We start from the raw sequence: 230,130 nt of genomic DNA, 5'->3' as shown, positions 1-230,130 counted from the left end.
CACCATGTGCTCTGTGCCAATGTCCGCCCCTGGGAAGATAGTCCCGGCATCGTGATCCACTCTGGCTCGAATGCGACCGCAATACTCTGAGAGCAACTCATTTGGTGATGCACTACCCGCTCCTAAAAGGGAAAGTTTTGCGTGAAAGGTGACGCTGGTTGCTGGTGAGGCTCCATGATTAGTTGCTTTACACATGACGTTAAAATAGATGCCTTCATCGCCAGATTGAGTCCTTCCTAACTCCGGCGGTGACAGCATGCAATCAACAGACACCCATGCGCGTGTTTCCGCAGAAAGCGCATCTTTTGCCACCTTCGCTGCGCTTTCAGCAGCCGCTGTCGCAATTCTTGTATGCCGAAGGCTTATAAGAAGCGCAACCAACCCAGCAGCACTTAAGATGAGGCCCGCGACTGTTGTAAAAAACGAGTACTTTGCCCATTGGGCCATCGCCTGTTGGGCAGCCAAATCAAGTAGCGCCAATTGATCTGAAGCAGCCGATACTACGTTCGAGAATATTATTAGTGCGAGCGCTACTACGGGCGCGATTGGCCGCATGCACCAGTCTCCTTATGCGATTTAACGACTGAGTTAGGCGCGATCGCCGCATAAGAAAGCTTGCTTATGCGTCATATCTTCCGCCTAAGCAAAAACGATATGCCGCCTAATCCGGCCTGTCAACCAAGAAACACGGTTGGATAAAGACGTCCTGATTGCTTATGCGGCGCGGCCACGGTTGATGTCTATCTAATCACTCCACCACGAAATGCAGCACCGAAGCCAACCGGGGAGCCGAGTAGCGGGAGCGGTTATCAATCCTCCCACAACCTCCCCAACTTAACCCGCTCGCCCGCCGGTAGCGCCTTGATGACGGCCATCGCCAGTTGCGCCGTCACCTCTATCGGCGGGTTCAGCATGTGCTTCAAGGCCAGCGTGTACACGAACGAAGCCCCGCACCCCATCGTATTCCGGCACTGACAGTAAAGGTCGGCGGCGGTGGGCGTGTGGGTTTGGCGGCTGGTGATGACGGCCTTACCGCCACAATGGGGGCAAACAATACGCATGTATCGCCTCAAGTGCTTGGATTTGAAGCGATTATAGCGGACCCGGCGCACGGGGATTAACCCGCCACCGCGTTGGCCCAAACCGGCGGATCGAACCCGATCCGACCGGCGGGCGGCAAAATATCGTTCAGTATCAGGAACGGCTGCTGCATCGGCGGAACCTCAAGTTCGCAGTAGACCCGCATTACCTTTTCCAAGTCCCCGAACCCTGTCATGTTCTCGGGCATGACGCCCGCGATCCCCGGCTGCATCCGGTGCATGGCGAGCGCATCCGACCGGGTAATGCTGCTGATCGACATGAGATCGTCCTTGGTGGCGATATCCCCGATGGGAATGACTTTCACCGGCTCTTTCGAGGCGCTGGACCGCCCGATGTTGATGTAGAGGTTCCTGAAGTTCCCCGGCCCCTTCGCGTCCTTGATCTTCTCTTCGATCATCGCCGCCGTTTCATCGTTGATCCCGGCATCGTGGGTAACGAACACATAGCCCATGTGCGCCCCGTTGCGGTAATACTTGCGGCGGAACAAGATCATATCCTCCCGCAGAAACACCGACTGCAACCCGCCATACCATTCCGGCTTGCCGTAAATATCCTGCACCGGATCGTCTTCCTTGATCTGGATAATCTCCCCCGGCTGGTATTCGACCGGCTGTCGCCAGTAAAGCGGATCGGTCCGCAACTCGAAAAACCGCCCCGGCTCCACCCCCACCCGCATATACAGCGCCGGGCGGCGTTCCAGGCGCAACACCTGGCCGAACACGTTGCGCACCACCCGGAAGTAGGCCATCCCGGACGTGTGCCAATCCAGCGCCGCCTTGCGGAAATCGGCATAGCCGAGCATGGGCGAGGGCCGGAACCACCGCGCCAGCATGTTCCGCTTGAAATAAACGATGGGGCCGTGGTGGGCGTTCGCGTCCAGGCTGCGGGCCAGCCCTTCCAGGAAGATCGGCGGAATCCAATAGCCGAACGTGCTATCGGCGAACACGCCCAGGTAATCGGGAACGCGCGATTTCAACACGGGTTCGGGGTCGCCGAACGAAAATACGACCGGCACCCCGCCGCCTTCATCGCGGGCCACGAGTTCGCCGGTTTGGGATTCCAGGGTTTCGGACATGGTGGGCCTCAACTGAAGGCCACGCGGGTACTGTTCCCGGCGGCGTTGATGGGTTCATAGATAAGCGCGTGCATGATCGCCCAGGCCACATCGGCGTGGCCCAGGGCGTTGGTCCGCGCCGAGTGATAGGTGATCTGGTTCGTGCCGGGCGTGGTGGTGGTGTGGATCATGAGAAATGCCGCGGTGATGTCCTTGTCCTTGGCGTCGAATTGCAGGCGCGGCGGCGGCTGCACCACGTCCAGCGCCTTGGTCACAAGGTCGGCCTTGAAATTCAGGTTGTACGTCATGGGCATGGCCTGCGGTAAATCCTGCAAATACGGCCACACGCCCCGGCCTTCGCCGCTTACGTCCACCCCGATGTGAACCACGTTGTAGCACTTCAGGAATTCCTTGATCCGCCGCGCCTGGGACTCATACGACACCTTGCGCATGTCGATCCGTTCCAGCACCCGCCAGGGGTCGGCGGGCTTCAAGGGCACGGCCAGCACCACCACGCTGGCGTTGTCGCCGGTCCGGCTCGGATCGTAGCCAATCGCCACGGGCCGGTTGCCGAAAGGCCGCGCCGCTTGCGGCTTGAAATCCTTCCACTCGCCCGGATCGACCCCGCACGCCAACAACAGCGTGAGGTTGAACGCACTCTTGCTATCGTCGATGAAGTGGCACAGATATTTGTTGCGGAAGGCATCGCCCGCCTTGCCGCCGTTCTCGTCCTGCAACTGTTCCAGGTCGAACAAATCACAGCCCGCCGCCGCCGCGTCCTCAATGGTGACGATCTGCCGCCAGAACCGATCCGCGCCTTTCTTCCCGGCCTTCAGCCCGGCATGGGAAATATCGAACTCGGCTTGATCCTTTTTCGCCTTGGCCTTGTTGAAGTGTTCGCCGGACCAAAGCTCATAGGCCGGGTGGCTAATAGCCGAGGGCACCGAAAACAGCGTGCGCGTCCATTTCTTGTGCGAGGCCATGCCGGACGCCTGATCCCACACCTTGCGGAAATTGGGAATCCAGAAAATCTCATCGACATAGAGGTGCCCGTGATAGCTGGCCGCCGTGCTGGCGTTGGTCGAGACGAAGCGGAGTTCCGCGCCGTTGGATAGGGTAATGGCCGGGCTTCCCTTGAGTTCCACCCCGAAGTGGGTTTGCGCGAAGGCGATGATGTACGCCTTGAACACTTCGGCCTGATCGCGGGAACTCGACAGGAAAATCTGATTGTCGCCGGTCAAGACGGCGTTCTCGAAAGCCTCCCAGGCGAAGTAGTAGGTTGCGCCGATCTGGCGGCTCTTCAGGATGAACCGGGTCCGGCGCGTCTCGGGATCGTAGCGGCGGGCGTGCCACTCAAGCTGATAGCTGAAGAACAGCTTTTCCCGCACCGCCGCGAGCTGCTCGGCGGTGATCCCGGACACATCGTTCTTGACCTTCTTTTCCCGCTTGCCCTGGCCGTTCTTGCGGCGCTTGGGCTGGGCCTCGGTTTCGTCCGTTTCGCCTTCGTCCGGCAAGGGCGCGTCCAGCGGGGCGCGGTCGATCCGGCGGGCCTTCGCGAGCGGCACGGCCAGCGCTTCCAACCGCTTCAACAGCATTTCGAGTTCGGCCTGTTCGGCCTTGCTCTTGTCCTCCCGGTCCGCCAGCACGCAAATCCGGCGCGATACCACCTCTTCCACGCCGGAGGTGGGCGCGAGCGCGTCCCATCCCTCTTGTTCCCGCCAGTCGTAAATCCGCCGCGCATTGGGTAGGCGCAATTCCGCCCGGATTTCTTCCATGGTAAAGCCCCGGAGGAATAGCCGTTTCGCGGAAGCGCGGATTTCTGGGGAATAAGGTTTAGCCATGCCGGTATTGTGGCGGGCGCATAAGTCCGAGCGAACCGGCAGCGTTCCTATAGAGTTCCTAAATTGAAAATCTAGGAATAATCAGGAATGAAAGGGTTTGATGGGCAGGGGAATACTGCCTAGCCTATAGCCTCGAATGATTTCAAGGCGGGCCGGAGCGGCGATGCAGAATCTCAAGACCGATTGGAAAACCATAGGCTCAAGCGGCCCCACGGTGGACGGGCGGGCCATATCCGCCGATGTGCTGGTGTCCGCCGCCAAAACCTATGATCCGGCGTTCTATACCGCGCTGATGTTCCCGGATCACGAGCGCATGTGGGCACCCAGTTTCGGCAAGATTGATTCCCTTCGCACGGTGAAGAACGCGGACGGCAGTATCAGTTTGCAAGCCATCATCGTTCCCAACGAAAACTATATCTATGCCAACCGCAGTGGGCAGTATCTCTATAGTTCGATGGAATTGCGGCCCGATTTTCCCAAGCAAGGCGAGTATTACCTTGTGGGCTGTGCGCCTACCGATACCCCGGCCAGCACGCGCACCGAGGAAATCCGATTTTCGTCTGATTCCGAGCCGTTGATGTTCGGTGCCCATGTGGAATTGCGGCTTGAGGATGAAGCCCCGAAACCCGCCGACAAAACCAGTTTATTCAAGCGGCTGTTTGGCCGCCCCGAAACCCAAGAGGAATCCACGGTGGATAAAGAGTTAGCCGACAAGATTTTTAAGCGCCTGGACGCCCTGGACGCCAAGTTCACCGCTGGCGGCAAGCCCGCCGAGACCGGCGCGGACGATGGCAAGAACAAGGGCAAGGACGATAAGCCGGACGCCATCGACCCGGCCCAATATGCGGCCTTGGAAAAGGAACGCGACGAACTCAAGGCCAAGGTGGCGGAACTCGAAAAGAAGGACACCGACACCCAAGGCCAGTTCAAGGCCGTGCAGGATGAAGTCAAGGCGCTGCGCGAAGAGTTCAAGGCCGCGCTGAATACCGAGGCCCCCGGCGGTACCAAATCCCCGGCCAATCCCGGCGGCGGCGGCAGCACCAAGGCGTTCCTGTAACCCCATCCCAGAATTAGGAAACCGACATGGGCATCCTTTCCGATACCGGGCGCAGACGCGCCGAAGAGTTCCGTTCCCAGTTGCGGCAGTTCCATGGCGCGACCGATGGCGTCCAGGCGTTCACGGTCGATCCTTCCCGCGCCCAGGAAATCCACCTGCTGATGGCGCAAGACGCCTCCCCCTATCTGGGCCTGATCGACAACCAGCCCCGCACCGATATGCGCGGCGACGTGCTGTACATGGGCGACTCCGGCCTTGTGTCCAGCCGCACCAATACCGCCACGCCGGGCACCGAACGCACCCCGAAGAGCGTCCACAGCTTGGGCAAAAACGAGTACGACATGTACCCGGTGGAACGGGATATCAAGATCGGTTATTCCGTGATCGACTCGTGGGCGCACCTGCCCAACTTCATGGATGTGTGGGCGGCGATGGTCCGCCGCGCTATCGGCAACGATATTTTGCGGGTGGGCTGGAACGGTACGTCCTATGCCAGCGGTACCAACATGGGCACCTATCCGCAAGGCGAGGATGTGGCTAAAGGCTGGCTGGAATTGGCCCGAGCTTCCGATTATGCCGATGACTACTACGTGGACGGTTCGGGCGGTGAGGTGGTGCTGGGTTCGGAGGAATTCCCGAACCTGGATTACATCGTGTCCACGACCAAAGGCCGGGTCCATGTGGTTTACCGCAATGATCCCAGCTTGGTGGCGATTGTTTCGCAAAACCTGATCGACCACGAGGAACAACAGTTCTACAAGGCGAACGGGCGCAAACCGACCGAAAAATCCAAGATGCTGGAAAACGGCATCATCGTGAAAACCTATGGCGGACTGCCCGCCTATTCCCCGCCGTTCTTGCCCGATGGCGTGGTGGGTGCCACCACCTGGAAGAACCTACAGCGGCTGTTTCAGCCGTCCAGTATGCGCCGCAAGGTCGAGGACAAGCCGGAACTCAACGCCTACGCCGACTGGAACAGCAATAACGAGTGCTACGCCATCGGCGACTACCGGGCCTTCGCCTTGGTCGATGGCATCACCATCGACGAAACCCAACCGCTCGAATAAGCGCGCCAACCCAGCGCAGAGGCAAACATGAGCATCATCAAAGCCATCCGCCACCGAGCGCGGAGCATGGTCCAGCACATCCGCAATGCTATCGGGGCATCGGTCACTAACGCGGCGAAGACCACGGACATCCTTGATCTGGGCGCTGTTCACAGCTTCACCAAGGTCATCGCGGTCAAGCGCGGCCTGGCCAGCACTGGGGAAACCCTGCTGATCGAGCAAGCGCACGATGGCGACCAAGAATCGCCCACCTGGGTATCGTGCCCGGCGGCGGCATTGACCGGCCTCATGTCCAGCCCGGCCAGCGCCGCCAACATGGTGGTGGCGGCGGTGCCCACGGCGCGGTGGGTGCGCGTCAAGCACACCAATGGCAACGACAACGCCCAAACGGCGCTGATCCTGGAACTCACCGCGCAATAGGCCAGCCATGAACCCGCTATCCCGCATCGCCGCCAAGCGGCGCGAACAGAAGGCCCAAGGCGAGGCCAAGCCAAAGGCGCAAGCCCCGGCCCCGGCCCACCTGAACCCCTTGGCCCGCATCGCCGCCAAGCGGCGCGAACAGAAAGTCCAGGATGAAGCCAAGCCGAAGGCGCAAGCCCCGCGCCGGAACCGCCTGCCGCCCGCGAATGCCCAGCGCAACGCACCGCCCGAAGCCGCGCCGGAATCCATCGCCGCCGAGGCATCGCCCCGCGTGCTGGGCGAACTCGCGCAGTATCAGGCAGCGGTGGACGCCCATATCGCGGCCATGGCCCCGATGAAAGACCTGGCCGAGCGGCAAGCCTACAAGGCGGCGACGGCCCTGCCCGAGATCATGCCCTTCGTGGCCGCGTATCTGGACTCGGGCCAGCGCTACCCGAACAGTGTGGCCGTGCAAGTCATGATCTGGCTGTTCGATGTGGGCAATATCGGGCAAGCCCTGGGGCTGGCGTTCCGCCTGATCGTCCAGGGTATCCACCCCATGCCCAGCCGGTTTGACCGGGACATGAAAACCTTCGTGTGCGATGCGCTCTATGACTGGGCCAATGAGCGGCTGAAGGCGAACGATCAAGCGGCCCCTTATCTGCCCGATTTTTTGGCGGCTATCGAGGATGCCCGCTGGCAACTACATCCGGCGGTGCTTTCCAAGCTCTACGTGATGCAAGCCAAACACCTGGAACGGCTGCAAGAGTACGGCGCGGCGGCCAGCGCGTGCATGAAGGCCATGGAAGTGAACCCGGAAAAGCACGGCTGCAAGGGCTTGCTGGACCGCTGTTTACAGGCGCAGAGGCTGGCCGAACAAGCCGGCGCATAACGATTCCATCATTTGGGATATAGCCATGCTTAACTGGATTAAATGGCTTTTTAAAAAGCCTGCAACTTCCCCCAATAAGCAGCCGACGAGATTACCGAAAGCTCCACCCAGACCAGCACAAACCAGTGCCACAAAGATTCATCCAACCGAATCACGGCGAGCCGATGACGATTATTTGGCAAGCCCGCTTCACCCATTAAATCAGGCGCTGCTTAACAGTTCCGCGAGTACCGACGCCGGGCATTGCTCATCAAGTCATTACAGCGGCTATAGCGACACGGGATCATCGGCGGGTGATAGCGGATCGAGTACCTGTGGCTGTGATTCCGGTTCATCTTCTGTCTGTTCATCCGATTAACAACGATTCCTCCCCGCCGGGGCGGGCAACGGTGAAGGCACGGGACTTCCCCCCACGTTGCCGGAACCCTGTCCGCACCGGCCCTAATTCGGAGCCACCATGGCCGCACTTACCGGCAAGCCACCGTCCACCCTGAGCCGCACCATCAACAACGATGGGTTTTGGCCGGACGTGGACGTGCGGACCTGGATCGAGGCGCACCGCCTCCCGGCGGAGTATCAGGACGCCCTGATTCTGGAATGCCTGCGCACGGCCATGGTGGAGGTGAACCGCGATTTACGCGAATGCAAAACCGCGGCGATAGCCCTGGGCCATGACCGCCTCGTGGCGGACCCGGCCATCAACGACAGCGACCTTGTGACCTGGGCCGAGGCCCACCCGGAACTGATCGACGGGGAACCCGTGGTGGCCGTGCTGTACCGCAACGCCGTGTACAACCTCGCCAAGGCCAAGGCGTTGCGCCGGTTCGCCACCATCGACCGCCGCCCCGTCGCCGAGAACGAAGCCAAGTCGGCACCGGACACCGAGGCGTATTTCCTGGACGAAGCCCAACAGAACCTGGGCGGAATCCAAATGCGGATGTTGCTGGGCAACCCCGGCAAGACCAACCACGGCGTTTACGTCGCGCTGCTATGAACAAGCTGGCCGCGCTCGCTCAATTCCTCTACGCCCTGGACCTCGTGGCATCGGAGCAAATCGACGCCTGGGCCGAGGATATGAACCTAGTTCCGCGCTACCAGAGCCGGGGCGATGGCGGTGTGATCTTGTTCGAGCGCTGGTATACCGCGTGGTTCGCGTTCGAGCGCTGGCCGCACCAGGACATCGACCCGGATTTGCTGTTCGCCCAGGTATTGGCGTGGCTGTTCACCAACGATCCCGAGCGCGACCGGGACCGGGGCGAAACCGATCCCGAGATCGACGTGGACATCCTCGACAACAACCTCGCGGACCTGACCATCACGATCCGCTTCCGCGAAGAGGTGGGCATCGTCCCGGATGAAGCCGGGACTATCGAATACCAGGGCCAGCGCTGGCGGGTGGAAGCGCCCGCCGTGTGGCCCGCCGAAGCCGGGGAGATCGCCTGATGCCCGCCATCATCCGCGTTGAGGTGAACGGCAAACTGGCGGCGCGGGAACAGTTGAAGCTGTTGGCCCTGCCCGAAGCCAAGCGCCGCCGCATCCTGGCCCGCGTGGCCCGCAAGGTGGCGATGGATGCCAAGAAGCGCATCAGCCGACAAACCGACCTGGGCGGCGCGAAATACCCGAAGCGCCACAAGCGCCGCAAGGATGGCCGCAAGATGCTGGCCGGGCTGCGCGGGCGGCTGGCGGTGGTGGCGGTGTCCGGGGTGGAAGCCAAGATCGGTTTCACGGATGGCCGGACCGGCGCTATCGCCAGTCAACAGCAAAGCGGCGCGTCCCAAACCGTGACGGCGGCCAGCCTGAAGCGGGCCGATCCGAGGCGGCAGAGGAACGGACGCCACGATCTACAGGCGGGGCTGATGGCAACGCCTCGACAGGCCAAGGTGCTGGCCGACGAGTTGAACGCGAAGTTCCGGCGCAAGGGAAGCGGCTGGAAAAAGCAAAGCAAGCGCTGGATTACCCAGAACATTTCCATGCTTCAGGCGGGCGCGATCATCCGATCAATGCGCGGCGGGCCTAAAGCAAGCTGGCAAACCGTTCTGCCCCCCAGGAGCTTTCTGGGACTGCCGGAAGAACCGGAACTCGATCCTTACGTCCAGAAACTCCGGCAACAGATTTTTGAAATGTGCCGGGCGAAGGGCATGTAGCCCGCTTCCCTTGAATAGCAACCCAGAGGTGAACCCATGGCCCTAGGCTCCGTTTCCGTCATCGCCGCCAACCAGCAACAGGGCGAGGTGGCGGCCATCGAAAAATACTTCCTCTTCGTCGGCGTGGGACCGTCGCACCAGGGCGAACTCGTTTTCCTGAACGCGCAAAGCGACCTGGACGCCGAACTCGGTAGCGCGTCCAGTGCCTTGAAAACCCAAGTGGCGGCGGCGCAGTTGAACGGCGGGCAGGGTTGGGCGTGCATCGCCGCGCCCATCGCCAGCACGGCGGATTGGGAGGATGCGGTGGACCTCGGCACCGGCTACGCCAAGGGCGTGGAAGCGGTGGCGATGTGCTTCCCCATCGCGGCCCAGGCCGATATCACCGCCTACCAATCCAAGGCCGAGGCCATCCTGGCCGCTAGTGGCCGGCGCGTGTTCTTCATCGCGCCCACCGCCGCCATCGACCCGGACGCGGAAGAAGGCCAAAGCTGGGGCGATTACATCGCCGACCTGGGCGATTTGACCGATGGCGTGCTGGCTTCGCGGGTGATGCTGTGCCCGCTCATCTTCCCGGACGCCGTGGGCATCCTGGCCGGGCGGCTATGCCGGGCCGATGTGTCCATCGCCGACAGCCCGATGCGGGTGGCGACCGGCGCGATCCTCGGGCGCACGCTGGACGATCTGCCGGCGGACAAGGACGGCGTGGTCTACGGCAACGCCCACGCCCTGGCCCTCAACAATGCCCGGCTCACGGTGCCCCAGACCTACGCCGACTACGAAGGCGTGTATTGGAGCGACGGGCAGATGCTGGACGCCGAGGGCGGGGATTTCCAGGTGGTGGAAAACCTGCGGGTGGTGGACAAGGCGGCGCGGCGCGTGCGGCTGATCCTCATTTCCATGGTGGCGGACCGCCGCCTCAATTCATCGCCCGAGTCCATCGCTTGGGCCACCACCCGGCTATCCGCGCCGCTGCGCGAGATGGCCAAGTCCTACGTGTTCCAGGGCATCCCGTTCGTGGCGGACATAGAACCGCCGCAAGAGGGCGATATCGCCATTCAATGGGTGTCCCGGACCGAGGTGCGGATTTACATGGTGGTGCGGCCTTTCGAGTCGCCCAAGACGATCACCGCCTACATCGTGCTGGACCTGAGCGCCCCGGCCTAATCGGAGAACCCAACCATGAGCCACCTATCCGGCAAGAACTTCCACATCATCATCGGCAACACCGCCGTGAACGTGGAAAACATGACGGCCACCATCACCGACAACAGCACCTTCGCCAGCACCAACGGCGTGCCCGATGGCGATATCGACGGGGACGTGTCGTGCGAGGGCGAACTGGAATTCAGCTTGAAGGAATTCAAGAAGCTGAACGACCAGGCGCAGACCGCCGGTTCCTGGAAAGACCTGGCCGCGTTCGACATCGTGTGTTCGGGCAGCTTCGGGGAGCAATCGGAGAAGTTGGAGCTGTTCGGCTGCAAGCTGAAGATTTCCGACCTCGTGAGCATCGACCCCAAGGCGGCGGAAAAGGTGAAGCGCAAGGTGCCGTTCTATGTGACCTCGCCCGACTTCGTGCGGATCAACGGCGTGCCGTACCTCCGCAAAACCGACACCCAGGGGCTGTAGCCATGGACCCGTGGAAGGCCGCTTTGACTTTGTACGCCCTGGCCGGATTGGGGGCGCTCGCGCATTGGGCCAAGCGCCGCTTGCGCGGCGAAACCCCGGACGGCTTGTTCGACCACCTGGGCGAGAACTTCGGGCACACCCTGCTGTCGCTGTTCGCCTCGCTGGGGGCGATCTCCAGCGAGATCGCCGCCCTCGTGGCGAACGGTACGCCCGTGGACGGTTCGCCGCAGTCGCTGGCCCTGGCCTTCCTCACCGGCTACGGCGCGGATTCGGCGCTGAACAAGGGGAGCGGCTGACATGGCGGTGAACGGGCAGAACATCACGTTGCGCGATGCCTTGACCGCCGCGCTTACAGTGCTGGCGGCGCTGGCCGGGCTGTACATCCATGGCCTTGAGGGCATGGTGGGCAAACTGAGCGAGCGCATGGAACAGGACACCGCCAAGCTGCACGCCATCGAAACCCAGGTGGCGGCGGGCTATCCGACCAAGGACGATCTGGCCCGATCCATCGGCGGGGTTCATGCCCGCTTGGACCGGATCGAGGACAAGCTGGACGCCCGGATCGGGCCGATTTCCAAACCACACAATTAGGGGATACCCATGCCAGAGACAACGCTATCCATCGGCGCTGTGGACTTCGCGTTCACCGTGGACCATACCGCCATCAACACTTTCCTGAACGACACCACGCCCGCCGACAAGATCGGCCCGGCCTTCAATTTCTGTATGGGCTGCGTGGTCCCGGACCAACGGGACGCCCTGAAAGGCGCGTTGACCGCCGGGGGTGAAATCAAGGGCATCCTGGCCTTGCAAGTGGCCGGGGCACTGGTGGAGGAAGGGGCCGAAACCGTCAAGGTGGCCGTAAAAAAGCCCAAGCTCGGGCCGAGCGCCTAGAGGCGGACGGCTACGGGCAGTTGCTTTGGTTGGCCCGGCACTATTTTCCAGGCTGCGAGCCGGACCCCGAGACGCTGGGGGCCGCGCTGTGGCTGGAGCAACGGTACTGGGAACACATGCGGGCGGCGGTGGCGGCGGGTATCGACAAGGCGTTTTCGGGGAAATGACATGGCGGCGAAGTTCAAGAAAAGCCGGTTGACCGGCGGCGTGCTGGCGGCGGCGGTGGCATTGACCGGGGGCTACGAAGGGCTGCGCACCGTGGCCTATCGCGACCCCATTGGTATCCCCACGATCTGTTTTGGCGAGACTCGCGGTGTCCGAATGGGCGACCGTGCGACCGCCGACCAATGCCGGACCCTGCTCGGCGCGCGGCTGCGCGAATTCGAGGCGGGCATGGTGGCGTGCCTGGACCGGCCCGAGTCCATCCCGGACGGTGCCTATATCGCGGCGCTAGACCTCACATACAACATCGGGACCGGGGCGTTCTGCAAGTCCACTTTGCGGCGCAAGCTCAATGCCGGTGACATCGCCGGGGCGTGCGAAGAGTTCCCCCGGTGGAACAAGGCCGGGGGCGTGGAATGGCCGGGCTTGACCCGCCGCCGGGCCGAAGAGCGCGAACTGTGCCGCGCTGGGTTCAAGGGGGCGGGGGCATGAACGCGGAAATGCGGCTATCGGCGAACGGCCTGGACGCCATCATGCGGATGGAAACCTTCCTGTCGACCTGGGGGCTGGGCAAGTGGGGGCACGCGGAAATCGGCTACGGCCACATCAAGCGACAGGGGGACATGGTGCCCGACCGCTTGACCAAGAACGAGGCTAAAGCGCTGCTGAAGGACGATTGCGAGATCGCGGCCAAGAACATCCGGCTGTATGTCAAGGTGGCGCTGAATCAGCACCAGTTCGATGCGTTGGTGTCGCTGGCCTTCAGCCTGGGCCAGCAAAAGCAATCCTTCGCCGGGTGCGAAGTCGCCAAGCGCTTGAACGATGGCGATTATGCAGGCGCGGCACGGGCCTTCGGGATTTATATCAATGATGGATTGGTGGCTTGCGAATACCTGATCGCCCGGCGACGGGCCGAGCGGGCGCTGTTCGAGGGGCGTTGATCCATGGCCGCCGCAACCTCCCGCCTCGAATTCGTCCTATCCCTGATCGACCGCATGACCGGCCCGGCGGGAAAGGCCATGAAGGCGCTGGACAAGCTCACCGGCCATGCTGAAAAGGGCTACCAACGCATCGGCTACGGCGTGGCCGGACTGGTGGGTACCGGCGCGGCGTTGGTCGAGATCGTGAACCCGGCCCGCGAGATGAATAAAGCCCTGGGCGAGGTGAAATCGCTGGGCGTGGCCCAGGACGTACTCGACAACCTTAACAGTACCGCCCTCCGGTTCAGCACGCAGTACGGCGGAAGCGCTGCGGAGTTTGTCTCCGCTTCCTACGATATCCAGGGCGCTATCGCGGGCCTCGTGGGCAACGAACTTCCCGCCTTCACCACGGCCTCGGCCTTGCTCGCCAAGGGCACCAAGGCGGACGTGGGCGATATCACCAGCTACGTGGGCACCATGTACGGCATTTTCCAGAAGACCGCCGACCAAATGGGCCGGTCCAACTGGGTCGAAATGCTGGCCGCGCAAACCGCCATGGCCGTGAACGTATTCAAGACGGACGGCAAGGGCATGTCCGAGGCATTCACCAACCTGGGCGCGAACGCCACCACCGCCGGGATCGCCATGGCCGAACAGTTCGCCGTGCTGGGCACCCTGCAAGCCACCATGCCGGGGGCCGAGGCGGGCACCAAGTACCGGGCGTTCCTGGACGGCGTGGGCGGGGCACAGAAAGAACTCGGGCTGAAATTCACCGATGCCCGTGGGCGGCTGCTGCCCATGGTGGACGTGCTGAACAAGATCAAGGGCAAGTATGGCGAGATCGACACCGTGGCCGAATCGGACGCGCTCAAGAAGGCGTTCGGCTCGGGCGAGGCGGTGTCGCTGATTAAGCTGTTGATGACCGATGTGGACGGCCTCGGCAAGAACATCAAGGACATCGGCCAGCAAAAGGGACTGGCCGAACTACAGCGCATGGCTGATGCGATGGTGGACCCGTTCGACCGGGTGATTTCGGGCGCGAACGCGCTACGCATCGCCGTGGGCCAGAAGATGGTTTCGGCGCTCACGCCCACCCTGGACAAGATCACCGCCCTGGAACAGCGCCTCTTGCGCTGGACCGACCTGTTTCCCCACCTCACCGCCGCGCTCGGGAAGGGTGTGCTGGGCATCCTGGCTTTGATCGCCGCCGTATCCGCGCTGTCCATCGCCGTGGGCGTGGGCCGGTTCCTATTGGTCGGACTGCAAGGCGGGATGATGCTGCTACAGGGTGCGGTATGGCTGCTGATCGCGCCGTTCAAGCTGCTGCGCCTGGCGTGGCTCGCGGCCCTGGCCATGGGTGGGCTGTGGCGCGGGATGCTCGCGGGGCTGCGGGCGATCATGCTGGCCTTCGCCCTGCAAGTGCAACTGTCCGGCGCGGCGATGTGGCTGTGGAACGCGGCCAGCCGTGGGGCCGCACTGGCCTTCGGGATTCTGCGGATGGGCATCCTCGGGGCGCTGCCCGCCGTGTGGGGTTTCGCCGCCGCCTTGCTGGCGAACCCAATCACCTGGGTTGTCGCGGGCGTGATCGCCCTGGGCGCGGCGGTGGTGGCGGCGGTCGTGTACTGGGATGAATGGACCGGCGCGGTGGGCCGTTGGACCGGATCGATTCTGGGCGCGGTCCAAACTTGGCTGGCGTCCATCGGTTCGTTCGGGGTCGGCGATATCGTCGCCGGATGGGATAGCCTCACGCTGTGGTGGGACGGCTTCGCGGGCGGAATGGGCGGCTATGTCGCCAGCATCCTGGGCGCATGGTCCGGCCTCACCGGCTGGTGGGATGGCTTCATCGGCGGCATTTCCGCCCAATGGCAAGCGCTGGTCGGAGCCATCGCCAGCTTGAATCCGTTCGCCGGGTGGTCGATGCCTTCGTTTTCGATGCCCAGCTTCGGGGCCGCGCCCGCCGCCGCCCTGCCCGGCCCCCCGGCGGGATTGGCCGCGCCCAAAGGGGGCGGTGCGCCCGGCGGCGTTGCCAAGCAAATTAGCACCGCCATCAACACCAACAGCAGCCGCTCCATCGGCGCGGTGCATGTCCACAACTACGGCCAGCCCATGAGCGGGCAACGCCTCGCCCACGAACTCAACATGGCCGCGCCCTAGGTAGGAGGTTTATCCCGCATGTCCCAGGCTATTTTCGTCAACAACTGCACAACCGCCTTGGCGTCGGATGTGGCCCAAAGCGCGACCACGCTCCTGGTACGGGCCGGGGAAGGGGCCAAGTTCGGCACTCTCGGCGATAACCAACATATCTGGACCCGGATCGGCCTCCCCGGTGGGGACCAACGGGTAAAGGTGATCGGGCGGACCGGCGACGTGTTGACGCTGGACCCGACCACGCCGACCACGCGGGCATGGAACGCGGGCACCATGATCAAGGTGACGGTCTGCGCGGAACTGTTGGCCGAACTGCAACAGGTGGCGGCGGGTACAGCGGCGATTGCCGAGGCCATCGCGGCCCATGAAGCCGAGGACGATCCGCACCCGGTGTATCTGACCCAAGCCGAGGCGGACGGGCGCTATGTCCAGCCGGACGATATCAGCGGGTTCGGCACCGGGGACATGCTCGGGTCACGTAACCTGAACGAAGTCACCGACCCGGCGGCGGCGCGGGACAACCTGGGGTTGGGCGAAGTGGATAACACCGCCGACCTGGACAAGCCGGTTTCGACGGCCACGCAAGCGGCGCTGGATTTGAAACTGGACGCATCGGCCTATAACGACCGCTTCAAGGGACTGTTCGCCACGCTGGCGGCCCTGGAATCCGCATATCCCACGGCGGCGGCGGGCGACTACGCCCAGGTGGACAGCGGGACCGGCGGGGCGCTGCATGTCTATTCCTGGGACGTGAGCGATGGCGCTTGGGTGTTGACCAGTTCGGACGGCACCGGGGCGGCGAATACCGACCAGCTCCCCGAGGGTTCAACGAACCTTTATTTCACGGTGGGGCGGGTACTGGCGGCGGTCGCGGGGCTATTCGCGACCGCCGCCCAGGGCACCAAGGCCGATAACGCGCTACAAAAGGATGGATCGGTAGCGGCAACCGGCGATTGGGATGTGGCGGGGCATCAAATCAAAAATGCCCAATTAACCAGCGTGCGGGAAACGGCGGTAACGCTATCCATTTCCGGGGGCGCGATTACCCCAGATTTGTCGCTGGGGAATGTATTCTTGGTTTCCCTCACGACCAATATCACCGCCGTCAACGCCCCTACCAATGTTCCGGCATCCGGTTCGATACCTATTTCAATCCGGTTTACCCAGGACGCGACAGGTGGACGAACCGTGGCGGGCTGGAATAGCGTCTACAAATTCCCCGGAGGCACCGCGCCCACCATCACAGCCACAGCAAACGCCGTGGACTGGGTATCCGGTACGGGCATCGGCGGGGAGTCCCGGTTCGATATGGCGCAATCGCGCAAGGACAGCAAATGATGGGGAAAATCTGGCTCCCAAATGACGATGGATTGATAGTCCCTTATCGCGACATTCAGGTGCCGCGCCGGGGGCGATATTGTAGTTTGACCCAACATGCCCTAGAAGGCGGTTCTGGCTCCGCAGAATCGGACCCATACTTTTCAAATGTTGTCTTGCTCATGCACATGGATGTTTCCACTACAAAGGATTCATCCTCGCACGATTGGGCATTCACACAAACCGGATCGCCTTCTATCACTACAGACTCCGCTTGGTTCGGCGAAAAGGCAATGGCGTTCGCGGCAGGCGCGACCGCTAATTATGTGTCGTATAGCGGCTCTAGTTTCCTGTCGTCATCTACAGGTACATTTACCCTTGAATGCTGGGTTAGAATAACATCAATTACAAACCCGAATACTGGTGGTTATGCGGATGGTCGATACGAATTTATCCGTTGTACGTCTGGCGGAACGAAAACATTTGCGATAATGGCGATGACGTCCAGCAATCTGGCGTTCTCGCTTGGAGGGGCAACATTATTTTCTGCCATATCTGCGGACCGCAATCATATAGCGTTTATACGAACGGATGGCAGTCCCGGAGCATTCGATGTCTATGTCAATGGGACGAGGCTTATTCATAATACCAGTGCCCCGTCGTTTAATTTCGATACTATATATATAGGAAATAGGGCTGTGGCGTCCGGGGTATTCAGTGTTGGCGGGCTGATTGAGGAAATACGCATTACGGACGGCATAGCCCGATATACCGGCAGCAGTTTTACGCCGCCATCCAGCTCATTCCCCAACGTGTGAATATGGTAATCAACGATCCTGCCATCAACGAACACGAGAGCGACGGCCAGCCCGGCCCCTCGGCACAGCCCTATCTTGGAAATCCTGGGTTGTATATTGATTGGCGAATTGTCAATAACGACCTGGATATAGACCTGAGTTTCGAGCCGCTATTGCTTGCCAATAAAGATAGCGTGGTGCAGGACTTGAAGCACGTGATCCGGGAGAGTGGTTTGCTGTGGCGCTGCATCGCCGAACGGGATGGCGTTAAGGTCCGGGCACTGCTGGATCGGCTGGTTTTGTTGATCGAAGAGGATATTCGCTTGGTGCCAGGAACGGTCAAGATTGAAAGGGCCGATAACGATACCTTTTTCATCCTGGGGGATACCGTGGATTATGGGAAATTCGGGTTTACGGCCAGCATACTGCCGGGGCTGCTATGAGTACCCAGGTTGATTTTTGGCAGGTATTGAAGGACGCGGGAATTCCCACCACGCAAGCGGACCTTGAAACCCAATGGCGGACCGAATTGGCGGCGGTGGATTCGCCGATCTCCAACCTCCCGGCCTATTCGCCGTTCTGGCGGACCGTGACGGCGCTCATCACCCGGCCCGTGCTGTGGCTGGTGGGCCTCGTGGCCGATACCGTGCTGCCGAATGCGTTCCTGGCCTATGCTTCGGGCGTGTTCCTGGAACTGTTGGCCGACGCGGTGAACCTGAGCCGTAAACCCGGCGTCCAGGCCGAGGGCGTGGTGGTGTTCTCGCGCACCACGGCGGGCGGGCCGCTCACCATCGCCGCCGGGACCACGATCCGCACAGCGGAAATCAATGGCGTGGCCTATGTGGTCACCACCACCGCCGACGCCACCCTCCCCGCCGGGGAGTTGAGCGTGTCCGCGCCAGTGATCGCCGCCGGGGTGGGCGCGGCCTACAACCTGGGCGCGGGCTACTATTCGATCCTGCCGACCCCGATCAACGGAATATCCGTAACCAACGAAGCCGATTGGCTGACACTGCCCGGCGCGGATGCCGAGACGGATGACGCGCTCAGGGCGCGATGCCGCAACCAGTTCGCCACGGCGTCCAGCTATCACACCGACGCGGCCTACAAGTCCATCATCGCCAGTTTCCCCGGCGTGGATATCGATTCGATTTGGTTCGTCCATGATGCGCCGCGCGGACCAGGCAGCGCGAACGCCTATGTGCTGTTCGACTTCGGGGCCGATGCCGCCGAGTACCTGAGCGCCATCAACACCCACATCATGGACGATGGCAACCACGGCCATGGGGACGATCTACTCGTGGCGCAGATGCCCGAGACTGGCTATTCCCTGGCCGTCACGGCCTGGGCCGAGCCGGGCACGTCCACCGAAGCCAAGGCGGCGCTACAGGCCGGGCTAGAAAATTTCATCGGCACCGCGTTCCGGGCGAACCTCGCCTATCAGGGCAAGGCCACGCTGGCCTATCCCTATTCCCGGTTCAGCTTCAGCCGGTTGGCGAAGGAGCTGCACGAGCAATTCCCGGCCTTGCATAGCATCGACTTCGGGGAACCGGACATCGTGGCCGGGCTGTGGATTCCGGTGCTGGATGATCTGGACGTGACGGTGGAGGACGCCGAATGATCGACCTCAAGTTGCCGTTTTGGCTGTCCGGCCCCGAACTCGACAAGCTGCGACGAGCGGCACTGTCGTGGTGGACACGGGCGGAAGGGTGGATGCGCTGGCCGCTCGGACAGTTGGACCCGTTGACCTGTGCCGAGCCGATGCTGGATTTGCTGGCCTATCAGCGGCGGGTGGTGCGGTTCCGGGGCGAGCCGTTGCCCCTGTACCGGCGGCGGGTAAAGCACGCCTACGCCAACGCCAAGGACTCGGGCCAGAAGGCGGGGTTTTTCCGCATCTTCGACCGCCTGGAAATCCCCTTGCTGGACCAACGCGAGCGCACCGACCCGGTGGACTGGGATGTGATCCTGCTGGACCTGCCGGACAGCGCCACCTCCGAATATGGCCCCATGCTGGACTTCATCGTGCAGGAATATGGCCGCACCTGCCGCCGCTACCGGCTGGGGGGCACCGACACCGCCGGGATTTTCATCGCGGCGGGCGAGACCGGGCATACCTGGTATTACGACCACGCCGAATTACCGTAGGGAATCACCATGGCATTTATCACCGTAGCCGGGGAAAACTGGTTTGCCGCGCACCAAGTCGCCGGTACCCACCCGAATATCGAACGCTTCGTGCTGGCCTATATCGACGGGCTGGGCGAGGAACCCACCGACCGGATTGAATCCATGCCCGCGCCGGGCGAGATCGTGCTGGAACGGGCCTGGGACCGGCGCGGGGCGGCGGGGCCGAACCAGGTCGTTTACTCGCTGTTGTTGGATGCCACCATCGGCGACTTCGTTTTCAACTGGGTGGGGCTGGCCGGGGCCGATGATACCCTGGTGGCGGTGTCCTACATCGCCCCGATCACCAAGACCGCCACGGACGGGGACGCGCGGGGGAACAACCTCACCCGTAATTTCGCGCTGGCCTATTCCGGGATCGCGGCGTTGCTGGACTTGGACGTGCCCGCCGATGCGTGGCAGATGGATTTCACCTGGGAAGCGCTCGCGGGCAAACCGGACACATTCCCCCCCGATCCGCACAACCACGACGACCGCTACTACACCAAGTCGGCGATGGATGCCGCGCTCGGGGGCAAGTCGGACACCGGGCACGATCACGACGACCGCTACTACACCGAGGCGGAAATGAACGCGGCGCTCGGGGGCAAGTCGGACGCCGGGCACAGCCACGATGATCGCTACTACACCAAGACACAACTACAAACCTCGGGCCAAGCCACAGCCCATTGGGATAATGTGGGCACGGGGCGGCGCGATGCTATCACCCATTTAGGCAGCGACTTGCGGGATACCATGCCATTCTCCGGCGATATGGATACCCTGATTTCGCCCGGCGATTACTACTACAACTCGGATTGCACACATGCGCCGTCCGATTATGGATTAGTCAAGGTTTGGCGCGAGGTGGCGGACGTCGTGTATCAGCAGGCACAGGAATCGCACGGCGGGCGGCTCCATAGCCGTTTCCTGAGTAGCGGCGTCTGGACGGCGTGGCGGACCTATGCGGATAGCGCCGATGTGGTGCCGAGGGCGGCGGATTTGCGGGTGGGTAGCATGGTGCTGGGCGCGATCTACGGCCTGAGTGCGGGCTATGCGCCGGGCACCGTGTTGGATTCGAGCGGACCACATCGCTTCATCGTCTGGAACATCAACGGCGACAATAACTGGGCCACACCGCCGGGTACCTGGGTATCCCTGGGGTGCATAGATGGCGCGGGGTCCGGCCAGCTCGCCACCAGGACCGCCTGATGGCCTGGGCACCGCTCGCCATCCGCGCCCCCATAGGCGATGCCTCGGCCCTCCTGGCCGGGATTCCGGTCTCGCTCGGGTTGATCCAGGTCGATCCTTGGCAGCACGGGATCGGCGAGGGCGAAGACGCTTACCGCTACCTGTCGTTTCCCAACGCGGTGCGGGCGGCTATCCAACGCCTGCCCGCCAACTATGGCGGCGCGGTCCTGGCCATCGGCGTGGCGGCGGCGAGCCTGCCGGACCTGTCGCGGGGACTGCAAGATTTAGCCGCGGCCTTTCCCTTGCCGATGTTCGGCAAGGCGGCGCGGCGGGCGGCGAGCCTCATCAACCTGGAAACCGACAAGTGGACCCTGCCCGCGTCCCTACCGCCGGGTGTGGGCACGGTGTTGACCGGGGGCTTGCCGTCGCTGGCGGCGATCAAGCGGGCGGCGATCCTGCAAGCCAGCGCGGCGGCGGCGGACACCCTGGCCGACGCCTTGGCCGCGCTGGACGATTTGGCCGGCCTCAAGGCCACGCACGCGGCCAGCATCGCCGACGCCCTGGCCGGGGCTACCGCCGGGCTGTCTGGCGAGCCTGCGGGTTGCTGGCGTTGCTATGCCGAGGCCGACCACGCGGCGGCGCTCGGGGCGGGAGCGCCGGGCCACGAGCATACGCTGTCCACCGTGTCGGTGTTCCTGGGCCAGCCGGGCGAACTGGCGGTTTTGGCGGGGATTCTCGATGCTGTGGCTTGATGGCAAGAAAATCCAGGGGCATGGGCTGAGGGTGTCGGCGGCGTTGCCGCTCGCCAGCGAGGATATGAGCGGCAACAGTTCCGCCACTCCGAAGGCCGAGACCGGCGACAAGGGCAAGAGCCTGTCCGTCAGCCTGCAAATCCGCTACCAGGATGCCGCGTGGCTATCGGACTTGATCGCCCTGGCCGAGGGCAAGGACGGCAATCAGGAGCGGCGCATGTTCGCGATCCAGAACCGGACGGCCCAGGCCATGGGTATCAAGCAAGTGAAGTTCGATGGCAACCTGGACGTGAAGGAAGCGGACCGGCTCAGGGCGTGGGAGGTGTCGTTCACCCTGGCCGAATACCGAAGCACGCCCGAGAAGGTGGAGGAACGCAATCCGAAGGCGGCGGCACGATCCACGGCGGCACAGACGGCGACCGGCACGGCGGCCGGCGGTTCGTCCGGGAGCGCGGCCAGTTCGGGCGCGTCCAGTGCGGCGACCGGCGGGACCGAGCCTTTGAGCGGATTCGAGAAAGTTTTGAAGCGGTTGGATGACGCGCTGAAATGAAGCTGGAACGGCGCTTGAACATCGGCGGCACGCTGTACCCGGTGATAGAGGAACGGGTGATCCTGGATTTGAATTCGCCGGGCCGGGCGGAATTCATGGTGAACGTGGGCGGGGGCGGGCCGGTGGCGGAACTCGCGCCGGTGGCCTTCGACCTGGCCTGGGCCAATTCGGACGATTGGCAGCGGCTGTTCCTGGGGTATGTCGAGAGTATCACGCCGGTGGACTATACCCGGCAACGCCTGTTTTGCCGCGAACTGGCCGGGGCGCTGCGCTTGCCGTTGCCCTTGGCCTTGCGCCATTGCGCGATCCCGGATGTGTGCAACGCCATCGCCGACGCCGCCGGCCTTTCGTTCAGCATCCCCGACGCCGACTATTCCCGCCGCCGCATCCCCAACTTCTACAACCTGGGCAGCGGTTACAACGCCCTGGACCACATCGGCGCGGCGTTCCAGGTGGACGATTACCTTTGGCAGCAACAGGGCGGGGGCGTGGTCTACGTGGGGACGTGGACGGATAGCCGCTACGCCGGGCGCGAGGTGGACGCGCCGGACGATCTGTTCCACGAACACCTCGCCAGCGATAGCGCCCGGATCGCGGCGGTTCCGGCCTTGCGGCCCGGCGTCAGCCTCAACGGCTCCCGGATCAAGCGCCTCGAATTCCAAGGCAACCACATGGTGGTCACATGGACGACGCGATAAGGCGGATGATGGAGCGGCAGTTCCCCGAACTCTCGGGCGGGCTGCACCTGCCCAAGCACGCCGAGGTGGTGGGCATCCGGGAGGGTTCGGCCTCGGGCGATATCGCCGACCCGTACCGGCCCCGCTATGCGGTGGATTTGCAGGTGCTGGACGCCCACGGCAACCCGGACACGGCTATTCCCATCCTGCGCGACGTGCCTTTGCCGATCCCGACCGGCGGACAGGAGCGCGGGCAATTCGCCCTGCCGGAACCGGGGACCAAGGTGGAAATGGGGTTCGCCTACGGTTCGCCCAATAAGCCGATGGTCCGCGCCATCCTGGCCGAGGGCCTGGGCCTGCCGGACCTCGAACCCGGCGAACAGCGCCGCCAGCACAGCGCCGAGAGCTTTGATCGGATCGACGCCCAGGGCAACCACGAGCGCCGGACCGATGGGCGGATTACCGACCACAGTGTGGAGCGGGTGATCGAAGCTTTGGAGGTGCTGGAACAATTCACCCAGGCCAGCCGCACCGTGGACGCGGACGAGCTGCACGAGGTGGGCGGACTCTACCGGCTACGGGCCATGGGGGCGCTACAGGCGTTGAGCGGCGGGCGGCTGGACCTCGGGGCGGTGGGCGATGCCAACCTATCGAGCAAGGGCACCCTGAAGGTGCGCGCCCCGGCGGTGTGGGTGGGCAGCGAGGGGGAGAACCTGCTGGAACTGGTAAGCCTGTTGATGGGCGCGGTGAAGCAGCTTTGCACGATCCTGGCCACGCACACGCATCCCAGCACCGGGGCGTGTACCCAGGGCGCGGACATCGTGGACGTGGGCGGGGATGTGGACGGCTACAAGGGCCGGGTGGACGGGATCAAGGCCTAGCGCGAAGGCAAGGCGGCACGGGCGAGGCTCGCTGGCGGAAGCTGGCGGGCCTTTTTTGTGCCCATCGGAAAGACATGGGGCAGGCACTGGCGGGCATCGGGAAAGCCCGGTGGGGGCCAGCCGCGCACTCCTCCCCACCTGCCCGGTTTTTGAACTTTTTTTGTGCATTGCGGATGGGGTTGCGGGTTGGAATCTGCCGCATCCCTTACCCGGCAAGAGCGGAACGCCCAGCCGCTCCGGGCCAGTATTGATGGATTTGGATGGGGTTTGCTGATGATCGCCGCCACTCTGCCGCCACTTCATGGTGGCGGCAGGTACAAACGGCTTTTAGATCAATGACTTAATTGGTGGAGGTGGCGGGAATTGAACCCGCGTCCGCAAATCCTCCGCCCTCGGCTCTACATGCTTATCCGGCTCTATTGATTTTTAACCGCGCTTCACCCGAACGGCAGGGCGAGAGAACGGCGATTCCGTGATTTTTAGCGATTCGGCCCCGGACGTGCCTCCTCGCGAGCTTATGATTGTGTTACCCCTGAGTCAGCGTCCGTAAGCAAACCCTGGTCAGAGGCTGGCTGACTTAAGCAGCCAGAGCGTAGTTGTCGTCGTTGGCAACTATAAGATTGCGAATTGTTTTACGAGGTAATCCGCACCTCGGCATGCACCTAAGGTTTTGTAATCCACGTCGAAGCCAAGTCACCCCCGGTTCAGAAGATCGGACAGTATAACGGGTGAAAAGTTTATGGCAAGCATCCGTCGCGCTATCGTCCCGCTCGCTGGGGACGGGGTTAATGTCCTCCCGCCGATCCCCGGTTCGTGCCGGAACCACTGGACGCCGTGTCCGGCGCGATAGGTACGGTCACTTGCTCCGGGCCGGGGTCCGTGCCTGTGCCGGATTGCCATCGGCTGCCCTTCGATGAGCGGCGGGGACTTGTTTTCACCGCGTCCAACTCCGCCTTGCGCCTTTGTTGCGTAGCTTTGGCCTCGCGGGCGAGGCTGTCCTGGACCATTTCCCTGCGCTGCTCGTTCCAAAGCTCGGTTTCCCGGCGGAGGCGGGCGGCTTCCTTGGGGTCGGCTTCGATCACCTTGAGTCCCATGGGCTGGCACGACGGCCCGGTCGGTGTGGCGGTGAACACCGCCTTGCCGTTGTCCTCGCATTTATAGATGGTGTCGGCCCCGGCCAGCGCGGGGACCATGACGAACAGGAAGCGCAGCGCCGCTTTCATGCCATCCTCCGGGAAAAGCTACTTGCCTGCCGGGCGTTCCCGGAGCATGAAATAGAACGGGGCGTTTTGCCCGGTTTCGAGGCCGATCTTGTCCGAATAGGAGCGGATTTCGCCGGGGTCGAGGACGATGGGGGCGGGACCGAGTTCGTTGCCGCCGACATCGGCCCGGCCACTTTGCACGCCGGCTTGGTTGAACAGCATGATTTCCATATGGGCGCGGGTGGTGGCGCTACCGGGGTTGTACAGCACGACCCGGTATTCGGTGGATTGTTCGTCGCCGATGCCGGATTGGGTGAACATGATGTTCTTGACCTGGCCCGCGTCGATGGGGATGACCCGGTCGAACGCCAAGGGGCGTAGCCCCGGCAGGCGGGCGTAGACCTGTTTGGCGATGAGTTCGGTCATTTCGACCACCTGGGCGTTGAGTTCCTTGATTTCCTTGTCGCCGTTTTTGAGGGTGGCGTTCAAGGTTTGCTGCTCGGTTTTTTCCATGTTGATATTGGCGTGGATGGCGAGCAGCACCGCGGTTTCGATGCCGATGAAAAACAGGAGTATGCCGATCCATAGCGAGCGCGGGCGGCTGTAGCGGATGCGCTCCCGCGTCCTGACGCGGCGGCGGCTTCCGCTGTGGACCGGGGGGCGGGGAATATCGGGCGGGGCGGAGGCCGGGGCCGGTTGGGCGATGAGGGGGTCCATCTCGGGGGTGTCGGGTGCGTTCTGGTCGGTCATGGCGGTGCCGGTGGTGGACGGGGGCGGGGATTCCGGTCGTGTGGGGGCGCCGGGTTTCCCTGGCGGCCTCGGTTCAATTCTGCCGGTCCGGGCATGGGGTCCGGTGCGGACGCCCATCCATTCCATCGTCGATCGCGGGGTTCCCCTGGGCGCGGCGCGGAGTATATCCAAGGGAGGATACAGGCATTCAATAACCTTATTCTAGCGGTATCCCCTGGGAACCGGGAGGTATTCGCGGCGGCTTCCCCGGCGGTTGGGGGAGCGGTGAATCCGCGCCGGGCGGTGGACTCGGGGGCCGCGACGTGGAAAGCTTTGCCGCCCCAGCCGGGAGGCCCAAGGCCCCGGACCCGGCATTTCCAATCGTAATAGTAGCAATAGCAACAGGAGTATCGCGATGAGCGCCACCATCGAACTGACCCCGCCGGAAACCTTGACCCCGCCCGCCGCCGTCGCCCCGGTCGAGAAGGAGCAGGCGGCCGGCATGGTCAAGCTGGCCCCGGCCAAGTTCCAGGAACTGGACAAAAAGGTCGAGGATTTCGTCAACATCATCTTGAACGAGCAACTCCACAGCGAGGCGTTCAAGGCCAAGGTTTCCGGGGTCCACACCCTCGCCAACGACGAGATCCGCGCCGCCGCCGGGATTTCCAACCGGCTGTTGGACAAGCCGATGCAGGCCATGAATACCGGCCTGTTCGACGAAGGCTCGGCCATCTCCAAGTCCTTGCTGGATTTGCGGGTGCGGATCGAGGCGCTGGACCCGGTGAAGCAGGGCAACCTGTTGGAGCCGAGGAAGTTGCTGGGTTTCATCCCGATGGGCACCAAGGTCCAGGATTATTTCCGCCAATACCAATCGGCCCAGACCCATCTCAACGCCATCCTGGAATCGCTCTACCACGGTCAGGACGAATTACGCAAGGACAACGCCGCCGTCGAGGAGGAGAAGGCCAATGCCTGGCGGATCATGGAGCGGCTGGAACAGTATGTCTATGTCGGCAAGAAGATCGACGCGGCCATCAGCGCTAGGCTTACCGAGATCGAGGGCCAAGACCCGGAAAAGGCCCGCGTGGTCAAGGAGGAACTGCTGTTCTACGTGCGCCAGAAGGTGCAGGATTTGCTGACCCAGTTGGCCGTCACCATCCAGGGCTATTTGGCGATGGACATGATCCGCAAGAACAACCTGGAACTCATCAAGGGCGTGGACCGCGCCACCACCACCACCATTTCCGCCCTGAGGACGGCGGTGATCGTGGCCCAGGCGCTGGCCAACCAGAAGTTGGTGCTGGACCAGATCGGCGCCTTGAACGCCACCACCAGCGGCATGATCGAGTCCACCTCGGCCCTGCTCAAGCAGCAGGCGGGCCGGGTCCACGAACAGGCCAGCAGCGCCGCCGTCAGCCTCGACAAGCTCAAGCTGGCGTTCCAGAACATCTACGACACCATGGACATGGTTTCCAGCTACAAGGTCAAGGCGCTGGAGAACATGCAGAAGACCGTGGACGTGCTGGGCGCGGAGGTCGAGAAATCCAAGTCCTACCTGGACCGCACCCGCCAGGAAACCGTGCGCCAGGTCAGCGCCACCCTGACCACGGCCTCGGGCGATGAAATCCGGCTGTGAAGCCACGGATTCCGGGGCGTGCGGGTCTGTGACCGCGCCTGGCAAACCGGATGGGCCCCGCCCTGCCCCGCACATCTTCCGCAGGCCATCGCCCGCCGGGCTTGCGATGGCTTTGGAGAACGCGCTTGCATACACAAATATTTCTATTAAAATTGAAATATGGAAATAAAAACCGCTGTCACCGCCTTGGCGGCGCTCGCCCAGGACTCCCGCATCGCCATCTTCCGCCTCCTGGTCCAGGTCGGCCCGGAGGGTTTGCCCGCCGGCAAGATCGGGGAGGCCTTGGGCATCCCGCCGTCCTCGCTGACCTTCCATATGAAGGAGCTGAGCCACGCGGGCCTCGTGCAATCCCGCCAGGAAAGCCGCTTCGTCATCTATTCGGCCAACTACATGGCGATGAACGAATTGCTCGCCTTCCTGATGGAGAACTGTTGCGGCGGCCAACCGTGCCCGGCCACACCGCCATCGGGGTGTCCGGGCACGGGCGGACCTCCCGCCGCCTAACCGGCGGACCCGCTCCGCCGCCCCGCGCTTTTTCAACCCACCACCGTCCGGGAGCTTCCCCATGAAACGATTCCATGTCCATCTCGCCGTCGAGAACCTGGAAGACAGCGTCCGCTTTTACAGCGCGCTGTTCCAGGCCGCGCCCACGGTCCGCGAAGCCGACTACGCCAAGTGGATGCTGGACGATCCCCGCGTCAATTTCGCCCTCTCGGCGCGGGGCCGCGAACCCGGCCTGGACCATCTGGGGATACAGGTCGATTCCGGCGAGGCGCTCGAATCCGTCCGCCAGGGTTTGAGCGCCGCTGCCCTGCCGGTCGAGGCGCAGGGCCGGGCCGCCTGCTGTTATGCCGAGTCCGACAAATACTGGTCGCTCGATCCCCAAGGCATCGCCTGGGAAGCCTTCCACACGCTCAAGTCGATCCCGATGTTCGGCGCGGACACGGCGGTCCGGTTGGAACCGAAGTCCGCCTGTTGTCCGGGTTCCAAAGCCGGGGACCGCCCATGACCGCGGAACAACCGCGCCACGTCCTGGTCCTGTGCACCGGCAACTCCTGCCGCAGCGTCCTGGGCGAGGCCCTGATCAACCATCTCGGCGCGGGCCGTCTCCGGGCTTCCAGCGCCGGGAGCCACCCCATAGGCCGCATCAACCCAGGCGCCCTCGCCACCCTGGCCCGCCATGGCCTCCCGACCGAAGGCTATAAGAGCCAGTCCTGGGATGAATTCGAGGAGGCCGGGATCGATATCCTGATCTCGGTCTGCGATTCGGCGGGCGGCGAAACCTGCCCTGTCTATTTGGGCAAGGCGGTCCGGGGCCATTGGGGCTTGCCCGACCCGGCCCATGTGACCGGAACCCCGGAGGAGGTGGAAGCTGCCTTCGAGGCCACCTATGCCGCCCTGGAACAACGCGTCCAGAAGCTCCTGGCCCTGCCGTTCGAGACGATGGCGGGACCGGAACTCTCCGCCGCGCTGAACCGGATCGGCGTGGAAACCCCCGGCAGTTCCAAGGAGGCCCAGTGGTCATGAACACCATCGCAACCACCGCGGCCGAACCCAAGCACATGAGCCTGTTCGACCGTTACCTGACGGTCTGGGTGGCGCTCTGCATGGGCGTGGGCGTCGTCCTGGGCAAGCTGCTGCCGGAACCGGTGGCGGCCCTCCGCGGCATGGAGGTTTCCCACATCAACCTACCGATAGCCGCGCTGATCTGGCTGATGATCTACCCCATGATGTTGAAGGTGGATTTCGGCGCGGTTGTCGATGTGGGCCGGAACCCCAAGGGCCTCTTGGTCACGCTGTTCGTGAACTGGCTGGTGAAGCCGTTCGGGATGGCCCTTTTGGGCTGGCTGTTCTTCAAGCACCTGTTCCTGCCCTGGATCGGCCCGGAGATGGCGGACCAATACACCGCCGGGGTCATCATCCTGGCCGCCGCGCCCTGCACGGCCATGGTGTTCGTGTGGAGCTACCTGACCGACGGCGACCCGGCCTATACCCTGGTCCAGGTGGCGGTGAACGACCTCATCATGCTGGGGCTGTTCGCGCCCATCGTGAAGTTCCTGGTGTCGGGCACCTCCGGCCTCGACGTGCCATTCGATGTGCTGCTTTGGTCGGTGGTCGTGTTCATCGTGATCCCGCTGACGGCGGGCGTATTGACACGCAATGGATTGTTACGGGCCAAGGGCAAGGCGTGGTTCGAGCAAGCCTTCCTGCCCCGCCTGCACCCCATCGCGATTTCCGCGCTGCTGCTGACCCTGGTCCTGATCTTCGCCTTCCAGGCCGACAACATCACTGGTCGCTGGTTGCATGTGGGCTTGATCGCCATCCCCATCCTGATCCAGGTCTACTTCAACTCGTCGCTGGTCTATGGCCTGATGCGGCTGTTCAAGGTGAACTATGCCGTGGCCGCGCCGGGTGCCTTGATCGGGGCCAGCAATTTCTTCGAGCTGGCGGTCGCGACCGCCATCGCCCTGTTCGGCCCGGAATCCGGCGCGGCGCTCGCCACCGTGGTCGGCGTGCTGGTGGAGGTGCCGGTCATGTTGTCGGTGTGCGCCGTGTGCAACCGGACCCGCCACTGGTTCCCGCAGCCCGCCAAAACCGCCTGAATATTCCCGCCGGAGCAAAACCCGCCCCGCGATCCCCGGCGGGTTCCCTTCGCGATCCCTCCTGGTCAGGCCGCCTTGCCAAGGCGGGCACGGGCGAAAACCCAGGCCACGGCGAAAACGGCGCAGAGGACGCCGATCACCCCCAACCCCATGGACAGCTCGGACCCCTCCATCCAGGCCCCGACCTGGGAAGAAACGTATTTGGCCACCCCCAACGCCGCCACCGCCAGGCTGAGGACGGCCACGGCTAGCCCCATGACGCGGGAGGCAATCCGCCCCGTCCGGTCCGCCCGCCGCAGCAACCGCCAAATCCATAGGCCATTGATGCCATCGGTGGTCAACATCCCCAGCATGAAGACCAGCCCCAACCCGGCGGCACGAGGCCAGTCGCCGGGGGAGCCGGTCCCCAGGGCGAACACGGTCGCCTGGCCCAGGGTATCGAAGGACAAGGCGAACAACGCCCCCACCAGCGCGACCAGGGAAGGCCGTCCGGCCCTCCGCAGGCTTCCCAGCCAGCGCCCCTTGACGCCCACGACCCGGACCCTCTGGCCGGGAGGCGTCAGGAGGACCGCGGACAGGTTGGCCAAGCCGAGCAAGGCCAGGAAGAAAACCGAAATCAAGGTGCCGAAACCTTCCATCCAGCCCGGCACCGCCCAAGACCGCGCCATCAGGCTGGCCACCGCGGCCACCGCGATGACCACCCCGCCATGCCCGAGGGAGAACAGGACGCCGCAGTACCGCGCCCACCGGGGATTGGCCCGGCTGTTGTACCGGATCAGCCCGTCGATGGTGGATAGATGGTCGGCGTCGAAGCCGTGCTTCAAGCCCAGCGCGAACACCAGGGCCGTCAACAAGAATGTGTCCTGTGGCAAGGCTTCCACGCGGCCTCCTCAAGTTTGGATGCGGGAACCCCCCGGTTCCTACGCTAAAATCGCCGGGATATCCCCCGGACCTTTAATTTATGGAACGTATCACCATTTCCCTCGACGAGGCGCTGGCCAAGAACTTCGACGCGCTGATCCAAGCCCGTGGCTATGCCAACCGCTCCGAGGCGGTGCGCGATATGCTGCGCCGGGAACTGGAAGCGGAGCGGCTCGCCACGGACGCCGCCCCCTATTGCGTGGCCAGCCTGTCCTATGTCTACAACCACCACGAACGGCGCTTGGCGGAGCGCTTGACCGAACTCCAGCATCGAGCCCATGGCCTGGTCGTGTCCGCCATGCATGTCCACCTCGATCACGAGCACTGCATGGAAACGCTGTTCCTGCGCGGCCCGACCCAGGAAATCCGCAGGTTCGCGGATGCCATGGCGGCGGAGCGCGGCGTGCGGCATAGCGCGCTGAACCTGGTGACGGTGGACGCCGATTCGACCGATCCCCACCACCACGGGCATTGCCGCCCGCTAGGTTGACGGCCCTCATTCGGCCCGATCCGATGGGTTTCCGCCCGTCTGGTATGAAAATTTAATAAAAGATCATACACGCCTCGGCGGGTTCTTGACCACGGCCATCCGCTTCCATCGGTATGCGCCCGCCCCTCAAGGAGGATCGGCTAGGCTAGGGTACCTGCCCAGGAGGAAACATGACCGACCAGAAGCATGAAGCGAAAACCTGCCCGCGTTGTGCGCGGGAGTTCGTCTGCAAGGCCAACCGCATCCACCAATGCGGCTGTATGGAAGTGCGCTTGTCGCGGGAAACGGTGGACCATATCCGGCAAACCTACGACGGCTGCCTTTGTGTCGCCTGCTTGGCGCTCTTGGAAAGCGGCGCCGAGGCTCGATTGGATGCGCTCCGCTAGGCGGATGGGCATGGGACACGCGCCCACCCCAATAACCTGAAGACGCTCCAGGAAATACGCGGAGGCGTGGATCGGGATCGGGATAAAGCCCCGGCGGCGGGCCGGGACTTTCGACGGGAATCAGCCCACCGTGGCGCGTAGGGCCTTGGCTGCGGCGACCATATGGGTCAGGGCCGGGATGACCTCGCTCCACTGCCGGGTTTTGAGTCCGCAGTCGGGATTGACCCACAGGCGCTCCGCCGGGATGCGCTCGGCGGCTTTCTTCATCAGCGCCACGATATGTTCCTGGGTCGGGATGTTGGGCGAGTGGATATCGTAGACGCCGGGCCCGATCTCGTTCGGGTAGTTGAAGCTATCGAAGGCGTCGAGCAATTCCATGTCGGAGCGCGAGGTTTCGATGGTGATGGCGTCGGCGTCCATGGCGGCGATGGAGGCGATGATGTCGTTGAATTCCGAATAGCACATATGGGTGTGGATTTGGGTCTCGTCCCGCACGCCGTTGGCGGCGATGCGGAAGGATGCCACCGCCCAGTCCAAATACGCCTGCCATTGCGACCGCCGCAAGGGCAGGCCCTCGCGCAGCGCCGCCTCGTCGATCTGGATCACCCGCAGGCCGGCCCGTTCCAGGTCCAGCACCTCCTCGCGGATGGCCAAGGCCAGTTGTTGGCAGGACACCGAGCGCGGCTGGTCGTCGCGCACGAAGGACCAGTTGAGGAGCGTCACCGGGCCGGTCAGCATCCCCTTCATCGGCTGGTGGGTCAGGGATTGCGCGTAGGCGATCCATTCCACGGTCATGGCCTCGGGGCGGCTGATATCGCCGAACAGGATGGGCGGCTTCACGCAGCGCGACCCATAGGATTGCACCCAACCGGACTGGCTGAAGGCATAGCCGTCCAGTTGCTCGCCGAAATACTCCACCATGTCGTTGCGCTCGGCCTCGCCATGCACGAACACATCCAGGCCCAGGGCTTCCTGTTCCCGGACGCAGCGGGCGATCTCGGCCCGCATCTCCGCCCGGTAGGTGGCCGCATCGATTGCCCCGGCCTTGAACTGGCGGCGCGCCCAGCGGATTTCGGCGGTCTGCGGGAAGGAACCGATGGTGGTGGTGGGGAACTTGGGTAGTTTCAGCCGCGCGGCCTGCTTGGGGGCGCGTTGGGCGTAGGGGCTTTGGCGCTGGCCGAGCCCGGCGTCGATCCCGGCCAGGGCGGCTTTGACCTTGGGATTGTGGACACGCGGGGAATGGCGGCGGGATTCGATGGCGGCGCGGTTGGCGTCCAACTCGGCCCGCACGGCGGCGCGGCCCCGGTCCAGCGCGGTGGCGAGCAAGGCGAGTTCGCCCAGTTTCTGCTTGGCGAAGGCCAACCACGATTTGATTTCCCGGTCGAGGTTCTCCTCGCCGTCCAAATCCACCGGCACATGCAGCAGCGAGCAGGATGGCGCGATCCACAAGCGTCCGCCCAACCGTTCCGCCAACGGCTCCAGCCAATCCAGCGCCGCGTCCAGGTCGGTCTTCCAGATATTGCGGCCATTGACGACCCCCAGCGACAGCACCTTGTGCGGGGGCAAGGTATCGACCAGCGGCAAGACATCCTCGCGGCCCTGGCTGGTATCGATGTGCAATCCCGCCACCGGCAGGTTCAGCGCCAAATGCCTGTTCTCAAGCAACTGGCCGAAGTAGGTCGCCAGCAGCAGCTTGACGCGGCAACTTTTCAGCGCGTGGTAGGCGTGGTCGTAGGCGTGCCGCCAGTCCGCGTCCAGTTCCGTCACCAGCAGCGGCTCGTCGATCTGCACCCACTCGACGCCGCGCGCCGCCAGGGTTTCCAACAGCTCGGCGTAGACGGGCAGCAGGCGTTCCAACAGGGCGAGCTTGCCGGAGCCGTCCTTGGCTTTGCCCAGCGCCAGGTAGGTCACGGGTCCGATGATGACCGGCTTGGCCGCGACGCCCTGGGCCTGGGCTTCGGCCCATTGTTCCAGCAAGCGGGACGCGTCCAGCTTGAAGGTGGTGGTGGCGGTGAATTCGGGGACGATGTAGTGGTAGTTGGTATCGAACCACTTGGTCATCTCACCGGCCGCCACTCCGCCGCAACACCCCGCCTGCTCGTCGGCGGCAGGGGCCGAACGGCCACGCGCCACGCGGAAATAGTTGTCCAGCGCGTCGCCGTGGAAGTCCCGCACGCGCCCGGGCAGGTTACCCAGGGTGAAGCTCATGTCCAGCACCTGGTCGTAGAAGGCGAAATCGCCGACCGGCGCGAAATCGAGCGCCGCTTGCTCCGCCCAATGGCGGCGGCGCAGTTCGACGCCCAGGGCTTCGAGTTCGGCGCGGGAGGAGCGCCCTTTCCAGTAGGATTCCAGGGCGGATTTGAGTTCGCGTCGGGCGCCGATGCGCGGGAAACCGAGATTGTGGGTGGTGACCATGTTGCAAACCTTGTGGAGATGAAAGGTCGGCCATGCTAAACACCCCGGATCATGAATTAAAATGGTATTAATTCACCCATCGATTAGCTTTATTCATGGATCAGCCTCCCCAATGCCCCTCCTGGAACGCGCCCACCTCGAAATCGTCCGCGCCGTCGAACAACACGGCTCGCTGACCGCCGCCGCCGAAAAACTGCACCTGACCCAGTCCGCGCTCAGCCACAGCATCCGCAAGCTGGAACACCAACTCGGGCTTCCGGTCTGGCACCGCGAGGGCCGCCGCCTGCGCTTAACCCAGGCCGGCGAATATCTCTTGGCGGTGGCCCACCGGCTGTTGCCGCAACTCGAACACGCCGAGGAGCGCCTCGGGCAGTTCGCCTCGGGCGAACGCGGCAACTTGCGCATCGGCATGGAATGCCACCCCTGCTACCAATGGCTGCTGAAGATCGTGGCACCCTACCTCGCCGCGTGGCCGGGGGTGGATGTGGACGTGAAGCAAAAATTCCGGTTCGGCGGCATCGGCGCCTTGTTCGGCTACGAGATCGACCTGCTGGCGACGCCCGACCCGCTGCACAAGCCGGGCCTGGTCTTCGAGCCGGTGTTCGACTACGAGCAGGTGCTGGTCGTGGGGCCGGGCCATCCCCTGCGCGGGCTGGCGTATGTGGAGCCGCGGCACCTGGCCGGCGAGACCCTGATCACCTACCCGGTCGCCATCGACCGGCTCGATATCTACACCCAATTCCTCACCCCGGCCGGCATCGGCCCGAAGCGCCACAAGCCCATCGAAAGCACCGACATCCTGTTGCAGATGGTCGCCAGCGGGCGCGGCGTGGCGGCGCTGCCGCGCTGGCTGGTCGAAGAACAGGCGGCGCGGTTCGCCGTCCAAGCGGTCAGGCTGGGGCGGGAGGGCGTGGCCAAGCGGATTTTCCTGGGCTTGCGCGAGGAGGACGCCGGAATCGACTACCTGCGGGCCTTCGTCGATCTGGCGCGCGGCTATCGCGCGGGTCCGCGCTGAAACCGCCTGCCGTCCGGCTTGCACATGGGCCACGGTCGGCTTAATATCCGGCGCTCTTTCAGGTGCCGCGGGCCTTCCCTGGCCCGCGCTTAAACAGGAAGCCGGTGATGCCGTCCAACGGCCAAAGCCGGCGCTGCCCCCGCAACGGTAGATAAGTTAAACCTCCTCGAATACGCCACTGTGCAACGCATGGGAAGGCCGGGGATGGGGCGATACGCCGCTTATGAGCCCGGAGACTGGCCTGTAAGATTGTTCGAGACAGCGGTGGGCTGTTGGCGAAATTCCCAGAGTCCATCCTCTGCCTTTTCGTCCGTCCGCGCTTTGCTCCCGGCCATCCACCCCATCTGCGAAGCGGCGCGGCGGTATTCCATGTCCAGCACTCAATCCATCCGGGCGGTTCATCCGTCGCAAGCGGGTATCGCGCGAACAGCGCCAGTTTCCATCCGAGCCGTCGCGCACGGCGTTCACAGCATCGCCACCCCACCACGCGCCAGACGCGGCACCCCCCCGCTGGGCATGCTGCTGGCCGCTTGTTTGCTGGTATCCGCCGCCGACCTGCACGCCGGACCTTTCGCCCCGGCGGCCGGCCAAGCCGGTTCAACCGCCCTCGCGAAGGACAGTCCGCTGTTCACCGCCTGGGCCACCGGGTGGCGGGATTATCGGCCCGGCACCGATGTCGATGCCGGCTGGCAAACCCCGCAAAAAGCCCTGGGCCCCGCGGTGGGCGACGCTTACGATATCGTCTCGCTCGGCAACGGCGGCAGTATCACCCTGACTTTCGCCCAGCCCATCGCGGACGGCGATGGCAGCGATTTTGCCGTTTTCGAAAACAGCCTCAGCGATACCTTCCTGGAGCTGGCCTGGGTGGAGGTATCGTCCAACGGCACGGATTTTTACCGATTCCCCAACTATTCCTATACGCCGTCGAAAGTAGGGGCCTTCGGTGCCGTCGATCCCACCAATATCGATGGCCTCGCGGGGAAATACCGCCAAGGTTATGGTACTCCGTTCGACTTGAGCGTCCTGTCAGGTATCCCCGGCCTGGACCTGGATAATATCGGCTATGTCCGCATCAAGGATATCCTGGGTAACGGCACCGAACAGGATTCCGCGGGCAATCCCATATACGATCCCTATAAAACCACCGGCAGCGCCGGATTCGATCTGGACGCCCTCGGCGTTATCCACCAGAAAACGCAAGCGGCGAACCACGCCCCGGTGGCCGATGCCGGTCCGGATCAAACGGTGAACGGGGGGAGCGTGGTGAAATTGCACGGGTCCGCGACCGACAGCGACGGCGTCATCGCCGCCTACCAATGGTCGCAAACCGCCGGGCCCGGTGTGGACTTGACGGACGCCGGCACCGCCACCCCGTCCTTCGCCGCGCCCCTGGACGGCGACGAGGTCCTCGAATTCCGGCTGGTCGCCCTCGACAACGCGGGTATTTCGAGCGACGCCGACAGCGTGCGCATCGCGGTCCGCAACAAACCCCTGGCGGTCGCGGGCGACGACCGGGCCGCCTCCCCCCAGGAAACGCTCGCCTTGGACGGCAGCGCCAGCCAAGACCCCCAGGGCCAAGCCCTCGGCTACCAATGGACCCAGGTGGCCGGGCCGCAGGCCGCCCTGAGCGACGCCCACGCGGCGCGGCCGAGCCTCACCGTGCCGGCGGCGGCGGTGAACACCCAGATGAGCTTCCAACTGGTGGTCACGGACCCCGACGGCAACGCCAGCGATCCGGCGGTCGTGAACCTCATGATCAAGGTGGTCAATCATCCGCCCGTGGCGGAACTCCCGGAATCCCCCGGCATCCGGGCCGGTGCCACCCTGGTCCTGGACGGGACCGCCAGCTACGACCCCGACTTCGACGCCCTGGGCTATGCCTGGGAACAAACTGCCGGCCCCGCCGTGACCCTGTCCAGCCCGACGGCGGCAAAGCCCACCACGGTCGTCCCCCTGGCGGCCCTGGGCCAGACCCTGGGATTCCGGCTCACCGTGTCCGACGGCAGCCTGCGCGACAGCCACGAGACCCAGGTCGCCGTCACCGCCAACAACCCGCCCACGATCACCCCGGAACCCCGGCGCCTGGCCGCGCAAAACCAGGCGGTGGTCCTCCACGCCACGGCCCTGGACCCGGACGGCGACACGCTCCATTACCAATGGGAACAAACCGGCGGTCCCGCCGTGCCGCTCCAAGGCGCCGATAGCCCGGAACTGCGCCTGACCACCCCCGCCCTGGCGGACGGCACCGCGCAATCCCTGACCCTGCGCCTCACCGCCACCGACGATTTCAGCCCCGATCCCAGGTCGGCCAGCGCCGAATTCAACCTCCTGGTCACGGCGGACGGCACCGCCCTGGACTGCGGCACGGCCCGGCCCAGCCGCGCCTCCCTCTGGCCCCCCAACCAGGGCTTCAAGCCCGTCCACATCCTCGGCGTCACCGGCCCCAACGCCTACACCCTCACCATCGACGCCGTTTCACAGGACGAACCCGTCAGGAATCCCAAGCTCAAGGACAAAACCGGACCGGACGCCAAGATCGTCAGGCCCAAGGCCACGGCCCAGGAACCCAAGCCCCACCAAAGCGTCCTCCTCCGCGCCGAACGCCAGGGCCTGGCCCGCAAAGGCCGTCCGTTCAACGGCAATGGCCGGGTCTACACCGTCCGCTTCAGCGCCAACGACGGCAGCCAATCCTGCCAGGGAGCGATCACCGTGCCAGTGCCGCCCGGCAAGCAGGGAACCGCCGTCTTGGATACCGCCAACTCATATACCTCGACCCAGAAACGTTGAGCATTACCCCCTGTCGGTTTAGATCAATCGTTGCGCCGGTATTACCGGCGATGGTCCTCCGGGCCGGATGGCTGGCGATTATCCGAACGATGACAGCGCGTTTCCGCACGGCAGGGTTATTGAACCTGCTGGTTTTCGCAGGTCTGGCCGTGGGCATACAGCCCATCGAATCGGCCTGGGGCGATACCCTTAACGATGAAGCCCATCCATTACCCGAGGTCACTGTTTATGACACGGCACCGGATCAATCGAAGAACATCACGGTCATCGACCGGAAAGCCATAGAAAATGCCCCTGGCAATTCTTTAATCGACTTATTAAGCCGGGAAGCCAATGTCAACTTAAGAAGCTCTACGGGGAACGATAAATTTGGCGGCGTAGATATTCGCGGCATGGGCGATAGCTATTCCAGTAATGTGCTGGTATTGGTGGATGGCGTCAAATTGAATGCGCCCGATCTTTCCGGGGTCGATTTCACGACCTTATCCCTGGAGCAGATAGAGCGGGTTGAAATCATCCGCGGCGGCAATGGGGTCATGTACGGGGACGGCGCGGTCGGTGGCGTCATCAATATCGTCACCCGGCGCGGCCAGCAGACCAAGGCGGACCTTTATGGCAATTATGGAAGCTTCGATACCCTGGACTCAAGCTTGAACGCCTCGCTCAAAAGCGGTTCCACCCGTGCCTCCTTGAACGCCTTCCATAACCAGACCCATGGTTATCGGGATAACTCCTTTCTCGACAAAACCCAAGTAGCCGCCAACCTCGCCCACCCGTTGACCCAGGCTTTGGAATTCCAGGCCGGATTCCGGTTCCATGAGGATCGATATGGTTTGCCCGGTCCGGTCGATTATAGCGCGATCAATAACGCGCAATTACGCCGCGCAGCCTCCACGCCCGACGGCGGCGGCAAAACCCGCGATTACCTGGGACAGGCCGGTGGCTCCATGGACTGGGGCCCCGTGGGTTCGACCGTGCTGAAATGGTCCTACCGGTATCGGGATAACCCTTATGAGGCGGCCAATTATTGGTCCGAAGGAGAAAATGCGGTCGCCCCTTGGAAAAATACCTTCAAATTCCAGGAGGTGGATATTAGGCATCAACTGTCCTTCAATTCCGGCCCCATTACCCAGGATTGGACTTTGGGATATTTCGGGCGCTTCGGTTCGGCGGGCCGCCAAGAAAATGGCCAAGACATTCCCGATCAAAGCGTACAAAAGGACGCGCAATACGCCAATCAGAGCGGTTTTATCAATACCCGCTGGAATTTGCCCATACCCTGGGTGTTGGATGCCGGCTACCGGTATGACCGTTTCGCGGTGCAGCGGCAATCGGTGGCGCTCAAGCGGGTGTGTACTTACGCGCCGGTTTTCCCCTATCAACCCTTGGGCTGTGAAAATCGCTGGCTCGCACTAGGCGACAGCGATAATACCTGGCACAACTTCGCCGCCGATATCGGATTGACCTGGAATATGGCCGAATACCTGTCATGGTATTTCAATTACAACCACAGTTATCGCAATCCGAATGCGGAAGAATTAGTGCTGAGCGCCCAGGACTTGCACCCCCAGTCCGGCAATAATTTCGAAACGGGATGGCGGCTGCGCTCCCAAAATGGGGGGCGGTTATCGCTGGCGCTGTTCAGGATGAGGAATGAGCAGGAGATTTACTACGACAACCACGTCAACCGGAATTATGCGGACGCCACCTTACGGCAAGGGCTGGAACTCAGTGGGCGTTTGATGCCGATGGATACGCTCAGTTTGTCGGGCAATTTCGGTTTTATCGACGCCCGTTTTGAAACCACCGGACTCAAGGTGCCGCTGGTGCCGGAACTAAGCGGCCAAGTCAGCCTACTGTGGCAGGCCACGACCCAGCTAAGCCTTAGCGTTTCCGCCGAGTTTATCGGTCCGCGCAGCAATGGGGCGAATATCGCCTCCGGCGTCGACGCGCCAAAGCTCGCAGCCTACCAAAGGGTGGATTTGAAAGCCTTTTACAAACTGGGGGATGCCGAATTCTTCGCCGGCATCAATAACCTATTCGACGATTTTTATGAAACCACGGCGTATGGCCTGTCTTTTTATCCCATGCCGACCCGCCAGTTCTATGCCGGTTTGACCTATACCTTTCCAGCCCCAGGCGAGCAACCATGAAGCCTTTCGAGCGCGAAATGGGTGGCCAATGGGGGGTTGGCAGGCATCCGGCGCAATACGCCGCGCTATCGCGCCCTATAGGCAGCAAAACCTTTCCATTTGAATCGATTCTTTGCGGATAATCATCATGAAACTTGAATGGCCTTCAATCACCCTGCTCAGCCTATCCCTGGCCCCGCCAACCCAGGCGGCAACGGTCGTCAGCGATTTCGAGAATTTGGCCTTGGACCCCGACAGCTATTGGGCCGGACAAACCGATCCCTCCATCCCCCAGGGCCAACCCAATCCAGGCACCTTCGCTTCCGGCTTGGCGAGCTTCCCGAATGAAATGACCGATTGGGGCGGGTTCACGACCGCATCGGGTTGGGCCTATTCCAACATGACCGACGACACCACGCCGGGATATGGCAACCAGTACAGCGCCTATGCCGGGCAGGCCCACAGCGGCGGTAATTTTGGCGTGGACTACGTGTCCGGCGACGGGTCGCCCATCAGCTTCGACCAAACGGTGCATGTCGATGGGTTTTATGTGACCAATACCACCTACGCGGCCTTGTCGATGTTGAACGGCGATAGTTTCGCGAAGAAATTCGGCGGTGCCAGCGGCGACGATGCCGATTGGCTGAAATTGACCGTCACCGGCTTGAAGGGCGGGCACGAGTCCGGGACCGTCGATTTTTATCTGGCCGATTATAGGCCGGGGGACAACAGCCAGGATTACATCGTCAAGCGCTGGACGTGGTTGGACTTGTCGTCCTTGGGCGCGATTGACGGCTTGAAGTTCGCCCTGTCTTCTTCCGACGTCGGCCAGTTCGGCATGAATACGCCGGCCTATTTCGCGATGGACGACTTGAGCGCCACGACGCTGTCCGCGCCGGTGGCCGATGCCGGTCCGGACCAAACGGTGAACGGGGGAAGCGTGGTGAAATTGCACGGGTCCGCGACCGACAGCGACGGCGTCATCGCCGCCTACCAATGGTCGCAAACCGCCGGGCCCGGCGTGGACTTGACGGACGCCGGCACCGCCACCCCGTCCTTCGCCGCGCCCCTGGACGGCGACGAGGTCCTCGAATTCCGGCTGGTCGCCCTCGACAACGCGGGTATTTCGAGCGACGCCGACAGCGTGCACATCGCGGTCCGCAACAAACCCCTGGCGGTCGCGGGCGACGACCGGGCCGCCGCCCCCCAGGAAACGCTCGCCTTGGACGGCAGCGCCAGCCAAGACCCCCAGGGCCAAGCCCTCGGCTACCAATGGACCCAGGTGGCCGGGCCGCAGGCCGCCCTGAGCGACGCCCACGCGGCGCGGCCGAGCCTCACCGTGCCGGCGGCGGCGGTGAACACCCAGATGAGCTTCCAACTGGTGGTCACGGACCCCGACGGCAACGCCAGCGATCCGGCGGTCGTGAACCTCATGATTAAACAGGTCAACCATGCCCCGGTGGCCGAACTTCCGCAATCCATCCCGATCCGGGCCGGTGCCACCCTGGTCCTGGACGGGACCGCCAGCTACGACCCCGACTTCGACGCCCTGGGCTACGCCTGGGAACAAACCGCCGGCCCCGCCGTGACCCTGTCCAGCCCGACGGCGGCAAAGCCCACCACGGTCGTCCCCCTGGCGGCCCTGGGCCAGACCCTGGGGTTCCGGCTCACCGTGTCCGACGGCAGCCTGCGCGACAGCCGCGAGACCCAGGTCGCCGTCACCGCCAACAACCCGCCCACGATCACCCCGGAACCCCGGCGCCTGGCCGCGCAAAACCAGGCGGTGGTCCTCCACGCCACGGCCCTGGACCCGGACGGCGACACGCTCCATTACCAATGGGAACAAACCGGCGGTCCCGCCGTGCCGCTCCAGGGCGCCGATAGCCCGGAACTGCGCCTGACCACCCCCGCCCTGGCGGGCGGCACCGCGCAATCCCTGACCCTGCGCCTCACCGCCACCGACGATTTCAGCCCCGATCCCAGGTCGGCCAGCGCCGAGTTCAACCTCCTGGTCACGGCGGACGGCACCGCCCTGGACTGCGGCACGGCCCGGCCCAGCCGCGCCTCCCTCTGGCCCCCCAACCAGGGCTTCAGGCCCGTCCACATCCTCGGCGTCACCGGCCCCAACGCCTACACCCTCACCATCGACGCCGTTTCACAGGACGAACCCGTCAGGAATCCCAAGCTCAAGGACAAAACCGGACCGGACGCCAAGGTCGTCAGGCCCAGGGCCACGGCCCAGGAACCCAAGCCCCACCAAAGCGTCCTCCTCCGCGCCGAACGCCAGGGCCTGGCCCGCAAAGGCCGTCCGTTCACCGGCAATGGCCGGGTCTACACCGTCCGCTTCAGCGCCAACGACGGCAGCCAATCCTGCCAGGGAGCGATCACCGTGCCAGTGCCGCCCGGCAAGCAGGGAACCGCCGTCTTGGATACCGCCAACTCATATACCTCGACCCAAAAGCGTTGAGGATATCCCCGCCTTCAAAAACCGGTTCCGATGTAGCTGGATACCCCACTCCCCGGCCTGAAGGCCGGGGAGGCCGCCAAGGCTCCCGCCCTGGCCACGGCTTTCAAGGCCGATAGCCATCGGTCAGGGTCTGCAAGAACGCCACCAGATCGTCCACTTCCTGCTCGGTCAGGTTCAAGGCCCCCAGTTCGTCGTGGTTCACATTGCGCGGCATTTCGGGCGCAGGCCAACAGCCCTGGGCCAGGGCTTGCGCCTCCGGGGTCAACGGGTCTGGGCAGGTCGGCTTGATATCGCGGGTGTTGTAGAAGTCCACCACCCCGCGCAAGGTCTTGAAATAGCCGTTGTGCATATAGGGCGCCGTCTTGGCGATGTTCCGCAGGGTCTGCACCTTGAACTTGCCGTCCTCGGCGGGCTGCTTGACGAAGCCGCCCAGCCCCTTGTCCACGAAGGCGGAACCCTCGGGGTTCAACTCCTTGGGCAGGGCATAGAACGGGTTGTCCGGGTTCTTGGGTATTCCGATGTTGTCGTAGGTATGGTCGGTGAACAGCGGCGGCGTGCCGTCCGCGCCGGGCCGGTCGGGATGGCAGGCGGCGCAATTGCCCTTGTCCCCCGCCTCGAACACCTGCCGTCCGCGCCGCTCCTGCTCGGTGAATGGGGTTTTGCCCGCGAGGTAATAATCGTATTTGGAGGTGAACGGCGCGAACTCCCGCGTCCGTTCGAAGGCGGCGATGGCATCGGCGATGCGGTCGTATGCCTTGCCGGTATTATCGAAAGCCCGCGGGCCATAGACCTTGAGGAATAAGGGCGCATATTCCGCCTGTTTCACCTTCCCCACCACGGTGGCCTTGTCGGGATTGTCCATTTCCAAAGGATTCAGGAACGGCCCCTTGGCCTGTTCCTTCAAAGTCGCCGCGCGGCCATCCAAGAATTGCCCCCCCACATACAAACCCTCCGCCTTGTCGAAATGGAACTTGGGAATGAAGGCGGTATACAGCGCGGTGGGCGTGTTGCGCGAACCCTTGAGTTCCGGGGACGCGCCTTCGGAAGTCGGGATATCCTGGTCGGGATCCCTGAAGAACAGGCCGGCATCGTGGCAAGTGGCGCAGGCCTGGCCCGGCGGGGTGGATAGGTTGGTATCGAAAAACAACTGGCGGCCCAACTGCGCCTTGCGGCTGATATTCGCGGCTTGGGCGTTCCCGCCCAAGGCCAGGGCCAAGGCGAGGAATGCGGCGGCATTGGATTTGTTCATGGAACCCCTGTGCTTAGGAGAGGGGGATTCATCGGCGCGGCGACCCGATAGCCCGGTGTCGGCGATGTTTCCCTGGGAATCGATTTTTTAAAGAGTGTAATGCCTAACCCATTATTTGAGAAGCGTTTCCATTTGGAAAAGGCTTGCATATAATTCTGACTATCATCCCTATGCACAACGAGTTCCCGATGAAAGCCAACAAAACCTCCCTCTCCCTAGGCGCGGCCATCGGTGCGGCGCTCTGTTCCGCCGCCACCCATGCCGCCCAGCCCGTGCCCGCCACCATGGAAGAGATGTGGAAGATCATCCAGCAGCAGCAAAAGGAGATCGAAGCCCTCAAAGCCAAGGCGGGCGAGAACGAAAACCTCAAGCAGGAAGTGAAGCAACTGAAGGCGAGCCAGCAGGACGCCGCCAAGGCCGCCGGCACCGCGCAAGCCACAGCCACGGACCCCGGCACCAAAGGCAAAGCGGCCAAGACCGACACCGAGCGCAAGACCGATATCCTCGCCTCCGAGGTCGAGAAGCTCAAAACCCAGCTCCTCATCCCCGACAAGCGCGAATACAAAAGCCAATACGGCTTCGGCCCGGCGGCGTCCGAGGTGTACCGGGTCAACCGCGGGCTGTCCATCGGCGGCTACGGCGAATTCCTCTACACCAACTACGTGGCCGACAAGGGCGATGCCAAGGACACGGCGGATATGGAACGCGCCGTGCTGTACGTTGGTTATAAATTCAACGACTGGATCATCCTCAACAACGAGTTCGAATTCGAACACGCCAGCACCGGCGAGGGCAGCGAAGAAAAGGGCGAGGTGTCGGTCGAATTCTCCCAGCTCGATTTCCTGTTGCACCGCGCCGCCAACATCCGGGCCGGCCTGATGCTGGTGCCGATGGGCTTCATCAACGAAATCCACGAACCCACCACCTTCCACGGCAACCACCGCCCCAATGTCGAGCAATACATCATCCCCAGCACCTGGCGCGAAATGGGCGCTGGGCTGTTCGGCGAAATCGTCCCCGGCCTGCAATACCGCATGTACGCCATGAACAGCCTGAACGCCGAGGGCTTCGAAAGCTCGGGGATACGCGAGGGACGCCAAGGCGGCAGCATGTCCATCGCCGAGAACTGGGCCTATACCGGACGCCTGGATTACACGCCCGCCGCCGTGCCCGGCCTGTTGGTGGGCGCTTCGACCTTCATCGGCGACGCGGGCCAGGACGAACTCTATGCGGGACGCAAAATATCCGCCCTTACCCAGCTCTACGAAGGCCATGTCGAATGGCGCTACAGGGGGATGGAATTCCGGGCCCTGGGCGCTTACGGGCATATCGGCGACGCCGCCGTGCTGAGCCAGGCCAAGGGCGAGACCATCGGCTCGGCGAACTACGGCTGGTACACCGAAGTCGCCTACGACATCATGCCCTGGCTATGGAAGGACAGCAGCCAATACCTGGCCCCCTTCTTCCGCTACGAGCGCTACAACACCTTGGCTTCGGTGCCCACCGGCTTCGACAACTACGGCGGCTTCTACGACCGCTGGATCTACCAAGGGGGCTTGACTTACAAGCCGATCCAGAATATTGCAATCAAGGCCGATTACCGCAATATCAGCTCGAATGGCGGCCCGGTTCCCGACGAATTCAACCTGGGGGTCGGTTTCATCTATTGACGCGCCGACGCGGAATCGCCGCCGCTCGCAATCCGCCGTCCGGCCCGGACGGCTGGACGACTCCAAGGTCCGCCCCGCCCGCCCCATCCCGGAGTGCGCGGGGCGGACTTTTATGTGTTCAGCAACCCAATACCGCGAGGAATCCCCATGGCCACGACTTCGACCATCCGCACCCTCAGCCGCGCCGAACTGGAAATCCCCCTGCGATGGGCGGCCCAAGAAGGCTGGAATCCCGGCCTGTACGACGCCGAAGCCTTCCACGCCGCCGACCCGGAGGGATTTTTCGGAGCGTTCCTGGATGATGAACCGATCGGTTCGCTGTCGGCGGTGAGCTATGGCGGGCGTTTCGGTTTCCTGGGGCTGTATATCGTCAAGCCGGAACACCGGGGCCAAGGGCATGGGATGAGGCTATGGCGGACCGCCATGGAATATCTGCGCGGGCAGGCCGTCGGGCTGGACGGCGTGGTGGAGCGGCAGGCCGATTATGGGCGCTCGGGTTTCGCGCTGGCCTACCGCAATGTGCGCTACCAAGGCATCGCGCCGGGCCGGATGCCGCGCCCTACGGAAGCCGTGCCGCTGGCGGCGCTGCCGTTCGAGGCCGTGGCGCGTTACGACGCGGAATTGTTCCCCGTGCCGCGCCCAACCTTCCTGCGGCCCTGGATCGGACAACCGGGAAGCGCCGCCTTCGGGCTACCCAGGGGCGACGGGCTGGAGGGTTACGGCGTGATTCGGAAATGCCACAGCGGTTGGAAGATCGGGCCATTATTCGCGGACAGCCCGGACGGCGCGGAAACCTTGTTCCTCGCCCTACGCAACCACGCGGGACCGGGCGAGCCGGTGCTGTTGGATGTGCCCGAGCCGAACGCGGACGCCGTGGCCCTGGCGGCGCGGCATGGCATGGCGGTGGTGTTCGAGACCGCCCGAATGTACCAGGGCGCGATCCCGGCAACGCCCTTGGCGCGGGTGTTCGGTATCACCACGTTCGAGCTGGGTTAGGGGATGATCGAAGGGGCTGGAAGCCGGGCGGGTTTCCGGCCCCCTCTTCAAGAAGGATCGGAAGGCGGCGGCAAGGGGGGGCGGGTCTTGGCCTCGCGCAGCACGCCCAAGCCCCAAATACCCCAGGAAGCGGTCTTGAGCATCAGCAAGGGGATGGCGACCGCCTTGATGCCCCAGATGACCACGGCCACCGCGCCGGCCCCGGAAAGGCCCCACGCCACCACACCCCAGGTTCCACCGACGATGACACGGCCGGCGTGTTTCAATTTGGACATGAGGTCTGGCATGGGAGCTTCCGGTGAAGGGGGCGGTTCTTCTTTTTCTTGATATATCGCGGGATGGGGGGAAATCCCCATCCGCCTATTCCGCGCCCTAACGGCGGAACCGAACGCTGCTCGCGAATCCAAGGCCCCAGGGGCTCACCTGGGGCCGTCGAATGCTAGCAAGTTAAATTTGCCGGGGCAATGCGGGTGGGGCCTTGGCCGTGGTTTCGCGCCCGCCGCCCGATGCCGCCCAGGGCACCGATCGGCGGGCATTAAAAACCGCCGTCCGAATTGCCTCTCGGACGGCGGTTCCGTTCATCCTGGCCGGGACCGGCTGGGGAACCCAGCCGTCCTAGCCGCGCGTACCGATTACAGGTCCGGGCACAGGTCCTTCTTCAGCACTTCGGCGAAGCTCGCGAAGATCTGGAGCAGCACGCCGGCGATGGCCAGGGCCAGCCAGCCGAAGATCACGAAGCCGTAGTGCAAGGGAGCCACGAACAGCTCTTCCATGAACCAGAAGGTGTGGCCCCATTCGTTCAGGCCCACGTTCGGCAGGATCATGAAAGGACCGACCACGGTCACCAGGTACGGCAGGGACAGGCCCTTGGCGAAGTACGGCAGGCGGGTCTTGGCATACAGGAACGCCGCGAAGCCGGTGATGATGTAGATCGGGTAGCTGAGGTAGAACTCGATGATGTGCGACGGGGTGAAGTCGGTGTCGCGCACGATGGTCTGGTGCCAGGTGCCGTCCTGCTCGGTGAAGTAGGAAGCGCCCCAGTAGATCGCCCAGGCATAGGCGAACACCCAGATCAGGTGGGTGAAGTTGCGGCGCAGGTTCTCGCGGGGTTCGAGGGCGTCCAGGTTACGGTCGCGGCTCTTCCAGATATAGCCCCACAGGATCGACGCGGTGGTCACTTCCAACACGATCTCGGTATACAGGAAGTTCATCCAGTAGGTCTCGAATTCCGGCGCGAAGGAGTCGAGGCCGGCCGCCCAGCCATAGACGCCTTCATACCAGCGTACCCACATATAGAACACGGTATAGATCGTGAACGCGAACGCCAGCCACTTGGTATCCAAGAGCGGCTTGTCTTGTGCGCTTACGCCGCCAACAGTCGTTGCAGCCATATTAACCTCCAAAAACACTTGTTGTTGATTGAACAGCGGTTGTGTGTGTCAGCTTCATCGGTTGTTAACCACTGACGGATGGTCTGACCGGAGCCTTAAAAAAAAATTCCGGTACCCCAGGGTTTTCCTCGGAAATTTTTTCGGACGTCCAAAACCCGGCGGAGTTTACGCGAAACCGGCGCGGGCCGGACATCGCAATATCCATCCCGCCGAACAGTGGCGCAAACCGACGAATAGGCGTCCAAGCCAGGACAGGCCGGCATATGACCCAGTGTCCGAGTGATATGCCACAGGCGATGGCGGCCCGGCGGAACTTGATTTATCGGAAAAATAGGCTAGTGGTCGCGATGCGACAAATTTCCCGTTTAACCAACTAGAATGGTAAGATTAGCACCGGACCCCTGGGATTCGCCGATAAGCTCTTGATTTTGAAGTCGTTAGGACTCGATAAATTCATCATCATCCGCGGTCGGGGAATGCTTTTCCGCCGAAGGAACGCCTGGTCTACGCCGATATTCATCCAGCTAGCGACACGTTCATCGCCATGAAATCCGCCGAGCGCCCCTTGGACATCGTTTCCACCAAACGCCCCCCGTTCTCCTACGGTGCCGGTTCGCCGTTGCCGCACGGCGTGCACCTGCACAAGGGCGGGGTCAATTTCGCCTTGTTCAGCCGCCATGCCGTGAAGGTGTGGCTGTTGCTGTTCGAGGATATCAACGCCGTCGAGCCGTTCCAGGTCATCGAACTCGACCCGCGCCAGCATAAAACCGGCGATATGTGGCATATCGTGGTGGAAGGGGCGGGCCGGGGCTTGGTCTACGCCTACCGGGTCGATGGTCCGGTCGCGCCCGAGCGCGGCCACCGCTTCGATTCGCGCCGCATCCTCATCGACCCCTACGCCACCGCGCTGACCAGCCCGCCGCACTGGGATTTCATGGGCTTCTCGGCCAACCAGGACCATAGCCCCGATTGGCGGCAACCGGCCCTGGTCAAGGGCTTGGTCACCGCCAACGGCTTCGATTGGGAAGACGACCGCCCGCTCTATCATCCCTGGTCCGATCTGGTCATCTATGAAACCCATGTGCGCGGACTCACCATCCATCCGAGTTCCGGCACCCGGCTGGCGGGCAGTTATCTCGGGGTGATCGACAAGATTCCCTATCTCAAGCAACTCGGCGTCACCGCCGTCGAATTCATGCCCTTGCAGGAATTCAATCCGCACGAAACCACCTTGGTGAATCCCGAGACCGGGCAGCGGCTCTCCAATTACTGGGGTTACAACACCATCGGCTTCTTCGCGCCCTACGAAGGCTACGGCACCCGGCTCTATCCCGGCTGCCAGGTGGACGAATTCAAGACCATGGTCAAGGCACTGCACAAAGCCGGGATCGAGGTTTTGCTGGACGTGGTGTTCAACCACACGGCGGAAGGCGACGAGACCGGCCCCACCCTGAGCTTCCGCGGCCTCGACAACAGCATTTACTACATCCTGGAAGAGGACAAGCGCCGCTATAAGAACTATTCCGGCTGCGGCAACACCATCAATTGCAACCACCCGGTGGTGCGGAACTTCATCCTCGATTGCCTGCGCTATTGGGTGGTGGAAATGCATGTGGACGGTTTCCGCTTCGACCTGGCCTCGATCCTGGGCCGCGACCGCAACGGCAACCTGATCCCCAACCCGCCGCTGTTGGAGCAGATCGCCGAAGACCCCATCCTGCGCGACGTGAAGCTGATCGCCGAAGCCTGGGACGCGGGCGGAGCCTATCTGGTCGGACGGTTTCCGGGAGAGCGCTGGTCGGAATGGAACGGCCTCTACCGCGACGATGTGCGGCGTTATTGGCGCGGCGACTCGGGTCTGGCTGGAGCGTTCGCCAGCCGTTTGTGCGGCAGCGCCGATATCTACGAACACAGCGGCAAAGCCCCGGTCAACAGCATCAACTTCGTCACCTGCCACGACGGTTTCACGCTGAACGACCTGGTCAGCTACTCGCATAAGCACAACCTCGCCAACGGCGAAGGCAACCGCGACGGCTCGGACGGCAATTTCAGCGCCAACTACGGCGTGGAAGGCCCGACCGACGACGCCCATATCAACCGGCTGCGCCTCCGCCAGATGAAGAACTTCATGGCGACGTTGCTGGTGTCGCGCGGCGTGCCCATGATCCTCGGCGGCGACGAGTTCTGCCGCACCCAGCACGGCAACAACAACGCCTATTGCCAGGACAACGCGATCTCCTGGTTCGATTGGAGCCTCGCCGACCAGAACCAGGAATTCCTGGAATTCGTCAAAAACATGATCGCCTTCCGGCGGCGGCATCCGGTATTGACCAGCGAGCGTTTCTATAAACCCGAGGACGTGAGTTGGTTCAACCCCTCGGGCTGGATGCCGGATTGGCATACCGAGTCCGCCATCGGCTGCCATATCCACGCCGCCGAAACCGGCGAGCGCCAGTTGTGCCTGTTGTCGAATCCCCTGCCCCACGCGGTCAGCTTCCTGTTGCCGCGCGCGCCGGGCGGTTGCCGCTGGACCAAGAAGGTGGATACCAGCGCCGGTCCGCCCTTCGATGTCTGCCAGCCCGGCCACGGCATCCCGCTCCACCATGAAAGCTCGCTCCTGGTGCGCGACCGCAGTTTGGTGGTCCTGGTGGCGGAACGGGGCTGAGCGTTCCGCCTATGAAAAAGGCCGGTCGCACCGGCCTTTTTCATGCCCCGAGAAATCCCGGCCTACGGCGTCACCGCCTGGGTTTGGGTGAAATGGTTGCCCAGGTTGTCCTTGATCTCCGCCTTGAGTTCGCCCGCCTTGTCCGGCACGAAATAGAAGCGGAAATTGGGGTCGGCGCTGACCGCGATATCGGTCTTGGCGGTCAATACCGGCTTGCCATCGAAGCTCACCTTCACCTCGTCCACGAAATGCGCGGGCTTCACCAAACGGCTGATCTGGTCCATCTGCATCCCGCTGATATTGGGATGGCTGATGAGCAATTGCACCGGATTGGCCTGTCCCAGCGCCGCCTTGTCGCCGTCGAACTTGAACTTCATCTTGCCCAGCCGCGCCATGGCGGCTTCGAGGTCGGTGCCGATGGGCGCGGAACAGCCGCCGCTGGCCTTCACGAACGCCTTGTTCATATAGAGCTTGCCGTCGTTGGTCTCGGCGATGGCGCGGACATTGGTGTAGGCGTTCACCCGCGCCCGCAGCGCCACATCGGCCTTGCCGCTCTCGGGCGTGAAATCGAACGAGGCCGAGAACGGCACCGGGTTGTTGTCGATGACCAGGGTGATGTTCTTGATGTAATGGTCCTGGGCCTGGGGAATCTTGCTGGTGATTTGCAGGGGCACCAAGGCCGGGTCTTCGGCGCGGTAGGGCGCGGTCAACTCGACGACCTGGGTGCCTTCCTCGATGGGGCGGTCGCCATAGAACTGCTGCTTGAGGCGGGTGTTCCAGGCCAAGTCTTCTTCGCCCGCGGCTTGGACGGTGCCCGCCAGGATAAGGCCGAGGCCGAACAAGACGGGGAAAACGGGTCGCGGGACGCGGAATGGGTTCATGGTTCCTCCGAAAGGCGGTGTTGTTTTAGGGTCGGGGCGATTTTAGGCTGGGCCGGGATGGCTGGGAATTCCCGGCGCGCTACTCATCCTCCCATTCCAGTTCCGCGAACGCCGTCGCGATGTTGCGCTGGTGGAACTCGTCGAACAACTGCCATTCCGGGCGGGCCGATTGGCCGACGTTGGCCATGGCCCATTCCATGGTCTTGTTGGCCTTGAGCGCGGCGCGGATTTCGGTTTGCAGCATCCTTAAATAGCGTTCCTCCGATATCAGCGCCAAGGGCCAGGCGGCGGACACCGGACCATGTCCCGGAATCGCCAGCCGGGCATCGATCGCTTTGAGCTGATCGATCACCTTGAGCCAGCCGTTCAGGCTGCCATCGACCACCGGCGTATGCCCCATAAATAGAAGGTCGGCCAGCCACAAAGTCCGGGTCTTCTGGTCGTAGACGCTGAGGTCGCTGTCGGTGTGGGCGGTGGGATGGGCGGTCAATAGCAGGGTGCGCCCGCCCAACTCCAATTCCAGGGTATCGCGCACGGGCCGGTCGGGCGGAATGAAATGCTCGGGGCCGGGCTTGAACCCCAATTCGCGCCCGGCCAAATCCCGGTAATAAGGTGCCCGCAGCGCCATGGCCTGTTCCAGCTTGCCATGGCCGACGAAGCTCACGCCCGGCTTCTTGAAAGCGAGGTTGCCGTAGATATGGTCGGGATGGACATGGGTATTGATGACATAGCACACCGGCACCGTCGTCGCGGCGGCCACGGCTTGTCTCAGCGCCTCGCCCTGTTCCGGGCTGCCGCCGGTATCGACCACCGCGACGCAGCGCTCGCCGACGATGAAGCCGATATTGGCGATCTCGCCGCGGTTATGGCGGTCCGGCAGTTGATGCACTCCTTGGTGGACATAGACGCCGGGCGCGACTTCCCGGAGCGAGATTTCGGGCAACGGCCCGCCGTTACCCGGCAACGGTAACGCGAGCAAGGCACAGGCGGCGAACAGGGATTTCATGGCGATTCTCCTTGGAAGTGGCAGGGCATTTTCCCCGCGCCGCGATGGGGATTCAACCGTCGGCCCCGGCTTGGCCGCCCCACCCGTTCCGTGACAATCGCCACCCCGCCCCGGCCTTGATGAACGCCTCCGACCACCGGCCCGAAAGGCGCGATCGGGGGGCGAAACCCGGCTTGCAAGCCCCGGAAACCACCGTCGCAGCCCCGTTTCCGCATCATTGACTTTTAGGTGGAAATCCTTCAATTTACGCACGCTGACGGGCCTAGCCGGGAAAATATCAGGATAATTTCAGGAAATTTTTCCTTGCTCAATGAAAAAACCGTCCCTATCGCTTTAAGGGTAACTTGTCGTTAACAACAGTACTCTGTTAGCCACAACAGATTACGAGGAGGAAAAGAGATGAAAAAACCCGTGAAAAGTTGGTTGCTCGCGACCGCTATCGCGTCCGTGCTGGCAGCCCCCGGGGTTACGTTCGCCAACGCCGAAGTGGAAAAGCTCTCCAAGGATCCCCAGAACTGGGCGACCTGGGGTGGCGATTACTACGGCACCCGCTTCAGCAGCCTGACGCAGATCAACAAGGACAACGCTAAGAGCCTGCAACCGATCTGGACCTTCTCCACTGGTATGCTGCGCGGCCACGAAGGCGGTCCCTTGGTCGTCGGCGACCTGATCTACATCCACACCGGCTATCCGCACAAGGTTTACGCGCTGAACCAGGATACCCACTCCGTGGTTTGGGAATACAACTACGCCCCCGACGCGGGCACCGACCAGACCCAGGTGATCGGCGTGATGTGCTGCGACGTGGTCAACCGCGGTCTGGCCTATGGCGACGGCAAGGTGTTCCTGGCCCAAGGCGACGCCACCCTGGTGGCCCTCGATGCCAAGACCGGCAAGATCGTATGGAAGGTCAAGAACGGCGATCCCAAAGCCGGCATGACCAACACCAACGCGCCCTTGGTCGTGAAGGACAAGGTCTTCACCGGTATCTCCGGCGGCGAGTTCGGTGTGCGCGGCTTCATCGCCGCCTACAACATCAAGGACGGCAGCCTGGCCTGGAAAGCCTATTCCATGGGCCCGGACGCCGACATGAAGATCGACCCCGACAAGACCATGACCTGGACCGATGGCAAGATGGCCCCGGTCGGCAAGGATTCCTCCTTGAAGACTTGGCAGGGCGACCAGTGGAAGATCGGCGGTGGCTCCACTTGGGGTTGGTACAGCTACGATCCGGCCCTGAACCTGATGTATTACGGTTCCGGCAACCCGTCCACCTGGAACCCGGTGCAGCGTCCGGGCGACAATAAATGGTCCATGACCATCTGGGCGCGCGACGTCGATACCGGCGAAGCCAAGTGGGTCTACCAGATGACCCCGCACGACGAATGGGACTTCGACGGCATCAACGAAATGACCTTGATCGACCTGCCCATGAAGGACAAGGACGGCAAGGAACACAGCAAACTGCTGACCCACTTCGACCGTAACGGCTTCGGCTACACCCTGGACCGCGTGACCGGCGAACTCCTGGTCGCCGAGAAGTTCGACAAGGCCGTCAACTGGGCTACCCATGTGGACGCCAAGACCGGCCGTCCGCAGGTCGTGAGCCAGTATTCCACCCAACAGGGTGGCGAAGACCACAACCAGAAGGGCATCTGCCCCTCGGCCATGGGTTCCAAGAACGAGCCTCCGGTCACTTTCTCCCCCAAGACCAAGCTGATCTACATCCCCGGCAACCACACCTGTATGGACTACGAGCCGTTCCAGGTTGAGTACACCGCCGGCCAGCCGTATGTGGGCGCGACCTTGAGCATCTATCCGGCCAAGGCCAATGTGAAGACCGGCGCGCATGAAGAATCCCCGCACATGGGTTCCTTCACCGCGTGGGATCCGACCACCGGTTCCATCAAGTGGCAGATCGACGAACCGTTCTCCCTGTGGAGCGGCATGATCTCCACCGCCAGCGACCTCGTGATCTACGGCACCCTGGAAGGCTACTTGAAGGTCCGCGACGCCAACACCGGCGCCGAACTCTACAAGTTCAAGACCCCGTCCGGCATCATCGGCAACGTCAGCACCTGGACCCATAACGGCAAGCAGTATATCGGCATCCTGTCCGGTATCGGCGGCTGGGCCGGCGTGGGCATGGCGGCGGGCCTCGAAGGCGAAAGCGAAGGTTTGGGCGCGGTCGGCGCGTACAAGAGCCTCTCCAGCCACACCAAGCTGGGCGGCGTCTTCACCGTGTTCGCCCTGCCCAACTAAGCGGCGGCGCCTAGTTTTCCCGAACCAGGCCACCGAAGCCCCGGTCGATCCCTCGACCGGGGCTTTTTTCGTGGCGATGGAAATTCCACGGGCACCGCCACGCCGGGGTAAAATCCCCACCCCAACTTTCGCAGTACAAGGAGTTTTCCATGTGGCCTAGCACTCACCGCCGCCTGCTCGCCCGCGGCCTCGCGTCCCTGCTGGCGATCTCCGGCCCGGTCCATGCCGGCGGGGCCTTCAAGGTCTGCGCCGATCCCAACAATCCGCCGTTCTCCGACGACAAGGGCCAGGGTTTCGAGAACAAGATCGCCGAGTTGTTCGCCAAGGAACTGGGCCAGAAGCTCGAATACACCTGGTTCCCGCAGCGCTTGGGCTTCATCCGCAACACGCTCAAGGCCAAGATCGAGGATTCCGAGGGGTACAAGTGCGACGTGGTGATGGGCGTGCCCGAGGGCTACGAACTGACGGCGACCACCCCGGCCTATTACCGCTCGACCTACGCCCTGGTCTACGCCAAGGGCAAGGGCTTCGACGCGATCAAAACCGCCGCCGACCTCGACCAACTGCCCGCCGACCAGAAAACCAAGCTCCGCATCGCCATGTTCGACGGCGCGCCCGGCACCACCTGGCTGCTCAACCACCAGTTGATCGGACAGGGCATCCCCTACCAGACCATGACCGGCGATGTCAGCACCAACACGGCGCAGGTGCTGGACCGGGATTTCAAGGCCGGCAAGATCGATATGGTGATCGTGTGGGGACCGATTGCCGGCTACTTGGCCTCGCGCAATCCCTTGGCAATGATCCCGATGAAGTCGGAGCCGGGACTGAAATTCGATTTCCCCATCGCCATGGGCGTGCGCTTCCCGGACAAGGAGCGCAAGGCGCAACTGGAAGGTCTGCTTAAAAGCAAGGCCGGGGAAATCCAGGCGATCCTCAAGGAATATAAAGTGCCCTTGGTGGACGCGCAGGGGAATCCGGTGCCCTAGCCCATCCCCTGGGGTGCGCCGTGCCCGACCCGGCGCATCCCGCTATAAACCCACCACCCGCCGCGACTCCCCCTCCCGCCGCAACAGCGCCTCGACCCGCTCCCAGGCCATGGGCGGCCCGTACAAATACCCCTGGGCCTGGTCGCAACCATCCCGCAGCAAGCATTCGCGCTGGGCCTCGTTCTCCACCCCTTCCGCGATCACGGTGAATTGCAGGCTGTGGCCGAGCGCGATCACGGCGCGGGCGATGGCAGCGTCGTTCTCGTCCCACGGCAGGTCGCGCACGAAACCCTTGTCGATCTTGAGCTTGTCGAAGGGCAGCAGTTTGAGATAGGCCAGGGACGAATAACCGGTGCCGAAATCGTCTATCGCCAGGGCGACGCCCAGCGCCCGGATGGCCCGCAGCAGATCGATGGCGCGTTCGGCCTCCTTCATCACGAAGCTTTCGGTGATTTCCAATTCCAGCCGTTCCGGCGGCAGGCCGGAATCCGCCAAGGCCAGCCGTACCACCGCCAGCAAATCGCCGCGCTGGACTTGCTTGCCGGCCACGTTGACCGAAACCCGCCCGAACTCCAGCCCCGCGTCCAGCCAAGCCCTGGCCTGGAAACAGGCTTGCCGCAACACCCACTCGCCCAGGGGCAGGATCAAGCCGGTATCCTCCGCCACCGGCACGAAGCGCGAAGGCTCGACCAAGCCCTGTTCCGGATGCTCCCAGCGTACCAGCGCCTCCAACCCGACCATGCGCCCTCCCGCCAGTTCCACCTGCGGTTGGTAGTGCAGCACCAATTGCCCGGCCTCGATGGCATGGCGCAAACGGCTTTGCAATTCCAGATGTTCCAAGGCCTGGGCGGTCATTTCCTCGGTATAGAAGCGGTAGGTGTTGCGGCCCTCTTCCTTGGCCCGGTACATGGCGGCATCGGCGTTGCTCAGCAATTGATCCACCGTGCGGCCATCCTTGGGATAGACACTGATGCCGACGCTGGCCCCGATGAACAAACGCCGCCCGTCCACCACGAAGGCGTCGGTCAGCCCATGGATCAGCTTGGCGGCCAGGCGGGCGGCGTCGTCGCTGTCCTTGAGGTTCTCGATCAAGACGGTGAACTCGTCCCCGCCCAGGCGGGCCACGGTATCCTCGCGCCGCACGGCCTGCCCCAGGCGCGCCGACACCTGCCGCAGCAACTCATCGCCGATGTTATGGCCCAGGCTGTCGTTGACATGCTTGAAGCGGTCCAGGTCCAGGAACAGCACCGCGCCCCGCAGGCCGTTGCGTTCGGCGCGTTCCAGGCCGTGTTCCAGGCGGGCGGTGAACAGCAGGCGGTTGGGCAGGCCGGTCAAGGGATCGTGGTGGGCCAGATATTCCAATTGCGATTGCGATTGCTTGAGGTGGCTGATATCGGAGAACACGCCGACATAATGGATGACCCTATCCTCGGCATCCTTGACCACGTTGATGGTCAACCATTCGGGATAGCTCTCGCCGTTCTTGCGGCGGTTCCATAGCTCGCCCTGCCAACTGCCGACGGCGTCGATGGAGGCCCACATGGCTTGGTAGAAATCCTGGCCATGGCGGCCCGAGGCCAACAGCGCGGGCTGCCGACCGACCACCTCCGATTCCTGGTAGCCGGTGATGGCGGTAAAGGCCCGGTTCACCGCGACGATGCGGAGTTCCGGATCGGTGATCATGACCCCCTCCTGGGTGGCCTCCACCACCGCCGCCGAGAGGCGCAGCTTTTCCTCCGCCCTGAGGCGTTCGGTGACATCTTGGGTCACGCCCAGCAAGGCCCGCACCCCGCGGCGTTCGCTATCCCACAGTGGCACCGAATGGGTTTCCAGATGACGCCTGGTGCCTTTCAATCCGGTCCCCTCGAAGATCAAGCGGCGCGGTTCGCCCTGGAATACCGCCGCGACCATTTCGATGAAACCGCCGCGGTCTTTGTCCGAGACCATGCCGTAGACCGCACGGCCCCGGACCTGGTCCAGGCTGTCGGCCTCGACCATGGCCAGCCCGGCGGGATTCATGTCCAGCAACACGCCGTCGCGGTCCAGGAGCTTGATGCATTGCGGGTCGTGTTCGAAGATCGTACGCAGATAGGTCCGCTGTTCCTTGAGCGCCAACTCGTAGCGCTTGCGCTCGGTGATATCCAGGGTGGTGCCGATCATCAGCACGGGCCGGCCCAGGCCGTCGAACACCACCCGGCCCCGCTCGTCCACCACCCGCGCTTCGCCGCCGGGCGGAACCACCCGGTATTCGACCCGGTACGCGCCGTCGGACCGTTCCCGGACGGCCGCCAGCGCCCCGGCCAGCTTGCGGCGGTCCTGCTCGGGTACGCGGCGGAGCAGGTTCTCCAGGCAGGACTCGACGCCGCCGACCTCGTAGCCCAGCAGCCGGTACATCTCGTCCGACCAAGCGGCCCGGCCCGTGGCGAGGTCCAGTTCCCAACTGCCGATATGGGCGATGCGCTGGGCCTCGGTCAGCCGTTGCTCGCTGCGCCTGAGGCGTTGCTCGACCGAGAGGCGCTCGCGGACCTCGCGGCGCAGGCGGCGGTTGAACCGGAACAAGGCCAGGATGACCCCGAGGGCCAATCCCACCGCCGTGGCCGCGGCCCAGAGATAGCCCCGGACACCGTCCCAGACGCGGTCCGGTTCGGGATCGTACAGGAACCCGTCAAGCGAATAATCGTGCCGCAACAAGCCCAGGCCCACGTAGGTGTCGGCGATATGCCGCCAACGCCCCGGATTGACATAGCCCAGTTCGACCACATCGGATAGGATCAGACTCCGCATCGCTTCGTACTCGTAGCGCAGATGCTCCACCGAACGGGTGGAGCCATAGCGCCGCACCAGCGGGATGACCTCGTCGGGATGGGTCATGGCGTATTCCCAGCCCCTGAGGCTGGCGGCGCGGAAGGCCCGCGCCCGCCGGGGATGCCCGCGCAGCTCGGCCTCGCTGGTGAAGAGGTTGTCGCCGTAGAAATCCACGCCGTAATGGAGGGGCCGCAGCAGAGCGACCGGGAAACCCCGCTGTTGGAACAGGAACGGCTGGTCGGTTTCATAACCGGCCAGGGCGTCCAGCCGCCCCTCGATCAAGCCCGCCATATCGTTGGCCTGGTCCGATAGCTTGAACTTGGACAAGGCGCCCGTCTCGCTACGCAACATCGCCGCGACGGCCGGCGTGCTGTAATTGGTCATCACCCGTTTGCCGACCAATTGCTGCGGGGAACCCACCCCGGCCTGGGCCGGCACCATCAACACATCGGGCGAATGCTGGAACACCACCCCCAACACCACCACCGGCGCGCCCTGGGCGCGGTCGAGCAGCAGGCCGCTGGAACCCGTGCCGTATTGCGCCCGGCCCGAGACCACTTCGGCGACGAAATCGAGGCCGGGACGGCCCTCGCGGATGTCCACGTCCAGCCCCAGGTCGCGGTAATAGCCCTTGGCCTGGGCCACGTAATAGCCGGCGAATTGGTAGGCGTGCTGCCACTTGAGTTGCAACACCACGGGTTCGCCCGCCCAGGCGGCCATCCCCATGGCCAGCGTGGCGTGGACGCACAAAATCTGTCGGAGCAATCGGCGCATGTGGGATCGGATTCGTGTTTTGACCGGAAGGCGCAAGCTTGACATGGCCCGGCCCGGACGCAAAGGGGAAGCGGAACGGGGGGCGGCCTTGCCCGGCGGGGCGATGTACCCCCAGCGCGGCGTACCCCGCGTGGGGCGATCCGGCCCGGTGGATGCCCGCGTCCCCCGGGCGGGATTCGCGGCCCTTGGGTGAACTCGGCAATTCCCGAATCTGCGTTCGACGGTCTTCCCTTTAGTGCGATAATCGCCCACGCCCTGGGCGATCCGGGCGCGGGATATCTCCCGGCCACCCGCCCGCGCCCCGCCGGATCGCCATGCCCTCCTCCTCCAACCTAGGGATACAATCATGCCGAACAAACCCCTGACCAAGAGCAAACCCAATGCCCAGCTGACCGAACTGCCCTCGCTGGGACTGTCCGCCGACGCCCTGGCCTTGGACACGCGCCGCCATTTCACCTATACCCTGGGGCAGGACAAATCCAGCCACTCCGCCCATTACACCTACACCGCCCTGGCCCTGACCGTGCGCGACCGCCTGATGGAGCGCTGGAAGAACACCAATTACGCCTATGACGGGGCCGGTTGCAAACGCGCCTATTACCTGTCGATGGAGTTCCTGATGGGGCGGGCGCTGGGCAACGCCGTCCTCAATCTCGGCATCACCGACACGGCGGGACTCGCCCTCAAGACCCTGGGCCTCGAAATGGAAGAAGTGGTGGAAAGCGAGCCGGACGCGGGCCTTGGCAACGGCGGCCTCGGACGCCTCGCCGCCTGCTTCGTCGATAGCTGCGCCACCTTGAAGCTCCCGGTGACGGGCTACGGCATCCGCTACGAATACGGCATGTTCCGCCAGAGCATCGAGGACGGCCAGCAGGTCGAGGAACCCGACCACTGGCTGCGCAACGGCCATGTCTGGGAACTGGAACGCCCGGAACTGACCGTCCGGGTGCGCTTCGGCGGCCATACCGACAACTACGGCGAAAATGGCCGCACCCGCTGGGTCAATACCCAGGACGTGCTGGCCGTGCCCTACGACATCCCCATCCCCGGCTACCAGAACGGCACGGTCAACACCCTCCGGCTGTGGAAGGCGGCGGCGACCGACGAATTCGGCCTCAACGAATTCAACGCGGGCGATTACACGGCCTCGGTGCGTTCCAAGAACCAGGCCGAAAACATCACCATGGTGCTGTATCCCAACGACGCCAGCGAGAACGGCAAGGAACTGCGCCTGCGCCAGCAATATTTCCTGGCCTCGGCCAGCCTCCAGGACGTGGTGCGGAAATGGGTCCACACCCATGGCGAAGATTTCAGCGGGTTCGCCGACAAGAATTGCTTCCAGCTCAACGACACCCATCCCAGCATCGCCGTGGCCGAATTGATGCGGCTCCTGATCGACGAGCATGGGCTGGGCTGGGACGCGGCCTGGGCCATCACTTCCAAGACCATGGCCTACACCAACCACACCTTGCTGCCGGAAGCCCTGGAACGCTGGTCGGTGCGCCTGTTCCGGCAATTGCTGCCGAGGCTCCTGGAAATCATCTTCGAGATCAACGCCCGCTTCCTGGCCGAGGTCGCCAGCCGTTGGCCGGGCGACCTGGACCGGCTGGGCCGGATGTCCTTGATCGAGGAAGGCTACGAGCAGCAAGTCCGCATGGCCTATCTCGCCATCGTCGGCAGCTTCTCGGTGAACGGCGTGGCGGAACTGCATTCGGATTTGCTGAAACAAGGCTTGTTCCGCGATTTCCACGAGATGTGGCCGCACAAGTTCAACAATAAAACCAACGGCATCACCCCGCGCCGCTGGCTGGCCTCCTGCAATCCGGGCCTCGCGGCGCTCATCACCGAGGCCATCGGCACCGGCTGGACCACCGACCTCGGCCAATTGAGCCAACTGGCGAAATACGCCGACGACAAAGCCTTCCGCGAGCAATGGCGCAAGATCAAGCGGGCCAACAAGGAACGGCTGAGCCAGTACAAACAGGCCGAGGTCGGCATCGCCATCGATCCCAACGCGATGTTCGACACCCAGGTCAAGCGCATGCACGAATACAAGCGCCAGCTTTTGAACGTGCTGCACGTCATCCACCTGTACGACCGCATCAAGCGCGGCGACGAGGGCGATTGGACCCCGCGCTGCGTGATCTTCGGCGGCAAGGCCGCGCCCGGCTATGTGATGGCCAAGCGCATCATCAAGCTCATCAACAATGTCGCCAACGTGGTCAACCACGACGCCAAGGTCGGGGATAAGCTCAAGCTGGCCTTCCTGCCCAACTACCGGGTCAGCGCCATGGAAATCATCTGCCCCGGCACCGACCTGTCCGAGCAGATTTCCACGGCGGGCAAGGAGGCGTCCGGCACCGGCAATATGAAGTTCATGCTGAACGGGGCGCTGACCATCGGCACCCTGGACGGGGCCAATATCGAAATCCGCGAGGAAGTGGGGGCGGAGAACTTCTTCCTGTTCGGCCTCACCGCCGAGGAGGTCGAGCGCACCCGCGAACGCTACGATCCCTGGTCGATCATCGAGGCCAACGAGGATTTGCGCCGGGTGATGCAACTACTGGAATCCGGGCATTTCAACCAGTTCGAGCCGGGCATCTTCGAGCCGATCACCCAATCGGTGCGGGGTTCCTGGGACCCGTGGATGACGGCGGCGGATTTCGGCAGCTACGTGGAGGCCCAGAAACGCGCCGCCGACGCCTATCGCGACCCGGAACACTGGACCCGCATGAGCATCCTCAACTGCGCGGCCAGCGGCAAATTCTCCACCGACCGCACCATCGGCGAATACAACCGCGACATCTGGAAACTGACCCCGGTCGATGCCCTGCCGCTGGGCTGATTCCCGCCCTGCTTAGGGCGGGCCATCGCCAGCATGGCCCGCCCCCGACCCCGCCGGGACGGGGAACGAAGACCCGCCCGGCCTTGGATCCAGGAAATCCATGTTCCACATCGTCCTCTATCAACCGGAAATCCCGCCCAACACCGGCAATATCATCCGGCTCTGCGCCAATTCCGGGGCGTTCCTACACCTCATCCAGCCCTTGGGCTTCGAGTTGGACGACGCCAAGCTGCGCCGGGCCGGCCTGGATTACCACGAATGGGCCGAGGTCAAGGAACACCCCAGCCTCGATGCCTTCCTGGCGGAGGCCCGGCCGGGACGGCTGTTCGCCTTCACCACCAAGGCCCGCCAACGTTACACCGAGGCCGCGTTCCTGCCCGGCGACGCCCTGTTGTTCGGCCCGGAAACCCGGGGCCTCCCCGCCGCCGTGCTGGACGGCCTGCCCGAATCCCAACGGCTCGTCATCCCCATGCGCCCCCATAGCCGCAGCCTCAACCTGTCCAACGCCGTGGCCCTGGCCCTGTACGAGGCTTGGCGGCAGCAGGGTTTCGCCGGGGCGCAAGCCCTTTGACCCGGCCCGTTCGTCGGTGCCGGTGCGACCTTGCGTCAAATCCGGTTAGATCCCACATCCAAGCCAGGGTAAGCTCGGCCCCATCCAATGGCACCCGCGCCGGGACATAGGGGATCGAGGCGGCGTGGGCATGGGCCGGCTGTTTCGGGGATAATTGCGAATTTCCGCGCAAAACCGCAGACTTGCGACCCTTTGGGGAAAGGCTTTGGGCTATATTTACGGGCTGTCGCGCCCACCCCGATGGCACACCCCCAGCGGTCCACCCCCTCGACACGACCGCGTTCCGCCCGGGCCAATATCAAAATTTGGCGATAGCACGGTGGCCTTGCCCGCTTGAATAAACCTCACATCTAACTCTGGGAAATACTCGTATGGCTATTCCTTATCTTTGGGTCGAAGATTTGGTCGTGGGCGAGAACGGCGTCGCCACCTTCCACGTCCGGTTGAACGCGGTGTCCGGCAGTCCCATCACCGTCGATTATGCGACCATGGACCTGACCGCCCTGGCCGGTTCCGATTACACCGCCCAAACCGGCTCCCTCACCTTCGCGCCCGGCGAAACCGACAAGACCGTCACGGTCCAGATCACCAACGACAACCTGGCCGAGATCGCCAAGGGCTTCCAACTGGTGCTGACCAATCCGGTCAACGCCGTGCTGGACCCCTCGCGGGATTCGGGCATCGCCACCCTCATCGACGACGACCATAGCGGTGCCGCCTCCCCGACCGTAACCGTCGCCGACGCTTCGGTGGACCGCTCGGCGGGAACGGTCACGTTCGCCGTCTACCTCAGCCAACCCGCCAAAAACACGGTGACGGTCCATTACAGCACCGCCGACGGCACGGCGCTGGCCGGTAGCGATTACACGGCCCTGGCCGGCAACCTGAGTTTCGCGGCGGGGGAAATCGTCAAATATGTCACCGTGCCCATCGTCAACGATGGACTGCCCCACGCCGACGAAACCTTCAAGCTGAACCTTTCCAATCCCAGCGGCATCGACACGGCGCACTCGGATTTGACCGGGACGGCCACGCTCACCAACGACCAAGCCACGCTCAATACCGGATTCATCAGCGTCGACAACCCGACCGCCGTGATATCCGACGGTTATATCTATTTCACGGTTAGGCTCGACCAGCCCGCCGCCAGCGACCTGCAACTCAGCTATTACACGATAGATGGCACCGCCGCCAACGGAATCAACTATGTCGGTGTCGCTTCCGACAAAGCAATATCGTTCACCATCGCGGCGGGTCAAAGCACAGCCATCATCAGCGTTCCCATCATCAACCAGCCCATTCCCGCAGGCAGCGAATATTTCAGCCTGGTCGTCACCGGAACCGTCGGCAACACCACCGGCGGCGTCAGCGGTACCGCCACCGTCGTCAACGACCAGCAAGTCGCCAAGGCCATCGATGACAATCTGACCCTGTCGGAAGACCAAGCGATATCGTTCAACGTTTTCGATAACGACTTCAACCCCCAGAACCATAACCTCCTGGTGGTCGAAGTCAGCACCTCGGCGGGCCATAGCGGGGTGCCGCCGGTCGGCCATGAAAGCGCCACCTTCACCACGACCAACGGCGGCACGGTGGTGATCGACCCCCAAGGCAATGTCAGCTATACGCCCGCCACAAACTATGTAGGCACCGATAGCTTTTCCTACCAGTTCATCGATGCGGGCGACACCGCCACGGCCCCCATCAACGGGCTGACCAGCACCGCCACCGTCACCTTCACCGTCTCCAACGGCACCCCGACCGCCGTCAACGACACCGCCAGCACCCAACAGAACCAATCCGTCCAAATCCACATCCTGGACAACGACGCCGACCCCAACGGCGACCTCAAGGACAGCCAGAACAAACCCTTGCTGGATAGCAACGGCCAACCGTTGACGCCCACGATCAGCACCGCACCCGCCCATGGCGCGGCGACGGTGGACCCCACCACCGGCGTCGTCACCTATACGCCGTTCGCGAACTACTTCGGAACCGACCAATTCACCTACACGGTCAAGGACTTCCTCGGCCATGCCTCCAGCGCCACGGTCTCGGTGAACGTCACCGACACCGGCGCGGTGGTGGCGGTCGACGACAACATCACGATAGCCCAGGATCAAGCGACCTCGATCAGCATCCTGCAAAACGACATCCATCCCGCCGGCGAGATCGTCACCATCATCGGCCTGGGCGGCGGCTCGTCAGACGACCTCCTGGTCATGCCCCAGCCCGGCGAAGCGATCTTCACCACCACCAACGGCGGCAAGGTGGTCATCGATTCCAACGGCCTCGGCAGCTATATCCCCGCCTCGGGCTATGTCGGGACCGATAGCTTCACCTACGTCCTCAAGTCCAGCCAAGGGGCGCTCAGCACCGCCACGGTGAACTTCACCGTGACCGACGGCAAGCCGGTGGCGGTCAACGACAGCGCGGCGACCGGCCAAAACACCCTGGTCGCCATCGACGTCCTCACCAACGACAGCGACCCCAACAACGACCTCACGACCTTCCCGCTCCTGGCCACGGCACCGACGCACGGCACCGTGGTGGTCGATACCGATCCCACCAGCCCGACCTACCGGCAATTCCTCTATACCCCCAGCCTGGACTATTTCGGCACCGACCAATTCACCTACACGGTCAAGGACGCCCTCGGCCACGCCGCCACCGCGACGGTGAACCTAAACGTCGTCGGCGACGGATCGCTACAAGCCGACGACGACTTCGTCCAGGTGAGCCAGGACCAAACCGCCAACCTGTCGGTACTCCAAAACGACTCGAATCCGCACAACACCACCCTGACCGTCATCTCCATCAACGGGGAAAACGTGGTCGCCGCCGGCTCGACGATCACCACCACCAATGGCGGCACCGTAACCCTCGACAGCCACGGCATCGGCACCTATACCCCCGCCTCGAAATTCGTGGGCACCGATAGCTTCACCTATACCTTCCAGTCCAGCGCGGGGGTCACCAGCACCGCCACCGTCCATATCACCGTCGCCAACGGCACCCCGACGGCGGTCGACGACAGCCGCACCACCACCCTCGGCACCGCCGTCGCCATCGCCGTCCTCGCCAACGACAGCGACCCCAATGGCGACCTACTCAGCGCCGGCAATCCGGTCAACCCGATCACCACCACCGCGCCGTCCCATGGCACGGCCTCGGTCGATCCCACCACCGGGGTCGTCACCTATACCCCCAACGCCCATTTCTACGGGGCCGATAGCTTCACCTATACCATCAAAGACCTGCGCGGCCATACCTCCACCGCCACGGTCTATCTGAATGTGGACAACGCCGGCCTGCCGACCGCCCACAACGACATCGGCGTCACGGTCCAAGAAGACCAACCCGCCACCCTCGATGTCCTCGGCAACGACGACAACCCGAACCACGACACCCTGACGATCTCGGCGGCCTCCACCCCGGCGCATGGCACGGTCGCCATCAGCGGGGACAAAACCTCACTCGTATACCTCCCGGCCTCCAACTATCACGGGACCGACAGCTTCACCTACACCCTCACCGACAGCCAAGGCTATACCAGCACCGCCACCGTCGCGCTCACGGTGGTGGACGGCACCCCGGTCGCGGGCAACTACAACCTGACCACCACCGCCAACCAACCCGGCAGCCTCAACGTCCTGGGAGCCGCCACCACCGACCCCAACGGCGATGCCCTAGCGCTGACCGGCGTCGCCAAGCCCGCCCATGGCTCGGTGACATTCAACAAGGACGGCACGGTGTCCTATACCCCGGACGCCGGCTACGCCGGTGCCGACAGCTTCACCTACACCGCCAGCGATGGCCTGCACAGCGCCACCGGCCTGGTCAACATCACCGTGACCAACACCGCGCCCACCGCCGCCAACGACACCGCCACCACCGGCGTCGATCAAACGGTGCTGATCCCGGTACTGGGCAACGACAGCGATATCAACAGCGACACCCTGACCGTGACGGCGGTCACCAATGGCAGCCACGGCACCGCCACCGTCGATGCCAAGGGCATCGTCACCTACACGCCGGATTCGCAATTCGTCGGCACCGACAGCTTCACCTACACCCTCAGCGACGGCAACAACCATTTCGTCCCCGCCACCGTCACCGTCGCCGTCACCAACAGCGGGCCGGGCAAGCCCGTGATCTTCAACGATACCGCCCACACCATCCAGGACCAGGCGGTCGTGATCGACGTCCTCGCCAACGACACCGATCCCGAACACGACTCCCTCAAGGTGGTGGCGGTCACCGCCGGCGCCCATGGCACGGTGGAGATCAACGACGACGGCACCCTCACCTACACCCCGGCGGCGGGCTATTTCAGCGCCACCCCCGACAGCTTCACCTACACCGTCAGCGACGGCCAGGGCCATACCACGGTGGGCACGGTCGGCGTCACCATCGAGAACGGCACCCCCACCGCCCAGGACGACAGCGCCAATGTCGGCGAAAACGGCACCGTCGTCGTCAACGTGCTGGCGAACGACAGCGACCCGCAGCACGACGCCCTGACCATCGCCTCCAAAACCGACGGCACCCATGGCAAGGTCATCATCAGCGGCGGCAGCCTGATCTACACGCCCGACAAGGACTTCTTCGGCACCGACAGCTTCACCTACACCGTCAGCGACAGCGCGGTCGAAGGCCAGGGCCGCACCAGCACCGCCACCGTTTCCGTCACCATCACCAACGCGCCGCCGGTCGCCGTCGCCGACGCGGTCGCCACCAACATCAACCAAGCGGCCATCATCACGGTGCTGTCCAACGACGCCGACCCCGAGAACGACAAGCTCACGGTCAGCGCGGGCACCAACCCGGCCCATGGCACGGTGAAGATCAACGACGACGGCACCATCACCTACACGCCCGATGGCAAATTCGTCGGCGACGACACCTTCACCTACACCCTCGGCGACGGCAACAACCATTTCGTCACCGGCAGCGTCACCGTCACCATCACCAACAGCGGCCCCAACCCGCCCACGGTGGTCAACGACAGCGCCGCGACCAGCCAGGACAAGGCCGTCAACATCGACGTGCTGGGCAACGACAGCGATCTCGACGGCGATCCCTTGACCGTCACCGCCACCTCCCGTCCGGCCCATGGCACGGTCAAGATCGAAACCGACGGCAGCCTCACCTACACCCCGGCGGCGGGCTATTCCAGCGCCACCCCCGACAGCTTCACCTACACCGTCAGCGATGGCCAGGGCCACACCAGCCAGGGCCGGGTCGAAGTGACCATCGCCAACGGCACGCCCACCGCCATGGACGACAGCCGGTCGGTGGACGAGAACGGCTCGGTCAATATCCCGGTCCTCGACAACGACAGCGACCCCCAGAACGACACCCTGACCATCACCAAGGCGGGCGACGGCACCGGCACCACCAGCCAGGGCGGCAAAGTCACCATCAACGCCGGCGTCATCACCTACACCCCCAAGGCCGGCTTCCACGGCAACGACAGCTTCAGCTACACCATCAGCGATAGCCTGGGCCACACCGCCGCCGCCACGGTCAGCGTCACCGTGGTCAACAATCCGCCCACCGCCCAGGACGACACGGCCTCCACCCGCGTCGACCAGGCCATCGACATCAAAGTCCTCGGCAACGACACCGACCCGGAAGACCAGGACGCGCTGGCCGTGACCACGTTCAGCGCCCCCGCCCATGGCACCCTCACCCTCGGCGACGATGGGGTGTTCACCTACACGCCCGCCAAGCAATACGCCGGCACCGACAGCTTCACCTACACCATCACCGACGGCCAGGGCCATTTCGACACCGCCACGGTCGCCATCGCGGTCGATAACACCGGTCCCGGCGTGCCGGTGGCGACCGCCGACAACGTCACCACCAGCCAGGACAAGGACATCACCATCGCGGTGCTCGCCAACGACACCGACCCCGAGAACGACACCTTGACGGTGACGGCGACCTCGCTCCCGGCCCACGGCACGGTGAAGATCAACGACGACGGCACCCTCGCCTACACCCCGACGGCGGGCTATTTCAGCACCACCCCCGACAGCTTCACCTACACCGTCAGCGACGGTCAGGGCCACACCGGCACCGGCACCGTCAACGTCACCATCGAGGACGGCACCCCGGTCGCCAACGATGTCACCCTCGACGTGCCGCAGAACAACACGGTCAACGTCAGGCTGGGCCAGAGCGTCTCCGACCCGCAGAACGATCCCCTGACCTTCAGTTCGGGCACCGACCCGTCCCACGGCAAGGTGGACTACAGCGCCGGCGACACCGTGACCTACACCCCGGAATCCGGCTTCACCGGCCAGGATCAATTCACCTATGTCGTCAGCGACGGCATCCACACCGCCACCGCCACCGTCACCATCAACGTCGTCAACCGCGCCCCCACCGCCGCCGACGATTCCGCCTCCACCGGGGTGGACAAGCCGGTCGATATCCAAGTCCTCGCCAACGATAGCGACCTGGACAGCGATCCCCTGTCGGTGGTCCCGGGCCAGATCACCCAGCCGCAGCACGGCACGGTCGCCCTCAACACCGGGGTCATCACCTACACCCCCGACTCGCAGTACGTGGGTTCCGACAGCTTCACCTACACCATCAGCGACGGCAAAGGCCACCAAGCCACCGCCACGGTCAATGTCTCGGTCACCAACACCGGCCCCGGCGTGCCCGTCGCGGCCCCCGACAATGTCGAGACCAAGCAGAACACCGCCATCGCCGTCGGCGTGCTGGACAACGACACCGATCCCGAAGGCGACGCCCTGACCGTCACCAAGCTCACCGCGCCCGACAACGGCACGGTGGCCCTGGGCGCGGGCGGCGTCGTCACCTACACGCCCAAGACCGGCTTTTTCGGCACCGACAGCTTCAACTACACCGTCAGCGACGGCCAGGGCCATGCCAGCGTCGGCACGGTCAACGTCACCGTGGACAATTCCGGTCCCGGCGCCCCGGTGGTCACCGACGACAGCGCCACCACCGACGAGGACGTGCCCGTCACCATCAAGGCGCTCCAGAACGACAGCGACCCCGAAGGCGACACCCTGACCATCGTCGGGGTCGCCGATCCCGCCAACGGCACCGCGACCGCCGGCAATGGCGGCATCGTCACCTACAAGCCCGACGCCGGTTTCGTCGGCACCGACACCTTCACCTACAGCGTCAGCGACGGCCAGGGCCACACCAGCGTCGGCTCGATCACGGTCACGGTCGATAGCGGAGCGCCCGTCGCCCTCGGCGACAGCGCCGTCACCGGGCAGAACCAAAAAGTCAGCATCGACGTGCTGGCCAACGATTCCGACCCGCAAGGCGATTTCATCTTCGTCTCGAGCCTCTCCAACCCCAACCATGGCCGGCTGGTGCTGGGCTTGGACGACACCATCGTCTACACCCCCGACACCGGCTATATCGGCACGGACCGCTTCGCCTACCAGGTCAGCGACAGCCTGGGCCATACCAACGTGGCCTTCGTGGACCTCCAGGTCAACGGCCCGCCCACCCTCGCGGCCCAACTCCAGGACCAATCCGCCACCCCCAACAGCTTCTTCCAATTCCAGGTGCCGGGCGGCACCTTCCAGGACGCGGCGGGCGATCCGCTTACCTACAGCGCCCGGCAGGCCGATGGTTCGGCCCTGCCCGGCTGGCTGGTGTTCGACCCGGCTTCCCGCACCTTCCGCGGCACGCCGACCAATAGCGACGCCAGCACCACCCTCTCCATCACGGTCACCGTCATCGACGCCCTGTTCCCGACCCTGAGCGCCTCGGACACCTTTGTCCTCCAGGTCGCCGCCGCCAGTTCCGGCACCACCATCCAAACCGGCGGCAACCAAGCCCCGACCGGCACCGACAACAGCGCGAACGTGACGGAAGGCGGTGCCTACGTTTTCGACAGCGCCGATTTCCCCTTCGCCGACCCGGACCAGGGCGACAGCCTGCAAGCCGTGCTGATCGACAGCCTGCCCGCCGAAGGCCGGCTCCTGCTGGACGGACAAGCCGTGCATAGCGGGCAGGCCATCGCGGTCGCCGATATCGACGATGGACTGCTCAGCTACCAAGCGCCGGACGTGCTATCGGGCAACCTGGCCCAGGGCTTCGACTTCAAGGTCGGCGACGGCCAGACCTTCTCGGCCAGCGACAACCAATACACCCTGAACCTCGCCCCGGCCTCGGGCGCGGGCCAAACCGTCGGTGGCAACGGCCAGGCCATCGGCAAGAAAACCGCCGACACCTTGCTGGGCGACGCCAACGCCAACCTCCTGAATGGCAAGGGCGGCAACGACCTGCTGTACGGTGGCGGCGGCGCGGACACGCTCAAGGGCGGCGCGGGCGGCGACCTCCTGTCCGGTGGCGCGGGCGACGACAAACTGCTGGGCCAGGCCGGTCGGGACACCTTGATCGGCGGGGAAGGCAACGACTTCCTGGACGGCGGCGCGGGCAAGGATGTCTACCGCTATCTGGCGGACGCCCTGGGCACGGACGATCTGATCGGCGGCTTCCACGACACCATCAAGGCCACGCCGGGGGATGCCATCGATTTCAGCGATGCCGTCTGGGCCGGGTTCCTGAACCAGGGTGCGGCCCTGGGCGGCGGCCCCCTGGCCGGAAGCCTGGGCCAGGGCACCAACATCGCCTTCGACGGCCACACCCTCCAGATCGACGTGGACGGCAACGGCCAGTTCGGCGCGGGGCAGGATTTCGCCATCTCCCTGGTCGGTGTCCACAAGGTCGTGGTGGACGCGGGCAACTCGCTCCTGACCCTGGGCTAAGCCGGCGCGACACCGCCGCGAGCGCCCGCCCCGCGCGGGCGTCCGGGCGCGGCTATCTGCCGTAACGCTTTGCCCTTAAAATCCAAGCCGTCGCGGATTCCCAGCCCCGGCGACGGCCCCTCCCCCAGCACAGAGCGATTCCCCCATGAGCAATACCCTCCCCACCACCGGCCACAACCATGTCGCTATCGCCCCAGGTGCCAGCCTGGCCTTGGCCGCCGCCGATTTCCCCTTTTCCGACGCCGATGCGGGCGACTCCCTCCAGAAAATCCTGATCCTGAACCCGCCCGCCGAAGGCCAACTCCTGCTCGACGGACAAGCGGTCGCGGCGCAAACCACCCTCCCGGTCGGCGACCTCGCCAACCTCAGCTATCAAGCCCCGGCCTACCAGCCGTCGAACCCCTTCGGGACTTGGGTCCAACACCTCACCTTCAAGGTCAACGATGGACAGGCCTGGTCCCAGGACAGCGGCACCCTGGACTTCTTCATCACCCCGCCCACCAGCACGGCCAGCAATCCGGTCTGGACCGGCGACAGCGCCAACCCCCTCGACGACACCCACAAGGGTTCCGCCAAACCGGACCTGATGATCGGCTACGGCGGCAACGACAAGCTCACCGGCCTGGGCGGCAACGACCAATTGTTCGGCGAGGACGGCAACGATGCCCTCTATGGCGGGGCGGGCGGCGACTACCTCTCCGGCGGGGCGGGCGGCGACACCCTGACCGGCAGCGCGGGCAAGGACGCCCTCAGGGGCGGCGACGGCAGCGACACGCTCTACGGCGGCAACGGCAAGACCGCCAAGCAGGGCGCGGGTTCGGGCGGCGACGCCCTCAATGGCGGCGGCGGCAACGACAAGCTCTACGGCGGGGATGGCTCCGACCTTTTGATCGGCGGCGCGGGCAGCGATATCCTGGACGGCGGCAAGGGCAAGGACAACTATGGCTACAGCACCGACGACCTCGTGGCGAACACCCAGGACACGGTCTACGCCACCGCCGGGGACCGGCTTTTGTTCACGGCCCCGGTGTGGGACGGCCTGCATGTGGGTTCCTCGGCGGCGGGCGGGATCGACGCCGACCACCCCATCGCCTTCGTGCCGGGTTCGGGCCAGAATCCCGGCCTGCTCGAATTCGATATCAACCAGGACGGGCAATTCGTCGAAAAGGACGATTTCTCCGTCAAGCTGGTCGGCGTCCACCAGCTCGCCGTCTCGGGGGACGGCTTCGTGCTGACCTGAGCGGCCCGCGTTCCGGGCCGGATATGGAAAAGCCCGCCATCCTTCGGGATGGCGGGCTTTTCCGGTCCAGGGGGGCGGGTTCGGAACAGCGCCTAGCGCTTGGGCTTGGCCCCGGCCAGCCAGCCGTTGATGTCCTCGATATCGCGCAGGGACAGGGAGCCGCTCCACAGCCGCAAAGCCACCAGGGACCGGATATAGTCGTACCGCGCCCCGGCATATTCGAACCGGGCCTTGAGCAGGTTCTTCTTGGATTCGAGCAGGGCCACGATGGTGGCGACCCCGAGTTCGTAGCTCTTTTCCTGGGCCACGCGGGCCTTCTCGCGGAACTCGATCTCCTTGGCGGTGGAATCCACCTTGGCCCGGCCGGTACGGGCGTTGAGGTAGGCGGTGCGGATTTCCTTGTCGATTTCGCGCTGCCGTTCCACCCGCTTTTCCTGGGTGGTCTGGTAACGCGCCACCGCCTCCTTCGCCGCGGCCTCGATCTCCCCGCCCGAATAGATCGGCACGTTGAGCTGCACTCCGACGCTGGCCGAGTTGTAGCGCCCAATCGGACGGTTGTCGTAGCCCTGGTTGTCGGAATAGATTTCGGACATCTGCAAGGACAATTGCGGCAGATGCTGGGCGCGGGCGCTGCCTATCGCGGCCTCGGCGGCGTCGAGGGCGTATTGCAAGGCCTTGAGGGCGGGATGGTTGGTGTTGGCCTCGCGCACCCATTCGTCCACCTGTCCCGGCACCTCCGGCAGGCGGTCGCGGGCCAGGGGGGCCAAGTCGGGCACCGGCATCCCGGTGGTTTCGCGCAGCTTTTCCAAGGCCACGGCCTTGGCGTTGCCGACCTCGATCTCGTGGGTCAGGAGGGTCTGGTAATAGGCCTCGACCTCGTAGAGATCGGTCACCATCGCCATCTGCCGCTCGTACATCCTGCGGATGCGCTGCATCTCGCTGGTGGTCAGCGCCTTCTCGCCCTCGACATAGCTCATCTCGTCCACCGCCTCCAGCACCATGAAATAGCGGTCGATCAGATCGGCGGTGGTCGCCATCCGCACCGCTTCCAATTCCTGCTCGGTCTGTTGGATCGAGGCGCCGGCGCTTTGATAGCCCAGGTAGGACGGCAGATCGAACAACGCCTGCCGGGCCTGGATCACCCCACGCATCCCCTGATAGTCGTCCACGCTGTAGCCGGGGAGCCTGCCGCGGTCCTGCCGGAACTCGTTCCAGCTGTAATTGCCGACCGCCATCACCTGCGGCAGCAATTTGCTCAGGGCTTGGTCGCGCTGGGCATGGGCCTGGTCGATGGTGTATTCCTTGCCCTTCAGCACCGGATTGGTGGCGAGGGTCTGTTCGTACAATTGCAGCAGGTCCACCGGCCCCGCGGCCTGGGCCAGCCCCGCCCACAGCGCCAGGGCCAAACTCGGATAAAGTCTACGCAAGGCTCAATCCTCGATGAAGGAACGGGCGAAGGTGTCGGTGAGCGGGCGGGTGAGGTATTCCAGCAGGGTCCGCGCCCCGGTGTTGATGAGGACCTCGGCGGGCATCCCCGGCACCAGTTCCAGATGCTGGCCGGCCAAATCCTTCAAACCCTCCGGCGATACCTCGACCCGCGCCAGATAGTAGGGCATGGCCTCCGGCTGGCGCTCGTCGACCAAGCGGTCGGCGGACAGGCTGGAGAGCCTGCCGTCGATCTTGGGGGTTTCCCTGGATTTGAAGGCGGTGAAGCGGATTTCGGCCTGCTGCCCGACCTTGACCCGGTCGATATCGTTGGGCGAGACGTGGGCCTCGACGATCAGCTTTTCGTTCTGCGGCACGATATCGAGGATATGGCCGCCGGGCTGGATCACCGCGCCCAGGGTATGCACCGCCAAGCCCATGACCATGCCGGCCTCGGGCGCCTTGACCACGGTGCGTTGCACGGTGGCCTCCACCGACTGGATTTTCTCGCGTAGCTCGAAGCTCTGGGCCTGGACCTCGACCAGTTCCTTGGCGACCTCGCGCTGCAATTCCTTCTTCAATTGCAGGATTTTGAGTTCGGTTTCGCTGATCTGGAGTTCGGTGGCGGCGATATCGGCCACCAATTCGCCCAACTGGCCCTCGCTCTGGGCCAGGCTGCGTTCCAGTTCGCGGACCTTCTGCTTCTCGGTGAAGCCTTCTTCCAACAGGCTGGCATAATCCTTCAACTCGCCGCGGTAGGACTCGACCAAACGCTCGCGGCTCTGGCGCTGGGAACGCAGGCCGTTGGCCTTGGCCTTCAATTGCTCGACTTGGCGTTGATAGACGGCGATCTCGCCCTCGTGGGCGGTCTTCCGCACCGCGAAGGTCTGGCTCTGCACCCGGATGGCGTCCTGCACCCTGGGATCGTCGCGCCGGGCCAGCAAATCCGGGGGATAGGCCACCCCGGCCAACCCGTCGCGCTGGGCCACCAAACGGGCCTCGCGGGCGGCGGCGATGTAGTACTCGCCGCGCAGCACTTCGAGCTGGGCCTTGGGCTGGGTGTTGTCGAGGGTCACGAGGACTTGGTCCTTCTTCACCGTTTCGCCGTCGCGGACCTGGAGGGTCTCGATGATGCCGCCTTCGAGGTGCTGGACGGTCTTGCGGTAGCTTTCCACCGTGATGACGCCGGGGGCCAGGGCGGCGCTGTCCAGGGGGGCCAGGGCCGCCCAGCCGCCGAACACGCCGAACACCAGCAGCACGGTGACGAGGCCGATGCGGCGGGCGGGACGGTCGTCGTCGGGCAAGGCCGGGGTCGTATTGGGTACGGATGACATGGGCTAGGGTTCGCTGCGGGATTAGGAGGAAGCGGCCTGCCCGATGCGGGCGGGCGCGGCGGGCTGGACCGGGCGCGGCTGGGCGGTTTGCTGGGGTTGGTTCAGCTTGGCCAGCACCTCGTCCCTGGGGCCGCACAGGGCCACCTGCCCCTCGACCAGCATCAACACGTTATCCACCTGGGCCAGCATATTGGTCCTATGGGTGATGACGATCACGGTCTTGCCCTGGCGCTTGAGTTCGGCCAGGGTGGCGATCAAAGCCATGTCGCCGGCTTGGTCGAGGTTGGAATTGGGTTCGTCCAAGATGACGACGCGGGGATCGCCGTGCAGGGCGCGGGCCAGCCCCAAGCGCTGCTGTTGTCCCGCCGACAACACGCCGCCGTTGCCGAGCAGCCGGGTATCGTAGCCCTGCGGCAGGCGCAGGATCATGTCGTGGATACCGGCGGCCTTGGCGGCGGCGACCACTTTTTCCGGGTCGATCTCGCCGAAGCGGGCGATGTTCTCGCTGACCGTACCGTCCAGCAATTCCACATCCTGGGGTAGATAGCCGATGTATTGGCCGAGTTGCCTACGGTCCCAGTGCAGGATATCGGCCCCGTCCAGCCGCACACAGCCCTTGGCCGGGCGGTATAGCCCCAGGATGCCGCGCACCAGGGTCGATTTGCCGGCGGCGCTGGGTCCGATGATGGCGAGTTGGGTGCCGGGTTCCAGCACCAGGTTGATGCCCTTGATGACCGGCTCCTGGGCGCCGGGCGGGACGATGACCAATTGTTCCAGGGCGATGCGGCCTTGCGGCGCGGGCAAGGGCATGGGGGGTTGGCGCTCCGGCACCGCCGCCAACAAGCGGTCCAGCCGGTGATAGGCTTCGCGGGCGGTGAGGAAACCGCGCCAATTGCTGATCATCAAATCCAAAGGGGCCAAGGCCCGGCCCAGCAGGATGGAACCACCGATCATCAAGCCCGGCGTGATTTCCTTGTGCAAGGCCAGATACGCGCCCAAACCCAAGGCCAGCGATTGGATGGTGAGGCGGTAGGTTTTCCCCAACATGCTAATCAAGCCGGCCTTGGCGCTGGCGTGGCCTTGCAGGGACAGCATTTTCACCTGTTTCTGTTGCCAACGGGCACGCAGCGGTTCGTGCATGCCCATGGCCTCGATCACCTCGGCGTTGCGGAGGTTGCGCTGGGTGAATTGGCTGGCCTCCGCCGCCTCGCGGTTGGCCTGTTCCAGATGGGAACGGGTGGCGAGTTCGTTCCACACCGCCAGCACGCCCAGGACGATGGCGGACACCACCGCCAATGCGCCGAAGGCCCAATGGAACAGGAACATCAACACCAGATAAATCGGCATCCAAGGCGCGTCGAAAAAGGCGAACAAACCCGGCCCGGTCAGGAATTGGCGCAGTTGCAGCAAATCGCCCAAAGGCTGGGCGGTCGCCATCCGCCCGCCGGTCGCCAGCGCCTGGGCGAACACCGAATCGAACACCCGGTTCCCCAGCAATTGATCCAGCCGGGTGCTGGTGGAAATCAGGATTTGCGAGCGCACCCATTCCAACCCACCCATCACCAGGAACAGGAATACCGCGATCAAAGTCAGCATGAAGAGGGTGGATTCGCTGCCGCTACCGATAACCTTGTCGTAGACCGCCATCATGTAGAACGACGGCACCAGCAACAGCAGGTTGACGAACAGGCTGAAGAATCCGGCGAACATGAACGAGCCTTTGCAGGCCGCGAAAGCCTTGCCCAGGTCGGATTCCGCGAAACTGGACCGACCGTTGCCTTGGGATGGGGTCATGGATGCCGGAACTCCGTGCTTTATATCGATGGATCAACAAGGTTCGGGAAGGCCGTGGCCGGAGCGCGGCGGCCTCGGCCTGGGGGGGACATCCTTGTCGATCTTCCTGGAAAGCATAGCGGGGATTGCGGGGTTGCCCCCGGATCAAGCCCAGGCTTCGGACTTGGGCTCCCGGATCAGGAGGTTCCGTACCGCTTCCAAGGGGGCGAGTCCTTCGTAAAGAATCCTGTAGGTCTGTTCGGTGATCGGCATCTCGATGCCATGGCTCCGGGCCAGGCCATGGAGGATCTTGGCCGTGGGAATGCCTTCGATCTCCTGGCCGATGCGGGCGGCGACCTCCGCCCTGGATTCGCCCCAGCCCAGGCCCAGACCGAACCGGCGGTTGCGCGATTGGTTGTCGGTACAGGTCAGGAGCAAATCGCCGACCCCGGCCAGCCCCATGAAGGTCTCGGGCTTGCCGCCCAGGGCCAGGCCCAGCCGGGTCATTTCCGCCAGCCCGCGGGTGATGAGGGCGGCGCGGGCATTGGCCCCGAAACCCAGGCCATCCGCCACCCCGGCGGCGATGGCCAGGACGTTCTTGGTGGCCCCGCCCAATTGCACGCCGACGATATCGTCGCTGCTATAGGCGCGGAACCGCTCGTTGTGCAGGAGGTTGACCAGGGCCGCCGCGAATTCGGGATTTTTCGAGGCCACGGTCATGGCGGTGGGCTGGTTGGCGGCGACCTCGCCCGCGAAAGTGGGACCGGACAGCGCCGCCATCGGCACGTCCGGCCCGAACACCGCCGCCGCCACCTCGTGCAGCAAGCGCCCGCTTTCCAATTCCAAGCCCTTGGTGGCCCAGGCGATGCGGGGCCGCGGCGGCAGATGGGGGCGGACCTCGGCCAGCAAGGCCCCGAAGGCATGGCTGGGTACGGAGACGACGAGGAATTCGGACTCCGCCACCGCCGCGGGGAGTTCCGCGACGGGGTGGAGGGAGGCGGGGAACCGGACTTCGGGCAGATAGCGCCGGTTCAGGCGCTCGGCCTGGAGGGCCGCGATGTGGGCGGGATGGTGGCCCCAGAGCTTGACCCCGTGGCCGTTCCGCGCCAGCAAGATCGCCAGCGCGGTGCCCCAGGAACCCGCCCCCAATACCGATACCTTAGCCATGATGGCGCGACAACCCCGTCCTCAATGATTGGTCGGGGCTTCCGCCTGTTGCTGCTGCAATTGCTGGAGATGCTGCATGTAGAGCGCGTCGAAGTTGACCGGGGCCAGCAGCATCGGAGGGAACCCGCCCTTGATGACCAGATCGGACACCGCCTCGCGGGCGTAGGGGAACAGCACGGTGGGGCAATAGCTGCCGAGCAGGTGGCCGTATTCCTGCTCTTGGAAGCCCAGGATCGAAAAAATCCCGGCTTGGCAGATTTCGACCAGATAAGCGGTCTTGTCGCCGACCTTCACGGTCAGGGTCACGGTCAGGCCGACCTCGAACAGACCTTCCTGAAGCTGCTGGGCATTGCTCGCCAGGTTGAACTCGACCTTGGGCTCCCAATTGAGGGTGAAAACCTCGGGGGAATGCGGGGTCTCGAACGACACATCCTTGACGTAAATCTTTTGCAGGGCGAACTGGCGTTCCGGCTGCTGCGCGTTTGCTTCGGCCATGGGGTTTGCTTTCCTATGCTGGGGTTAAAAAATGGGGATTGAGGGGGGGTTATTTCTTGCCGCCGCGCTTCCGGGTCACGGGAAGCTTCTGGTCTTCCCAGGCCAACATGCCGCCGCTCAACTCGAACACCTGGGTGAAGCCCTGGGCCAGCAGCTGCTTGCAGGCCGGCTGGGAACGGGTGCCCGACTGGCAGGTCACGATCACCGGGCTTTGCTTGTGGGGTTCAAGCTCCAAGGCGCTTTCGAGCTTCGCCAAGGGGACATTGCGGGCTCCTTCGATATGGCCCTGGTCGAACTCGTTCGGCTCGCGGACATCCAGCACCAAGGTGTTGTCGTCGTTCATCAAGGCCACGGCCTCGATGGGTGAAACGGTCTTGTGCTTGCGGGTCAGGCTCTCGATAAAATCCTGGATCAGCAGGATGATAACAATAAACAGCCCGCTGCTCATGATCCAATGATTGCCGATAAATTCAACGAGCCGATCAAAAGTAACGTTCATAGGGTGGATTCTCGATACGGGATGGAATCAGCGGTGACAAAACAATTCCCTCATCAGCTCGATCAACTGTAGGGTACGTTGGTCATCGACATAATAGTAAACGCGGTTGGCATCTTTCTTACAGGCAAGGATGCCCTTGTTCCGCAGTATCCCCAGGTGTTGGGAAATGTTGCTTTGGGTGGTGCCGACCTGCTCGACGATCTCCTGGACGCTGACCTTGTCCTTGCCCAGGACACACAGGATTTTGAGCCGCAAGGGGTGGGACATGGCTTTCAGGCAGTTGGCCGCTTGCTCGATATCCGACGCCTCCGTGATCAATCTCTCCTGCGTTCCGGTCATGTATGCCCCCCATCGTGTAAGCGGTGGACGCCGCGGACCACCTTCACGGCAGACGACGAGCGTGCGAAAAAAGGTTAGAATCGCCCTTGGTATTTGCCGTGTCCGGCGGGTTTCCGGGATCACCGGGCTTGAACCAAGCGAGGGATTATACTTTGAAGTCGCAGCCGCCTAAACCCGCCGTCCCGATGGGCCGCGGCGACAGCGGTCCCCACGGCCCCGGCACCATGGACTCGGGCACCCCGTCCCGCCGGGCCGCTTCCTCCCGGACCGTGCCTTCCCACCCCCAACCGCTTTGAGGCGGATAGGTTTTGTCGCCCCTGCCAGCCCTAGCCTTGCTTTGCCTCGCGCTGTCCACCAAACCCGGCACCGCGGCCCCCGGCGCGGAACCCCAACAGGAATTGGAAGCGGTCCAGGAACGCCTCGATTCGGCCCGGAAATCCCGCGACGAGATGGAAACCCAGAAAACCGCGCTCGACGAACAACTGGCCGATATCGAGCGCAAGCACGGCCAGACCTTCAAGGCCGTCAAGACGCTGGAAGCCGAAGCGCGGAAGCGCGCCCAACGCCTGGAAGACCTCAAGCGCCAGCGCCTCGCCCTCTTGGCCTCGGTGGAACGCCAGCACCGCGCCCTGGCGGGACAAGCCCGCGCCGCCTACGGGTTGGGCCAACGCGATTGGCTCAAGCTCCTCTTGAACCAAGAAGAACCCGCCCGGCTCGCGCGTGTGTTAGCCTATTATCGATATTTGAATTTGGCCCGGGCCGCGCTGCTGCAAGAGATCGACCGCGAGCTGGCCGCCGCCCAACGCCTGGGCGATGAACTTTCACAGGAAACGCAACGTCTCAACGAGACCCGCCAGCACATCCTCGAAGAACGCCACGCACTGGAAGAATCGAGGCGCCAACGGCGCGGCCTCCTGGCCCAGTTGGAACACCAACTCCGCGACAAGGACGCCGAACTCCGGCGGCTCCAGGAAGACGAGCAACACCTGCGGGACTTATTGACCACGCTGGAAACCGCGCCCCCGACCGGGAATGACGACCTCCACCCGCCCTCCCCCGCCCCCGACGCCCATCCGACCTGCCCGGTGCAGGGCCGCCTGGTCGGACAATTCGGCAGCCCCCGGATGAACGGTCGCTGGGACGGCCTGTTGATCGCCGCCGAGGAAGGCACCCCGGTGCGGGCCGTCGCGGAAGGCCAAGTGGTCTATTCCGACTGGTTGCGCGGTTACGGTTTGCTCACCATCGTCGATCATGGCGACGGGGTAATGAGCCTGTATGCTTACAATCAAAGCTTGAACAAAGAAGTAGGGGAACGGGTGGCGGCGGGCGAGGTGATCGCCACGGTCGGCACCAGCGGCGGCCGGGCGGAACCCGCCCTTTATTTCGGAATCCGGGAACAGGGCCGGGCGGTCAACCCCCTGCCATGGTGCAACCGCGCCCATTGATGGCCCTTGTAAATTCGTGGCGTTTTTGTTGACGGGAAAACCTATGTTGCGACAGAGAAATCTTCTAACCCTTACCCTAGGCGTCGCGCTCGGCGCTACGATCAGCCTCGGCGGCAGCGCGCTGGCCGAGAAAGAAGCCGGGGGCGACGTGAACTCGATTCCTTTCGAGGGATTGAAGACCTTCTCGGAGGTTTACGGGCGCATCCGCCAGGATTACGTCGAGCCCGTCACCGACGACAAACTGCTCGAAGACGCCATCCGCGGCATGTTGACCGGACTCGACCCGCATTCGGCCTATCTCGACAAGGAGCAATACAACGAACTCAAGGTCGGCACCACCGGCCAGTTCGGGGGCTTGGGGATCGAGGTCGGCATGGAGAACGGCTTCGTCAAGGTGATCTCGCCCATCGACGACACCCCGGCCCAGAAGGCCGGCGTCAAGGCCGGCGATCTCATCATCCGCCTCGACGACAAGCCGGTGAAGGGCATGAGCCTCAACGACGCGGTCAAGCTCATGCGCGGCGAACCCGGCAGCCCCATCGTGCTGACCATCGTGCGCGAAGGCGTGGAACAGCCGATCAAGATCAAGCTGGTGCGCGACATCATCAAGGTGAAAAGCGTCAAGAGCCGCTTGCTGGAAGACGGCTATGGCTATGTCCGCATCACCAGCTTCCAATCCAAGACCGGCGACAACGTCCTCGAAGCCCTCGGCGATTTACGCAAGAACGGCGAGTTGAAAGGGCTGGTGCTGGACCTCCGCAACAATCCCGGCGGCGTCCTCAACGCGGCAGTCGCGGTCAGCGACGCCTTCCTCGACGACGGCCTGATCGTCTACACCGATGGCCGGGTCGAGGATTCCAAGATGCGGTTCAACGCCACCCCCAGCGACGTACTGAACGGCGCCCCCATCGTGGTGCTGATCAATTCCGGTTCGGCCTCGGCCTCGGAGATCGTGGCCGGTGCCCTGCAAGACCACAAACGCGCCATCATCATGGGCGAAAAGACCTTCGGCAAAGGCTCGGTGCAGACCATCCTGCCGACCAGCAATGGCGGAGCGGTCAAGCTGACCACGGCCCGCTACTACACGCCTTCGGGCCGCTCGATCCAGGCCGAGGGCATCGCGCCCGACGTGCCGATTTCCAAGGTGAAGCTGGAAGCGGTGGCGCAATCCGAGTTCGCCCCGATCAAGGAAGCCGATTTGGTCAACCACCTCGACAACAAGACCAAGAAGGAAGAACCGAAGAAGGACGAAGCCAAGAGCGCCGAGGACAAGGAAGAAGCCCTGGCCTTGCAGGATTATCCCTTGAACGAAGCGCTGAACCTGCTCAAGGGCATCAACATCGTCCGCCATCGCGGCGGCAGCACCGCCGTGACCAAGAAGAACTGAGGCGCGGCGTAGGCGCGGGTTCCGGCCCGCGCCTACGGAGTGCCGCCCCCCTCCCGGACGCCCTCGAAACTCCCCTTCCGTATATTGGCGAACGCCAATTCCGGCAGGCTGAACAAGGCCCCGCGCAAGCCTTCCCGCAATAATTCACCCCGGTCGAACGGAACCGCCACCAGCCCCAAGGCCGCCCCGGCCAGGCCATAGGCCAGATTCACCGTCCCGTACAAGGGCCGCGTCCAGAACACCTGCTCGGTGAACAACAGGAACAGCGTATCCCCCGGTTTGGGCCGGTAGAAGCTGGACGTCAGGGTGGTGGATTCCGCCGCGAAGACCGGCCAGTCCGCGCCCAGCGCCGCGAACCGGCCCAGCCTGCGGTTGCGGTAGGATGGCAAGACCGCGACCGGCCCGGCCCGGAACCGTTGCCGGACCAGACCGAACCACCGGAACGGCACGAAGCCCAAAGCCTCGCCCGGTGCCAGATAACCCCCCAGCGCCGCCCGCGCTTGCGCCTCCGAATCGAAGGCCGAATCCACCGCCCGGACCAACTCGGTCACGCAATTGCGCCGGACCAGATCATAGGGATAAAGCGCTTCCAACTGTTCCCGGAAATACCCGGCCCGCGCCCGCGCTTCCCGTTCCGCCCGCGCCAGGACGCCGGATTCCAACCGGGGCCGGGGCGCATCGACCGCGCCCCAGCCGGAAGGCGGCTCCACCCGGCGGGCATAGCGGACGGGCTGGCGTTCGGCCAGGCCGCGCCGGATTTCGGCGATCTGGGAGGCATGGTGTTCGAGTTGGTTGTACGCCTGCTCGTCCGGCTCCTCCAGGGCAAACACCGCACGGCGCAAACCCGGCCATCCATCCCGCAAGCGCCCCAGCAGCGCATCCAGCGGCCCGGTTTGGCTTTCGACCTGGGTGAACAGCTCCGCCCGGCCCGGAGGCGGCAAGGCGTCCAGCAACAGCAATCGGTCGCGGGCCAGGGATTCGGCCACCGCCAGATACCGCGCCAAGGCCAGCAACAACGGGAAACCCCGCTCGGGCGTTCCGCCGCCGATATCGGCCACGATGGCTTCCGCCAAGCGCTCCCGGTAAGCCGCCAGCCACGCCCGCTCCGCGCCGGACAAGGAGTGGCCGGGGGCCGCGTCGATCAACACGCCCTCTCGCAAACCCCAGGATTCCAGCACCACCCGCCACGCCAACCAACGTGAACACAGGTCTTCCCAATGCCGTGAAGCACCCGGCGGATACAGCGGATAACGATCCAAGGCGGGCGCGTCGGTCGTCGGCGGCGGACGATAGGCCGAACCCGCAAGCGCCTGGGCCAGTCGCTTCGGTTCGCGGACCGCGGAATCCGGGCCGTAGCGTCGTTCCAGCGCGGCACGCAATCCGGCCAAACCGGCTTGCGGTCCCAGCCCCGGCGCAAAAAATCCCCCGCCCCGCATCTCGAAGCGCCGCCCTTCCCGGAGCGCGGCCAGCCATTCCGCGTCGCGCTCCAAGGCGGCGAGCCGTTCGACATGGCGGTTCTGCACCAGGAACAGAAGGTCCAGCCGGTCGGCCACCCGTTCCCGGTCGGCGGCTTCGACCGGGATTTCGGCCCGATGGAGATTGCGGTTTTCGAGGTCGTTGTAGACGAAGCGGAAGCGCTCCCAAGGCTCGCGCACCAGCCGGGTATAGCCCTGGTCGTTGGTGAAATGGTAAACCTCCGGCCCGATCCCGAGCGCGGCATGGCCACCGCTGGAACCGCCGACATTGGCGTCGATGTAGATGAAACCGAGGGAGGCGGGGTTGGCCGATACCGGCGGGGCCAGCCCGGAGAGGCAGAACACCAGCGGCGCGAACCAGCGCCGCCGCTTCGCAAGGCCCGGCCTAATAGCGATAACCTTCCTGGATATAGCGCTGGGCATTCTTATCGCCCAGCAGCACTTCCTGGAGGAAGGGCTGCTTGCCGATATCGGTCTGCGGCACGCCGGCCTTCTTCAAACCCTTGCCGATGCCGTAATAGGTCGCCTTCTCGTGCCGCCAATCGCTGATATTGTGCTGCATGGCGATCCGGCCCACGGCGGTGGGGAATTCCTGCGGCCCCAAGGAAGACCCGGCGATGGAATAGGTCAGGCTGGCGATATCGTCGCGGTAGGTGATCTTATCCTTGCCGATCCCGTCCTTCGGGCTGGACGAGCCGGAAATGGAACCCACCGAATCGGAGATCGAGCCGATGGAATGCGAAATGGAACAGCCCGCGAGCAGCGCCGCCAGCAGGGAAACGAATAGAACCAAGCGATTCGGCATGATGAACCCCGAGTATGGAAACGGACGCGGCGAGCGCGGCCTCATGGATTGATGCGGGTGATTTTGGAGCCTTGCAAGCCCAGGCCGGCCATCAAGCCTTTCTGGTCGAACACGAAACCATAAATATCGTGCTGCAAGGTGGTGGTGGTCATGCTCTTCGCCTTGCCGGCATCGAGGATCACGATACTGGGACCGACCCCGATTTCCCAGCCGTTGGATTGATCCAAATAGTCCAGCGCCCCATCGCTCATGAAGAACAGCGCATAGCCGAAGGACTGCACCCCGGCCTGCAAGCCATAGGAGAACGCCGAGTTATTGTAATAGCCCGCCGTGCGGCCATGCTTGCGCAGCACGCCATCGCCGTAATACGCCCCGAACATGAAGCCGCCCTTGACGATATCGGGGAAGACCAGGATGCCCTTGGCCCGCGCCGCCAGTTTGCGGGCTTCGGGCGAACTGTCGTATAGCTTCCTCAGGGCGAAATCGGAGTCGCGGTCGAGTTGAGCGGCCCGCCCGATGCCGCCGTTGGTTTGGCAGCCGGTCAGGCCGAGCATCAGCGCCAGCAATAAGCCGGCCCACAGTGCGATAGGTCTCATAGCGGTTCTCCTTGAAGGTGGGTTATCCAAACGCAAGCCGGGGCGGGACGACGGCGATTCTACCGGATTCAAGCGCGGGCGACGCCATTCCGAAGCGCCCGCTTCCCTGCCCACGAAAAAGCCCCCGCCTCTCGCGAAACGGGGGCTTCCTCAAGCGCGGGGAATCACGCCCGGCGCCGGTACAAGGGCACGGGGTTATCCACCGCCGCCTGATAGGCCACGCTGAACTCGGTCAGCGCGGGCAGCAGCTTGGCGGGATCGACGCCCTCGGCCAGTTCGAAGGCATCGACCCCGACCCGCGCCAGATAGAACATCTGGTCGCGCAGGAAATCGCCCCTGGCCCGCAGTTCCCCGGCATAGCCGAACCGCTCGCGCAGCAAGCGGGCTTGGCTGAACACCCGGCCGTCGGCGAAATGGGCCATCTCCAACACGACGAGATCGAAGCGGGCGAGGTCGGCCGCGATATCCTCCGGCGCGTCCCCGGCGGCGAGGCGCAGGCCCAAACCCGCCGCGTGGCCGTCCAGGTTGTCCTTCTCCGCCCGCCAGCGTTGCAAGGAAATGCTGGCCTTGCCCGCCGGCAAGGCTTCGTCGTCGGCGACATGCCGCCATTCGTCCGGGACCACCCGGCCCTGCTTAATGATCGCCATAGACGCGCTCCTGGAAAGGTTCGATGCCGATGCGGCGGACGGTGTGGAGGAAAGCCTCGTCGTCCAGGCGCAGTTCGCGGTAGGTCTGGAAAATCGCCTCCATGGCGTGGACCACGTCGTCCTTGGCGATGGCGGGGCCGAGCCGCTCGCCCAGCGAAGCCTCGTTGGCCGAGGAACCGCCCAGGGTGATCTGGTACCACTCCTCGCCCTTTTTATCGACGCCCAGGATGCCGATATGGCCCACGGTATGGTGGCCGCAGCCGTTCATGCAACCCGAGATATTGATGCGGAGGTCGCCCAGGTCGTAGAGATAATCCAGGCTGTCGAAAATCTGCTGGATGCCGTTGGCGATGGGGATGGAAGTGGCGTTGGCCAGCGAGCAGAAATCGAGACCGGGGCAGCTGATGATATCGCTGGCGGTGCCGATATTCGGGGTCGCGAGTTCCAGCGCCCTGAGTTCCTGCCATAGCTCGTACAAATCGGACTGGCGCACATCGGCCAGCACCAGGTTCTGGGTATGGGTGACGCGGATTTCGCCGAAGCTGTAGCGCTCGGCCAAGTCGGCCACTGCGTCCATCTGGCGGTCGGTCATATCGCCGGGCGCGATGCCTGGGGGCTTCAGCGACACGAAGGCCACGCGGTAGCCCGGCACCTTGTGGGCCACGGTGTTGTGGCGGAACCAGGCGGCGAAGGCGGCGTCGCATTGCTTGTGCGCGGCCAGGATGGCGTCATCGGTGGACAGTTCGGCGTAGGGATGGGGCTGGAAGAAGGCTTGCACCCGCTCGATCTCGGCCCGGTCCAATAGCAGCGGCTCGCGGATCGCGGCCCATTCGGCCTCGACCAGTTCGGCGAATTGGTCCTGGCCCAGTTCCTTGACCAGGATTTTGATGCGGGCCTTGTATTTGTTATCGCGGCGACCAAAGCGGTTGTATACCCGGAGGATGGCTTCGAGATAGGACAGGAGATGCCGCTTTTCCAGGAACGGGCGGATCACCACGCCGATGATGGGGGTGCGGCCCAAGCCGCCGCCGACCAAGACCTCGAAGCCGGTTTCGCCGTCGTCGCCCTTGACCAATTGCAGGCCGATGTCATGGACCTGGGTGGCGGCGCGGTCTTTTTGCGCCCCGCTGACCGCGATCTTGAACTTGCGCGGCAGGAAGGCGAATTCGGGATGCAGGGTGGACCATTGGCGGATGATTTCGCAATAAGGCCGCGGGTCTTCCAGTTCGTCCTGGGCCACCCCGGCCAGATGGTCGCTGGTGGTGTTGCGGATGCAATTGCCGCTGGTCTGGATGGCGTGCATTTCGACCGTGGCGAGTTGTTCCAGGATTTCCGGGACTTCCTCCAGCTTGGGCCAGTTGTACTGGATGTTCTGGCGGGTGGTGAAATGGCCGTAGCCCTGGTCGTAGCGGCGGGCGATATGGGCCAGCATCCGCAGTTGGCGCGAGGACAGGAGTCCGTAGGGGATGGCGACCCGCAGCATGGGCGCGTGGCGCTGGATATAGAGTCCATTCATGAGGCGGAGCGGGCGGAATTGGTCTTCGGTCAATTCCCCCGCCAGGAAACGCTCGGTCTGGCCCTTGAACTGGGCCACCCGTTCGTCCACCAGGGTTTGGTCGTAGTTGTCGTAGTGGTACATAAGCCTTCGCAGGTTCCGGCCGGGAAAGACCGATCATTTTACTTGGAAAGAAGGCTAAGCGTCCCGGTAAAAAATGGGAAATAACGTTGGGTGCTAGGCTTAGTACGAGGCTCAATCCCCCGGTCTGATCCTGACCTGCCGCTCATCCACAATCCAGAGATGCCCGGCCAGGGGTTCCGCGTCGAACAACGGCGCGATCCTCCGCATAGCCCTGAGTACCGACGGGCGGCTTTGATCTGCTAGGCGCAGCACCACCAAGCCGGGGTAAAGGCTGGGCGGATAGGCGCGGATATTGGCGAAGTCCAGGTCCAGGGTGATGAGTGCGCGGGTTTCTTGCCGACAGCTATCGGCAATCTCGGCGTCGGGATGTCCGCCCAGATTTTGTTCATAGACGGTCATCGCATCGTGGCCGAGGTGCCGCAAGAATTCGGCGGCGTCGGTGTGCAGGTTTTCGTCGATCTTGAAGCGCATCAGGCCGCTTCCAGGGGCAGGGCGATCACGCGCTCGCTGGCGAGGGTCGCGGCGTAGGCCAAGGCGGCCCGGATATCGGCGGTTTCGAGGGGGTAGCCGCGCAAGATTTCCGCTTCGCTTTCGCCCGCGGCCAAGTTGTCGAGGACGACCGAAACCGGCACGCGGGTGCCTTTGATGCAGGGTTTGCCGTGGCAGATGGCGGGGTCGGCGGTAATACGGTCTTGCCAGTTCATGGGTAGGGTCTCGTGGAATGATTTTGGGAATACCGTTTGCCATCATAGGAGCGCAGCGGGGGAAACGCTATTCATGGCCTGTCAGCCGCGCCGTCCGGTCCCACTATTCCGCCACGCCGTGGTCCGCCGCCGTCATTGCAACCGCACGCCCAGCTTGCCCGGTTGGGCGCTGAGGTCGATGGGTTTGCCGTCGCGGACCAGGGTCAAGGGAATGGCGGGGTCTTTGGCTTGGCCGACCAATTCGACCAGCCGGGCATTGCTGGTGATTTTTTGGCCCGCATAGCGGATGATCGCGTCGCCCGGCTGCACGCCCAGGCGCTCGGCTTGGCTGCCGGGGACGATGCCGACGACCCGCGCCCCTTCCAAGCTGGCTTGCATCGTTGCCCATTCCGCCGCGCCGTAGCCCGCTTCTTTGGCGGCTTCGGTTAAGCGGGTTTGGATTTTGGCTTCGGGCAGGTGTTGGGCTAGCAGGAGTTGGCGGTAGTTGATGATAGCCTGTCGCAAATTGGGATGCTTGTGTCCAGTGGCCCGCTGGAATTTAAGGAAAATCACGATCATCCGCCGGCTTAGCGGCTCGGCCTCCGCCAGCCGGTTCGTGGCCTGCAACAACTGCGCGAGGTTGTTGAGGTCGATGGCCACGTCGGGATGCTCCGGCCCGTAGCTCTGCTCGTCGATGGCGAGCGCCCTACGCATGAGCGGCTCGGCCTCCGCCAGCCGGTTCGTGGCCTGCAACAACTGCGCGAGGTTGTTGAGGTCGCGGGCCACGTCGGGATGCTCCGGCCCGTAGCTCCGCTCGTCGATGGCGAGCGCCCTACGCATGAGCGGCTCGGCCTCCGCCAGCCGGTTCGTGGCCTGCAACAACTGCGCGAGGTTGTTGAGGTCGCGGGCCACGTCGGGATGCTCCGGCCCGTAGCTCCGCTCGTCGATGGCGAGCGCCCTACGCATGAGCGGCTCGGCCTCCGCCAGCCGGTTCGTGGCCTGCAACAACTGCGCGAGGTTGTTGAGGTCGCGGGCCACGTCGGGATGCTCCGGCCCGTAGCTCCGCTCGTCGATGGCGAGCGCCCTACGCATGAGCGGCTCGGCCTCCGCCAGCCGGTTCGTGGCCTGCAACAACTGCGCGAGGTTGTTGAGGTCGCGGGCCACGTCGGGATGCTCCGGCCCGTAGCTCCGCTCGTCGATGGCGAGCGCCCTACGCATGAGCGGCTCGGCCTCCGCCAGCCGGTTCGTGGCCTGCAACAACTGCGCGAGGTTGTTGAGGTCGCGGGCCACGTCGGGATGCTCCGGCCCGTAGCTCCGCTCGTCGATGGCGAGCGCCCTACGCATGAGCGGCTCGGCCTCCGCCAGCCGGTTCGTGGCCTGCAACAACTGCGCGAGGTTGTTGAGGTCGCGGGCCACGTCGGGATGCTCCGGCCCGTAGCTCCGCTCGTCGATGGCGAGCGCCCTACGCATGAGCGGCTCGGCCTCCGCCAGCCGGTTCGTGGCCTGCAACAACTGCGCGAGGTTGTTGAGGGCGCGGGCCACGTCGGGATGCTCCGGCCCGTAGCTCCGCTCGTCGATGGCGAGCGCCCTACGCATGAGCGGCTCGGCCTCCGCCAGCCGGTTCGTGGCCTGCAACAACTGCGCGAGGTTGTTGAGGGCGCGGGCCACGTCGGGATGCTCCGGCCCGTAGCTCCGCTCGTCGATGGCGAGCGCCCTACGCATGAGCGGCTCGGCCTCCGCCAGCCGGTTCGTGGCCTGCAACAACTGCGCGAGATTGTTGAGGGCACGGGCGGTGTCCGGGTGATGGGCGCTTAGATGCTGTTCGCGCACAGCGAGAATGTCGCGCATGATCGGCTCGGCTTCTCGATGCCGGGCCAGGAAAAACAGCATCTTGGCAACCCTTTCTTGCTCATCCGCCCAGGCCAACGGCTCTTTGACCTTGTCGGTTAAGGCCGCGCTCTTGCGGTAGGCCACCAGGGCCAAGTCGTAATGGCCTTGGGCTTCATAGGCATTTCCCTCTAAACGCGCCGCCTTGATGGCGTCCTGGGTCGCCTGCCCACGGGCTTCCATCGCCTGATCGTAGGCTTTGCCCGCTTGGGTGGCGGCTTGCTCGAAATGATTGGCTTTATATTCGGCCAGGGCCAAGTCATAAGGGCTGGATTTGGGATCGGCCTTGACTTTGTGGGTCCAGGCATCGATGGCGGCGCGGAGTTCGTCGGGTTTCAAGTCATGCCTGAAGGCGACTTCCTGCAAGGCTTGGTCGTAGCGCTGCTGCGGGGTCAACGGCTCGCGGGAAATGCCTTGTTGGCGGGTGGCGGCGATGACTTCTTCCAGCTTGGCGCGGGCATCCAACATCAGTTGGGTTTGTTCCTGGCCTTGCTGGTGCAGGGTCCGGGTATCGTCGCGGAGTTGCCAAACGCCATAGCCGATCAAGCCCAAGGCGATGCAGATTACCGCCCCCACCGCCAACATCGTCCCCCGATGCCGGTCATGCTCCACCCGCAAGCGCCGCGCCTCCTCCCGCAAGGCATGGATCCGCGCCTCCAACCCGGCAGGGTCCGCCGGAGTCTCGTACAGGATTTCCCCGCCCAAAATCGCCCGCCGATGCGCCGATTGCAGACCGCGCTTCTCGTCGTCCTCGGCCTCCGGCTCGGCATCGAACGGGAAACCCTCCGGGCAGACGAAGGTATACACCCGGAACCGCCCATCCCCGCGCTTCCGCTGCAACTCGCGGCCCAGGTCGTATTCCATCTGGGTATAGGAGCGGCGCTCGGCCCCTTGTGGTAAGCGGGCCGGGTCGGGTTCCGCGCCATAGCGGAAACCGACGATATGGATGAGCGCCTGGCATTCGGCGATGCGGTCCCCCAGCATCTTGCGGACCTCGCGGTAATCCGGCCCGAAATGGCTTTGCTCGACCGGATGGCAACCGATGGTCAACAAGGCTTGGCTCACCAACTGACGCACGCTGCGCAAATCGCCGCTGGTGGCGGACACGAACACCTGGGGCGGCGCGTTCATGGGAACAGCCTCACGGCGCGGACAACGGGCAGGATGGATAGCGGCATGACACATTCCCGGCGGATCGAATCTGTCCACCATTGTGCCAAGCCCCGCCACCCGCCGCCAGCCCGTGACGCCTGGACGATGGGACCGTAGCCGTCCCAACGATGAAATCCATCCAAGCGCGCCGCCACGGATTCCACGCCTACGCCCCACCCGCCCACGGGCTTACAATGATCCCCGCCCCGCAGCCCAGGAGAACCGCCATGTCCGCCGCCATCGCCGAAAAGCTGTATTCCCCCGAGGAATATCTGGCCCTCGAACGCGCCGCCGAATACAAGAGCGAATACGTCGATGGGCGCATCTACGCCATGACCGGCGCGAGCCGGGCGCATGGACTCATCGCCTACAATATTGCGGGCGAACTCCGCAACCAACTCCGCGACCGCCCCTGCGAAGCCTATATCGCCGATATGCGCGTCAAACCCGCCAAGGCCCGCAGCTACCGCTATCCCGATATCGCCGTGGTCTGCGGTCCCGCCGAATTCGAGGACCGCCAAGGCGACGCCTTGCTCAATCCCACCGTCCTCATCGAAATCCTCTCGCCCGCCAACGACCGCGGCCCCAAGTTCGCCGAATACCAGCGCATCGAATCGCTACGGGAATACCTGTTGGTCGCCCAGGACGAGCCGCGCATCGAGCGCTATGCCCGGCGCGACGAAGGCTGGTTGCTGACGGTGGCGGAAGGCTTGGAAACCCAGGTGGCGCTGGACGCCATCGGCTGTGTGCTGGACCTTTGCGAGGTCTACCGCAAAGCGCTCGAAGAACCGCCAATGCCCTGAACCCCGACCGGCCATCATTCCGGCCCCATCGACGGGCCGCGCCCTCGGGTGGCACTCCATTTCCCAACTTCCGGCCCGCCGCCCGCACCGGAACGGCGCGGATCGGTTCATCCCAAAAGCCTTCCTTCTATATAATGGCCCGTTGTTTTTCCGGGGGCCGCGTTGCCCAAAAGCAACCGGGTCGCATTTCCAATAATCATCAAGAGGGCTTTGCTTTGATACGCGCTTTCCTTTTACTGTCCCTAATGCTGTTCCTGCCCGGACTGGCCTCCGCCGAAGAATCGGATGTCCTGGGCCTGACCGGCACCCACCGTGGCCTTTATTGCGTCATGGTGTTCATCGTCGCCTACGCCTTCGTGATGACGGAGGAATTCACCCACCTCCGTAAATCCAAGCCCGTGATCCTGGCCGCAGGCATCATCTGGGCGCATGTGGCCTATCTCGCTTCCAGCAATGGCGTCTCCGCCGAACAAGTCCACAAGGCGTTCGAACACGACCTCAAGGAATATGCCGAGTTATTCCTGTTCCTGCTGGTCGCCATGACCTATATCAACGCCATGGCCGAGCGCAATGTGTTCGAGGCGCTCAGGTCCTGGCTGGTGCGCCGCCAGTTCGGCTATCGCTCGCTGTTCTGGATCACCGGCATCATCACCTTCTTCCTGTCCTCGGTAGCCGATAACCTGACCTCGGCCCTCCTGGTCGGCGCGGTGGTGATGGCTGTGGGCGTCAACAGTCCTCAATTCGTGGCCCTGGGCTTCGTCAACCTGGTCAGCGCGGCCAATGCCGGCGGCGCGTTCAGCCCCTTCGGCGATATCACCACCTTGATGGTCTGGCAGGCGGGCAAGGCCGAGTTCTTCGATTTCTTCCATTTGTTCATTCCGTCCGTGGTCAATTTCGTGGTCCCGGCGGCGATCATGCACTTCGCCATCCCCAACGAAGCGCCCACCGCCACCGATGAGGAGCAGGTCCAGATGAAGGACGGCGCCTTGGTGATCTGCGGCTTGTTCGGCCTGACCATCATCACCGCCGTGAGCTTCAAGCAGTTCCTGCACCTGCCGCCGTTCATGGGCATGATGGTGGGCCTCTCGTTCCTGATGTTCTACGGTTACCGCCTGAAGACCGTGTTCTACGGTCCCGGCAAGGACAAGTTCGACGTGTTCAACAATGTCCGCGATGCGGAATGGGATACCTTGCTGTTCTTCTTCGGCGTGGTGTTCGCGGTGGGCGGCCTCGGCTATATCGGCTATCTGGAACTGGCGTCCGAGGCCATGTACGAGGGCCTGGGCGCGACCACCGCCAACATCTTGATCGGCGTACTGTCGGCCATCGTCGATAACATCCCGGTGATGTTCGCGGTGCTGAGCATGGACCCGGAGATGGACCTGTACCAGTGGAACCTCGTCACCCTGACGGCGGGCGTGGGCGGCACCATGCTGTCCATCGGCTCGGCGGCGGGCGTGGCCTTGATGGGCACTTCCCGCGGCATGTACACCTTCTTCAGCCATCTGAAGTGGACCCCGGCCATCGTCGCCGGTTATGCCGCCGCCATCTTCACCCACTACCTGCTGAACGGCCATTGATCCCCAAGGATCGCTGTCCTACGCAAAAAGGCGTTGCCGCGGGGCAACGCCTTTTTTATTTCCCAGGCAGCGCGGTTGGCGGGGAAACCCCGGACGGCTATCGTCGCCGCCGCTTTTGCTTGTGCTTGGCCTGCCGGGGCTGCTTGCGCCGGGACTCGGGCATGTCCCGGACCCCACGCGGAAACATGTCCATCCCGCGCAGGACCGGAAAACCCCACATCCACGCCCCCACCACCCCCAAGGTGGCGCAACCGCCGAGCAGGATGGCGGGCACCAACCCGAACCATTCGGCGGTCAGCCCCGACTCGAATTCGCCGAGTTCGTTGGACGCGCCGATGAACACCGAATTGACCGCGCTGACCCGGCCCCGGATGGCATCGGGCGTTTCCAATTGCACCAGCATATGGCGGATGTAGACGCTGACCATATCGCCCGCGCCCATCACGGCCAGCGCGGCCAGGGCCACGGCATAATCCTCCGACCGGCCCAGCACCAGGGTGGCCGCGCCGAACACACCGACGCCGCCGAACATCCATAAGCCGACATGGCGCTGGATCGGCCAGAACGCCAAGGCCAGCGCCGTACACGCGGCCCCCAAACCCGGCGCCGTCCGCAACCAGCCCAAACCGGTCGGCCCCGCGTGCAGCACATCGCGGGCATAGGCCGGTAGCAAGGCGGTCGCCCCGCCGAACAGCACGGCGAACAAATCCAGCGAAATCGCCCCCAGCATCACGGGCCGCGACCGCACGAAGCGCAGCCCTTCCAGTACCGAATCCAGGCTCATAGGCGGGTTGCCGCCCGGCTTTTTCGGTTCGCCCCGGACCCCGCCCATCAGCAAGGCGGCGGTGGCCAAACAGCCGGTCACGGTGGCATAGACCACGTCCGGTCCCGCCAGATAGAGGAAACCGCCCAAGGCCGGTCCCGCGATCACCGCCACCTGGAACACCGAGGAATTCAGCGCCACGGCATTGCCGAACACCTCGGCAGGCACGAGGTTGACCACCACGGCCTGGCTGGCGGGCATCATGAAGGCCCGGACCGAGCCATACAGCGCCATCACCGCGAACACCGGCCACACCACCGTCAAGCCGACCCAGGTGAACGCGAGCAAAGCCGCGCCGCACAGCATCTCCACCAGGAAGCACAGCGCGACGATGCGCCGCCGGTCGAAACGGTCGGCCACCTGCCCCGCCACCAGGGCCAGCGGCACGAAGGGCGCGAACTGGGCCAGGCCGACCAGCCCGAGATCGAGGGCGTCCGAGGTCAGGGCGTAGACCTGCCAACCCACCGCCACGCTTTGCATCTGGATGGCCACGGTGGCGAGGAAGCGGGCACAGAGGAACAAAGTGAAATCGCGGTGGCGCAAGGCACCGAACTTGCCGGGAGAAGAACTCAACGGGGATACCTATAGTGGAAGATTCAAACAGGACGCAACCTGGAGTCCAAAGCTGGCTTTGGGCACATCGACGTTACCAAAGCCGGCTTCGGACTCCAACAGCGCCGCGTGGCCCGGAACCTCACCGGAGCCAGATTCCGCTTGGGCCGGTGGAAACAGCTGGCTAGACTGTCGCCCTGACCAACGCTGGGCCGCTTCCCACTCCCGGAGATCACCCGATGAACCTGCTCGACAACCTGTTGCTCAACACCGACTCCTATAAATCCAGCCATTTCCTGCAATATCCGCCCGACGCCAGCGGGATGTTTTCCTATTTCGAATCGCGGGGCGGGGCGTTCGCGGCCACGGTGTTCTTCGGGCTGCAAATCATCCTCAAGGAATATCTCTCCAAGCCCATCACGGCGGCGCAGATCGACGCCGCCGCCGAATTCTGGCGGGCGCATGGCGAACCCTTCGACGAGGCCGGTTGGCGCTACATATTGGCCGAACACGGCGGCCATCCGCCGGTCACGATCCGGGCCGTGCCCGAAGGCACGCGGGTTCCCGGCCACAACGCCCTGTTCACGGTGGAATGCACCGATCCCCGCGTGTACTGGATCATTTCCCATCTGGAAACCCTGCTGGTACGGGTGTGGTATCCGATCACGGTCGCGACCCAATCCTGGGAGATCAAGCGCGTCATCCGGGAAGCCCTGCTCGCCACCTCCGACGATCCCGAGGGCCAATTGCCGTTCAAGCTCCACGATTTCGGGGCGCGGGGCGTGTCCAGCGGCGAATCGGCGGCCATCGGCGGTTGCGCCCATCTGGTCAATTTCCGGGGCACGGACACGGTGTCCGGCATCCTGGCGGCCCGCGAATACTATGGCGAACCCATGGCCGGTTTCTCCATCCCCGCCGCCGAACACAGCACTATCACCGCCTGGGGCCGCGAAGGCGAGGCCGAAGCCTACCGCAATATGCTGCGCCATTTCGCCAAACCGGGTGCCCTGCTCTCGGTGGTCTCGGACAGTTACGATGTGTTCAACGCCGTCGCCAATCTCTGGGGCGGTAGTTTGCGCGACGAGGTGATCCAATCCGGCGCGACCCTGGTGATCCGGCCCGATTCCGGCGACCCGGTGACTGTGGTGGGGAAGGTGGCGGAAATCCTGGACGGACGTTTCGGCTCCAGCGTGAACGGCAAGGGCTACAAGGTCTTGCGGCACGTCCGCATCATCCAGGGCGACGGGGTCAACGCCCACAGCATCGCCGCCATCCTGGAGCGGCTACAGGCGCTGGGTTTCGCCGCCGACAACATCGCCTTCGGCATGGGCGGGGCGCTGTTGCAACGGCTGGACCGGGACACCCTCAAATTCGCCTTGAAATGCTCGGCGATCCGGCGCGGCGCGGCCTGGTTCCCGGTGTCCAAAGACCCGGTCACCGATCCCGGCAAGCGCTCCAAGGCCGGGCGTTTATCCCTGTTCCGCTCGGATAGCAGCGGGGAATACGCGACCTTCCCGCTGGCGGACGGCCAGCCGCCCGGTCCCGAATGGCGCGACGCCATGGAAACCGTGTGGGAGCGCGGGCGTTTGCTGAGGGAATGGAATTTCGCGGAGGTGCGGGCGCGGGCCGGGCGGTTCGCGTAGCCGGGTGGGCATGTGTGCCCACCCAATAACCACGGGTAGCTATTGGCTCCGGGCGGCGGGCTTGGCCGCGGGGGTCGGCGCGGACGTTTCGTTGGCCGCGACCTGGGTTTGGGCCGGGGCGTGCGGCATGACCGAGACCGGCACGCCCAGCGCGGCCCATTGGTACAACCAGCCGGCGTCCTCGGAGGAATTAGGCCAGCGCTTGTTATTCCTGCGGGTCGCCATGTTGACGCAACCATGGCTGGCGGGGTGGCCGAAGCCGTTATGCCACCACGCGCCGTGGAAGGCGTAGTCCTCGTAGAAATATTGGGCGTAGGGCACGTCCTCCACCACGTAATGGCCTTTCTCGCCGGGCTTGGCGCGGCTACGCATGGTTTTGGTCGGGAAGCGGGCGTAGATGTAGAACGAGCCGGTCACGGTCGGGGTGTTGGGCTTGCCGGTGCTGACGGCGAAGGTTTTCACCACCTGGCCGTTCTCGATGGCCAAGGCGCGTTGGGTATCGAGATAGACCAGGATTTTCTTGTCCGCGCCGGTGGTGAAATGGGACACCAGCGGTTTTTCCAGGACGCCGCCCAGCACCGATTTCGGCCCCTTGGGATCGAGGCTGGCCTCGATGGCGGAGGAGGCGGGCCAACCGCCGTTCGGGCTGAATTGCAGCTTGTGCTTGTTGAGCCACTGCCATTTGCCGGGGATGGCTTTGCCGTCCTTGGTATGGACCGAGACGAATTTGCCCACCTCGTCCTTGTTGGCCAGCAACTCGCCGAAGGTGATCCGCAAGGGGATCGCCAGCCCCAGGTTGGACTGGCCGTGGTTGCTGATCTCGGCGGTCAAGGGCGGCGGGGTGCTGATTTGCAGATGGACCGGCGGCACCGGCACGCCGGTCGCGGTCTTGAGCCGCAATTCCACCGCATAGGTTTTGTTCTGGGCGTAATTCCGGGCGATCAAACGGAAATCGCGGTGGTTGGTGGCGGGTTCGATGGTGAACGGCAAATCGCCCTCGGTTTCGAGTTGGCCCACGGGCCGGTCGAAGTTCAGCGCCAGCGAGGCATCCGGGGCCAGCGCCCGTTGTTCGGGACCGTCGAGCTTGGGGATGGCGACCGTGGCGAAGCTGATTTGCCGGGTTTCGCGCTGGCCGAGCCAGGGCCGCTCCACGCTGGCCTTGAGGGTGTAGCGGGTGCCGAAGGCCAAGGGCGTGTCATGCTTGAATTCGGAATCGCTCAGCTTGCCCTTGAGCAGCTTGCCGGATTCGTCGCGCAGCTCGACCTCGGACAGGCGTGTACCCAGTCCCACGCCCTCGACCTCGATGGGCGTGCGCGGATCGGTGGCGGTATTGCCATCGAGTTCCGGCATCTCGATCCCGAACGGTGCCAACTCCTGCCAACCGGCATAGCCGCCATAGGCCATGACCGCCATGGTCAAACCGGCCCCGAGCCACCGGCCCAAGCCAGAGAATGCTTTTGAGAATGTCGTGGATACCTTCACGATTGACCTCGTCATGCTTAATACGGGCCTTGCCCATCCATCCCGGTCCAAGGCGCGATGGGCAGGAAACCAGGGCCATCCCGCGCCCTAGCCCATAGCCCCAAGCGCGGAGTCCCTCCCGCAGCCCATTGTACGTCGCGGCGCGGGAATGCCAATCCTTTCCGACTTCGATCCCGACCGGCCCAAGGTGTTCACGGCCTGGGCGGTCCGGCTTCGACAAGGTTGACGCACCTGGCCTTTGCGGAGAGAATACCCAATTTTCCCAAACCCACCGGAATAGAGGTTCCAGCCTTGGCTAATATTGCTTCCGCGAAAAAACGCGCCATCCAATCCGAAAAGCATCGTGCCCACAACGCCGCCCTGCGTAGCCGCCTGCGCACCTTCATCAAGAAGGTGATCCTGGCCGTGGACGCCGGCAACCTGGAAGAAGCCCAGGCCGCTTTCCGCGCCGCGGTGCCGATCATCGATTCCTCCGTGAACAAGGGCTTGATCCACAGGAACAAGGCCGCCCGCAGCAAGAGCCGCCTCAACGCCCGCGTCAAGGCCCTGGCCTTCAAAGCGGTCGCCGCCTAAGTCACAGGATGGCGCGAGGCAGGCCACGCCGACCCTGCCTCACGGGCCATCGATCAAGCCAATACCAGATTATCGCGGTGGATGAGTTCGGGCTCGTCCACATAGCCCAATAGCTTTTCGATCTGCGAACTGGGCTGGCGCAGGATCAGGCGCGTTTCCTCCGCGCCATAATTCACCAGGCCACGCGCCACCTCGACGCCCTCCCCGTCCACGCAAGCCACCAAATCCCCCCGGCTGAATTCCCCCTCCACCGCCGTCACCCCGATGGGCAACAGGCTTTTGCCCGAACCCTTGAGCATCCTGACCGCGCCCGCGTCCAGGGTCACGCGGCCTTTCGGTTTGAGCTGCCCGGCCAGCCAGCGCTTGCGGGCCAATAATGGGGATTCGTCCGGGATGAGGAAAGTACCGATTTCATCGCCCCGCATCAGTTTGGGCAGGACTTCCGGCTCGCGCCCGCAGGCGATGACCGTGGCCGCGCCGGAACGCGAAGCCAGCCGCGCCGCCCGCAGCTTGGTGATCATGCCCCCCTTGCCGAGGCCGCTGCGGCTCTCGCCCACCATATCGCCCAGGGCCGGATTGCTGATGCTGGATTCGTGGATCAGTTGGGCGGCGGGGTCCAGGGTCGGGTCGCGCTCGTACAGGCCGTTCTGGTCGGTCAGGATGACCAGGAGGTCGGCTTCCAGCAGGTTCGCCACCAAGGCCCCCAGGGTGTCGTTGTCGCCGAAGCGGATTTCCTCGGTGGCGACCGTGTCGTTCTCGTTGATGACCGGCACCACGCCCAATTCCAGCAGGGTCAGCAAGGTACCGCGGGCGTTGAGGTAGCGCTGGCGGTTGGAGAGATCATCATGGGTCAGCAGGATTTGCGCCGTGTGCAGGCCGTGCTGTTGGAACATCGATTCATAGGTCTGCACCAAGCCCATCTGGCCCACGGAGGCGGCGGCTTGCAGTTCGTGCAGGGCGTGAGGGCGGGTTTTCCAGCCCAGGCGGCTCATGCCCTCGGCCACCGAGCCGGACGACACCAGCACCACTTCGGTGCCGCCGTGGCGGATCGCGGCGATCTGCGCCACCCACTGGCCGATGGCGGCGAGGTCCAGCCCGCGCCCGCCGCCGGTCAGGAGGGCGCTGCCTATCTTGACCACGATGCGCCGGGCCTGGGCGAAATCAGTCCTGTTCCGCATCGTCCCCGGCCTCCTCCGTTGCTTCCGCTGTCCCGGTCCCGTCGGCTTCCTCCGCCTTGGCCTGTTCCAGGAAATCCATCACGCGGTACATCAAATCCTGGAGCCCATCGCCTTGCAAGGCCGAGATATGGAACACCGGCCCGTCCCAGTCCAGCGCCTCGACGATGGCCGCGCAATGGGCATCGGCCTCGTCCGCCGGGATCACGTCCATCTTGTTGAGGACCAGCCAGCGGGGTTTCTCGTCGATGCCCTCGCCCCATTTCTCCAGTTCGCCGATGACCTTGAGCGCCGATTCCACCGGGCCTTCCTCGCTTTCATACGGGCTTACATCGACCAGATGCAGCAACAAGCGGGTGCGCGACAAATGCTTGAGGAATTGGATGCCCAGGCCCGCGCCTTCCGCCGCGCCCTCGATCAAGCCCGGCACGTCGGCCATGACGAAGCTGCGTTGCCCGTCCACCCGCACCACGCCGAGATTGGGATGCAAGGTGGTGAAGGGATAATCGGCCACCTTGGGCCGGGCGGCGGACACGGCGCGGATCAGGCTGGATTTGCCCGCGTTGGGCATCCCCAGGAGGCCCACGTCGGCGATGAGCTTGAGTTCGAGCCGGAGGTCGCGCTGCTCGCCGGGCTTGCCGGGAGTGGATTGGCGCGGGGCGCGGTTGATGCTGCTCTTGAAGCGGGTGTTGCCGAGGCCATGCCAGCCGCCCTTGGCGACCAAAAGCTGTTGGCCCGCCGCCACCAAATCGCCCAGCAGTTCGTCGGTCTCGGCGTCGAACACCATGGTCCCGTTCGGCACCTGCACGAAGCAATCGGCCCCGGCCTTGCCGGTGCAATTGCCGCCCATGCCGTTCTGGCCGCGCTCCGCCCGGAACACCGAGTGGAAGCGGAAATCGACCAGGGTATTGAGGTTCTCGGTGGCGACCAAATAGACGTTGCCGCCGTCGCCGCCATCGCCACCGTCGGGACCCCCGAACGGGACGGATTTTTCGCGCCGGAACCCGACGCAACCATTGCCGCCGTCGCCGGCTTCCACGCGGATTTCCGCTTCGTCAACGAATTTCATAGGAATATACCGACAAAAAAGCCCCGTCGGTGACGAGGCTTTCCATTCTCCGCCGGACAGGGGTGGAGCCCGAAGGCGCTTAGCCTTCCGACGCCGCCACCGGGACGATGCTGACGAAACGGCGGTTCAAGGGACCCTTGGTCTTGAACTCGACGCGGCCTTCGGTCAGCGCGAACAAGGTATGATCGCGGCCCAGGCCGACGTTCTCGCCGGGATGGAAATGGGTGCCGCGCTGGCGGACGATGATGCTGCCGGCCGGGACCAGCTGGCCGCCGAAACGCTTGACGCCGAGGCGTTGGGCATTGGAGTCGCGACCGTTGCGGGAACTGCCGCCTGCTTTCTTATGGGCCATTGTCGTTGCCTCCTGGGATTAGCCGGAAATACCGGTGATCTGGATTTCGGTGTAGTTCTGGCGGTGGCCGTTGCGGCGCATGTAGTGCTTGCGGCGGCGGAACTTGATGATCATGACCTTGTCGTGGCGGCCATGGGCTTTGACGGTGGCGGTGACCTTGCCGCCTTCGATGTAGGGGCGACCGACCTTGACGCCATCGTCGGTCTGGATCATCAGGACTTTGTCGAATTCGAATTCTTGGCCGGCTTCGGCGGTCAGGGTCTCGACCTTGAGGAAGTCGCCTTCCTTGACCCGATATTGCTTGCCGCCTGTTTGTATTACCGCGTACATGGGGTGTGGCTCCAACGGAGGGGAAATCTGTAAAACGCGGAATGATAGCGGCGGGGCGGGGGGATGGTCAAGGCATTGATTTGTCGGATCATCCGCGCAGCGCCGGGGGAACGGCCCCATTCCGCCAAGAACGAAAAAGGCACCGGGCGCGGACCCGATGCCTTTTGTGATTCCGGGCTTGGAATCGGTCACAGCGCGACCAGGATTTCCCCCTTGCCCAGCCCGCACATATCCCCGGCATAGCGCCGTACCCGCTTGAGCTGTTCGCCCATCGCGGCAAACGGCGTATCCAGCCCGGCGAAACCCTTCAACAGCAACGGGATAAAGCCCAAGGTATGGCTACCGCAGTCGTTGAAGGTGGCGGGCAAAGCCTCCGGCGCTTGCAGCAACAGCAACGTACCCCGGCCCATGGCGTAGCCGATATGCTCGCCGACCTTGCCCCGCACGATAATGGTGCCCGCCGTCATGCGCGAGCCGAGATAGCCGCCGGCATCGCCCTCGATGAGGATCGCGCCGCGCCGCATATGGTCGCCGACCCGGTCGCCCGCCTTGCCCTTGACGATGACCACGCCCCCGGCCATGCCCTTCTTGTTGCCCGGCAGGCACGCGCCCAGGAAATCCCCGGCATCGCCCCGGACCAGGATTTCGCCATTCCGCATCTCGCAGGCGGCGTAGGCGGCGACGCTCCCATCGACGGTGATTTTCCCGCCCTTGAGCCCCATGCCGAGATAACTGCCCGCGTCGCCCTCGACCCGGATTCCGCCCTGGGCCATGCCCTTGCCGATGAAATCCAGCTTGCCGGTCACGCCCCGGAACACGATCAGGTCCGCGTCGCCCGGCTCGATGGCGAATAGCTCATCCGTCCGCAATTGGCGGTTGCCGGTTTGCAGCGGGATCGCGCCGATCTCGTCCAGGGTTTTCCCGGCCAGGCGGTCGGGCGTCAAGGGCGCGACATCGACGCGCTGTTTCGGTTCGGCCTTGAGCGTGAAGATGAGCGCCGTCATGCCATGATCTCCTGGAGTTGGAAGAGGAAGGGACCGAGCTTGCCGCCGTAATTGCCCGCGCTGACGCGGCGGATGCCCTGGGCCGCGCCCAGATCGCACACGGCCTGGATGCCGACCCGCATGGCCCGGTTGATATCGGCTTCGGTCAAGCCATCGATCACGATCTCCATCACCGATTCGATTTCGGGGCCGAGTTCGGTGTGGGTCTGGCCCTTCAAAGTGGGACAGAAGGCGTCGTTGGTGGAGGCCGACAGCGCCTTGTACTTGGAGCCGACCTTGGACCCGGAGCGTACCACCCCGCCGGGGAAAGGCATGATGACATTCGGCACTTTCCGCATGGCCTCGATGGCGGCTTCGCAGGCGGCGAGCGCTTGCGGCTGGGATTCGGCCAGGATCAGGAAATTACCGCCGCCGATGGCTTTCACCATGCCGGTGGTTTCTTCGCACAGGAATTCGCCGTCCATCACCGGCACCCGCCAATAACGTTTCCCGGCGATGCGCTTGGAGATTTGGAAGCCATCGCCGAAGAAGCGCAGGTTCTTGCCCAAGGGAATCGGGTCGCCCTCGTGGATACCGGCGAACAGGGCCGAGGTCGGCGCGGTCAGCACGCACTGTCCGGCGCGGGTTTCCAATTGCTTGGCGAGCCCCTTGCCGCCCATGGCGAAGATCATGGCGGCGACGCCGGGGCGTCCGTCCGGGGTTTCCTCGGGGGAGAGTTCGCGCTCGATCCCGGCTTCGCAGCCGCAGGCGATGACCGAGGTGGCGAACCCGGTCATGGCCTCGGCGGCGATCCTGGCCCACTTGGCGTTCTGGGCGGTGATGACGACCCGCGTGGCCCTCATGGGGAAGGCTTCGGCGAAAGTGGCGTCGATTTGTACGCCGTTAATAATCATTCATGGCTCCACGGCTGGGGTTATCAATGTAGGTATTCGGATTCGATGCGGGCAATTCCGGGAAAAAGGCGGGAGGCGGGCATTTCCCCATGCGATTATAGACCAATAGACCTCATTACGATTTAGCCTTATTCCTCTTGACCTAGTGTTGGCACAGTTTTAACCGCTCACTGAATAGCTTTGTTATAGCTGGTATTTAATGAAGAAAAGCTGCTTTTTACTTTGTAGGGAAAATCCACAAAACCATCTTCATGACCAGCCAAAGTCCCATTATTTTCCAATTGCTGTTCCACAACCCATGTACTCACTCGAAAATGCTCGGAAGCCTCGCCAATGGCATCTTTTGAAAAATCACCATTCAAATGTTCTTCCAATGTCTGGATAGGACATAGGAATTCTGCCGCAAATGCACGCTGGATTTTCTGTCGAGCAGTTCTAAGATGCGTTACTGGCAACCAAATATCTTCTCTATCCGCGACAAGATGATCTCCCAAGTGGCGGGCCAATTCAAAACGCCGACTATAGTAATGGTTTTTGCTTAATAAAATTTTTGAACGCATAGAACCATCATGCCGAACCGACATCCCAAGAGGGAAATTTGAACATCTCTGGGCATCGAATACCTGATCCTCCGAAAGGCTCAATAACCCGCATAGTTTCCGGTCTTCAAGCACCTCTCCTTCATCGCATGTCAACGCCCGTACTTTTTGAGCAAGATTCCTGCCCCGCCTCCACGGCACGGCGTCCCTAACAACATTTTGGACGGGAATATCGATTCGCCCCTCCAAACCTTCCGAATCGGCGAACGCAATAATTTCATTCAGTGTTTTGTCTGGCTGGTTGGATGCGCATACTGGCGCAATTTCGGCCACCGCATTAGCACCGACCCGCGGAATCAATTCGGAAAGTTGGTCATGCAGATATTCCGGGCATTCATCCGGGTCAAAACCCAGCATGGCTTCCAGCCGACGATAGGCGGATGCATCCTTATCTTGACGCTCTTCGGTAACTTCACGCCACAACTCATGAAGCGTTGTTTTTTGAATCCCCATCGCATCAAGCCGGGCCAGAACGCCATTAATAAACTCATCCAATATCTGTTCAAAATCGGAACTCGCTAGATTTTGACCTGCGCTCACTAAATAACGAACCGCCGCAACCGAATCTGATTTTGATTGAACAGCCCAGATTCGTGTGATTTCCCCATCCGATGCGAATAACATCCGCGGCCATACATAACCTTGCCCAGCCGCCGCCAATTCGTGGGCCATCCGCCAAGAATGGCTAGGTATCGATACGGGAAGGGGTTCCCAACGCAATCGCCACCACGAAGCCGCAAACCATAGCGCTAACGGATAAGCGGAAAGGCGAACCTCGTCACGGACTGTGCGCGACCAAACATCCTCATTACGGGTAACCACTTGGTGGGCAAGCGCGATTTTGAGCATGGCCGAAGTCTCCCGGACTTCGGGTATTTCATGTAAGGCCGACTCCCAGCGACAATCAATGGAGAAATCAGCCATTTGAACCCTCCCATCGCTTTATTATCTCATCCGCGAGTGGGTCGTCCTCCTGCAATGGGTAGCCGTGATAAGCCCCTTGCTCGGCATTTTCCAGCATGGCTTGAAGCGCCCTACCCTTTGCGACGGCCCAGATGTTCTGTGGCCAGCCATTACGCTCTTGAACGCTTACCAAACCACGGCGCAAACCTTTTCTCAACAAAGTCAGCGCTTGTGTTCTTTTAAAGACCTCAACCTCATCACAAAGGGTTTTCGCTTGCCTTGGATTGCTCGGCGGATTGAGGCCAAAATCGCCAGGATTGCGCTTATGCTCTGGATTGCCACCATACCGCACAACCTCCGCGAGCTGTTTCAACCGGTTCAATGTTTGTTCGTCAAGCGGCATGGCCAGCATCCGGGGAATAGGGCGACATGTCCGTCTTACTGGCTTTTTCATAAAACTAAATACGGGATGGCGATTTAAAAGGAAGAGAATATTATATCGGCTTACAAGGATGCACCAAAATCTTGCTCCGCCCATCATGCTCGATTTCCCAATCGCGGATGATGAAGTTATCCATCTTCATGGTCATATAACGCTCGAAATAGGGTTTGAGGCGGGTTTCTATCGCCGCCCGGTCGAAGTCCGGCTTCACCGTATGCACATTGCCCCAAACGATATCGACCACCTCGCCGTGCTTCACCACCAAGGCGCCATCCTTGAATACATAATCGGGCCGGGTGAACATCGCTTCCTTGTCGTCCTGCTGGGTATAGACCGTGATGTCGGCGGCGGCCCCCGCGCCCAGATGGCCCCGGTCGCGTAGCCCCAAGATGCGGGCGGCCCCGGCGCGGGTCATGATGGCGATTTCGTACAGGCTGTATTCGCGGTCGATGGAACCCAAGGTGCTGTACGCCGCCGCGTCCGGGTTGATGCGGGCCAGCCTGTCGTTGCGGAAACTCCGGTCCATCAACAGCCGGATCAAATGCGGGTAGGTGGTGAAGGGTGCCCCGTTGGGATGGTCGGTGGTGAGGAAAATCCGCCAGGGGTCTTCCGCCAGCAGGAAGATTTCCAGGCCGATGCACCATTGCAGGGCGTTGACGAAATTCTTGTCGCGGTATTTGAACGGCACCACGCCGCAACCGGCGTCGCACTCGATGTCCATGCACACCCATTTGTTGGGAGAGGCGTGGTGCGAGTTGGCGAACTGGCGCATGGAATCGCCCGAGGCGGTCACGGTCTGGCCGAACAGGATTTGGCCCACATCGACGGTGATATTGGGATTCTTATTCAGGGCTTCGGCGATCTGGGCCGCGCCGGAGGAGAACCGGCGGTCGCCTTCCATGCCATAGCTGTGGAACTGGATATGGGTCAGGTGCATGGGCAAGCCCTCGATCCCGGCGATGGTGTTCAACGTGGTGTCGAGGTTGCCGGGAACGCCCAGGTTGCAGCCATGCACATGCAAGGGATGCGGCACGCCGAGGTCGGTCAGGGCGCGGGACAGGCTTTGCAGGATGCGGCGCGGGGTGACGCGGTAATGGCGGTGTTCCTCGTCCAAATCCAATTGGCGCTGGTTGAACTTGAAGGCGCTGATGCCGCCCGGATTCACCACTTTCACGCCGATGGCCTGGGCGGAATGCAGGGTCCAGGCCACATAATCGTTGATGACCGCCTGTTCCGCGCCGGAGGACAACAGGCGCAAAAAGAAATCGTCGCTGCCCAGCATCACATAGCCGCCCACGTCCATCAGCGGCACATCGGCCATTTCCATATGGGCCTGGCGGGCGTTGATCGGCAGCACGGCGGGCTCGAAACCGGCGGTATAGCCCATCTCGGCATAGCGGTAGCCGGTGGTCAGGGTCGAGGGCACGGCATGGCCGCAACCGGCCCGCTTCAAGCCCTCGTGCGCCACCGGGTCGCGGCGGTGGTCTTCCGGCAGCAGGTTGCGGGCGATGGTGACCTTGCCGCCGCCGATGTGGGTGTGCATATCGATGGCCCCGGCCATGACGACCTTGCCCCGGCAATCGTATTCCTGGTCGGGCGGGACGCCCCCGGCATCGGCGACGATGCGGCCATCACGGATGTAAATATCCCGGACTTGGCCGTCGATGTTATGTGCGGGGTCGTAGACGGTGCCACCCGTGAGTTTGGTCAGCATGAGGGGAAGTCTCCAATGTTGTTGCGCCGTGACGCCTGGGGTCCGGTGGATCGGGGAAGGATAGGGAAGCGGGGGCGAGTTTTCAACACGGAGGCAATGGGAATGGCGGGAAACCGGGCGGGGCGGCGGGACCGTCCCCCGCCCGGTTCGGATCGGGCGGGGCGCTTATCCGGCGGTCGGCGGCGCGTAGGGGTCTTTCGGGAAGGCGGTGGGCTCCCGCGATTGCAGGCGGTACTTGGAAGAGGCGATATAGGCCGCGAGGCGCAAACGGTTGATCCCGCCCAGGGGCCGGTGTTCCCTAAGGCTATGCCAGGGCGTGAACACCAGATGCTCGCACTCGGTGGCCCGCAGGGGGTTGTCGAAATCCTGCGGTTGGATGACCAGGGTGGCGACGGCCTCGAACGGGGCGATGTCTTCCGGCCAGACGGCGGTGGCGTCCTCGATGGCGAGGGCGTTGGTGGTCCGGCGCTGCACCAGGAAATCGAACACCACCGCCTGGCCGGCCTTGGGGTCCAGGGTCTTTTTCAAAGCCTCGCGCAGATAGCTGGGGCCGGGATTGGCGGGCACCGGGGTATTGCCCGGATTCCTGGGTTTCACCGAATACTTCACCGCCAGGTTTTCGCCGAGCAGGAACGGCGAGGCCGAGAAATACTGGCTTTCCACCGGATTGCCCATCGGCGTGGCGGCGATCTTGCCGACGATGCCCAGGGTCCGCTTCTTGGCGTCGCTGAACGGCGGGGTGAAGAAGGGGCCGAGATTATCGTTGTGGGCGAATTGGGAACGGGTCAGTTCCAAATACTCGGCCACATCGGCGAAGGCAAACATCGGCAGGTTGATCATCAGGAAATCCTGGGTCTTGCCGCCGGGTGCGTCGAGCAGGGTCTCGCCCTCGACATTCATCACCTTGAGCGCGATGCCCCGGCTGGAGGCCGCGCCCTTGGCATCGACATCGGCCTGTACCAAGGCCGTGGCGTTGGAAAAGCGCACCCAGGTTTTATAGCTCCGCCCCGGCGCGGCGAAGATGCCCTGCCGATAGGCCGACGGAATATCGGCGTTGACGGTCAGGGTGGCCTCGACGCAGCCGTGGTCCTTGGGATGCACGCCGCGCCGGGCCATGCTGCCGGGATAGCGCTGCTGCAAAAGCTTGCGGGTCAGGTCCGCGATCTCGGCGATCTGGGCGGCTTCGCCGGCCGGGACGGTTTCAAAAGCGTGCGGGGGTAAAGTGGGGAAATCCATGGTCTGTCCTCCTCTGGGTGATGGTTCGGGTCCGGGCCGTCGCCCGCCCGCAGGCGGGGAACGGCCCTGGGGCCGGATGGCCGCTTATTGCGGGACGATCAAGGCCTCGGGGTCTTTGAGGTACTCGATCAAGGCCATCTTCTGTTCTTCCGTGTAGGTCTTGTCCTTGGGGTAGATATGGCCGCCATTGCCGTTGCCGGGTTGGGTGGTATCGAACTTGAACAGCGGGGCGTTGCCGCACATCGCCGGTCCGCCCTGGGGGGCGGTGGCGACGAAGCCCAGATGTTTCAAATCCAGTTCGCGGCTGCCGACCCAGAAGGTCTTGGAGCGCTGTTCCGGCGGCGACAGCAGTTCGTACAGGTTCGGCACCGAGCCATTGTGCAGGAAAGGCGCGGTGGCCCAGATGCCCAGCAACGGGCCGGCCTTGAGGCTGACCGCCGCCGTCTCCGGCACTTCCGGGTAGGACTGCGGCGGTTGGCCGGGCTGGAACGGCTTGAAGCGATAGCCGGAATATTCGAGGAACTTCTCGGCGCGCTCCTTGGGATCGGGGAACTGGTCCACGAACGCTTGTTGCAGCGTGCCACCCACCGCGCCACTGAAGAACACCGCGGCGGGAGCGATGGGACCGGGCATGGGAATGACCGGCTTGCCGTTCATCGGGCCCAGCACCCCTTCCAAGCTGCCGGTCAGGGTCATGCGGGTGATGAGGTTGTGGGTATAGAGCGGGTCGGTCCCGACATCCTTCAGCAGGTCGGCCTTGATCGTGATGAAGCGCAAGCCCTTCATATTGTCCTTGGGATCGGTCAGCTCGCCGGGACGGTCGTAGGGTGGCATGTGATGGCAGGAACGGCAATCCGTGTCGAACAAAACCTTGCCCGCCTGGGCCTTGTCCCGGTCGATGCCGCCGAACAGGTCCTTGCGCCAGGGGGGCGGCCGCAAATCCCGCAGCCAGTTCTCGAATTCTTCCAACTCCCGCAGCCGCACGCTGGAATGCAGCCGTTCCTTGGGGTCCGCCGCCGTGAAGGTGGTTGTGCCGAACACGCCCAAGACCTCCCCGGCGTTGCGCGAAATCGGGCTGCTGGCCACGGGCGCCCATTGCACGAAATCCAGGTCCGGGGCCACCCACAGGAACGGATAGCTAACCGGGGCGCTGGGCGGACGCAGGTTGAAAGGCTGCTGCAAATCGAACACCGCCAGGGCGTTGATGATTTGGCCCAGGGCGTCGATCCGGCCCGAACCGGCATGGTTGGGCGGGGTGCGCATCCACATCTCGCCTTCCAGCTTGAGCGCGACGTCGTGGTACATGCCCTTGAACGCCTTGAGTTCGGCCTCGGTGGGCGGATGGCCGTACACGGCGTTCGCCAGCCGGGCGAACTTGGCCGGGTCGTTGCCGGGAATATCGGGACGGCTGGCCTTGACCGCCTCCGCCAAGCCCGCGAAAAACGCGCCGACATCGGCGAGGCTGGGCGCACCGTCGATGCGGACCTGCTTGCCGTGATAGGTGACATCGTTGGTGTGGCAGGCGGCGCAGTTCATGCCGACCCAGGGGCCGGTGCCCGGCACATCGACCGGGTCCTTGGCGAAGCCGATGGGCAGGCCGTCGTGCTTGCCGGCGCTGGCGGCGTCGTAGATCAAGCCGAAGCGACCGATATGGGCGGGATCGATGAACTTGGCGGTGCTGTTCTTCTGTTCCAGGTTCAGGAACCAACTGTAGGGGAACAAGCGCGAGCCTTGCGGAGTGTAATAGAACAACTCGCGCATGGTCTGGTTCCAGTTCTGGTTATAGCCTTGCAAGGTGGCTTGCTCGGCGGTGGGCACATAGATGCCGCCGTAGTCGGGGCGTAGGGTGCCATAACCTTCGGCCTGCGCGCCGAAGGCCGCCCCGGCCAGGGCGAGCCACGCGCCCAAACCGGACAGCCTGGATTTTCTAAGGAAGGACATGATGCTTCTCCTCGTTCTTGTTCTCGGTGGATAGGGAATCGAATACCGGTCTGTGTTGCGGGCCGGCTTGCACCGTTAGGGGATGGGCGGCGCGGATGGCGGGTGGTGGACGGGTCTTGGGCCGATCCGCGCCGTCGGGGGTCGCGCCTGCTTGCGTTGAATGGCGGGGCCGGGGGTAAAACAGTTGCGCCAGGAAACCCTTGTTTGGCTGGGACCGTCCGCCCGTTAAGCATGGCCGGACCAGCATGGCAAGTGCCCGCGCCGATTCAACGCGTTCGATTTTGAACCAATCTGCTGGTTTTGTGAATCGCCAACCCACCGTTAATCATGTCCTTGATGGCTATGTGGGTTTATATCTCGCTTTTTTGTGGCGGGCCGATAGCGCTAAATGGCTAGGCTCGGTGGCAAATGAAGCGACAAGCGGCGACGATCCGGGCAGTCATGGCGGAGGGCATCCTTCATTCCGGTACGGATCGCCAAAAATCCCGGTTTGAAACCACAGCCCCGGCAACCCATGGCCATAAAAAAAGCCGGTCACGTTCATGACCGGCTATGCCAACAGACCACAGGCGGCGCAACTATCCCTTCACGCACAGCACCTGCTTCAAGGTATGGACCACCTCGACCAGATCGCTCTGGTGTGCCATGACGCTGTCGATATCCTTGTAGGCACCGGGCAACTCATCGACGATGCCGCCATCCTTGCGGCACTCCACGCCCAGGGTTTGCGCCTCGGCGTGGCGCTCGTCGAATTGGCGCTTGGCCGCCGAGCGGCTCATGCGCCGCCCCGCCCCGTGCGAACACGAGCAAAACGCTTGCGGATCGCCCTTGCCGCGCACGATATAGGATTTCGTGCCCATGCTGCCGGGGATGATGCCCCATTCCCCCTCCCCCGCCCGGATCGCGCCCTTGCGCGTCACCCACACGGTTGCGTCGAAATGGCGCTCGCGGGCCACATAATTGTGATGGCAATGGATCACCTCCTTGGTCACGCCGAACCGGGGGAGTTTCTTGCGCAATACCTCGGCGATGAGATACATCATTTCCCGGCGGTTGGCGGCGGCATAATCCTGTGCCCAACCGATGGCCTCCACATAGTCCTCATAATGCCCGGCCCCTTCGGTGAAATAGGCCAGATTCTTATCGGGCAGGTTATGCAAATGCCGCCCCATATCCTTCCGGGCCAGGTTGATGTAATACTCGCCGATGGCGCTGCCGATCCCCCGGCTACCGGAATGCAGCATCACCCAAACGTCCTGGTTCTCATCCAGGCAAAGCTCGATGAAATGATTGCCGCCACCCAAGGTGCCGATTTGCCGAATCCAGGTTTGGTAGGGCTTTTTTTGCTGGGCATGGAGCTTCGGATGTTTCTGCAACAGCCGGTGCAAACCCTGCGACAAAGCCCGGATGGTGGATTCGCGGGCGCGGTCCTGCTTATGCATATTGAAACCCACGGGAATCGCCGCTTCGATAGCCAAGCGCAACGACCTGAGGTTATCCGGTAATTGATCGGCCCGGATCGATAAGCGCAGGGCGCTCATACCACAACCGATATCCACCCCCACCGCCGCCGGGATAATCGCCCCCAGGGTGGGGATCACCGAACCCACGGTCGCGCCGGTGCCCGCGTGGACATCGGGCATGACCGCGATATGGCTATGTATGAACGGCAGTTGCGAGAGGTTGTACAACTGCTGCATGGCTTCCGAGTCCACCTCGTCGGTATAGATTTTCACCGGCACCCGGCCCTTGGTCATAATCCTTTGGATAGGCATGGCGATACCTCCTCCAACAGGCCGAGATAACGGTAGCGCAAGGCCGGAACGCGCTTGCGCCCGAGGCTGTGCGCCAGCAAGGTGCGCCAATGCCCCCGCACCCCCGCGAGCGCCGCCAGGACATCCGTCTCGGTGGCGGCGACGGGTTGGGCATGGCCCAGTGTGACGCAGAGTTGGCGGCCCGCATCCTCGGCCTCGATGGCGACCACGTCCAGGCCGCGCAAAAGGGGATCGGCGGTTTCGCCCGCCAGGATCAAAGACAATTCCCGGAAAGCTTCCTTGCAAAGCTGGCGGTCCTTGCGCCGGCGCGGTTTGGCTTCTTGCCGGGCGCGCGCCAGGACACGCGGATCGACGCCGTCTTCCGGGCCGGATTCCGCGCACAGGACGGAGGCTTGCCTCCGCCCCTGTAGGGGTGATGGATTCATAAAAACTCCCAATTAGCCGGGATGGCGCGGGCACGAGTAGGCCGCGGCGCGATACCGGCGCTGAAAACACGGTGTTGGTTTTGTTTGGGAGTCCCGGCCCCGGCGGGCCGGAGGGGAAATTACCGGACGCGGCGGGCGGCGGGACTCGGGCGGGTTGCAATATCGTGGTGCATGGCGTACCTCCTGAGCCGGTCTTACAAGTGTAGGTTTTTGAAAAAACCGGAGGCGAGACAAAGGGTTAAGGTACATTGGTGAGTAACGACAAACACCTTGTACCGGAGGAACCGCCATGCCTCGCCCTCCAGAACTGTACCAATGGAACCGGGAGATCGCCATCCACTTTCCCGGCCTTTCGAAGCCGATGGTGATGGGCTTGGCCCTGTGGAGCCTGGGCATGGTCGTGGTCGGCGCTTGCAGCCTTTCGGCGCTGACCGACTGGTGGTCGTGTCGGCTGGGGCAGAAGGGCGACGCGGTGCGGGAGCGCCTGCGCGACGTCTACCGTGGGAAGGAGGCCAAGGCCGGGAAGGAGCGCCGCGAACTCGACGTGGAGGCGTGCCGGGCCCCCTGGCTGGGCTGGGTTTTGGAGGGCTGGGATGGAAACCAGTTGGCGGTCGCCTTGGACGCGACGAGCCTGGGGCAGCGGTTCGTGGTCCTGGCGGTCAGCGTACTTTACCGGGGCTGCGCGGTGCCGGTGGCCTGGAAGGTGCTGAGGGCGGAACGGAAGCATCCGTGGAAGCCCGAGTGGCTGGCCCTGCTGGAGCAATTCAAGGGCATCGCGCCGGCCGGCTGGACCGTCCTGGCGCTCGCGGACCGGGGACTGTACGCCAAGTGGCTGTTCGAGGGGATCCAGGCGCTGGGCTGGCACCCGATGCTGCGGGTGAACTCGGGCGGCACCTTCCGCCCCCGGGGATGGCGGCACTGGCGGCCGTTCACCCGCCTGGTGCCGAAGGTGGGCGACCGCTGGCAAGGCCGGGGGACGGCGTTCGGCGGCAAGCGGACCCGCCTGGACTGCACCCTGTTGGCCTATTGGGGGGAAGGCCACAAGGACCCCTGGCTCGTCCTGACGGACCTGCCGCCGGAAGCCGCCAACGCCTGCTGGTACGGATTGCGCGGTTGGATCGAGCAAAGCTTCAAGAAAATCAAGGGCGGCGGCTGGCAATGGCAGAACACCCGCATGGACGATCCCGAGCGGGCGGAGCGCCTCTGGTTGGCGATCGCCATCGCCACCTGGTGGCTGCTCTCGGTGGGCGGGGAGGCCGAGGCCGGAATGGCCGCCGCCACCTTCCCGGCCATTCCAGGCTCTCCCCGCCAACAAACCCACCGCTGGCGGCTGGTGGGGATTTTCCGCCATGGCCGTTCCCTGATCCTGGCCGCCCTCTTCGAGCGCCGCGCCTTGCCGGTGGGGAAGGCCCGCCCAGAACCCTGGCCATCGGTGCCAATCCCAACCCCAGGGGCAACCGTGGCGATCCTCACGGGGGCGGTATGAATAAACCTACACCTGTAAGCCTGAGCCGGTTGGGGTGGATGATGGCGCGGAATGATAATGGGAAATCGGCGTCCGTCAAGGGCCGAAAGCGCGATTAGCGGAACCTAGTGGTATGGACTTCATCCTCCGATTACACTGCGCTAATCGGCGCTACGCGGGCTGCACCGGTTTGTTAGGTAGGCGTTATTTGCTGCCGCCAAGTTAAAGTGTGATCCGGTACGTTTGCCCGTGGGAATTCTGCAAGGTAGTTTGCATAGGATTTCTGCCACCGGTTGCTACCGGTGTGCCCTACTCGATTCACACGGATCAGACAGTCTGGTTTCACGTTAATGTCCCTTAGCAGTTGAAGCACAAACAGGCTCTCAACGATTACGGGTTGATTTAACTGATGCCATTCATGGATCAATTCTCTAAGTTTCAGGAAATCGTACCTCGGCATAAGGCCATTCCCCATAAGATACATATCTGCCTCAATCGCAGGCATGTCCAATTGCCATGAAAGGAAGCGCGCCAGACTCGACTTCCCCGATCCATCGACTCCATCAATTGCAATAGTCAGTCTGCGTCTCGGAATCGTAAGCGGCAGCATCAATTCCGCCAAGGCGGCGTATTCTGCTGGTATTGGACGGTTCTTCATTATGCCTAACATAATTAATATGAATTCGTGCGATTACGCTGCGCTAATCGCACCTACGGCCCTGCCTAACGTGTATTAGGCAGCGCGACCACCGCATAAACCACCCAGATTATACGCCGCATGCGCCACCTAAACCTGAACGATACACAGCTTAATTCGTCACGTCAATCTAGAGATGCGTTAAAACAAGAAACCCCCCAATTTATTATACGGTATTTCCATTAAAGATACATATTCTAGGAGTCGCAGCGGCAAACATGGCACCGAAACCGCCCAGGCAAAGTCCGCCGACGATACTTGATCGGGCCGTCATGAATGCTTCCCCGCCCGCCGCTTGAACGTCGTACCGCCACAATAAACCCCGCACAACAACACCAACCCACACCCCGCCAAAGCCTCGTTCCCCGGCACCTTGCCGAACAGCCAAGCCCCCAGCGCCACGCTCAGCACCGGCCCGACATAGCCCACCGCCCCGACCAAGGCGGCGGGGGCGAGTTGGTAAGCGCGGGTCATGAACCACTGCGCCGCGCTTCCGGCCAAACCCGCCAGCACCGCCCAACCCCAAGCCTGGAAACCACTGGGCAAGGCCACGCCCTCCACCGCGAACCACGCCAGATGGATCAGCGTCGCCACCAGGCAGAAATAGAACACCACGGTCCCCGGCGGATTGCTGCGCCCGGCCCGCGCCACCATCAGATAGGCCAGCGCCGCCAGGAAGCCCGAAGCCAACCCCAGCGCCCGGCCCTGCCAATCGCCCTGCCCCATCCCCGGCTGGAACAGCAGGAACAAGCCCAGCCATGCCCCCCAGATCGCCAGCCACACGCCCCAGGAATTGCGCTGCCCCAGCACATAAGGCCCGAGCGCGGCCACGAACACCCCGCTGCTGGCCGACAGGAACGCGCTTTCTCCCGGCCCGATACGCTGGATGGCGGCGAACGACAGGATCAACGACACCCCGCCGAACACCCCCCGCCACCACAAGGAAGGCCGCAGATCGCCGAACAACCCGGCCACCCGGCGCGCCAGCACGGCGGGCACCAGCAGGATCGACAGGTTCAAAGCCACCCGCACGAAGCTGACCATGGACGCGGCCACCGGCGGTTCCGCCAGCGCGGCGGCATACACCACCACCCCCATGACCGCGAACAGCAACCCCGCGGCCAGCATATAGGCCAGCCCACGGGCGGGACCGTCCCGGCGCGGGACGGCGGGCGGCGGTGGAACGGAAGCGCGGCGGCGGGATTTGCGTTTTTTGGGGCGGGACATGGAACAGCGCGGGGAGGGGGTACAGCCGGAACCGACTGTACCCGAACCCACGGACATGAAAAACCCCCGCGCCCGGCCCCACGGCGGGACCGGGCGCGGGGGCATGGCAAGCCCCGCTAGCGGGCCGGGCTCAGGGCACGACCAGGGTCAAATCCTGCCGGGCGGTCCCGCCCAGCCCATCGCCCACCTCGACCGTGAAGGCGAAATTGCCGTGTTCGGTGGGTATCCCGGAAATCCGGCCCGTGCCGCCGTCCAGGTCCACGCCGTTCGGCAAGCCTCCCGCCACCAGCGCCCAGGCATACGGGGCCGCGCCCAGCTTGGCCTTGAGCTTGGCCGAATAGAAAGCGGGCACGCCCTTCTTCAGCTTGGCGGGCGGCAGGACGGACGTGGTGATCGCCACGGGCTTGGCGATTTGCAGCACCAAGCTCCCGGACACGCTGGCCGATGGCGCGGCGCTATCGGCGGCGGTGAAGGACAGCTTGTATTTCTTGGCCTGGGCCGGCACCCCGTACAAGGCCCCGGAGGCGGGGTCCGCCGCCAGCCCGTCCGGCCACGCGCCGTTCTTCTTGGCGAAGGCGAAGCTATAGCCCGGCATGCCGCCCGTGACCAAGGGCGCGCGATACGGCACGCCAACCTCGCCCAGGGGCAATCCGGCGGACAGGCTCAACGGCAAGGCCGCATCGGCATCGAGGTTGAACGCCACCATCTGCGCCCCGATGTAATTGCCGATATCGCCATTGCCCTGGGGCGCGGCGGAACCATCGGCATTGGCGTAGGGGTCGGCATCGTTGCGGGGGATGGCCTCGTGGTTCTCGGGATCGTAGGCCCCGGTGTATTCGTAGAACTCGTAGCGGCGGGTGACCGATTCCTTGCCCTTGCCCAATTCCTTTTGCTCGGCCAATTCGTCCTCGCCGGGATCGTTGGCGGGACGCGCCTGCATCAACACCCATTCGGTCTCGGTCTCCGCCGCCTCCTGCGGCACCGCCGGATCGTCGGTCAGCAAGTGGTCGAGCTGGGCGGGCTGCTCCGATTCGGTCACATAGACCTTGACCCACTGGGCCTTGCCCCATTGGTCGTGGACCTCGGCGGGTTCGGGCTGGACGACCGCCGCCACCACCTGGGGCTGGGCCGGATTGGCGGGCGGCGGCGTCCACACCGGGGCCGGCAGGCTGACCTGGGTGCCCGAGGGAACCAGGTTGCCGGGGTTGCCGGGATCGGCCACCAGCCAGCGGTAGGCGGTGCGGGTGGCGTTGCCGCGCAGGGACACGCCGAAATGCTCGCAGCCGGAAGCATCGTAGGCCGCCGGGTTCATGCCGCCATTGAAGCAGGCATGGCCGTTGGTCGGGGTGATGACCGCCGGCGCCCGGACCGTGGTGCCGACCCAGGTGTTGTTGCCGGGGTTGTAAGCGGCCTTGTAGCGGACGAAGACCTTGCCGGAAGCGTCGGTTTCGACCGAGGGGCTGCCGTAATGGGAATAGCCGCCGCCGAAGGTGTACAACACGTCGGAGGCCGAGACGCCTTCCAATTCGATCTCGAAGCCGTGGGCGTCCTCGCCGGTGTCGTTGAACACGTCGAAGTTGCTCAGGGCGCCGAATTCCGGCGAGGCGGTCGCCGGACCCAAGCCGAGCGCGCAGGCCAGGGCGAGGGTCCGCGCCACGAACGGGGCCGGGGGTATCAGGCTGGAGAATGAAAGTCGGATATTTTCCATATTTTTTGTCAGGTTTAAGGGGTATGGATAGGAATTGGAGGAGCCGCCTCGGCGGGCATGGCGGGAATACCGGACCGGGCCTATGCGGCGAACGCCGGAAGCCCGACCGGCCTGGGACTCCAACTATAACAATAGTTCCTAATATTCAATGTGGCCGGCTAGACAAATTCCGTCACCGTACTACTACCGCCATACCCGCCGAATCGCGTTGGCGCTACCCCGCGGACCGGCCTTCAAATCGGCGGGGACTTGGCGGGCGGCCGCGCGTTCAGCTCCCTGAATTTCCGGTCCAGTTCGTCGAGTTCGCGCTGCAAGCGGGGCAGGACATCCTTCTTCACCGATTCCTCGGTGGACTGCTGGGCCTGCTTCATTTCCTCCTTGAGCCGCGCCCATTCCTCCTGCAAATGGCGGGCTTCCGGCGAATCCGGCAGGCGTTGCATCTCGGAGCGGAAGCGCTCCAACTGGCTGCGCAACTGGCCCAGGCCATCGGTGAAGCCGCGCAGGAGTTCGCCCAGGGGGAACCAGGCCCCGGACCCGGCATCGCTTTTGACGATGGCCCCCTCCACCAAGGGCGCGGCACCGGGCGGACCGGGTTGGAACTCGATGCGGCGCAGGTCGGGTGCCTGGGGATCGCGCGCCACGGCGAAATGGGAACCCTGGGTGGCCGAACCCCGGAACTCGTCGGCGATTTCCAGGGTCGCGACATAGCCGCCCGCCCCGTCCGGGTTCACCGCCATCACCTGGCCGATCTTGCGGTCGCCCAGCATGACGGGGGTTTGGGGGCTCACGCCGGCGGCGTTGTCGAGCAACAGATTGAGGTGGAGTCCGCCCGGCGAGCAGGCGGCGAACAACAGCGCGAGGGCGGCGATCAGCCAGGAACGGATGGACATGGGGTTTCTCCTCATAACGATGGACGGGGCGGGACCATGGCGGACATGATAGGCGAACCCGCCGCGCTCCGCGCCAAAGAACCCCGCGCCCGCCGCCGGGGTCCGATCCGGCAGGCCCGTTCCTGGAGCGTGGAGCCGTTCATGCCGCCGTTCCCGAGCTTGGCCCCATAAAACACGGGGCGGGCACCTTGCCCGCCCCAGCCGCCCCAACTTCCGAGACACCGCCATCCCGGCCCTGTCCCTCCGCATACCCAATCCACCGGACCCGCAACGCGATGGTAACCCGCCCGCGCTTGCTTTTGACTGCGGCAAATCGCACACTGCCCATGCGTTATCAACCACACTTTGCATGAGGGGATAAGCATGTCCGACGAGCAAGACCCGACCGGGGAAACCCCGGAATCCGCGCCGACCGGCACCTGGGCGCTGTTGTGCCTGGTCGCCGCCGCCATGGTGGCCGCTTGGTTGTTCCTGTACTTCGGGGTGTTCCTGCCCCGCGGTCCCATCCATTAGGGGGAACCATGGCCTTCCATATCCATCCACTCGAACGCAAATGGCTGTACGCCGCTTCCGCCGCCATCGCCATCTTCCTGGCTTCCATCCTGCTCACCGCCCTGTTCGGCGGCATCCATCCCCCCGGCCATATGGAAATCATCGATTCGGCCCGGCTGCACCTCGACGGCGAATTCATGGAGGACAAACTGGGCGTCAGGACCGAACCCGACGGCTCGGTGCGCGTCACCCTGGTCGCCGCCCGCTATGGCTTCTTCCCGCGGGAAATCCAAGTCCCCGCCGGCACGCCGATCACCTTCCGCATCGCCAGCGCCGACGTACTGCACGGGATGCACGCGCCCATGACCAACCTCAGCACCATGGTCGTCCCCGGCTATGTGTCCACCGTGACCACGGCCTTCCCCAAGCCGGGCGAATATCCCATGCTCTGCAACGAGTTCTGCGGGATGGGCCACGACCATATGTGGAGCAAAATGACGGTGGTGTCGAAGGAAAGCTGGACCCTCGCCCATCCATCCGCCGGGAGATAAATCCATGATCGACAAACCGACCAGATTCCTCGCCCTGTGCCATTTCTGGGTGGCGTTCGGGGCGTTCGCCCTGGCCTGCGTGCTGGGCCTTTACCAAGTGCTGGAACGCAGCGGCCTGGTCCCGGCCATCCAGTCGCCCGGCGTCTATTTCGCCTCGGTCAGCACCCATGGCGTGTTGATGGCCTTCGTGCTGACCACGTTCTTCATCATGGGCTTCGGCTATGTGGTGGCGGTGTCCAGCCTGAAAACGCCCTTGTGGAATCCCAAGCTGGCCTGGGCCGGGTTCGGGATTGCCGCGTTCGGCGTGGCGCTGGCCGCCCTGCCCTTGCTGACCGGCAACGCTTCGGTGTTGTACACCTTCTATCCGCCCTTGCAGGCCAGCGTGCTGTTCTATCTGGGCGCGACCTTGCTGGTGGTGGGGTCCTGGCTGTGGTGCGTGGTGATGATCGTCATGCACAGCCAATGGAAAGCCGCCCACCCGGATGAAACCGTGCCCCTGCCCATGTTCGCCACCACGGCCAACGCCATCCTCTGGCTATGGACCAGCGCGGGCGTGGCGCTGGAAGTATTGTTCCAGTTGATCCCCTGGACCTTGGGTTGGGTGGAGACGGTGGATGTGGGGCTGGCCCGCACCCTGTTTTCCTGGACCTTGCATCCCATCGTGTATTTCTGGCTGATCCCGGCCTATATCGCCCTCTATACCTTCGTGCCCAAGGCGGCGGGCGGGGAGTTGTTCAGCCACGACCTGGGCCGCGCCGCCTTCCTGATGCTGGTGGTGTTCGGCCTGCCCATCGGCTTCCACCATCTGTACATGGACCCGGAGCAAGGCTCGGGCTTCAAGCTCATGCACGGGGTCGGCACCTTCCTGGTGGCCCTGCCCACCTTGCTGACCGGCTTCACCGTGATCGCCTCCATGGAAATCGCCGGGCGCAGGCGTGGCGGTAGCGGACTGTTCGGCTGGATCGGCGCCCTGCCGTGGCGGGAGCCCCTGGTGCTGGCGGCGATCCTGGCCTTTTTGATGTTGATCGCGGGCGGCTTCGGCGGCATCGTCAACGCCAGCTACGCCATGAACGCCATGGTCCACAACACCGCCTGGGTGTCGGGCCATTTCCATCTGATCTTCGCCGGCACCACGGTCATCCTGTACATGGCGGTCGGCTATTACATCTGGCCGCGGCTGACCGGCAAGCCCCTGTGTTCCGCCAGCCTGCCGGTGATCCAGCTCTGGTCCTGGTTCCTGGGAATGGTATTGATGACCACGCCCTGGCATATCCTGGGGCTGCTCGGCCAGCCGCGGCGCATTTCCAGCGTGGCCTATAACAGCCTCCTGACCCTGGCCTGGGACCCCTACGAACTGGCGATGATCGTCGGCGGCTTGGTCTTGACCGGCTCGGCCCTGCTGTTCGCCTATATCCTGTGGCAATCCCAGGCCCGCCCGGCGGCGGAACAAGCCTTCGAGGTCGAATACGCCGGCTACCAGCCCGCCGACGGCCCGGTCCATCCTTTGCTGAACGGCTTCAAGGTGTGGAACGTGGCGATCCTGGGGCTGATGGTGCTGAACTTCGGCTATCCGATCCTGCAATTCTTCCTGGCCAAAACCTTCGGTTCGATCCCATGGGGGTACTGATGAAACCGCACCATCTCTTCGCCGCCTGCGCGGTTTTCAGCGGCCTCGCCTGGGCCGGACCCTCCTCCCAGGTCGCCTGGACGCTCGATACCCTGCGCCAGGTGGAACGCGCCGACCCCAACAAGGGCAAGCAGCTCGCCGCCACCTGCGAGGGCTGCCACGCGCCCACGCCGGGCAACGCCGCCAACCCGTCCTTGCGGGGGCAACTCGCCACCTATCTCTACAAGCAAATCCGCGACTACCAGGACGGCAGCCGCCAAAACCCGGTCATGGCGGGCATGGTGGCGGGATTGTCGGCGCAGGACGCGGCGGATATCGCGGCCTATTACAGCCGCGAACCGGCCCCCGAATGGCGGAAGCAAATGCTGATCCCGGACAACATCGAGCAATTGGTCGGGCGCGGCGACGGCAAGCGCATCCTGCCGCCCTGCCAAGCCTGCCACGAAGCGGACGGGCGCGGCCAGAAGATCGATATTCCGGCCTTGGCGGCGCAGCGGGCGGCCTATCTGGAACAAACACTGCTCGCCTATAAGTCCGGCGAGCGCCATAACGACCTCTACAGCCGGATGCGCTCGCTCACCCAACAACTCAGCGACGAGGAAATCAAGCAACTGGCGCGTTATTACGCCGGTGCCAGCGAATAAAACCCACCGGCCAGGGAAGGCCGCACCCACCCACCAACCCCCCACCCGCAACCATGCCGATCCGCCGCGCCACCCCGCTCCTCCTCCTGTTGCCCGTGCTGGCCCAGGCCGACGAAGAGCAAATCTTCGCCTGGACCCGGTCGCAAGGCGAATGCGACCAAGCACTCGACCAAGCCCGCTACCCGGACGCGGAAGCGGCCTGTCAACAAGCGATGCGCCTAGGGGAAAAGTTGGAACCGGGCTTGTTCTTCGACACCAGCCTGAACGGGCTGACCCTGGCCTATCTGCGGCAACAGCGCTACGCCGAGGCGGAAACCGCGATCAAGCGCCTGTTGGAAACCCGCACCGCCATGTTCGGGGCGGAACATCCCTTGACCGCCAGCGCCATGAACCTGTTGGCGGCGGTTTACCGCAAGACCGGCAAGGAAGCCGAGGCGAAGCAGTTGGACGCGCAGTTCCGCCGCGTCGAGGACGCTTGCGGCGAGGCGCTGGACGAAACGGCGCGGGAACGGATCGCCCAGGGAGCCAGCCTCAACCCTTGCGATCCCTGGCCGGTGCCGGACTTCCTGCGCTAAGACGGCTCAGTGCAGGGCGCGCGGCGGCTGTGGCGGCTTGTACACGCAGGAAAACCGCGCCATCACCACCCCCTGCGCGTCCTCGTGCAACAGGGACAGGATGCCCATATCGATATCCCGGAAATACATGAGGTTGGCGGGCTTGCCATCGATAAGGCAGGCACCGTGCAGGAAATGGTACTCGGCGATTTCGGTCATCATCAGCCGGACCTCGCCGGGCCTCCGCTTGAGCAGGGCGTTGCCGAGTTCCACCACGATGGGCCGCATGAATTCGCCATCGACCGGCTCGCCCATCCGCATGAACTCCGGCTGCCCGGCGAAATGGCCCAGGAAATAATCGCAAGGCTCCTTGAAGTCCTTGGACTTGATGAGCTTGTCCTTGAGGATCAAGAGTTCTTTCAGGTCTACCATGGCACCCTCCCGCATGAATGGCCCGGCGGTGGGCGGGGGTTTTCCCCAGCCGCGCCGTGGAAATAAGCCCCATTCTACGCACACCCTCCGCAAGACCAAACCGGCCCCGATCCGCTACCATTCCCCCTTTTGCCGAGCCGCCACCATGAAAGCCCTCATCGTCCCCGTCACCGCGTTCCAGCAAAACTGCACCCTGCTCTGGTGCGAGCGCACGCTGCAAGGCGTGGTGATCGATCCGGGCGGGGATTTGGACCTGATTTTGGAGGAAGCCCACGCGGCGGGCGTGAAGCTGGTGAAAATCCTGCTGACCCACGCCCATATCGACCACGCCGGCGGCACGGCGGAACTGGCCGAGCGCCTGGGCCTCCCGGTCGAAGGCCCGCAACGGCTGGACGATTTCTGGATCAAGTTGCTGCCCCAGCAAAGCCAGATGTTCGGCTTTCCCAAGGTCAAGGGCTTCGTGCCCGACCGCTGGCTGGACCAGGGCGACACGGTGGAATTCGGCGGGGAAACCCTGGAGGTGCTGCATTGTCCGGGGCACACGCCGGGGCATGTGGTGTTCTTCCACCGGGGCGAACGGCTGGCGGTGGTGGGGGATGTGCTGTTCCAGGGTTCGATAGGCCGCACCGATTTCCCGCAGGGCGACCACGCCACCTTGTTGAAATCCATCCGCGAGCGGCTGTTTCCCTTGGGCGGGGACGTGGTGTTCATTCCCGGCCACGGTCCCGTATCCACCTTCGGCGAGGAGATGCGCCACAATCCCTATGTGGGCGTGGATATAGAGTGACCGGGCGCGGAATTACCGGAATTCGATGGTGAAGCCGCCCACCTCCCGGCTGGGCTTGGCGAGGGTCAGGCGGATTTCGTAGGACTTGCCGACCGGCATCTCCGCGCCTTCCTGCCAGTCCGGGAGGTAATCCATCGGCGCGAACACCCGCTCGGCCAGCGGATGCCCGTCCAGCGCGTTCAGCACCAGCCGGACATCGGGGAAATCCTGCGGCAAGGTCGCTTGGTTGGCGAACACCATGTGGAAATCGAGGATTTCCTTGCTGTCCCGGTTGGCGCTCAAAGCGCGGTCCAGGGTGGCGATATGGGCGGTGTCCTTGAACGGCGCGAGTTCGCAGCCGAAAGTCGCGCACAGGCTATCCAGCACGGGCCGGGCATAGCTGTTCTGGGCCAGACGCTTGCCCTCGAAGCCAAACACCTGCACGCCCAACAGCGCCAATAGGCCCAAGGCGGCGGCTCCCCAGCGCAGCGGTTCGGGCAGTTCGGGGAAACCGGTGGATTTGGGGCGGGGCTTACGCCCGATGCGGTCAGTGGTGGCGGGCATGTCGATTTTCCCAAAGGCCTGGGCCTCGTCCAGTTCTTCCAAACGCCCGTGCCCGAAGCGGGGCGGCGCGGCGGTCGGGTTCCGGTCCGGTCCCGCGAGTTGGTTCCGCGCCGACGCACGGGGCCAGGCGTTGAAGGCGGTATGGCAATGCTTGCAGAGGATTTCCCCTTGGCTGGCGCGTAATTCCTGGGTTCCGATGCGGTACTCGGTTTGGCAGGCCGGGCACCGGAACCGCTTCGTCATCACCCGGCCCGCTTGACGCCGGACAGCAAGGCCCAATCCTCCCGCACCAGCGTCGGCGCGAATTCGACCCGGTCGGCGTAGGCGGCGCGTACCGTGTCGGCCTGGGTGGCGAGGATGCCCGACAAGGCCAGGCCGCCGCCGGGCCGCAAAGGCGCCAGGATGGCGTCGGCCAATTCGACCAGGGGACCGGCCAGGATATTCGCCAGCACGATATCGGCTTCCAGCGCGGGCAGCGCCTTGGGCAGATAGAGTTCCAGCCCGGCTTCCACGCTATTTTTGCGGGCATTGTCGGCGCTGGCGGTGAGGGCTTGGGGATCGATATCGACGCCATGGGCCAGGACCGCGCCCAGTTTCAAGGCGGCGATGGCGAGTATCCCGGAGCCGCAACCGTAATCCAGCACGGTCTTTCCGGCCACCTCCTGGCCGTCCAGCCATTCCAGGCACAGCGCGGTGGTGGGATGGGTGCCGGTGCCGAAGGCGAGGCCGGGGTCGAGCCAGACATTGACCGCCTCGGGCGCGGGCGGCTCGTAGCTGGTGGGACAAATCCACAGCCGCTTACCAAAGGACATGGGCTTGAAATGCTCCAACCACGCCCGCTCCCACACCTGGTCTTCCAGGACGGAGGCTTTCCACTCGCGCAACGCGCCGCCGAAGCGGGCTTCCACGGCGGCGCGGACCGCCGCTTCGTCCGCGCCCTCCTCGAACAAGGCCACCACCTGGGTACGATTCCACAGCGGCGTCTCGCCCGGCTTCGGCTCGAACAAGGGCTGGTCGCCCGCGTCCTCGAAACCGACCGACACCGCCCCGAGGTCCATGAACAGGTCCGACAGCGGCTCGGCCCCGGCTTCGTCGACGACGACGGCGAATTGCTGCCACATCAGTGCTTCAGCCCCAGTTTCTGCTCCAGGTAATGGATGTTCTGCCCACCCGCCTCGAACGCCGCGTCGTTGATGATATCCAGCAGCAAGGGGATATTGCAGCGGATGCCGCCGATGACCATCTCGGCCAGCGCGGTCCGCATCCTCGCGATGGCGCTGGCGCGGTCCTCGCCGTGGGCGATGAGCTTGCCGATCATCGAATCGTAATATGGCGGCACCTTGTAGCCATTGTAGATATGGGTTTCGACCCGGATGCCGGGGCCGCCGGGCATGTGGAATTGCTCGATCAAGCCGGGGCTGGGCATGAAGCTCTTGGGGTCCTCGGCGTTGAGGCGGCATTCGATGGCATGGCCGCGCAGGACCACATCCTCCTGGCGGATGGAAAGCTTTTCGCCCGCCGCGATCCGCAATTGCTCCTTCACGATATCGAAGCCCGTGACCATCTCGGTGACGGGATGCTCGACCTGGACGCGGGTGTTCATCTCGATGAAATAGAACTCGCCATCCTGATAGAGGAACTCGAAAGTCCCCGCGCCGAGATAACCGATTTCCTGGCAGGCCTTGACGCAGCGCATTCCCATCGCTTGGCGCTTGGACTCGTCGATGCCGGGCGCGGGCGCTTCCTCGATCACCTTTTGATGGCGGCGCTGGGTGGAGCAATCGCGCTCGCCCAGATGCACCACGTTGCCATGGCTGTCGGCGATGACCTGGAATTCGATATGGCGCGGGTTCTCCAGGAACTTCTCCATGTAGACCATATCGTTGCCGAAGGCGGCGGCGGCTTCGCCACGGGTCAGGTTGATGGCGCTGTGGAGGTTGGCCTCGCTATGCACCACCCGCATCCCGCGGCCACCGCCACCGCCCGCCGCCTTGATGATGACCGGGAGGCCGATGCGGCGGGCGATCTTGATATTGGTCTCGTGGTCGTCGCCCAGGGGACCGTCGGAACCGGGGATGCAGGGGATGCCGGCCTTCTTCATGGCGGCGATGGCGGCGACCTTGTCGCCCATCATACGGATGGTGTCGGGCCGGGGACCGATGAAGATGAAGCCGCTCTGGATCACCTTCTCGGCGAAATCGGCGTTTTCCGACAGGAAGCCGTAGCCGGGATGGATGGCGACCGAATCCGTCACCTCGGCGGCGCTGATGATGGCGGGCACGTTGAGATAGCTTTCCTTCGAGGACGCGGGGCCGATGCACACCGATTCGTCGGCCAGGCGCACATGCTTGAGGTCGCGGTCGGCCTCGGAATGCACGGCCACGGCCTTGATGCCGAGTTCGCGGCAAGCCCTGAGGATGCGTAGGGCGATCTCGCCCCGGTTGGCGATGAGGATTTTACCGAGCATGGAGATAACCTTGGGGTGGGGGCGGCTTATTCGATGACGAACAGCGGCTGGTTATATTCCACGGGCTGGGCGTTCTCCACCATGACCTTGGCCACGGTGCCGGACTTGTCGGCCTCGATCTGGTTGAGGATTTTCATCGCCTCGATGATGCACAGGGTTTCCCCGGCCTCGACCCGCTGGCCGACCTCGACGAAAGCCTTGGCCCCTGGAGCCGACGAACGATAGAAGGTGCCGACCATGGGCGAGCGGACGACGTGCCCGGTGATGCGGTCGCCCTCGCCCGCCGCCGGGGCTTCCGGGGTGGCGGCCGGCGCTGGCGATGGCTGATAGGCGATGGGCTGCATCCCCGGCTGCATCATCGGGATGTATTGCGGCCCGGCGACCGCTTGGGAGCCTTGCCGACTGATACGGACCGATTCCTCTCCCTCGCGGATTTCGATTTCCGCAATATCGGACTCGCCGATCATTTCGATCAGCTTTTTTATTTTTCTAATATCCATGGTGTTATCGACCTTGCTCTAGGGTTTGAAAGGCGGCCTCGAGGGCCAAGCCATAACCGGAAGCGCCCAGCCCACAAATCACGCCCTGGGCGATATCGGACAGATAGGAATGATGGCGGAACGGCTCACGCGCATGGATGTTGGAGAGGTGGACCTCGATGAACGGGATGCGGGTGGCCTGGAAGGCATCGCGCAGGGCGATGCTGGTATGGGTATAGGCGGCGGGATTGACGAGGATGAAATCCACCTTTTCATGGTAGGCGCGGTGGATGCGTTCGATCAATTCATGCTCGGCGTTGCTCTGGAAGGCGTCCAGTTGGTGGCCGCGGGTTTCCGCCATCCTGGCGAGCCGATCCACGATGTCCTGCAAGGTTTGCCGACCATAGACCTCGGGTTCGCGGACCCCCAGCATGTTCAGGTTCGGGCCGTTCAGGACCAAGATGCTCGCCACGGGAAAACCTCCGGTTAAAGGCATTGTAAGGGAAAAAGCGCGGGTATTTTGCCGAAACCGGCAAATCTTGTCCATGAAGCCGGATTTTCCGCGATGATCGCGGCAGTTGGTGCAAATAACCCAGGATTTCGGCGCGGAACTCAGGGCCGGGTTTCCAGCCAGGGCCGGACGAGATCGATGACTTGCTGGCGCTCGAAGCCGCCGGTATGGATGGCGACCGGCGTCCCCGCGCGGTCGAACACCACCGAGAACGGCAACACCGACAGGTGGTTGCCGAGTTGGTCGGCCCAATGCGGCACGCGCTCGTCGCCGAGCAGGATGGGATAATCGACGGGGTTGTCCTTGAGGAAATTACGGACCTCTTCCGGGTCGTCGATGGCGGCCCCGACGAATTGCAAGCCTTGCGGGCCGAGTTCCTGCTGCAAGCGCGAGAACTCCGGCATTTCCTCCCGGCATGGCGGGCACCAAGTGGCCCAGAAGTTGAGGACCACCACCTTGCCGCGCCATTCGGCCAAGGCGTGCGGCGTGCCCGCGAGATCGTGCAGCGGCGGTTCGAGGATGGGTTCCGTGGGGGACGCCAGCCAGTGTTGGGTGGCGATACCGGCCAGCAAGGCGGCGACCGCGATCAATGGATACAACACTTTGCCGGTCATCAGCGCACCACCTTCCGCACATGCTCCACGAAGTTCTCGGCGTCCATATAGCCCACCACCCGGAACGCCTTGCGCTCCTCCTGATCCGGCCCGAAGAACAAGGTGGCCGGCGGTCCCACCAAGCCGAAGCGCTTGAGCAGGGCCGTGTCGTCCTCGGTGTTGTCGGTGACATCGGCTTGCAATAGGACCACATCGGCCAACGCGGCCCGCACCTTGGCATCGGTGAAGGTATAGCGCTCCATCTCCTTGCAGGACACGCACCAATCGGCGTAATAATCCAGCATCGCCCAACGCCCGGCGGCCTGGGCCTTCTGGATTTCGCGGTCGAGTTCGGCCACCGATTTGACCCGCCGGAATTCCAGGGATTGCGGGGCCGCCGTCCCGGTACCGCCCGCCGCGACCGCCTGCAAACCGCGCAAGGGTTGCAAGGGATCGCCCGTGTTGGCGGCCACGCCGATCAAGAGCAGGACGCCATAGGCCAGCATCACGATCCCGACGCCCTTCCACAGCCTGCGCCAACCCGAAGCGGGCTGCGGCAGCGTATCCAGCGCCCCCAGATACATCGCCGGGATAATCAGCAGCAAAGCCCACAGGAACATCGAAGCCGCGGACGGCAGGATACGCGCCAACAACCACACGGCGATACCCAGCAAACCCACACCGAACACGGCTTTCACCGAATTCATCCAGATACCGGCCTTGGGCAGCAGCTTCCCGGCGGAAGCCCCGATGGCCAGCAGCGGCAACCCCATCCCCAGCCCCAGCGCGAACAAGGCGCAAAAACCCAGCACCCAATCGCCGGACTGGCCGATATAGATCAAGGCGCCGGCCAGCGGGGCCGCGACACACGGCCCGACGATCAAGGCCGAGAGCGCCCCCATCACCGCCGCGCCCGCCAGCGTGCCGCCATGCTGGCGGTTGCTCCAACCGACCACACGGTCCTGGATGAAACCGGGCATTTGCAGGGTGAACAAGCCGAACATCGACAAGGCCAGCACCACGAACACCGCGCTGAAGGCGATGATGACCCTGGGCTCCTGGAACAAGGCTTGCAGATTGCCGCCGAACAGCCCCGCCAACACCCCGAACACCGCATAGGCCAAGGCCGAAGCCAGCACGTAGCTCAGCGACAGGAAGAAAGCGCGGCGGGTGGTCAGATGATGGCCATGGCCGACCACGATGCCGGACAGGATGGGAATCATCGGGAACACGCAAGGCGTGAAAGCCAGCAGCAAGCCCATCCCCAAGAAGCTCGCCACCGTCAGCCACAGCGAATCGTTTTGCAACGAAGAGAAAATCTGGCACTGCTCGGACTGCGGCGCGTCCTCGACGAAACCCGCGGCGGATTTCATCTCGCATTCGCCGGCGGGGGCGGCTCCGGGCGCGGGCGTGGTTTCCGCGCCGGCCTGAACCGTACCGGCGGCGGGCAATGGCAACTCGACCGTCTGGTTCATCGGCGGATAGCACACGCCGCGGTCGGCGCACCCCTGGAACCCGGCCTTCAAGGCCAGTTTGAGCGGTTGGGCCGCGCCGCGCACCAGCGGCAGCGCGAAAGCCACCGTTTTGTGGAACACCTCGACATCGCCGAATTCCTCGTCGTGCTTGGGTTCGCCAGGGGGAATCTGGTAATCGCCCAGCGTGACGCCCGGCGTCCCGGCCAGGGCGAGCTTGAACTTCTCGCGGTAGAGGTAATAGCCGTCGGCGATCTGCCAATGCAGCCACAGGGTATGATCGTCCTTCACCTCGGCGAAGAACCGGAACGCCTGCTCGGCGGGCAATAGTTCATCCTGGCCGGAACCCGTTTTCAGCCCCAAGGCATGGAGCGCCCCGCCCAGCACCGAATTCGACGCCGCCGCGACATTCAACGGCGGTGGCGCGGGCCAATCCAAGCGCAGCGTCCGTTTGAGCGGCGGATAGCACACCCCGGCATCGGCGCAGCCCTGCACGCTCATCTCCAAAGCCAGGGCTTGCGCCCCGCCCTCTTGGCGCGCCACCGGCAGACGGATTTGGGCATGGTGCCGGTAAACCTCCATCTCGCCGAAAATCTCGTCGTGTTTCAGCTTGCCTTCGGGCAACACCGGCTCGCCCAATTGGACCCCTGGGGTCTGGGTGGCGAATTTGAATTTCTTGCGGTAGAGGTGATAGCCCTCGGCGATCTCCCAATCCAACAACACGGCGTCGCCCTCGATCCGGGCCGCGCTCCGGAACGCCTGTTCGGCCGGCAACAGGTCTTTGCCTTCCAGCGCCCAGGCCGCGCCCACGCACCACAGGCACAGCACAAAAAAGCCGCCCCAGGCTCCCAGGCGGCGGATGGACGGCGGGTTCGAGATCATGGTTCTTCGGGAGGATGTAGGCATGTGCTGATCCAGTGCAGATAGGGAGCCGAGCCACGCGCCACGGGCAGGGCGACGATCTCGGGGACATCGTAGGGATGGCGGGATTGGATGAAAGTTTCCAAGGCCGGATAGAGCGCGGCTTCGGTCTTGATCACAAGGAGGTGTTCGGAGGCCCGCTCGGTCTTGCCTTCCCAGGTGTAGACCGAAACCAGGCCGGGCAGGATATTGACGCAGGCCGCGAGCCGCTCGGCGACCAGGGCGTCGGCCAACGTCCCGGCGCTATCGGCGTCGGGGCAGGTGCAGAAAACTAGACAGTATGCGGTGGACATGGCAAAAAGTCCTGGGTTTTCCCGAATTTTACCGTATGAGGATGGGATGGACATTAGACAATGGTTATTGGCCGCCGTGGTGGCCCTGCCGCTCCTGGAGCTTTACCTTCTAATCAAGCTGTTCGGGGCGCTGGGCTTCGTCGCGACCCTGGCCCTGCTGCTGGGCGCGGCCGGCCTGGGAATGTCGCTGTTGCGCTCGCAGGGCTTATCGACCTGGATGAACGTGCAACGCGCCCTGGCGCGGGGCGAAACCCCGGCCCTGGAAATGTTGGAAAGCGGGCTGGTGGCCCTGGGCGGCTTGCTCTTGGTGATACCGGGATTCCTGAGCGATATCCTGGGACTGGCCTGTTTGATTCCGGCGAGCCGGAAAAAGTTGGCGGGCTATCTGCTGCAAAAGTTCGTGGTGCTGCCGGGCGACGGGACGGAACCGCCGCAAGGCCAGCGGGTCATTGAGGGGGAATTCAAACGGGAACGGGACTGAGCGGCGCGGGTCGGCCACCCGGTGGCCCGGATTCGGTCGCACCCCCATCCGGGCCACGACACCCATATCGCCCCGCCGGGACGGCGGCCTCCTGGACCGCGCCGCCAGAACCAGCCCGTCCTTCCCGCCCCCCACCGCCCAGCGAGACATCTCCATGCCCACCCAGCGTCTCACCATCGAAGGGATGCACTGCCAAGGTTGCGCCGGCATCATCGAACAAGCGGCCCTCAAGGTCGCCGGCGTGCGGCTGGCCCAGGCCGACTACGACACGGGCACGCTCGAAGTCCTGTTCGACGCCGCCCGCACCAGCCCGGCCCTCATCGCCGCCGCCGTCGAACAAGCGGGCTACGGCTGTTCGCCGCGGCAGCGGTCGCGCCCGGTCTGGCGCAACCTGGGACGCCTCGCAAGCGTGGCGCTGGCCCTGGCCGGCATCGGCGGGCTAACGACCGTGGGGATCGACCTGGCCGACCGTTTCCGCCTGCCGCAATTCGAGCATGGCATGGGCTATGGCCTGTTGTTCCTGGTGGGCTTGTTCACCGGCTTCCATTGCATCGGCATGTGCGGCGGCTTCGTGGTGGGCTATACCGCCCGCTCCGCCCAGAAACCCGGACGCGCCCGCTGGCTGGGACATGCCGCCTACGGGCTGGGCAAGACCTTGTCCTATACCCTGATCGGCGGGCTGTTCGGGCTGTTGGGTTCGTTCATCGCCTTCACCCCCATGATCCGGGGCTATGCCGCCCTGGCGGCGGGGACGTTCTTGATCCTGTTCGGGATCAACATGCTGGATTGGTTTCCCAGCCTGCACCGCATCGGTCTCAGGATGCCCCGGTTCCTGGCCCGCTTCCTCAGCATCGAAAGCAAAAAACACCCCAGCCCCTTCGCCATCGGCCTGCTCAACGGCCTGATGATCGCCTGCGGCCCGCTGCAAGCCATGTACGTCATGGCCGCCGGGACCGGGGATTTCCTGGAGGGGGCCAAGCTGCTGCTGGCCTTCGGGCTGGGCACGCTGCCGGTGATGCTGGGCTTCGGGCTATTGGCGGGGGCGGTGTCGGGACGGGTCACACATGGCGTGTTGAAGGCGTCGGCCTTCCTGGTGGTGGCCCTGGGGGTGATGATGTTGAACCGGGGCTTGCTGATGACCGGCAGCGGCTACGATTTCCGCAGCCTCGCCCTCCGCGCCGAGCAACGGTTCGATTCCTTACCGGCCCCGGCGGCGGAAACCCATCCCGAAGGCTACCAAGCCATCCGCATGGAAGTGGACGCCCAGGGCTACCACCCCAACCGCTTCGTGCTGAAACAAGGCGTCCCGGTACGCTGGACCGTGGTCGGCCAGCACATCACCGAATGCAACCGCAGGATCATGGTGCCCACGCTGGGCTTGGAATTCGAGGTCCGGCCCGGCGACAATCTGATCGAATTCACGCCGGAGCGTAGCGGCGTCATCGCCTGGAGCTGCTGGATGGGGATGATCCACGGCTCTTTCGTGGTCGTCCCGGCGGACGCCCCGGCTCCCACAACCCCCACCCAACCCACCCAAGACACCCCGTATGAACACGCCCGAAGCCTTTTTCGTCAACTCCTGGAACGTCTACAACAAGCTGGTCGCCCATAACTATATGTTCCACCGGGAAATCTACGCCGCCGTGGAACGGAGCCTGGGCGACGGCCCGGCCCGTCCATTCGCGCTGCTGGACCTGGGTTGCGGCGATGCCTCCCGTCTCGCGCCGATCTTGAAGCGCCTGGATTTGGCCGCGTACCGGGGCGTCGATCTGGCGGGACCGGCCCTGGATTTGGCGGCGGAGAACTTGCGGGAACTGGCCTGTCCGGTCGATCTGCGCCAAGGCGATATGCTGGACTGGCTGGCGGACGACGGCGGACGCTACGACGCCGTGTTTTCCAGCTTCGCCCTGCACCATCTGACGGCGGAAAAGAAACAGGATTTCTTCCGGCATTGCGCCGAGCGGCTACGACCGGGCGGGCGTTTGCTGTTGATCGATGTGGCGCGGGACGAGGGCCAGGATTTGCCCGCGTATCTGGACGCCTATTGCGGGACCATGGCGCGGGATTGGACCGCGCTGGAGGCCGGGGAACTGGACTTCGCCATCGGCCATGTCAGGAGCTACGACCTGCCCGAGACGCTGGACGGCTTGCTGGGCATGGCGGAACAAGCGGGCTTTACGGAAGCGCGGCGCTTGGGGCAATACACTTGGCATCATGCGTTGAGTTTTGGGAAGCCGGCTTGATCCGCCCTATCACCGCGCCGCCAACCGCGCCAACAACCCCTCCGCGTCCTTGCGCTCGGCGAACGCCCCAGGATGGCTGGCCAGCAATTCCCGCAAGGTCTTGATCGCCTGCGCCGTGCTGCCGACCTTGTCCTGGGCCACGGCCAGCCGGTACAGGACCATGGTGTTGTCCGGCCAGCGCTTCTTGGCTTGCAGCAACAAGCCCAAGGCCCGCTCGAACTCGGTCTGTTCGATCAACACCGCCACCTGGGTATCGAACACCGGCACCGAATCCGGGGCCAGCTTCACCGCCCGGTCCGCGTATTGCAGCGCCCGCGCCGGATTTTCCGCCTTCAACTCCCAAGCCAGTTCGTTGAGCGCCAGCGTGTCGTCGGGATCGATGGCCAGGGCTTTTTCATACGCCGCGAGTTGTTCGGCCCGCCGGCCCATTTCCCCGTAGAAACCGGCCAGCACATGGTGGACGGCCACATCCTGGGGATGCCGGGCACTCCAATCGCTCAGGGTCTTCAAACCGCCTTCGCGGTCGTTGCCGAACCACTGGCCGCGGGCCAATTCGACCGCGATGTCGGGGTTGTTGGGGTCTTTGTCCAGGGCTTGGCGATAAGCCGCCGTCGCCGCGCTCCACTGCTTCTGCCGCAGGGCGAGCCAGCCCTTGAGCGCCAGTACCCCGCCATCGCCGGGATATTCGCTGGCCAATTGCTTGAGGTCGCGCTCGGCCTCGGCGAGATGGTTCTCCCCGGCCAACGCCCGGATCAAAGCTTCGCGGGTGGGCCGGAATTTGGGATTGTGGTGGAGCGAGCGCTGCAAAGCCGCCCGCATTTCCGCAGCGTGGCCGTTCGCGCCCTCGGCCAGGGCCAGGAGATACTCGGCCCGCGCCGACCGGGGTTCCAGCTTCACCAATTGGCCGGCGGTTTCCAGCGCCTGTCCGGGCTGTCCGGTCTCGATCTGGGCCTCGACTAGCCGGGCCACGAATTCGGGCTGCTCGCCGAACCGGGCGCGGGCGGTGTCCAGCAGCGCCAAACCGCGCCGGGGTTGGCCCATCCGCGCATAGAGCCGGGACAAGGTCAGTTGCGGCAACAAAGCTTCGGGATGGTCCTGGATGGCTGTTTGCAGTTCCTCCGCCACTCCGGCTTGATCCCCCGCCCGTTCGTTCAATTCGACCAGGCACAGGCGGCTAGGCAAATCCTTGGGCTGGAGGCCCAGCGCGGTCTGGCAATACTGGCGGGCCTGGTCGTCGTGCCGGTTCTTGATGGCGAGCCGGGCCAGGGATTGCAACGTGCCCACATCGTCCGGCACTTGGCGCAGCCCCGCCTTCAACACCGCCTCGGCTTTGGCGTCGTCGCCCTGGCGGACATAAACCTCGGCCAGCAGGTTGAACGGCAGGGCGCTGCCGGGCATCCGCTTTTTCATGGCCTCGACGGCTTCGATGGCCTTGGCGTAAGCCTTGTCTTGCAGATGGATCAAGACGATCTGCACCTCGGTCCGCACCAGGGCGGGATCGGTCGCCAGGGCGGTTTCCATTTCGCCCAGGCCCGGATCGGCCTTGCCCGTGGCCCTGGGCTGGCCGGTCCGGTCGCCCGCCACCACCGCCCGGTTCAGGTATTCCAAAGCCTTGGCGCTATTGCCGCGGCTCAGTTCGATATTGCCCATCAATTGCAGCGCCTGGATATTGTCGGGATATTGCTCCAACACCGGCAGCAGCCATTTCGCGGCCTCGGGCAGGTCGTTCAGCTTCACCTTGATCAAACCCATCATGATCGAACCGCGCACGGTGTTGGGCACCAAGGCGTTGAAACGGGCCAGGAGTTCCTGGGCGTTGGGCAGATGGTCCATCAGCAGTTGGGTCACGCCCTGGAAATACAGCGCCTCGGCATAGCCTTCGTTGAGCTTCGAGGTCGCCTCGAACTCGGTCAGGGCTTCGGGCAGTTGGCGCTGCTTGAACAACAGCAGGCCGCGGGTGAAATGGGTCAGGAAATGATTGGCGAATTGCCGTTCCAAAGCCGTCACGTCCTCCTGGGCGGCTTGCGTCTTGCCCTGGGACAGCCGCACCCAAACCCGCCGCGAACGGTCGAAGACATCGCGCTGGCGCAAGTCGATGGCCTGGGTATAACTAGCCTCGGCCTGGGCGGGATCGCCCTGGGCTTCGTAGAGCTGGCCCTGGAAGCTCCATAGCTCGGCGTTGCGGGGTTCGCGCTGCATGGCTTCCCGGACCAAGGCCAGCGCCTGGGGCGCATCGCCCCCGCCCAGCGCGAGGCGGGCCAGGCCGAGCTTGCCGGTGGGCGCGGTGGCGTCCAGCATCAGGGCCGCCTCGTAATCGGCCCGGGCCTTGTCGGGTTTGCCCACCCCCAACCAAGCATCGCCGCGCAAAGCCATCAGGCGGGCACCGTCCTGGGGATTCATCTGGGCGGGGAGATCGATCCGGTCCAGCACATCCTGGTACTTGCCTTGCAATAGCAAAGCCTTGGCCAGGATCGGCAAAGCCACCTCCCGCGCGATCCCGAGATCGGTGGCGCGCTTCAGCTCGATTTCCGCCGCCTCGCCGTTGCCCAGTTCCAGGTTGATGAGGCTCAGCAAGCGGTGGGCATCGGCGTTGTTGGGGTTTTTCTGGGCGGCGTTGTGGGCATTGATGGCACCGCCCCGGAGGTCGCCCTGGTCGAGCGCGGTCTGGGCCTGGGCGACATCCTGGGCGTCGGTGGTTTTTTTGGCCCGCTCGCAGGCGGTCAAGGCCAGCGGCAACAACAGGCTGGCGGCGAGCTTGCGGAACGGGGCGGCGGACGGCTTGGGCATGGTGCTTCCTGGGGGCTGTAGTCTGTAGGCTAACTACAGCCTATCGCCTCAACCCTACAGCCTCAAGCCGCAAGCCCCAATAAGCCCATCAATTCCGCCGCATTGCGCTGGGCGTAATGGCTCATATTGTTGTTGAACACCACATGGACCTGGGCCGTGGCGTCGGACAGGGCGCGGATCGGCTCGGCCAGGTCCGCTAATTCCTCGATGGAATAAAGGTAATTGAAGCGCTCGGCGGAGGAATCGGCCCCTTTGATATTCCAGGTGGCGGCGTTGCGGCCATGCAGGCGCACCACCGCCACCTCGGGCGAGGTCGCTTCCCATACCGCCGGGACGCTGTTGGAAAACCCCTGCGGCTCGTCCACCACCACATGGCCGAGGCCGTGCGTCCTGAGGAAATCCAAGGTGCCGGCGACTTGCTCGGGATTCAGCCAGGAACGGTGGCGGAACTCCACCGCCAAGCGGTGCCCGGCCAGGAGGTCGGCGCAGAGGGCGATATGCTCGAAACCCTCGCGCCCATGCACGAACCAGGGCGGGAACTGGAACAACACCGCGCCCAACCTGCCCGCCTCCCGCAAAGGCCGGAGCGCGCCCCGGAACCGCGACCAAAGTTCCAGGCGCAACTCCTCCGGCACATCCCGGTAATAGACATTGCGCTTGGACACCGGACCCAGGGCGGCGCGGATATCGGCGGGCAAAGCCTGGGGTGGGGTTTGGTGGCCGGTGAACAGGCGGAAGCTTTTGACATCGAAGACGAAGCCCGGCGGGGTGCGCTCGGCCCAGTGGAGGGCGTTCTTTTGCGAAGGCAAGGCGTAGTAGCTGCTATCGACCTCGACCAGCGGGAACCTCGTGGCGTAGAACCGGAGCCGCTGTTCGGGGGTTTTGGCCTCGGGCGGATAGAATCGCTTGGACTCGATCAGGCTGGGGTCGGTCCAGGAAGCGGTGCCGATCAGGATGGACATGGCCGGACTCCTCGGGTGGGCGCGGGCGGAACCGCGCTGGATTCCGCCTTAGAGCCGCGCCGGGGGGAACCGTTGCGGTTCCGCCCGCGGACTGCATCAACCGCCGTTGTTCCACTGCCGACCATCGCGCTCCAACAACTCGTCGGCTTCCCGCGGGCCCCAGGAACCGGCGGCGTAGTTGGGGAACTGCCGCGGCGGCAGCGCCTTCCACACATCCAGCACCGGCTGGATCAAGTTCCAACCCGCCTCCACCATATCGGCCCGCTGGAACAGCGTGGCGTCGCCGGTCATGCAATCCAGCAACAGCCGTTCATAGCCGGTGTTCGGCGTGCAATGGAAATAATCGGCGTAGTCGAAATCCATCTTCACCGGACCCAATTGCATCACCGGCCCCGGCACCTTGGCCCCGAATTGCAGGGAAATCCCCTCGTTCGGCTGCAAGCGCAAGACCAAGCGGTTGGTTTGCAAATTCTCGATATCGGTGTTGCGGAACAGCACCAAGGGCGCGCGCCGGAACTGGATCGAAATCTCGGTGGTCCGCGCCGCCATGCGCTTGCCGGTGCGCAGGTAGAACGGCACATCGGCCCAACGCCAGTTGTCGATCATCAGCTTCATGGCGACGAAGGTCTCGGTCCTGGAATCGCGGGCCACACCGGGTTCCTCGCGGTAGCCGGGCACCGGCTCGCCTTCGAGCTGGCCTTCGCAATACTGGCCGCGGGCGGTCTTGCTCAGGACATCCTCGGGACTGAGCATCTGCAAGGAACGCAGCGCCTTGGTCTGCTCGTCGCGCACCGCGTCGGCCTCGAACGAGACCGGCGGCTCCATGGTGGTCAGCGACAGCAATTGGAACAGGTGGTTCGGCACCATGTCGCGCATGGCCCCGGCGGTCTCGTAATAACCGCCGCGCCGCTCCACACCCACGGTTTCGGCGGCGGTGATCTGTACATGGTCGATGTAGCGGCGGTTCCAGATCGGCTCGAAAATGCTGTTGGCGAAGCGGAACACCATGATGTTCTGCACGGTTTCCTTGCCCAGGTAATGGTCGATGCGGTAGATCTGCCGTTCCCGCAACACCTTCTTGATATCGTTGTTGAGTTCCTTGGCCGATTCCAGATCGTGCCCGAACGGCTTCTCGATGATGACCCGCCGCCAGTTGTCGCACTCCTCCGCCGTCATCCCGGCATGGCCGAGTTGGCGGACGATCTCGCCGAAGAAGGTCGGTGCCGTCGCGAGATAGTAGAAATAATTCTCATCGATGGCGTTCTTGCCGCAAACCTCGGTGCAAAGCTCCTTCAGCCGCCAATAGAACTCGGGATCGCGGAAATCGCCTTGCACATAGAAAATCCGCCTCTCGAACCAGGCCAGGACTTCCGCGTCGAGTTCGTCGGTGGCGTAGGTCTTGATGGCGTCGAGCATCTGGTCGCGGAAGGCTTCCGGGGTGAAGGGATCGAAGGCCGCGCCGACCAGGGCGAATTTACGCGAGAGCAGCTTGGCCTTCGCCAGGTTGTAGAGCGCCGGGATGAGCTTGCGCTTGGTCAGGTCGCCGGTGGCCCCGAAGATGATCATCACACAGGAATCCCCGGCCCGGCCCTGCATGAAGCCGCCGTTCGTGCCATTGAGGTTCATTATTTTTTCTCCCGGTGTCCGCCGAATTGGTAGCGCAGGGCCGACAGCAGCTTGCAGGCGAATTCATCCTCGCCGCGCGAGGCGAAGCGCTGGAAGGCGGAGGCGCTCAGGACCGGCGCGGGCGTGCCCTGGTCGATGGCGGCGTGGATGGTCCAACGGCCCTCGCCGGAATCCGACACCTTGCCGGAGAATTCCTCCAGGGCCGGGCTTTCGGTCAAGGCGTTGGCGGTCAGGTCGAGCAACCAGGACGCCACCACGCTGCCGCGCCGCCACAGTTCGGCGATATCGGCCAGGGGCAGGTCGTACTGGTAATGTTCGGGATGGCGCAGCGGGGTGGTTTCGGCGTCGTGGGCATGGTCGGCCTTGCCGATGTTGGCGCGTTTCATGATGTTGAAGCCTTCGGCGAAGGCCGCCATCATGCCGTATTCGATGCCGTTGTGGATCATCTTCACGAAATGGCCCGCGCCCGCCGGGCCGCAATGCAGATAACCCTGTTCGGCGGTACCGCCCGCCACCCGGCCCGGTGCGGGCGGGATATCGCCCTGGCCCGGCGCCAGGGTCTTGAAGATGGGATCGAGCGATTGCACCGCCGCAGTATCACCGCCGATCATGAGGCAATAGCCGCGCTCCAAACCCCACACGCCGCCGCTGGTGCCCACGTCCAGGTAGCGCAAGCCATCCTGCGCCAATTCCTCCGCCCGGCGGATATCGTCGATGTAATAGGAATTGCCGCCGTCGATGAGGATATCGCCCGGTTCCAGCAGCGCCTTGACCTCGGCGACCATGCCATCCACCACCCCGGCCGGCACCATCACCCACACGGCGCGGGGCGGCTGCAAGGCGGCGACGAACGCCTGGAGCGAATCCGCGCCGGTCGCGCCTTCCGCCGCCAGGGCCTGGACGGCGTCCGGGCTGGCATCGAACACCACGCAATCGTGGCCACCCTTCATCAAGCGCCGGACCATGTTGGCCCCCATTCTGCCCAGACCGATCATACCTAGCTGCATAAACTTACCCTCTGCTGTCTTGTGATGGTGGTTGTCGTGTGGCGCGGCGCGGGCGGATTGAACTCCTGCCCCGTCCTTGGGGCGCATTATCCACAGGAGCCACGGCGCATATTGGAAATTCAGCAAACACCGGGCCATGCGCCCCGCCCCGGCAACCCGCCCCCGGCCTTGGACCGGCTCCGCTGGACGGAATGGAAACGCGGGGGAAAGCCAAGATTCAAGCGGTTTCCGCAGTGGCAACCCGCCCACGACCGCATATCCGGCCCCCAGCCGGATCGACCGCTAGGGAAAAGCTGCATTTACCGTGGCAAGCCGCAAAAACACAGGCCCCGCCAGTTTTTACGCCCGCGTGGCACCGGGCCTCTACAAACCCAAGCGGTCGATTGTAGGGAATCCGACCTTGCCGGCCCGGCCTATTGGTCCTCGCGGGGTTCGCCCACATAGGCGCCGACCAAGCGTCCGACCAGGATGGCGATATACAGCTGGCCCGTGACCGCCTCCAAAATCGCCAGCGAGCGGGCCTGCTTGGTGACCGGGAGGATATCGCCATAGCCCATCGTGGTCAGGGTCACGAAGCTGTAATAGGTGAACTCCGAAATATCGTCGCCCGCCGCGGGTTCCAGCCCCTTGAGCGAACCCGGCTGTAGCCATTCCAAAAAATAATAGGCGTGCGCCCAGACCATGCCGATCAAGAGGTAGCTGCAACAGGCCGCGAAAATCAAGTCCATCGTCACCCGTTCCTCGGCCTGGATTTGGCGGTAGATGTTGTGGAGGGTCAGCAGCAGGAACAGCAGCACCAGGGCTTTCTCGAACGGTCCCACCCGCGCCAGCCAACCGAACAGATCGAGGACCCTGAGCCCCGCGAAGGTCAAGGCCAAGACCCAACCTAGCCGGTACGCGCCTTTCTCCCCTTTCACCGCGTAAACCCCGGAGAAAAACACCAGCAAAAATAAAACATCGGTCACCAGACCCAGCGCGAAGAAACCGCCCAGGAAGGGCCGCAGTGCGATCATGGCGACCATGACCACGGTGAGGAAGCGGAACCGGCCTACGCGGCCATGGAGATGGCGGATTTGGTGGATATCGGGAAGGGGCAGCGGTTTTTTCAGCATGGGGGATTTCCAACGGTCCTCGGGCAATGGTCGGGCGGGGCGGGCGGCCCCTGTTTTTAGCATGGATCGCGGTGGAGGGTGGCCCCCCACTCAAATCCGCCGGATTGAGATACCCTATATCGCAACGCCGGGTTCCAAGGCTCCGGCTAATTTGTCACTCGCGGCCCACGCCGTATCTCATCCTGGAAGGCGATATGAACCATAAGCATACCCAGCATCTTTTCCGCCCGGGGGGACCGGGATTCACAATCCGCCCGGCCTTGCTCCTTATCGGCCTGATCGTTTCCTCCCTCGTCGGCTGCGACAAAGACGGCCACGCCCCGGCGGCGGCGACACCCCCGCCACCGCCCACGGTCGAAGTCACCGAGGTCAAGCAACAAGATGTGCCCATCCACCAGGAATGGGTGGGCAGCCTGGACGGCATGGTGAACGCGCAAATCCTGGCCCAGGTCACGGGCTATCTCGTCAAGCAGAACTACCAGGAAGGCCAGCCGGTCAGGAAAGGCCAGTTGCTCTATGAGATCGACCCCCGCACCTTCCAATCCAACCTCGACCAAGCCCGCGCCAACCTCGTCCGCCAGGAAGCCTTGCTGAAAACCGCCCGCCTGGACATGGACCGGGTCGAGCGATTATTGCCACAGAACGCCGTCAGCGTGCGCGACCGCGACAACGCGGTGGGCAAGGAAGCGTCCTACGAAGCCGAAGTGCTGGCTGCCAAAGCCGCTGTGGAAAGCTCCCAGCTTTCCTTGGGATTCACCCGTATCACCTCGCCCATCGACGGTATCGCCGGCCTGTCCCAGGCCCAGATCGGCAACCTGGTCGGCCCCGGCAGCGCCAACGCCGTGCTGACCACCGTGTCCCAGGTCGATCCGATCAAGGCCTACATCCCCCTGAGCGAGCAGCAGTATTTGAAGTTCGAGCGGCAAAGGCCCAACGACAGCGAAGCGCCCCCGCCGGTGCCCTTGGAACTGACCCTCGCCGACGGCTCGGTCTATCCCCATCCCGGCAAGCTCTACTTCGCCGACCGCCAGGTGGATATCAAGACCGGCACCATCAAGGTCGCCACGCTGTTCCCCAACCCCCGCAACCTGCTGCGCCCCGGCCAATACGCCAAAATCCGCGCCGTGGTGCATACCAAACCCAACGCGCTATTGGTGCCGCAACGGGCGGTGGCCGACCTCCAGGGCAAATCCATGGTCGCCGTGGTCAACCCCGACAACACCGTCGCCATCCGCATGGTGAAACCGGGAGAGACCATCGGCACCGAATGGGTGATCGACGAAGGGCTGAAACCGGGCGACAAGGTCATCGTCGAGGGCATCCAGAAGGTGAAGAACGGGATCAAGGTCGATCCCAAGCCTTGGAAGGAAGCCGCCGCCACCGCACAAGCGGAGAGGTAGGGCACCATGGCCAAATTCTTCATCAACCGCCCCATCGTCGCCATCGTCATCGCCATCCTGATGGTCATGGTGGGGCTGGTCTCCATGGCGCAATTGCCCATCGCCCAGTTCCCCAACATCGCCCCGCCCGAAGTCCAGGTCCAGACCACCTATACCGGCGCGGATTCCCTGACCGTCGAGCAGTCCGTGGCCACGCCCATCGAGCAGCAAATGTCGGGGGTGGACAACATGAACTACATGTACTCCATCAACGCCAACAACGGCCAGACCACCATCCGGGTCAACTTCGATGTGAAGACCGACCCCAACACCGACCAAATCCTGGCCCAGATGCGCGAATCGCAGGCGGAGTCGCAACTGCCCTCCGACGTGCGCAACTACGGCGTGACCGTGAAAAAGTCCACGGCCTCGCCCTTGATTATGTTCGCCCTGTATTCGCCCAAGGGCACGTTCGACCAAATCTTCCTGGCGAACTACGCCTATATCAACATCAACGACCAAATGACCCGCGTGGCGGGGATCGCCAGCGTCACGGTGTTCGGCGCGGGGCAATACGCCATGCGGGTGTGGGTGAAGCCGGACCAATTGGCCAAGCTCAACATCACTATCCCCGAGATCATCAGCGCCATCCAGGCCCAGAACACGGTGAACCCGGCGGGCAAGATCGGCGGCGAACCGGTACCCAAGGGCCAGGAATTCACCTATGCCGTCCGCGCCCAGGGCCGTTTGGAGACCGAGGAACAATTCGGCAACATCGTGCTGCGGGCCGACCCTTCCGGTTCCATCGTCCGCATCAAGGACGTGGGCCGCATCGAACTCGGTGCCCAGTCCTACGACATCGTGGGACGGCTCAACGGCAAACCGGCGGCTTTGATCGCGCTCTACCAATTGCCCGGCTCCAATGCCATCGAGGCGGCGGCGGGCGCCAAGAAAACCATGGAGGAACTCAAGACCCGCTTCCCCGAGGATTTGGACTATGTCGTCGCGCTGGACACCACCTTGGCGGTGACGGCGGGCATCGACGAAATCATCGACACCTTGTTCGAGGCGCTGATCCTCGTCATCGCGGTGGTGTTCCTGTTCCTGCAAGGCTGGCGACCCACCTTGATACCACTGCTGGCGGTGCCGGTCTCCTTGATCGGTACGTTCCTGCTGTTCCCGATGCTGGGCTTCTCGATCAACACCTTGTCGCTGTTCGGCTTGGTGCTGGCGATTGGCTTGGTGGTGGACGACCCCATCGTGGTGGTGGAAGCGGTCGAGCACCATATCGAAAAGGGCTTGTCGCCCAAGGAAGCCACGCTCCGCACCATGCAGGAAGTGACCGGCCCCATCATCGGCACTTCGCTGGCCTTGATCGCGGTGTTCATGCCGACGGTGTTCATCCCCGGCATCACGGGACAGTTGTACCAACAGTTCGCCGTGACCGTGGGCGTGTCGGTAATGATCTCCACCTTCAACTCGCTCTCCTTGAGCCCCGCGCTCGCGGCCTTGATCCTGAAGCCCAGGAAGCGCGGCACCGGGCCGGTCCAGAAGTTCTACGACGGCTTCAACAAGGCGTTCGGCAAGGCCAACAACGGCTATGTGGGCTTTTGTTCGGTCTTGATCCGCAAAAGCGCCCTCAGCCTGTTGTTCCTGGTGGGCATCGTGTTCCTGACCGGCAGCCTGGGCAAGCATCTGCACCCCGGCTTCCTGCCGGACGAGGACCAAGGCTATTTCTTCGCCACCATCCAGCTCCCCAACGTGGCCTCGCTCCAGCGCACGGACGAAGTGACCAAGAAGGTCGAGGACATCCTCGCCAAGACGCCGGGCGTCGAGTATTACTCCTCGGTCATCGGCTACAGCATGTTGAGCCAGGCCAACACCACCTACAACACCTTCTTCTTCATCGCCCTCAAGCCTTGGGAAGAGCGTAAAGCCCCGGAGGAGCAGTACCACGCCATCCGCGACCACATCAGCAAGGAATTGCAGAAACTGCCCGAAGCCGTCGGGCTGGCCTTCCCGCCGCCCGCCATCCCTGGGGTCGGCACCTCGGGCGGCCTGACCATGGTGTTGGAAGACCGCGCCGGCCGCGATGTGGCCTTCCTGGAGGAAAACACCGAGAAATTCCTGGCCGCCGCCCGCAAGCGCCCGGAAATCGCCGGGGTCTTCACCACCGCCCTGTCCGCCGTGCCGCAGCGGTACGTGGACGTGGACCGCGACAAGGTGCTGAAGCAAGGCGTGAAGCTTTCGGATGTGTACCAAGCCCTGCAGGCCTATATGGGCTCGGGCTTCGTCAACTACTTCAACCGCTTCGGGCGGCAATGGCAGGTCTACGTGCAGGCCGAGGGCGAATACCGCGACACCGCCAACCACCTGGGCCAGTTCTACGTCCGCAACGCCGACGGCGACACCGTGCCCCTGGCCGCCCTAACCAGCGTGCGCGAGGTGATCGGGCCGGAATTCACCATGCGCTACAACCTCTACCGCAGCGCCCAAATCATGGCGATCCCCAAGCCGGGCTATACCGGCAGCCAGTTGATGCAGGCCATGGAGGAAGTGTTCGCCGAAACCATGCCCACGGAAATGGGCTACGACTACATCGGCATGAGCTATCAGGTGAAGAAGGCCCAGGAAGGCGTGTCGCCCGCCGTGGTGTTCGGCTTCGCGATCTTCTGCGTGTTCCTGATCCTCGCAGCCCTGTACGAAAGCTGGAGCCTGCCGTTCAGCGTGTTGCTCGGAACGCCCATCGCGGTGTTCGGGGCGTTCGCGGGGCTGATGATCGGGCAGTACGAAATCAACGTCTACGCCCAGATCGGCCTCATCATGCTGATCGGCCTCGCCGCCAAGAACGCCATCCTCATCGTGGAATTCGCCAAGATGGGCGTGGAGGAAGGCAAATCGGCCTACGACGCCGCCATCGAAGCGGCCCGGCTAAGGCTCCGGCCCATCCTGATGACGGCCTTGTCGTTCATCTTGGGTTGCGTGCCGCTCGCCACCGCCAGCGGGGCCGGCGCCCTATCGCGCAAAGTGATGGGTTACGCCGTCATCGGCGGCATGACCGCCGCGACCTGTATCGCGATCTTCCTGATTCCGGTGACCTTCTACGTGGTGGAGAAGATGTCCCACAAAAAACAAGCAACCACGCCGCCACTGAAGGAGGGGGAAGAACATGCGTAAGCTCATCGTGATCGCGGTCGCCGCCGCCCTGGCCGGTTGCTGGCAGGTCGGCCCGGACTATGTCAAACCCGAAATCGACACGCCCAAGCAATGGCGCTTCGCCGACAAAGAGGCCCGCGACACCACCAACCTCAAATGGTGGGAACAACTGGGCGACCCGGAATTGAACCGCCTGGTCGACCAAGCCCTGCGCGGCAACCTCGACCTCAAGGCTGCCGTCGCCACCGTGGATCAATTCATGGGGCAATACGGCGCGACCCGCTCCAACCTGTTCCCGCAGATTTCGGGCTTCGGCGATTATCTCCGGCGCAAGAACAGCACCCAGAGCCTGAGCCTGCCGAAAGGTATCGAGCTGAGCGGCAAGGATGTCGATTACGCCCGTTTGGGCGGGCAACTGAGTTGGGAAATCGATGTCTGGGGGGCGCTCCGCCGCGCCAACGAGTCGGCATTCGCCGAGATGCTGGCCCAGGAAGGCGTGAAACGGGGAGTGCTGCTGACGCTCGCCAGCCAGGTCGCCCAGACCTATATCCAACTCCGCACCCTGGACAAGAACCTGGAAATCACCCGCTTCGTGGTGAAGACCCTGGAAGAGCAATTGCAGATCGAACAGGCCCGCTTCAAGGAGGGCTATGGTTCGGAATTGGAGGTGCGGCAGGTGGAATCGGAATACCAGCGTAGGCTGGCCCTGATTCCCGCCGCCGAGGAATCCATCGCCCAGGCCGAACACGCCCTCAAGCTGCTGCTGGGCCAAAACCCCGGCGCGATCCGCCGCGGCAAGAGCCTGGACGACCTCAAGCTGCCGGCGGTCCCGGCGGGATTGCCCGCCGATGTGCTGGTGCGCCGTCCCGATATCCAGCAGGCGGAACAGCGCTTGATTTCCGCCAATGCCCAGATCGGCGTGGCGCGGGGTTTGTATTTCCCGAAAATCTCCATCACCAGCGATGTGGGCCAACTCAGCACCCAGGCCGCGACCATGTTCACACCGGGCGCGAATTTCTGGAGCGTGGGGACCAGCGTCCTGGGTCCGATCTTCACCGCCGGCAAGATCGCGGGCCAGGTGCAGGCCGCCGAAGCCGCGCAGCGGGCGGCGCTGGCGAACTACCAGCAATCGATCCTCACGGCCTTCCGGGAGTTCGAGGACGCCCTGGTCGCTTCCCAAAAGACCCAGGAACAACGCGACAAGCAAGGGGCGCGGGTCACGGCGGTGGGCGATTATTACCGGCTCTCGAAGCTGCGCTATGACGAGGGCTTGGTGGACTACATCACCGTCCTCGACTCCTTGCGGCAGTTGTACGAGGCCCAGATCGACCTGCTGTCGGCGCAGAGTTCGACCTTCACCGCTTCGATCCAGCTCTACCGGGCGATGGGCGGCGGCTGGGTGGTGGCGGAGGCGGAGAAATTGCCGAAGCCACAGGAGGCTTCGGTGTTTCCGTAGCCAGGTCGGCTGGAACGGGAAGCGCATCGGTTTCGGGCGGTGCGCTTCGCTGTGTTCGGCACACCCTACCAAACCAAACCAAAGCAACCTCATATCGGCCCAAAACCCAGAGGCTCGTTTCATGACCACACCCGCCCCCACCCCCGGCCATGGCATCCTGATCGAACGCGCCTTGATCCTGCTGCTCATCGGCGCCCTGGGCTACGCCTGCGTCGAGATCGTCCTGCCCTTCCTGGTACCCTTCATCTGGGCCGTGATCCTGGCGGTTTCGACCTGGCCCTATTACCTCAAGGCCGCAGAAGGGCTGGGTGGCCGCCGCGGCCTCGCGGCGGTGGTGCTGACCTTGGGGATGCTGCTGTTGTTCGTGGTGCCCGCCTTCGACGCCTTCGATTCCGTCACCCACTACCTGCCCTACCTGAGCAAGGCCGCCGCCCAATTGTCCGCGCTCAGCCCCGACCAACCGCCGGACTGGGTGGCCCAATTACCCCTGGTCGGCACCAAACTGGACGAAACCCTACGGACGGGCAAGCTGAATTCGTTCCTCTCGCCCGAGAAGGTGAGGCCGATCCTGACTTCCGGCGCGGGTTGGTTGTTGCAACAAGGCGCGGGCCTGGCCCTGGCCGCGCTGCATATCGTCCTGGCGGTGATCCTGGCCGGGCTGCTCTACGCCAATGGCGAAACCGCCAGCGCGACGGCGGAACGGGTCGCCCTGCGCATCGGCGGACCCAGCGGCATCCAGGCTTTGCGCGTGGCCGGGCTGACGGTGCGCGGGGTGTCGCTGGGCGTGATCGGGACGGCCTTGCTCCAGGCCGTGCTGTCCGGGCTGGGGTTCGCCCTGGCCGGGGTGCCGGGCGCGGGCGTCCTGGGGCTGCTGTGCTTCCTCGCCGCCACCCTGCAAATCGGCACCGGCATCGTCTGGATTCCGACGGCGATCTGGCTGGCCCACCAAGGCAGCGAGGGCTGGGCCGCGTTCACCGTGGTCTGGGGCATCTTCATCAATGTCATCGACAACTTCATCAAGCCCTACCTGATCGGCAAAACCAGCCCCCTGCCCTTCCTGTTGATCCTGGTGGGCGTGATCGGCGGCTTGTTGGCCTGGGGCTTCGTCGGGATTTTCCTCGGGACCACCTTGCTGGCCGTGGCCTACACGGTGTTCCTGGATTGGCTGGAACCGCCCGGACCGGGCAACGGAGCATCCCCTGGATGAAGCGGGCTGGACGGGGAATATCGCCGCCGCCGCCCCGTCTAAACCTTGTCGGCGTGCCCACCGGCAGCGCGGACCCCGCCATTGCCAGAGGAGATCCCCCATGAAACCAGGCGATATCGTGAATGCCACGTTCAACGGCTGCCATTGCTTTGCCAAAATCATCGATAGCGGCGTCAAGTACGGGGCGGCTTTTTTCGATGTGGAATTGCTTTCCGCATGCGAAATGGATACCGGCACCCTCCCCAAGGGCACCAAAACCTGGGTCTGGCCCGAGATGCTGACCCCCGTCGGCCGAGCGGTCGTCGCCCTGCGGCCCCGCAAGGAAATCCGCCCCTCCTGAACCCCATCCAGCGGGCAGGACGCCCGCCCCGATCTTTCAGGGCTTGAACACCCCGCGCCCACACGCCAAGATAGCGGGCCATGACTCCAAGCCCGTTCCCGCGATGACCGATTTCCATTTCCTGAGACCTGGGTGGCTGCTCGCGCTGCCCGTCCTGGCCGCTTTGCTCTGGACGCTGAGGCGGCGGCAACGGGGTGGCGAGGACTGGCGGTCCTACTGCGACCCCGCCCTGTTGCCCCATATCCTGATCGGAACGCCCGCCCGCCACAGCCGGCACCGGCTGTGGCTGACCGCCCTGACGGGGTTCCTGGCCGTGCTGGCCCTGGCCGGTCCCGTGTGGGAACGCCTGCCCGCGCCGGTGTTCCGCAACCTCTCCGCCCTGGTGTTGGTGCTGGACCTCACCCCGGCCATGAACGCGGCCGACCTCAAGCCCAGCCGTTTGGAACGCGCCCGCTTCAAGATCGAAGATATCCTCCGCGCCCGCAAGGACGGCCAAACCGCCCTGGTGGTCTACGCCGGGGATGCCTTCGCCGTCACCCCGCTCACCGACGATGCGGCCACCATCGCCGCCCAGCTCTCCGCCTTGAGTCCCGGACTCATGCCCGGCCAGGGCGAGCGCATCGATTCGGGGCTGCGCACGGCGGAACGCCTGCTGAAACAAGCCGGACTCAAATCCGGCGACGTGCTGCTCATCACCAGCGGCGAAGGCGCGGCGGAAGCCGGGCAAACCGCGTCCGCGCTGCGCGCCGAAGGCTACCGGGTTTCGGTGCTGGGCGCCGGCACCCCGGACGGCGCCCCCATTCCCCTGCCCGAAGGCGGCTTTCTCAAGGACGCGGCGGGCAATATCCAAGTGCCGAGGCTCGACGCCGCCGCCCTGGCCGGTTTGGCGGAAGCCGGGGGCGGACTGTCCCGCGCCCTGCGGCCCGACTCCGCCGACCTCGACGCCTTGCTCGGCTTTTTCGACCACCGCGCCCAATCCGGCGACCCCACCGGCGAGCAGGTCCATATCGACCAATGGCGCGAAGACGGGGTGTTCCTATTGCCGGTCCTGTTGCCGTTGGCGGCGCTGGCATTCCGGCGCGGCTGGCTGGGAATCTGGCTGCTCTTGGTCCTCGCGCCGGTCCCGGATTCCGCGCAAGCCCTGGAATGGCAAGACCTTTGGCTCACCCCCGACCAACGGGCGCAAAAGGAACTCCAGGCGGGCCAATACGACCAAGCCGCCCAGCATTTCCAAAACCCCGAGTGGAAAGCCGCCGCCGAATACAAAGCCGGCCAATACCCGCAAGCCGCCCAGGCGTTGGAAAAACTTCCCGCCGCCGACAGCCAATACAACCGCGGCAACGCCCTGGCCCAGCAAGGCCAATACCCCGCCGCGATCCAAGCCTACGAACAAGCCTTGAAACTCGACCCCAACAACCAGGATGCCGCCTATAACAAGCAGTTGGTCGAGGAAGCCCTACGCAAGCAACAGCAACAAGACAAGCAGGACAAGCAGGACAAGCAGGACAAGCAGGACAAGCAGGACAAGCAGGACAAAAAAGATCAAAAGGAAAAAGACCCGTCAGGGCAAGGCGGGGAATCCCCCAAAGATCAGGACCAGCAACCCGGCCAAAAGGGGAAGGAACAAAACCCGGAGCAAAGCCAGGAGGCGGATGGCAAGCCCGAAGAATCCGGCCAAAAACCCGAAGACCGGCCCCAAGCCGACGGCAAGGATCAAGCGCCGAGCAAAGGCGACAAACCGGAACCGGCCCAGCCCGGACCCCAGGAACCCCAAGCCGCCCCACCGGAGCAGCAGGAACGCCCCGGCGACGCCGACCCCAAGGCACAGCCCGCCGAATCCCCGGCCAAGGGCGAAATCCAGCAAGCCGAGGAACAATGGCTCCGGCGCATCCCGGACGATCCCGGCGGCTTGCTCAAGCGCAAGTTTTATTACCAATACCGGCAACGCCAACAACAACAGAATTTGGAGCGGGAACCATGGTGAATCCGATGGCTACGGGCAAACGCGCAACCCTGCGGCACTGGCTGTGGCTAGGGCCGCTATTGGCCCTGTACGCGGGGCTTGGCCTGGCCGCCCGGATCGAGGTCAGCCTGGACCGCAACCCGGTCCCGCTGGGGGAGTCCTTCACCCTGATCTTTTCCGCCGACGCCTCTCCCGACGACGACCCCGATTTCAGCGCCCTGGAACAAGACTTCGAGGTGCTGGGCCAATCGCAGAGCAACCAATATTCCCTGAACAACGGCCACGCCAGCCACCGCATCGAATGGCAGGTCAGCGTGATGGCGAAACACGCGGGCAATTTGACGATCCCGCCCATCGCCTTCGGCAAGGACCGCTCCGAACCCTTCTCGGTCACCGTCGCGCCCGGCCCGGCCAAACGCCGGAACAGCGGCGACGGGGAAGTCTTCATGGAAGTCGAGGCCGAACCGAAAAACCCCTACGTGCAAGCCCAGGTCATCTATAGCGTGCGGGTATTGAGCCGGATCGCCTTCGGCGACGCCCGTCTCAGCACCCCCGAAGCGGCGGACACCTTGGTCGAGCGCCTGGGCGACGGGCAAAGCCCCAGCAGCATCGTCACCCGCAACGGCGTCCAATACAAAATGACGGAAATCCGCTATGCCCTGTTCCCGCAAAAAAGCGGCCCCTTGCGGATCGAACCCATGCGGCTGGAAATGCAGGTGGCGGGCGGGAGCCGCTCCATGTTCAATGCCTTCCTCAATCCACAGACCCGGACCCAGCGCATCGCTTCGGAAGCGCTCACCCTCGAAGTCCGCCCCGTACCCGCGGAGTTCAAAGGCAGGCATTGGCTGCCCGCCGGGCATTTGGAGCTGGAAGATTCGTGGGCCAAAAATCCCCCCAAAACCATGGCGGGAGACCCCTTGACCCGTACCCTCACACTCAAAGCGCAAGGCGCGACGGTCGGGCTCCTACCCGAGATCAGCGCCACCGCCACCGCTTTGCCGGACGCGATCAAACAGTATCCCGACCAGCCCATCCAGAACGAGGAGAAATCCATTTCCGGCCTGATCGGTATACGCCAAGAAAAAACCGCGATGATGGCTTCCAAACCCGGCACCTATACCATCCCGGCCCTGGAAATCCCCTGGTGGAATACCCTGGAGAACCGGATGGAAACCGCCCGGATACCGGAACGAACCTTGACGGTACAAGCCGCGGCAACGCGGCAAATCCCGGAAACACCCGCCCCAACAGGGGAAGCGTCCAAGCCATCCAGGACCACTGAACCCCCAAACGCTGCCCTACCCGCCACGGTTTCCCAAACAAGCGGGCCATGGTTCTGGCTGGTGTTTCTGTTTGGTTTTGGCTGGATAAGCACGGGCCTAGCTTGGTGGTTGAGCAAGCGTTCCAACCGTAAGCCGTCCATACCGGTCAATTCGGATGGTGGGATTCCAACCCATAAGCTTGTATTAGCGATAGAACATGCCTGCAAAACCAACGACGCGGTAGCGGCGCGCAAAGCGCTCTCGGATTGGGTCAATAACCATCGTCCTCGCTCGGAACCACAACACTACGGAAGCCGTTTAGCCAAGGAGATCAAATTATTAGATCAATGCCTTTATGGTCGCGGGCAATCGGCATGGGAAGGGCAAGGACTATGGCAAAGTTTCCGCGACCATATCGAAAGCATGGCAAGGGATGTCCCTCGCAAACCAACACTGGAACCGCTGTACCTTAGTCCATCAAGTATCCAGCACAAAGAGCCTCAACATTGATGGGGCGCACCATCCGATCCGATACGGTTGAAAACTTAAAAACGCGGAGCAATGGCGCGGACATGAAACCAGAATAGAAAAGGCTCATTCTGAGTCATGCTTAGACGATCGAGCATAGTAGACTGACTATGCCGGAATAGAAAGAGATAATCGGTTGGGTATGCCTTAATCTGAAGGAGATTTCAGCATTGATGTGAGATGACAAGGCGGACAATGGTGGTAAGGACGGTTTGCATACTGGAAAAGCTTTACACAAGCTTTACTTACAACGTCCTTCCACCATCAAAACAGGCAAGAAAACAGGACTATTACATATCCGGCCTATCCAATAGCTCGACATAAGCCATTGGAGCGGAATCTCCTCTTCTAAGGCCACATTTTAAAATCCTTAAATACCCACCAGCCCTATCCTTAAAACGTGGTCCTAGTTCGTCAAACAGCTTCACTACTGCCTCCCTATCCCTAAGGCGGGAAAAAGCTATACGGCGTGCCGCTAGGGTATTCGTCTTGGATAGGGTAATCAACGGCTCAGCGTACCTGCGCAACTCTTTTGCTTTAGGCAAGGTAGTGCTAATTACTTCATGATGTATCAAAGAAGCCGTCAAATTCCTAAATAAAGCGACCCGATGACCGCTTTTAATATTAAATTTTTTACCAACGTTACCGTGACGCATATTGTTATACCTTTATCCTTCTTGCTGCTCTCTTTTAAGGCTTTCTGGGGGCCAATTCTCAAGCCGCATCCCTAAGGAGAGACCTTTGGTAGCTAATACATCTTTAATCTCTGTAAGAGATTTTTTTCCAAGATTAGGGGTTTTCAACAAATCAACCTCGGTTCTTTGTATCAAATCCCCAATATAAAAGATATTTTCGGCTTTTAAACAATTGGCCGAACGAACAGTTAGCTCAAGATCATCAACAGGCCTTAATAACATTGGATCGAACTGAGGCCTTTCGTCTGAAGAACCCGGCGTATCCTCTCCCTTAAAAAAGATAAATACAGACAGATGTTCGTTCAATATAGAAGCTGCTTGACGAACGGCTTCTTCTGGATCAAGGGTGCCATTCGTTTCAATCTCAAGAATCAGCTTATCCAAGTCGGTACGTTGTTCAACCCGAGCGCTTTCCACCAAATAGGAAACCCGCTTAATCGGACTAAACGATGCATCGACGTATAGCACACCGACTACGGCATCAGTTTGGGTAAGATTTCTTACACTAACTGGCTGGTAGCCTCTTCCTTTTTCAACTTTTAAAGTCGCACTCAACTTTCCAGAATGCGTTAGGTTGGCGATTACCATATCTGGATTCACCACTTCAGCATCATGGGTTAATTGAATATCCGCAGCAGTAACCGGACCAGCACCGCTCTTATTGATTTTAAGCGTAGCTTCGTTACCCTCATGTATACGGATAGCTAAATTCTTCAAATTTAGCAAAATATCAATGATATCTTCGCGTACCCCATCAATGGTCGTATATTCATGCTCTACACCATCAATAGAGACTTCAGTCACCGCGCAACCAGGTATAGAAGACAACAGTACCCGCCTTAAAGCGTTTCCAAGGGTATGCCCGAATCCGCGCTCTAAAGGCTCGATGACTATCCTAGCACTGTTTTTATCTATCTGATTTACGTCGACTAAACGAGGCTTAATCAAGTTAGCAAAATGGCTTTGCATTGAATTCCGCTAATTTATTTAGAGTACAACTCTACTACCAATTGCTCGTTAATATCAGACCCTAAGTCATTACGCTCGGGCACTGATTTAAACAACCCTTGCATTTTTTTGGCGTCCACTTCCAACCAAACAGGAAACCCATATTGCTCAGCAACGCCCAAAGCATCCTTTATTCTAAGCTGCGATTGAGATTTCTCTCGTACGCTAACTATATCCCCAGCCTGAACTTGATAAGATGGTATGTTAAGAACACTACCATTTACCTTGATGGCTTTGTGACTGACTAATTGACGGGCCTCGGACCTTGTAGCAGCGAACCCCATCCTATATACAACATTATCCAGACGGGATTCCAACATGTTCAAAAGATTCTGGCCGGTTGAACCTTTCTTTTGAGCCGCTGCCTTATAATAATTACGGAACTGTCGCTCTAAAACACCGTAGATTCTTCTTAACTTCTGCTTCTCACGGAGCTGAGTCGCATAATCAGACATCCGGGTCCGCTTTTGGCCGTGCTGCCCCGGTTGCTGATCTATTTTACATTTTGAATCTATCGATTTGCCTCTCGCTTTGAGAAACAAATCGGTGCCTTCTCTTCTGCTTAACTTGCACTTTGGACCTAAATATCTAGCCATAACCAAAAAACCCTTAAATCTTTAACATTAAACTCGGCGACGCTTAGGTGGACGACATCCATTATGTGGAATTGGCGTATCGTCAAGTATGTTAACAATTTTAAAGCCGAGATTATTCAAAGATCTAACTGCTGACTCCCGACCTGGGCCAGGACCTTTAATCTTGACATCTAAATTTTTTACACCAAATTCTTTAACTATATTACCAACTTTCTCTGCTGCGACTTGAGCAGCAAATGGTGTGCTTTTACGCGAACCCCGAAATCCAGAAGCACCTGCCGTTGCCCACGCCAACGTGTTACCTTTTCGATCAGTAATAGTAATAATTGTATTATTAAAGGAAGCGCTGATATGAACTATTCCATCAGATATATCGCGCTTTATTTTTTTTACTGGACGGCTAGAAGCTGCCATATCCGAACCTCTTATGAACTAAATTTTACTTGCGAATTGGACGACGCGGGCCTTTTCTTGTGCGAGCATTGGTACGAGTTCTTTGTCCATTTACTGGCAACCCCCTCCTATGACGCAATCCACGGTAGCAGCCTAAATCCATCAATCTTTTGATACTCATAGCCGTTTCGCGGCGCAAATCACCTTCAACAGTGAACTTAGCAACTTGCTCACGAATGCGTTCTATATCTGCTTCTTCTAAAGTTTTTACTTTAATCGAAGGATCCAATCCTAAACTTTCACAAATAAGCGATGCTCTTGTTTTCCCTATACCATAAATTGCAGTAAGAGAGATGCCCAAATGCTTATGATCTGGAATATTTACTCCAGCTATACGAGCCATCTATATAACCTCCAAAAACTAAAACGAAATTAACCTTGCCTTTGTTTGTGCCTGGCATCTTTGCAAATTATACGCACAATGCCTTTTCGCTTCAGTACCTTGCAGTTCCGGCAAATTCTTTTTACAGACGCACGAACCTTCATACTTATTCCTCATTTAAAAATAATGATACCACGTAAATCCATTTGAACGCTCTAGTCAGCTTTAGTCAGCTTTTGCCATATTTGTTTTTTTCAAAAGCCCTTCGTACTGATGAGATATTATATAGGTTTGAATTTGGGACATAAAATCCATAACCACAACAACAATAATCAGTAACGAGGTTCCTCCAAAATAAAAAGGCACATTCCAATACAATATCAAAAATTCAGGCAATAAACATACCGAAGTAATATACATTGCGCCAACCAAAGTCAATCTGGTCATAACACTATCTATATAGTTCGCGGTATGCTGTCCAGGCCTGACCCCAGGTATAAATGCACCAGACTTTTTTAGATTCTCAGCCGTCTCGTTCGAATTGAAAACCAGAGCCGCATAGAAAAAGCAGAAAAAAACTATAGCCGTTGCGTAGAAAAACACATATAGCGGTTGACCAGGAGAAAGAGTAGCCGCTATATCCTGAAGCCAAACCAAGCTTTCGTTATTTCCAAACCATCCTGCCAAAGTCGCAGGAAATAATATTATACTGGAAGCGAATATCGGAGGAATAACACCTGACATATTAAGCTTAAGAGGCAGGAAGCTTTTGTGAGCAGCATACATCCTACGACCATCCTGCCTTTTGGCATAATTGATAGTAATCCGACGCTGACCTCGCTCTACGAACACTACTAGCGTTGTTACCGCTAGCGCGATAGAAAACAATACGATGATACTAAAAGGGCTAAGCTCACCTGTCCTAGCTAACTCTAATGTACCTCCTATTGCCGTAGGCAATCCCGCAACAATACCAGAAAAGATAATTATGGATATGCCGTTTCCTATTCCTCTCTCAGTAACTTGCTCACCTAACCACATTAAAAAAATAGTACCGCATACTAAAGAAGTAGCGGTAACAAACACGAACTGGGCACCCGGATGGATCACTACCGGGAATCCAGCTGCGGATTGGTTTTGCAAAGCAAAGGCTATTCCTATAGACTGAAACGTGGCTAAAAACACAGTTCCATAACGGGTATATTGATTTAACTTTTTTCTCCCAGATTCCCCTTCTTTTTTAATTTGCTCCAACTTTGGCACTACACCCGTCATTAACTGCACAATAATTGATGCAGAAATATAAGGCATAATTCCGAGAGCAAAAATACTTAGCCTTTTTAAAGCTCCCCCAGAGAACATATTCACCATATCAAGGATGGAACTTCCTTGATTAGCAAACATCGCAGCCAAGGCTCTTGGATCTATACCGGGTATCGGGATATGAGAGCCCACACGATATACGATAAGAGCACCCAACACAAACAAAAGCCTTTGCCTCAGTTCGGTAAGCCTCCCGAAGCGATTAGATAAGGAGGAGCTGATATTACTCACTTAAACCTCAACTTTTCCACCAGCTGCTTCAATTTTTACTTTAGCGCCCTTAGTCACACGGACTTCACTAGCCACCGTAATCTGGGCGTCAATATTTCCAGAATCTATAATACTTATCACTTTAACTTGGAAAGGAACCAAGTTAGCTTGTTTAAGCGCCGCAATAGTTATCGTTTGCCCAGCAAATTTAGCTAATTCCGCTATCGTAACCTCTGCGCGCAACGCTTTTTTATGCGTATTGAACCCAATCTTAGGCAGGCGGCGTTGCAAGGGCATCTGTCCACCTTCAAAACCCACTTTGTGGAACCCGCCTGCCCTTGCTTTTTGTCCTTTATGTCCTTTGCCGCACGTTTTCCCAAGAGTGCATCCAATGCCTCTGCCAAGACGTCGTGAGTGCTTTTTACTTCCTTCTGCTGGTTTAAGATTATTTAAGCGCATCAAACTTCCTCTACTTTCAGCATATAAGCGATCTTATTTATCATACCTAAATTGGCCGATGTAGCCAAGACGCGGACGACTTGATGCATTCTACGAATTCCAAGTCCTTTCAAGCAAGCTTTATGAGATTGAAGCCTACCAATGTCGCTTCTAATCTGTTTTACCACAAGGATTTTATCGTTCATTCGGCTTGCCCTCAGCATATATCCTTTCCACGCTCTTACCCCTTTTCGCGGCAATTGCTTTAGGATCTTTAATATCCGTCAGCCCTTTAATTGTGGCACGCACAACATTTATAGGGTTATTAGTACCAATACATTTAGCAAGCACGTTATGAATCCCTACCACCTCAAACACCGCTCTCATCGCACCTCCCGCGATGATACCGGTACCTTGTGATGCTGGTTGCATAAAAACTTTAGCCGCACCAGTACACGCAGTGGTTGCATAATGCAAAGTATCACCATCCAAGCTAACCTTGCGCATATTCTTACGCGCCTGTTCCATGGATTTCTGTATCGCCACAGGGACTTCCCTAGCCTTGCACAGGCCATATCCAACGCGTCCGTTGCCATCACCGACCACTGTAAGCGCAGTAAAGCCGAACTGACGACCACCTTTTACAACTTTAGCAACACGCCGGACAGCTACCAGCTTTTCCTGAAGCCCTTCAATTGCGTTGCTTTGAATGTTGATATTTGCCATAACCGCTCCTAAAAGACTAATCCCGCTTCACGAGCGGCATCAGCCAAGGCCTTAACTCGACCATGATATTTAAACCCAGAACGATCAAATGCTACAATCGTTATACCCGTAGAAAGCGCACGCTCTGCAATACTTTTCCCAATGAGCTTAGCCGCTTCAATGTTCCCAGTATTCCTAATATCTGATTTTAAAGAAGATTCAAGAGTCGATGAACTCGCCAAAACCACTGAACCATCCGCGCTCGTTATTTGAGCATATATATGCCGGGGAGTGCGATGAACTGATAATCTATTAACCCCTAAATTTCTAATAATTTGTCGGGACTTGTTCGCACGTTTTAACCTTGCTGCTTTTTTATCCATAACCAAGCCTACTTCTTTTTAGCCTCTTTCTTTATAATCTGCTCATCCGAGTATCTAACTCCCTTACCTTTATAAGGCTCTGGTGGTCTATAAGATCGGATGTTTGCGGCGACTTGCCCTACCTTTTGCTTATCGCAACCTTTGATTACAATTTCAGTTTGCGTAGGGGTTTCTACCGTTATATCGTTTGGGACAGGGAACTCAACCGGATGAGAGTATCCTAAACTTAAACTAACAATATCACCTTTTGCTTGCGCCCTGTATCCAACGCCCACCATGCTAAGCTTCCGCTCATATCCAGAGCTAACTCCAGACACCATGTTAGCTATATTAGCTCGGGTTGTCCCGGCTAAAACATTTTGAGCCTTATTTATCCGGTCGTAAGATATAGTAATCTGCCCATCCGATATTGCTACCGTTACGATAGGGCTGAGTTCCATAGATAAAACACCCTTACCGCCCTTCACAGTAATTTGGTTATTTTCCAATACGGCTTCTACCCCTTTCGGGATGGGGATAGGATTTTTTGCTATTCTGGACATTTACAAATCCCTAGATAAGTTATGACACTATACAGATCACTTCGCCGCCATGGCCCTGTTTTTTAGCATCGGTACCAGTCATCAAGCCCTTAGATGTTGAAATCACAGCTACACCCAATCCTCCCAAAACATTTGGCAAGTGCGATTTTGTTTTATATACCCTACATCCAGGCTTACTAACCCTTTGAATATTCTCAATGACAGGCAGCCCCTTGTAATATTTGAGCCTTATTGTTAGTTCGCTTTTCCCTAAGCTTTCTTCAACATTAAAAGATTCTATATATCCTTCATTTTCCAAAACACCACAGAGCGCGACTTTGAGATTAGATGAATGCATCTTAACTTCCGCCTTGCTCGCTGCTTGGCCGTTACGAATCCTCGTAATCATATCTGACAACGGATCAGTCATGCCCATTATTATATGCCCTATTTTATACTTAGCAACTTATATATAAACTATGTTTAAGATATGCTACCAACTCGCTTTTGTAACTCCTGGCACATCCCCTCTCATAACAGCCTCACGCAGTTTGTTCCTTGCCAAACCGAACTTTCTATAATATCCATGAGGACGACCAGTCAAATTACAACGGTTACGCACTCTCGAAGATGAAGAATCACGAGGTAGCTTCTGAAGCTTTAGTTCAGCCTGATTCTTTTCATCTTCGCTTGCAGTAAGACTGCTAATTATAAGCTTTAACTCTTCCCGCTTATTTTTATATTTTTCAATCAACTGTAAACGCTTACTTTCGCGTGCAATCATAGACTTTTTTGCCACTTTAGATCACCTTATGTACGGAATGGAAACTTAAAATGCTCAAGCAATGCACGAGCCTCTTGATCAGAAGAAGCGCTAGTTGTAATAGTTATATCTAATCCTCTAACCGTATCTACCTTATCGTAATCAATTTCTGGAAAAATGATCTGTTCACGTACACCCATACTATAATTGCCGCGCCCATCGAAAGATTTCGAGCTTAATCCTCTAAAATCTCTAATTCTTGGAATCGCAACAGTGATCAGTCGATCCAGAAATTCATACATTTTTTCACGACGCAAAGTAACTTTACATCCAATGGGCATCCCCTCCCTGATTTTAAAGCCCGCAATCGATTTTCTTGCCAAAGTTATAACCGGCTTTTGGCCGGAAATTTTTTGCAGATCATCAATAGCACTTTGAAGTACTTTTTTATCAGCTACCGCCTCCCCCACCCCCATATTCAAAGTTATCTTTTCGAGTTTAGGAACCTGCATAATAGACTGGTAATTAAACTGCTTACCTAACTCAGCAACAATCTGCTTTTTATATATTTCACTCAATCTAGCCATAACCTTATTTCCTTGTATCAAACATCTACGGTTTCATTGGTAGATTTAAAGTATCTAACTTTTCTACCATCAGCCAATAACCGAAAACCAATTTTATCTGCCTTATGAGTGCTGGGATTATATAAAGCTATGTTTGAGATGTGTATAGGCATGGTTTTTTCAACAATCCCACCATTAATCCCCTTCATTGGTGCGGGTTTCTGATGCTTACGCACCATATTTACCCCTTCAACCAATGCATAGCCATCAACCGGAAGAGAAAGTACATTTCCACGTTTTCCTTTATCTTTTCCAGTTAAAACTACAACTTGATCGCCTTTACGAATTTTTTGCATTTTACCATCCCCGTGCTAGATTACTTCCGGTGCCAAAGAAATAATCTTCATAAACTTTTCTGAGCGCAACTCTCGTGTAACCGGACCAAAAATCCGGGTACCTATCGGTTGATGCTGGTTGTTCAGTATAACAGCAGCATTACCATCAAATCGGATCACTGATCCGTCACCACGACGAACGCCTTTGCGGGTTCTAACCACTACGGCATTATATACTTCGCCTTTTTTCACGCGACCCCTAGGTATCGCTTCTTTAACACTGACTTTTATAATATCACCGACATTGGCATATCTGCGATGCGACCCCCCTAAAACCTTGATGCACATTACTTTGCGAGCACCACTGTTATCTGCCACATCAAGGCAGCTTTGCATTTGGATCATTTAAACCACCTTAAATCAAAATTGCTGAATTTAAAAAACTTCTTTTTTGTTCACTCAGCTATCACGTCCTTCAATCTTGACGAGCTTCCATACCTTTCTTTTTGAAATAGGACGGCATGACACAACGAGAACCTTATCACCTTCACGAGATTCGTTTTTTTCGTCATGCGCCAAAAGGGTGCTAGACTTCCGAATATATTTTTTATAAGTTGGATGAGGAACTAGTCTTTCAATTTGCACACAAATGGTTTTATCCATTTTCACACTAACTACTGTGCCAAGCAGCGTACTCGACGTTTTTTGCTCGCTATTCATTACGCACCTTCTCTTTGTCCTAACATGGTATAGATTCTAGCGATATCACGTCTTACGAGTTTAATGCGATCAGGCTTGCTAATCTGACCGGTTGCTTTTTGCATTTTAAGATTGAACTGCTCTTTACGAAGGTCAAGTAGTAAACCGTTAAGATCAGCAATTGATTTCTCTTTTAATTCGTTCGCTTTCATCACATTACCGTCCTGACAGAAAACACGGTTTTGACAGGCAATTTAGCAGCCGCTAGGCTAAAGGCTTCCCTAGCCAGTTCCTCATTCACCCCTTGCAATTCGTACAACATGGTCCCTGGCTTAACCTCGGCTACCCAGTATTCAACGCTGCCTTTACCACTCCCCATGCGGACTTCCAAAGGTTTTTTAGAAATCGGTTTATCGGGAAATATTCGAATCCATATTTTTCCGCCACGCTTGACGTGCCTGGTGATTGCTCGGCGGGCCGCTTCAACTTGTCTGGCGGTCAGACGGCCCCGCTCAATCGACTTTAAGCCAAACTCGCCAAAACTCACTCGATTGCCTTTTTGGGCTAGACCGCAATTACGTCCTTTATGCTGTTTGCGGAACTTCGTTCTTTTTGGTTGCAACATGCTTACTGAACTCTTATCTTATTAAGATTCCGAAACGAGAGCTAATTTCCCTTCGTTGGAAGGATGGGAAAAGACTTCGCCTTTGAAAATCCAAACCTTCACACCTATCACACCATAAGTGGTCTTAGCTTCGGCGAAACCATAATCAATATCGGCCCGGAAAGTATGGAGTGGGACTCTGCCTTCCCGATACCATTCGCTCCGGGCGATCTCCGCCCCATTCAAACGCCCGCTTACATTGATCTTTATTCCTTCAGCCCCCAAGCGCAAAGTATTAGTAACGGCTCTTTTCATAGCCCGCCTAAACATTATGCGCTTTTCTAATTGCTGGGCCACACCTTCGGCGACCAGTTGTGCATCCAATTCGGGCTTTCTTATTTCTTCGACGCTGACCTGAACCGGAATACCCATCATCGCGGATATCTCTTTCCTTAAGATATCGATATCTTCACCTTTCTTCCCAATGACTAATCCAGGACGCGCGGTATGGATTGTGATATGGGCATTATTGGCCGGACGATTGATTTGGATTCTGCTTACCGACGCATGCCCCAAGCGTTTTTTCAAAAACTCCCTAACTTTAATATCCTTATGCAAGTAATTCGCATAATCTTTACTGTTGGCATACCAACGTGAAGTCCAATCTTTAATATAGCCGAGCCTGATGCCCGTGGGATGAACTTTCTGTCCCATATTTAACCCCTAATCAATGCTCGGAAACTTGAATCGTGATATGACAAGTGCGCTTCGTAATTCGGTTAGCCCGCCCTTTCGCGCGTGGCGACATCCTTTTTAAACTTGGGCCTTCACTAACCTCAATCGAGCTAATCCGCAGTTCATCAATGTCGGCACCATCATTATGCTCCGCATTGGCGATAGCGGACTCCAAGATTTTCTTGACTATCTTTGCGGATTTTTTAGGGCTAAACGCCAGCAAGTTAATGGCTTTATCTACTTTCAAACCCCTAACCTGATCGGCTACCAACCGGCATTTTTGGGCTGATACCCTAGCATGGCTTAACTTAGCAATAGTACCCATAACTCCTTCCCTTAATTACTTGGACTTTTTATCGGCTTGATGGCCTTTATAAGTCCGCGTTGGGGCGAACTCTCCCAGCTTATGACCAACCATATTATCGGTAACGAGTACAGGCACATGCTGGCGACCGTTATGTACCGCCAATGTAATTCCGATCATTTCTGGTATAATCATCGACCGCCGAGACCAGGTTTTTACTGGCTTCTTGGAGCCTCCTTGACCAATCTCCAATACTTTTTTAAGCAGGTGGTGATCGACAAAGGGTCCTTTTTTAATCGAGCGTGGCACGATTCTTACCTCTACAATTTTTTATTTCCGACCCCGAACAATCATTTTGTCGGTTCGTTTGTTGTTGCGCGTCTTATAACCTTTAGTAGGTACGCCCCACGGCGATACCGGATGCCTCCCCCCAGAAGTACGGCCTTCGCCACCACCATGGGGATGATCCACTGGGTTCATCGCTACACCGCGAACGGTAGGACGAATACCACGCCAACGCGATGCGCCCGCCTTGCCCAGCGAAGCTAGGTTATGCTCATTATTGGAGACTTCACCAATGACGGCCTTGCAGTCGATCAGGATTTTGCGCATCTCGCCAGAGCGCAACCTGATCGTCGCATAAGCACCATCCTTAGCGACTAATTGCACGGAAGCCCCTCCGGCGCGTGCGATCTGAGCTCCTTTGCCGGGCTTAAGTTCGACGCAATGAATTACGGAACCTACCGGCATATTCCGCACAGGCAGCGAATTACCTACCTTGATAGGTGCAAACTCGGACGATATGATTTCTTGTCCAACAAGCAAGCCTTTAGGCGCAATCATATACCTACGCTCGCCATCGCTGTAGACAACCAAAGCGATATGGGCGGTCCGATTAGGGTCATATTCAATTCTTTCCACTTTGCCCGGAATGTCGAGTTTATCCCGTTTAAAGTCGATCAACCGGTAAAACTGTTTATGCCCACCCCCTTTATGACGGGTGGTCACATGCCCTTGATTATTTCTTCCCGAGCTTCTAGTCTTTTTTTCCAACAACGGAGCATGGGGACGCCCCTTATATAATCCATCGGTTTTCACCCGGACTACGAATCGCGACCCCGCCGATGTCGGCTTAGATTTTACAAGCGCCATTTGAAAATCCTATCTCAATGCTAATTATACTAACTGCTTAAAGCTAGCTTCTCATGCCGCCGAAAAATCTATCTCGGACCCCGGCTTAAGTTTCACATAAGCTTTCTTCCAGTCTGAACGGGTACCGAGAAAACGCCCAAAGCGTTTCACTTTCCCTTGCACGTTTAATACATTTACCGATTCGACTTGGACTTTGAATAGGAACTCCACCGCACGCTTGACCTGATTTTTCGTCGCGGTCTTCTTCACCCGAAATACCACTTGTCGATTTTTTTCACCCGCCAAGGTGGTTTTTTCCGAAATGATCGGCGCATCCAGAATGCTCATCAAATCTGTCTGCTTCATGATAATCCAGCCTCGATTTTTTTAGCCGCTTCGGCAGTGATAACAACTTTTTCGCTGTGAACCAAAGCTACCGGACTAAGCGAATTCACATCGCAGATACCGATATGAGGGATATTCCTAGCTGCCAAATACAAGTTATTATCGATGCTATCGGCGATTAATAATCCTTTATCAAAGCCTAGACCTTTCAACTTATCCAACAAGGACTTGGTCTTTGGTTCGGATGGGCTAATATCGGTAGCCACCACCAACCGCCCTTGCCGCAGTAATTCAGAGAATATCGAGCGCATCGCCGCACGATACATTTTCTTATTCAGTTTCTGCGAAAAATCACGGTTTCTAGCAGCGAAAGTCACACCGCCCGTGCGCCACAAAGGGCTCCGGCTTGTACCCGCCCTAGCACGACCACTGCCTTTTTGCCGCCATGGTTTAGCACCGCCACCGCTGACATCGGAACGGGTTTTCTGGCCTTTGGTGCCCGAACGCCCGCCCGCCATATAAGCGACCACAAGCTGATGGACCAAGGCTTCGTTATATTGAACGCCAAAAACGGCATCCGAAACCGCCAAAGCGGATTCAGAATTGCTTGCCGATGGAATCTGAAGAGTCATTTAAAAGATCCCCTTATTTTTTCACGGCGGGCTTGATAACCACATCTCCGCCTTTCGGGCCAGGAATTGCGCCTTTTATCAACAGCAAAGATTTTTCGGGATTAATCGCGCAAATCTTAAGACTCTGAACCGTCACATTTTCATGTCCCATGTGGCCGGCCATTTTCTTGCCTTTGAAAACACGGCCTGGGGTTTGGTTTTGACCGATGGAACCCGGCGCACGGTGCGAAAGCGAGTTGCCGTGGGTGGCATCCTGGGTCCTGAAATTATGGCGTTTCACCACGCCGGCGAACCCTTTACCAATACTGACACCGCGCACATCGACGAACTGGCCTTCTTGGAAAAGATCGACGCCGAACTCCTGGCCTACGCTATAAGGCTCGGCATCGCCATCCAATCTGAACTCCCACAAACCCCGGCCCGCTTCCACACTGGCTTTGGCATAATGGCCCGCCATGGGTTTGGAAAGGCGCGAGCGCTTCTTACTACCGGTGGTTATTTGTATCGCACGATATCCATCCGTGTCTTCGTTTTTGACCTGGACTACACGATTGGGCTCCACATGCACCACCGAAACAGGAACCGCAGCCCCATCTTCGGTATAGATGCGGGTCATGCCACATTTCCGTCCAATCAACCCTAGCGTCATTGATGACTCCTGGAATACGCTTTTTTAATTCAACTTAATCTGGACATCGACGCCAGCAGCCAAATCTAGCTTCATTAGCGCGTCCACCGTTTTATCGGTGGGTTCGATGATGTCCATAAGACGCTTGTGGGTCCGAAGCTCGTATTGATCGCGCGCGTCCTTATTGACATGCGGTGAGATCAGAACCGTATAACGCTCTATCTTGGTCGGCAACGGAATCGGACCCAAAACTTGGGCACCGGTCCGCTTGGCGGTTTCCACGATTTCATTGGCTGACTGATCAATCAAGCGGTGGTCGAATGCTTTCAACCGGATGCGGATTCTTTGCTTCTGCACGGAATTACTCCAAGACCTTGGAAACGACACCCGCGCCGACGGTCCTGCCGCCCTCGCGCACCGCGAAGCGCAGACCCTCTTCCATGGCGATGGGCGCGATCAGCTTGACGGTGATCTTGACGTTGTCGCCCGGCATCACCATCTCCACGCCCGACGGCAGTTCGACCGAGCCGGTCACGTCGGTGGTGCGGAAGTAGAACTGTGGCCGGTAGCCGTTGAAGAACGGCGTGTGGCGCCCGCCCTCGTCCTTCGACAGCACGTAGATCTCGGCCTCGAAATGGGTATGCGGGGTGATGGTGCCGGGGGCCGCCAACACCTGGCCGCGCTCGACATCCTCGCGCTTGGTGCCGCGCAGCAGCACGCCCACGTTGTCGCCCGCCACGCCTTCGTCCAGCAGCTTGCGGAACATCTCCACGCCGGTGCAGGTGGTCTTGGTAGTGTTGCGGATGCCGACGATCTCGACTTCGTTGCCGACCTTGACGATACCGCGCTCGACACGCCCGGTCACCACGGTGCCGCGACCGGAGATGGAGAACACGTCCTCGATGGGCATCAGGAACGGCTTCTCGATGTCGCGCTTCGGCTCGGGGATGTAGCTGTCGAGGGCGTCCACCAGCTTGATGATGGCGGGCACGCCGATGTCGCTCTGGTCGCCTTCCAGCGCCTTCAGCGCGGAGCCGATCACGATGGGGGTGTCGTCGCCAGGGAAATCGTACTTGGACAGCAGTTCGCGCAGTTCCATCTCGACCAGTTCGACCAACTCGGCGTCGTCGACCATGTCGGCCTTGTTCAGGAACACCACGATGTAGGGCACGCCGACCTGGCGGGCCAACAGGATGTGTTCGCGGGTCTGCGGCATGGGGCCGTCGGCGGCGGAGCAGACCAGGATCGCGCCGTCCATCTGCGCCGCGCCGGTGATCATGTTCTTCACGTAGTCGGCGTGGCCGGGGCAGTCCACATGGGCATAGTGGCGGCTGGGGGATTCGTATTCGACGTGCGCGGTGGCGATGGTGATGCCGCGGGCGCGTTCCTCGGGGGCCGCGTCGATCTGGTCATAGGCCTTGAACACCCCACCGAAGCGCTCGGCACCGATCTTGGTGAGCGCCGCCGTCAGGGTCGTCTTACCATGGTCCACATGGCCGATCGTTCCCACATTCACATGCGGCTTGGTACGTGTAAATTTCTCTTTGGACACGGCTGAATACCTCTTAACTTCAATTTTTTCTCGAGTTCTTAACCTACAGACGCTCTTTTTATAACGGCTTCCGCGATATTTGGTGGAGCTTCCTGATATTTCTTAAATTCCATGGAATAGGTGGCGCGCCCCTGGCTCAAGGAACGCAAAGTCGTGGAGTAACCGAACATTTCCGCCAGAGGAACTTCGGCTTTCAGCACTTTCACACCCGCATTGTCGTCCATACCCAATATTATCCCGCGCCGCCGGTTCAAATCACCGACGACATCCCCCATGTAATCCTCGGGGGTTTCAACTTCGACACTCATCATAGGCTCTAGCAAGACCGGATTGGCTTTGCGAGCGCCTTCCTTGAAACACATCGATCCTGCGATTTTGAATGCCATTTCATTGGAATCCACATCGTGATACGAGCCATCGAATAAAGTGACCTTTACATCCACGACGGGGAAGCCAGCCAATATACCATTTTTCAATTGCTCTTGCACACCTTTATCCACGGCCGGGATATATTCCCTCGGTACCACACCGCCTACGATGCCGTTCACAAACTCGTAGCCCCCCGATTCCAAAGGCTCGATGCGCAACCACACATGGCCGTACTGGCCACGTCCGCCGGTCTGCCGGATGTATTTGCCTTCCTGCTCGACTTGCTTGCGGATGGTTTCGCGGTACGCCACCTGGGGAGCGCCGACATTGGCATCCACCTTGAACTCCCGCTTCATACGATCCACGATGATTTCAAGGTGCAATTCGCCCATGCCTGAAATAATCGTCTGGCCCGACTCCTCGTCGGTGCGCACCCGGAACGAAGGGTCTTCCTGGACGAGGCGTTGCAGAGCCAAGCCCATCTTTTCCTGGTCGCTCTTGGTCTTGGGTTCGACGGCGACCGAAATCACCGGCTCGGGGAATTCCATGCGCTCCAGCACCACGGGCTTGTCGAGGGCAGATAACGTGGTACCCGTAACGATATCCTTGAGACCGACACAACACGCAATATCGCCCGCCCGGATTTCCTTGATATCCACACGGTCGTTGGCATGCATCCGCAATAAACGCCCGATGCGTTCCTTATTGCCGGTCTGGGAATTGATGACACTATCACCGGAATTCAGCACGCCCGAATAGACGCGGACGAAGGTCAAGGAACCGACGAAGGGGTCGGTCATGATCTTGAAAGCCAGGGCGGAGAAAGGTTCGTCGTCGCTGGAGTGGCGCTCGATGGGATTGCCCTTATTGGCGTCCACACCCTTGATCGCGGGGATATCGACCGGAGAAGGCAGGAAATCGATGACGGCGTCCAGCATGGCCTGCACGCCCTTGTTCTTGAAAGCCGAACCGCAGAGCATCGGCACGATTTCCAAGGCGATGGTGCGCTTGCGTAATGCGGCTTTGATGTCTTCCTCGCCCAGTTCGCCGCCTTCGAGATACTTCTCCATGAGTTCTTCGGAGGATTCGGCGGCGGCCTCGACCATTTTTTCGCGCCATTCGGCGGCGAGTTCGGCGAGTTCGGCTGGGATATCGGAATAGGTGAAGGTCGCGCCGTTATCGGCTTCGCTCCAGATGATCGATTTCATCTTGATCAAATCGACCACACCCTTGAAGCCCTCTTCGGCTCCTATGGGGATTTGGATCGGAACGGGATTGGCGCGGAGGCGCTCCCGCATTTGGTGGTAAACCTTGAAGAAATCCGCGCCGGAACGGTCCATCTTGTTCACGAACGCGATGCGCGGAACCCCATATTTGGTGGCCTGCCGCCATACCGTTTCCGATTGGGGCTGCACCCCCCCCACCGCGCAATACAACATGCAAGCCCCATCGAGCACACGCATGGAGCGCTCCACCTCGATGGTGAAATCGACGTGGCCGGGGGTATCGATGATATTGATCTGGTGTTCGGGGTAGTTCAACCCCATGCCACGCCAATGGGTCGTGGTGGCGGCGGAGGTGATGGTGATGCCGCGTTCCTGCTCCTGCTCCATCCAGTCCATGGTCGCGGCGCCATCATGGACTTCGCCGATCTTGTGATTGATGCCGGTGTAGAACAGAACCCGCTCGGTGGTCGTGGTCTTGCCGGCATCGATATGTGCGGATATCCCAATATTGCGATATCGTTCGATGGGAGTTGTACGTGCCACTGCCGGGTCCTCGATTGGATTGCTTGCCTACACCGGCTTACATCACCAGCGATAATGGGAAAATGCCTTATTGGCTTCGGCCATTCTATGCGTATCTTCACGCTTCTTGACCGCCGAGCCCCGGTTTTCGTGAGCGTCCAGCAGTTCGCCGGCCAGTTTGGCGACCATGCCTTTTTCACTGCGCTTGCGGGCGGAATCGATCAACCAGCGCATCGCCAAAGCCACGCGGCGGGAAGGACGCACTTCGACTGGCACCTGATAGGTGGCACCACCGACGCGGCGGGATTTCACTTCCACCAAGGGTTGGACGTTGTCCAAGGCCCTTTGCAGGACGTCAAGCGAGGAAGCTTGGCTGTTCTTGGCCTGGATTTGATCGAGAGCGCCATAGACGACCTGCTCGGCCACCGACTTCTTGCCGCTCACCATCAGCATGTTCACGAACCTAGCGAGGGTTTCGCTGCCGAAACGCGGGTCGGGAATCAATTCTCTTTTCTGGGAAACTCTTCTTCTTGACATGACTTATCCAGCCTTAATTAACTTTTCGGTCTCTTCGCGCCGTACTTGGAACGGCCTTGGCGACGCTTCTGCACACCGGCGGTATCGAGGCTGCCGCGCACAACGTGGTAACGCACGCCAGGCAAGTCCTTGACACGACCGCCGCGGATCAAGACCACGGAGTGTTCTTGCAGGTTGTGGCCTTCGCCACCGATATAGCTACTGACTTCGGCACCGTTGGTCAGCCGCACGCGGGCCACTTTCCTCAACGCCGAATTGGGCTTTTTCGGAGTCGTCGTATAGACACGAGTACAAACCCCACGCCGCTGCGGGCAACCCTCAAGCGCAGGCACGTTGCTTTTCTCTTTCTTGCGTACTCGCGGCTTACGAACCAACTGATTAATCGTGGTCATTTCCAAAAAACTCCGATATTGCTCAACCCCTGGAATCCCAACCCAGCCAAGCGGCGGCTTTATTCTTTCACGTTTCGCCGCAAAAGCCCCACCTGGACCCGCTGGTAAAGCGGGCAAATTTAAGCGAAGGACGCTTGGCTGTCAATAGAGGGCCGTCACATCGACCGGCCTAAAACGGCGCGGCAAGATCACGGCTTACGAAAAGAAAAAAGGCTTGCGTTTTCGCAAGCCTTTTCGATTTGGCTCCCCCGGACGGGCTCGAACCGCCGACCCGGTGATTAACAGTCACCTGCTCTACCGACTGAGCTACAGGGGATTGGTATCTGGATTTCCCACAGTATCCGCTTTGGGGAAAAAGTGGCGCGCCCGGAGAGATTCGAACTCCCGACCACCTAGTTCGTAGCCAGGTACTCTATCCAACTGAGCTACGGGCGCGCTGTGGAAGCAAGAATTATCTATGGATAGCCTAGCCGTGTCAACCATTCGGCAAAAATTTTCATATCCCGCCGATCGAGCTTCCCTTCCCTATCCGCTCCGCTATTTGTGTTCGCCGTATTTGAACCTACGGGCGTCCAGGGCACCGGCGCATAAGCCAATCCGTCTAAGCAATGCGCTCCCAGGCCTTGGCCCTATAATAGCCCGCAAGATTCAAAGCCCAGCGATCCACACCTATGAATGCCCAGCCCCACACCGTTTTCATCGACTCCACCGCCCATCTGCGGGAATTCTGCGCCGCCCTGCAAGATGCCGACTGGCTGGCCGTGGATACCGAATTCCTGCGCGAAAAGACCTATTACCCCAAATTCTGCCTATTGCAGATCGCCTGCGGCCCGCAGGTGGCCTGCATCGATCCCCTGGCCATCGACGACTTGGAACCGCTCGCCGCCCTCTTGTTCGACCCCGCCATCACCAAGGTCTTCCACGCCGGACGGCAGGACTTGGAAATCTTCTACCAGATATGGAACAAACTACCCGCCCCCATTTTCGACACCCAAATCGCCGCGCCCCTGGTCGGCCTGGCCGAGCAAATCAGCTACGCGGGGTTGGTGGCCGAAATCCTCGGCGTTTCCTTGGGCAAGAGCCACACCCGCACCGATTGGTCCTTGCGGCCCTTGTCGGAAGCGCAGTTGCGCTACGCGGCGGACGATGTGATTTATCTGGGCGCGGCCTATCAAGCGCTGCGGGGAAAACTGGAAGCCCTGGGACGGCTGGATTGGTTGGAAGACGATTTCACGGCGCTGCTGAACCCGGAACTCTACGAAAGTCCGCCCGAGTTGGCCTGGCAACGCATCGGCGGGGTGCAGACCCTGAAAAGCCGCCAACTTTCCGCGTTGCGGGCCTTGGCGGCTTGGCGCGAAACCACCGCCCGCGAACAGGATATTCCCCGTAACTGGGTGGTCCGCGACGAGGCGCTGCTCGACCTGGCCCGGCTCTCGCCCACCACGCCGGAAGAACTCAAGCGCATCCGGGGCCTGGAGGAACGCACCCTCAAGCGCTACGGCAACACCCTGTGCAAAACCATCCTGGCCGGACGCGACCAGCCCCCGCCCCCACTGGAATGGAAAGCCCGTTCCGCCCGCCGCCCGCCCGAACAGGAAGCCTTGCTGGACCTGCTGAGCGCGGTGGTCCGGCTACGCGCCGCGCAGCACACGCTGAATCCCGCCATCCTGGCGGGCCGCAAGGATTTGGAGCAACTCCTGGACGAGCCCCAGGATTCCCGGCTGCTGAAGGGCTGGCGCAAAACCATGGCCGGGGAGGAATTGGCCGCCCTGCTCCACGGGGAATGCCACATCAGCGTCAGCGACGGCCTGCTCCACATCCAGCACTATGCCTGAACCGCCCCGCCCGCCCTGGCTCGGAGGCTTGCTGAGGCCCGCGGCCTACGGCCATCCCAGCGGCCCGGTCCAACTCGCCGAAACCCATATTTCCTGGGTACTGCTGGCCGGGGAGTTCGCCTACAAGATCAAGAAGCCGGTCGATTTCGGCTTCCTCGATTTCTCCACCCTGGAACGGCGGCAAGCCGCCTGCCAAGCCGAATTGCGGCTGAACCGCCGCCACGCCCCCGATCTTTATCTCGCCGTCGTGCCCATCGTCGGCGATCCCCGGCAACCGCGTATGGACGGCCCCGGCATCCCCATCGAATATGCCGTGAAAATGCGCCGCTTCGACGCCGATGCGCTGTTCGGGACGATGGCGGAAACCGGAAATCTGCTCCCCCAACACATCGACGCCCTGGCCGCCCACCTCGCCGCTTTCCACGACGGCATAGCCCAGGCCAGCGCCAGCGACGGCCACGGGCTTCCCGAGCAACAACACCGCGCCGCCGAATTCAACTTCACCCAGTTGCGCCCGTTATTGGGCTCGCCCGCCGACAGCGCCGATCTCGACATTCTGCGTACTTGGACCGAAGCCGAATATATCCGGCTGGAACCCCGGCTCGCCCAACGCAAGCGCGACGGTTTCATCCGCGAATGCCATGGCGATTTGCACCTCGGCAATATCGCCCTGATCGACGGACGCCCGACCCTGTTCGACGCCATCGAATTCAGCGAGGCACTGCGCTGGATCGACACCCTGGACGAACTGGCCTTCGTGGTCATGGATTTGGAAGCGCGGGGCTGTCCCGCCCTGGCCTATCGGTTGCTCAACCAAACTCTGGAAATCACCGGCGATTATGCCGGGATGGCGCTGTTCGATTATTACCGGCTGTATCGGGCGCTGGTCCGCGCCAAGATCGCCGCGCTGTCGTGGCAGCCAACCGGCGACCCGGCACAACGCGCCGCGCTCCACGCCCGCTGCCGCCGCTATCTGGACTACGGATTGCGGCTGATCCAACCCAAGCCACCCAGGCTTTACATCACCCACGGCCTTTCCGGCAGCGGCAAATCCCAGCTCGCCGCCCGGCTGGCCGAAACCCTGCCCGCCATCCGCCTGCGCTCCGATGTGGAACGCAAACGGCTGGCGGGCCTATCCGCCACGGCCCGTAGCGATGGGGCGCTGGGCGCGGGACTCTATGGTCCCGATATGACGGCGCGGACCTACGGGCGGCTGGCGGAATTGGGCGGAATTTTGCTGGAGGCCGGGTATCCGGTGGTGATGGACGCGACCTTCCTCCAACGCGAACACCGGGAAGCCCAGCGCCAACTGGCCGAGCGCCACAGTGCCCGGTTCCTGATCCTCGATTGCCAAGCGCCGCCGGAAACCTTGCGCGCCCGTGTCCGCGCCCGCCATCTGGCCGGGACCGACGCCTCGGAAGCCGACCTCGCCGTATTGGACCGGCAAACGGCGCGACGGGAACCCCTGGGCGGGGACGAGCGCGGGCACGCGCTCGTGGTGGATATGGGCGGGAAGGTGTCGGTGGAGACCTGGGCCTCGGCGATTGCCGCCGGGTGAGCGGACGGGCGGGGGAACACGCCCTTGGGGCGGGCCGATTCCCCCGCCCGGAAGCGGGGTAGACCGTCCTTGGTCAGTCTGGGCGCAAAACTTGATATGCATCCGGTTTCCCGGCGCGGATTATCCTGCCGGGACGTTGCGGGTCGATGTCGGTCGCGCAACGAAGCGATGACATCCGCCCCGTCACAGGCTTTTAATCAAGACCTTGGAATTGCGCCGGGGGTTGTAGGCGGCCCGCCGGGTTTCCGGCAAATCCGCCACCTCGGCAGGCTCGAACCCGCGCTCGCGGAACCAATGGGCGGTCTGGGTCGTCAGCACGAACAAGCGCTCGAACCCCATCGCGACCGCCTTCCCCTCGATATGCGCCAACAGGCGCTCGCCCCGGTTCTCGCCGCGATAATCATCGTGCAGGGCCAGACAGGCCAATTCGCCCATCCGCGCCTCGGGAAAACGGTGCAGCGCCGCGCAACCGACGATCATCCCGTCGCGCTCGATCACGGTGTAATCGCCGATATCCGATTCCAGCCGCTCGCGGGAGCGGGTGACGAGGACGCCCTTCTGCTCCAAGGGCCGCAGCAAATCCAAAATCCCCGGCACATCCTGCACCAGCGCCGCCCGCAAGGTCTCGAACGGGGCGCGGCTGACCAAGGTGCCCACGCCGTCGCGGGTGAATAATTCCAGCAGGATGGCCCCGTCGATATGGCGGTCCAGCACATGCGCCCGCCCCACGCCCGCCTCGCAAGCCTGGACCGCCGCCTTGAGATGCGGGGCCACTTCCGGGGCCAAGGTATCGGCCTCGCCCAGCAAGGCGCGGGCCTCGGCGGTGGTGATTTGGCGCAGCAAGCGGTCTTCGCGCAAGGACAGGCATTCCTCCTCGGTCAGCAACAGCAGTTTGTCGGCCTTGAGCGCGATGGCGGCGGCGGTGGCGACCTGCTCGGAACGCAGGTTGAAGATTTCCCCGGTCGGGGAATAGCCGACGGCGGACAGCAAAGCCACATCGCCCCGCGCCAACACGGCGTTCAGCCCCTCGGCATCAACCCGGCGCACCTCGCCGGTATGCTGGAAATCCACCCCATCGCGCACCCCCACCGGCTTGGCGGTGACGAAATTGCCGGACGCCACCCGCACCCGCGCCCCGGCCATGGGCGAATTGGCCACCCCGGTCGAAAACAGCGCTTCGATCTCCACCCGCACCGTGCCCGCCGCTTCCTTCACGCATTCCAGCGCGGCCCGGTCGGTGATGCGCAGGCCGTTCTGGTATTGGGCTTGGCAGCCTTGGCGGGCGAGACGGCTATCGATCTGCGGACGGATGCCATGCACCAGCACCAGCCGCACTCCCAGGCTATTGAGCAAGGCGAAATCGTGGACCAGATCGGCGAACCGGGGATCGCCGAGCGCCTCGCCGCCGAAATAGATGACGAAGGTCTTGCCACGATGGGCGTGGATATAGGGCGAGGAACCGCGGAACCAGCGGACGAAATCGGATGGCTTCATCATGCGGCGGGATGCAGGCAGAAACGTTCGATCAAGCGGCCCAGCACTTCGACGCCGGGGGCGATATGGTCCAGCGGCAGGTATTCATCGGGCTGGTGGGCCTGGTCGATAAAGCCTGGCCCCATGACCACGGTATCCATCCCCAACTGGCTGAGGAAAGGCGCTTCGGTACCGAACGCCACGGCATCGGACCCCTGCCCGGTGAATTCCTCGCAGGCGCGGACGATCCCGGCCCCGGCGGGCGTCTCGAACGGCGGCAGCCCCGCGAACAAGCGGCGCAGTTCCAACGACAGGCCGGGATGGCCCGCCAGCACCGGGGCCAGCCGGTTTGCCAGGACTTGGTGCAATTCCTCCAAATCCATGCCGGGCAAGGGCCGGATATCGATCTGGGTTTCGCAGCAGCCGCAGATGCGGTTGGGATTGTCGCCGCCGTGGATGGAGCCCAGGTTCAAGGTCGGGTAATCGACCTTGAACGCCGGATGGCGATGCTTGGCCTTGAGTTCGGCGCGGAAAGCCAGGAGTTCGCTTATCACGGCGTGCATCCCGTCGAGGGCGTTCGCGCCTAGCGCCGGGTCGCTGGAATGGCCCGCCCGGCCCTTCACGGTGATGGCTTCCATCATCACGCCCTTGTGCAGGCGGATGGGCTTGAGTCCGGTGGGTTCGCCGATGACGGCCTGCCGACCCAAGCGCCGGTTCTCGGCCAGGAGGGCGCGGGCGCCGGACATGGAACTTTCCTCGTCGGCGGTGGCGAGGATCACCAAGGGGCGTCGATAAGCCTGGGCTTCATAGCGCAGTGCGGCCTCGATGGCGAGCGAGAAGAAGCCTTTCATATCGCAACTGCCGAGACCGTAGATACGCCCGTCGCGCTCGGTGGCCCGGAACGGGTCGGAAGTCCAAAGTCCGGGATCGCAGGGCACGGTGTCGGTGTGGCCGGACAGCACCAAGCCGCCGGGCTGGTCGGCGGGACCGCCGAAGGTCGCGACCAGATTGGCCTTGCCATCCCCGACCGGCATGATTTCGGCGCGGAAACCCACGGCTTCCAGCCATTCGGCCAGCAGGTGGATGACCGGCAAATTGCTCTGGTCGTGGCGGGGATCGGTGCAACTGACCGTGGGCAGGGCGATCAGGGCGCGGATGCGGGCGAGGAGGTCGGGGATGGGGCGGGACATGGCGGGCGTTCCTTTGGGAAAGTTGGGGCGCAGTTTACGGAGCTTCGCCACCCCCCGCCAGAGCCAGGGCTGCGGAAAGCCGAATACCCATCACCCCAGGTATCAAATCACCACCAAAGTCAATGTAAATATTCACAGACATCCGGCCTCCCTGCACACGACAAGAACCCGCATAATTTACAGGTATCGCTCATTCAGGTTATTCCACCCCCTCAGGAGCATCGCCTATGAAAAGCCTTCCGCTTCCCATAATTCTGATATTGAGCGCACTGCTCGCGAGCTGCGCCAATAAATCCGATGTCGGCAAGATACAAACCCAAATCGATGGGTTGAAATCGGATGTTTCCACCGTGAAGGCCACTGCGGATGAAGCCTTATCCACCGCCCAAGCAGCCGAAGCCTATGCCAACAAAGCCGCACGCGCCGCGCAGTACGTGGAGCAGGACATCAATGACAAACTGGACGGTAACTACTTCAAGAAAGGCTGCTTGGACCGTGGCTCCAGGAAAAGCTGTCGGTGGTAATCATGGATATCTCAGAGCGTTCATAGACGTCAATGTCCAGAGCGTAAGCCAAGATAAAACGTGTTAGGGAGAGAGTTCCGGCGCAGTTTAGATGCTTGACCCCCCGCTAGAGCATAGTTACGGAAGGCCGAATTCACATTCGCACCGAACATCAAACAAACAGCAAAGTCAATGTAAATATTCACAGGCATCCAGCCCCCCCACTCACGGCGATAACCCGCATAATTTACAAGCATCGCTCAAATTCGGTTATTCCACTCTCACAGGAGCATCGCCTATGAAAAGCCTTTCACTCCCCATGATTCTGGTATTGAGCGCACTGCTCGGCAGCTGCGCCAACAAATCCGATGTCGGCAAGATACAAACCCAAATCGATAGTCTGAAATCGGAAGTTTCCGCCGTGAAAACCGCTGCGGATGAAGCTTTATCCACCGCGCAGGAAGCCGAAGCCGGTGCCAACAAAGCCGCCGTCCACGCGCAACGGGCAGAGCAAGCCATCAACGACAAACTGGACCGTGGCTTCAGGAAAGGCGCTATGGACGGCCATGAGCCGGGCCGCAGTTTTAGGAAGGGCGCGATGAAAGGCGGCGGCTCCCACGTCTCAACCCCGGCCATTCCCGAACATGTCGCCGCCATGCCGCCCTATTACCAAGACCAAGGCCGGGACAAATTCCAGGAAATCAAGGACAACCCGGTGAAATCCGTCAAGGAGGAGCCGGTCTCGACCTTCTCCATCGACGTGGACACGGCGTCCTATGGCTTCGTCCGGGCCGCGCTGAACCGGAACGTCCTTCCGCAAAAAGACGCCGTCCGGGTGGAGGAACTCATCAATTATTTCCCCTACGACTACGCCGTCCCGGACGACCGGACCCATCCTTTCAAAGCCGAGGCATCGGTCTTGCCGACGCCCTGGAATCCCGATACCCGGCTGCTCCACATCGGCATCAAGGGCTACCAGATCGAAACCCGATCCAAGCCGCGCTCGAACCTGGTGTTCCTGATCGACACCTCCGGCTCGATGAACGAACCCAATAAGCTGCCCCTGGTGCAAAACTCGCTCAAACTGCTGGTGGACACCCTGGCCCCGGACGACAGCGTGGCCATCGTCACCTATGCCGGCAACGCCGGACTCGCCCTGCCGCCGACCCGGATCGCGGACAAAACCAAGATCGTCAGCGTCATCGATGGCTTGAGTTCCGGGGGATCGACCGCCGGGGCGGAAGGCATCCGCCAAGCCTACGCACTGGCGAAGCAAAATTTCGACAAGGCCGGGGTCAACCGGGTCGTCCTCGCCACCGACGGCGACTTCAATGTCGGCATCACCGATGTCAACGAATTGAAAAGCTTCGTCGAACGCGAACGCGCCAGCGGCATCTATCTATCGGTGCTGGGCTTCGGCATGGGCAACTACAACGACCGGATGATGCAAGCGCTGGCCCAGAACGGCAATGGCAACGCCGCCTATATCGACACCCTCAACGAGGCCCGCAAAACCTTGGTCGACGAAGCGGCCTCGACCCTGTTCCCCATCGCCAAGGACGTGAAAATCCAGGTGGAATTCAACCCGGCCCGGATCGCCGAATACCGCTTGATCGGCTACGAGACCCGCCAATTGCGGCGCGAGGATTTCAACAACGACAAGGTGGACGCGGGCGACATCGGTTCCGGCCACGCGGTGACGGCCCTGTACGAAATCACCCCGGTAGGGAGCCAGGGACGCCGACTCGACGATTTACGCTACCAACAAGCCCAAGCGCCCACCGCCACCGACGCCAAAGCGGGGGAATACGCCTTCGTGAAAATCCGCTACAAGCTGCCGAACAGCGACACCAGCGAATTGATCTCCACCCCGGTCGGCGCGGAACAGGAATACCCCTCGCTGGACGCGGCCCCGACCGAAGCCCGTTTCGCCGCCGCCGTGGCGGGTTTCGGGCAATTGCTGCGCGGCTCGTCCTACCTCAAGGATTTTTCCTATGACCGCGATATCGCCCTGGCCGAAAGCGCCAAGGGTGCCGACCGCTTCGGCTACCGGGCCGAATTCATCAACTTGGTACGTGTCGCCAAGAACGCGGCGGGCTTGCCGCCCCTATCCAGGCCCGGCCCCCAATAAGCACGCGGACGTCCGGTTTCCATCATGGGCGGAACAGGACCGTTCCGCCCCAGCAATTGCCGCAGGGCGCTAAACCTTCGCCTCAAGCACCAAATTGGTCGGCGTCGCCGCCGCCCGCCGCACCCGGCTGAAGCCCCCCGCGTTCAACACCTCGGCCAAGCGCTTCTGCCCGGCCTGGGCGCCCAAGCCCAAGCCGACCTCCTGCGACTTGGAGGCGGGCACGCACACCAAGGTCGAGAAGGCATAATAAATCTGCCCCAAGGGATGCAGGTTGTCCTCCAGGCGATCCCCTGCGAACGGCTCGACCAGCATGAACGTCCCGTCCTCGGCCAAGGTCGAGGCGACATGCCGGACCGCGCCCACCGGATCGCCCATATCGTGCAGGGCGTCAAAGATCGTCACCAGATCGTAGCCATGGCCGGGATAGGCTTTCGCCGTCACCACCTCGAAAATCGTGTTGGCCGAGACTCCCGCCGCCCTGGCCCGTTCGCGGGCGTGTTCGATGGACGGCCCGTGGAAATCGAAGCCATGGAAGGTCGAATTGGGAAACGCCTGCGCCATCAGGATGGTCGAGGAACCATGGCCGCAGCCGATGTCGGCGACCTTGGCCCCGGCTTCGAGCTTGGGCCTAACGCCATCGAGCGCGGGCAACCAAGCGTCGATCAGGTTCATCGCGTACATGGGCCGGAAGAAGCGCTCGGTGCCGCAGAACAGGCAAGGGCTATGGTCGCTCCAAGGCAAGCCCTGCCCGCTGCGGAACACCTCCCGCACCTTGGCCTCGTCGAAATAGACCGACATGACCGCCTCGAAAAAGCCCTGCATACAAGCCGGATGGCCCTCGGCGGCGAATACGACCGCCTGCTCCGGCGTCAGCGCGAACCGGCCCTGGGCTGCGTCGTACTCCACATAACCCGCCGCCGCGTTGGCCGACAGCCATTCCCGGAGATAGCGCTCGTCCATGCCGGTGCTTTCGGCCAGTTCCAGGCTGGTGGCGGGGCTGATTTCGGCCAGGGCGCTGTAAAGGTCGAGCTTGTCGCCGATATAGGCCATCAGCAAGCCCATCGATCCGGCGACATCGCCGATCACCTTGCCCTGCAATTGCTCCAACTTGCCTGGGTCGATCTCGTTCAAACGTAGTGTCATGGCTCATTCCACGGTGGGCCGGACCTCCCGCTCGGGACGGGCCGGAGGAAAATTCAAACGGGACGGCGGAACGCGCCGCCCCGTTCACCTGGGGCCGGGAAACCGGACCCGATAACCCGGCTTTTATACGACCAGTCGTCTTGGGTTGCAATTCCCCAAGACAGCCGGCCCCATTCCACCACGCCGACAGGCCGGAAGCACCCTGTAAGAATCCGCCGGACCCGACCCCGCCCCATCAAGCGCCGAGATAGGCCCGCCCCAGCCGCAGCGTATCCTTCGGCTCCGGCAACTGGCGGCGGGGAATCCGACCGAACAGCACGATCCGCCGGGTCCCGTCCGACGCGACGGCCTCGCTCATCTCCAAGGTCTCGGACGCCGCGGTCTGGAGATTACGGTAATCTAGGCCCACCCGGAACGGCTCGACGGCGAGCCGGCGCTCGGCATCCTCCAGCAGGGTTTCGACATGGCGCAGGCTGTCTTCGAGGCCCAGTTCGATGCCGCTGAAACAGCCCAGTTCCTCGTCGATGACTGCGATATCCGCTTCCAGGCCCGCGACCTCGGCGGGATCGGCGTCCGGGGACAACAACCGCCGCCGCAGCCGTTGGCGCTGCCGGGTCAGTTCGCCGCGCCGGGTTTTGTGCGCCGTGATGGCTTGCCGGGCTTGCAGCAGCAGGAAATCGAACGCCAGGGTGGTGAGCGCGGCGCGGGCGGCTTCTTCGCTGTCGCTGGGCGCGAAGTATTGATGGCCCTCGAAACTGATGGCGGTTTGCAGCACGTCCCGCCGCACGAGGCCGCCTTCCAGGGCCATGCCCAAAACCTGCTTCTCCCGCTTGGCGGCGGCCAGGAGTCCGTAGATATCGTCCGGGGCCGGGCCGGGCCGCCGCGCCAAATACTCCCGCACATCCTGGAACCGGCCCAGCACCTCGCCCAGGTGTTCCGCCGAGGCGAACAGCGCCTTGAGCCGGGGATCGTGGCCGTACTGGCCGGGGCTGATCTCGACCGGGGTGGGCAGCCGGTCGACCAGGCCGATGACATGGGACAAGGCCCGCGCCACGGGCTCGTGCAAGCGCTCGCGGTAACGGTCCAGCGCCCTGAGGCGGGGGTCGGTCTTATCGACCGCCCGTTCGATGGCAGCGGCGCGGACTTGTTCCAGCAGGATTTCGTCGGGATTGCGGGCCGGGTCGAATAGGGCGCTGAGGAAATGCGGCATGGCTTGGGACTTCCTGTGGGGTTGGATGGGCACCCGCCGCTCAGCCTTTCTTGGCCCCGGTCCGGGCGGGACCCGGACCCTGGATCTGCGCGGGGCGGGGACCGCCGGCCAGCCGGGGATAGGGATTGACCGCCCCGCCTGCATGGTAGATGCCGTAATGCAGATGGCTGGGCGTACCCTTGGCGTTGCCCGAGTCGCCGACATAGCCGAGCAAGGTTCCCGCCGGAATCCATAGGCCGGGCCGGACCGGGCCGAAGGCGTCCAGATGGGCGTAATAATGCCATTCGGCCCCCGGCCCCAACACCCGCACGACGTTCCCGCCCAGGCGGTTATGCCCGACCGCGACCACGAGTCCCGGCGTGGTGCTGAGGATGGCCCGTCCCCTGGGCGCGAAGATATCGATGCCCTGATGGCGGCGTCCACCGGGCCGGGGCGCGCCCCAACTATCGCGGATATCCACGGCCCGCACGCCCGCGACCGGCATCGGCAAATGGGCCGGGGCCGGGGCGGTGAACAGGCGGAGCGTGCCCAGGGCATCGCGGAATCCGCCCGCGCTCCAGGATAGAACCACGGACAGCGCCAAGAAGCCCAGGATGAAGCGTGGTTTGCCGAGGCGCATGGGGAGTTCCTCGTGGGGTTATGGCTGGAAGGCTCACACCGTAGCGGGCGGCGGCTCCGGCGGCGGGCAGTTCTGCAAGCGCGTCTTCCAGGGTTCGGCGGTGCCGGGATCGATATGGAAGGCCATCGCCACCGGCTTGTGCAGCAAGCCCTGTTCGCCCGAGGCGTTGGGGTTCAACTGCCGCTTCTCCACGAAATCCACCATACGCCGGACGTTGTAGACCAACAGCACCCGATGCCCGTTCTTGTTGCTGTAGATCTGATAGGCGACGTTGTTCTCGTTGAACACCGGATTGCGGGCCATCAGGGTCTCGATGGTGTCGGGGCCGCCCTTGGCCAGGATGTGGAGGACGGAGTCGCTCCGGGTGCGGACCAGGGTCTTGAGGTGCTCGGCCAGGCTGCCCGCCCGTTGGTGGTCCTGCAATTCCTCGACCTCGTAGTCCGAGAAATCGAAGCTTTCCGCCACCAGATAATGCTGGTTGGCCCCGGCGTCGTTGGCGAACAGCGAGAGCTTTTGCAAGGCCAGGTGTTCCAGCGCGTCCAGGAACGAACCCGGTGCCCGGATATGCTTGTCCACCGTGATGACCCAGGGCAGGGCGCGGCCGGTGCGGTCGAAGCGCTGCTTCACCGTGCCCGCCACCGACGACCGGGTCAGTTCGGCCTCGCGCCCTTCCGGCTTGACGATAAAGGCGTCCACCGCCGTCATCTGCACCTCGAAATCGGCGGCGCGGAAAATCTCGACGATGGTCGAATAGCGCGGCTTATAAGGAATGCCGGTGCCGTCGTAGAGCAGGTTGAAACGCTCCTCCTTGGCGTAGTTCGCCACCATGTCGCGCAGGCGGTTGGCGAAAGGCTCGACGAAGACATAATCGTCGGAATGGTGGTTGGCGGCGGTCAGCACGGTGTAGAGATCGCTTTCCTTGCGGAATTCGTCCAGCGAGGTGGTGACGAAATTATCGCCGCATTGCGCCCTGGCGATCTCCTCCACCGCGCTCTTGCCGGAACCCGCGCCGCCCAAGCACATGAACAGCATGGGGTTGGCGACGGGATATTTGTTCTCGTAAATCTTGTCCAGGCAGGCGTCGAGCTTGCGGCTGATCTTGCCCAGCCGTTCGTAGGCGATTTCGATGGTGCGTTCCAGGCGGGAATCGCCGCTGGCGGCGGCCAGCAGCTTGTTCTTGAGCCGCTTGTTATTGGCGAGGCTGAAGACCGAGGCATGGTCGCCCTCGCATTCCTTCAGCACTTCCAGGAGTTCGGTATGGCTGGGCGAGCGCAGCCCGGTCAGCATGTTGATATCCAGGCAGAACAAGGGCGCGACGCCGTTCTCGCCGACCTGGATGCCGTCGATCTCGGTCTTGCCCGCCACCCGCAGATGCTCGGTGCCGGGCAGGTAGCCGATGATGTTCTCCGACAGGCTCAAAGGATAATCGGCGATTTGCTTGCCGGGGATCGACAGCCGGTCCTTGACGCTGTCCAAGGGCACCAAGCCGCCGTTCACCGTCACCAGGCAATCGATGCCATCGGGGGTGCGGTGCGAGAGGAAGGGAATCGCCGTCACGAATTTCTTGTTCTCCGGCCAGCGCCCATAGCCGTTGGGCATGTTTTCCAGGCTCTTGGTGCGGGTCGGGTCCAGGGCGTGTTCAAAGGCCGCGGTGATGGCCTCGATGCCGGTGCCGGGATCGTGCAGGGCGGTGGCGTCGGCGGCCTCCAGCCGCCGGAAATCGATGCCCTGTTCGTACACCGCCTTGAACGCGGGCAAATTCCCCAGCGCCGACATGAAGAAATCCAGGGTGATGCGGTTGCCATAGGCGAAGGGCCGGACGCTGCGCATCTTGTGGTAGAACGCGGCCAGGCGCTCGGCGATGTTGTCGGTCTTGATGACGAAGCCGTTGTTGTCGAAGAACGCGGTGTCGCGGTTGGCCTCGCCGTCCAGCACCAAGCGCTCGATGGTGGCGCGGAATTCGCGGCGCTTGTCGGCGTCGGTCATGCTGCCGGGGCGGTGCGGGGCGGAGGCTTGTTCCCTCCAATCGTGGAACAGGTCGCGGTGGATGCGCGAGAACAGCGCGGTCAGATAGGTCACCCGTTTGGATTGATCGTGGGAAACCGTGCCCTCGGATTCTTGTTGGAGCTTGGACAGCAATTTCGTGGCTTGGTAAACCGCCAGGGCTATCCGCAGTTTCTTGAGTTGCGGATAACCGGAAATATAGGGGATGTTGGCATTGATCATGGTGGCGAGTTTTCGATCAGGGTGTGGGCATGGAGACAAGGTTCCGGCATGGCCAGTCCTGGAACGTCCTGGAAACGGAAGCCTTGCGATGGCTAAGCCGGTGTCGGCGCGACCTGGGGGTCGGCCTTGATTTTGCTGCAATTATAAGACCGGATACGGCGGCGTCCATGTCCGCCGCGGCCTGGAAACGCCGGGATCGGCGCGGGGTCAGGCAGACAGGCACCGGAAGCCGGGGCGGCGATCACGCCGACCCGCACCGGAACAGGGCGGACAAGCTGGCTGGGATACGGCGCGGCGGCGGACGGGTCCGCCCTCACAGATACGAGGTTTTCTTCATCCAGTCCCGTAGCGCTTGGCCGGACACCGGCGCAGGCTTGAACTTGATGCGGTGGGTCAGGCCATATTTGAGCAGGTCGAAGAAACGCAGTTCGTCGACCCCGTCCAAACCGATGGCGGCGGGTTCCTGCTCGGCCAGGGTGCCGAACATCCGGTCCCAGATCGAGAAGATCGCCCCGTAATTGCTATCGTGCTGCCAGCGCAGGGTGGAATGGTGCAGCCTGTGGAGCCTCGGCACGATGAACAACTTGGACAGGACGCGCTCGGCGGGGAAGCTGACATTGGTATGATGGAACAGCACGAACAAGGTGATGATGGTCTGCCCGACCAAGACCGCGTTCGCCGCCACCCCGATCAAGCCGATGAACGCCACCCGCACCAGCACCTCCAGGAACAGTTCCCCCATATGGAAGCGCAGGCCGGTGGTGACGTTCAAGGTCCGGTCGCTATGGTGGACCTTGTGAAAAACCCACAAGGCATCGCAATGATGGGTCGCGTAATGCCAGACATACATCGCGAAATCCAACAGGACCAAAGTCAAGGCATACTTGGCCACCCCCTCTTCCATACCGCTCAACAAACCCAGGCCGGAAAGCTGTTGCGCCACGAAATACAGGGTCGGGATCGACAGCAGGGAAAGGGTGATATCGTTGAACAGGAAAAGGCAGACATTGGTGAAATAGGAAGTCTTGAGCGCCCGGATTCCGGGCCGCAGGAAAGGCCGCCGGTGTTCGACCAGGGCGAATCCGAACAAGGACAGGACCACCAGCAAGGCGAGGAGATCGTCATTCACCCCGGAGGTGGCCGCATTGGCCGCGCGGACGAAGGGGTCGGCGATGGGACTTAATGGGGAATCCGACATGGTGGCACTCCTTATCGATAACCGCTTTGCGCCATTAAGACCACGGCGGAAGGTTTTGGTTCGGAACCAAATGGCCGGGTTTCCGCTCCAAGCTATCGTAACCACCTTGGAGCGGGGTTCTATTATCGGGCGGCAACAGCGAAACCCGGGAGAGATAAACCCCAAGCATCAGCAGGTACCATAGAATACCTGGGGCTTGGTATACGCGCTGCATAATAGGGATTTTTTGCGCCCATGAAATCCTATCGTTGATTCACAGAAACCCAAACCAGGCCGGGCTGGAATATAACTTGGATTTATACGGGCCAATCCCAGCCCGCGCTCCAGACCCGCCGCATGGCCGGGTCGCTTAAAATAACGGATCAAGGGCTGAATTCCCATGCGACACCCTTCGCCAACCCAAATCGCCTATCTCAAGCTCGCCCTGTTCATAGCCTGCCTGATTCCCGGCACCCGCTTGCTCGCCGCCGCCGCCCTCGCTGCGTTCGGCCCGGACCCGGTGGCGGAGATTACCCATACCACCGGGATTTGGTCCCTCAACCTATTGATGACGACCCTGGCCGTGACGCCTTTGCGGCGGATATTGGGCTGGAATTGGCTGATGCGCCTGCGCAGGACCCTGGCTTTATATGCTTTCTTCTACGCCTGCCTGCACGTCCTGGCCTATTTGATATTCGACCAGTTTTTCGATTGGCGGGAAATCCTCAAGGATATGGCCTTCCGCCCTTATATCGCGGCGGGCTGCCTAGCCTTCGCATTGATGATCCCCCTGGCGCTGACCTCCACCAATACCATGATGAAACGGATGGGCGGGCGCAATTGGAAGCTATTGCACCGCCTGACCTATGGGATCGCGATAGCGGCGGTATTCCATTATCTGTGGCTGGTCAAACGCGATATTACCCTGCCCGCCTATTATATTCTGGCGCTGCTCGGCCTATTCTGGGCCAGATGGACCGGAACCCCCCTCAATCCCGCCAGCTATCCCGCCGACCCCGGACCCGGACCGGGATTGGCCAACCGCGCCGCCGCCAGGACCAAAACCGGGGCCAGGATATAACTGCCGGTCACCGCCTGGAGCTGGACGCGGGCCGCGTCCAAACCGGGCTGGCCGCTATACGCCACCCACCACGTCACCCCCAGTTGGAACAGCACGATCCCGGCCCAGAAGCAGGGCGCGAACCCGCCCAGGCCGGGCCATGACGCAGCGTCGGGCGGAGGATGGCCGCGCCGGGCCAACGCCGCGTCCAGCCTTTGGTTGATGGCGATGGTGGTGGCCGCCACCACGAACCAGCCGCAATAGTTGGCGAAGGTCACGCCGAAATGGATGCCGGGGTCGGGGTAATGGTAGATGTCGCCGAGGAACCAATATTTGCCCAAGTTGGCGATGGGATCGACGATCAGGTCCACCACGGTCATCAGGAACGAACCCAGTAGCAACGCGGCCCAGGAGCCCCGGACCTGGGGCGGGGTGGCGCGGCGCAGGTCCAGCCCGCGCACCGACAAGGGCGAGAGGAAGAACTGCGCGAACGAGAAGCTGACATAGCTCAGGAAGGCGAACGACAGCGTGTCGAAGAACGGCACGCCCAAGACCACCAGGTCGTTCTGGAGCGCGTCGTAGTGGTAGACGTAAACCCCGAAGGGAATGCCATGGTTGATGCTGCCCCATTCGGCGGCGAAGGCCACGAGGTAGCTGGTGACAACCCAGAGCGCGGTGCGCCGCCCGCCCTGTTCCAGCCAGGACAGGGCCAGGAAGAAGACCAGGAAGGCGGTGACATAGGGGCGGTGGACGAAGGACCAGAGCAGTTGTTCGGCGGGCAAGGGGGGATTCCTGTGGGACTCAACGAGGCGGCAGATTATCGGAAACCCAGGCGTCCGGCGAGTTTCCACGCATCCACCTGGCACCCGCTGTTAAGGCGGTGGAGGAACAGACCACCTCCCGCGGCCTGTTCCAACGGTGGCGCTCAATCCACTTGGGTCTGGAGCTTGACCACATTATTGACCGGATTGGGATCGGCTTCCTGGCCCGACACCTGGGCCTTGAAGCCCAGCTTACCCGCCGCGATGGGCACCGCCTGGAGGGTGAAACCTTGCGACTGTCCAGGAGCGAGTTCGCCGAGCGTACAGGTCACGACCTGGGCCTTGCTTTTGCAGAAGCCCGGCAGCGGCGCGGCATATCGGGCGAGGTCGCCCAGGTTGCCCGCGACCCTCACCCTGGCCGTCTTGAGATGGGAAGCGTTGGTGACGGTGAAGGCATAATCGATGGGCGTGCCCACCGTGGCCGTGGCCGGGCCGCTGACCGCCAGGGCGAGATCGTTGGGCAGGACCGTGGTGTTCTGCAACACCGACACGCTGCTATCGGCCCAGTTGGCGGTGACGAGGTCGGGCTTGCCATCGCCGTTCAGATCGCCCGCCACGACATCCATGGGCGCATGGCCGACGCCGAAATCCCGTTCCGCCAAGAAAGTGCCATCGCTTTTGCCGGGCAGTACCGACACGGTATCGTCCCAACCATTGGCGGCCATGAGGCCGCGCTGGCCGTTGGCATCGAAGATGGCGACGGCGTTGCAATAACGCCCGACCTTCAATGCCTGGTATGGCTGGAAACCGCCATCGCCGTTGCCGAACAAGACCGCGACATCGTTGTCGCTGCCTGGATTGCAGGCCGCGAGGTCGGTCTTGCCATCGCCGTTGATATCCCCCGCCGCCAAGCCATAGACGCCGCTGGACACGTTGTAGCTCCCGGCGGGCTGGAAACCGCCGCCGCCGTCGCCGAGCAGGCTGGCGACCTGGGGACCGGCCGCGGCATAGCCCGTGATGGCGAGGTCGGGAAAACCGTCGCCGTTCAGATCGGCCACCGTGGCCCTCCCGGCCCCGATCAGGCCGGTGGGAATATCCACCTCGGCCTGGAACGTGCCATCGCCCCGGCCGAAAAACACCGGGACGGCCCCGCCACTGCTCCCGATCACCACATCGCCCCGGCCATCCCGGTCGAGGTCGGCCACGGCGACCGACATCAAAGAGCCGCTGTGCGCCACCGGATAATCCAGCTTGGCCCGGTAACCACCGGCCCCGCGGGCGAGCAGGACCGAGAAGCTATTGCTATAGCCCGACCCGTTCCAATAGCTGCTGATCGTGACCAACTCCGGCCTGTGGTCCGGGTTCAGGCGGCCCGCCGCCAGGGCGCGGGGCGCCCGGCCCACTGCATAACGCACCGCCGCCCGCAAAGTCCCATCCCCGTTGCCGCCCAGCACCGACACGCTGTCGTCGCCCCAGTTGGCCGTGGCGACATCCAAACGGCCATCGTGGTCGAGGTCGGCCACCACCGCCTGGGCGGGATTCAAGCCCACGGCATAGACGCCCTTGGGGATTTCCGGCCCGGACAGGCCGCCCGAGCCATCGCCCAGGAGTACGTCGTAGGTGTTGTCCCCGCCCCGACCCAAGGCCAGGTCGCGCCGCTGGTCGCCGTTGAAATCGGCCACCACCACGGACGTGGCCGATCCGCGGCCATAATCGGCCTTGGGCTTGAACTTGCCGGCACCCAGGCCCAACAGCACCGACACCGCCCCGCCTTTGTTATTGGCCGTGGCGAGGTCGGGCTTGCCGTCGCCGTCGAGGTCCGCCGCAGCCAGCGCCTGGGGGGTTTGCCCCGCTCCATAGTCGGCCCGCGCCCCGAATAGGCCGCCGCCCAGGCCCAGCAGCACCGACACCGTATCGTCGCCGGTGTTGGCCGTGGCGAGGTCGGGCTTGCCATCGCCGTCGAGATCCGCCACGACCAGCCCGATGGGATCGCGGCCCACGGGATAATGCTTGCCGTTCCACAAAAGGCCCGCGCCATCGGCGAACCAGACGGTGACGGTGGAATCCGCGCCCTTTTCGTTGGCGGCGGCGATATCCGCCCTGCCATCGCCGTTCAGGTCCGCCGCCGCCAGGGCATAGGTATTGCCGGACGTGACATACCTGCCGATAAAATTGAACAGGGTCCCCCCGCCGTTGCCGAGCAGGACCGAGACGCCATAATTCCGCCCGTTATACCCCACGGTGGCGAGGTCGATATAGCCATCGCCATTGATATCCGCCGCGGCGATGCGGTAGGAGCTTTGCCGGGCCGGATAATCCTTCTTGATCCCGAACGTCCCGTCGCCCAGGCCGTTCAATACCGACACCGTGGTGCCCCCCCAGTTGGCGGTGGCGATATCCGGCTTGCCGTCGCGGTTGAAATCGGCCACCACCACCCCCGCCGGGAAGCTGCCCACCGGATAATCCACCTTGGCCTGGAAAGTCCCGTCGCCCCGGCCCAGGACCACGGACACGGTGTTGTCGTCGAAATTGGCCGTGACCAGATCGGCCTTGCCGTCGGCGTCCAGGTCCGCCGTCGCGGTGGCGATATGGAAAGCGCCGGTCAGACGGTCGTTGGGGATGGCGGCGAAATCGGGTTCCGCCCGCGCCCACCCGGTCCCGCCCAGCCACAAGCACAAGCCCAGGGCTCCGTAGGATTTGAGCTTCGCCGCGGCCAAGGCCGGCACCTCTAATGGGAATGGTGACATCGCGGTTCTCCTTATACATACACGGGCATTAACAACGCTGTCTGTCGACCCATCCGGGGCCGTATAACCGGACCGGGAAGGACGGGCAGTGTATCAGGCCAAGGCGGTCGTGGTTGAATAAAACCGACAGGCCCGCGGGATTGGTTGATAAGCCCCAAACAAAAAGCCCGCCCCCCCGTGAGGGAGGCGGGCTTTTTTATCGGCCCGGAAGGACGGTTTAGCTTAGAAGCTCAACCAGCCCGAACCGAAGGCGCTGGCGAACACCAAGCTCACGATGCTCATCAGCTTGATGAGGATGTTGAGCGAGGGACCGGAAGTGTCCTTGAAGGGATCGCCCACGGTGTCGCCCACCACGGCGGCCTTATGGGCGTCGGAGCCCTTGCCGCCGTACTGCCCGGTTTCGATCCACTTCTTGGCGTTGTCCCAGGCGCCGCCCGCGTTCGCCATCATCACGGCCAGCAGGAAGCCAGAGGCGGTGGTGCCGATCAAGAGGCCGGCCAGCGCTTCCTTGCCCAGCACGAAGCCGACGATCAAAGGCACCACGACCGCCATGGTGCCGGGGATCATCATTTCCTTCAGCGCGCCCTCGGTGGAGATGCCCACGCAAGCCGCGTAGTCGGGCTTGCCGGTGCCTTCCATCAGGCCGGGGATTTCCTTGAACTGGCGGCGCACTTCCAACACGATGTTGTAGGCGGCCTTGCCCACCGCGCTCATGGTCATGGCGGAGAACAGGAACGGCAGCATCGCGCCGATCAGGATGCCGGGCAGCATGGTCGGGGCCAGGATGCTCAGGGAATCGATCTTGGCGGCGGTGATGTAGGCGCCCAACAAGGCCAGGGCGGTCAGCACGGCGGAACCGATGGCGAAACCCTTGCCGGTGGCGGCGGTGGTGTTGCCCAGGCTGTCCAGGGCGTCGGTACGCTGGCGGACCTCGTGCGGCAGATGGCTCATCTCGGCGATGCCACCGGCGTTGTCGGCGACCGGGCCGTAGGCGTCGGTGGCCAGGGTCACGCCCAGGGTGCTGAGCATGCCCACGCCGGCCAGGGCCACGGCGTAGAGGCCGGCGGTGATGGACCCATCGGCCTTATGGCCCAGCCAAATGCTGACCAGGATGGCCACGGCGGTGATCAACACCGGGAACACCGTACTCATCATGCCGACGGCGGTGCCCTGGATGATGGTGGTGGCCGGGCCGGTCTGGCAGGCTTCGGCAATCGACTTGACCGGCTTCTCGGTGTACGAGGTGTAGTACTCGGTCACGTAGGCGATGCCGTTGCCCGCGACCAGGCCGACCAGGATCACGAACCAGTAGTTGATGCTCACGCCGGTCAGCAACACGGCCAGCAGCGAAAACACAACGATCAAGGCCGAAGCGCCCCACACCGAACGGCGCAGCGCGTCCAGCAAAGCTTGCAGGGAAGCGGTTTCGTCGATCTGGGTGACGAACTTGTTGAAGAGGACCAGGACCGGATTGGTGCTTTGGCGGATTTTCCAATCGTCCTCGGCGGTCACCATGTAGATGCCGTAGAGGGAGGCCAACACGCCCACCGCGCCGATCAAGAACGGCAGGCCGATGAAGGCCAGCGAATTCACGCCCAGAGAAGCGCCCAAGGCGGCGGCGGCGATGATGGAGGAGCTATAGGACTCGAACAAGTCAGCGCCCATGCCGGCCACGTCGCCCACGTTGTCGCCCACGTTGTCGGCGATCACGGCGGGGTTGCGGGGATCGTCCTCGGGGATGCCCTTCTCGACCTTGCCCACCAAGTCCGCGCCCACGTCGGCGGCCTTGGTGTAGATGCCGCCGCCGACACGGGCGAACAGCGCGATGGAACTGGCACCGAAGCCGAAGCCGGTGACATAGGTCAATTGCTCGGGGCTGCCGCTGAAGATGAGGAAAAGGATGGTCATGCCCAGCAGCGAAAAGCTCACCACCGACATGCCCATGATCGCGCCCGAGCCGAAGGCGACGCGCAAACCTTGGTGCAGGCCATGGCTGGCGGCGGCGGCGGTACGCACATTGGAACGGACAGCCACGTACATGCCGAGATAGCCGGCCCCGGCGGAAGCGACCGCGCCCACCACGAAGCACACCGCGGTCTGCCACGCCAGGAAGGCGGCGATGATGGCGGCGACGATGGCGACGAAGATGGCCAACACACGGTATTCGCGGCTCAGGAACGCGGACGCGCCTTCCTGGATGGCGGCGGCGATACCCCGCATGGTCTCATTGCCCTCATCGCAGGACAGCACCCGCTTGAGCTGCCATTTGACGTAGGCGATACCGGCGATACCCATCAATAATGCGATGATTACCGACGCATTTGCTTGTAACACGATAGTTTCCTCCTCTCTCTTCTCTGTCAGTAGGTTTCCGAATTTCTTATTGCTTGCTTGGCTTGGCGTGCCGGTTTTTTCCAACGAACCGGCGGGTTGGCGGAACGTTTCCCTATTGGGTGATCCGGTCCCTTGTGCGCCACTTTGTCAAGGGTGGCTGCACGCGGATTGGATTGATTGTCCGTTTCCATGGCGGCGCAAACCGCGGTGCAGGGTACTGAAAATTCAGTGCGACCACAATAAAAATCGGTGGCTTGGACGGGCCGGGCGCTGCGTCGCGATGACGGGGATGGCTTGGTCCCGCGTCCTTTTATAAGGCGGGTCTGTCGCGCCCGGACGGGCCGGGCCGGAGGGTTATGGATCGCGGCGCGGCTGGCATAGCCGCTCGATACCCTCGCCAACACTTCCAAAGATAACGCTTATCATTTGGCCCATTCCGGGCCGCAACCCAGCCAAAATACCCTATTTAAGCCACCCACCAAAAACAAGCCATTCCAGGAGTCCATACCAAGCTTGCAGTCATTTTTTGCGGGGCTGCAATTTTGGTTTGTTCCGATCCGGCTGGACTGTGAATACTATCACATTTTCCTGGCGACCAATGTCGGCATGATGTTTGCTAATCATTGCTATCGAGCCCTCCGGCGACCGCTCGGGCGAAGTATCACAAGCCAGCGCCGCATCCGGCCATCCACTGGCGAAGAATGTATAGATTACGCCGGAACAGCCGCACATTTTGCGTATCGACCACGCTTTAAATATGTAAATATTCAGATTCATTTTTTACGACATAGTCATTAAATTTTCATGCTTACATGCGCTGTTAAATATAAAATTGTCTCGCCATCGCCACGGGGATAAATCCCAAAAATACCCCGATACCTATCACCTATAAACCGGATTTTTTAAGCTATGCTTGCCATATTAGTCGCAGGCGCTTTAAACCACCGCTCCGTTGTCAATAAATCCACCCATCGCCGCCCGGACCGGACGGTGTGGGATTCCGCGAACTTCAGCTCTTGGGGGCTTAATCTTATGAAAAACCAATTCCATGGCGGCGCGTCGGCCACGGGCTTCTTCCAACCTCCATCCCGGCCACGGGCGGGATGGCCTATCGCGCTATTGCTGGGAATCCATAGCCTGGGGGCCGGGGCCGCGCTGACCACCGTGGTCGGCACCGGCAACCAATGGACCAGCCATGGCGGCGCCCTGGACGGCACCCATTACAGCGAACTCGCCCAAATCAACCGGACCAGCATCGGCACTCCCCTCGATTCCAAGCTGGTGCTGGAACGCACCTTCAAGACCGGCGTCAATGGCAGCCACATGGGCGCTCCCCTGGTGGTCGGCAGCACCTTGTACGTGGTGACGCCCTTCCCGAACAAGCTGATCGCCTACGACCTCAGCAGCGGCGCGACCCTGTGGACCTTCTCCCCCAGCGTCAACCGCTATGCCTTCGGCGTGAATTGCTGCGACACGGTCAACCGCGGCCCGGCCTACCAGAACGGCCTCGTGGTCTACACCACGCTGGACGACACCGTGGTGGCGGTGGATGTCGCGACCCACAAGCAGAAATGGCGCACCTCCCTGGCCGACCCCAAGACCGGCGTCACCACCAATGGCGCGGTCCTCATCGTCCCGAACAAGGCCGCAGCGGGTAAATACCGGGTGATCGTGGGTAGTTCCAGCGGCGAAATGGCGGTGCGGGGCTGGGTCAAGTCGCTGGACCTCGCGACCGGCGCGGTGCAATGGACCGCCTACACCACCGGACCCGACAGCGATGTCAAGGTCGGCAGCGCCTTCTATAACTCGTTCTACCAGAAGGGCAAGAACCAGGGCGTGGACCAGGGCGTCACCAGCTGGGAAGGCGCCGGCAACAAATGGCAGCAGGGCGGCAGTTCGGTCTGGGGCTTCATCAATTACGACGCCGCCACCGACCTGCTGTTCTACGGCACCAGCCAGCCCGGCACCTGGAATGCCGACCAACGCCCCGGTGCTAACAAATGGGGCGCGTCGGTGTTCGCCCGCAACGCCTCGACCGGCTTGGCGCAATGGATCTACCAGACCACGCCGCACGATTACTGGGACTACGACGCGGCTTCGGGCGAAAGCGTCCCGCTGACCCTCACCACCCCGATCACCAACGCCAGCGGCAGCCATGCCCAGGTGCTGGTGCATTTCAACAAGAACGGCTTCGCCTACACCTTCGACCGGCTCAGCGGCGAAGTCCTGGCGGCGACCAAGTTCGGTCCCAAGCCGGAAGCGGTGAACTGGGCCGACCATATCGACCTCGCCACCGGCCTGCCGGTGTTCCTCGACGCCAAGGGCCAGGTGGTCCCGGACTCGCCCAAAGCCACCCATCAAGGCGTCCCGACCACCGATATCTGCCCCTCGGCCATGGGCTTGAAGGGCTGGGAACCGATGGCGTTTTCGCCGCGCACCAATTTGTTCTATGTGCCGACCTTCAACCTGTGCCAGACCTACGAGGGCCTGAAGGCCGAATATATCGCCGGCGCGCCGTTCATGGGCCAGAACATCACCATGACCCTGGGACCGGGCGGGCTGTTTTCCGGCGAGTTGGTGGCCTGGGATATCACCAGCAACACCCGCAAATGGGCCTATCCCGAACCGGCCGCCATCTATAGCGGCGTGTTGGCGACCCAGGGCGACGTGATCTTCTACGGCACCCTCGACAACAAGTTCAAGGCGCTCGACGCCATCACCGGCGACCTGTTGTTCGAGACCGCGCTGACCGATGCCAATGGCTATGAATGCGGCACGGTCGGCACGCCGATCACCTTCATGGGACCGGACAAGCAGCAACGGGTGGCGGTGTTCAGTGGCGTGGGTTGGCTGGCGGGCGGCTTCACCGCCAGCGGCAAGCCCTGCCCCGGCAAGACCGGCTCGGAAAGCGGCGGCGCCACCAATGGCGGTGGCCGGGTCCATGTCTTCAAGCTGAACCCTTGAGTCCCGGTTTCACGCCCATGAGCCCACGATCCCGAGCCTTTCCCCGGCGGCTGCGCTGGACCGCGTTGGCCGCCGCGCTGGCCGCGGGACCGGCCCTCGCGGGCGGTACGCTGCGCGTCTGCGCCGATCCCGACAATCTGCCGTATTCCAACCTGGGGCAGGAAGGCTACGAGAACAAGATCGCCCAGGTATTGGCCCAGGACCTGCACGCCCGCGTGGCCTACACCTGGCTGAAGCAGCGCCAAAGCTTCTTCCGCCAGACCTTGGGCGCGGACCGTTGCGATGTGGTCATCAGCGTGCCCGGCGGATTCGAGCGGGTGCGGACCACCCGGCCCTATTACCGCTCCGGCTATGTCGTGGTCAGCCAGCGCCAGCGCGGCCTGGATTTCCAGTCCTACGACGATCCGGTGTTGCGCGGGCTCAAGATCGGCCTGCACACGGTCGGCAACGACGGCTCCAATTCGCCGCCCGCCGTCGCCCTGGGCCGACATGGACTCGCCAACAACATCTTCGGCTTTTCCCTGTGGGGCGGGGCTTCGGTGAAACAGCCCCAGGGCCAAATCATCGAGGCCGTGGCCCGAGGCCGGATCGACATGGCCATCGTCTGGGGACCGTTCGGGGGCTATTACGCGGCCCGGTACGGCGACGCCTTGGCGGTGCGGCCCGCGCCCAACGACGCCGGGATGCCCGGAATGCCGTTCGCCTACGACATCGCCATGGGCGTCCGGAAGGACGACCAGGCGCTCGCCGCCCGGCTGGACGCCGCCATCGAACGACGGCGCGACGACATCCAGCGCATCCTCTCGGCCTATCACCTACCGCTCATCGAACCCGACCTGGGTCCGCCCGGAAGTCCCGCCGACGCGGCTCCGGCGCACCCCTCCAACCATGAAGGTAAATAGAATATGAAAGCGCACGCGAATCTTTCCAGCGCCCTGTTGCCCGGCCTGTTGCTGTTCTGCCTCGCGGACGGCGCGGCGGCGGCGGGCCTCGCCCCGGCCTCCCAAGCCCTGGTGCTGCCCAAGGACCAGACCATGGCGGCGACCCCGGCCTATGCCGCGACCGGCTTCGACGCCGGGGTTCCGGTGGCCTACGCCAGCAGCCCCGCCCTGCCCTTGGGGTTGGCCCTGGACGCCAAGACCGGCGTCATCAGCGGCTATCCCCGGCTGCCCCAACCCGCCACCAAGTACACCATCACCGCCACCGGCAAGGCGGGGGGCGCGACCGCCAAGGCCAGCGCCACGGTCAATATCGCGGTGAAGGAACCCTGCATGGCCGAAACCCTCAGCCCGGTCGAGGAAGGACGCCGGGCCTATCTGCGCCTCAACTGCTATAGCTGCCACGGCATGACCGGCCTGGGCGGCATGGGCCCCAAGATCGCGGGCGAGGGCGACGATGTGCGGGAGGTGGTGCCCGGCGGTTCCGACGAGGGGATGCCCGCCTTCAAGAATTACCTGTGCGGCAACGACCTCAACAACCTGGTCGCCTATGTCAACGCCATGGGCAGGAAGGGGGCGCCGGGCTTCGTGAACTGGTGGGAGCAGACCCCCAGCCGCTGATGGGTGGGATGGAACGGGGTTCCACAGGGATGTGGAGCCCCGTTTTTTATTGGGCTATGGTTTGCGCCTGGACCGGGAACGGCCCGGAATCATCCGGCAAAGCGAGGAGGCAACACGATGAAATGGGCGGCGATGGCGATGGGATTGGCCCTGCTGGCCGGGGAATGCGCGGCGGAACCGGGACAGATCGACAAGGGACCGTTGTCGGCGCTGTATTCGGCCCATCTCGCGCCCAAGGACGGGACTTGGCTGAAATGGGCCTGCGGGGAATATCTGGCCCTGTTCAAAACGCCGGGCACGCTCTGGAAGAAGACCGATACCCCCAGGGAACATCTCGGGGCGGGTCTGTGCGCGGGCTTCGTGGCGGGGGTCTTGGGCGGGCCGGGCGGCGATGCTTGCCGCGCCCGGCGGGAATTCGATCCCAGGCCGATCCTGGATTATCTGGACAAACATCCCGAAGCGCTGGTGCAACCGGCGGGGCCGACGGTGGTGGAGGCTTTGTCGGCGGCGGATGGGACATGCCGGTAAGGCATGATCGCGGGGCGGGGCGGCGGGGCGGCGCGGCCCGCCGCCTTTAAGACGGCGGGACAAGCCCGGCTTGGCGAAACGGGCGGAAATCCCCGGCAGCCAGTCCGGGTGGACGGACCCCCTCCAACAAACCCCCGGAATGCCGCTAACCTAGTATCGGGAACCCACCACCGCCCGCCCCAACGGAGACCCCCGTGTCCGCCATACCCGCCGCCCCCACAGAGGACGCGCACAACCCGCTGCTCCGCCAGTGCTACCAGGACTTGCGGGCGGAAAAGCTGGTCCTGCCGACCTTGCCGGAAATCTCGCTCAAAATCCGCAAAGCCATCAACGACGAAAAGGCCAACAACGCCCGCATCGCCCGCGTGGTGCAACTCGACCCCGCCATCACGGCGCGGTTGATCCACATCGCCAACAGCCCGCTCTACCCCGGCCGCAAGAAGATCGAGAGCTGCCCCGAAGCCCTGACCCGCATCGGCCTCAAAGCCGCCCAGCACCTCATCACCAGCTTCGCGCTCAAATCCGTGTTCACGGCGCGATCCCCGCAAATCCGCAAGCGCATGAACGCCCTGTGGGCGCACAGCGGCTATGTCGCCGCCATCTGCGCGGTGCTGGCCCATAAGCTGCGCGGCTTCGATCCCGACCGCGCCATGCTGGCCGGCTTGGTCCACGATATCGGCTGCGTGCCGGTCCTGACCCTGGCCGACCGCCACCCCGGCCTGCTGGACGATCCGGCCCAGCTCGACGCGGCCTTGCAAGCGCTCAGGACGCCGGTGGGCGTTTTGATCCTGCGGCAATGGGATTTCCCCAAGGATTTCGAGGAGGCCGCCCGCCACGCCGAGGACTGGCTGCTGGACCGTCCCGGCCCCGCCGATTACACCGACCTGGTGATCCTGGCGCAATTGCATAGCTTCGTCGGCAGCCTGGAGGTCCACAAACATCCGCACCTGGACCAAACCCCCGCCTACCGGAAGCTATTGGCGGGCCAGTCCGCGACCGAACTGAGCCAGGACGTGCTGGACCGGGCCAAGGACGATATCTGGCAAGTCCAGCACCTGCTGCTGGCCTGAACCATGGAAATCACCCGCACGCCGCTTCCGATAGGTCCGGCTCCCGCGCCGGGACCGGGCGGGGCGGGGCTGAAACTGGGCGATGTGGTGACCGCCGTGGTCCGGGCCAGGCTCTCGGACACCAACCTCCTGCTGCAAATCGGCGGCAAAACCCTGGTGGCCGCCACCACTGCCGACCTCCCGCCCGGCACCCTGCTCAAGCTGGAAGTGACCCGGCCCGGCACCACGCCGGAACTGCGTCCGCTCGCCATCGCCCCGCCCGGAGCCCACCCCGGCGGCGCATCGCCGTCCCCGCCCTCTCCCGCCGATACCCCAGAAGCCCAAGCCCTGCGGCTGCTCCTGCCCAAGCAAATCCCACTGGCCGAGTTCGCGGCGGCGCTGCCCAAACTGGCGGACCCGGCCCACCCCCTGCCCGCCCCGGTCAAGCAAGCCCTGGCCGGACTCTTGGCGGCGCTGCCCAATCCGGGGCGGCTCGCCACGGCGGAAGGCCTGGCCCAGGCGCTGGGGGACGCGGGAATATGGTTCGAGGCGCGGTTGGCGCGGGTGTTGGACCGGGGTGGGGATTTTCCCGCCGGGGACTTCAAAGGCTTGCTGTTGACCGTATTGGACCGGCTGGACGCCGCCCAACCCGCTACGGGCGCACCCGCGCACCCGGCGGAAACCGCCGGACGGCCCGCCAACACGCCGGAAACCGCACAGACCACCGGCACCGACCCCTCCCCGCTCGATGCCCTGGCACGGAAGGTCGAGGGCGCTTTGGCGCGCATCGGCCTGGACCAACTGGCCGCCCTACCCCAACCGGACGGCACCCAATCCTGGTCCGTGGCGATCCCCTATGCCCAAGGCGAGCAAAGCGACACCCTGCGGATACGCATCGACGCCGAGGCACAACACGGCGGCGCGGAGGCCACCGCCACCCAACATTGGTCGGTGAACCTGGAACTCAGGCCGCCAGGACTGGGAACGGTCTCGGCCCGCTTGGTGCTGGCGGGCGGCAAGATCGATACCTACCTCTGGAGCGACACGGCGGACACCGCCGGGCTGTTGCGGGACCACGGCGATTGGCTGCGGGCGCGGCTGGAAGGCGCGGGGCTGGCGGTGGGCCATCTGGATACGCTGGCACAAGCCCCCGCCGCCAACGCCAGGAACACCGCGCCCGCCGCGCCCTTGCTGGACCTCAAGGCATGAACCGCGTCGTCAATCCGCCCGATCTCGCCATCGCCCTGAACTACGACGGACGGAACGCCCCCCGCGTCACCGCCAGCGGCAAGGGTGATTTGGCCGAGCAAATCATCGCGCTGGCCGAGGAACACGGGGTGCCGCTGCGCACCGATCCGGGGCTGGCGAAGGTGTTGGCCGAGGTGCCCCTGGGCGAGGAAATCCCCCGCGAGCTTTATCTGGCCGTGGCCGAGGTGATCGCCTTCGCCTATTACCTGAGCGGGAAGGTGCCGGAGGGGTTCCAGGCCAACGCGGCCCATCCCATCGGCGACGCCAACCCCTAGCCGGGTGTTCCGCACCAGCAACCGGCTGTCACCAAAGCTTAAATCCCCTGTCATCCCCCCACTCTATAAACGCGCCGTGAAAAACACGCGCCGCGTGCCCGCCACGCCCATCCCTAACAAACACTACTCCCCATCGGAGACCCCCGGACATGGCCCCAACCCACCACAAACTGACACGGCTGGCCGCCGCCTTGCTGGCGCTACCCTTGACCGGGCAGGCCGCGGTCAATTTTTCCAGCAGCTATTCCCAGAACTTCGACACCCTGGCCGCGAGCGGCACCAACAATGCGTGGACCAACGACACCACCTTACCGGGCTGGTCTTTGTTCAAGCAACCCGCCCCAGGGACCGCCATCACGGCCTATAACGCGGATAACGGCGGTTCGAACGCGGGAACGTTCTACAGCTATGGCAGCACGGGTGCCAGCGACCGCGCCCTGGGCGGATTGGGTTCCGGCGGCGCTTATTTCGGCTCCCCGGCCGCCGGTGCGGTCGCGGGCTGGATCGCGTTCTCGGCCACCAATACTTCCGGCGCGACCATCGATACCTTGAACCTCGCCTATGACGGCGAACAATGGCGTAACGGCGGCAACGCCACGGCGCAGACCATGGTGCTGGAATATGGCTTCGGTGCCACGTTCTCGGCGGTATCGACCTGGACGGCAGCAGGCTCCGCCTTCAACTTCACTTCGCCGGTCGCGACCGCCAGCGCGGCGGCGGTGGATGGCAATAACGCCGGTCGTTCGGCGCGTGCCGGCAGCTTGACCGGCTTGAACTGGACCAATGGCACCACCCTCTGGCTCCGCTGGATCGAGAATAACGACGCCGGCAACGACCACGGCCTGGCCCTCGATAATTTTTCGCTGTCGACCACAGGGGCGGCCCCCAGCCTGTCCATCAACGATGTCAGCAAGACCGAAGGCGACAGCGGCACCACCACCTTCACCTTCACGGTCAGCCTGTCCGCGCCCGCGGGCGCGGGCGGCGTGAGCTTCGATATCGCCACCGCCGACGGCACCGCGACCGCCCCCGGCGATTACACCGCCCAAGCGCTCACCGGCCAGAGCATTCCCCAGGGTAGCACCAGCCACACCTTCACCGTCGCCGTCAACGGCGACACCACCGTCGAATCCAACGAAACCTTCTTCGTCAACGTCACCAACCTAACGGGCGCGGATGTCGCGGACGCCCAAGGCCAGGGCACGATCAACAACGACGATATCGCGACCACACCGATCCACGACGTGCAAGGCTCCGCCAGCACCAGCCCGTTGCTGGGGCAAACCGTGACGGTCAGCGGCATCGTGACCGCCGACTTGCAAGCGTCCAACCAACTGAGCGGCTTCTTCCTGCAAGAACCGGAAGGGAATGACGACGGCGACCCCGCGACTTCCGAAGGCATCTTTGTTTTCTGTAGTTCCTGCGCCACCCCGGTGAACGTCGGCGACCGGGTGCAAGTCACCGGCACGGTCCAGGAATTCAACGGACTCACCGAAATCGGCAGCGTATCGGCGGTCGGCGTCGTCAGCACCGGCAACGCCCTACCCTCCATCAGCTCCATCACCCTGCCCGAATCCACCGACGGCGAACTCGAACGCTATGAAGGCATGTACGTCGACTTACCGGACATGACGGTGCAGCAAAACTACTTCCTGGGCCGCTACGGCCAGTTGACCTTGGGCTATGGCGGACGCTTGCGGCAACCCACCAACGTCTACGACGCGGGCAGCATCGACGCGCAGAACCTCGCCGACCTGAACGCACGCAGCCTGGTGGTCCTCGACGATGGCTCCAGCAGCCAAAACCCCAACCCCACCCCCTACATCGGCCAGGACGATACCGTCAGGGCCGGCGATACCGTGGCTAATCTGGTCGGCGTGCTGGACTTCGGTCCCATCAATTCCGACACCAGCGTCCGCGACTACCGCCTGCACCCGACCTCGGCCCCCGTCTTCACGCGGGCCAATGCGCGGGCCACGGCCCCCGACCCGGTCGGCGGCAACCTCAAAGTGGCCTCCGCCAACGTGCTGAACTACTTCACCACGCTGGACGAGAGCGGCAGTCCGGGCTGCTATCCCGGCGGCACCCGTGCGGATTGCCGGGGGGCCGACAGCCTGGATGAATTGGACCGGCAGGCCGACAAGCTGGTCCGGGAACTGGCCGCCCTGGACGCGGACGTGGTCGGCCTCATGGAAATCGAGAACAACGGCCCCACCGCCGTGGGCGACCTGGTTTCCCGCCTGAACGCGCTGGTCGGCTCCGGCAGCTACACCTACGTGCAAGACCCCATCGAATACCAGAACCACAGCGCCAATGGCACCACCGACGCGATCAAGGTGGCGATGATCTACAAACCGGGCAAGGTGACGCCGGTCGGCTCGGCGCAGGCCCTCGACAGCGCGGCGTTCAGCATCGGCCGGGCACCAGTGGCCCAGACCTTCCAGGCGAACGCCAACGACGCCCGCTTCACGGTCGTCGTCAACCACTTCAAGTCGAAGAGCAGTTGCCCCGCTTCCGGCCCCGATGTTGACCAAGGCGACGGCCAGGGCTGTTTCAACGCGACCCGCGTGGCCCAGGCCCAGGCCCTGCTGGGCTTCATCGCCGACCTCAAAGCCACCAGCGGCGACGACGACGTACTGGTGATCGGCGACCTCAACGCCTACGGCCAGGAAGACCCGGTCCAAACCCTGGTCGGTGGCGGCTTGATCGACCAACTGGCGGCGCGCATCGCCCATCCCTATTCCTATGTCTTCGACGGACTGGCGGGCTACCTCGACCATGCCTTGACCACGGCCAGCCTCGGCACCCAAGTGGCCGGCGTGACCGAATGGCACAACAACGCCGACGAGCCCTCCTTCATCGACTACAACCTGGAATTCAAGCAACCGGCCTGCGCCGCCTGTGAACCCGACCTCTACACCCAGGCACCTTACCGCGCTTCGGACCACGACCCGGTGCTGATCGGCTTCAACCTCGCACGTAGCGCCTTCGCCGGCAATTCGAGCAACAACGCCCTGACCGGCACCGCCGGCGGCGATCAACTGACCGGCAACGGCGGCAAGGACACCTTGACCGGCCTGGGCGGCAAGGACTGGTTCGTCTACAACAGCGTGACCGACGGCATCGACACGATCACCGACTTCACCCCCGGCACCGACCAGATCGTGCTGACCCAACTGCTGCAAAGCCTCCATATCGGCAACGCCAACCCCATCGCGGCGGGCCATGTGGTCTGCGCGGCCCAGGGCGCGGATAGCAGCCTCGCCATCGACCCCGACGCCGGCGGACCCGCCGCCAAGCGCGTCCTGGCCATCGTCAAGGGCGTCGGCTGCGGCAGCCTGCTCCAAACCCTCAATTTCACCTTCTAACGCGAGGACCGACCCATGTTCCGACCCATCCAAACCCTGCGCGGGACGGCCCTGGCCTTGGCGCTGTTCCTGTCGGCCTCCGCCAGCGAGGCGGGCGTCATCAATTACACCTTCTCGGGCAGCGTGGACTTCGGTGCCCTGCTGGGCGAAAGCTACTTGGGAACGTTCAGCTTCGACGACGCGGGCTTGACCGGCACGGGGAGCGAAAGCCTGCCGCTGCTGGGCCTCAGCTTCGGTTTCCACAGCGGCTCCTTCGACGAAAATAGCGGTTCCGGGACGCCGACCGTGGATTTCCTGGACGGGGTGTTCCTGGGGCTGAGCTACGACGTGACCGGCTTCGATCCCGATTTCAGCCTGGTCTCGGGCAGCCTCGATAGCTCGGACGCTTATTTCGCCTATACCCCGGATAACGGCACCGACCCCGCCGGGTTCGGCTCGCTGGTCTATAGCCCAGTGCCGGTGCCGGGCACACTGGCCTTGCTGGCGGTGGGCGGGCTGGCGCTTCGCCGGGCGCGGACAGGGCGGGCATAAGCCGCGGGCAAAGAAAAAGCCCGCCAGTGGCGGGCTTTTTCATATCTCGCGAAGCGCGGACCGGACGGCTTTTCGATGGTTGTTCACCGCGCCACATACCGCGTCGGATCAACCACCTTCGCCTGCCGGAACCCCTCCGCCCTGAGCCTGCACGCATCGCACACCCCGCAGGCCCGGCCTTCCGGGTCGGCGGCGTAGCAGGACACCGTGAGGGCGTAATCGACCCCGAGCGCCACGCCCTGCTGGATGATCTCGGCCTTGGACAGCTGGATCAAGGGGGTATGGATGCGAATATCCGCGCCCTCGACCCCGGCCTTGGTGGCGAGCTTGGCGAGCTTGCGGAAGGCTTCGATATATTCGGGGCGGCAATCGGGATAGCCGGAATAATCCACCGCGTTCACGCCGATGAAAATATCGGCGTTGCCCAACACCTCGGCCCAGCCCAGCGCGAACGACAGGAACACGGTGTTCCGCGCCGGGACATAGGTGACGGGAATCCCCGCCTGCGGATGGTCGGGCACGGCGATATTGGCGTCGGTCAGGGCCGAACCGCCGATGGCGTCCAGGCCGATGCGGATCAGCTTGCGGTCGGCGACCCCGAAATAATCCGCCACCCGCGCCGCCGCCGCCAATTCGGCCCCATGGCGCTGGCCGTAGTCGAAGCTGAGGGCGTGGCATTCGTAACCCTGGGCCTTGGCGATGGCCAGGACCGTGGCGGAATCCAGACCGCCGGAAAGCAATATCACCGCTGGTTTCATCATCGCATCGTCCGTAAGAGAGGGTTTAGACGCCCGGTTGATCGCCCCAAAGCAGCTTGTGCAATTGCAGTTGGAAGCGCACGTCCAGCCGGTCGCGGAGGATTTTCTCGGCCAATTCGGTGGGGTTTTGCACGCCCGCCACCGGCGAGAACAACACCTCGCAACGCTCCGGCAAGCGGTATTCCGCCAGCTTGGCCTTGGCCCAGGCGTAATCGGCCTCGTCGGCGATCACGAATTTCACTTGATCCTTGGCGTCCAGGTGGTCCAGGTTGGCGTAGAGGTTCCGCGCCGCCTCGCCCGAGCCTGGGGTTTTCAAATCCAGGACCTTGACCACCTGGGGATGGACCTGGGCGACATCCAAGGCACCGCTGGTCTCCAGCGATACTTCATAGCCCGCCGCCACCAAGCCCTCCAATAATTCCAGGCAAGCCGGCTGGGCCAGGGGTTCGCCGCCGGTCACGCAGACATGGCGCACGCCGTGGGCGGCCACTTGTTCCAGGATGGCGGCCAATTCCAACCGCTCGCCGCCGCTGAAGGCATAGGCCGTGTCGCAATAGACGCAGCGCAAGGGACAGCCGGTCAGCCGCACGAACACAGTGGGCCAGCCCACGGAGCGCGATTCGCCTTGCAGCGAGCGGAAGATTTCGGTGACGCGCAGCGCGGCCATGGGTTCAGTGTTTCTCCTGGCGCATCCGTTCCAGGCGCTTTTCCGCCATCTTGGCGGCGCTGGAATCGGGGTAGTTCTTGATGACGCCGTTCAGCAATTCCTTGGCCGCGCCGTATTGGGCGTTCTCGTACTCGATGAAGCCGAGCTTCAAATGGGCGTCCGACACCTTGGCGCTCTTGGGGAAATCGCGGATCAGCCTGCGGAAGGTGTCCCTGGCCGAGTTGAAATCGCGGTTCACATAATAGGCTTCCGCCAGCCAGTAATAAGCGCTGTCGGTGTTGTCGCCGCTGGGATAATTCGCCACATAGCCTTTGAAATCGCGGATGGCCTCGGTGTACTTGCCTTCCTTGAGGGTGTTGAAGGCTTTTTGGTAAGCGGCTTGGCGCACCGCCGGATCGACCACGGGAGCCGGGGGCGGGGGTGGCGGCGCGGCGGCGGGCGCGGACGGCGTGGGCACGGAAACCGCCGGGGCGGCGGCGCCGGGATCGGGGGCGGGCGGCGTGGCATCGGCGGGCGAGGGAGCCACGGATGGCGCGGCGGCTACCGGCGGCGGGGGCGGCGCGGCGGCGGCTTTCAGGCGCTGGTCGAGGTCGCCGTACATCTCACGTTGTTGGCGCTTGGCCTTGTCGAGTTCGTGGCCCAATTCCTCCACCGTGCCGCGCAGCCTCAACACCTCGCCTTGCAGCTTCTCGATGCGGTTGGCCATCTCCATCAGGGTTTCGCCCGACAGGCGCTTTTCCAGCCGCGCCACCCGCTCGTCCAGGGTGGACGCGCCATAGCCCGATTGATCGTAGGGCTGGTCGTAGGGCCGGTCGTACTGCTCGGCACCGGCCAAAGCGGCATAGGCCAAGCCCACCGCCATCCATCCCGCGAATTTGGTTTTAGTCATCATGGCTCAGCGACCCGGATAAGCGATTTCCACGCGGCGGTTTTGTTGCCAGGAGGATTCGTCGTGGCCGACATCCGCCGGTTTTTCCTCGCCGTAGCTCACCACCTGGATTTGACCGTTGGCGGCCCCCTGCAACTGCATCATCCGCGCCACCGCCTGGGCGCGGCGCTCGGATAGGCCGACGTTGTACTCGGGCGAGCCGCGTTCGTCGGCATGGCCTTCCAGGACCACGTTGCGGTCGGGATGGGCGGCCAAATAGGCGGCATGGGCGCTGACCACCGAGCGGTATTCCGGCTGCACCTCGTCGCTGTCGTACATGAAATAAACCACGCGCTTGGCGAGCGGGCCGCTGGCGTTGTCGAGTTCGGGATCGCCGGTCAGGGCCGAACCCGACCCCCCGCCCCCGACCGGGCTATACCGGCCCGAACCTCCGCCCTCGCCATAGCCGCCGGAGCCGTCGCCATAACCGGCCCCCGCGCCACCATCGCCGTAGCCGCCCTGGCCATAACGGTTGATTTTCGGCCCGCCCGCGTCGGTGCCGGTGCCGGCGGCATCGGCCCCCTCGCCCCCGCCTTGCACGCCGCCCTTGGAGCTACAGCCCGCCAAGGCCAAGCCCAGCACGGAGGCCACGATGATCGTTTTCCATTGCATAGTTTTCCCCACAGGATTGGATGGGCCGCGGTCGCGCCCGCCGGCCCCGGAATTGCCGATGTAGATTGCGCCTCAAGGCGACCAAGCGGGCTCGCGCACCTGTCCGCCCTGGACATCGAGGGCTTGGTGGTTCTTGCCGTCCAGCGACACCGCCGCCAGCCGGTCCACACCGCCTTCCTTGTGGGTGTAGAGGATCATGCTGCCGTTGGGCGCGAATCCTGGCGATTCGTCGAAACGGCCCTGGGTCAGCACCTTGAGGGTATGGCCGCGCAGGTCCATCAGGGCGATACGGTAGTCGCCGCCCTTGCCATGCACCATGGCGATAGAGCGGCCATCGGGCGAGAACACGCCGCGGGCGTTGTAATCGCCCTCGTAGGTCAGGCGCTGGGCCGCGCCGCCGCTGGCCGGAACCGTATACAACTGCGGCTTGCCGCCCCTGTCGGAAGTGAACACCAAGGTCCGCCCGTCCGGCGACCAATTCGGCTCGGTGTCGATGGAGACTTCGTTGGTGATTTGTTGCAGCGAGCGCGAGCCGACATCCATGACGTAAATATCGGGGCTGCCGCCCTTGGACAGGGTCAGGGCCAGCCGCGAACCATCGGGCGACCAGGCGGGGGCACCGTTGATACCGCGGGCGTCCGAGACCTTTTGCCGCGAGCCGGTGGCGAGGTCCTGGACGAAAATCGCGGACGCCTTGTTCTCGAAGGACACATAGGCGATGCGCTTGCCGTCGGGCGACCAAGCCGGGGACATGATGGGTTCCGGCGAACTGATGACCGGCCGCGGGTCTTGGCCGTCGGTGTCGGCGACCAGGAGATGGTAGACCCGCCCGGTGGGCCCGCCGTACACCGCCACATAGGCCACGCGGGTATTGAACGCGCCGCGCTGCCCGGTCAGTTGTTGATAGATCAGGTCGGCGATGCGGTGGGCGGTATGGCGGGCCTCCGGGGCGTCGAAGGGCAGCTTCTGGCTCAACAGCACCGTGCCCTTGATGGCGTCGAACAGGTAGAACTCGGCCTCGTAACGGCTGCCGACCGGGTTGACCCGGCCTATGACCAGATAATCCTGGCCCAGCGCCTGCCAAGTATGGAAGTTCACGGACTGGGGCGGGACGGGCCGCTCGGTCATGCTGCTTTCGGGCAAGGGCGAGAAATGGCCCGAGCGGCCCAGGTCCGCCGCGACGATGCCGCCGAGATTGGCGGACAGGCCGGATTGGGCGAAGGGCACGACGGCGATGGGCGTAGCGCCATGCACCCCCTTGGTGATATCGACATCCAGGTCGGCATGGGCCATTCCGCCGAACAGCCCCGCGCACAGGCTCCATGACAGCAAAGCGAATCGGATTGGGCTTAGCATCGAATACCCTGGGGAAAATCAATCGGGATTGAACTTGAACCGCACCGCCTGCCCTAGGAGCTGTTTCGCCACCAAGGGATCGGGCGGCATGGGGAAAGGCGCGGCCTTGTAGACCGCGGCTTCCGCCGAGCGCTCGAAGGCCGCGTCGCCGCCGGAGCAGGAAGCTTCCGCGCTGGTGACGCCGCCCGCCGGGGTCAAACGGACCCGAATTGTACAAGACCCGCCGCCTTGGGCAGAAGGCGCAAGTACCCAGTGGTTTTCGACCCTGGGCCGGAAATGGCTATTCACCCAGGCTTGGGCCGCGCTTTCCGCGGCTTTCTGGGCTTTTTCCTCCTTCTCTTTTTGCTGGCGCTCCTCTTCCATCGCTTCCTTGAGCGCCAACTCCCGTTCTTCCTTCTGGCGGCGGGCGTCTTCGGCCTTGCGCTTGGCTTCGGCTTCGGCCTTCATCTCGGCTTCGAGTTCGGCCTTGCGGTGGGCTTCTTCCACTTTTTTCTTGGCCTCGGCTTCGGCTTCGGCTTTGCGCTTGGCTTCTTCCGCCGCTTTTTTCTTGGCTTCCGCAGCATCGGCCTCGGCTTTGCGCTTGGCCTCGGCGGCGGCTTTTTCCTTCGCGGCCTCGGCGGCTTCGCGCTTGGCTTCGGCGGCGGCTTCGGCTTTGCGCTTGGCCTCGGCGGCGGCTTTTTCCCTGGCTTCTTCCGCCGCTTTTTCCTTCGCGGCCTCGGCGGCTTCGCGCTTGGCTTCGGCGGCGGCTTCGGCCTTGCGCTTGGCCTCGGCGGCGGCTTTTTCCCTGGCTTCTTCCGCCGCCTTTTCCTTCGCGGCCTCGGCGGCTTCGCGCTTGGCTTCCGCAGCGGCTTCGGCTTTGCGCTTGGCCTCGGCGGCGGCTTTTTCCCTGGCTTCTTCCGCCGCTTTTTCCTTCGCGGCCTCGGCGGCTTCGCGCTTGGCTTCCGCAGCGGCTTCGGCTTTGCGCTTGGCCTCGGCGGCGGCTTTTTCCCTGGCTTCTTCCGCCGCTTTTTCCTTCGCGGCCTCGGCGGCTTCGCGCTTGGCTTCCGCAGTGGCTTCGGCCTTGCGCTTGGCTTCGGCGGCGGCTTTTTGCTTGGCCTCTTGTTCGGCCTTGCGCCGCTCTTCGGCTTCGGCTTTGTGGCGGGCCTCTTCCTCGGCGCGGCGTTGCGCCGCCAGATCGGCTTTGCGCTGGGCTTCGAGTTCGGCCTTGCGGTGGGTTTCTTCCTCGGCTTTGCGTTTGGCTTCCGCCTCGGCCTTGCGCTTGGCCTCGGCGGCGGCTTTGTCCTTGGCTTCTTCCGCCGCTTCCCGCTTGGCTTCCGCCTCGGCCTTGCGCTTGGCCTCGGCGGCGGCTTTGTCCTTGGCTTCTTCCGCCGCTTCCCGTTTGGCTTCCGCCTCGGCCTTGCGCTTGGCTTCGGCGGCGGCTTTGTCCTTGGCTTCCTCCGCCGCTTCCCGTTTGGCTTCCGCCTCGCGTTTGGCCGCGGCTTCCGCTTCGGCTTTGCGCTTGGCTTCCGCCGCTTCGCGCTTGGCCGCTTCTTCCGCCCGATGCTTGGCTTCGGCTTCGTCTTGGCGCTTTTCTTCCTCGCGGTGCTTTTGGTCGGCGAGCTTTTTCATCGCCTGCTGGCGCTGGTTTTCTTCGGCCTCGGCGCGGCGCTTGGTTTCTTCTTCCAGCTTGCGGCGGGCTTCGAGCGCGGTCTGCCGCTCCAGTTCCTCGGCTTGGCGGGCCTTGAATTCTTCCGCCTTGCGGGCGGCTTCCTGGCGCTCCCGCTCGGCCTGGGCCTCGGCGGCGCGTTGCTGTTCGATGCGTTGCTGGCGTTGTAGCTCGGCTTGCTGCCGGGCCTGGATCGCGGCTTCGATCTGGGCGGCGTCCACCGTGACGGCCTGGATGATCTCGGGCTGCGGCGGCTCCTTCACTTCCCGCATCGCATCGAATTGGAACGCGAACAGCAGGACCAAGACGATATGCAGCGCCAGCGAAAGCGCCAGCGAAAGCGCCAGCGGCAGGCCGAGCCGCTTGTATTTGGGATCGGTCATTCTTCGGCGGGCGCGGTCATGAGGCCGACATTGGGAACCCCGGCGTTCTTGAGGTTCGCCATGACGGTGACGACGCGGCCATAATCGACCGCCTTGTCGCCCCGGATCAGGACCGCCAAGCCCGGCTTGGCGGCGAGGGCTTCGGCCACCTTGCCGCCGAGATCGGCGTCGGCGACTTCGGCATCGCCCTGGTTGCCGACATCGAGGTAGAGGCTGCCGTCCGACTTGATGGAGATGATGATGGGCAGGTCCTGGCTGGGATCGACCGCCTTGGCCTCGGCCTGGGGCAGGTCCACATCCACGCCGGTTTGCAGCATGGGGGCCGTGACCATGAAGATGATCAATAGCACCAGCGACACGTCGATATAGGGCACGACGTTGATTTCGGCCATGGGCCTGCGGCGGCCGCTGCGGCTTTTTCCCGTGGATACGTTCATTTGGCGTGGGCCTGGCGGTGGAGGAGGCTCAGGAATTCTTCGGTGAAGGCTTCGTAGCGGTTGGCGAGGCGGCCGATTTCGGTGGAATAGCGGTTATAGGCCATGACCGCCGGAATCGCCGCGAACAAGCCCATGGCGGTCGCGACCAGGGCTTCCGAGATGCCGGGAGCCACCATCGCCAGCGTGGCCTGCTTGACGCTGCCGAGCGAACGGAACGAATTCATGATGCCCCAGACCGTGCCGAACAGGCCGACATAGGGGCTGGTGGAACCGACCGTGGCGAGGAACGGCAGGCGTTCGTCGAGGGCGTCGAGTTCGCGGTTGAGGGCCACCCGCATCACCCGCGCCGCGCCTTCCATCACCGCGTCGGCGGCGATGTTGGGCTGTTGGCGCAGACGGGCGAATTCCTTGAAACCGGCCATGAAGATGTTTTCCAAACCTTCCGTGCCATATTCGTCCTTGGCCAGTTCGCGGTACAAATCGGCCAGGTCGATCCCGGACCAGAAGCGTTCCTCGAAGGCGTCGGTGGTTTGCTGGGCGCGGGTGATTTCCCGCCATTTCGAGAAGATGAAGGTCCAGGAAACCACGGAGGCCAGGATCAAAAGCCCCATCACGACCTGCACCACGGGGCTGGCTTCTTTGATGAGGGTGAATATCGAAAGGTCGGATGTCATCGAAACTCCAGATCGGTTCAAACATACCCCGGTCGCGGGGACGCCAAAGCTTGGAAAAAACCAGGACTCAATCCCCGCGCAAACACCTGAGCAAGGAATCCGGCAAAGGCTTGGGCCGGAACGCCGCCGCCGCGAGGCAAGCCACTTTCACCTTGGCCCGACAGAGTTCCTCCTCCCCACGCCACGCCGTTTGCTTGAACACCAAGCTGGCGGCCTTGGCCTGCTCGATCTCCGTGGTCACGCACAGCAGTTCGTTGAATTTGGCGGGCCGCAGGAAATCGATTTCCACGGCGCGGACCACGAACAGCAAGTCTTCGCGCTCCCGCAACTCGTCCAGTTCGAAACCCCAGGCCCTCAGCATTTCGCAGCGGGCGCGCTCGAAGAACTTGAGGTAATTGGCGTGATAAACCACGCCGCCCGCGTCGGTGTCTTCGTAATAGACGCGGATGGGCCAGCGGAACACCGCTTCCCCGCCGTCATGATCCCTGCTCATCGCTTTAATTCCGCTTAAAACAATTCTTCGTGGGTCGGCAGCGTCTTCGGTGGCTTCAAGCCTAGATGCAAATACGCGCTGCGGGTCGCCATCCGTCCACGCGGGGTCCGCATGATGAAGCCCTGCTGGATCAAATACGGTTCCAGCACGTCCTCGATGGTGCCGCGCTCCTCGCCGATGGCGGCGGCGATATTGTCGAGACCCACCGGCCCGCCCTCGAATTTGTCGATGATGGTGTTGAGCAATCTGCGGTCGAGTTCGTCGAAGCCGTGCTTGTCCACCTTGAGCATATCCAGCGCTTGGTCGGCGACTTCCGCCGTGACCTTGCCATCGGCCCGGACCTCGGCGAAATCGCGCACCCGCCGCAACAAGCGGTTGGCGATGCGCGGCGTGCCCCGCGAACGGCGGGCGATCTCGAAAGCGCCCTCGGGACTCATGTCCATCCCCAAAATCCGCGCCGAGCGCCCGACGATCAGGGCCAGTTCGTCATGGGTGTAGAACTCCAGCCGGTGGACGATGCCGAAACGGTCGCGCAGGGGCGAGGTCAGCAGTCCGGCCCGCGTGGTCGCCCCGACCAGGGTGAACGGCGGAATATCCAGCTTGATCGAGCGCGCCGCCGGTCCCTCGCCGATCATGATATCGATTTGGTAATCCTCCATGGCGGGATACAGCGTTTCCTCGACCACGGCGCTGAGGCGGTGGATTTCGTCGATGAAAAGGATATCGCGGGGTTCGAGGTTGGTGAGCAGCGCCGCCACATCGCCGGCCTTCTCCAGCACCGGGCCGGAGGTTTGGCGGATGTTCACGCCCATCTCGTTGGCGACGATATTGGCCAGGGTAGTCTTGCCCAAACCGGGCGGGCCGAAGATCAACACATGGTCGAGCGCCTCGCCCCGGCCCCGAGCGGCCTGGATGAAGATGGCGAGTTGCTCGCGCATGGCTTTCTGGCCGATGTAATCGTCGAGGCGCTTGGGACGGATGGCGCGGTCGATGGCGTCTTCTTCGCGGGTGGCGGCGGGGCTGATGAGTCTTGGGGTGGGCATGGCGATATTAGACAAGCAACCGGGAATCCAATCGAATTAGCCGATGAAACATGAAAGGGAGGCGATTCACTCAAGTGTCGAAATACCCTACCGTGCCGCCGACTGCAACGCCAGCCGGATAATCTCCTCGCTGCGCTTCCCTTCCACATCGAGCTTGCGCACCAAGCCCGCCGCCTCCTGCGGCTTGAAACCCAAGGCGACAAGCGCGCTGAGCGCGTCGTCCACCGGGCTGGCCACCGGGGCCGGAAGCCGTCCCGCCCCCGGCAATTCCACCGTGGCCAAGGTCGGCATCCGGTCGCGCAATTCGATCAGGAGCCGCTCGGCGGTCTTCTTGCCGACGCCGGGCAGGCGCACCAAGCGGGCCGCGTCCTGATTGTCCACGCAGCGGTGGAATTCCTCCACGCTCAGCCCGGACAACACCCCCAGCGCCAGCTTCGCGCCCACGCCGTTGACCTTGATCAGCGTGCGGAACAAGGTCCGCTCCGCCTCGGAAATGAACCCGAACAGGCTATGGGCATCCTCGCGCACCGCCAAATGGGTGTAGAGCATCACTTCCCCGCCCACCTCCGGCAGCTTGTAGAAAGTGGACATGGGCGCATCGACCTCGTAGCCGACGCCGCGCACATCCAGCAACAAGGACGGCGGCTGCTTCGCCACCAACACCCCGCGCAGGAACCCGATCATCGCCGCGCTCCCGGCGGCAAGGCCATGCGCTTATGGGTTTGCCGGGTGTGGATATGGCACATCGCCACGCCCAACGCGTCGCTGGCATCGGCGGGCAGGACTTCGCTCACGCCCAACAGGAAGCGGACCATGTGTTGCACCTGGGATTTCTCGGCGCTGCCCTTGCCGACCAAGGCCAGCTTGACGGCGCGGGCGGCGTATTCGTAGACCGGCAGGCCCGCCGACAAGCCGCCACAAATCGCGGCGCCGCGGGCCTGGCCCAATTTCAAAGCCGAATCGGCGTTCTTGGACATGAAAACCTGCTCGATGGCGAATTCCTGGGGGCGGAATTCCTTGGCGACCCGGTAAATCCCGTCGTAAATCTGCTTGAGGCGCTCGGGGAAATTGTCGGATTCGGTGCGGATGGTGCCGTAAGTCACCAGCACCGGACCCTTGGGGCCATCGTGGATGATGCCATAGCCGGTGCAACGCGAACCGGGGTCCACGCCCAGGACGCTGCTCATAACCGCGCCTCAGGCCAGCTTGGCGAGGATATCCTCGCTGATATCGGCGTTGGAATAGACATTCTGCACATCGTCCAAATCCTCCAGCCGCTCCAACAAACGGATCATCTTCTCGGCGTCTTCCTGGCCCAGGGCCACGCTGGTGCTGGCCCGCATGGTGACTTCGGCGGTGTCGGGCTTGAACCCGGCGGCGGCCAAGGCATCGCGCACGGCCTCGAACGACTCGGGGCCGGTCAGCACGTCCACCGACCGATCCTCGTTGGGGACGACATCGTCCGCGCCCGCTTCGAGGGCGGCTTCCATCAAACGGTCCTCGTCCACCCCCGGCGCGAAGCCGATGACGCCGACCTTGCTGAACAGATAGGCCACCGAACCATCGGTGCCCAGGTTGCCGCCGATCTTGGTGAAGGCGTGGCGCACTTCGCCCACGGTGCGGTTGCGGTTGTCGGTGAGGCAATCGACCATGACCGCGATGCCGCCGGGGCCGTAGCCCTCGTAGCGCACCTCGTCGTAATTGTCGGTGCCGCCCGCGCCGGTGCCCTTCTTGATGGCGCGTTCGATGGTGTCCTTGGACATATTGGCGGTGAGCGCCTTGTCCATCACGGCGCGGAGCCTGGGATTATTGCCCGGATCGCCGCCGCCGGTACGGGCCGCGACGGTGATTTCGCGGATCAGCTTGGTGAACAATTTGCCGCGGCGGGCGTCCTGCGCCCCTTTGCGATGCTGGATATTGGCCCATTTGCTATGACCTGCCATGGTGGCGGATAACCTCTTGCGGTGATTGATTTAGCTTGGAAAAGTGGCGAATCTTAGCATTTTCGGCGCGGCGCTATCGACCGGGCGGCGGCCCCGGAGACGGAACCTTGGCCCTGGCGAGCGCTTGCCGGATCGTTGCGACCACCGCTCCGGGCTTTTCCAGCGGAATGCCATGCCCCGAATCCACCCAAACCTGCTCGGCTCCGGGAAACAGCCGGACGATATCCTTGCGCTTTTCCAAGACGTCGCGGGCCAAGGCCGTATCGGCGTCCTTGGGTCCGGTGGCGCTCAGCACCCTCACCGGCAGGCCGGACGGCGCGGGCAGGGCCAGCACCGCCTCGCCGGTGGGATCGATGGCGGCCAGTTCCGCCTGGGTGGACGCCGACGCCCCCAGATCGAATAGCCAGCGGAACCACCGGGGCCAATGCTCCGGTGCGCCTTGGCCCTTGAGTTGGTCCGGGTGGGTGGAATCCACCAGCACCAAGGCGGCGGCCTCGCCGGGATAACGCCGGGCGAAATACTGCATATAAAGCCCGCCCAGCGAATGGCCGACCAGGATATAGGGCGGCCCCACCCCCAAGTCGCGCAACAAGGCGCGAAGCTCGTCCACCACATGGGCGCCATCCCTGGGCGTGGACACGGGGTCGCTGCGCCCGGTACCGGGGCGGTTATAGGCGAAAGCGGTGGTAACTTGGGCGGCTTCGGGAAACACCTTGGCCCACCAGTCCAGCCCGCCGCCCAAGCCATTCTCGAATACCACGGCGGGGGCACCGTGGCGGACCAAGGCGTATTCGACCCGCCTGTCCCCGACCCGCTCGGCGACCACGCCGGACAGCGAGGCGCAACCGGATAGCCCCGCCATGAATCCCAAAACCAGCCCCAAACCGGGGCGCATGACGCGCATGGAAACCTCCCGTGTACGCATAGACCGAACCCTTGGCGGCCTATAAGTATGTCCAATCGGCCCGGCAGGGAAACGGCGCGGCAAATCACACAGCCGGTTCGGACCTTTGCCCCGCTCCGCCGTCCGCCGGGGTTTGCCAAAGATCAAACGATGTTGAATTTCCAGGGGTGGTGGCTCGCCCGTGGCTTGGCACGCTATCGACGATGGTCGGCGCACCGCGCTTCACAATCTTCTGCAACATGGCGTCGATGTGCAGGGGCTTCACGTCCTCCACCCGCAAGCGCCCGATGCTCGGCTTGATGTCCTTGTCGATCCGGCTCCGCACGATGCTGGGATATTTCCAGCGCCCCAGGATCATGCGCTCGAAGCATTCATCGGCCAGCTTCGCCATCGCCACAACTCACCACATCAAAACATGAAGAAAGCCGCGTGGTTAGCGGCTTCCGGGGGCAAAGTGGGACGGCATGGAATGGGATGAAAGGCTATTCAATGTTCTGTATCTGCTCCCGCATCTGCTCGATCAACACCTTCATCTCCACCGAGGCGCGGGTGGTTTCGGCATCCGCCGATTTCGAGCCCAGGGTATTGGCCTCGCGGTTGAGTTCTTGCAGCAGGAAATCCAGCCGCCGCCCGACCGGCTCTTTCTGCTTCAAGGTCCGCAGCACCTCGTCGATATGCGCCCCCAGCCGGTCCAGTTCCTCGGCCACGTCCAGCTTCTGCGCCAGATAGACTAATTCCTGTTCCAGCCGGTCGGCGTCGGGATTGGCGGCGACTTCCTGTAGCCGCGCCACCACCTTCTGCCGCATGGCCTGCAACACCTCCGGCAACCGCGCCCGCGCCGCGCCGACCTGTTCCTTCATCTTCAGGCAGCGCTCCTCGATGAACCCGGCCAGCAAGCGGCCCTCGGCCCCGCGCCCCGCCACCATCTTGTCCAAGGCTTCGGCCAGCAGGTCCAACACCGCCGCCGCCAGCGCCTCGCGGTCGGCCTCGGGTTCGTGCAGGGCGCCGGGCCATTTCAGCACCTCGAAGGCGTTGAAGCCGGACAAGGCGGCACCGCCCAATGCCTCCACCTCGCGGGCCGCCGCCAGCAATTGCGCCACCAGGGCGCGGTTGACGTGGATCGCCGCCTCGCCCTGTTCGGTCTTCTTCCAGGACAGGGTGGCATCGACCCGGCCCCGCTTGATCCGCCCGGCGATGCGGTTGCGGGCCTCGGGCTCCAGGAAGCGCAAGGCGTCCGGCAGCCTAAGGGCGACATCAAGATAGCGGTGGTTGACCGAGCGCAGTTCCCAGGCGAAGCGCCATCCTTGGACCTCGCGTTCGGCCCCGGCAAAAGCCGTCATGCTGTGTGTCATTGTTGTTTATACTTCGCGGATTGAAAGCATTGATGGTAAGCCGAAATCCGCCCATGAGAAAACCATTGTTCGGCACGACAGAGGGGAAACCGGAGCCAACGGAACCGCGGGCGGCGTCCTATTTCCTGGAACCCGGCACCTTGATCGACCAATACATCATCGAACGTCCCTTGGCGGGCGGCGGTTTCAGCTCGGTCTACCTGGCCCGCCAATTCGAGGACCAAACCCAGGTCGCCATCAAGGAATACCTGCCGCGCCGCCTCGCCCACCGCAACGGCCAGCTCGAAGTCGTCCCCATCAGCGAGGACGCCCGCCGCGCCTTCATCCGGGGCCGCCAGTTGTTCCTGGAGGAGGCCAAGGTGCTGACCCGGCTCAAGCACCGCAACATCGTCGAGGTGCTGAATTTCTTCCGCGCCAACGCCACCGTCTATCTGGTGATGACCTTCGAGTACGGCAAGGTCTTGGGCGATTACCTGCTGAAGGAAAAGAAAGGCGGGGTGAGCGAACAATTCCTGACCATGGTGTTCCTGCCGCTGCTGGACGGGGTGCGCACCATCCACAACAACGGCCTGCTGCACCTCGATATCAAGCCCCACAACATCCTGATCCGTTCCGGCGGCGATCCCTTGCTATTGGATTTCGGCGCCTGCCAGCCCTATCCCTACGAGGAGCGCAGCCGGATCGGCAAGGTGCTGAGCAATGGCTTCTCGCCCATCGAGCAATACGACCAGGACGGGATGCTCGGCCCTTGGAGCGACCTCTACGCGCTCGGGGCCACCATACGGATGTGCCTGGACGGGACGTTCCCACCCTCCGCCCCCGAGCGGGCCGAGCGCGATATCCTGGTCCCGGCGGCGAAGGCGTACCGGCGGCGCTATTCCCCGATCTGGCTGGAAGCCATCGATTGGGCCATGGAAATCCACCCGGAACAGCGCCCGCAATCGGTGGCCGAATTCCTCATGTCGCTGACCCCGGCCCCGCCCGGCCAGGAATCCACGCCCGAATAACCCGGACCGGCCCCGCCCCGGCGTCTTGGCAGGGGGCTCCGGGCATCCCCCTTCCCGCCCCGTCCGGCACCGCCTCTCCACCCGCGCGGAAGATGGCATAATATCTGCGGTTGCCGGGCTTGGCCCATCCCGCCACCCCCCAATCCCAACAACGAGTCCGGCCCGATCCGGCGGCGAACCCCACAGCCCCGCGCCCAGGGGCTCAAGACCCAGCAAGGTACGACGATGAACCAGACCCTCCAAGAGCGTCGGCACAACACCGGCCAATTGATCCAGGAATTATTGGAAGAACGCCAGCAACTGTGGTCGCAGTATTGCGCCCTCAGCGGGATGCAGCCCTTCGCCTCCGGGGAGCCGCTGGATATCAAAATCCAGGAATTCTGCGGCCTCCTGGTCGATTACATCTCGCTGGGCCATTTCGGCATTTATCAACGCCTGACCGACGGCAGCGAACGGCGGGGCCGGATCCTCCAGGCGGCGGAGAAAATCTATCCCCGCATCGTCCAAGCCACCGGCACCGCCGTGGATTTCAACGACAAATACGAAAAACTCAGCGGCGAAGCCCTGCGCGAACACCTGGCGGAAGACCTGTCCAAACTCGGCGAGGAACTGGTGTTGCGCAACGACCTGGAAGACCAGTTGCTCGCGGTCATGATCTCGTAACCCCGGCCCCCAGGCGGTTCCGCGCCCGGCCCCCCACGGCATCCCCCATGAAATTTTGCACGCACTGCGGCGGTCCGCTGCATCAAAGCATTCCCCAGGGCGACGACCGCCTCCGGCATATCTGCGGCGCTTGCGGCAGCATCCATTACCAGAATCCCAAGATGATCGCCGGTTGCATCCCGGTGTGGGGCGACCGGGTGTTGCTGTGCCGGCGGGCCATCGAGCCGCGCCTGGGATTCTGGACCCTGCCCGCCGGTTTCATGGAGTTGGGCGAGACCCTGGCCGAGGCCGCCCGCCGCGAGGCTTGGGAGGAGGCCACGGTCGAGGTGGAACTGGAGCCTTTGTATACCCTGTTCAGCCTGCCGCATATCTCGCAGGTCTACGCCTTCTTCCGGGCGAACATGGTGGCGGAGCGCTACGCCGCCGGGGAGGAAAGCCTGGAGGTGCGCTTGTTCCGGGAGGAGGAGATTCCCTGGGACGAAATCTCGTTCGAGACGGTCCACCGGGCCTTGCGGTTCTTTTTCGAGGACCGGCGGAAGGGGGGGTTCGAGTTCAGGATGGAGGATATTGGGCCGGATCCGCGGCGGATGCGGGGAGGATAATCCGTTTCCCCGTCCGCCGCGAATTAGTTCGAGCCATCAGCGCGGAACAAGGGCCGCGCTTCCGTTGGATTCAGCTCAACAATTCCGTCATCCGCCGCCCCATCTCGGTCGGCGTATCCACCACCGCGACCCCCGCCGCCTTGAGCGCCGCGACCTTGCCGGCCCCGGTGCCCTTGCCGCCGGTGACGATGGCCCCGGCATGGCCCATGCGCTTGCCGGGCGGCGCGGTCAGCCCCGCGATATAGCCCACCACCGGCTTGGTGACATTTTCCTTGATGTACTCGGCGGCTTCCTCCTCGGCGCTGCCGCCGATCTCGCCCACCATGATGATGCCGCGCGTCTCGGGGTCGGCCTGGAAGCGCGACAGCACGTCGATGAAATCCATGCCCTTGATGGGATCGCCGCCGATGCCGACACAGGTGCTTTGGCCCAACCCGGCGCGGGTGGTCTGGTATACGGCCTCATAGGTCAAGGTGCCCGAGCGCGACACGATGCCGATGCCGCCCGGTTGGTGGATGAAACCCGGCATGATGCCGATCTTGCACTGGCCCGGCGTGATGACGCCGGGGCAGTTGGGGCCGACCAGCAACGCGCCGGTATCCCGCAACGCCGCCTTCACCCGCAACATATGCAGGACCGGAATGCCCTCGGTGATGCAGACGATCAGGCCGATCCCCGCGTCCGCCGCTTCCAGGATGGCGTCGGCGGCGAAGGGCGGCGGCACGTAGATCATGCTGGCCGTGGCCCCGGTTGCCCGCACCGCGTCCTTCACCGTGTTGAACACCGGCAGGCCCAAGTGTTCCTGCCCCCCGCGTCCGGGGGTCACGCCGCCCACCAAGCGGGTGCCGTAATCCAAGCATTGCTGGGAGTGGAAAGTCGCCTGCTTGCCGGTGAAGCCCTGGCAGATCAGTTGGGTGTTGTTGTCGATCAAAATACTCATTGCGCAGCCTCCACCGCCTTTTTCGCCGCCTCGTCCAAATCGCCCGCCGTCAATACCGCCAGCCCCGATTGTTCCAGCAAGGCCCGGCCTTCCGCGGCATTGGTGCCTTCGAGCCGCACCACCACCGGCACCTTCACGCCCACCTCGGTCACGGCGGCGATCACGCCCTCGGCGATCAGGTTGCAACGCACGATGCCGCCGAAGATGTTGATGAGTACCGCCTTGACCTTGCTGTCGGCCAAAATCAGCTTGAAGGCTTCGGCCACCTTCGCCGCCGTGGTGCCGCCGCCCACATCCAGGAAGTTGGCGGGTTTGCCGCCGTAAAGTTGGATGACATCCACCGTCGCCATCGCCAACCCGGCCCCGTTCACCATGCAGCCGATATTGCCGTCGAGGGTGACATAGCTCAAGTCGTGCTGGCGGGCGGCGGTTTCGGTGGCGTCTTCCTGGGAGACATCGCGCATGGCGGTCAGGTCCGGGTGGGCGAACAAGGCGTTGTCGTCGATGTTGATCTTGGCGTCGAGCGCCATCAACTGGCCGTCGCCGGTCACGACCAGCGGATTGATTTCGATCTGGCTCAAATCCTGGTCCAGCAGCAGGCGGTACATGGCCTGCATGATTTTGGTCAGCATCCCGGCCTGGGCGGCGTCCAAGCCCATGGCGAAGGCCAAGTCGCGGCATTGATAGGGCTGGATACCGGCGGCGGGGTCGGCGGTGCAGGTGAGGATTTGTTCGGGAGTGTGGGCCGCGACTTCCTCGATATCCATGCCGCCCGCAGAGGACGCCATGAACAACACCCGGGCCGTGCCGCGATCCACCAGGGCGCTCAGATAAAGCTCGCGGGCCAGGGGGCGGACCTCCTCGACCAGCACGGCGTTGATGGGCAAACCGCCAGGTCCGGTCTGGATCGTGGTCAGGCGCGCACCCAGCAGGCGCTCGGCGGCGGCCCGCACCGCGTCCAGGCTGTCGACCAGCGCCACGCCGCCCGCCTTGCCGCGTCCGCCGCTATGGACCTGGGCCTTCACGACCCAGCGTCCGCCGCCCAGGGCTTGCGCGGCCTCCACGGCGGCCTGGCCGCTGGTGGCGGGCTGGCCCTGGGGCACGGGAATGCCGTAGGCCGCGAACAACTGCTTGGCTTGATATTCATGTAAGTTCATTGGGAATACTCCGTCTCGGAAGCTGAATCCGGCCCGGCGGACGGAGCGGCTAGGCCGGTCCGGTCCGTTCGGGATTGAGGGGTATTCTAGCGAGTGATGGCGGCGCGTGGTCGATGGCGGACGCTCACACGGCACCGGCTTTGTCGTCGTGGCCCAAGCGCGCCAACAAAGCCACCAGTTTGGCCTTGGCCTGCTCGAAATCCGGCTTCCGCGCCAAGGCATCGCGGTACGCCCGCTCGGCCCCGGCCTCGTCCCCGATGCGTTCCAACGCGTCCCCCAGGTTGCAATAAATCGCGTGGGATAAAGGCGACAGGGTGTTTTCCAGCCACAGCCGATATAAGGCTATGGCCCCATGGATTTGGTTTTCGGCGTTAAGATGCTCCACCGCGTGGACCAATTCGATAATCCCCAAAGCCCCGCGTCCCGCCAAGGCGAATAAATATGCCGAGGTTTCCAGGGTATCCGCCTGCGTGCGGCCTGGCGGCGCGCCGGGCGAGGGCTTCCCATCCCGGCCTTGCCTATTTTGATGATTCATAGACCAATTCCCCATAACGAAGACCCATTTCCAGGCATTGGCATCGCGCCAACGCCCCCCATAAATCAAACTTCCCTATCAATCCAAGGCCCGCTGGTAGGCTTCGCACACCCATTCCAGCACTTGCAGCCGTCCATAATATTTATTTTGCGCGGACACCAACCGCCAGGGCGCGTACTCGGTACTGGTCCGCGTCACCATGGCATTGACCGCCTCGACATAATCCGCCCATTTTCCCCGGTTGCGATAATCCTCCTCCGTGATTTTGTAGCGCTTATACACGGTGTTTTCCCGCGCTTGGAAACGCCGTAATTGCTCGTCCCGGTCGATATGCAACCAGAACTTCAGGAGGATAATCCCATGGTCGGTCAATTCCTCCTCGAAATCGTTGATCTCCGAATAGGCCCGGCCCCATTCGGCGGGTTCGGCGAAGCCCTCCACCCGTTCCACCAAAACCCGCCCATACCAACTGCGGTCGTACAGGGTGACTTTGCCGCCCCGCGGCAAATGCCGCCAGAACCGCCACAGATAATGCCGGGCCTTTTCCTCGTCGGTGGGCGCGGCGATGGGGATCACTTGGTAATTGCGCGCGTCCATGGCCTGGGTGATGCGGCGGATGGTGCCGCCCTTCCCCGCCGCGTCCCAGCCCTCGAATAACAAGATGGCGGAACGCTTTTGTTGGCGGGCCTGGCGGGACAAGCGGTTGAGCCGGCCTTGCCAGTGCGCCAAGCGTTTTTGATAGGTGGATTTATCCAAGGTCTGGCCCAAATCCAGCGCGGCCAGGATATCCCGGCCACGATGATCGGGAGGGCATGCCTGGATTTTCGGACTGGGGCCCGCCGCTCCGTCGACCGCGTCCAGGCGGGCGGAAATACGGTCGATCAACCATTGGGCGAGGGCGATCCTCCGGTAGTGGGGATCGTAGGCGTTGATAATCAGCCAGGGCGCTTCGGGGGTGTCGGTCTGGCGCAGGGTATGCTCGGCGATCCCGATGAATTCCCCGTAGAGCTTGAGGTGCTTCCTATCCAGCTTGCCGACTTTCCAGGCGGTTTCGGGGTCGGCTTCGAGTCGTTCCAGGGTTTTGCGCTGCTGTTTCTGGCTGAGGTGCAGCCAGCATTTCAACACCAGGGTGCCGTCGTCGGCGAGCATTTTTTCCAGCCGGTTGATATGGGCCAGTTCGGCGTCCAGTTTGGCCGGACCGATGCGGCCATGGATACGGTCGGCCAGCGGCGCGCCATACCAACCCATGGCGTACAGGCCGATCCGGCCCCGTGGCGGTAGGCTCAGCCAATAACGCCAATGGCGGGGCCGTTCGCGCTCCTCATCGGAAGGCTCGCCGAAGGCATGGGTCCGCATATAGCGCGGGTCCAGCCATTGGTTCAGCATGCCGATCACATCGCCCTTGCCCGCGCAATCCACCCCCGCCACGATGAGAACCACCGCCACCCGCGCCGTGTCCAAGCGTTGTTGGGCATCCAAGAGGCGCATACGTAGATCATCGACTTGCTGGTCGTAATCCTCCCTCGCTAATTTGCTTTTCAGCGCGGCCGCTTCGAACATACTGCCTCCGGCGGGACGATATCCAAGATGGGTGTATAGTTTAGCGACGGAGCCGCCGGGTCCAAGGTCCAGGTGGACGGCGTTCCGTATCCGCGGGAACTCCGGACGCTCCGACCGCTTCCAATCGACGCCGCCACAGGGTCCCGTGGAGCGGAATCCGGCAGGACCGCCCCCCGGAATCCGCCCCGGGCCATGGGATTCCCGGCCAGCCCGGCGGGGTCCGGGAATCCGGCCAAGCGGCGCGGAACCGCCCTCCGGCGGACCCGTCCATAACCAAAACTTTCATGGCTCCCCTCTTGTAAACGCGGAATCCGCCGCTAATAACAATAGGGACAAAACTACCAGGTGGCTCCCATGTACAAACCCAAAGCTTATCGACGCATCTCCATGTTGTGGTTCGTTTCTGGCGTGGGCTTGACCCAGGTCTGGTCCCCCTACGACCGGCAACGGCATGGTGCGAATTGCGAAATGGTCGCCTTCACCCCCCGCAAAGGCGACGACGATCAATGGGCCGACCTCTATACGCCCGGCTACCAGCACCATGGCCAGAAAAACCGCGTGGTATACCTGAATTGATGGGCGCGCTTTCCCAGGACGACGCCCCTATTCCCGGCGCGGGCCCTTCCATCCGCCGGGAATCCGACCCACGGCGCGGCCCGGTACCGGAATATACCGGACGATGCCCGCCCCGCCGGCCACCCAGGCCAGCGCGATAACCCCGCCCCGATACCCGGCACCGGCCAATGCCTTCCCCACCCCCGCGGAAGAATCCCCGGTCCCAAACATTCCTTCATGTTCATGGCGCAAAATAAAGTGTCGCCACCACGGCAACCCTTGCCACCATGGAAGCGTCATACAATTTATTCCCGTCCTTCGAATCCATCGACAAACCCTAGATCAGGAGACCCAGCATGGCCGAGTCCAAATCCGCCAAGCCCGCCAAATCCAGCAAAACCGCCGGGAGCGCCAAAGCCGCCCCGCCCACTGGCCTGTCCGATACCAGCGCAACGGCGGCGGCTTCCGTACTTCCCCCGGTAGAGCCCGAAACGCCACCCGCCGCGCCGGCACCGGAAGCGCCCGCCGCCAAAGCCGCCAAGCCCCCCAAAGCCACCGCCAAGCCCGCCAAGGAAGCGGTCGAAGAAGACCCCGCCGCGCCGCCCGTGCCCGGCCCCGAGGCAATCCAGAAGATGATCGAGGAAGCCGCGTACTATCTGGCCGAGAAACGCAATTTCGAGCCGGGCTTCGAGCAAGAGGATTGGGAAACCGCCAAGGCCGCCGTGATGGCCCAACTCGGCCAGGGCCGTTAAGCGAGAACAACTTTCCCGAATGCCTGGGTAGCGTGCGGACTTCGGGAAGTTGTTTTTTGCCGTGGCCCGTCCCCGCGCCGCAACACTCTCGCCGGTTCCCCCCAGGAGCCGGCCACGCCCCGACCGTCCCGCTCAAATCCTCACTTCCCCGCCCCGCTCCATGAACACCACCAAGGCCACCCGCCGGTTGCCGGCCCGGCCTTGCGGCGTGAGATTGTCGGCCTTGGGCTGGGTATCGGCCAAACCCACGGCCCGCAGGCGCTCCGCCGGGACGCCGCGCTCGATCAAAGCCCGCGCCACCGTGCTGGCCCGCGCCGAGGACAATTCCCAGTTGGAACGATAGCGCCCGCCGGCGATGGGTTGGTTGTCGGTGTGGCCCTCGACCGCGATGGTGCCCGGATGATCGCGCAGCCAATGCGCCAGCCGATCCAGGACGGCACCGCCCTCCGCCTTCAAGTCGGCGCTGGCCGGATCGAACAAGATGCTATCGCCAATCTCCAAACGCACCTGGCCGGGCGTCGCGGAAACCTCGATATCGCCGCCCAACAGCGCGTCGGCACCGGGATCGGGCCGAGCCTGGGACGGGGCGGCATCCGGGACCGAAAGCCAACGCGGCTGTTCCGGGGCCGGGGTTTCGGCCCCGGTGGGATCGGGCGCGGCGGCGGACGGTGGCGGGAAGGCCTCATCGTCCACGGCCGGCGGCGGGACCGTGGCGTGGGCGATGGGCCGGGCCGCCGGCGTGGGCGGTTGGACCGGCAGCACCGGGGCCGCGACGACCGGCGGGGATGCGGTACCGGCCACGGCCTTGCCGGGCAAGGCCTTCTGATAGGCGAACAACATCACGAAGAAGGTGAACAGCAAGGTCATCAGGTCCGAGTAACTGAGCAGCCAATTTCCCGCGGTGTCCTGGGCGGTTTCGGATTGCGCCGTTTGCCAAGGATCGGGCGGCGGAACCGGACTGGTTTTGGCGGCGGGACCGGGGCGGGAATAGGAAGGCGAAATCATGGCGTCCACCTAGGGCGAGGATTTGGAGGGGGCCAGTTCCAGGGCTTGCGCGGACTCGGGACCGGTCGAGCGCTCCTGGAACGCCTGCCAATAATCCCGGATCAAGGAAGGATGGCCGCGCTCGTGCAGCAGCCGGAGGATTTCCGCCTGCACATGCCGCCACGCCAATTGCTCGCGGGCGGTGTCCTCCAAGCGCACGGCGATGGGCTTCAACACCAGGTTGGCGGCCACCAGCCCATACACCGTGGACAACAACGCGAAGCCCATGGCCGTGCCGATATGGGCCATCTGGTTGGCGTCCAGGGCGTACATCATCTCGATCAGGCCGATCAAGGTCCCCAGCATCCCCAGCGCCGGGGCGAACCCGGCCATGGTCAGGACGATTTTGATATCGTCCTGGTCGCGTTCGCGCTGCGCCCCGATTTTCCAGGACAGCATCCGGCCCAACTCGGCCTCCGGGGTGCGGCCGATCACCATCTCGGCCCCGCCGCGCAGGATCGGATCGCGCAGTTTCTTGGCGGTCTGCTCGGCGATTTGCATCCGGCCCAGGCGGTGCCATTCCGCCACCCGCAACAGGGTTTCCAATTCCTCCCGGTCCGCGGCGCGACGGCCTTTGAGCTTGGCGGGCAGGCGTCCGAGCATCTCGAAAACGCCGCGGCGCGAATGCGCCAGCATCGAGGCCAGCAGCGTGCCCAACGTCACCAGCAGCAAACCCGGCAGATTGACATAGCGTCCGCCGGGATCGGCCCACAGGGCCAACACCCCCAAGGCGGCCAGCACCAGCCCGCCGATGGTCGGTACGAGGATTTTTTTCATGGCTACCCCCGGCAATAGATTCGGTTGGGAGCGGCCATGCAGATTCCGTTCCCGGCCAAACGGCGCGGGGGCGCTGGGAACAAAGGCGGAAGCCGCCAATTTTCCGGCGGCGGGAGCGCGGACGAAACGCCGGGAGGGCGTCGGAAACCCGGCGGCGGACTCCGCCGGGACGGCTCATTCCAGCCATTCGATGACATGGTCCTCCAGGCAATCCACCCCGGCTTCGGGCAGGGCGAACCCCCGCACCGATATCCCGGCGGCGTGGACCGAATCGGCCCGGCCCGACACCAGCGGGTGCCAAGCGGGCAGGTCGTCGCCCTGGGCGAGCAGGCGGTAGGCGCAGGTGGAAGGCAGCCAGTGGAATTGGGTGAAGCCATCGCGCAGGCTCAGGCAATCCGGCACCAGCTTGCTGCGCTTGGCGTAATTGCCGCAACGGCAGGTGCCGATATCCAGCAGATGGCAGGCCACCCGCGTGAACAGGATTTCCCCGGTGTCCTCGTCTTCGAGCTTGTGCAGGCAGCAGCGCCCGCAGCCATCACAGAGCGATTCCCACTCCCATTCGCTCATCTCGCCCAAGGTTTTTTCGCGCCAAAAGCCCATATCGCCCGCCCCCGTGGAAAACGGCAGAGCATAAAGCCTGGACCGGGGGAAATAAAAGCATGGCCCCGGTGCCGGAATCGCCGGACCCCGCGTCGGAAAACGAACGCCGCGCAAGTGTTATCAGCGCTTGTGCGGCGGTTTATTTTCACTATAATCACGCGCTTCGTTTTCCAGGGCAGTCTCGCGACTGCCCTTTTATTTTCGGAGGGGTTTTCGATGACCGATCAGGTGATGCCGACCTATGCGCGGCTACCCGTCGCGTTCGAACGCGGCGAGGGCGTCTGGCTGTGGGATACCCAGGGCCGCCGCTATTTCGACGCGATTTCCGGGATCGCCGTGTGCGGCCTGGGCCACGCGCATCCGGCCCTGGCCCGCGCCCTGGCCGAGCAGGCCGCGACCCTGCTGCATACCTCGAACATCTACCACATCGGGCTACAGGAACGCCTCGCCGCCGAACTCTGCGCCCTGAGCGGCCTCGACAACGCCTTCTTCTGCAATTCCGGCGCGGAGGCCAACGAGGCCGCGCTCAAGATCGCCCGCCGCTACGGCCACAGCAAGGATATCGACGCCCCCGCCGTGGTGGTCATGGAGAACAGCTTCCATGGCCGCACCCTCGCCACCCTCAGCGCCACCGGCAATCCCAAGGTCCAGGAAGGTTTCGAGCCCCTGGTCGGCGGCTTCGTGCGGGTGCCGCACGGCGACGCGGCGGCGGTGGCGGCGGTGGACGATCCCAACGTGGTCGCGGTGCTGGTCGAGCCGGTGCAGGGCGAAGGCGGGGTGCGGGTGCCGCCACCGGATTATCTGCCCGCCCTGCGCAAACTCTGCGACGAACGCGGCTGGTTGTTGATGCTGGACGAGGTGCAGACCGGCATGGGCCGTACCGGAACCTGGTTCGCCTTCCAACACGGCGACGCCCTGCCCGACGTGATGAGCCTCGCCAAGGCGCTGGGGAACGGGATGCCCATCGGCGCATGCCTGGCGCGGGGCGTGGCGGCGCGGATGCTGACGGCGGGCAAGCACGGCTCCACCTTCGGCGGCAACCTGCTGGCCTGCCGGGCCGGGCTGACCGTCATCGACACCCTGCGCGAACAGGGCCTCGTGGCGCGGGCGGGCGAACTGGGCCGCCGCCTCCTGGCCGGATTCCGCGAAAAGCTCGCGGACCAGCCCGGCGTGGTCGAGGTGCGCGGCCACGGCTTGATGCTCGGCATCGAACTGGACCGGCCCTGCGCCGATCTGGTCGGGCTGGCGCTGGACCAAGGGTTCCTCATCAACGTCACCGCCGACCGCACCGTCCGCCTATTACCCCCGCTCACCATGAGCGACGCCGAAGCCGATCAACTGGTGGACGGCGTCGCCGCGCTCATCGCCGGATACACGACCCCCCCATAGGAAGTCACCCCATGAAACCGCGCCATTTGGTCACCTTGTCCGACCTCAGCCCCCAGGAATTCCGGGGCTTGATCCATAGGGCCATCGAACTCAAACACCTGAAAGGGATTTACGAACCGCTCAAGAACCGCGTGCTGGGCATGTTGTTCGAGAAATCCTCGACCCGGACCCGTATTTCCTTCGAGGCCGGGATGGCCCAGTTCGGCGGCAGCGCGATCTTCCTCTCGCCGCGCGACACCCAACTCGGGCGCGGCGAGCCCATCGAGGATTCGGCGCGGGTGATTTCGCGGATGGTGGACTGCATCATGCTCCGTACCCACGCCCACCGCACCGTGGAAATCTTCGCCGAATATTCCAGGGTGCCGGTCATCAACGGCCTGAGCGACCGTTTCCATCCCTGCCAATTGCTGGCGGACATGCAGACCTGGTTCGAGCGGCGCGGCGATATCGCCGGGCGCAGCGTGGCCTGGATCGGCGATGGCAACAACATGTGCCATTCCTATATCGAGACGGCGGGCCTCCTGGGTTTCGAGCTACGGATCGCCTGCCCGGAAGGCTACGAGCCGGAAGCCGGGCTGTTGAACACGCCGGGCGTCAGCCTACTGCGCGACCCGGCGGAAGCCGTGCGCGGGGCCGATCTGGTGGTCACCGATGTCTGGGCCAGCATGGGCCAGGAAGAGGAACAGGCCAAACGGGAACAGGCGTTCAAGGATTATCAGGTCGATGCGGCCCTGCTGGGCTTGGCGGATCGGGACGCGCTGTTCATGCATTGCCTGCCCGCCCATCGCGGCGAGGAAGTCAGCGCGGAAGTCCTGGAAGGGCCGCACAGCGTGGTCTGGGACGAGGCCGAGAACCGCCTGCATTCGCAGAAGGCGCTGTTGGAATTCCTGTTGGTGGAAGACAGCCCGGCGCGGGCGGCGGCGGGTTGAGTTCCGCGCCGGGATGCATGGAAAAGGCCGGGTTCGACCCGGCCTTTTTGTTTCCGCCCTATCCTGGTCCATGGCCCGGGCCGCTTGGCCGGGATCGCCCCGGAGTACAAACCTCAGTTTGTACCCATGCCAGGCCGGGCCGCGCCAACGGGCTGATATACTGCCGACCGCCCTTCCCCAACCCGCTTCCCATCCCATGAAGACATTCCTGCTCTCCCTGCTCGCCATCCTCCTGCTGATCGAAGAATGGCTGTGGGATATCCTCACCGCGCTGGGACATACCCTGGCCCGCTGGCTGCGCCTCGCCAAGTTCGAGGCTTGGCTGGGCCAAACCCCGCCCAAAACCGCCTTGCTGGCCTTCTCGATCCCGCTGCTGATCGTGACGCCGATCAACCTCCTGGCGCTCTGGCTGTTGGCCCATGGCCTGTTGCTGCAAGCCCTCTTGGTCGAGGTGTTCGCCAAGCTGCTGGGCACCTTGCTGGTGGCG

Annotated in this window: 218 protein-coding genes, 2 tRNA genes, 1 other RNA gene and 1 riboswitch (2 of these 222 running past the window's edge); of the genes, 92 read left to right on the top strand and 129 right to left on the bottom strand. The window is 62.8% G+C overall.

Going from position 1 to position 230,130, the window contains the following annotated elements; translation table 11 throughout:
- The 4 genes from K5658_RS05470 to K5658_RS05455 form a co-directional block, all read right to left on the bottom strand.
- Window positions 1-555, bottom strand: partial view of a hypothetical protein gene (locus K5658_RS05470; protein WP_221065962.1) — the 5' portion only. Its footprint begins 246 nt before the window's first position; only the first 555 of its 801 coding nucleotides appear in the window; it begins with the start codon at window positions 553-555; the stop codon falls past the left edge of the window.
- A gap of 254 nt (window positions 556-809) precedes the next feature.
- Complete coding sequence (locus K5658_RS05465) at window positions 810-1,061, bottom strand: ogr/Delta-like zinc finger family protein (protein WP_221065961.1); 252 nt, start codon at window positions 1,059-1,061, stop codon at window positions 810-812.
- A gap of 56 nt (window positions 1,062-1,117) precedes the next feature.
- Window positions 1,118-2,176, bottom strand: coding sequence for a phage portal protein (locus K5658_RS05460; RefSeq protein WP_221065960.1), 1,059 nt, complete (start codon window positions 2,174-2,176; stop codon window positions 1,118-1,120).
- Window positions 2,177-2,184: 8 nt separating this feature from the next.
- Entirely contained in the window at window positions 2,185-3,996 is a 1,812-nt protein-coding gene (locus tag K5658_RS05455; RefSeq protein WP_221065959.1) for a terminase large subunit domain-containing protein, read from the bottom strand.
- A 163-nt stretch (window positions 3,997-4,159) separates the two neighbouring features.
- Between K5658_RS05455 and K5658_RS05450 the strand changes: the two genes are divergently transcribed.
- The 26 genes from K5658_RS05450 (at window position 4,160) to K5658_RS05325 (ending at window position 23,633) form a co-directional block, all read left to right on the top strand.
- Window positions 4,160-5,053 carry a GPO family capsid scaffolding protein gene (locus K5658_RS05450; RefSeq protein ID WP_221065958.1) on the top strand — a complete coding sequence of 298 codons (894 nt, stop codon included), beginning with the start codon at window positions 4,160-4,162 and terminating at the stop codon, window positions 5,051-5,053.
- 26 nt (window positions 5,054-5,079) lie between these two features.
- Window positions 5,080-6,120 carry a P2 family phage major capsid protein gene (locus K5658_RS05445; RefSeq protein ID WP_221065957.1) on the top strand — a complete coding sequence of 347 codons (1,041 nt, stop codon included), beginning with the start codon at window positions 5,080-5,082 and terminating at the stop codon, window positions 6,118-6,120.
- Between the two features lie 27 nt (window positions 6,121-6,147).
- Window positions 6,148-6,540 carry a hypothetical protein gene (locus K5658_RS05440; protein WP_221065956.1) on the top strand — a complete coding sequence of 131 codons (393 nt, stop codon included), beginning with the start codon at window positions 6,148-6,150 and terminating at the stop codon, window positions 6,538-6,540.
- A 7-nt stretch (window positions 6,541-6,547) separates the two neighbouring features.
- Window positions 6,548-7,411 carry a phage terminase small subunit gene (gene gpM / locus K5658_RS05435; protein WP_221065955.1) on the top strand — a complete coding sequence of 288 codons (864 nt, stop codon included), beginning with the start codon at window positions 6,548-6,550 and terminating at the stop codon, window positions 7,409-7,411.
- A gap of 457 nt (window positions 7,412-7,868) precedes the next feature.
- On the top strand, window positions 7,869-8,405 hold the full coding sequence (locus K5658_RS05430; protein ID WP_221065954.1) for a head completion/stabilization protein: 537 nt from the start codon (window positions 7,869-7,871) through the stop codon (window positions 8,403-8,405).
- Complete coding sequence (locus K5658_RS05425; protein ID WP_221065953.1) at window positions 8,402-8,854, top strand: phage tail protein; 453 nt, start codon at window positions 8,402-8,404, stop codon at window positions 8,852-8,854. Before K5658_RS05430 ends, K5658_RS05425 begins: the two co-directional genes overlap by 4 nt.
- A complete protein-coding gene (locus K5658_RS05420) occupies window positions 8,854-9,555 on the top strand; it encodes a hypothetical protein (protein ID WP_221065952.1) in 702 nt (233 codons plus the stop codon). The genes K5658_RS05425 and K5658_RS05420 overlap by 1 nt, the downstream gene beginning before the upstream one ends.
- A gap of 36 nt (window positions 9,556-9,591) precedes the next feature.
- The gene (locus K5658_RS05415; RefSeq protein WP_221065951.1) at window positions 9,592-10,719 is read left to right on the top strand and encodes a DUF2586 domain-containing protein; all 1,128 of its coding nucleotides are present in this window, start codon (window positions 9,592-9,594) and stop codon (window positions 10,717-10,719) included.
- A 15-nt stretch (window positions 10,720-10,734) separates the two neighbouring features.
- Window positions 10,735-11,181, top strand: a complete 447-nt coding sequence (locus K5658_RS05410; protein ID WP_221065950.1) for a phage protein — start codon at window positions 10,735-10,737, stop codon at window positions 11,179-11,181.
- A 2-nt stretch (window positions 11,182-11,183) separates the two neighbouring features.
- Window positions 11,184-11,477 carry a hypothetical protein gene (locus K5658_RS05405; protein WP_221065949.1) on the top strand — a complete coding sequence of 98 codons (294 nt, stop codon included), beginning with the start codon at window positions 11,184-11,186 and terminating at the stop codon, window positions 11,475-11,477.
- Window position 11,478: 1 nt separating this feature from the next.
- The gene (locus K5658_RS05400) at window positions 11,479-11,772 is read left to right on the top strand and encodes a hypothetical protein (protein WP_085211805.1); all 294 of its coding nucleotides are present in this window, start codon (window positions 11,479-11,481) and stop codon (window positions 11,770-11,772) included.
- Window positions 11,773-11,781: 9 nt separating this feature from the next.
- Entirely contained in the window at window positions 11,782-12,075 is a 294-nt protein-coding gene (locus K5658_RS05395; protein ID WP_221065948.1) for a putative phage tail assembly chaperone, read from the top strand.
- Between the two features lie 29 nt (window positions 12,076-12,104).
- On the top strand, window positions 12,105-12,242 hold the full coding sequence (locus tag K5658_RS05390) for a DUF6890 family protein (RefSeq protein ID WP_221065947.1): 138 nt from the start codon (window positions 12,105-12,107) through the stop codon (window positions 12,240-12,242).
- A gap of 1 nt (window position 12,243) precedes the next feature.
- Window positions 12,244-12,729, top strand: coding sequence for a lysozyme (locus tag K5658_RS05385; protein WP_221065946.1), 486 nt, complete (start codon window positions 12,244-12,246; stop codon window positions 12,727-12,729).
- Window positions 12,726-13,178 carry a lysozyme gene (locus tag K5658_RS05380; RefSeq protein ID WP_221065945.1) on the top strand — a complete coding sequence of 151 codons (453 nt, stop codon included), beginning with the start codon at window positions 12,726-12,728 and terminating at the stop codon, window positions 13,176-13,178. The genes K5658_RS05385 and K5658_RS05380 overlap by 4 nt, the downstream gene beginning before the upstream one ends.
- A gap of 3 nt (window positions 13,179-13,181) precedes the next feature.
- On the top strand, window positions 13,182-15,311 hold the full coding sequence (locus tag K5658_RS05375; RefSeq protein ID WP_221065944.1) for a phage tail tape measure protein: 2,130 nt from the start codon (window positions 13,182-13,184) through the stop codon (window positions 15,309-15,311).
- Between the two features lie 18 nt (window positions 15,312-15,329).
- Entirely contained in the window at window positions 15,330-16,643 is a 1,314-nt protein-coding gene (locus tag K5658_RS05370; RefSeq protein WP_221065943.1) for a hypothetical protein, read from the top strand.
- Window positions 16,640-17,440: a LamG domain-containing protein gene (locus tag K5658_RS05365; protein ID WP_221065942.1), complete on the top strand. Its 801-nt coding sequence runs from the start codon at window positions 16,640-16,642 to the stop codon at window positions 17,438-17,440. The genes K5658_RS05370 and K5658_RS05365 overlap by 4 nt, the downstream gene beginning before the upstream one ends.
- 2 nt (window positions 17,441-17,442) lie before the next feature.
- Window positions 17,443-17,862 (top strand): DUF2590 family protein, encoded by a 420-nt coding sequence (locus K5658_RS05360; protein WP_221065941.1) that lies wholly within the window; start codon window positions 17,443-17,445, stop codon window positions 17,860-17,862.
- A complete protein-coding gene (locus K5658_RS05355; protein ID WP_221065940.1) occupies window positions 17,859-19,040 on the top strand; it encodes a baseplate J/gp47 family protein in 1,182 nt (393 codons plus the stop codon). The genes K5658_RS05360 and K5658_RS05355 overlap by 4 nt, the downstream gene beginning before the upstream one ends.
- Window positions 19,037-19,564, top strand: coding sequence for a hypothetical protein (locus tag K5658_RS05350; protein ID WP_221065939.1), 528 nt, complete (start codon window positions 19,037-19,039; stop codon window positions 19,562-19,564). Before K5658_RS05355 ends, K5658_RS05350 begins: the two co-directional genes overlap by 4 nt.
- Window positions 19,565-19,573: 9 nt before the next feature.
- A complete protein-coding gene (locus K5658_RS05345) occupies window positions 19,574-20,794 on the top strand; it encodes a phage tail-collar fiber domain-containing protein (protein ID WP_221065938.1) in 1,221 nt (406 codons plus the stop codon).
- Window positions 20,794-21,525: a hypothetical protein gene (locus K5658_RS05340; protein WP_221065937.1), complete on the top strand. Its 732-nt coding sequence runs from the start codon at window positions 20,794-20,796 to the stop codon at window positions 21,523-21,525. Before K5658_RS05345 ends, K5658_RS05340 begins: the two co-directional genes overlap by 1 nt.
- Window positions 21,512-22,075: a baseplate complex protein gene (locus K5658_RS05335; protein ID WP_221065936.1), complete on the top strand. Its 564-nt coding sequence runs from the start codon at window positions 21,512-21,514 to the stop codon at window positions 22,073-22,075. Before K5658_RS05340 ends, K5658_RS05335 begins: the two co-directional genes overlap by 14 nt.
- Window positions 22,072-22,773, top strand: coding sequence for a hypothetical protein (locus K5658_RS05330; RefSeq protein ID WP_221065935.1), 702 nt, complete (start codon window positions 22,072-22,074; stop codon window positions 22,771-22,773). The genes K5658_RS05335 and K5658_RS05330 overlap by 4 nt, the downstream gene beginning before the upstream one ends.
- Window positions 22,758-23,633, top strand: a complete 876-nt coding sequence (locus tag K5658_RS05325) for a hypothetical protein (protein WP_221065934.1) — start codon at window positions 22,758-22,760, stop codon at window positions 23,631-23,633. The genes K5658_RS05330 and K5658_RS05325 overlap by 16 nt, the downstream gene beginning before the upstream one ends.
- A gap of 345 nt (window positions 23,634-23,978) precedes the next feature.
- Here K5658_RS05325 and ssrA read toward each other — a convergent pair.
- From ssrA to K5658_RS05310, 3 genes are all read right to left on the bottom strand, one after another.
- Window positions 23,979-24,334: a transfer-messenger RNA gene (gene ssrA, locus K5658_RS05320) on the bottom strand.
- 84 nt (window positions 24,335-24,418) lie between these two features.
- On the bottom strand, window positions 24,419-24,856 hold the full coding sequence (locus K5658_RS05315) for a DUF4124 domain-containing protein (RefSeq protein ID WP_221065933.1): 438 nt from the start codon (window positions 24,854-24,856) through the stop codon (window positions 24,419-24,421).
- 18 nt (window positions 24,857-24,874) lie between these two features.
- Window positions 24,875-25,585: a hypothetical protein gene (locus K5658_RS05310; protein ID WP_221065932.1), complete on the bottom strand. Its 711-nt coding sequence runs from the start codon at window positions 25,583-25,585 to the stop codon at window positions 24,875-24,877.
- 394 nt (window positions 25,586-25,979) lie between these two features.
- On the opposite strand from K5658_RS05310, the gene K5658_RS05305 reads away from it, so the two are divergent.
- From K5658_RS05305 to arsB, 5 genes are all read left to right on the top strand, one after another.
- The gene (locus K5658_RS05305) at window positions 25,980-27,200 is read left to right on the top strand and encodes a toxic anion resistance protein (protein WP_221065931.1); all 1,221 of its coding nucleotides are present in this window, start codon (window positions 25,980-25,982) and stop codon (window positions 27,198-27,200) included.
- 159 nt (window positions 27,201-27,359) lie between these two features.
- Window positions 27,360-27,704, top strand: coding sequence for an ArsR/SmtB family transcription factor (locus tag K5658_RS05300; RefSeq protein WP_221065930.1), 345 nt, complete (start codon window positions 27,360-27,362; stop codon window positions 27,702-27,704).
- Between the two features lie 61 nt (window positions 27,705-27,765).
- A complete protein-coding gene (locus K5658_RS05295) occupies window positions 27,766-28,209 on the top strand; it encodes an ArsI/CadI family heavy metal resistance metalloenzyme (RefSeq protein WP_221065929.1) in 444 nt (147 codons plus the stop codon).
- Complete coding sequence (locus tag K5658_RS05290; protein ID WP_221065928.1) at window positions 28,206-28,727, top strand: arsenate reductase ArsC; 522 nt, start codon at window positions 28,206-28,208, stop codon at window positions 28,725-28,727. Before K5658_RS05295 ends, K5658_RS05290 begins: the two co-directional genes overlap by 4 nt.
- Window positions 28,724-29,803, top strand: a complete 1,080-nt coding sequence (gene arsB, locus K5658_RS05285) for an ACR3 family arsenite efflux transporter (protein WP_221065927.1) — start codon at window positions 28,724-28,726, stop codon at window positions 29,801-29,803. The genes K5658_RS05290 and arsB overlap by 4 nt, the downstream gene beginning before the upstream one ends.
- Window positions 29,804-29,868: 65 nt before the next feature.
- Here arsB and K5658_RS05280 read toward each other — a convergent pair whose 3' ends face one another.
- Entirely contained in the window at window positions 29,869-30,684 is an 816-nt protein-coding gene (locus K5658_RS05280) for a HoxN/HupN/NixA family nickel/cobalt transporter (RefSeq protein ID WP_221065926.1), read from the bottom strand.
- An 80-nt stretch (window positions 30,685-30,764) separates the two neighbouring features.
- Here K5658_RS05280 and nikR point away from each other — a divergent pair, with 80 nt between their 5' ends.
- Window positions 30,765-31,214: a nickel-responsive transcriptional regulator NikR gene (gene nikR / locus K5658_RS05275; RefSeq protein ID WP_221065925.1), complete on the top strand. Its 450-nt coding sequence runs from the start codon at window positions 30,765-30,767 to the stop codon at window positions 31,212-31,214.
- Between the two features lie 170 nt (window positions 31,215-31,384).
- A complete protein-coding gene (locus K5658_RS05270) occupies window positions 31,385-31,600 on the top strand; it encodes a cysteine-rich CWC family protein (RefSeq protein ID WP_221065924.1) in 216 nt (71 codons plus the stop codon).
- Between the two features lie 120 nt (window positions 31,601-31,720).
- On the opposite strand, the gene metE is transcribed toward K5658_RS05270, so the two are convergent.
- A complete protein-coding gene (gene metE, locus K5658_RS05265; RefSeq protein ID WP_221065923.1) occupies window positions 31,721-34,015 on the bottom strand; it encodes a 5-methyltetrahydropteroyltriglutamate--homocysteine S-methyltransferase in 2,295 nt (764 codons plus the stop codon).
- Between the two features lie 112 nt (window positions 34,016-34,127).
- Here metE and K5658_RS05260 point away from each other — a divergent pair, with 112 nt between their 5' ends.
- From K5658_RS05260 to K5658_RS05245, 4 genes are all read left to right on the top strand, one after another.
- Window positions 34,128-35,030, top strand: coding sequence for a LysR family transcriptional regulator (locus K5658_RS05260; RefSeq protein WP_221065922.1), 903 nt, complete (start codon window positions 34,128-34,130; stop codon window positions 35,028-35,030).
- A 43-nt stretch (window positions 35,031-35,073) separates the two neighbouring features.
- Window positions 35,074-35,289, top strand: a riboswitch (cobalamin riboswitch).
- 257 nt (window positions 35,290-35,546) lie between these two features.
- Window positions 35,547-37,817, top strand: a complete 2,271-nt coding sequence (locus K5658_RS05255) for a PKD domain-containing protein (RefSeq protein ID WP_221065921.1) — start codon at window positions 35,547-35,549, stop codon at window positions 37,815-37,817.
- 89 nt (window positions 37,818-37,906) lie between these two features.
- Entirely contained in the window at window positions 37,907-39,970 is a 2,064-nt protein-coding gene (locus K5658_RS05250) for a TonB-dependent receptor (RefSeq protein ID WP_221065920.1), read from the top strand.
- A 127-nt stretch (window positions 39,971-40,097) separates the two neighbouring features.
- Window positions 40,098-42,416, top strand: coding sequence for a DUF4465 domain-containing protein (locus K5658_RS05245; RefSeq protein WP_221065919.1), 2,319 nt, complete (start codon window positions 40,098-40,100; stop codon window positions 42,414-42,416).
- 103 nt (window positions 42,417-42,519) lie between these two features.
- On the opposite strand, the gene K5658_RS05240 is transcribed toward K5658_RS05245, so the two are convergent.
- Complete coding sequence (locus K5658_RS05240) at window positions 42,520-43,665, bottom strand: cytochrome-c peroxidase (protein WP_221065918.1); 1,146 nt, start codon at window positions 43,663-43,665, stop codon at window positions 42,520-42,522.
- A gap of 188 nt (window positions 43,666-43,853) precedes the next feature.
- On the opposite strand from K5658_RS05240, the gene K5658_RS05235 reads away from it, so the two are divergent.
- Together K5658_RS05235 and K5658_RS05230 are read left to right on the top strand one after the other, a co-directional pair.
- Window positions 43,854-45,335 carry an FtsB/FtsL family cell division protein gene (locus tag K5658_RS05235; protein WP_221065917.1) on the top strand — a complete coding sequence of 494 codons (1,482 nt, stop codon included), beginning with the start codon at window positions 43,854-43,856 and terminating at the stop codon, window positions 45,333-45,335.
- A gap of 147 nt (window positions 45,336-45,482) precedes the next feature.
- Window positions 45,483-46,331: a GNAT family N-acetyltransferase gene (locus K5658_RS05230; protein ID WP_221065916.1), complete on the top strand. Its 849-nt coding sequence runs from the start codon at window positions 45,483-45,485 to the stop codon at window positions 46,329-46,331.
- A gap of 47 nt (window positions 46,332-46,378) precedes the next feature.
- On the opposite strand, the gene K5658_RS05225 is transcribed toward K5658_RS05230, so the two are convergent.
- The gene (locus tag K5658_RS05225; protein WP_221065915.1) at window positions 46,379-46,618 is read right to left on the bottom strand and encodes a hypothetical protein; all 240 of its coding nucleotides are present in this window, start codon (window positions 46,616-46,618) and stop codon (window positions 46,379-46,381) included.
- Between the two features lie 345 nt (window positions 46,619-46,963).
- Window positions 46,964-47,722 (bottom strand): bacterial ammonia monooxygenase, subunit AmoC, encoded by a 759-nt coding sequence (gene amoC, locus K5658_RS05220; protein WP_221065914.1) that lies wholly within the window; start codon window positions 47,720-47,722, stop codon window positions 46,964-46,966.
- A 544-nt stretch (window positions 47,723-48,266) separates the two neighbouring features.
- On the opposite strand from amoC, the gene glgX reads away from it, so the two are divergent.
- Complete coding sequence (gene glgX / locus K5658_RS05215; RefSeq protein ID WP_221065913.1) at window positions 48,267-50,387, top strand: glycogen debranching protein GlgX; 2,121 nt, start codon at window positions 48,267-48,269, stop codon at window positions 50,385-50,387.
- A 62-nt stretch (window positions 50,388-50,449) separates the two neighbouring features.
- On the opposite strand, the gene K5658_RS05210 is transcribed toward glgX, so the two are convergent.
- Together K5658_RS05210 and K5658_RS05205 are read right to left on the bottom strand one after the other, a co-directional pair.
- The gene (locus tag K5658_RS05210; protein ID WP_221065912.1) at window positions 50,450-51,268 is read right to left on the bottom strand and encodes a quinoprotein dehydrogenase-associated SoxYZ-like carrier; all 819 of its coding nucleotides are present in this window, start codon (window positions 51,266-51,268) and stop codon (window positions 50,450-50,452) included.
- Between the two features lie 79 nt (window positions 51,269-51,347).
- Window positions 51,348-52,274 carry a quinoprotein relay system zinc metallohydrolase 2 gene (locus K5658_RS05205; RefSeq protein ID WP_221065911.1) on the bottom strand — a complete coding sequence of 309 codons (927 nt, stop codon included), beginning with the start codon at window positions 52,272-52,274 and terminating at the stop codon, window positions 51,348-51,350.
- A gap of 399 nt (window positions 52,275-52,673) precedes the next feature.
- Between K5658_RS05205 and K5658_RS05200 the strand changes: the two genes are divergently transcribed.
- Together K5658_RS05200 and K5658_RS05195 are read left to right on the top strand one after the other, a co-directional pair.
- Window positions 52,674-54,536 carry a methanol/ethanol family PQQ-dependent dehydrogenase gene (locus K5658_RS05200; protein WP_221065910.1) on the top strand — a complete coding sequence of 621 codons (1,863 nt, stop codon included), beginning with the start codon at window positions 52,674-52,676 and terminating at the stop codon, window positions 54,534-54,536.
- A 149-nt stretch (window positions 54,537-54,685) separates the two neighbouring features.
- Entirely contained in the window at window positions 54,686-55,525 is an 840-nt protein-coding gene (locus K5658_RS05195) for a quinoprotein dehydrogenase-associated putative ABC transporter substrate-binding protein (RefSeq protein WP_221065909.1), read from the top strand.
- A gap of 42 nt (window positions 55,526-55,567) precedes the next feature.
- On the opposite strand, the gene K5658_RS05190 is transcribed toward K5658_RS05195, so the two are convergent.
- Entirely contained in the window at window positions 55,568-59,104 is a 3,537-nt protein-coding gene (locus K5658_RS05190; protein WP_221065908.1) for an EAL domain-containing protein, read from the bottom strand.
- A 346-nt stretch (window positions 59,105-59,450) separates the two neighbouring features.
- Here K5658_RS05190 and K5658_RS05185 point away from each other — a divergent pair, with 346 nt between their 5' ends.
- From K5658_RS05185 to K5658_RS05170, 4 genes are all read left to right on the top strand, one after another.
- A complete protein-coding gene (locus K5658_RS05185; RefSeq protein ID WP_221065907.1) occupies window positions 59,451-61,949 on the top strand; it encodes a glycogen/starch/alpha-glucan phosphorylase in 2,499 nt (832 codons plus the stop codon).
- 100 nt (window positions 61,950-62,049) lie between these two features.
- Entirely contained in the window at window positions 62,050-62,520 is a 471-nt protein-coding gene (gene trmL / locus K5658_RS05180) for a tRNA (uridine(34)/cytosine(34)/5-carboxymethylaminomethyluridine(34)-2'-O)-methyltransferase TrmL (RefSeq protein WP_221065906.1), read from the top strand.
- A gap of 371 nt (window positions 62,521-62,891) precedes the next feature.
- Window positions 62,892-71,291, top strand: coding sequence for an Ig-like domain-containing protein (locus K5658_RS05175; protein WP_221065905.1), 8,400 nt, complete (start codon window positions 62,892-62,894; stop codon window positions 71,289-71,291).
- A gap of 145 nt (window positions 71,292-71,436) precedes the next feature.
- The gene (locus tag K5658_RS05170; RefSeq protein ID WP_221065904.1) at window positions 71,437-72,531 is read left to right on the top strand and encodes a calcium-binding protein; all 1,095 of its coding nucleotides are present in this window, start codon (window positions 71,437-71,439) and stop codon (window positions 72,529-72,531) included.
- Window positions 72,532-72,623: 92 nt separating this feature from the next.
- Here K5658_RS05170 and K5658_RS05165 read toward each other — a convergent pair whose 3' ends face one another.
- The 7 genes from K5658_RS05165 to K5658_RS05135 all read right to left on the bottom strand — a co-directional run bounded on the left by K5658_RS05165 (window position 72,624) and on the right by K5658_RS05135 (window position 79,563).
- Window positions 72,624-73,958 carry a TolC family outer membrane protein gene (locus tag K5658_RS05165; RefSeq protein WP_221065903.1) on the bottom strand — a complete coding sequence of 445 codons (1,335 nt, stop codon included), beginning with the start codon at window positions 73,956-73,958 and terminating at the stop codon, window positions 72,624-72,626.
- 3 nt (window positions 73,959-73,961) lie between these two features.
- The gene (locus tag K5658_RS05160; RefSeq protein ID WP_221065902.1) at window positions 73,962-75,290 is read right to left on the bottom strand and encodes an HlyD family type I secretion periplasmic adaptor subunit; all 1,329 of its coding nucleotides are present in this window, start codon (window positions 75,288-75,290) and stop codon (window positions 73,962-73,964) included.
- A gap of 21 nt (window positions 75,291-75,311) precedes the next feature.
- Entirely contained in the window at window positions 75,312-77,084 is a 1,773-nt protein-coding gene (locus K5658_RS05155) for a type I secretion system permease/ATPase (RefSeq protein ID WP_221065901.1), read from the bottom strand.
- 144 nt (window positions 77,085-77,228) lie between these two features.
- A complete protein-coding gene (locus tag K5658_RS05150; RefSeq protein ID WP_221066904.1) occupies window positions 77,229-78,233 on the bottom strand; it encodes an NAD(P)H-dependent glycerol-3-phosphate dehydrogenase in 1,005 nt (334 codons plus the stop codon).
- Window positions 78,234-78,251: 18 nt separating this feature from the next.
- Window positions 78,252-78,725: a protein-export chaperone SecB gene (gene secB, locus K5658_RS05145; protein ID WP_221065900.1), complete on the bottom strand. Its 474-nt coding sequence runs from the start codon at window positions 78,723-78,725 to the stop codon at window positions 78,252-78,254.
- A 49-nt stretch (window positions 78,726-78,774) separates the two neighbouring features.
- The gene (locus tag K5658_RS05140; protein WP_246628572.1) at window positions 78,775-79,173 is read right to left on the bottom strand and encodes a rhodanese-like domain-containing protein; all 399 of its coding nucleotides are present in this window, start codon (window positions 79,171-79,173) and stop codon (window positions 78,775-78,777) included.
- A 78-nt stretch (window positions 79,174-79,251) separates the two neighbouring features.
- Window positions 79,252-79,563, bottom strand: coding sequence for an ArsR/SmtB family transcription factor (locus K5658_RS05135; RefSeq protein ID WP_221065898.1), 312 nt, complete (start codon window positions 79,561-79,563; stop codon window positions 79,252-79,254).
- Window positions 79,564-79,871: 308 nt separating this feature from the next.
- Between K5658_RS05135 and K5658_RS05130 the strand changes: the two genes are divergently transcribed.
- Together K5658_RS05130 and K5658_RS05125 are read left to right on the top strand one after the other, a co-directional pair.
- Window positions 79,872-81,008 carry a murein hydrolase activator EnvC family protein gene (locus K5658_RS05130; RefSeq protein WP_246628571.1) on the top strand — a complete coding sequence of 379 codons (1,137 nt, stop codon included), beginning with the start codon at window positions 79,872-79,874 and terminating at the stop codon, window positions 81,006-81,008.
- Window positions 81,009-81,051: 43 nt separating this feature from the next.
- Window positions 81,052-82,395, top strand: coding sequence for a S41 family peptidase (locus K5658_RS05125; protein ID WP_221065897.1), 1,344 nt, complete (start codon window positions 81,052-81,054; stop codon window positions 82,393-82,395).
- Window positions 82,396-82,427: 32 nt separating this feature from the next.
- On the opposite strand, the gene K5658_RS05120 is transcribed toward K5658_RS05125, so the two are convergent.
- The 8 genes from K5658_RS05120 to K5658_RS05085 form a co-directional block, all read right to left on the bottom strand.
- Window positions 82,428-84,293, bottom strand: coding sequence for a hypothetical protein (locus tag K5658_RS05120; RefSeq protein WP_221065896.1), 1,866 nt, complete (start codon window positions 84,291-84,293; stop codon window positions 82,428-82,430).
- Window positions 84,256-84,675 (bottom strand): putative lipoprotein, encoded by a 420-nt coding sequence (locus K5658_RS05115; RefSeq protein WP_221065895.1) that lies wholly within the window; start codon window positions 84,673-84,675, stop codon window positions 84,256-84,258. The genes K5658_RS05120 and K5658_RS05115 overlap by 38 nt, the downstream gene beginning before the upstream one ends.
- A 41-nt stretch (window positions 84,676-84,716) precedes the next feature.
- Window positions 84,717-85,271 carry a lipid-binding SYLF domain-containing protein gene (locus tag K5658_RS05110; protein ID WP_221065894.1) on the bottom strand — a complete coding sequence of 185 codons (555 nt, stop codon included), beginning with the start codon at window positions 85,269-85,271 and terminating at the stop codon, window positions 84,717-84,719.
- 164 nt (window positions 85,272-85,435) lie between these two features.
- Window positions 85,436-85,918: a DUF934 domain-containing protein gene (locus tag K5658_RS05105; RefSeq protein ID WP_221065893.1), complete on the bottom strand. Its 483-nt coding sequence runs from the start codon at window positions 85,916-85,918 to the stop codon at window positions 85,436-85,438.
- On the bottom strand, window positions 85,905-87,557 hold the full coding sequence (locus K5658_RS05100) for a nitrite/sulfite reductase (RefSeq protein ID WP_221065892.1): 1,653 nt from the start codon (window positions 87,555-87,557) through the stop codon (window positions 85,905-85,907). Before K5658_RS05100 ends, K5658_RS05105 begins: the two co-directional genes overlap by 14 nt.
- A 111-nt stretch (window positions 87,558-87,668) precedes the next feature.
- Window positions 87,669-88,028, bottom strand: coding sequence for a DUF5615 family PIN-like protein (locus K5658_RS05095; RefSeq protein WP_221065891.1), 360 nt, complete (start codon window positions 88,026-88,028; stop codon window positions 87,669-87,671).
- Complete coding sequence (locus K5658_RS05090; protein ID WP_221065890.1) at window positions 88,028-88,261, bottom strand: DUF433 domain-containing protein; 234 nt, start codon at window positions 88,259-88,261, stop codon at window positions 88,028-88,030. Before K5658_RS05090 ends, K5658_RS05095 begins: the two co-directional genes overlap by 1 nt.
- A 132-nt stretch (window positions 88,262-88,393) precedes the next feature.
- Window positions 88,394-91,258: a tetratricopeptide repeat protein gene (locus tag K5658_RS05085; RefSeq protein ID WP_221065889.1), complete on the bottom strand. Its 2,865-nt coding sequence runs from the start codon at window positions 91,256-91,258 to the stop codon at window positions 88,394-88,396.
- Between the two features lie 248 nt (window positions 91,259-91,506).
- Between K5658_RS05085 and K5658_RS05080 the strand changes: the two genes are divergently transcribed.
- Window positions 91,507-92,082, top strand: a complete 576-nt coding sequence (locus tag K5658_RS05080; protein ID WP_221065888.1) for a Uma2 family endonuclease — start codon at window positions 91,507-91,509, stop codon at window positions 92,080-92,082.
- 245 nt (window positions 92,083-92,327) lie between these two features.
- The gene (gene nhaD, locus K5658_RS05075; RefSeq protein WP_246628570.1) at window positions 92,328-93,662 is read left to right on the top strand and encodes a sodium:proton antiporter NhaD; all 1,335 of its coding nucleotides are present in this window, start codon (window positions 92,328-92,330) and stop codon (window positions 93,660-93,662) included.
- Window positions 93,663-93,759: 97 nt separating this feature from the next.
- Here the strand turns inward: nhaD and K5658_RS05070 are convergent, their stop codons facing one another.
- Window positions 93,760-95,058, bottom strand: a complete 1,299-nt coding sequence (locus tag K5658_RS05070) for an MFS transporter (protein WP_221065886.1) — start codon at window positions 95,056-95,058, stop codon at window positions 93,760-93,762.
- A gap of 218 nt (window positions 95,059-95,276) precedes the next feature.
- Here K5658_RS05070 and K5658_RS05065 point away from each other — a divergent pair, with 218 nt between their 5' ends.
- Window positions 95,277-96,680, top strand: a complete 1,404-nt coding sequence (locus tag K5658_RS05065) for a nicotinate phosphoribosyltransferase (protein WP_221065885.1) — start codon at window positions 95,277-95,279, stop codon at window positions 96,678-96,680.
- 39 nt (window positions 96,681-96,719) lie between these two features.
- Here K5658_RS05065 and K5658_RS05060 read toward each other — a convergent pair whose 3' ends face one another.
- Window positions 96,720-98,123 carry a L,D-transpeptidase gene (locus K5658_RS05060; protein WP_246628569.1) on the bottom strand — a complete coding sequence of 468 codons (1,404 nt, stop codon included), beginning with the start codon at window positions 98,121-98,123 and terminating at the stop codon, window positions 96,720-96,722.
- A gap of 330 nt (window positions 98,124-98,453) precedes the next feature.
- Between K5658_RS05060 and rpsT the strand changes: the two genes are divergently transcribed.
- The gene (gene rpsT / locus K5658_RS05055) at window positions 98,454-98,735 is read left to right on the top strand and encodes a 30S ribosomal protein S20 (RefSeq protein WP_221065883.1); all 282 of its coding nucleotides are present in this window, start codon (window positions 98,454-98,456) and stop codon (window positions 98,733-98,735) included.
- A gap of 53 nt (window positions 98,736-98,788) precedes the next feature.
- Here the strand turns inward: rpsT and proB are convergent, their stop codons facing one another.
- From proB to K5658_RS04990, 13 genes are all read right to left on the bottom strand, one after another.
- On the bottom strand, window positions 98,789-99,913 hold the full coding sequence (proB, locus tag K5658_RS05050) for a glutamate 5-kinase (RefSeq protein WP_221065882.1): 1,125 nt from the start codon (window positions 99,911-99,913) through the stop codon (window positions 98,789-98,791).
- Window positions 99,897-100,979 (bottom strand): Obg family GTPase CgtA, encoded by a 1,083-nt coding sequence (cgtA, locus tag K5658_RS05045; RefSeq protein WP_221065881.1) that lies wholly within the window; start codon window positions 100,977-100,979, stop codon window positions 99,897-99,899. The genes proB and cgtA overlap by 17 nt, the downstream gene beginning before the upstream one ends.
- A 79-nt stretch (window positions 100,980-101,058) precedes the next feature.
- The gene (gene rpmA / locus K5658_RS05040; RefSeq protein WP_221065880.1) at window positions 101,059-101,331 is read right to left on the bottom strand and encodes a 50S ribosomal protein L27; all 273 of its coding nucleotides are present in this window, start codon (window positions 101,329-101,331) and stop codon (window positions 101,059-101,061) included.
- A gap of 18 nt (window positions 101,332-101,349) precedes the next feature.
- A complete protein-coding gene (gene rplU / locus K5658_RS05035; protein WP_221065879.1) occupies window positions 101,350-101,661 on the bottom strand; it encodes a 50S ribosomal protein L21 in 312 nt (103 codons plus the stop codon).
- 188 nt (window positions 101,662-101,849) lie between these two features.
- Entirely contained in the window at window positions 101,850-102,665 is an 816-nt protein-coding gene (locus K5658_RS05030; protein ID WP_221065878.1) for a formylmethanofuran dehydrogenase subunit C, read from the bottom strand.
- Window positions 102,662-103,558 carry a formylmethanofuran--tetrahydromethanopterin N-formyltransferase gene (fhcD, locus tag K5658_RS05025; protein ID WP_221065877.1) on the bottom strand — a complete coding sequence of 299 codons (897 nt, stop codon included), beginning with the start codon at window positions 103,556-103,558 and terminating at the stop codon, window positions 102,662-102,664. Before fhcD ends, K5658_RS05030 begins: the two co-directional genes overlap by 4 nt.
- A gap of 167 nt (window positions 103,559-103,725) precedes the next feature.
- Window positions 103,726-105,081 carry an ImmA/IrrE family metallo-endopeptidase gene (locus tag K5658_RS05020; RefSeq protein WP_221065876.1) on the bottom strand — a complete coding sequence of 452 codons (1,356 nt, stop codon included), beginning with the start codon at window positions 105,079-105,081 and terminating at the stop codon, window positions 103,726-103,728.
- Window positions 105,074-105,463 (bottom strand): hypothetical protein, encoded by a 390-nt coding sequence (locus K5658_RS05015; RefSeq protein WP_246628568.1) that lies wholly within the window; start codon window positions 105,461-105,463, stop codon window positions 105,074-105,076. Before K5658_RS05015 ends, K5658_RS05020 begins: the two co-directional genes overlap by 8 nt.
- 91 nt (window positions 105,464-105,554) lie before the next feature.
- Complete coding sequence (locus K5658_RS05010; RefSeq protein ID WP_221065875.1) at window positions 105,555-107,216, bottom strand: formylmethanofuran dehydrogenase subunit A; 1,662 nt, start codon at window positions 107,214-107,216, stop codon at window positions 105,555-105,557.
- A gap of 165 nt (window positions 107,217-107,381) precedes the next feature.
- Entirely contained in the window at window positions 107,382-108,452 is a 1,071-nt protein-coding gene (locus K5658_RS05005; RefSeq protein WP_221065874.1) for a catalase family protein, read from the bottom strand.
- Between the two features lie 84 nt (window positions 108,453-108,536).
- Window positions 108,537-110,393: a di-heme-cytochrome C peroxidase gene (locus K5658_RS05000; protein WP_221065873.1), complete on the bottom strand. Its 1,857-nt coding sequence runs from the start codon at window positions 110,391-110,393 to the stop codon at window positions 108,537-108,539.
- 578 nt (window positions 110,394-110,971) lie between these two features.
- Window positions 110,972-112,168, bottom strand: coding sequence for an RtcB family protein (locus K5658_RS04995; RefSeq protein WP_221065872.1), 1,197 nt, complete (start codon window positions 112,166-112,168; stop codon window positions 110,972-110,974).
- Window positions 112,147-112,593 carry a ribosome-binding factor A gene (locus tag K5658_RS04990; RefSeq protein WP_221065871.1) on the bottom strand — a complete coding sequence of 149 codons (447 nt, stop codon included), beginning with the start codon at window positions 112,591-112,593 and terminating at the stop codon, window positions 112,147-112,149. The genes K5658_RS04995 and K5658_RS04990 overlap by 22 nt, the downstream gene beginning before the upstream one ends.
- A gap of 289 nt (window positions 112,594-112,882) precedes the next feature.
- On the opposite strand from K5658_RS04990, the gene K5658_RS04985 reads away from it, so the two are divergent.
- Window positions 112,883-114,079 carry a transposase gene (locus tag K5658_RS04985; RefSeq protein WP_221065870.1) on the top strand — a complete coding sequence of 399 codons (1,197 nt, stop codon included), beginning with the start codon at window positions 112,883-112,885 and terminating at the stop codon, window positions 114,077-114,079.
- 946 nt (window positions 114,080-115,025) lie between these two features.
- On the opposite strand, the gene K5658_RS04980 is transcribed toward K5658_RS04985, so the two are convergent.
- The 3 genes from K5658_RS04980 to K5658_RS04970 form a co-directional block, all read right to left on the bottom strand.
- Window positions 115,026-115,982 (bottom strand): DMT family transporter, encoded by a 957-nt coding sequence (locus K5658_RS04980; protein WP_246628567.1) that lies wholly within the window; start codon window positions 115,980-115,982, stop codon window positions 115,026-115,028.
- A gap of 130 nt (window positions 115,983-116,112) precedes the next feature.
- The gene (locus K5658_RS04975; protein ID WP_221065869.1) at window positions 116,113-117,690 is read right to left on the bottom strand and encodes an Ig domain-containing protein; all 1,578 of its coding nucleotides are present in this window, start codon (window positions 117,688-117,690) and stop codon (window positions 116,113-116,115) included.
- Between the two features lie 233 nt (window positions 117,691-117,923).
- On the bottom strand, window positions 117,924-118,580 hold the full coding sequence (locus tag K5658_RS04970; RefSeq protein WP_221065868.1) for an MlaD family protein: 657 nt from the start codon (window positions 118,578-118,580) through the stop codon (window positions 117,924-117,926).
- Between the two features lie 36 nt (window positions 118,581-118,616).
- Here K5658_RS04970 and K5658_RS23905 point away from each other — a divergent pair, with 36 nt between their 5' ends.
- The 6 genes from K5658_RS23905 to K5658_RS04945 all read left to right on the top strand — a co-directional run bounded on the left by K5658_RS23905 (window position 118,617) and on the right by K5658_RS04945 (window position 122,469).
- Window positions 118,617-118,751, top strand: coding sequence for a hypothetical protein (locus K5658_RS23905; RefSeq protein WP_281425941.1), 135 nt, complete (start codon window positions 118,617-118,619; stop codon window positions 118,749-118,751).
- Between the two features lie 192 nt (window positions 118,752-118,943).
- Window positions 118,944-119,093: a hypothetical protein gene (locus K5658_RS04965; protein WP_221065867.1), complete on the top strand. Its 150-nt coding sequence runs from the start codon at window positions 118,944-118,946 to the stop codon at window positions 119,091-119,093.
- 8 nt (window positions 119,094-119,101) lie between these two features.
- Window positions 119,102-119,623: a cupredoxin domain-containing protein gene (locus K5658_RS04960; RefSeq protein ID WP_221065866.1), complete on the top strand. Its 522-nt coding sequence runs from the start codon at window positions 119,102-119,104 to the stop codon at window positions 119,621-119,623.
- Window positions 119,624-119,627: 4 nt separating this feature from the next.
- A complete protein-coding gene (locus K5658_RS04955; RefSeq protein ID WP_221065865.1) occupies window positions 119,628-121,250 on the top strand; it encodes a b(o/a)3-type cytochrome-c oxidase subunit 1 in 1,623 nt (540 codons plus the stop codon).
- Window positions 121,250-121,894: a c-type cytochrome gene (locus K5658_RS04950; RefSeq protein ID WP_221065864.1), complete on the top strand. Its 645-nt coding sequence runs from the start codon at window positions 121,250-121,252 to the stop codon at window positions 121,892-121,894. The genes K5658_RS04955 and K5658_RS04950 overlap by 1 nt, the downstream gene beginning before the upstream one ends.
- Window positions 121,895-121,947: 53 nt before the next feature.
- Window positions 121,948-122,469 (top strand): tetratricopeptide repeat protein, encoded by a 522-nt coding sequence (locus K5658_RS04945; protein WP_221065863.1) that lies wholly within the window; start codon window positions 121,948-121,950, stop codon window positions 122,467-122,469.
- A gap of 6 nt (window positions 122,470-122,475) precedes the next feature.
- Here K5658_RS04945 and K5658_RS04940 read toward each other — a convergent pair whose 3' ends face one another.
- Complete coding sequence (locus K5658_RS04940) at window positions 122,476-122,880, bottom strand: hypothetical protein (RefSeq protein WP_221065862.1); 405 nt, start codon at window positions 122,878-122,880, stop codon at window positions 122,476-122,478.
- Window positions 122,881-123,025: 145 nt separating this feature from the next.
- On the opposite strand from K5658_RS04940, the gene K5658_RS04935 reads away from it, so the two are divergent.
- Window positions 123,026-123,667 (top strand): MBL fold metallo-hydrolase, encoded by a 642-nt coding sequence (locus K5658_RS04935; protein ID WP_221065861.1) that lies wholly within the window; start codon window positions 123,026-123,028, stop codon window positions 123,665-123,667.
- Window positions 123,668-123,679: 12 nt separating this feature from the next.
- Here K5658_RS04935 and K5658_RS04930 read toward each other — a convergent pair whose 3' ends face one another.
- From K5658_RS04930 to cutA, 8 genes are all read right to left on the bottom strand, one after another.
- The gene (locus K5658_RS04930; protein ID WP_221065860.1) at window positions 123,680-124,453 is read right to left on the bottom strand and encodes a zinc-ribbon and DUF3426 domain-containing protein; all 774 of its coding nucleotides are present in this window, start codon (window positions 124,451-124,453) and stop codon (window positions 123,680-123,682) included.
- Window positions 124,453-125,331, bottom strand: coding sequence for a 50S ribosomal protein L11 methyltransferase (prmA, locus tag K5658_RS04925; protein ID WP_221065859.1), 879 nt, complete (start codon window positions 125,329-125,331; stop codon window positions 124,453-124,455). The genes K5658_RS04930 and prmA overlap by 1 nt, the downstream gene beginning before the upstream one ends.
- Window positions 125,331-126,677 (bottom strand): acetyl-CoA carboxylase biotin carboxylase subunit, encoded by a 1,347-nt coding sequence (accC, locus tag K5658_RS04920; protein WP_221065858.1) that lies wholly within the window; start codon window positions 126,675-126,677, stop codon window positions 125,331-125,333. The genes prmA and accC overlap by 1 nt, the downstream gene beginning before the upstream one ends.
- A gap of 26 nt (window positions 126,678-126,703) precedes the next feature.
- On the bottom strand, window positions 126,704-127,177 hold the full coding sequence (gene accB, locus K5658_RS04915; RefSeq protein WP_221065857.1) for an acetyl-CoA carboxylase biotin carboxyl carrier protein: 474 nt from the start codon (window positions 127,175-127,177) through the stop codon (window positions 126,704-126,706).
- Window positions 127,178-127,181: 4 nt separating this feature from the next.
- Entirely contained in the window at window positions 127,182-127,628 is a 447-nt protein-coding gene (aroQ, locus tag K5658_RS04910; protein WP_221065856.1) for a type II 3-dehydroquinate dehydratase, read from the bottom strand.
- Window positions 127,629-127,768: 140 nt separating this feature from the next.
- Window positions 127,769-128,281, bottom strand: a complete 513-nt coding sequence (locus K5658_RS04905; protein WP_221065855.1) for a TlpA family protein disulfide reductase — start codon at window positions 128,279-128,281, stop codon at window positions 127,769-127,771.
- Window positions 128,281-130,614 carry a protein-disulfide reductase DsbD gene (dsbD, locus tag K5658_RS04900; protein ID WP_221065854.1) on the bottom strand — a complete coding sequence of 778 codons (2,334 nt, stop codon included), beginning with the start codon at window positions 130,612-130,614 and terminating at the stop codon, window positions 128,281-128,283. The genes K5658_RS04905 and dsbD overlap by 1 nt, the downstream gene beginning before the upstream one ends.
- Complete coding sequence (gene cutA / locus K5658_RS04895) at window positions 130,611-130,946, bottom strand: divalent-cation tolerance protein CutA (protein WP_221065853.1); 336 nt, start codon at window positions 130,944-130,946, stop codon at window positions 130,611-130,613. Before cutA ends, dsbD begins: the two co-directional genes overlap by 4 nt.
- A gap of 46 nt (window positions 130,947-130,992) precedes the next feature.
- Here cutA and K5658_RS04890 point away from each other — a divergent pair, with 46 nt between their 5' ends.
- From K5658_RS04890 to K5658_RS04880, 3 genes are all read left to right on the top strand, one after another.
- Complete coding sequence (locus K5658_RS04890) at window positions 130,993-131,427, top strand: FxsA family protein (protein WP_221065852.1); 435 nt, start codon at window positions 130,993-130,995, stop codon at window positions 131,425-131,427.
- A 154-nt stretch (window positions 131,428-131,581) separates the two neighbouring features.
- Window positions 131,582-133,039: an urease accessory protein UreH domain-containing protein gene (locus K5658_RS04885; RefSeq protein WP_221065851.1), complete on the top strand. Its 1,458-nt coding sequence runs from the start codon at window positions 131,582-131,584 to the stop codon at window positions 133,037-133,039.
- Window positions 132,975-133,670 (top strand): class I SAM-dependent methyltransferase, encoded by a 696-nt coding sequence (locus K5658_RS04880; RefSeq protein WP_221065850.1) that lies wholly within the window; start codon window positions 132,975-132,977, stop codon window positions 133,668-133,670. Before K5658_RS04885 ends, K5658_RS04880 begins: the two co-directional genes overlap by 65 nt.
- Before the next feature lie 9 nt (window positions 133,671-133,679).
- Here the strand turns inward: K5658_RS04880 and prsT are convergent, their stop codons facing one another.
- The 5 genes from prsT to K5658_RS04855 form a co-directional block, all read right to left on the bottom strand.
- Window positions 133,680-136,457, bottom strand: a complete 2,778-nt coding sequence (gene prsT / locus K5658_RS04875) for an XrtA/PEP-CTERM system TPR-repeat protein PrsT (RefSeq protein WP_221065849.1) — start codon at window positions 136,455-136,457, stop codon at window positions 133,680-133,682.
- A gap of 62 nt (window positions 136,458-136,519) precedes the next feature.
- Window positions 136,520-137,419 carry a DUF72 domain-containing protein gene (locus K5658_RS04870; RefSeq protein WP_221065848.1) on the bottom strand — a complete coding sequence of 300 codons (900 nt, stop codon included), beginning with the start codon at window positions 137,417-137,419 and terminating at the stop codon, window positions 136,520-136,522.
- A gap of 96 nt (window positions 137,420-137,515) precedes the next feature.
- On the bottom strand, window positions 137,516-139,045 hold the full coding sequence (gene zwf / locus K5658_RS04865) for a glucose-6-phosphate dehydrogenase (RefSeq protein ID WP_221065847.1): 1,530 nt from the start codon (window positions 139,043-139,045) through the stop codon (window positions 137,516-137,518).
- The gene (gnd, locus tag K5658_RS04860; protein ID WP_221065846.1) at window positions 139,045-140,052 is read right to left on the bottom strand and encodes a phosphogluconate dehydrogenase (NAD(+)-dependent, decarboxylating); all 1,008 of its coding nucleotides are present in this window, start codon (window positions 140,050-140,052) and stop codon (window positions 139,045-139,047) included. The genes zwf and gnd overlap by 1 nt, the downstream gene beginning before the upstream one ends.
- 413 nt (window positions 140,053-140,465) lie before the next feature.
- Window positions 140,466-141,164, bottom strand: coding sequence for a potassium channel family protein (locus K5658_RS04855; protein ID WP_221065845.1), 699 nt, complete (start codon window positions 141,162-141,164; stop codon window positions 140,466-140,468).
- Between the two features lie 194 nt (window positions 141,165-141,358).
- Between K5658_RS04855 and K5658_RS04850 the strand changes: the two genes are divergently transcribed.
- The 7 genes from K5658_RS04850 (at window position 141,359) to K5658_RS04820 (ending at window position 152,437) form a co-directional block, all read left to right on the top strand.
- Complete coding sequence (locus tag K5658_RS04850) at window positions 141,359-142,564, top strand: efflux RND transporter periplasmic adaptor subunit (RefSeq protein ID WP_221065844.1); 1,206 nt, start codon at window positions 141,359-141,361, stop codon at window positions 142,562-142,564.
- A gap of 6 nt (window positions 142,565-142,570) precedes the next feature.
- On the top strand, window positions 142,571-145,720 hold the full coding sequence (locus tag K5658_RS04845; RefSeq protein ID WP_221065843.1) for an efflux RND transporter permease subunit: 3,150 nt from the start codon (window positions 142,571-142,573) through the stop codon (window positions 145,718-145,720).
- Window positions 145,713-147,155, top strand: coding sequence for an efflux transporter outer membrane subunit (locus tag K5658_RS04840; protein WP_221065842.1), 1,443 nt, complete (start codon window positions 145,713-145,715; stop codon window positions 147,153-147,155). Before K5658_RS04845 ends, K5658_RS04840 begins: the two co-directional genes overlap by 8 nt.
- A 121-nt stretch (window positions 147,156-147,276) precedes the next feature.
- The gene (locus tag K5658_RS04835) at window positions 147,277-148,362 is read left to right on the top strand and encodes an AI-2E family transporter (protein WP_221065841.1); all 1,086 of its coding nucleotides are present in this window, start codon (window positions 147,277-147,279) and stop codon (window positions 148,360-148,362) included.
- Between the two features lie 100 nt (window positions 148,363-148,462).
- Window positions 148,463-148,702 carry a hypothetical protein gene (locus tag K5658_RS04830; RefSeq protein ID WP_221065840.1) on the top strand — a complete coding sequence of 80 codons (240 nt, stop codon included), beginning with the start codon at window positions 148,463-148,465 and terminating at the stop codon, window positions 148,700-148,702.
- A gap of 103 nt (window positions 148,703-148,805) precedes the next feature.
- Window positions 148,806-150,686: a VWA domain-containing protein gene (locus tag K5658_RS04825; protein ID WP_221065839.1), complete on the top strand. Its 1,881-nt coding sequence runs from the start codon at window positions 148,806-148,808 to the stop codon at window positions 150,684-150,686.
- Window positions 150,680-152,437 carry a BatD family protein gene (locus tag K5658_RS04820; RefSeq protein WP_221065838.1) on the top strand — a complete coding sequence of 586 codons (1,758 nt, stop codon included), beginning with the start codon at window positions 150,680-150,682 and terminating at the stop codon, window positions 152,435-152,437. Before K5658_RS04825 ends, K5658_RS04820 begins: the two co-directional genes overlap by 7 nt.
- Before the next feature lie 308 nt (window positions 152,438-152,745).
- On the opposite strand, the gene rplQ is transcribed toward K5658_RS04820, so the two are convergent.
- From rplQ to K5658_RS04650, 34 genes are all read right to left on the bottom strand, one after another.
- Window positions 152,746-153,111, bottom strand: coding sequence for a 50S ribosomal protein L17 (rplQ, locus tag K5658_RS04815; protein ID WP_221065837.1), 366 nt, complete (start codon window positions 153,109-153,111; stop codon window positions 152,746-152,748).
- A 12-nt stretch (window positions 153,112-153,123) separates the two neighbouring features.
- Window positions 153,124-154,119 (bottom strand): DNA-directed RNA polymerase subunit alpha, encoded by a 996-nt coding sequence (locus K5658_RS04810; RefSeq protein WP_085215611.1) that lies wholly within the window; start codon window positions 154,117-154,119, stop codon window positions 153,124-153,126.
- Window positions 154,120-154,133: 14 nt separating this feature from the next.
- The gene (gene rpsD / locus K5658_RS04805; protein WP_085215612.1) at window positions 154,134-154,754 is read right to left on the bottom strand and encodes a 30S ribosomal protein S4; all 621 of its coding nucleotides are present in this window, start codon (window positions 154,752-154,754) and stop codon (window positions 154,134-154,136) included.
- Window positions 154,755-154,781: 27 nt separating this feature from the next.
- Complete coding sequence (rpsK, locus tag K5658_RS04800) at window positions 154,782-155,168, bottom strand: 30S ribosomal protein S11 (protein ID WP_221065836.1); 387 nt, start codon at window positions 155,166-155,168, stop codon at window positions 154,782-154,784.
- A gap of 25 nt (window positions 155,169-155,193) precedes the next feature.
- Complete coding sequence (gene rpsM / locus K5658_RS04795; RefSeq protein ID WP_221065835.1) at window positions 155,194-155,550, bottom strand: 30S ribosomal protein S13; 357 nt, start codon at window positions 155,548-155,550, stop codon at window positions 155,194-155,196.
- A gap of 29 nt (window positions 155,551-155,579) precedes the next feature.
- A complete protein-coding gene (gene rpmJ / locus K5658_RS04790) occupies window positions 155,580-155,693 on the bottom strand; it encodes a 50S ribosomal protein L36 (protein WP_085215615.1) in 114 nt (37 codons plus the stop codon).
- Between the two features lie 61 nt (window positions 155,694-155,754).
- Window positions 155,755-157,083, bottom strand: a complete 1,329-nt coding sequence (gene secY / locus K5658_RS04785) for a preprotein translocase subunit SecY (protein ID WP_221065834.1) — start codon at window positions 157,081-157,083, stop codon at window positions 155,755-155,757.
- A complete protein-coding gene (gene rplO, locus K5658_RS04780; protein ID WP_221065833.1) occupies window positions 157,084-157,521 on the bottom strand; it encodes a 50S ribosomal protein L15 in 438 nt (145 codons plus the stop codon). It lies immediately after the preceding gene.
- On the bottom strand, window positions 157,521-157,706 hold the full coding sequence (rpmD, locus tag K5658_RS04775; protein ID WP_221065832.1) for a 50S ribosomal protein L30: 186 nt from the start codon (window positions 157,704-157,706) through the stop codon (window positions 157,521-157,523). Before rpmD ends, rplO begins: the two co-directional genes overlap by 1 nt.
- Window positions 157,696-158,226: a 30S ribosomal protein S5 gene (gene rpsE / locus K5658_RS04770; protein WP_221065831.1), complete on the bottom strand. Its 531-nt coding sequence runs from the start codon at window positions 158,224-158,226 to the stop codon at window positions 157,696-157,698. Before rpsE ends, rpmD begins: the two co-directional genes overlap by 11 nt.
- An 8-nt stretch (window positions 158,227-158,234) precedes the next feature.
- Window positions 158,235-158,588: a 50S ribosomal protein L18 gene (gene rplR / locus K5658_RS04765; RefSeq protein ID WP_221065830.1), complete on the bottom strand. Its 354-nt coding sequence runs from the start codon at window positions 158,586-158,588 to the stop codon at window positions 158,235-158,237.
- An 8-nt stretch (window positions 158,589-158,596) separates the two neighbouring features.
- A complete protein-coding gene (rplF, locus tag K5658_RS04760) occupies window positions 158,597-159,130 on the bottom strand; it encodes a 50S ribosomal protein L6 (protein ID WP_221065829.1) in 534 nt (177 codons plus the stop codon).
- 19 nt (window positions 159,131-159,149) lie between these two features.
- Window positions 159,150-159,545, bottom strand: coding sequence for a 30S ribosomal protein S8 (gene rpsH, locus K5658_RS04755; protein ID WP_221065828.1), 396 nt, complete (start codon window positions 159,543-159,545; stop codon window positions 159,150-159,152).
- Window positions 159,546-159,602: 57 nt separating this feature from the next.
- The gene (gene rpsN / locus K5658_RS04750) at window positions 159,603-159,908 is read right to left on the bottom strand and encodes a 30S ribosomal protein S14 (RefSeq protein ID WP_221065827.1); all 306 of its coding nucleotides are present in this window, start codon (window positions 159,906-159,908) and stop codon (window positions 159,603-159,605) included.
- An 11-nt stretch (window positions 159,909-159,919) separates the two neighbouring features.
- Complete coding sequence (gene rplE / locus K5658_RS04745; protein ID WP_221065826.1) at window positions 159,920-160,459, bottom strand: 50S ribosomal protein L5; 540 nt, start codon at window positions 160,457-160,459, stop codon at window positions 159,920-159,922.
- 17 nt (window positions 160,460-160,476) lie between these two features.
- Window positions 160,477-160,794, bottom strand: coding sequence for a 50S ribosomal protein L24 (gene rplX, locus K5658_RS04740; protein ID WP_221065825.1), 318 nt, complete (start codon window positions 160,792-160,794; stop codon window positions 160,477-160,479).
- 15 nt (window positions 160,795-160,809) lie between these two features.
- A complete protein-coding gene (rplN, locus tag K5658_RS04735; RefSeq protein ID WP_085215626.1) occupies window positions 160,810-161,178 on the bottom strand; it encodes a 50S ribosomal protein L14 in 369 nt (122 codons plus the stop codon).
- Between the two features lie 54 nt (window positions 161,179-161,232).
- Window positions 161,233-161,493 (bottom strand): 30S ribosomal protein S17, encoded by a 261-nt coding sequence (rpsQ, locus tag K5658_RS04730; RefSeq protein ID WP_221065824.1) that lies wholly within the window; start codon window positions 161,491-161,493, stop codon window positions 161,233-161,235.
- Entirely contained in the window at window positions 161,493-161,684 is a 192-nt protein-coding gene (gene rpmC / locus K5658_RS04725; protein WP_221065823.1) for a 50S ribosomal protein L29, read from the bottom strand. Before rpmC ends, rpsQ begins: the two co-directional genes overlap by 1 nt.
- Window positions 161,684-162,097 carry a 50S ribosomal protein L16 gene (gene rplP / locus K5658_RS04720; protein WP_221065822.1) on the bottom strand — a complete coding sequence of 138 codons (414 nt, stop codon included), beginning with the start codon at window positions 162,095-162,097 and terminating at the stop codon, window positions 161,684-161,686. The genes rpmC and rplP overlap by 1 nt, the downstream gene beginning before the upstream one ends.
- Window positions 162,098-162,118: 21 nt before the next feature.
- Window positions 162,119-162,790: a 30S ribosomal protein S3 gene (gene rpsC, locus K5658_RS04715; RefSeq protein ID WP_221065821.1), complete on the bottom strand. Its 672-nt coding sequence runs from the start codon at window positions 162,788-162,790 to the stop codon at window positions 162,119-162,121.
- Between the two features lie 13 nt (window positions 162,791-162,803).
- Entirely contained in the window at window positions 162,804-163,136 is a 333-nt protein-coding gene (rplV, locus tag K5658_RS04710) for a 50S ribosomal protein L22 (RefSeq protein ID WP_221065820.1), read from the bottom strand.
- Between the two features lie 15 nt (window positions 163,137-163,151).
- On the bottom strand, window positions 163,152-163,424 hold the full coding sequence (gene rpsS, locus K5658_RS04705; protein WP_085215632.1) for a 30S ribosomal protein S19: 273 nt from the start codon (window positions 163,422-163,424) through the stop codon (window positions 163,152-163,154).
- A gap of 21 nt (window positions 163,425-163,445) precedes the next feature.
- Window positions 163,446-164,267 (bottom strand): 50S ribosomal protein L2, encoded by an 822-nt coding sequence (gene rplB, locus K5658_RS04700; RefSeq protein ID WP_221065819.1) that lies wholly within the window; start codon window positions 164,265-164,267, stop codon window positions 163,446-163,448.
- Window positions 164,268-164,318: 51 nt separating this feature from the next.
- Entirely contained in the window at window positions 164,319-164,612 is a 294-nt protein-coding gene (gene rplW, locus K5658_RS04695; protein ID WP_221065818.1) for a 50S ribosomal protein L23, read from the bottom strand.
- The gene (gene rplD, locus K5658_RS04690) at window positions 164,609-165,223 is read right to left on the bottom strand and encodes a 50S ribosomal protein L4 (protein WP_221065817.1); all 615 of its coding nucleotides are present in this window, start codon (window positions 165,221-165,223) and stop codon (window positions 164,609-164,611) included. Before rplD ends, rplW begins: the two co-directional genes overlap by 4 nt.
- A 13-nt stretch (window positions 165,224-165,236) precedes the next feature.
- Window positions 165,237-165,872: a 50S ribosomal protein L3 gene (gene rplC, locus K5658_RS04685; RefSeq protein WP_221065816.1), complete on the bottom strand. Its 636-nt coding sequence runs from the start codon at window positions 165,870-165,872 to the stop codon at window positions 165,237-165,239.
- Between the two features lie 24 nt (window positions 165,873-165,896).
- Window positions 165,897-166,208 (bottom strand): 30S ribosomal protein S10, encoded by a 312-nt coding sequence (gene rpsJ / locus K5658_RS04680; RefSeq protein WP_085215637.1) that lies wholly within the window; start codon window positions 166,206-166,208, stop codon window positions 165,897-165,899.
- Window positions 166,209-166,212: 4 nt separating this feature from the next.
- Window positions 166,213-167,403, bottom strand: a complete 1,191-nt coding sequence (gene tuf / locus K5658_RS04675; RefSeq protein ID WP_221065815.1) for an elongation factor Tu — start codon at window positions 167,401-167,403, stop codon at window positions 166,213-166,215.
- Window positions 167,404-167,441: 38 nt separating this feature from the next.
- Entirely contained in the window at window positions 167,442-169,541 is a 2,100-nt protein-coding gene (gene fusA, locus K5658_RS04670) for an elongation factor G (RefSeq protein ID WP_221065814.1), read from the bottom strand.
- A 42-nt stretch (window positions 169,542-169,583) separates the two neighbouring features.
- The gene (gene rpsG / locus K5658_RS04665; RefSeq protein ID WP_221065813.1) at window positions 169,584-170,057 is read right to left on the bottom strand and encodes a 30S ribosomal protein S7; all 474 of its coding nucleotides are present in this window, start codon (window positions 170,055-170,057) and stop codon (window positions 169,584-169,586) included.
- A gap of 17 nt (window positions 170,058-170,074) precedes the next feature.
- Window positions 170,075-170,449: a 30S ribosomal protein S12 gene (gene rpsL, locus K5658_RS04660; protein ID WP_085215641.1), complete on the bottom strand. Its 375-nt coding sequence runs from the start codon at window positions 170,447-170,449 to the stop codon at window positions 170,075-170,077.
- A 240-nt stretch (window positions 170,450-170,689) separates the two neighbouring features.
- A tRNA-Asn gene (locus K5658_RS04655) sits at window positions 170,690-170,765 on the bottom strand.
- Window positions 170,766-170,807: 42 nt separating this feature from the next.
- Window positions 170,808-170,884 (bottom strand) — tRNA-Arg (locus tag K5658_RS04650).
- Between the two features lie 236 nt (window positions 170,885-171,120).
- On the opposite strand from K5658_RS04650, the gene rnd reads away from it, so the two are divergent.
- Window positions 171,121-172,284, top strand: coding sequence for a ribonuclease D (gene rnd / locus K5658_RS04645; RefSeq protein WP_221065812.1), 1,164 nt, complete (start codon window positions 171,121-171,123; stop codon window positions 172,282-172,284).
- Window positions 172,277-173,842 carry a bifunctional aminoglycoside phosphotransferase/ATP-binding protein gene (locus K5658_RS04640; protein WP_221065811.1) on the top strand — a complete coding sequence of 522 codons (1,566 nt, stop codon included), beginning with the start codon at window positions 172,277-172,279 and terminating at the stop codon, window positions 173,840-173,842. Before rnd ends, K5658_RS04640 begins: the two co-directional genes overlap by 8 nt.
- Before the next feature lie 183 nt (window positions 173,843-174,025).
- Here K5658_RS04640 and argA read toward each other — a convergent pair whose 3' ends face one another.
- Both argA and argE read right to left on the bottom strand, forming a co-directional pair.
- Window positions 174,026-175,339 (bottom strand): amino-acid N-acetyltransferase, encoded by a 1,314-nt coding sequence (argA, locus tag K5658_RS04635; protein ID WP_221065810.1) that lies wholly within the window; start codon window positions 175,337-175,339, stop codon window positions 174,026-174,028.
- Window positions 175,336-176,505, bottom strand: a complete 1,170-nt coding sequence (gene argE / locus K5658_RS04630; RefSeq protein ID WP_221065809.1) for an acetylornithine deacetylase — start codon at window positions 176,503-176,505, stop codon at window positions 175,336-175,338. The genes argA and argE overlap by 4 nt, the downstream gene beginning before the upstream one ends.
- Window positions 176,506-176,732: 227 nt before the next feature.
- Between argE and K5658_RS04625 the strand changes: the two genes are divergently transcribed.
- Together K5658_RS04625 and K5658_RS04620 are read left to right on the top strand one after the other, a co-directional pair.
- Window positions 176,733-177,029, top strand: coding sequence for an Lpp/OprI family alanine-zipper lipoprotein (locus tag K5658_RS04625; RefSeq protein WP_221065808.1), 297 nt, complete (start codon window positions 176,733-176,735; stop codon window positions 177,027-177,029).
- A 277-nt stretch (window positions 177,030-177,306) separates the two neighbouring features.
- On the top strand, window positions 177,307-179,139 hold the full coding sequence (locus K5658_RS04620) for an Lpp/OprI family alanine-zipper lipoprotein (RefSeq protein WP_221065807.1): 1,833 nt from the start codon (window positions 177,307-177,309) through the stop codon (window positions 179,137-179,139).
- A 69-nt stretch (window positions 179,140-179,208) separates the two neighbouring features.
- On the opposite strand, the gene K5658_RS04615 is transcribed toward K5658_RS04620, so the two are convergent.
- The 5 genes from K5658_RS04615 to K5658_RS04595 all read right to left on the bottom strand — a co-directional run bounded on the left by K5658_RS04615 (window position 179,209) and on the right by K5658_RS04595 (window position 185,535).
- Window positions 179,209-180,282: a class I SAM-dependent methyltransferase gene (locus tag K5658_RS04615; RefSeq protein ID WP_221065806.1), complete on the bottom strand. Its 1,074-nt coding sequence runs from the start codon at window positions 180,280-180,282 to the stop codon at window positions 179,209-179,211.
- 235 nt (window positions 180,283-180,517) lie between these two features.
- Window positions 180,518-181,492: a hypothetical protein gene (locus tag K5658_RS04610; protein WP_221065805.1), complete on the bottom strand. Its 975-nt coding sequence runs from the start codon at window positions 181,490-181,492 to the stop codon at window positions 180,518-180,520.
- A gap of 40 nt (window positions 181,493-181,532) precedes the next feature.
- Window positions 181,533-182,111, bottom strand: a complete 579-nt coding sequence (locus tag K5658_RS04605; RefSeq protein WP_221065804.1) for a M23 family metallopeptidase — start codon at window positions 182,109-182,111, stop codon at window positions 181,533-181,535.
- A gap of 33 nt (window positions 182,112-182,144) precedes the next feature.
- Complete coding sequence (locus K5658_RS04600; protein WP_221065803.1) at window positions 182,145-184,337, bottom strand: zeta toxin family protein; 2,193 nt, start codon at window positions 184,335-184,337, stop codon at window positions 182,145-182,147.
- Between the two features lie 313 nt (window positions 184,338-184,650).
- Window positions 184,651-185,535 carry a sterol desaturase family protein gene (locus K5658_RS04595; protein ID WP_221065802.1) on the bottom strand — a complete coding sequence of 295 codons (885 nt, stop codon included), beginning with the start codon at window positions 185,533-185,535 and terminating at the stop codon, window positions 184,651-184,653.
- 379 nt (window positions 185,536-185,914) lie between these two features.
- Here K5658_RS04595 and K5658_RS04590 point away from each other — a divergent pair, with 379 nt between their 5' ends.
- Window positions 185,915-186,595: a protein-methionine-sulfoxide reductase heme-binding subunit MsrQ gene (locus K5658_RS04590; RefSeq protein ID WP_221065801.1), complete on the top strand. Its 681-nt coding sequence runs from the start codon at window positions 185,915-185,917 to the stop codon at window positions 186,593-186,595.
- On the opposite strand, the gene K5658_RS04585 is transcribed toward K5658_RS04590, so the two are convergent.
- The 3 genes from K5658_RS04585 to K5658_RS04575 form a co-directional block, all read right to left on the bottom strand.
- Window positions 186,517-187,356: a carotenoid biosynthesis protein gene (locus K5658_RS04585; protein WP_221065800.1), complete on the bottom strand. Its 840-nt coding sequence runs from the start codon at window positions 187,354-187,356 to the stop codon at window positions 186,517-186,519. The genes K5658_RS04590 and K5658_RS04585 overlap by 79 nt on opposite strands.
- 143 nt (window positions 187,357-187,499) lie before the next feature.
- On the bottom strand, window positions 187,500-190,082 hold the full coding sequence (locus K5658_RS04580) for an FG-GAP-like repeat-containing protein (RefSeq protein ID WP_221065799.1): 2,583 nt from the start codon (window positions 190,080-190,082) through the stop codon (window positions 187,500-187,502).
- 222 nt (window positions 190,083-190,304) lie between these two features.
- On the bottom strand, window positions 190,305-192,377 hold the full coding sequence (locus tag K5658_RS04575) for a sodium-translocating pyrophosphatase (RefSeq protein ID WP_425515945.1): 2,073 nt from the start codon (window positions 192,375-192,377) through the stop codon (window positions 190,305-190,307).
- Between the two features lie 1,071 nt (window positions 192,378-193,448).
- Here K5658_RS04575 and K5658_RS04570 point away from each other — a divergent pair.
- The 9 genes from K5658_RS04570 (at window position 193,449) to K5658_RS04535 (ending at window position 203,938) form a co-directional block, all read left to right on the top strand.
- Entirely contained in the window at window positions 193,449-195,380 is a 1,932-nt protein-coding gene (locus tag K5658_RS04570; protein ID WP_221065797.1) for an outer membrane protein assembly factor BamB family protein, read from the top strand.
- A 17-nt stretch (window positions 195,381-195,397) separates the two neighbouring features.
- Window positions 195,398-196,282, top strand: coding sequence for a quinoprotein dehydrogenase-associated putative ABC transporter substrate-binding protein (locus K5658_RS04565; protein WP_221065796.1), 885 nt, complete (start codon window positions 195,398-195,400; stop codon window positions 196,280-196,282).
- 3 nt (window positions 196,283-196,285) lie between these two features.
- The gene (locus K5658_RS04560; RefSeq protein WP_221065795.1) at window positions 196,286-196,939 is read left to right on the top strand and encodes a putative Ig domain-containing protein; all 654 of its coding nucleotides are present in this window, start codon (window positions 196,286-196,288) and stop codon (window positions 196,937-196,939) included.
- Between the two features lie 117 nt (window positions 196,940-197,056).
- Entirely contained in the window at window positions 197,057-197,467 is a 411-nt protein-coding gene (locus tag K5658_RS04555) for a Rap1a/Tai family immunity protein (protein ID WP_221065794.1), read from the top strand.
- A 194-nt stretch (window positions 197,468-197,661) separates the two neighbouring features.
- Window positions 197,662-198,537 carry an HDOD domain-containing protein gene (locus K5658_RS04550; protein ID WP_221065793.1) on the top strand — a complete coding sequence of 292 codons (876 nt, stop codon included), beginning with the start codon at window positions 197,662-197,664 and terminating at the stop codon, window positions 198,535-198,537.
- Between the two features lie 3 nt (window positions 198,538-198,540).
- Window positions 198,541-199,725, top strand: a complete 1,185-nt coding sequence (fliK, locus tag K5658_RS23435) for a flagellar hook-length control protein FliK (protein ID WP_246628566.1) — start codon at window positions 198,541-198,543, stop codon at window positions 199,723-199,725.
- Window positions 199,722-200,039 carry an EscU/YscU/HrcU family type III secretion system export apparatus switch protein gene (locus K5658_RS04545; protein ID WP_246628565.1) on the top strand — a complete coding sequence of 106 codons (318 nt, stop codon included), beginning with the start codon at window positions 199,722-199,724 and terminating at the stop codon, window positions 200,037-200,039. The genes fliK and K5658_RS04545 overlap by 4 nt, the downstream gene beginning before the upstream one ends.
- 149 nt (window positions 200,040-200,188) lie before the next feature.
- Complete coding sequence (locus K5658_RS04540) at window positions 200,189-203,407, top strand: ExeM/NucH family extracellular endonuclease (protein ID WP_221065791.1); 3,219 nt, start codon at window positions 200,189-200,191, stop codon at window positions 203,405-203,407.
- 15 nt (window positions 203,408-203,422) lie between these two features.
- Complete coding sequence (locus tag K5658_RS04535; RefSeq protein WP_221065790.1) at window positions 203,423-203,938, top strand: hypothetical protein; 516 nt, start codon at window positions 203,423-203,425, stop codon at window positions 203,936-203,938.
- 83 nt (window positions 203,939-204,021) lie between these two features.
- On the opposite strand, the gene queC is transcribed toward K5658_RS04535, so the two are convergent.
- The 16 genes from queC to K5658_RS04455 all read right to left on the bottom strand — a co-directional run bounded on the left by queC (window position 204,022) and on the right by K5658_RS04455 (window position 217,121).
- A complete protein-coding gene (gene queC / locus K5658_RS04530; protein ID WP_221065789.1) occupies window positions 204,022-204,699 on the bottom strand; it encodes a 7-cyano-7-deazaguanine synthase QueC in 678 nt (225 codons plus the stop codon).
- A gap of 22 nt (window positions 204,700-204,721) precedes the next feature.
- A complete protein-coding gene (queE, locus tag K5658_RS04525) occupies window positions 204,722-205,363 on the bottom strand; it encodes a 7-carboxy-7-deazaguanine synthase QueE (protein WP_221065788.1) in 642 nt (213 codons plus the stop codon).
- A gap of 4 nt (window positions 205,364-205,367) precedes the next feature.
- On the bottom strand, window positions 205,368-206,255 hold the full coding sequence (gene ybgF, locus K5658_RS04520; protein ID WP_246628564.1) for a tol-pal system protein YbgF: 888 nt from the start codon (window positions 206,253-206,255) through the stop codon (window positions 205,368-205,370).
- Between the two features lie 3 nt (window positions 206,256-206,258).
- A complete protein-coding gene (gene pal, locus K5658_RS04515; RefSeq protein ID WP_221065787.1) occupies window positions 206,259-206,903 on the bottom strand; it encodes a peptidoglycan-associated lipoprotein Pal in 645 nt (214 codons plus the stop codon).
- A gap of 72 nt (window positions 206,904-206,975) precedes the next feature.
- Window positions 206,976-208,259, bottom strand: coding sequence for a Tol-Pal system beta propeller repeat protein TolB (tolB, locus tag K5658_RS04510; protein ID WP_425515906.1), 1,284 nt, complete (start codon window positions 208,257-208,259; stop codon window positions 206,976-206,978).
- Between the two features lie 18 nt (window positions 208,260-208,277).
- Window positions 208,278-210,287, bottom strand: coding sequence for a cell envelope integrity protein TolA (gene tolA, locus K5658_RS04505; RefSeq protein WP_221065786.1), 2,010 nt, complete (start codon window positions 210,285-210,287; stop codon window positions 208,278-208,280).
- On the bottom strand, window positions 210,284-210,724 hold the full coding sequence (gene tolR / locus K5658_RS04500) for a protein TolR (protein ID WP_221065785.1): 441 nt from the start codon (window positions 210,722-210,724) through the stop codon (window positions 210,284-210,286). Before tolR ends, tolA begins: the two co-directional genes overlap by 4 nt.
- The gene (gene tolQ / locus K5658_RS04495) at window positions 210,721-211,398 is read right to left on the bottom strand and encodes a protein TolQ (RefSeq protein ID WP_221065784.1); all 678 of its coding nucleotides are present in this window, start codon (window positions 211,396-211,398) and stop codon (window positions 210,721-210,723) included. The genes tolR and tolQ overlap by 4 nt, the downstream gene beginning before the upstream one ends.
- Before the next feature lie 67 nt (window positions 211,399-211,465).
- Window positions 211,466-211,891 carry a tol-pal system-associated acyl-CoA thioesterase gene (gene ybgC, locus K5658_RS04490; protein WP_221065783.1) on the bottom strand — a complete coding sequence of 142 codons (426 nt, stop codon included), beginning with the start codon at window positions 211,889-211,891 and terminating at the stop codon, window positions 211,466-211,468.
- A 14-nt stretch (window positions 211,892-211,905) separates the two neighbouring features.
- A complete protein-coding gene (gene ruvB, locus K5658_RS04485; RefSeq protein WP_221066898.1) occupies window positions 211,906-212,934 on the bottom strand; it encodes a Holliday junction branch migration DNA helicase RuvB in 1,029 nt (342 codons plus the stop codon).
- A gap of 87 nt (window positions 212,935-213,021) precedes the next feature.
- Window positions 213,022-213,618, bottom strand: coding sequence for a Holliday junction branch migration protein RuvA (gene ruvA, locus K5658_RS04480; RefSeq protein WP_221065782.1), 597 nt, complete (start codon window positions 213,616-213,618; stop codon window positions 213,022-213,024).
- The gene (ruvC, locus tag K5658_RS04475) at window positions 213,615-214,121 is read right to left on the bottom strand and encodes a crossover junction endodeoxyribonuclease RuvC (protein ID WP_221065781.1); all 507 of its coding nucleotides are present in this window, start codon (window positions 214,119-214,121) and stop codon (window positions 213,615-213,617) included. Before ruvC ends, ruvA begins: the two co-directional genes overlap by 4 nt.
- 9 nt (window positions 214,122-214,130) lie before the next feature.
- The gene (locus tag K5658_RS04470) at window positions 214,131-214,877 is read right to left on the bottom strand and encodes a YebC/PmpR family DNA-binding transcriptional regulator (RefSeq protein WP_221065780.1); all 747 of its coding nucleotides are present in this window, start codon (window positions 214,875-214,877) and stop codon (window positions 214,131-214,133) included.
- A 73-nt stretch (window positions 214,878-214,950) separates the two neighbouring features.
- A complete protein-coding gene (locus K5658_RS04465) occupies window positions 214,951-215,781 on the bottom strand; it encodes an alpha/beta fold hydrolase (protein ID WP_221065779.1) in 831 nt (276 codons plus the stop codon).
- Between the two features lie 85 nt (window positions 215,782-215,866).
- Window positions 215,867-216,172 (bottom strand): phage integrase central domain-containing protein, encoded by a 306-nt coding sequence (locus K5658_RS04460; RefSeq protein WP_221065778.1) that lies wholly within the window; start codon window positions 216,170-216,172, stop codon window positions 215,867-215,869.
- Between the two features lie 91 nt (window positions 216,173-216,263).
- Window positions 216,264-217,121 (bottom strand): YicC/YloC family endoribonuclease, encoded by an 858-nt coding sequence (locus K5658_RS04455; RefSeq protein WP_246628563.1) that lies wholly within the window; start codon window positions 217,119-217,121, stop codon window positions 216,264-216,266.
- Window positions 217,122-217,186: 65 nt separating this feature from the next.
- Between K5658_RS04455 and K5658_RS04450 the strand changes: the two genes are divergently transcribed.
- From K5658_RS04450 to K5658_RS04440, 3 genes are all read left to right on the top strand, one after another.
- Entirely contained in the window at window positions 217,187-218,140 is a 954-nt protein-coding gene (locus K5658_RS04450; RefSeq protein ID WP_221065776.1) for a serine/threonine protein kinase, read from the top strand.
- Between the two features lie 225 nt (window positions 218,141-218,365).
- Entirely contained in the window at window positions 218,366-218,803 is a 438-nt protein-coding gene (locus K5658_RS04445; RefSeq protein ID WP_221065775.1) for an Rsd/AlgQ family anti-sigma factor, read from the top strand.
- Window positions 218,804-218,850: 47 nt separating this feature from the next.
- On the top strand, window positions 218,851-219,405 hold the full coding sequence (locus K5658_RS04440; RefSeq protein WP_221065774.1) for an NUDIX hydrolase: 555 nt from the start codon (window positions 218,851-218,853) through the stop codon (window positions 219,403-219,405).
- A gap of 70 nt (window positions 219,406-219,475) precedes the next feature.
- On the opposite strand, the gene sucD is transcribed toward K5658_RS04440, so the two are convergent.
- From sucD to pap, 4 genes are all read right to left on the bottom strand, one after another.
- Window positions 219,476-220,345 carry a succinate--CoA ligase subunit alpha gene (gene sucD / locus K5658_RS04435; protein WP_221065773.1) on the bottom strand — a complete coding sequence of 290 codons (870 nt, stop codon included), beginning with the start codon at window positions 220,343-220,345 and terminating at the stop codon, window positions 219,476-219,478.
- Window positions 220,342-221,502, bottom strand: coding sequence for an ADP-forming succinate--CoA ligase subunit beta (sucC, locus tag K5658_RS04430; RefSeq protein ID WP_221065772.1), 1,161 nt, complete (start codon window positions 221,500-221,502; stop codon window positions 220,342-220,344). The genes sucD and sucC overlap by 4 nt, the downstream gene beginning before the upstream one ends.
- 124 nt (window positions 221,503-221,626) lie before the next feature.
- Window positions 221,627-222,037, bottom strand: coding sequence for a hypothetical protein (locus tag K5658_RS04425; RefSeq protein ID WP_221065771.1), 411 nt, complete (start codon window positions 222,035-222,037; stop codon window positions 221,627-221,629).
- A gap of 78 nt (window positions 222,038-222,115) precedes the next feature.
- Window positions 222,116-223,597 (bottom strand): polyphosphate:AMP phosphotransferase, encoded by a 1,482-nt coding sequence (pap, locus tag K5658_RS04420; RefSeq protein ID WP_221065770.1) that lies wholly within the window; start codon window positions 223,595-223,597, stop codon window positions 222,116-222,118.
- A 354-nt stretch (window positions 223,598-223,951) separates the two neighbouring features.
- Between pap and K5658_RS04415 the strand changes: the two genes are divergently transcribed.
- Complete coding sequence (locus tag K5658_RS04415) at window positions 223,952-224,173, top strand: hypothetical protein (protein WP_085215827.1); 222 nt, start codon at window positions 223,952-223,954, stop codon at window positions 224,171-224,173.
- Window positions 224,174-224,508: 335 nt separating this feature from the next.
- Window positions 224,509-224,904: a DUF2934 domain-containing protein gene (locus K5658_RS23900; protein ID WP_281425935.1), complete on the top strand. Its 396-nt coding sequence runs from the start codon at window positions 224,509-224,511 to the stop codon at window positions 224,902-224,904.
- 132 nt (window positions 224,905-225,036) lie between these two features.
- Here K5658_RS23900 and K5658_RS04405 read toward each other — a convergent pair whose 3' ends face one another.
- The 3 genes from K5658_RS04405 to K5658_RS04395 form a co-directional block, all read right to left on the bottom strand.
- Window positions 225,037-225,909 (bottom strand): OmpA/MotB family protein, encoded by an 873-nt coding sequence (locus K5658_RS04405; protein WP_221065769.1) that lies wholly within the window; start codon window positions 225,907-225,909, stop codon window positions 225,037-225,039.
- Window positions 225,910-225,918: 9 nt separating this feature from the next.
- Entirely contained in the window at window positions 225,919-226,725 is an 807-nt protein-coding gene (locus K5658_RS04400; RefSeq protein WP_221065768.1) for a motility protein A, read from the bottom strand.
- Between the two features lie 174 nt (window positions 226,726-226,899).
- Complete coding sequence (locus tag K5658_RS04395) at window positions 226,900-227,325, bottom strand: YcgN family cysteine cluster protein (protein ID WP_221065767.1); 426 nt, start codon at window positions 227,323-227,325, stop codon at window positions 226,900-226,902.
- 216 nt (window positions 227,326-227,541) lie between these two features.
- Here K5658_RS04395 and K5658_RS04390 point away from each other — a divergent pair, with 216 nt between their 5' ends.
- The 3 genes from K5658_RS04390 to K5658_RS04380 all read left to right on the top strand — a co-directional run.
- On the top strand, window positions 227,542-228,714 hold the full coding sequence (locus tag K5658_RS04390) for an aspartate aminotransferase family protein (protein WP_221065766.1): 1,173 nt from the start codon (window positions 227,542-227,544) through the stop codon (window positions 228,712-228,714).
- A gap of 11 nt (window positions 228,715-228,725) precedes the next feature.
- Window positions 228,726-229,643 carry an ornithine carbamoyltransferase gene (argF, locus tag K5658_RS04385; RefSeq protein WP_221065765.1) on the top strand — a complete coding sequence of 306 codons (918 nt, stop codon included), beginning with the start codon at window positions 228,726-228,728 and terminating at the stop codon, window positions 229,641-229,643.
- A 196-nt stretch (window positions 229,644-229,839) separates the two neighbouring features.
- On the top strand, window positions 229,840-230,130 hold the 5' portion of the coding sequence (locus K5658_RS04380) for a hypothetical protein (RefSeq protein WP_221065764.1). 192 nt of this gene lie beyond the right edge of the window; only the first 291 of its 483 coding nucleotides appear in the window; its start codon is at window positions 229,840-229,842; its stop codon lies off the right edge, out of view.

Origin of the sequence: Methylomagnum ishizawai (assembly GCF_019670005.1) — a bacterium.
GTDB lineage: Bacteria > Pseudomonadota > Gammaproteobacteria > Methylococcales > Methylococcaceae > Methylomagnum > Methylomagnum ishizawai.
Note: the sequence above shows the minus strand (reverse complement) of the source record. Positions and strands in the feature narration are given on the sequence as shown.

Coding starts and splice junctions, on each gene's coding strand:
- K5658_RS05465 (WP_221065961.1), bottom strand. CDS start 1,061: ATGCGTATTGTTTGCCCCCATTGTGGCGGTAAGGCCGTCATCACCAGC.
- K5658_RS05460 (WP_221065960.1), bottom strand. CDS start 2,176: ATGTCCGAAACCCTGGAATCCCAAACCGGCGAACTCGTGGCCCGCGAT.
- K5658_RS05455 (WP_221065959.1), bottom strand. CDS start 3,996: ATGGCTAAACCTTATTCCCCAGAAATCCGCGCTTCCGCGAAACGGCTA.
- K5658_RS05450 (WP_221065958.1), top strand. CDS start 4,160: ATGCAGAATCTCAAGACCGATTGGAAAACCATAGGCTCAAGCGGCCCC.
- K5658_RS05445 (WP_221065957.1), top strand. CDS start 5,080: ATGGGCATCCTTTCCGATACCGGGCGCAGACGCGCCGAAGAGTTCCGT.
- K5658_RS05440 (WP_221065956.1), top strand. CDS start 6,148: ATGAGCATCATCAAAGCCATCCGCCACCGAGCGCGGAGCATGGTCCAG.
- gpM (WP_221065955.1), top strand. CDS start 6,548: ATGAACCCGCTATCCCGCATCGCCGCCAAGCGGCGCGAACAGAAGGCC.
- K5658_RS05430 (WP_221065954.1), top strand. CDS start 7,869: ATGGCCGCACTTACCGGCAAGCCACCGTCCACCCTGAGCCGCACCATC.
- K5658_RS05425 (WP_221065953.1), top strand. CDS start 8,402: ATGAACAAGCTGGCCGCGCTCGCTCAATTCCTCTACGCCCTGGACCTC.
- K5658_RS05420 (WP_221065952.1), top strand. CDS start 8,854: ATGCCCGCCATCATCCGCGTTGAGGTGAACGGCAAACTGGCGGCGCGG.
- K5658_RS05415 (WP_221065951.1), top strand. CDS start 9,592: ATGGCCCTAGGCTCCGTTTCCGTCATCGCCGCCAACCAGCAACAGGGC.
- K5658_RS05410 (WP_221065950.1), top strand. CDS start 10,735: ATGAGCCACCTATCCGGCAAGAACTTCCACATCATCATCGGCAACACC.
- K5658_RS05405 (WP_221065949.1), top strand. CDS start 11,184: ATGGACCCGTGGAAGGCCGCTTTGACTTTGTACGCCCTGGCCGGATTG.
- K5658_RS05400 (WP_085211805.1), top strand. CDS start 11,479: ATGGCGGTGAACGGGCAGAACATCACGTTGCGCGATGCCTTGACCGCC.
- K5658_RS05395 (WP_221065948.1), top strand. CDS start 11,782: ATGCCAGAGACAACGCTATCCATCGGCGCTGTGGACTTCGCGTTCACC.
- K5658_RS05385 (WP_221065946.1), top strand. CDS start 12,244: ATGGCGGCGAAGTTCAAGAAAAGCCGGTTGACCGGCGGCGTGCTGGCG.
- K5658_RS05380 (WP_221065945.1), top strand. CDS start 12,726: ATGAACGCGGAAATGCGGCTATCGGCGAACGGCCTGGACGCCATCATG.
- K5658_RS05375 (WP_221065944.1), top strand. CDS start 13,182: ATGGCCGCCGCAACCTCCCGCCTCGAATTCGTCCTATCCCTGATCGAC.
- K5658_RS05370 (WP_221065943.1), top strand. CDS start 15,330: ATGTCCCAGGCTATTTTCGTCAACAACTGCACAACCGCCTTGGCGTCG.
- K5658_RS05365 (WP_221065942.1), top strand. CDS start 16,640: ATGATGGGGAAAATCTGGCTCCCAAATGACGATGGATTGATAGTCCCT.
- K5658_RS05360 (WP_221065941.1), top strand. CDS start 17,443: ATGGTAATCAACGATCCTGCCATCAACGAACACGAGAGCGACGGCCAG.
- K5658_RS05355 (WP_221065940.1), top strand. CDS start 17,859: ATGAGTACCCAGGTTGATTTTTGGCAGGTATTGAAGGACGCGGGAATT.
- K5658_RS05350 (WP_221065939.1), top strand. CDS start 19,037: ATGATCGACCTCAAGTTGCCGTTTTGGCTGTCCGGCCCCGAACTCGAC.
- K5658_RS05345 (WP_221065938.1), top strand. CDS start 19,574: ATGGCATTTATCACCGTAGCCGGGGAAAACTGGTTTGCCGCGCACCAA.
- K5658_RS05340 (WP_221065937.1), top strand. CDS start 20,794: ATGGCCTGGGCACCGCTCGCCATCCGCGCCCCCATAGGCGATGCCTCG.
- K5658_RS05335 (WP_221065936.1), top strand. CDS start 21,512: ATGCTGTGGCTTGATGGCAAGAAAATCCAGGGGCATGGGCTGAGGGTG.
- K5658_RS05330 (WP_221065935.1), top strand. CDS start 22,072: ATGAAGCTGGAACGGCGCTTGAACATCGGCGGCACGCTGTACCCGGTG.
- K5658_RS05325 (WP_221065934.1), top strand. CDS start 22,758: ATGGACGACGCGATAAGGCGGATGATGGAGCGGCAGTTCCCCGAACTC.
- K5658_RS05315 (WP_221065933.1), bottom strand. CDS start 24,856: ATGAAAGCGGCGCTGCGCTTCCTGTTCGTCATGGTCCCCGCGCTGGCC.
- K5658_RS05310 (WP_221065932.1), bottom strand. CDS start 25,585: ATGACCGACCAGAACGCACCCGACACCCCCGAGATGGACCCCCTCATC.
- K5658_RS05305 (WP_221065931.1), top strand. CDS start 25,980: ATGAGCGCCACCATCGAACTGACCCCGCCGGAAACCTTGACCCCGCCC.
- K5658_RS05300 (WP_221065930.1), top strand. CDS start 27,360: ATGGAAATAAAAACCGCTGTCACCGCCTTGGCGGCGCTCGCCCAGGAC.
- K5658_RS05295 (WP_221065929.1), top strand. CDS start 27,766: ATGAAACGATTCCATGTCCATCTCGCCGTCGAGAACCTGGAAGACAGC.
- K5658_RS05290 (WP_221065928.1), top strand. CDS start 28,206: ATGACCGCGGAACAACCGCGCCACGTCCTGGTCCTGTGCACCGGCAAC.
- arsB (WP_221065927.1), top strand. CDS start 28,724: ATGAACACCATCGCAACCACCGCGGCCGAACCCAAGCACATGAGCCTG.
- nikR (WP_221065925.1), top strand. CDS start 30,765: ATGGAACGTATCACCATTTCCCTCGACGAGGCGCTGGCCAAGAACTTC.
- K5658_RS05270 (WP_221065924.1), top strand. CDS start 31,385: ATGACCGACCAGAAGCATGAAGCGAAAACCTGCCCGCGTTGTGCGCGG.
- metE (WP_221065923.1), bottom strand. CDS start 34,015: ATGGTCACCACCCACAATCTCGGTTTCCCGCGCATCGGCGCCCGACGC.
- K5658_RS05260 (WP_221065922.1), top strand. CDS start 34,128: ATGCCCCTCCTGGAACGCGCCCACCTCGAAATCGTCCGCGCCGTCGAA.
- K5658_RS05255 (WP_221065921.1), top strand. CDS start 35,547: ATGCTGCTGGCCGCTTGTTTGCTGGTATCCGCCGCCGACCTGCACGCC.
- K5658_RS05250 (WP_221065920.1), top strand. CDS start 37,907: ATGACAGCGCGTTTCCGCACGGCAGGGTTATTGAACCTGCTGGTTTTC.
- K5658_RS05245 (WP_221065919.1), top strand. CDS start 40,098: ATGAAACTTGAATGGCCTTCAATCACCCTGCTCAGCCTATCCCTGGCC.
- K5658_RS05240 (WP_221065918.1), bottom strand. CDS start 43,665: ATGAACAAATCCAATGCCGCCGCATTCCTCGCCTTGGCCCTGGCCTTG.
- K5658_RS05235 (WP_221065917.1), top strand. CDS start 43,854: ATGAAAGCCAACAAAACCTCCCTCTCCCTAGGCGCGGCCATCGGTGCG.
- K5658_RS05230 (WP_221065916.1), top strand. CDS start 45,483: ATGGCCACGACTTCGACCATCCGCACCCTCAGCCGCGCCGAACTGGAA.
- K5658_RS05225 (WP_221065915.1), bottom strand. CDS start 46,618: ATGCCAGACCTCATGTCCAAATTGAAACACGCCGGCCGTGTCATCGTC.
- amoC (WP_221065914.1), bottom strand. CDS start 47,722: ATGGCTGCAACGACTGTTGGCGGCGTAAGCGCACAAGACAAGCCGCTC.
- glgX (WP_221065913.1), top strand. CDS start 48,267: ATGAAATCCGCCGAGCGCCCCTTGGACATCGTTTCCACCAAACGCCCC.
- K5658_RS05210 (WP_221065912.1), bottom strand. CDS start 51,268: ATGAACCCATTCCGCGTCCCGCGACCCGTTTTCCCCGTCTTGTTCGGC.
- K5658_RS05205 (WP_221065911.1), bottom strand. CDS start 52,274: ATGAAATCCCTGTTCGCCGCCTGTGCCTTGCTCGCGTTACCGTTGCCG.
- K5658_RS05200 (WP_221065910.1), top strand. CDS start 52,674: ATGAAAAAACCCGTGAAAAGTTGGTTGCTCGCGACCGCTATCGCGTCC.
- K5658_RS05195 (WP_221065909.1), top strand. CDS start 54,686: ATGTGGCCTAGCACTCACCGCCGCCTGCTCGCCCGCGGCCTCGCGTCC.
- K5658_RS05190 (WP_221065908.1), bottom strand. CDS start 59,104: ATGCGCCGATTGCTCCGACAGATTTTGTGCGTCCACGCCACGCTGGCC.
- K5658_RS05185 (WP_221065907.1), top strand. CDS start 59,451: ATGCCGAACAAACCCCTGACCAAGAGCAAACCCAATGCCCAGCTGACC.
- trmL (WP_221065906.1), top strand. CDS start 62,050: ATGTTCCACATCGTCCTCTATCAACCGGAAATCCCGCCCAACACCGGC.
- K5658_RS05175 (WP_221065905.1), top strand. CDS start 62,892: ATGGCTATTCCTTATCTTTGGGTCGAAGATTTGGTCGTGGGCGAGAAC.
- K5658_RS05170 (WP_221065904.1), top strand. CDS start 71,437: ATGAGCAATACCCTCCCCACCACCGGCCACAACCATGTCGCTATCGCC.
- K5658_RS05160 (WP_221065902.1), bottom strand. CDS start 75,290: ATGTCATCCGTACCCAATACGACCCCGGCCTTGCCCGACGACGACCGT.
- K5658_RS05155 (WP_221065901.1), bottom strand. CDS start 77,084: ATGACCCCATCCCAAGGCAACGGTCGGTCCAGTTTCGCGGAATCCGAC.
- secB (WP_221065900.1), bottom strand. CDS start 78,725: ATGGCCGAAGCAAACGCGCAGCAGCCGGAACGCCAGTTCGCCCTGCAA.
- K5658_RS05140 (WP_246628572.1), bottom strand. CDS start 79,173: ATGAGCAGCGGGCTGTTTATTGTTATCATCCTGCTGATCCAGGATTTT.
- K5658_RS05135 (WP_221065898.1), bottom strand. CDS start 79,563: ATGACCGGAACGCAGGAGAGATTGATCACGGAGGCGTCGGATATCGAG.
- K5658_RS05125 (WP_221065897.1), top strand. CDS start 81,052: ATGTTGCGACAGAGAAATCTTCTAACCCTTACCCTAGGCGTCGCGCTC.
- K5658_RS05120 (WP_221065896.1), bottom strand. CDS start 84,293: ATGCCCAGCGCTATATCCAGGAAGGTTATCGCTATTAGGCCGGGCCTT.
- K5658_RS05115 (WP_221065895.1), bottom strand. CDS start 84,675: ATGCCGAATCGCTTGGTTCTATTCGTTTCCCTGCTGGCGGCGCTGCTC.
- K5658_RS05110 (WP_221065894.1), bottom strand. CDS start 85,271: ATGAGACCTATCGCACTGTGGGCCGGCTTATTGCTGGCGCTGATGCTC.
- K5658_RS05105 (WP_221065893.1), bottom strand. CDS start 85,918: ATGGCGATCATTAAGCAGGGCCGGGTGGTCCCGGACGAATGGCGGCAT.
- K5658_RS05100 (WP_221065892.1), bottom strand. CDS start 87,557: ATGTACCACTACGACAACTACGACCAAACCCTGGTGGACGAACGGGTG.
- K5658_RS05095 (WP_221065891.1), bottom strand. CDS start 88,028: ATGCGCTTCAAGATCGACGAAAACCTGCACACCGACGCCGCCGAATTC.
- K5658_RS05090 (WP_221065890.1), bottom strand. CDS start 88,261: ATGAACTGGCAAGACCGTATTACCGCCGACCCCGCCATCTGCCACGGC.
- K5658_RS05085 (WP_221065889.1), bottom strand. CDS start 91,258: ATGAACGCGCCGCCCCAGGTGTTCGTGTCCGCCACCAGCGGCGATTTG.
- K5658_RS05080 (WP_221065888.1), top strand. CDS start 91,507: ATGTCCGCCGCCATCGCCGAAAAGCTGTATTCCCCCGAGGAATATCTG.
- nhaD (WP_246628570.1), top strand. CDS start 92,328: ATGCTGTTCCTGCCCGGACTGGCCTCCGCCGAAGAATCGGATGTCCTG.
- K5658_RS05065 (WP_221065885.1), top strand. CDS start 95,277: ATGAACCTGCTCGACAACCTGTTGCTCAACACCGACTCCTATAAATCC.
- proB (WP_221065882.1), bottom strand. CDS start 99,913: ATGCGGAACAGGACTGATTTCGCCCAGGCCCGGCGCATCGTGGTCAAG.
- cgtA (WP_221065881.1), bottom strand. CDS start 100,979: ATGAAATTCGTTGACGAAGCGGAAATCCGCGTGGAAGCCGGCGACGGC.
- rpmA (WP_221065880.1), bottom strand. CDS start 101,331: ATGGCCCATAAGAAAGCAGGCGGCAGTTCCCGCAACGGTCGCGACTCC.
- rplU (WP_221065879.1), bottom strand. CDS start 101,661: ATGTACGCGGTAATACAAACAGGCGGCAAGCAATATCGGGTCAAGGAA.
- K5658_RS05030 (WP_221065878.1), bottom strand. CDS start 102,665: ATGACGGCGCTCATCTTCACGCTCAAGGCCGAACCGAAACAGCGCGTC.
- fhcD (WP_221065877.1), bottom strand. CDS start 103,558: ATGATTATTAACGGCGTACAAATCGACGCCACTTTCGCCGAAGCCTTC.
- K5658_RS05020 (WP_221065876.1), bottom strand. CDS start 105,081: ATGGCTGATTTCTCCATTGATTGTCGCTGGGAGTCGGCCTTACATGAA.
- K5658_RS05015 (WP_246628568.1), bottom strand. CDS start 105,463: ATGCCGCTTGACGAACAAACATTGAACCGGTTGAAACAGCTCGCGGAG.
- K5658_RS05010 (WP_221065875.1), bottom strand. CDS start 107,216: ATGCTGACCAAACTCACGGGTGGCACCGTCTACGACCCCGCACATAAC.
- K5658_RS05005 (WP_221065874.1), bottom strand. CDS start 108,452: ATGGATTTCCCCACTTTACCCCCGCACGCTTTTGAAACCGTCCCGGCC.
- K5658_RS05000 (WP_221065873.1), bottom strand. CDS start 110,393: ATGTCCTTCCTTAGAAAATCCAGGCTGTCCGGTTTGGGCGCGTGGCTC.
- K5658_RS04995 (WP_221065872.1), bottom strand. CDS start 112,168: ATGCCTATCCAAAGGATTATGACCAAGGGCCGGGTGCCGGTGAAAATC.
- K5658_RS04990 (WP_221065871.1), bottom strand. CDS start 112,593: ATGAATCCATCACCCCTACAGGGGCGGAGGCAAGCCTCCGTCCTGTGC.
- K5658_RS04985 (WP_221065870.1), top strand. CDS start 112,883: ATGCCTCGCCCTCCAGAACTGTACCAATGGAACCGGGAGATCGCCATC.
- K5658_RS04980 (WP_246628567.1), bottom strand. CDS start 115,982: ATGTCCCGCCCCAAAAAACGCAAATCCCGCCGCCGCGCTTCCGTTCCA.
- K5658_RS04975 (WP_221065869.1), bottom strand. CDS start 117,690: ATGGAAAATATCCGACTTTCATTCTCCAGCCTGATACCCCCGGCCCCG.
- K5658_RS04970 (WP_221065868.1), bottom strand. CDS start 118,580: ATGTCCATCCGTTCCTGGCTGATCGCCGCCCTCGCGCTGTTGTTCGCC.
- K5658_RS23905 (WP_281425941.1), top strand. CDS start 118,617: ATGGCGGACATGATAGGCGAACCCGCCGCGCTCCGCGCCAAAGAACCC.
- K5658_RS04965 (WP_221065867.1), top strand. CDS start 118,944: ATGTCCGACGAGCAAGACCCGACCGGGGAAACCCCGGAATCCGCGCCG.
- K5658_RS04960 (WP_221065866.1), top strand. CDS start 119,102: ATGGCCTTCCATATCCATCCACTCGAACGCAAATGGCTGTACGCCGCT.
- K5658_RS04955 (WP_221065865.1), top strand. CDS start 119,628: ATGATCGACAAACCGACCAGATTCCTCGCCCTGTGCCATTTCTGGGTG.
- K5658_RS04950 (WP_221065864.1), top strand. CDS start 121,250: ATGAAACCGCACCATCTCTTCGCCGCCTGCGCGGTTTTCAGCGGCCTC.
- K5658_RS04945 (WP_221065863.1), top strand. CDS start 121,948: ATGCCGATCCGCCGCGCCACCCCGCTCCTCCTCCTGTTGCCCGTGCTG.
- K5658_RS04940 (WP_221065862.1), bottom strand. CDS start 122,880: ATGGTAGACCTGAAAGAACTCTTGATCCTCAAGGACAAGCTCATCAAG.
- K5658_RS04935 (WP_221065861.1), top strand. CDS start 123,026: ATGAAAGCCCTCATCGTCCCCGTCACCGCGTTCCAGCAAAACTGCACC.
- K5658_RS04930 (WP_221065860.1), bottom strand. CDS start 124,453: ATGACGAAGCGGTTCCGGTGCCCGGCCTGCCAAACCGAGTACCGCATC.
- prmA (WP_221065859.1), bottom strand. CDS start 125,331: ATGTGGCAGCAATTCGCCGTCGTCGTCGACGAAGCCGGGGCCGAGCCG.
- accC (WP_221065858.1), bottom strand. CDS start 126,677: ATGCTCGGTAAAATCCTCATCGCCAACCGGGGCGAGATCGCCCTACGC.
- accB (WP_221065857.1), bottom strand. CDS start 127,177: ATGGATATTAGAAAAATAAAAAAGCTGATCGAAATGATCGGCGAGTCC.
- K5658_RS04905 (WP_221065855.1), bottom strand. CDS start 128,281: ATGACCGGCAAAGTGTTGTATCCATTGATCGCGGTCGCCGCCTTGCTG.
- dsbD (WP_221065854.1), bottom strand. CDS start 130,614: ATGATCTCGAACCCGCCGTCCATCCGCCGCCTGGGAGCCTGGGGCGGC.
- cutA (WP_221065853.1), bottom strand. CDS start 130,946: ATGTCCACCGCATACTGTCTAGTTTTCTGCACCTGCCCCGACGCCGAT.
- K5658_RS04890 (WP_221065852.1), top strand. CDS start 130,993: ATGGACATTAGACAATGGTTATTGGCCGCCGTGGTGGCCCTGCCGCTC.
- K5658_RS04885 (WP_221065851.1), top strand. CDS start 131,582: ATGCCCACCCAGCGTCTCACCATCGAAGGGATGCACTGCCAAGGTTGC.
- K5658_RS04880 (WP_221065850.1), top strand. CDS start 132,975: ATGAACACGCCCGAAGCCTTTTTCGTCAACTCCTGGAACGTCTACAAC.
- prsT (WP_221065849.1), bottom strand. CDS start 136,457: ATGCCCAAGCCGTCCGCCGCCCCGTTCCGCAAGCTCGCCGCCAGCCTG.
- K5658_RS04870 (WP_221065848.1), bottom strand. CDS start 137,419: ATGTCCATCCTGATCGGCACCGCTTCCTGGACCGACCCCAGCCTGATC.
- zwf (WP_221065847.1), bottom strand. CDS start 139,045: ATGAACCTCAATGGCACGAACGGCGGCTTCATGCAGGGCCGGGCCGGG.
- gnd (WP_221065846.1), bottom strand. CDS start 140,052: ATGCAGCTAGGTATGATCGGTCTGGGCAGAATGGGGGCCAACATGGTC.
- K5658_RS04855 (WP_221065845.1), bottom strand. CDS start 141,164: ATGCTGAAAAAACCGCTGCCCCTTCCCGATATCCACCAAATCCGCCAT.
- K5658_RS04850 (WP_221065844.1), top strand. CDS start 141,359: ATGAACCATAAGCATACCCAGCATCTTTTCCGCCCGGGGGGACCGGGA.
- K5658_RS04845 (WP_221065843.1), top strand. CDS start 142,571: ATGGCCAAATTCTTCATCAACCGCCCCATCGTCGCCATCGTCATCGCC.
- K5658_RS04840 (WP_221065842.1), top strand. CDS start 145,713: ATGCGTAAGCTCATCGTGATCGCGGTCGCCGCCGCCCTGGCCGGTTGC.
- K5658_RS04835 (WP_221065841.1), top strand. CDS start 147,277: ATGACCACACCCGCCCCCACCCCCGGCCATGGCATCCTGATCGAACGC.
- K5658_RS04830 (WP_221065840.1), top strand. CDS start 148,463: ATGAAACCAGGCGATATCGTGAATGCCACGTTCAACGGCTGCCATTGC.
- K5658_RS04825 (WP_221065839.1), top strand. CDS start 148,806: ATGACCGATTTCCATTTCCTGAGACCTGGGTGGCTGCTCGCGCTGCCC.
- K5658_RS04820 (WP_221065838.1), top strand. CDS start 150,680: ATGGTGAATCCGATGGCTACGGGCAAACGCGCAACCCTGCGGCACTGG.
- rplQ (WP_221065837.1), bottom strand. CDS start 153,111: ATGCGTCACGGTAACGTTGGTAAAAAATTTAATATTAAAAGCGGTCAT.
- K5658_RS04810 (WP_085215611.1), bottom strand. CDS start 154,119: ATGCAAAGCCATTTTGCTAACTTGATTAAGCCTCGTTTAGTCGACGTA.
- rpsD (WP_085215612.1), bottom strand. CDS start 154,754: ATGGCTAGATATTTAGGTCCAAAGTGCAAGTTAAGCAGAAGAGAAGGC.
- rpsK (WP_221065836.1), bottom strand. CDS start 155,168: ATGGCAGCTTCTAGCCGTCCAGTAAAAAAAATAAAGCGCGATATATCT.
- rpsM (WP_221065835.1), bottom strand. CDS start 155,550: ATGGCTCGTATAGCTGGAGTAAATATTCCAGATCATAAGCATTTGGGC.
- rpmJ (WP_085215615.1), bottom strand. CDS start 155,693: ATGAAGGTTCGTGCGTCTGTAAAAAGAATTTGCCGGAACTGCAAGGTA.
- rplO (WP_221065833.1), bottom strand. CDS start 157,521: ATGCGCTTAAATAATCTTAAACCAGCAGAAGGAAGTAAAAAGCACTCA.
- rpmD (WP_221065832.1), bottom strand. CDS start 157,706: ATGAACGATAAAATCCTTGTGGTAAAACAGATTAGAAGCGACATTGGT.
- rpsE (WP_221065831.1), bottom strand. CDS start 158,226: ATGGCAAATATCAACATTCAAAGCAACGCAATTGAAGGGCTTCAGGAA.
- rplR (WP_221065830.1), bottom strand. CDS start 158,588: ATGGATAAAAAAGCAGCAAGGTTAAAACGTGCGAACAAGTCCCGACAA.
- rplF (WP_221065829.1), bottom strand. CDS start 159,130: ATGTCCAGAATAGCAAAAAATCCTATCCCCATCCCGAAAGGGGTAGAA.
- rpsH (WP_221065828.1), bottom strand. CDS start 159,545: ATGGGCATGACTGATCCGTTGTCAGATATGATTACGAGGATTCGTAAC.
- rplE (WP_221065826.1), bottom strand. CDS start 160,459: ATGGCTAGATTGAGTGAAATATATAAAAAGCAGATTGTTGCTGAGTTA.
- rplX (WP_221065825.1), bottom strand. CDS start 160,794: ATGCAAAAAATTCGTAAAGGCGATCAAGTTGTAGTTTTAACTGGAAAA.
- rplN (WP_085215626.1), bottom strand. CDS start 161,178: ATGATCCAAATGCAAAGCTGCCTTGATGTGGCAGATAACAGTGGTGCT.
- rpsQ (WP_221065824.1), bottom strand. CDS start 161,493: ATGAATAGCGAGCAAAAAACGTCGAGTACGCTGCTTGGCACAGTAGTT.
- rpmC (WP_221065823.1), bottom strand. CDS start 161,684: ATGAAAGCGAACGAATTAAAAGAGAAATCAATTGCTGATCTTAACGGT.
- rplP (WP_221065822.1), bottom strand. CDS start 162,097: ATGTTGCAACCAAAAAGAACGAAGTTCCGCAAACAGCATAAAGGACGT.
- rpsC (WP_221065821.1), bottom strand. CDS start 162,790: ATGGGACAGAAAGTTCATCCCACGGGCATCAGGCTCGGCTATATTAAA.
- rplV (WP_221065820.1), bottom strand. CDS start 163,136: ATGGGTACTATTGCTAAGTTAAGCCATGCTAGGGTATCAGCCCAAAAA.
- rplB (WP_221065819.1), bottom strand. CDS start 164,267: ATGGCGCTTGTAAAATCTAAGCCGACATCGGCGGGGTCGCGATTCGTA.
- rplW (WP_221065818.1), bottom strand. CDS start 164,612: ATGAAGCAGACAGATTTGATGAGCATTCTGGATGCGCCGATCATTTCG.
- rplD (WP_221065817.1), bottom strand. CDS start 165,223: ATGACTCTTCAGATTCCATCGGCAAGCAATTCTGAATCCGCTTTGGCG.
- rplC (WP_221065816.1), bottom strand. CDS start 165,872: ATGACGCTAGGGTTGATTGGACGGAAATGTGGCATGACCCGCATCTAT.
- rpsG (WP_221065813.1), bottom strand. CDS start 170,057: ATGTCAAGAAGAAGAGTTTCCCAGAAAAGAGAATTGATTCCCGACCCG.
- rpsL (WP_085215641.1), bottom strand. CDS start 170,449: ATGACCACGATTAATCAGTTGGTTCGTAAGCCGCGAGTACGCAAGAAA.
- rnd (WP_221065812.1), top strand. CDS start 171,121: ATGAATGCCCAGCCCCACACCGTTTTCATCGACTCCACCGCCCATCTG.
- K5658_RS04640 (WP_221065811.1), top strand. CDS start 172,277: ATGCCTGAACCGCCCCGCCCGCCCTGGCTCGGAGGCTTGCTGAGGCCC.
- argA (WP_221065810.1), bottom strand. CDS start 175,339: ATGATGAAGCCATCCGATTTCGTCCGCTGGTTCCGCGGTTCCTCGCCC.
- argE (WP_221065809.1), bottom strand. CDS start 176,505: ATGTCCCGCCCCATCCCCGACCTCCTCGCCCGCATCCGCGCCCTGATC.
- K5658_RS04625 (WP_221065808.1), top strand. CDS start 176,733: ATGAAAAGCCTTCCGCTTCCCATAATTCTGATATTGAGCGCACTGCTC.
- K5658_RS04620 (WP_221065807.1), top strand. CDS start 177,307: ATGAAAAGCCTTTCACTCCCCATGATTCTGGTATTGAGCGCACTGCTC.
- K5658_RS04615 (WP_221065806.1), bottom strand. CDS start 180,282: ATGACACTACGTTTGAACGAGATCGACCCAGGCAAGTTGGAGCAATTG.
- K5658_RS04610 (WP_221065805.1), bottom strand. CDS start 181,492: ATGCCGCATTTCCTCAGCGCCCTATTCGACCCGGCCCGCAATCCCGAC.
- K5658_RS04605 (WP_221065804.1), bottom strand. CDS start 182,111: ATGCGCCTCGGCAAACCACGCTTCATCCTGGGCTTCTTGGCGCTGTCC.
- K5658_RS04600 (WP_221065803.1), bottom strand. CDS start 184,337: ATGATCAATGCCAACATCCCCTATATTTCCGGTTATCCGCAACTCAAG.
- K5658_RS04595 (WP_221065802.1), bottom strand. CDS start 185,535: ATGTCGGATTCCCCATTAAGTCCCATCGCCGACCCCTTCGTCCGCGCG.
- K5658_RS04590 (WP_221065801.1), top strand. CDS start 185,915: ATGCGACACCCTTCGCCAACCCAAATCGCCTATCTCAAGCTCGCCCTG.
- K5658_RS04580 (WP_221065799.1), bottom strand. CDS start 190,082: ATGTCACCATTCCCATTAGAGGTGCCGGCCTTGGCCGCGGCGAAGCTC.
- K5658_RS04575 (WP_425515945.1), bottom strand. CDS start 192,377: ATGGGTATCGCCGGTATCGCCTACGTCAAATGGCAGCTCAAGCGGGTG.
- K5658_RS04570 (WP_221065797.1), top strand. CDS start 193,449: ATGAAAAACCAATTCCATGGCGGCGCGTCGGCCACGGGCTTCTTCCAA.
- K5658_RS04565 (WP_221065796.1), top strand. CDS start 195,398: ATGAGCCCACGATCCCGAGCCTTTCCCCGGCGGCTGCGCTGGACCGCG.
- K5658_RS04560 (WP_221065795.1), top strand. CDS start 196,286: ATGAAAGCGCACGCGAATCTTTCCAGCGCCCTGTTGCCCGGCCTGTTG.
- K5658_RS04555 (WP_221065794.1), top strand. CDS start 197,057: ATGAAATGGGCGGCGATGGCGATGGGATTGGCCCTGCTGGCCGGGGAA.
- fliK (WP_246628566.1), top strand. CDS start 198,541: ATGGAAATCACCCGCACGCCGCTTCCGATAGGTCCGGCTCCCGCGCCG.
- K5658_RS04545 (WP_246628565.1), top strand. CDS start 199,722: ATGAACCGCGTCGTCAATCCGCCCGATCTCGCCATCGCCCTGAACTAC.
- K5658_RS04540 (WP_221065791.1), top strand. CDS start 200,189: ATGGCCCCAACCCACCACAAACTGACACGGCTGGCCGCCGCCTTGCTG.
- K5658_RS04535 (WP_221065790.1), top strand. CDS start 203,423: ATGTTCCGACCCATCCAAACCCTGCGCGGGACGGCCCTGGCCTTGGCG.
- queC (WP_221065789.1), bottom strand. CDS start 204,699: ATGATGAAACCAGCGGTGATATTGCTTTCCGGCGGTCTGGATTCCGCC.
- queE (WP_221065788.1), bottom strand. CDS start 205,363: ATGGCCGCGCTGCGCGTCACCGAAATCTTCCGCTCGCTGCAAGGCGAA.
- ybgF (WP_246628564.1), bottom strand. CDS start 206,255: ATGATGACTAAAACCAAATTCGCGGGATGGATGGCGGTGGGCTTGGCC.
- pal (WP_221065787.1), bottom strand. CDS start 206,903: ATGCAATGGAAAACGATCATCGTGGCCTCCGTGCTGGGCTTGGCCTTG.
- tolB (WP_425515906.1), bottom strand. CDS start 208,259: ATGCTAAGCCCAATCCGATTCGCTTTGCTGTCATGGAGCCTGTGCGCG.
- tolA (WP_221065786.1), bottom strand. CDS start 210,287: ATGACCGATCCCAAATACAAGCGGCTCGGCCTGCCGCTGGCGCTTTCG.
- tolR (WP_221065785.1), bottom strand. CDS start 210,724: ATGAACGTATCCACGGGAAAAAGCCGCAGCGGCCGCCGCAGGCCCATG.
- tolQ (WP_221065784.1), bottom strand. CDS start 211,398: ATGACATCCGACCTTTCGATATTCACCCTCATCAAAGAAGCCAGCCCC.
- ybgC (WP_221065783.1), bottom strand. CDS start 211,891: ATGAGCAGGGATCATGACGGCGGGGAAGCGGTGTTCCGCTGGCCCATC.
- ruvB (WP_221066898.1), bottom strand. CDS start 212,934: ATGCCCACCCCAAGACTCATCAGCCCCGCCGCCACCCGCGAAGAAGAC.
- ruvA (WP_221065782.1), bottom strand. CDS start 213,618: ATGATCGGGTTCCTGCGCGGGGTGTTGGTGGCGAAGCAGCCGCCGTCC.
- ruvC (WP_221065781.1), bottom strand. CDS start 214,121: ATGAGCAGCGTCCTGGGCGTGGACCCCGGTTCGCGTTGCACCGGCTAT.
- K5658_RS04470 (WP_221065780.1), bottom strand. CDS start 214,877: ATGGCAGGTCATAGCAAATGGGCCAATATCCAGCATCGCAAAGGGGCG.
- K5658_RS04465 (WP_221065779.1), bottom strand. CDS start 215,781: ATGCGCGTCATGCGCCCCGGTTTGGGGCTGGTTTTGGGATTCATGGCG.
- K5658_RS04460 (WP_221065778.1), bottom strand. CDS start 216,172: ATGGCGAAGCTGGCCGATGAATGCTTCGAGCGCATGATCCTGGGGCGC.
- K5658_RS04455 (WP_246628563.1), bottom strand. CDS start 217,121: ATGACGGCTTTTGCCGGGGCCGAACGCGAGGTCCAAGGATGGCGCTTC.
- K5658_RS04450 (WP_221065776.1), top strand. CDS start 217,187: ATGAGAAAACCATTGTTCGGCACGACAGAGGGGAAACCGGAGCCAACG.
- K5658_RS04445 (WP_221065775.1), top strand. CDS start 218,366: ATGAACCAGACCCTCCAAGAGCGTCGGCACAACACCGGCCAATTGATC.
- K5658_RS04440 (WP_221065774.1), top strand. CDS start 218,851: ATGAAATTTTGCACGCACTGCGGCGGTCCGCTGCATCAAAGCATTCCC.
- sucD (WP_221065773.1), bottom strand. CDS start 220,345: ATGAGTATTTTGATCGACAACAACACCCAACTGATCTGCCAGGGCTTC.
- sucC (WP_221065772.1), bottom strand. CDS start 221,502: ATGAACTTACATGAATATCAAGCCAAGCAGTTGTTCGCGGCCTACGGC.
- K5658_RS04425 (WP_221065771.1), bottom strand. CDS start 222,037: ATGAATCATCAAAATAGGCAAGGCCGGGATGGGAAGCCCTCGCCCGGC.
- pap (WP_221065770.1), bottom strand. CDS start 223,597: ATGTTCGAAGCGGCCGCGCTGAAAAGCAAATTAGCGAGGGAGGATTAC.
- K5658_RS04415 (WP_085215827.1), top strand. CDS start 223,952: ATGTACAAACCCAAAGCTTATCGACGCATCTCCATGTTGTGGTTCGTT.
- K5658_RS23900 (WP_281425935.1), top strand. CDS start 224,509: ATGGCCGAGTCCAAATCCGCCAAGCCCGCCAAATCCAGCAAAACCGCC.
- K5658_RS04405 (WP_221065769.1), bottom strand. CDS start 225,909: ATGATTTCGCCTTCCTATTCCCGCCCCGGTCCCGCCGCCAAAACCAGT.
- K5658_RS04400 (WP_221065768.1), bottom strand. CDS start 226,725: ATGAAAAAAATCCTCGTACCGACCATCGGCGGGCTGGTGCTGGCCGCC.
- K5658_RS04395 (WP_221065767.1), bottom strand. CDS start 227,325: ATGGGCTTTTGGCGCGAAAAAACCTTGGGCGAGATGAGCGAATGGGAG.
- K5658_RS04390 (WP_221065766.1), top strand. CDS start 227,542: ATGACCGATCAGGTGATGCCGACCTATGCGCGGCTACCCGTCGCGTTC.
- argF (WP_221065765.1), top strand. CDS start 228,726: ATGAAACCGCGCCATTTGGTCACCTTGTCCGACCTCAGCCCCCAGGAA.